At 67.1% G+C, this 230,686-nt stretch carries 173 protein-coding genes and 51 pseudogenes; 140 read left to right on the plus strand and 84 right to left on the minus strand.

What is annotated here, in order from left to right; genetic code table 11:
* Window positions 1–367 precede the first annotated feature (367 nt).
* The gene (locus OG462_RS01785) at window positions 368–655 is read left to right on the plus strand and encodes a WhiB family transcriptional regulator (RefSeq protein WP_406066306.1); all 288 of its coding nucleotides are present in this window, start codon (window positions 368–370) and stop codon (window positions 653–655) included.
* Window positions 656–982: 327 nt separating this feature from the next.
* Here OG462_RS01785 and OG462_RS01790 read toward each other — a convergent pair whose 3' ends face one another.
* Both OG462_RS01790 and OG462_RS01795 read right to left on the minus strand, forming a co-directional pair.
* Window positions 983–1,303 (minus strand): GNAT family N-acetyltransferase, encoded by a 321-nt coding sequence (locus tag OG462_RS01790; RefSeq protein ID WP_406053853.1) that lies wholly within the window; start codon window positions 1,301–1,303, stop codon window positions 983–985.
* Window positions 1,304–1,883: 580 nt separating this feature from the next.
* Window positions 1,884–2,555, minus strand: coding sequence for a GNAT family N-acetyltransferase (locus OG462_RS01795; RefSeq protein ID WP_406053855.1), 672 nt, complete (start codon window positions 2,553–2,555; stop codon window positions 1,884–1,886).
* Between the two features lie 1,666 nt (window positions 2,556–4,221).
* On the opposite strand from OG462_RS01795, the pseudogene OG462_RS01800 reads away from it, so the two are divergent.
* The 4 genes and pseudogenes from OG462_RS01800 to OG462_RS01815 all read left to right on the plus strand — a co-directional run.
* A pseudogene (locus OG462_RS01800) lies at window positions 4,222–4,920 on the plus strand (IS630 family transposase); the annotation flags it as partial.
* Between the two features lie 526 nt (window positions 4,921–5,446).
* A complete protein-coding gene (locus tag OG462_RS01805; RefSeq protein ID WP_406053857.1) occupies window positions 5,447–5,893 on the plus strand; it encodes a hypothetical protein in 447 nt (148 codons plus the stop codon).
* Window positions 5,894–5,942: 49 nt separating this feature from the next.
* Entirely contained in the window at window positions 5,943–6,290 is a 348-nt protein-coding gene (locus OG462_RS01810; RefSeq protein WP_406053859.1) for a transposase, read from the plus strand.
* Window positions 6,283–6,525, plus strand: coding sequence for a hypothetical protein (locus OG462_RS01815; RefSeq protein WP_406053861.1), 243 nt, complete (start codon window positions 6,283–6,285; stop codon window positions 6,523–6,525). The genes OG462_RS01810 and OG462_RS01815 overlap by 8 nt, the downstream gene beginning before the upstream one ends.
* Before the next feature lie 10 nt (window positions 6,526–6,535).
* On the opposite strand, the gene OG462_RS01820 is transcribed toward OG462_RS01815, so the two are convergent.
* A complete protein-coding gene (locus OG462_RS01820) occupies window positions 6,536–7,738 on the minus strand; it encodes an IS110 family transposase (protein ID WP_406053863.1) in 1,203 nt (400 codons plus the stop codon).
* 619 nt (window positions 7,739–8,357) lie between these two features.
* On the opposite strand from OG462_RS01820, the gene OG462_RS01825 reads away from it, so the two are divergent.
* From OG462_RS01825 to OG462_RS01840, 4 genes and pseudogenes are all read left to right on the plus strand, one after another.
* Window positions 8,358–8,582, plus strand: coding sequence for a hypothetical protein (locus OG462_RS01825; RefSeq protein ID WP_406053865.1), 225 nt, complete (start codon window positions 8,358–8,360; stop codon window positions 8,580–8,582).
* A 912-nt stretch (window positions 8,583–9,494) separates the two neighbouring features.
* Window positions 9,495–9,800, plus strand: coding sequence for a hypothetical protein (locus OG462_RS01830; RefSeq protein WP_406053866.1), 306 nt, complete (start codon window positions 9,495–9,497; stop codon window positions 9,798–9,800).
* A 753-nt stretch (window positions 9,801–10,553) separates the two neighbouring features.
* Window positions 10,554–11,297: pseudogene (locus tag OG462_RS01835) on the plus strand (IS5 family transposase).
* An 82-nt stretch (window positions 11,298–11,379) separates the two neighbouring features.
* Window positions 11,380–12,774, plus strand: coding sequence for an IS30 family transposase (locus tag OG462_RS01840; protein WP_406053868.1), 1,395 nt, complete (start codon window positions 11,380–11,382; stop codon window positions 12,772–12,774).
* A gap of 429 nt (window positions 12,775–13,203) precedes the next feature.
* Here the strand turns inward: OG462_RS01840 and OG462_RS01845 are convergent.
* Window positions 13,204–13,365 (minus strand): annotated as a pseudogene (locus OG462_RS01845) (IS5/IS1182 family transposase); the annotation flags it as partial.
* A 160-nt stretch (window positions 13,366–13,525) separates the two neighbouring features.
* Between OG462_RS01845 and OG462_RS01850 the strand changes: the two are divergent.
* Window positions 13,526–14,863: a M14 family metallopeptidase gene (locus OG462_RS01850; RefSeq protein WP_406053870.1), complete on the plus strand. Its 1,338-nt coding sequence runs from the start codon at window positions 13,526–13,528 to the stop codon at window positions 14,861–14,863.
* A gap of 1,024 nt (window positions 14,864–15,887) precedes the next feature.
* On the plus strand, window positions 15,888–16,637 hold the full coding sequence (locus OG462_RS01855; RefSeq protein WP_406053872.1) for a transposase family protein: 750 nt from the start codon (window positions 15,888–15,890) through the stop codon (window positions 16,635–16,637).
* Window positions 16,638–17,417: 780 nt separating this feature from the next.
* On the opposite strand, the gene OG462_RS01860 is transcribed toward OG462_RS01855, so the two are convergent.
* The 3 genes and pseudogenes from OG462_RS01860 to OG462_RS01870 all read right to left on the minus strand — a co-directional run bounded on the left by OG462_RS01860 (window position 17,418) and on the right by OG462_RS01870 (window position 20,599).
* On the minus strand, window positions 17,418–18,266 hold the full coding sequence (locus OG462_RS01860) for a class I SAM-dependent methyltransferase (RefSeq protein ID WP_406053874.1): 849 nt from the start codon (window positions 18,264–18,266) through the stop codon (window positions 17,418–17,420).
* A 515-nt stretch (window positions 18,267–18,781) separates the two neighbouring features.
* Window positions 18,782–18,991 carry a hypothetical protein gene (locus OG462_RS01865; protein ID WP_406053876.1) on the minus strand — a complete coding sequence of 70 codons (210 nt, stop codon included), beginning with the start codon at window positions 18,989–18,991 and terminating at the stop codon, window positions 18,782–18,784.
* Window positions 18,992–19,372: 381 nt separating this feature from the next.
* Window positions 19,373–20,599: pseudogene (locus OG462_RS01870) on the minus strand (IS110 family transposase).
* Between the two features lie 323 nt (window positions 20,600–20,922).
* Here OG462_RS01870 and OG462_RS01875 point away from each other — a divergent pair.
* Both OG462_RS01875 and OG462_RS01880 read left to right on the plus strand, forming a co-directional pair.
* Window positions 20,923–22,161 (plus strand): annotated as a pseudogene (locus OG462_RS01875) (IS3 family transposase).
* A 1,908-nt stretch (window positions 22,162–24,069) separates the two neighbouring features.
* Window positions 24,070–25,227 carry an IS701 family transposase gene (locus tag OG462_RS01880; RefSeq protein ID WP_406053877.1) on the plus strand — a complete coding sequence of 386 codons (1,158 nt, stop codon included), beginning with the start codon at window positions 24,070–24,072 and terminating at the stop codon, window positions 25,225–25,227.
* Between the two features lie 120 nt (window positions 25,228–25,347).
* On the opposite strand, the pseudogene OG462_RS01885 reads toward OG462_RS01880, so the two are convergent.
* Together OG462_RS01885 and OG462_RS01890 are read right to left on the minus strand one after the other, a co-directional pair.
* A pseudogene (locus tag OG462_RS01885) lies at window positions 25,348–25,710 on the minus strand (flavodoxin-dependent (E)-4-hydroxy-3-methylbut-2-enyl-diphosphate synthase); the annotation flags it as partial.
* A gap of 154 nt (window positions 25,711–25,864) precedes the next feature.
* Window positions 25,865–27,700: a 1-deoxy-D-xylulose-5-phosphate synthase gene (locus tag OG462_RS01890; RefSeq protein ID WP_406053879.1), complete on the minus strand. Its 1,836-nt coding sequence runs from the start codon at window positions 27,698–27,700 to the stop codon at window positions 25,865–25,867.
* 261 nt (window positions 27,701–27,961) lie between these two features.
* Between OG462_RS01890 and uppS the strand changes: the two genes are divergently transcribed.
* The 7 genes and pseudogenes from uppS (at window position 27,962) to ddaH (ending at window position 33,556) form a co-directional block, all read left to right on the plus strand.
* The gene (gene uppS, locus OG462_RS01895; protein WP_406053882.1) at window positions 27,962–28,678 is read left to right on the plus strand and encodes a polyprenyl diphosphate synthase; all 717 of its coding nucleotides are present in this window, start codon (window positions 27,962–27,964) and stop codon (window positions 28,676–28,678) included.
* A gap of 12 nt (window positions 28,679–28,690) precedes the next feature.
* The gene (locus tag OG462_RS01900; protein ID WP_406053884.1) at window positions 28,691–29,650 is read left to right on the plus strand and encodes a terpene synthase family protein; all 960 of its coding nucleotides are present in this window, start codon (window positions 28,691–28,693) and stop codon (window positions 29,648–29,650) included.
* Entirely contained in the window at window positions 29,647–31,059 is a 1,413-nt protein-coding gene (locus OG462_RS01905; RefSeq protein ID WP_406053886.1) for a cytochrome P450, read from the plus strand. The genes OG462_RS01900 and OG462_RS01905 overlap by 4 nt, the downstream gene beginning before the upstream one ends.
* A 239-nt stretch (window positions 31,060–31,298) precedes the next feature.
* Window positions 31,299–31,532: pseudogene (locus OG462_RS01910) on the plus strand (IS5/IS1182 family transposase); the annotation flags it as partial.
* Between the two features lie 44 nt (window positions 31,533–31,576).
* Window positions 31,577–31,891 (plus strand): annotated as a pseudogene (locus OG462_RS01915) (IS4 family transposase); the annotation flags it as partial.
* A gap of 228 nt (window positions 31,892–32,119) precedes the next feature.
* A pseudogene (locus OG462_RS01920) lies at window positions 32,120–32,457 on the plus strand (transposase); the annotation flags it as partial.
* A gap of 265 nt (window positions 32,458–32,722) precedes the next feature.
* The gene (ddaH, locus tag OG462_RS01925; RefSeq protein ID WP_406053887.1) at window positions 32,723–33,556 is read left to right on the plus strand and encodes a dimethylargininase; all 834 of its coding nucleotides are present in this window, start codon (window positions 32,723–32,725) and stop codon (window positions 33,554–33,556) included.
* Window positions 33,557–34,576: 1,020 nt separating this feature from the next.
* Here ddaH and OG462_RS01930 read toward each other — a convergent pair.
* On the minus strand, window positions 34,577–34,813 hold the full coding sequence (locus OG462_RS01930; RefSeq protein ID WP_406053889.1) for a hypothetical protein: 237 nt from the start codon (window positions 34,811–34,813) through the stop codon (window positions 34,577–34,579).
* Between the two features lie 762 nt (window positions 34,814–35,575).
* Here OG462_RS01930 and OG462_RS01935 point away from each other — a divergent pair.
* From OG462_RS01935 to OG462_RS01960, 6 genes are all read left to right on the plus strand, one after another.
* Window positions 35,576–36,007, plus strand: coding sequence for a GNAT family N-acetyltransferase (locus tag OG462_RS01935; protein WP_406053891.1), 432 nt, complete (start codon window positions 35,576–35,578; stop codon window positions 36,005–36,007).
* A 644-nt stretch (window positions 36,008–36,651) separates the two neighbouring features.
* Window positions 36,652–37,941, plus strand: coding sequence for a hypothetical protein (locus tag OG462_RS01940; protein WP_406053892.1), 1,290 nt, complete (start codon window positions 36,652–36,654; stop codon window positions 37,939–37,941).
* 1 nt (window position 37,942) lies between these two features.
* On the plus strand, window positions 37,943–38,215 hold the full coding sequence (locus tag OG462_RS01945; RefSeq protein WP_406053894.1) for a 2Fe-2S iron-sulfur cluster-binding protein: 273 nt from the start codon (window positions 37,943–37,945) through the stop codon (window positions 38,213–38,215).
* A 155-nt stretch (window positions 38,216–38,370) separates the two neighbouring features.
* Window positions 38,371–40,182 carry an aminotransferase class III-fold pyridoxal phosphate-dependent enzyme gene (locus OG462_RS01950; protein ID WP_406053896.1) on the plus strand — a complete coding sequence of 604 codons (1,812 nt, stop codon included), beginning with the start codon at window positions 38,371–38,373 and terminating at the stop codon, window positions 40,180–40,182.
* A gap of 243 nt (window positions 40,183–40,425) precedes the next feature.
* The gene (locus OG462_RS01955) at window positions 40,426–41,472 is read left to right on the plus strand and encodes an LLM class flavin-dependent oxidoreductase (protein WP_406053898.1); all 1,047 of its coding nucleotides are present in this window, start codon (window positions 40,426–40,428) and stop codon (window positions 41,470–41,472) included.
* Between the two features lie 1,484 nt (window positions 41,473–42,956).
* Complete coding sequence (locus OG462_RS01960; protein WP_406053900.1) at window positions 42,957–43,346, plus strand: hypothetical protein; 390 nt, start codon at window positions 42,957–42,959, stop codon at window positions 43,344–43,346.
* 761 nt (window positions 43,347–44,107) lie between these two features.
* Here the strand turns inward: OG462_RS01960 and OG462_RS01965 are convergent.
* The gene (locus OG462_RS01965; RefSeq protein WP_406053902.1) at window positions 44,108–45,322 is read right to left on the minus strand and encodes an RNA-guided endonuclease InsQ/TnpB family protein; all 1,215 of its coding nucleotides are present in this window, start codon (window positions 45,320–45,322) and stop codon (window positions 44,108–44,110) included.
* 52 nt (window positions 45,323–45,374) lie between these two features.
* Here OG462_RS01965 and tnpA point away from each other — a divergent pair, with 52 nt between their 5' ends.
* Window positions 45,375–45,803 (plus strand): IS200/IS605 family transposase, encoded by a 429-nt coding sequence (tnpA, locus tag OG462_RS01970; protein ID WP_406053904.1) that lies wholly within the window; start codon window positions 45,375–45,377, stop codon window positions 45,801–45,803.
* Window positions 45,804–46,187: 384 nt separating this feature from the next.
* On the opposite strand, the gene OG462_RS01975 is transcribed toward tnpA, so the two are convergent.
* From OG462_RS01975 to OG462_RS02000, 6 genes are all read right to left on the minus strand, one after another.
* Entirely contained in the window at window positions 46,188–46,400 is a 213-nt protein-coding gene (locus OG462_RS01975; RefSeq protein ID WP_406053906.1) for a hypothetical protein, read from the minus strand.
* 270 nt (window positions 46,401–46,670) lie between these two features.
* Window positions 46,671–47,057, minus strand: coding sequence for a hypothetical protein (locus OG462_RS01980; RefSeq protein WP_406053908.1), 387 nt, complete (start codon window positions 47,055–47,057; stop codon window positions 46,671–46,673).
* A gap of 241 nt (window positions 47,058–47,298) precedes the next feature.
* Entirely contained in the window at window positions 47,299–48,141 is an 843-nt protein-coding gene (locus OG462_RS01985) for a class I SAM-dependent methyltransferase (protein WP_406053910.1), read from the minus strand.
* Window positions 48,142–48,182: 41 nt separating this feature from the next.
* On the minus strand, window positions 48,183–49,283 hold the full coding sequence (locus OG462_RS01990) for an ABC transporter substrate-binding protein (protein WP_406053912.1): 1,101 nt from the start codon (window positions 49,281–49,283) through the stop codon (window positions 48,183–48,185).
* Window positions 49,283–49,993, minus strand: a complete 711-nt coding sequence (locus OG462_RS01995) for an ABC transporter permease (protein WP_406066308.1) — start codon at window positions 49,991–49,993, stop codon at window positions 49,283–49,285. Before OG462_RS01995 ends, OG462_RS01990 begins: the two co-directional genes overlap by 1 nt.
* A gap of 161 nt (window positions 49,994–50,154) precedes the next feature.
* The gene (locus OG462_RS02000) at window positions 50,155–50,991 is read right to left on the minus strand and encodes an ABC transporter ATP-binding protein (RefSeq protein ID WP_406053914.1); all 837 of its coding nucleotides are present in this window, start codon (window positions 50,989–50,991) and stop codon (window positions 50,155–50,157) included.
* A 1,037-nt stretch (window positions 50,992–52,028) separates the two neighbouring features.
* Here OG462_RS02000 and OG462_RS02005 point away from each other — a divergent pair.
* Window positions 52,029–52,577 (plus strand): hypothetical protein, encoded by a 549-nt coding sequence (locus tag OG462_RS02005; RefSeq protein WP_406053916.1) that lies wholly within the window; start codon window positions 52,029–52,031, stop codon window positions 52,575–52,577.
* 169 nt (window positions 52,578–52,746) lie between these two features.
* Window positions 52,747–54,564: a S8 family serine peptidase gene (locus OG462_RS02010; protein ID WP_406053918.1), complete on the plus strand. Its 1,818-nt coding sequence runs from the start codon at window positions 52,747–52,749 to the stop codon at window positions 54,562–54,564.
* Window positions 54,565–55,093: 529 nt separating this feature from the next.
* Here OG462_RS02010 and OG462_RS02015 read toward each other — a convergent pair.
* Together OG462_RS02015 and OG462_RS02020 are read right to left on the minus strand one after the other, a co-directional pair.
* On the minus strand, window positions 55,094–55,339 hold the full coding sequence (locus tag OG462_RS02015; RefSeq protein ID WP_406066310.1) for a DUF5954 family protein: 246 nt from the start codon (window positions 55,337–55,339) through the stop codon (window positions 55,094–55,096).
* A gap of 10 nt (window positions 55,340–55,349) precedes the next feature.
* Window positions 55,350–56,192: pseudogene (locus OG462_RS02020) on the minus strand (DUF5954 family protein); the annotation flags it as partial.
* A gap of 1,629 nt (window positions 56,193–57,821) precedes the next feature.
* Between OG462_RS02020 and OG462_RS02025 the strand changes: the two are divergent.
* Window positions 57,822–58,966 (plus strand): annotated as a pseudogene (locus OG462_RS02025) (transposase).
* On the opposite strand, the gene OG462_RS02030 reads toward OG462_RS02025, so the two are convergent.
* On the minus strand, window positions 58,963–59,256 hold the full coding sequence (locus tag OG462_RS02030; RefSeq protein WP_406053920.1) for a hypothetical protein: 294 nt from the start codon (window positions 59,254–59,256) through the stop codon (window positions 58,963–58,965). The pseudogene OG462_RS02025 and the gene OG462_RS02030 overlap by 4 nt on opposite strands.
* A 249-nt stretch (window positions 59,257–59,505) precedes the next feature.
* On the opposite strand from OG462_RS02030, the gene OG462_RS02035 reads away from it, so the two are divergent.
* The 3 genes from OG462_RS02035 (at window position 59,506) to OG462_RS02045 (ending at window position 61,227) form a co-directional block, all read left to right on the plus strand.
* On the plus strand, window positions 59,506–59,688 hold the full coding sequence (locus OG462_RS02035; protein WP_406066311.1) for a hypothetical protein: 183 nt from the start codon (window positions 59,506–59,508) through the stop codon (window positions 59,686–59,688).
* A complete protein-coding gene (locus OG462_RS02040; RefSeq protein ID WP_406053522.1) occupies window positions 59,685–60,557 on the plus strand; it encodes an IS3 family transposase in 873 nt (290 codons plus the stop codon). Before OG462_RS02035 ends, OG462_RS02040 begins: the two co-directional genes overlap by 4 nt.
* 535 nt (window positions 60,558–61,092) lie before the next feature.
* Complete coding sequence (locus tag OG462_RS02045; RefSeq protein WP_406053922.1) at window positions 61,093–61,227, plus strand: transposase family protein; 135 nt, start codon at window positions 61,093–61,095, stop codon at window positions 61,225–61,227.
* A 77-nt stretch (window positions 61,228–61,304) separates the two neighbouring features.
* Here the strand turns inward: OG462_RS02045 and OG462_RS02050 are convergent, their stop codons facing one another.
* On the minus strand, window positions 61,305–61,913 hold the full coding sequence (locus OG462_RS02050; RefSeq protein ID WP_406066281.1) for a transposase: 609 nt from the start codon (window positions 61,911–61,913) through the stop codon (window positions 61,305–61,307).
* Window positions 61,799–62,359 carry a winged helix-turn-helix domain-containing protein gene (locus OG462_RS02055; protein WP_266977486.1) on the minus strand — a complete coding sequence of 187 codons (561 nt, stop codon included), beginning with the start codon at window positions 62,357–62,359 and terminating at the stop codon, window positions 61,799–61,801. The genes OG462_RS02050 and OG462_RS02055 overlap by 115 nt, the downstream gene beginning before the upstream one ends.
* Before the next feature lie 122 nt (window positions 62,360–62,481).
* Between OG462_RS02055 and OG462_RS02060 the strand changes: the two are divergent.
* Together OG462_RS02060 and OG462_RS02065 are read left to right on the plus strand one after the other, a co-directional pair.
* Window positions 62,482–62,652: pseudogene (locus OG462_RS02060) on the plus strand (IS5/IS1182 family transposase); the annotation flags it as partial.
* 151 nt (window positions 62,653–62,803) lie between these two features.
* On the plus strand, window positions 62,804–62,929 hold the full coding sequence (locus OG462_RS02065) for a hypothetical protein (protein WP_406053924.1): 126 nt from the start codon (window positions 62,804–62,806) through the stop codon (window positions 62,927–62,929).
* A gap of 1,023 nt (window positions 62,930–63,952) precedes the next feature.
* Here OG462_RS02065 and OG462_RS02070 read toward each other — a convergent pair.
* From OG462_RS02070 to OG462_RS02085, 4 genes and pseudogenes are all read right to left on the minus strand, one after another.
* On the minus strand, window positions 63,953–64,405 hold the full coding sequence (locus tag OG462_RS02070; RefSeq protein WP_406053926.1) for a hypothetical protein: 453 nt from the start codon (window positions 64,403–64,405) through the stop codon (window positions 63,953–63,955).
* A 956-nt stretch (window positions 64,406–65,361) separates the two neighbouring features.
* The gene (locus tag OG462_RS02075; RefSeq protein ID WP_406053500.1) at window positions 65,362–66,990 is read right to left on the minus strand and encodes an ISAzo13 family transposase; all 1,629 of its coding nucleotides are present in this window, start codon (window positions 66,988–66,990) and stop codon (window positions 65,362–65,364) included.
* Between the two features lie 895 nt (window positions 66,991–67,885).
* Window positions 67,886–68,221 carry an integration host factor, actinobacterial type gene (gene mihF / locus OG462_RS02080; protein ID WP_406053928.1) on the minus strand — a complete coding sequence of 112 codons (336 nt, stop codon included), beginning with the start codon at window positions 68,219–68,221 and terminating at the stop codon, window positions 67,886–67,888.
* Window positions 68,222–69,764: 1,543 nt separating this feature from the next.
* Window positions 69,765–70,744 (minus strand): annotated as a pseudogene (locus OG462_RS02085) (IS630 family transposase).
* A gap of 976 nt (window positions 70,745–71,720) precedes the next feature.
* Here OG462_RS02085 and OG462_RS02090 point away from each other — a divergent pair.
* Window positions 71,721–71,866, plus strand: a pseudogene (locus OG462_RS02090) (IS5/IS1182 family transposase); the annotation flags it as partial.
* Between the two features lie 16 nt (window positions 71,867–71,882).
* Window positions 71,883–72,022, plus strand: a pseudogene (locus tag OG462_RS02095) (IS110 family transposase); the annotation flags it as partial.
* A 51-nt stretch (window positions 72,023–72,073) separates the two neighbouring features.
* Here the strand turns inward: OG462_RS02095 and OG462_RS02100 are convergent.
* From OG462_RS02100 to OG462_RS02110, 3 genes and pseudogenes are all read right to left on the minus strand, one after another.
* Window positions 72,074–72,681: pseudogene (locus OG462_RS02100) on the minus strand (transposase family protein); the annotation flags it as partial.
* Window positions 72,682–73,124: 443 nt separating this feature from the next.
* Window positions 73,125–73,973, minus strand: coding sequence for an IS5 family transposase (locus tag OG462_RS02105; RefSeq protein ID WP_406066313.1), 849 nt, complete (start codon window positions 73,971–73,973; stop codon window positions 73,125–73,127).
* Between the two features lie 97 nt (window positions 73,974–74,070).
* Window positions 74,071–75,164, minus strand: a pseudogene (locus tag OG462_RS02110) (IS630 family transposase).
* Between the two features lie 441 nt (window positions 75,165–75,605).
* On the opposite strand from OG462_RS02110, the gene OG462_RS02115 reads away from it, so the two are divergent.
* From OG462_RS02115 to OG462_RS02135, 5 genes and pseudogenes are all read left to right on the plus strand, one after another.
* Window positions 75,606–75,968: a four-helix bundle copper-binding protein gene (locus tag OG462_RS02115; protein WP_406053930.1), complete on the plus strand. Its 363-nt coding sequence runs from the start codon at window positions 75,606–75,608 to the stop codon at window positions 75,966–75,968.
* 613 nt (window positions 75,969–76,581) lie between these two features.
* Window positions 76,582–77,151, plus strand: coding sequence for a hypothetical protein (locus tag OG462_RS02120; RefSeq protein WP_406053932.1), 570 nt, complete (start codon window positions 76,582–76,584; stop codon window positions 77,149–77,151).
* A 99-nt stretch (window positions 77,152–77,250) separates the two neighbouring features.
* On the plus strand, window positions 77,251–77,502 hold the full coding sequence (locus OG462_RS02125; RefSeq protein ID WP_406053934.1) for a hypothetical protein: 252 nt from the start codon (window positions 77,251–77,253) through the stop codon (window positions 77,500–77,502).
* A 53-nt stretch (window positions 77,503–77,555) separates the two neighbouring features.
* A pseudogene (locus tag OG462_RS02130) lies at window positions 77,556–77,906 on the plus strand (transposase); the annotation flags it as partial.
* 189 nt (window positions 77,907–78,095) lie between these two features.
* Window positions 78,096–80,759 (plus strand): LuxR C-terminal-related transcriptional regulator, encoded by a 2,664-nt coding sequence (locus OG462_RS02135; RefSeq protein WP_406053936.1) that lies wholly within the window; start codon window positions 78,096–78,098, stop codon window positions 80,757–80,759.
* 528 nt (window positions 80,760–81,287) lie between these two features.
* Here the strand turns inward: OG462_RS02135 and OG462_RS02140 are convergent.
* The 3 genes from OG462_RS02140 to OG462_RS02150 form a co-directional block, all read right to left on the minus strand.
* Complete coding sequence (locus OG462_RS02140) at window positions 81,288–81,536, minus strand: IS3 family transposase (protein ID WP_406066315.1); 249 nt, start codon at window positions 81,534–81,536, stop codon at window positions 81,288–81,290.
* 1,561 nt (window positions 81,537–83,097) lie between these two features.
* Window positions 83,098–83,970, minus strand: coding sequence for an IS3 family transposase (locus OG462_RS02145; protein WP_406053522.1), 873 nt, complete (start codon window positions 83,968–83,970; stop codon window positions 83,098–83,100).
* Window positions 83,967–84,275, minus strand: coding sequence for a transposase (locus tag OG462_RS02150; protein WP_406053524.1), 309 nt, complete (start codon window positions 84,273–84,275; stop codon window positions 83,967–83,969). The genes OG462_RS02145 and OG462_RS02150 overlap by 4 nt, the downstream gene beginning before the upstream one ends.
* 167 nt (window positions 84,276–84,442) lie before the next feature.
* Here OG462_RS02150 and OG462_RS02155 point away from each other — a divergent pair, with 167 nt between their 5' ends.
* Window positions 84,443–84,610 carry a hypothetical protein gene (locus OG462_RS02155; protein ID WP_406053938.1) on the plus strand — a complete coding sequence of 56 codons (168 nt, stop codon included), beginning with the start codon at window positions 84,443–84,445 and terminating at the stop codon, window positions 84,608–84,610.
* Between the two features lie 107 nt (window positions 84,611–84,717).
* On the opposite strand, the gene OG462_RS02160 is transcribed toward OG462_RS02155, so the two are convergent.
* Together OG462_RS02160 and OG462_RS02165 are read right to left on the minus strand one after the other, a co-directional pair.
* Window positions 84,718–86,745 carry a M4 family metallopeptidase gene (locus OG462_RS02160; RefSeq protein WP_406053940.1) on the minus strand — a complete coding sequence of 676 codons (2,028 nt, stop codon included), beginning with the start codon at window positions 86,743–86,745 and terminating at the stop codon, window positions 84,718–84,720.
* A 2,337-nt stretch (window positions 86,746–89,082) separates the two neighbouring features.
* Window positions 89,083–89,808: a hypothetical protein gene (locus OG462_RS02165; RefSeq protein ID WP_406053942.1), complete on the minus strand. Its 726-nt coding sequence runs from the start codon at window positions 89,806–89,808 to the stop codon at window positions 89,083–89,085.
* Window positions 89,809–89,971: 163 nt separating this feature from the next.
* Between OG462_RS02165 and OG462_RS02170 the strand changes: the two genes are divergently transcribed.
* Window positions 89,972–90,301 (plus strand): hypothetical protein, encoded by a 330-nt coding sequence (locus tag OG462_RS02170; RefSeq protein ID WP_406053944.1) that lies wholly within the window; start codon window positions 89,972–89,974, stop codon window positions 90,299–90,301.
* A gap of 755 nt (window positions 90,302–91,056) precedes the next feature.
* Here OG462_RS02170 and OG462_RS02175 read toward each other — a convergent pair.
* From OG462_RS02175 to OG462_RS02190, 4 genes and pseudogenes are all read right to left on the minus strand, one after another.
* Entirely contained in the window at window positions 91,057–91,248 is a 192-nt protein-coding gene (locus OG462_RS02175; RefSeq protein WP_406053946.1) for a hypothetical protein, read from the minus strand.
* A gap of 251 nt (window positions 91,249–91,499) precedes the next feature.
* Window positions 91,500–91,967, minus strand: coding sequence for a lamin tail domain-containing protein (locus tag OG462_RS02180; protein ID WP_406053947.1), 468 nt, complete (start codon window positions 91,965–91,967; stop codon window positions 91,500–91,502).
* Between the two features lie 461 nt (window positions 91,968–92,428).
* Window positions 92,429–93,033: pseudogene (locus OG462_RS02185) on the minus strand (transposase).
* Entirely contained in the window at window positions 92,919–93,479 is a 561-nt protein-coding gene (locus OG462_RS02190; RefSeq protein ID WP_266977486.1) for a winged helix-turn-helix domain-containing protein, read from the minus strand. Before OG462_RS02190 ends, OG462_RS02185 begins: the two are co-directional and overlap by 115 nt.
* Window positions 93,480–93,586: 107 nt before the next feature.
* Between OG462_RS02190 and OG462_RS02195 the strand changes: the two genes are divergently transcribed.
* Window positions 93,587–94,144 (plus strand): transposase, encoded by a 558-nt coding sequence (locus OG462_RS02195; RefSeq protein WP_406053949.1) that lies wholly within the window; start codon window positions 93,587–93,589, stop codon window positions 94,142–94,144.
* Between the two features lie 201 nt (window positions 94,145–94,345).
* Here the strand turns inward: OG462_RS02195 and OG462_RS02200 are convergent.
* Window positions 94,346–94,636: pseudogene (locus OG462_RS02200) on the minus strand (helicase); the annotation flags it as partial.
* Between the two features lie 1,665 nt (window positions 94,637–96,301).
* Here OG462_RS02200 and OG462_RS02205 point away from each other — a divergent pair.
* The 4 genes from OG462_RS02205 (at window position 96,302) to OG462_RS02220 (ending at window position 99,111) form a co-directional block, all read left to right on the plus strand.
* Window positions 96,302–96,571, plus strand: a complete 270-nt coding sequence (locus OG462_RS02205) for a DUF6296 family protein (protein ID WP_406053951.1) — start codon at window positions 96,302–96,304, stop codon at window positions 96,569–96,571.
* Between the two features lie 339 nt (window positions 96,572–96,910).
* Window positions 96,911–97,447 (plus strand): hypothetical protein, encoded by a 537-nt coding sequence (locus OG462_RS02210; protein ID WP_406053953.1) that lies wholly within the window; start codon window positions 96,911–96,913, stop codon window positions 97,445–97,447.
* Between the two features lie 502 nt (window positions 97,448–97,949).
* A complete protein-coding gene (locus tag OG462_RS02215) occupies window positions 97,950–98,762 on the plus strand; it encodes a hypothetical protein (protein ID WP_406053955.1) in 813 nt (270 codons plus the stop codon).
* A gap of 106 nt (window positions 98,763–98,868) precedes the next feature.
* A complete protein-coding gene (locus OG462_RS02220; RefSeq protein WP_406053861.1) occupies window positions 98,869–99,111 on the plus strand; it encodes a hypothetical protein in 243 nt (80 codons plus the stop codon).
* A gap of 10 nt (window positions 99,112–99,121) precedes the next feature.
* Here the strand turns inward: OG462_RS02220 and OG462_RS02225 are convergent, their stop codons facing one another.
* Complete coding sequence (locus OG462_RS02225; protein ID WP_406053863.1) at window positions 99,122–100,324, minus strand: IS110 family transposase; 1,203 nt, start codon at window positions 100,322–100,324, stop codon at window positions 99,122–99,124.
* Between the two features lie 325 nt (window positions 100,325–100,649).
* Here OG462_RS02225 and OG462_RS02230 point away from each other — a divergent pair, with 325 nt between their 5' ends.
* The 9 genes from OG462_RS02230 to OG462_RS02270 all read left to right on the plus strand — a co-directional run bounded on the left by OG462_RS02230 (window position 100,650) and on the right by OG462_RS02270 (window position 111,145).
* Window positions 100,650–100,874, plus strand: a complete 225-nt coding sequence (locus tag OG462_RS02230; protein WP_406053957.1) for a hypothetical protein — start codon at window positions 100,650–100,652, stop codon at window positions 100,872–100,874.
* 89 nt (window positions 100,875–100,963) lie between these two features.
* The gene (locus OG462_RS02235) at window positions 100,964–101,974 is read left to right on the plus strand and encodes a conjugal transfer protein (protein ID WP_406053959.1); all 1,011 of its coding nucleotides are present in this window, start codon (window positions 100,964–100,966) and stop codon (window positions 101,972–101,974) included.
* Window positions 101,974–102,318 (plus strand): hypothetical protein, encoded by a 345-nt coding sequence (locus OG462_RS02240; RefSeq protein WP_406053960.1) that lies wholly within the window; start codon window positions 101,974–101,976, stop codon window positions 102,316–102,318. Before OG462_RS02235 ends, OG462_RS02240 begins: the two co-directional genes overlap by 1 nt.
* Window positions 102,315–102,926, plus strand: coding sequence for a hypothetical protein (locus tag OG462_RS02245; protein ID WP_406053962.1), 612 nt, complete (start codon window positions 102,315–102,317; stop codon window positions 102,924–102,926). The genes OG462_RS02240 and OG462_RS02245 overlap by 4 nt, the downstream gene beginning before the upstream one ends.
* 2 nt (window positions 102,927–102,928) lie before the next feature.
* Window positions 102,929–105,493: an ATP-binding protein gene (locus OG462_RS02250; RefSeq protein WP_406066317.1), complete on the plus strand. Its 2,565-nt coding sequence runs from the start codon at window positions 102,929–102,931 to the stop codon at window positions 105,491–105,493.
* A gap of 137 nt (window positions 105,494–105,630) precedes the next feature.
* The gene (locus OG462_RS02255; RefSeq protein ID WP_406053964.1) at window positions 105,631–108,267 is read left to right on the plus strand and encodes a hypothetical protein; all 2,637 of its coding nucleotides are present in this window, start codon (window positions 105,631–105,633) and stop codon (window positions 108,265–108,267) included.
* Window positions 108,264–109,442, plus strand: coding sequence for an NlpC/P60 family protein (locus OG462_RS02260; protein ID WP_406053966.1), 1,179 nt, complete (start codon window positions 108,264–108,266; stop codon window positions 109,440–109,442). The genes OG462_RS02255 and OG462_RS02260 overlap by 4 nt, the downstream gene beginning before the upstream one ends.
* Before the next feature lie 601 nt (window positions 109,443–110,043).
* Window positions 110,044–110,328 carry a transposase gene (locus tag OG462_RS02265; RefSeq protein ID WP_406066319.1) on the plus strand — a complete coding sequence of 95 codons (285 nt, stop codon included), beginning with the start codon at window positions 110,044–110,046 and terminating at the stop codon, window positions 110,326–110,328.
* A 649-nt stretch (window positions 110,329–110,977) separates the two neighbouring features.
* Window positions 110,978–111,145, plus strand: a complete 168-nt coding sequence (locus OG462_RS02270) for a hypothetical protein (RefSeq protein WP_406053968.1) — start codon at window positions 110,978–110,980, stop codon at window positions 111,143–111,145.
* 39 nt (window positions 111,146–111,184) lie between these two features.
* Here OG462_RS02270 and OG462_RS02275 read toward each other — a convergent pair whose 3' ends face one another.
* Window positions 111,185–111,415, minus strand: coding sequence for a hypothetical protein (locus tag OG462_RS02275; RefSeq protein WP_406053970.1), 231 nt, complete (start codon window positions 111,413–111,415; stop codon window positions 111,185–111,187).
* Window positions 111,416–112,037: 622 nt separating this feature from the next.
* Here OG462_RS02275 and OG462_RS02280 point away from each other — a divergent pair.
* The 5 genes and pseudogenes from OG462_RS02280 to OG462_RS02300 form a co-directional block, all read left to right on the plus strand.
* Window positions 112,038–112,181: a hypothetical protein gene (locus OG462_RS02280; RefSeq protein ID WP_406053972.1), complete on the plus strand. Its 144-nt coding sequence runs from the start codon at window positions 112,038–112,040 to the stop codon at window positions 112,179–112,181.
* Between the two features lie 1,623 nt (window positions 112,182–113,804).
* On the plus strand, window positions 113,805–114,344 hold the full coding sequence (locus tag OG462_RS02285) for a transposase (RefSeq protein ID WP_406053974.1): 540 nt from the start codon (window positions 113,805–113,807) through the stop codon (window positions 114,342–114,344).
* Window positions 114,341–114,619, plus strand: a pseudogene (locus OG462_RS02290) (IS630 family transposase); the annotation flags it as partial. The gene OG462_RS02285 and the pseudogene OG462_RS02290, both read left to right, overlap by 4 nt.
* A gap of 223 nt (window positions 114,620–114,842) precedes the next feature.
* Window positions 114,843–115,919, plus strand: a complete 1,077-nt coding sequence (locus tag OG462_RS02295; RefSeq protein ID WP_406066321.1) for an IS110 family transposase — start codon at window positions 114,843–114,845, stop codon at window positions 115,917–115,919.
* A 14-nt stretch (window positions 115,920–115,933) separates the two neighbouring features.
* Window positions 115,934–116,206, plus strand: a pseudogene (locus OG462_RS02300) (transposase); the annotation flags it as partial.
* Window positions 116,207–117,167: 961 nt separating this feature from the next.
* Here OG462_RS02300 and OG462_RS02305 read toward each other — a convergent pair.
* Together OG462_RS02305 and OG462_RS02310 are read right to left on the minus strand one after the other, a co-directional pair.
* Window positions 117,168–117,923: a hypothetical protein gene (locus OG462_RS02305; RefSeq protein ID WP_406053976.1), complete on the minus strand. Its 756-nt coding sequence runs from the start codon at window positions 117,921–117,923 to the stop codon at window positions 117,168–117,170.
* 293 nt (window positions 117,924–118,216) lie between these two features.
* On the minus strand, window positions 118,217–118,432 hold the full coding sequence (locus tag OG462_RS02310; protein ID WP_406066922.1) for a hypothetical protein: 216 nt from the start codon (window positions 118,430–118,432) through the stop codon (window positions 118,217–118,219).
* Window positions 118,433–118,537: 105 nt separating this feature from the next.
* Between OG462_RS02310 and OG462_RS02315 the strand changes: the two are divergent.
* Window positions 118,538–118,728, plus strand: a pseudogene (locus tag OG462_RS02315) (transposase family protein); the annotation flags it as partial.
* A gap of 473 nt (window positions 118,729–119,201) precedes the next feature.
* On the opposite strand, the pseudogene OG462_RS02320 reads toward OG462_RS02315, so the two are convergent.
* A pseudogene (locus tag OG462_RS02320) lies at window positions 119,202–119,801 on the minus strand (transposase family protein); the annotation flags it as partial.
* A gap of 817 nt (window positions 119,802–120,618) precedes the next feature.
* Between OG462_RS02320 and OG462_RS02325 the strand changes: the two are divergent.
* Both OG462_RS02325 and OG462_RS02330 read left to right on the plus strand, forming a co-directional pair.
* Window positions 120,619–121,139: pseudogene (locus OG462_RS02325) on the plus strand (winged helix-turn-helix domain-containing protein).
* Window positions 121,127–121,633: pseudogene (locus tag OG462_RS02330) on the plus strand (transposase); the annotation flags it as partial. The pseudogenes OG462_RS02325 and OG462_RS02330, both read left to right, overlap by 13 nt.
* A gap of 68 nt (window positions 121,634–121,701) precedes the next feature.
* Here OG462_RS02330 and OG462_RS02335 read toward each other — a convergent pair.
* The 9 genes and pseudogenes from OG462_RS02335 to OG462_RS02375 form a co-directional block, all read right to left on the minus strand.
* Window positions 121,702–122,397, minus strand: a pseudogene (locus OG462_RS02335) (pyridine nucleotide-disulfide oxidoreductase); the annotation flags it as partial.
* A gap of 85 nt (window positions 122,398–122,482) precedes the next feature.
* A pseudogene (locus tag OG462_RS02340) lies at window positions 122,483–122,650 on the minus strand (isochorismatase family protein); the annotation flags it as partial.
* Window positions 122,651–122,862: 212 nt separating this feature from the next.
* Window positions 122,863–123,648 (minus strand): VOC family protein, encoded by a 786-nt coding sequence (locus OG462_RS02345; RefSeq protein ID WP_406066323.1) that lies wholly within the window; start codon window positions 123,646–123,648, stop codon window positions 122,863–122,865.
* Between the two features lie 212 nt (window positions 123,649–123,860).
* Window positions 123,861–124,610, minus strand: a complete 750-nt coding sequence (locus OG462_RS02350) for a transposase family protein (RefSeq protein ID WP_406053872.1) — start codon at window positions 124,608–124,610, stop codon at window positions 123,861–123,863.
* A gap of 466 nt (window positions 124,611–125,076) precedes the next feature.
* Entirely contained in the window at window positions 125,077–125,268 is a 192-nt protein-coding gene (locus OG462_RS02355) for a hypothetical protein (protein ID WP_406053978.1), read from the minus strand.
* Between the two features lie 725 nt (window positions 125,269–125,993).
* Window positions 125,994–126,742, minus strand: a pseudogene (locus OG462_RS02360) (transposase family protein).
* 169 nt (window positions 126,743–126,911) lie between these two features.
* Window positions 126,912–127,472 carry a hypothetical protein gene (locus OG462_RS02365; protein ID WP_406053979.1) on the minus strand — a complete coding sequence of 187 codons (561 nt, stop codon included), beginning with the start codon at window positions 127,470–127,472 and terminating at the stop codon, window positions 126,912–126,914.
* 548 nt (window positions 127,473–128,020) lie between these two features.
* Window positions 128,021–128,401: a hypothetical protein gene (locus OG462_RS02370; RefSeq protein ID WP_406053981.1), complete on the minus strand. Its 381-nt coding sequence runs from the start codon at window positions 128,399–128,401 to the stop codon at window positions 128,021–128,023.
* A gap of 483 nt (window positions 128,402–128,884) precedes the next feature.
* The gene (locus OG462_RS02375) at window positions 128,885–129,076 is read right to left on the minus strand and encodes a hypothetical protein (RefSeq protein WP_406066325.1); all 192 of its coding nucleotides are present in this window, start codon (window positions 129,074–129,076) and stop codon (window positions 128,885–128,887) included.
* An 885-nt stretch (window positions 129,077–129,961) separates the two neighbouring features.
* Between OG462_RS02375 and OG462_RS02380 the strand changes: the two genes are divergently transcribed.
* From OG462_RS02380 to OG462_RS02390, 3 genes are all read left to right on the plus strand, one after another.
* Window positions 129,962–130,111 (plus strand): hypothetical protein, encoded by a 150-nt coding sequence (locus OG462_RS02380; protein ID WP_406053983.1) that lies wholly within the window; start codon window positions 129,962–129,964, stop codon window positions 130,109–130,111.
* A 564-nt stretch (window positions 130,112–130,675) separates the two neighbouring features.
* Complete coding sequence (locus OG462_RS02385) at window positions 130,676–130,942, plus strand: type II toxin-antitoxin system Phd/YefM family antitoxin (RefSeq protein ID WP_406053985.1); 267 nt, start codon at window positions 130,676–130,678, stop codon at window positions 130,940–130,942.
* A complete protein-coding gene (locus OG462_RS02390) occupies window positions 130,942–131,190 on the plus strand; it encodes a type II toxin-antitoxin system RelE/ParE family toxin (protein WP_406053987.1) in 249 nt (82 codons plus the stop codon). The genes OG462_RS02385 and OG462_RS02390 overlap by 1 nt, the downstream gene beginning before the upstream one ends.
* A gap of 169 nt (window positions 131,191–131,359) precedes the next feature.
* Here OG462_RS02390 and OG462_RS02395 read toward each other — a convergent pair.
* The 3 genes and pseudogenes from OG462_RS02395 to OG462_RS02405 all read right to left on the minus strand — a co-directional run.
* Window positions 131,360–131,611, minus strand: a pseudogene (locus OG462_RS02395) (transposase); the annotation flags it as partial.
* 241 nt (window positions 131,612–131,852) lie between these two features.
* On the minus strand, window positions 131,853–132,599 hold the full coding sequence (locus OG462_RS02400) for a GNAT family N-acetyltransferase (protein WP_406053989.1): 747 nt from the start codon (window positions 132,597–132,599) through the stop codon (window positions 131,853–131,855).
* 42 nt (window positions 132,600–132,641) lie between these two features.
* Entirely contained in the window at window positions 132,642–133,004 is a 363-nt protein-coding gene (locus tag OG462_RS02405) for a VOC family protein (RefSeq protein WP_406053991.1), read from the minus strand.
* 202 nt (window positions 133,005–133,206) lie between these two features.
* Here OG462_RS02405 and OG462_RS02410 point away from each other — a divergent pair, with 202 nt between their 5' ends.
* The 3 genes from OG462_RS02410 to OG462_RS02420 all read left to right on the plus strand — a co-directional run bounded on the left by OG462_RS02410 (window position 133,207) and on the right by OG462_RS02420 (window position 136,269).
* Complete coding sequence (locus OG462_RS02410) at window positions 133,207–134,061, plus strand: helix-turn-helix transcriptional regulator (protein ID WP_406053992.1); 855 nt, start codon at window positions 133,207–133,209, stop codon at window positions 134,059–134,061.
* 352 nt (window positions 134,062–134,413) lie between these two features.
* Window positions 134,414–135,709, plus strand: a complete 1,296-nt coding sequence (locus OG462_RS02415) for a hypothetical protein (RefSeq protein ID WP_406053994.1) — start codon at window positions 134,414–134,416, stop codon at window positions 135,707–135,709.
* Between the two features lie 89 nt (window positions 135,710–135,798).
* A complete protein-coding gene (locus OG462_RS02420; RefSeq protein ID WP_406053996.1) occupies window positions 135,799–136,269 on the plus strand; it encodes an ATP-binding protein in 471 nt (156 codons plus the stop codon).
* A gap of 746 nt (window positions 136,270–137,015) precedes the next feature.
* On the opposite strand, the gene OG462_RS02425 is transcribed toward OG462_RS02420, so the two are convergent.
* Window positions 137,016–139,685, minus strand: coding sequence for a LuxR C-terminal-related transcriptional regulator (locus OG462_RS02425; protein WP_406053998.1), 2,670 nt, complete (start codon window positions 139,683–139,685; stop codon window positions 137,016–137,018).
* Window positions 139,686–139,794: 109 nt separating this feature from the next.
* Window positions 139,795–140,079, minus strand: a pseudogene (locus OG462_RS02430) (transposase); the annotation flags it as partial.
* A 246-nt stretch (window positions 140,080–140,325) separates the two neighbouring features.
* Here OG462_RS02430 and OG462_RS02435 point away from each other — a divergent pair.
* Window positions 140,326–141,527, plus strand: a protein-coding gene (locus tag OG462_RS02435) for an IS3 family transposase (RefSeq protein WP_406053589.1) whose coding sequence is annotated in 2 segments (ribosomal slippage) — window positions 140,326–140,611 and window positions 140,611–141,527 — 1,203 coding nt in all. Because the reading frame shifts where the segments join, the coding sequence is not laid out codon by codon here.
* A 753-nt stretch (window positions 141,528–142,280) separates the two neighbouring features.
* On the opposite strand, the pseudogene OG462_RS02440 reads toward OG462_RS02435, so the two are convergent.
* Both OG462_RS02440 and OG462_RS02445 read right to left on the minus strand, forming a co-directional pair.
* A pseudogene (locus OG462_RS02440) lies at window positions 142,281–142,951 on the minus strand (nucleotidyl transferase AbiEii/AbiGii toxin family protein).
* Window positions 142,948–143,310: a hypothetical protein gene (locus OG462_RS02445; protein ID WP_406054000.1), complete on the minus strand. Its 363-nt coding sequence runs from the start codon at window positions 143,308–143,310 to the stop codon at window positions 142,948–142,950. Before OG462_RS02445 ends, OG462_RS02440 begins: the two are co-directional and overlap by 4 nt.
* Before the next feature lie 117 nt (window positions 143,311–143,427).
* Between OG462_RS02445 and OG462_RS02450 the strand changes: the two genes are divergently transcribed.
* Window positions 143,428–143,649, plus strand: a complete 222-nt coding sequence (locus tag OG462_RS02450; RefSeq protein ID WP_406054002.1) for a hypothetical protein — start codon at window positions 143,428–143,430, stop codon at window positions 143,647–143,649.
* A gap of 162 nt (window positions 143,650–143,811) precedes the next feature.
* Here the strand turns inward: OG462_RS02450 and OG462_RS02455 are convergent, their stop codons facing one another.
* Entirely contained in the window at window positions 143,812–144,339 is a 528-nt protein-coding gene (locus OG462_RS02455; protein ID WP_406054004.1) for a flavoprotein, read from the minus strand.
* Window positions 144,336–145,266 (minus strand): annotated as a pseudogene (locus OG462_RS02460) (transcriptional regulator); the annotation flags it as partial. The gene OG462_RS02455 and the pseudogene OG462_RS02460, both read right to left, overlap by 4 nt.
* Window positions 145,267–145,382: 116 nt before the next feature.
* On the opposite strand from OG462_RS02460, the pseudogene OG462_RS02465 reads away from it, so the two are divergent.
* Both OG462_RS02465 and OG462_RS02470 read left to right on the plus strand, forming a co-directional pair.
* A pseudogene (locus tag OG462_RS02465) lies at window positions 145,383–146,020 on the plus strand (helix-turn-helix domain-containing protein); the annotation flags it as partial.
* Between the two features lie 295 nt (window positions 146,021–146,315).
* The gene (locus tag OG462_RS02470) at window positions 146,316–146,999 is read left to right on the plus strand and encodes a hypothetical protein (RefSeq protein WP_406054006.1); all 684 of its coding nucleotides are present in this window, start codon (window positions 146,316–146,318) and stop codon (window positions 146,997–146,999) included.
* 83 nt (window positions 147,000–147,082) lie between these two features.
* Here the strand turns inward: OG462_RS02470 and OG462_RS02475 are convergent, their stop codons facing one another.
* Window positions 147,083–147,268, minus strand: a complete 186-nt coding sequence (locus OG462_RS02475) for a DUF397 domain-containing protein (protein WP_406054008.1) — start codon at window positions 147,266–147,268, stop codon at window positions 147,083–147,085.
* 16 nt (window positions 147,269–147,284) lie between these two features.
* Complete coding sequence (locus OG462_RS02480) at window positions 147,285–148,163, minus strand: helix-turn-helix domain-containing protein (RefSeq protein ID WP_406054010.1); 879 nt, start codon at window positions 148,161–148,163, stop codon at window positions 147,285–147,287.
* 290 nt (window positions 148,164–148,453) lie between these two features.
* Between OG462_RS02480 and OG462_RS02485 the strand changes: the two genes are divergently transcribed.
* The 27 genes from OG462_RS02485 (at window position 148,454) to OG462_RS02615 (ending at window position 177,213) form a co-directional block, all read left to right on the plus strand.
* The gene (locus OG462_RS02485; RefSeq protein WP_406054012.1) at window positions 148,454–149,428 is read left to right on the plus strand and encodes an ATP-binding protein; all 975 of its coding nucleotides are present in this window, start codon (window positions 148,454–148,456) and stop codon (window positions 149,426–149,428) included.
* Between the two features lie 26 nt (window positions 149,429–149,454).
* The gene (locus OG462_RS02490; protein WP_406054014.1) at window positions 149,455–149,946 is read left to right on the plus strand and encodes a hypothetical protein; all 492 of its coding nucleotides are present in this window, start codon (window positions 149,455–149,457) and stop codon (window positions 149,944–149,946) included.
* A 136-nt stretch (window positions 149,947–150,082) separates the two neighbouring features.
* The gene (locus OG462_RS02495) at window positions 150,083–150,679 is read left to right on the plus strand and encodes a hypothetical protein (RefSeq protein ID WP_406054016.1); all 597 of its coding nucleotides are present in this window, start codon (window positions 150,083–150,085) and stop codon (window positions 150,677–150,679) included.
* Between the two features lie 173 nt (window positions 150,680–150,852).
* Window positions 150,853–151,476, plus strand: coding sequence for a hypothetical protein (locus OG462_RS02500; RefSeq protein ID WP_406054018.1), 624 nt, complete (start codon window positions 150,853–150,855; stop codon window positions 151,474–151,476).
* Window positions 151,477–151,531: 55 nt separating this feature from the next.
* Window positions 151,532–152,545, plus strand: a complete 1,014-nt coding sequence (galE, locus tag OG462_RS02505; RefSeq protein ID WP_406054020.1) for a UDP-glucose 4-epimerase GalE — start codon at window positions 151,532–151,534, stop codon at window positions 152,543–152,545.
* A complete protein-coding gene (locus tag OG462_RS02510; RefSeq protein ID WP_406054021.1) occupies window positions 152,542–153,423 on the plus strand; it encodes an NAD(P)-binding domain-containing protein in 882 nt (293 codons plus the stop codon). The genes galE and OG462_RS02510 overlap by 4 nt, the downstream gene beginning before the upstream one ends.
* Window positions 153,420–154,157: a hypothetical protein gene (locus OG462_RS02515; protein ID WP_406054023.1), complete on the plus strand. Its 738-nt coding sequence runs from the start codon at window positions 153,420–153,422 to the stop codon at window positions 154,155–154,157. Before OG462_RS02510 ends, OG462_RS02515 begins: the two co-directional genes overlap by 4 nt.
* Window positions 154,154–155,347, plus strand: coding sequence for a radical SAM protein (locus tag OG462_RS02520; RefSeq protein ID WP_406054025.1), 1,194 nt, complete (start codon window positions 154,154–154,156; stop codon window positions 155,345–155,347). The genes OG462_RS02515 and OG462_RS02520 overlap by 4 nt, the downstream gene beginning before the upstream one ends.
* 66 nt (window positions 155,348–155,413) lie before the next feature.
* Window positions 155,414–156,277: a radical SAM protein gene (locus tag OG462_RS02525; protein WP_406054027.1), complete on the plus strand. Its 864-nt coding sequence runs from the start codon at window positions 155,414–155,416 to the stop codon at window positions 156,275–156,277.
* Window positions 156,278–156,308: 31 nt separating this feature from the next.
* Window positions 156,309–157,523 (plus strand): protein-L-isoaspartate(D-aspartate) O-methyltransferase, encoded by a 1,215-nt coding sequence (locus OG462_RS02530; protein WP_406054029.1) that lies wholly within the window; start codon window positions 156,309–156,311, stop codon window positions 157,521–157,523.
* Window positions 157,524–158,250: 727 nt separating this feature from the next.
* Window positions 158,251–160,677 carry a helicase-associated domain-containing protein gene (locus OG462_RS02535; protein WP_406066326.1) on the plus strand — a complete coding sequence of 809 codons (2,427 nt, stop codon included), beginning with the start codon at window positions 158,251–158,253 and terminating at the stop codon, window positions 160,675–160,677.
* Between the two features lie 407 nt (window positions 160,678–161,084).
* Window positions 161,085–161,321, plus strand: a complete 237-nt coding sequence (locus OG462_RS02540) for a hypothetical protein (protein ID WP_406054030.1) — start codon at window positions 161,085–161,087, stop codon at window positions 161,319–161,321.
* Window positions 161,322–161,426: 105 nt separating this feature from the next.
* A complete protein-coding gene (locus OG462_RS02545; protein WP_406054032.1) occupies window positions 161,427–161,927 on the plus strand; it encodes a hypothetical protein in 501 nt (166 codons plus the stop codon).
* A complete protein-coding gene (locus tag OG462_RS02550; protein WP_406054034.1) occupies window positions 161,927–164,260 on the plus strand; it encodes a hypothetical protein in 2,334 nt (777 codons plus the stop codon). The genes OG462_RS02545 and OG462_RS02550 overlap by 1 nt, the downstream gene beginning before the upstream one ends.
* Window positions 164,260–165,207: a replication-relaxation family protein gene (locus OG462_RS02555; protein WP_406054036.1), complete on the plus strand. Its 948-nt coding sequence runs from the start codon at window positions 164,260–164,262 to the stop codon at window positions 165,205–165,207. The genes OG462_RS02550 and OG462_RS02555 overlap by 1 nt, the downstream gene beginning before the upstream one ends.
* 253 nt (window positions 165,208–165,460) lie before the next feature.
* Window positions 165,461–166,180, plus strand: a complete 720-nt coding sequence (locus OG462_RS02560) for a hypothetical protein (protein ID WP_406054037.1) — start codon at window positions 165,461–165,463, stop codon at window positions 166,178–166,180.
* A 407-nt stretch (window positions 166,181–166,587) separates the two neighbouring features.
* The gene (locus OG462_RS02565; RefSeq protein WP_406054039.1) at window positions 166,588–167,067 is read left to right on the plus strand and encodes an ATP/GTP-binding protein; all 480 of its coding nucleotides are present in this window, start codon (window positions 166,588–166,590) and stop codon (window positions 167,065–167,067) included.
* 43 nt (window positions 167,068–167,110) lie between these two features.
* Window positions 167,111–167,815 carry an SAF domain-containing protein gene (locus OG462_RS02570; protein ID WP_406054041.1) on the plus strand — a complete coding sequence of 235 codons (705 nt, stop codon included), beginning with the start codon at window positions 167,111–167,113 and terminating at the stop codon, window positions 167,813–167,815.
* On the plus strand, window positions 167,815–168,657 hold the full coding sequence (locus OG462_RS02575) for a hypothetical protein (RefSeq protein ID WP_406054043.1): 843 nt from the start codon (window positions 167,815–167,817) through the stop codon (window positions 168,655–168,657). The genes OG462_RS02570 and OG462_RS02575 overlap by 1 nt, the downstream gene beginning before the upstream one ends.
* 67 nt (window positions 168,658–168,724) lie before the next feature.
* Window positions 168,725–170,167, plus strand: a complete 1,443-nt coding sequence (locus tag OG462_RS02580; RefSeq protein ID WP_406054045.1) for a CpaF family protein — start codon at window positions 168,725–168,727, stop codon at window positions 170,165–170,167.
* Window positions 170,167–171,090 carry a type II secretion system F family protein gene (locus OG462_RS02585; protein WP_406054047.1) on the plus strand — a complete coding sequence of 308 codons (924 nt, stop codon included), beginning with the start codon at window positions 170,167–170,169 and terminating at the stop codon, window positions 171,088–171,090. The genes OG462_RS02580 and OG462_RS02585 overlap by 1 nt, the downstream gene beginning before the upstream one ends.
* Complete coding sequence (locus OG462_RS02590) at window positions 171,087–171,968, plus strand: type II secretion system F family protein (protein WP_406054049.1); 882 nt, start codon at window positions 171,087–171,089, stop codon at window positions 171,966–171,968. The genes OG462_RS02585 and OG462_RS02590 overlap by 4 nt, the downstream gene beginning before the upstream one ends.
* Before the next feature lie 38 nt (window positions 171,969–172,006).
* Window positions 172,007–172,246: a hypothetical protein gene (locus OG462_RS02595; RefSeq protein ID WP_406054050.1), complete on the plus strand. Its 240-nt coding sequence runs from the start codon at window positions 172,007–172,009 to the stop codon at window positions 172,244–172,246.
* 22 nt (window positions 172,247–172,268) lie between these two features.
* On the plus strand, window positions 172,269–172,679 hold the full coding sequence (locus OG462_RS02600) for a TadE/TadG family type IV pilus assembly protein (RefSeq protein WP_406054052.1): 411 nt from the start codon (window positions 172,269–172,271) through the stop codon (window positions 172,677–172,679).
* A complete protein-coding gene (locus OG462_RS02605) occupies window positions 172,679–173,140 on the plus strand; it encodes a TadE/TadG family type IV pilus assembly protein (RefSeq protein WP_406066328.1) in 462 nt (153 codons plus the stop codon). Before OG462_RS02600 ends, OG462_RS02605 begins: the two co-directional genes overlap by 1 nt.
* Window positions 173,137–173,580: a hypothetical protein gene (locus OG462_RS02610; RefSeq protein ID WP_406054054.1), complete on the plus strand. Its 444-nt coding sequence runs from the start codon at window positions 173,137–173,139 to the stop codon at window positions 173,578–173,580. The genes OG462_RS02605 and OG462_RS02610 overlap by 4 nt, the downstream gene beginning before the upstream one ends.
* Window positions 173,581–173,586: 6 nt before the next feature.
* Entirely contained in the window at window positions 173,587–177,213 is a 3,627-nt protein-coding gene (locus OG462_RS02615; RefSeq protein ID WP_406054056.1) for a LysM peptidoglycan-binding domain-containing protein, read from the plus strand.
* Window positions 177,214–177,713: 500 nt separating this feature from the next.
* On the opposite strand, the gene OG462_RS02620 is transcribed toward OG462_RS02615, so the two are convergent.
* On the minus strand, window positions 177,714–177,875 hold the full coding sequence (locus tag OG462_RS02620; protein ID WP_406054058.1) for a hypothetical protein: 162 nt from the start codon (window positions 177,873–177,875) through the stop codon (window positions 177,714–177,716).
* A gap of 89 nt (window positions 177,876–177,964) precedes the next feature.
* Window positions 177,965–178,226: pseudogene (locus OG462_RS02625) on the minus strand (IS5/IS1182 family transposase); the annotation flags it as partial.
* Window positions 178,227–178,410: 184 nt separating this feature from the next.
* Here OG462_RS02625 and OG462_RS02630 point away from each other — a divergent pair.
* Together OG462_RS02630 and secF are read left to right on the plus strand one after the other, a co-directional pair.
* The gene (locus OG462_RS02630) at window positions 178,411–178,803 is read left to right on the plus strand and encodes a hypothetical protein (RefSeq protein WP_406054059.1); all 393 of its coding nucleotides are present in this window, start codon (window positions 178,411–178,413) and stop codon (window positions 178,801–178,803) included.
* A 427-nt stretch (window positions 178,804–179,230) separates the two neighbouring features.
* Window positions 179,231–179,785 (plus strand): annotated as a pseudogene (secF, locus tag OG462_RS02635) (protein translocase subunit SecF); the annotation flags it as partial.
* A 13-nt stretch (window positions 179,786–179,798) separates the two neighbouring features.
* Here the strand turns inward: secF and OG462_RS02640 are convergent.
* Window positions 179,799–181,100: pseudogene (locus OG462_RS02640) on the minus strand (NF041680 family putative transposase); the annotation flags it as partial.
* A gap of 615 nt (window positions 181,101–181,715) precedes the next feature.
* Here OG462_RS02640 and OG462_RS02645 point away from each other — a divergent pair.
* A pseudogene (locus tag OG462_RS02645) lies at window positions 181,716–182,435 on the plus strand (PhoH family protein); the annotation flags it as partial.
* Window positions 182,436–183,482: 1,047 nt separating this feature from the next.
* The gene (locus OG462_RS02650) at window positions 183,483–183,944 is read left to right on the plus strand and encodes a gamma-glutamylcyclotransferase family protein (protein WP_406054061.1); all 462 of its coding nucleotides are present in this window, start codon (window positions 183,483–183,485) and stop codon (window positions 183,942–183,944) included.
* A 172-nt stretch (window positions 183,945–184,116) separates the two neighbouring features.
* On the opposite strand, the gene OG462_RS02655 is transcribed toward OG462_RS02650, so the two are convergent.
* Window positions 184,117–184,500, minus strand: coding sequence for a hypothetical protein (locus tag OG462_RS02655; RefSeq protein ID WP_406054063.1), 384 nt, complete (start codon window positions 184,498–184,500; stop codon window positions 184,117–184,119).
* Window positions 184,501–184,614: 114 nt separating this feature from the next.
* On the opposite strand from OG462_RS02655, the pseudogene OG462_RS02660 reads away from it, so the two are divergent.
* Window positions 184,615–184,987: pseudogene (locus OG462_RS02660) on the plus strand (transposase); the annotation flags it as partial.
* A 25-nt stretch (window positions 184,988–185,012) separates the two neighbouring features.
* Here the strand turns inward: OG462_RS02660 and OG462_RS02665 are convergent.
* Window positions 185,013–185,240, minus strand: a pseudogene (locus tag OG462_RS02665) (IS5/IS1182 family transposase); the annotation flags it as partial.
* Between the two features lie 770 nt (window positions 185,241–186,010).
* Here OG462_RS02665 and OG462_RS02670 point away from each other — a divergent pair.
* From OG462_RS02670 to OG462_RS02685, 4 genes and pseudogenes are all read left to right on the plus strand, one after another.
* On the plus strand, window positions 186,011–187,000 hold the full coding sequence (locus tag OG462_RS02670; protein ID WP_406054065.1) for a LuxR C-terminal-related transcriptional regulator: 990 nt from the start codon (window positions 186,011–186,013) through the stop codon (window positions 186,998–187,000).
* A 406-nt stretch (window positions 187,001–187,406) separates the two neighbouring features.
* A pseudogene (locus tag OG462_RS02675) lies at window positions 187,407–187,680 on the plus strand (ISL3 family transposase); the annotation flags it as partial.
* A gap of 201 nt (window positions 187,681–187,881) precedes the next feature.
* Window positions 187,882–188,670, plus strand: a complete 789-nt coding sequence (locus OG462_RS02680) for an IS5 family transposase (protein WP_406054067.1) — start codon at window positions 187,882–187,884, stop codon at window positions 188,668–188,670.
* Window positions 188,671–189,987: 1,317 nt separating this feature from the next.
* Window positions 189,988–190,464, plus strand: coding sequence for a hypothetical protein (locus OG462_RS02685; protein ID WP_406054068.1), 477 nt, complete (start codon window positions 189,988–189,990; stop codon window positions 190,462–190,464).
* 871 nt (window positions 190,465–191,335) lie between these two features.
* Here OG462_RS02685 and OG462_RS02690 read toward each other — a convergent pair.
* Complete coding sequence (locus tag OG462_RS02690; protein WP_406054070.1) at window positions 191,336–192,097, minus strand: isocitrate lyase/phosphoenolpyruvate mutase family protein; 762 nt, start codon at window positions 192,095–192,097, stop codon at window positions 191,336–191,338.
* A gap of 382 nt (window positions 192,098–192,479) precedes the next feature.
* On the opposite strand from OG462_RS02690, the gene OG462_RS02695 reads away from it, so the two are divergent.
* The 11 genes and pseudogenes from OG462_RS02695 (at window position 192,480) to OG462_RS02745 (ending at window position 204,724) form a co-directional block, all read left to right on the plus strand.
* Window positions 192,480–192,728, plus strand: coding sequence for a transposase family protein (locus OG462_RS02695; RefSeq protein WP_406054072.1), 249 nt, complete (start codon window positions 192,480–192,482; stop codon window positions 192,726–192,728).
* 51 nt (window positions 192,729–192,779) lie between these two features.
* A complete protein-coding gene (locus tag OG462_RS02700; RefSeq protein ID WP_406054074.1) occupies window positions 192,780–193,199 on the plus strand; it encodes an IS30 family transposase in 420 nt (139 codons plus the stop codon).
* Between the two features lie 86 nt (window positions 193,200–193,285).
* Entirely contained in the window at window positions 193,286–193,420 is a 135-nt protein-coding gene (locus OG462_RS02705; protein WP_406054076.1) for a hypothetical protein, read from the plus strand.
* Window positions 193,421–194,009: 589 nt separating this feature from the next.
* Window positions 194,010–194,183: pseudogene (locus tag OG462_RS02710) on the plus strand (putative ATP-grasp-modified RiPP); the annotation flags it as partial.
* A 442-nt stretch (window positions 194,184–194,625) separates the two neighbouring features.
* Window positions 194,626–195,102, plus strand: a complete 477-nt coding sequence (locus OG462_RS02715; RefSeq protein WP_406054078.1) for an ATP-binding protein — start codon at window positions 194,626–194,628, stop codon at window positions 195,100–195,102.
* 608 nt (window positions 195,103–195,710) lie between these two features.
* Window positions 195,711–195,965, plus strand: a pseudogene (locus OG462_RS02720) (DDE-type integrase/transposase/recombinase); the annotation flags it as partial.
* A 1,175-nt stretch (window positions 195,966–197,140) separates the two neighbouring features.
* Complete coding sequence (locus tag OG462_RS02725; RefSeq protein ID WP_406054080.1) at window positions 197,141–198,196, plus strand: ATP-binding cassette domain-containing protein; 1,056 nt, start codon at window positions 197,141–197,143, stop codon at window positions 198,194–198,196.
* Window positions 198,193–199,050 carry an ABC transporter permease gene (locus OG462_RS02730; protein WP_406054082.1) on the plus strand — a complete coding sequence of 286 codons (858 nt, stop codon included), beginning with the start codon at window positions 198,193–198,195 and terminating at the stop codon, window positions 199,048–199,050. The genes OG462_RS02725 and OG462_RS02730 overlap by 4 nt, the downstream gene beginning before the upstream one ends.
* Before the next feature lie 118 nt (window positions 199,051–199,168).
* Complete coding sequence (lanL, locus tag OG462_RS02735; protein WP_406054084.1) at window positions 199,169–201,862, plus strand: class IV lanthionine synthetase LanL; 2,694 nt, start codon at window positions 199,169–199,171, stop codon at window positions 201,860–201,862.
* 523 nt (window positions 201,863–202,385) lie between these two features.
* A complete protein-coding gene (locus OG462_RS02740; protein ID WP_406054086.1) occupies window positions 202,386–202,520 on the plus strand; it encodes a hypothetical protein in 135 nt (44 codons plus the stop codon).
* A gap of 566 nt (window positions 202,521–203,086) precedes the next feature.
* Complete coding sequence (locus OG462_RS02745; RefSeq protein WP_406066329.1) at window positions 203,087–204,724, plus strand: ABC transporter substrate-binding protein; 1,638 nt, start codon at window positions 203,087–203,089, stop codon at window positions 204,722–204,724.
* Between the two features lie 524 nt (window positions 204,725–205,248).
* Here the strand turns inward: OG462_RS02745 and OG462_RS02750 are convergent.
* Window positions 205,249–205,755: pseudogene (locus OG462_RS02750) on the minus strand (transposase); the annotation flags it as partial.
* Window positions 205,743–206,263, minus strand: a pseudogene (locus tag OG462_RS02755) (winged helix-turn-helix domain-containing protein). The pseudogenes OG462_RS02755 and OG462_RS02750, both read right to left, overlap by 13 nt.
* Before the next feature lie 1,068 nt (window positions 206,264–207,331).
* On the opposite strand from OG462_RS02755, the gene OG462_RS02760 reads away from it, so the two are divergent.
* On the plus strand, window positions 207,332–207,703 hold the full coding sequence (locus tag OG462_RS02760) for a hypothetical protein (RefSeq protein WP_406054088.1): 372 nt from the start codon (window positions 207,332–207,334) through the stop codon (window positions 207,701–207,703).
* A gap of 626 nt (window positions 207,704–208,329) precedes the next feature.
* Entirely contained in the window at window positions 208,330–208,503 is a 174-nt protein-coding gene (locus tag OG462_RS02765) for a hypothetical protein (protein WP_406054090.1), read from the plus strand.
* 417 nt (window positions 208,504–208,920) lie between these two features.
* Here OG462_RS02765 and OG462_RS02770 read toward each other — a convergent pair.
* A pseudogene (locus OG462_RS02770) lies at window positions 208,921–209,140 on the minus strand (transcriptional repressor NrdR); the annotation flags it as partial.
* 496 nt (window positions 209,141–209,636) lie between these two features.
* On the opposite strand from OG462_RS02770, the gene OG462_RS02775 reads away from it, so the two are divergent.
* The gene (locus tag OG462_RS02775) at window positions 209,637–209,936 is read left to right on the plus strand and encodes a zinc-ribbon domain-containing protein (RefSeq protein WP_406054091.1); all 300 of its coding nucleotides are present in this window, start codon (window positions 209,637–209,639) and stop codon (window positions 209,934–209,936) included.
* 410 nt (window positions 209,937–210,346) lie between these two features.
* On the plus strand, window positions 210,347–210,841 hold the full coding sequence (locus OG462_RS02780) for a hypothetical protein (RefSeq protein WP_406054092.1): 495 nt from the start codon (window positions 210,347–210,349) through the stop codon (window positions 210,839–210,841).
* A gap of 79 nt (window positions 210,842–210,920) precedes the next feature.
* Here the strand turns inward: OG462_RS02780 and tgmB are convergent, their stop codons facing one another.
* A complete protein-coding gene (gene tgmB / locus OG462_RS02785) occupies window positions 210,921–211,874 on the minus strand; it encodes an ATP-grasp ribosomal peptide maturase (RefSeq protein ID WP_406054094.1) in 954 nt (317 codons plus the stop codon).
* Window positions 211,875–211,966: 92 nt separating this feature from the next.
* A complete protein-coding gene (locus OG462_RS02790; protein WP_406054096.1) occupies window positions 211,967–212,389 on the minus strand; it encodes a hypothetical protein in 423 nt (140 codons plus the stop codon).
* 452 nt (window positions 212,390–212,841) lie between these two features.
* Between OG462_RS02790 and OG462_RS02795 the strand changes: the two genes are divergently transcribed.
* The 3 genes and pseudogenes from OG462_RS02795 to OG462_RS02805 form a co-directional block, all read left to right on the plus strand.
* Window positions 212,842–213,591 carry a transposase family protein gene (locus OG462_RS02795; protein ID WP_406054098.1) on the plus strand — a complete coding sequence of 250 codons (750 nt, stop codon included), beginning with the start codon at window positions 212,842–212,844 and terminating at the stop codon, window positions 213,589–213,591.
* 747 nt (window positions 213,592–214,338) lie between these two features.
* On the plus strand, window positions 214,339–215,286 hold the full coding sequence (locus OG462_RS02800; protein WP_406054100.1) for a zinc metalloprotease: 948 nt from the start codon (window positions 214,339–214,341) through the stop codon (window positions 215,284–215,286).
* A 1,024-nt stretch (window positions 215,287–216,310) separates the two neighbouring features.
* Window positions 216,311–216,373: pseudogene (locus OG462_RS02805) on the plus strand (SEC-C metal-binding domain-containing protein); the annotation flags it as partial.
* 527 nt (window positions 216,374–216,900) lie between these two features.
* Here the strand turns inward: OG462_RS02805 and OG462_RS02810 are convergent.
* A pseudogene (locus tag OG462_RS02810) lies at window positions 216,901–217,711 on the minus strand (IS5 family transposase).
* Between the two features lie 382 nt (window positions 217,712–218,093).
* A complete protein-coding gene (locus OG462_RS02815; RefSeq protein ID WP_406054102.1) occupies window positions 218,094–218,312 on the minus strand; it encodes a pentapeptide repeat-containing protein in 219 nt (72 codons plus the stop codon).
* On the opposite strand from OG462_RS02815, the gene OG462_RS02820 reads away from it, so the two are divergent.
* From OG462_RS02820 to OG462_RS02830, 3 genes are all read left to right on the plus strand, one after another.
* Window positions 218,208–218,624 carry an ATP-dependent nuclease gene (locus OG462_RS02820; RefSeq protein ID WP_406054104.1) on the plus strand — a complete coding sequence of 139 codons (417 nt, stop codon included), beginning with the start codon at window positions 218,208–218,210 and terminating at the stop codon, window positions 218,622–218,624. The two genes, OG462_RS02815 and OG462_RS02820, sit on opposite strands and share 105 nt — an antisense overlap.
* Window positions 218,625–218,653: 29 nt before the next feature.
* The gene (locus OG462_RS02825; RefSeq protein WP_406054106.1) at window positions 218,654–219,016 is read left to right on the plus strand and encodes a hypothetical protein; all 363 of its coding nucleotides are present in this window, start codon (window positions 218,654–218,656) and stop codon (window positions 219,014–219,016) included.
* Window positions 219,017–219,158: 142 nt separating this feature from the next.
* Window positions 219,159–219,347 carry a hypothetical protein gene (locus OG462_RS02830; protein ID WP_406054108.1) on the plus strand — a complete coding sequence of 63 codons (189 nt, stop codon included), beginning with the start codon at window positions 219,159–219,161 and terminating at the stop codon, window positions 219,345–219,347.
* A gap of 6 nt (window positions 219,348–219,353) precedes the next feature.
* Here the strand turns inward: OG462_RS02830 and OG462_RS02835 are convergent, their stop codons facing one another.
* A complete protein-coding gene (locus tag OG462_RS02835) occupies window positions 219,354–220,103 on the minus strand; it encodes a transposase family protein (protein ID WP_406054110.1) in 750 nt (249 codons plus the stop codon).
* A gap of 124 nt (window positions 220,104–220,227) precedes the next feature.
* Between OG462_RS02835 and OG462_RS02840 the strand changes: the two genes are divergently transcribed.
* On the plus strand, window positions 220,228–221,754 hold the full coding sequence (locus tag OG462_RS02840) for a UvrD-helicase domain-containing protein (RefSeq protein WP_406054112.1): 1,527 nt from the start codon (window positions 220,228–220,230) through the stop codon (window positions 221,752–221,754).
* Window positions 221,755–221,896: 142 nt separating this feature from the next.
* Complete coding sequence (locus OG462_RS02845; protein ID WP_406054114.1) at window positions 221,897–222,283, plus strand: hypothetical protein; 387 nt, start codon at window positions 221,897–221,899, stop codon at window positions 222,281–222,283.
* A 27-nt stretch (window positions 222,284–222,310) separates the two neighbouring features.
* Here the strand turns inward: OG462_RS02845 and OG462_RS02850 are convergent, their stop codons facing one another.
* Window positions 222,311–223,384, minus strand: coding sequence for a hypothetical protein (locus tag OG462_RS02850; protein ID WP_406054116.1), 1,074 nt, complete (start codon window positions 223,382–223,384; stop codon window positions 222,311–222,313).
* Between the two features lie 237 nt (window positions 223,385–223,621).
* On the opposite strand from OG462_RS02850, the pseudogene OG462_RS02855 reads away from it, so the two are divergent.
* From OG462_RS02855 to OG462_RS02865, 3 genes and pseudogenes are all read left to right on the plus strand, one after another.
* Window positions 223,622–223,873, plus strand: a pseudogene (locus tag OG462_RS02855) (restriction endonuclease); the annotation flags it as partial.
* Window positions 223,874–223,990: 117 nt separating this feature from the next.
* Window positions 223,991–224,740 (plus strand): transposase family protein, encoded by a 750-nt coding sequence (locus OG462_RS02860; RefSeq protein ID WP_406054098.1) that lies wholly within the window; start codon window positions 223,991–223,993, stop codon window positions 224,738–224,740.
* A gap of 7 nt (window positions 224,741–224,747) precedes the next feature.
* Window positions 224,748–225,021 (plus strand): annotated as a pseudogene (locus tag OG462_RS02865) (restriction endonuclease); the annotation flags it as partial.
* A gap of 1,272 nt (window positions 225,022–226,293) precedes the next feature.
* Here OG462_RS02865 and OG462_RS02870 read toward each other — a convergent pair.
* From OG462_RS02870 to OG462_RS02885, 4 genes and pseudogenes are all read right to left on the minus strand, one after another.
* Window positions 226,294–226,440: a hypothetical protein gene (locus tag OG462_RS02870; RefSeq protein ID WP_406054118.1), complete on the minus strand. Its 147-nt coding sequence runs from the start codon at window positions 226,438–226,440 to the stop codon at window positions 226,294–226,296.
* A 147-nt stretch (window positions 226,441–226,587) separates the two neighbouring features.
* Window positions 226,588–226,677, minus strand: a pseudogene (locus tag OG462_RS02875) (transposase); the annotation flags it as partial.
* A 42-nt stretch (window positions 226,678–226,719) separates the two neighbouring features.
* A complete protein-coding gene (locus tag OG462_RS02880) occupies window positions 226,720–227,340 on the minus strand; it encodes a transposase (protein WP_406054120.1) in 621 nt (206 codons plus the stop codon).
* 11 nt (window positions 227,341–227,351) lie between these two features.
* Window positions 227,352–227,843: a hypothetical protein gene (locus OG462_RS02885; RefSeq protein ID WP_406054122.1), complete on the minus strand. Its 492-nt coding sequence runs from the start codon at window positions 227,841–227,843 to the stop codon at window positions 227,352–227,354.
* Window positions 227,844–228,129: 286 nt separating this feature from the next.
* Between OG462_RS02885 and OG462_RS02890 the strand changes: the two genes are divergently transcribed.
* Entirely contained in the window at window positions 228,130–229,557 is a 1,428-nt protein-coding gene (locus OG462_RS02890) for an NF041680 family putative transposase (protein WP_406054124.1), read from the plus strand.
* Between the two features lie 52 nt (window positions 229,558–229,609).
* The gene (locus OG462_RS02895; protein WP_406054126.1) at window positions 229,610–229,873 is read left to right on the plus strand and encodes a hypothetical protein; all 264 of its coding nucleotides are present in this window, start codon (window positions 229,610–229,612) and stop codon (window positions 229,871–229,873) included.
* On the opposite strand, the gene OG462_RS02900 is transcribed toward OG462_RS02895, so the two are convergent.
* Window positions 229,827–230,372 (minus strand): transposase, encoded by a 546-nt coding sequence (locus tag OG462_RS02900; RefSeq protein WP_406054128.1) that lies wholly within the window; start codon window positions 230,370–230,372, stop codon window positions 229,827–229,829. The two genes, OG462_RS02895 and OG462_RS02900, sit on opposite strands and share 47 nt — an antisense overlap.
* Window positions 230,373–230,686: the final 314 nt, after the last annotated feature.

Consider the following 230,686-nt stretch of genomic DNA (forward strand, 5'->3'; position numbering starts at 1 on the left):
ATCACCGGGGTCCGCGCCCCGTGGGCTGCATACCTCCAGAGCCGAGCGTCATCACAGCCACACGGTCCGACGCCACGTCATCACGGCCGCAGCCCTCCTCGACCACCGGTCCGGAGCACCCCACGATCACTCAGGCTCGCGCCTGGCCCCACACTCAAGCCAGACCAGGCAACACCCTCCGCCCGCCTCAAACGACGTACGGCACCGCCGCACCTCACGTCCCACGAAGTCACCCGAATGGGCGAAGAGTGGTGTGAGATGTAGACCGGCGGCACTTGCCTACGTAGCGTGCCAACCCTGTCGAGTGAAGAAGCAGGCCGAGCACGGATGGCGGTCGGGAAAGCGGGGACGTGTGGAGACCAGCTGGATGTCGTCGGGGCTGTGCAAGACCACGCCAGCAGACGACCTGTTCGTCCAGGGAGCCGCTCAGAACCGGGCGAAGGCGCTGTGCACCGGCTGCTCAGTGAAGGCCGAGTGCCTTGCCTACGCGCTCGACGAACGGATAGAGCACGGTGTATGGGGCGGCATGACGGAACGCGAACGCCGGGCTCTGCTGAAGCGCCGCCCGACCGTGCAGTCCTGGGCCCGGCTCCTGGAAACCGCCCGACGCAAGCACGACGCCGACACACCCGATTCCCAGCGCCGCACCGCCTGAGACGAACCACCACTGCCGGGTCTGAGGCGCAAGCAACGACACCGGCCCAAACCACAAGCGGGCTACCCCAAGTCCAGCCTCCGAGGGGCGGTGGAGCCTGCCCGCCACGTGCCGCGCCGATGCCCTGTACGCCCTTTCGTGGGTGGCGTGCCGGGCTCCCAGCGCCGATATGCGGCTGGCGGCCCAGCCGCCCTGTGCCGCACGACCACTCATCAGACGCGGCATGTATCCAGAGCCGGGCGGGTGCTGGTGTCCAGTGGGCCGGAGGTTTTTCTGTGCGCGTGGTCACTTGGGAGACCCAGGCAGGTCCGTCCGGTCCCGTGAGGTTCAGGGGCGGTGGTGGTGGACGGTGAGGGTGTCGACTGGGAGGAAGGCCGTGCTGGCCAGGAGGCGGGCGGCGGTGTGCCCTTCGGGAATGTCGGCGGTGAGGTGGCGGGCACCGTGGGCATGAGCTTGGTCGAGGGTCTGGGCGAGCAGGTGACTGCCGATGGCGCGGCGGCGCTGCCCGGAGCGGGCAGACAGCTGTGACAGGACGGCCATGTGAGCAGTGGCCGGGGTGGAGGTGAGCAAGGTGGCAGTGGCCAGGTGCTGGCCTTCGATGGTGGATAGCCACTCGCCAACCCGCCGGACCGCCCAGAGAGGTGACATCTGCCAGTGGGCATGCCGGCAGCACCAGTGGGGTGGTGGTGTGGTCGCGCAGGAAGTACCGCCGCGCGGAGGCCGGGGAGAAGCCAGCAGCAGCGGCCAGGGCGCGTGCGGTGATGGCACGGTGCTCAATGGGCAGGCCCGGGGATGCCGGTGGCGGTGGCCGGGGCCGGTACACGCATACAGCGGCCGGTGGCCGAGGTGAGATCGGCCAGTGCGACGAGCGCGGCAGTCACCTCAAAGTCCTCGCGGGCGTGCAGCCACACATTCAGACCTGTCCCGTCGGCGGGCCGCACCCGGCAGCGCAACGCGCCTACTACCTCATCGTGTTTGGCACACACGACGACAGTCTCTGTCTCACTCGGGCTTTCACCGGCTGGCGTCAGGGTTTCGCAGGCTGGGTGCTGGCCGGGCAGCCAGTCGGCATCGATGCGATCGTCGGCTCGATCGGCACGTTCATGCGGCCTGTACTCCGCTCCAGAGGCCATCAGCCTGTTGCGCTGCGCTCCCTTTAGGCGTCGTGCATGCGAGCGGAGCGCTCCGGTGACTGTGGAACGGGTCCCGGTCTGGTCGGCCCGCTCGGTCAGGGACGGCGGGTGTAGGTGTGGAGCTGGTCGATCTCGGTGAAGCCGACGGCGGAGTGGAGGCCGAGAGCGGCGTCCAGGTACGGCTGGTCTTCGGTGGGCGCGGCCAGGTGGGCAGTCACCTCACGGACGCCGCAGTCGGCGAGGTGGGCCAGGCACTGTTCGAGGAGGATGTGCCCCAGACGGTGCTGGCCGGGTGCCAGACGTACCCACTCCAGGGTGGTGGTGCCATCCACGGGCAGGGCGGTGAATGCTTCGCCGATGCGGGTGCCGTCCGGCTCCCGCAGGTGCAGGTGCCAGCCCTGAGAATCCGGGCACTCGGCAAGGTCGGCGACTGCATACAGCCACCTGCTGCGGGTCTCGAGGCGGTGGTGCAGGTAGCGCCACCGGTCCGTACCGGAGAATCCGCATTCTTCCAAGGCGCGGCGGGTCCCGGGACGATTGCCCGCGGCAAGCCCTGCGGGTGCCAGCGCAGTGGGCTCGGCAAATGCATGCACCGTCCGCCGCCCCAACTGCGCTGTCGCATGGCGGATCAGTACCCGGGTGAGCGGCTGCTCGTCCTCCAGGCAGTGCAGCCACAAGAGCATCCCTGCGCCGTCCGACGCACGAACCGCCCAGCAGACCGCGCCCAGGATCTGACCGCCTGCGGAGGCGAGTACTTCGGTACGCACGTCCTCCAGGCTAGCCGGGCCACCAGGCACGGTCCCTTGCACAGCGTGGTCGAGCATGGCCAGGGTGGGATACGGTCGGCCGGGCAGCAGATCCGCACCGACCAGCTGCAGCACCGCCGTCCCGTCCCCGCCCCTGAACGGCCGCACCGTCTCCTGCGTACCAGCCCCAACCGCCGTCGTGACCACCCGTACCTGCCCTTCCTCTGCCATACCGAGAGCCCAGCTTCCCCCTCACCGCGCAAAGCGATAGCACGACACGCACAAACCCACCCAACGCCACCCGACGACCATGCAGCCGGGATACGTTGGCGATCAGCGCCCAGAGACCCGAAGCCGTACGCGTTTCCAGCCGAGATCGGGCTGTACCGGTTACCGTTGCCGGTGCCGAAGAGGGACTTCGAACAACTGCGTAGAGGCGGCCTGAAAGGGGCAGCGGCTGCCCGCCGGGTGCGTGTATCCACCAGCGCGGGCCCGCTGTGGTCCATCAAGGCTGGACGATACTCCTGCCCGACACGCCCATCGACGCCCGCTACCTCAGCCAGGACGACCGGATCACCGCTCGCGGTCTCGATCGGCAGGTCCCGCTCCACCGTCTACCGGGAGATCCGACTCGGCCAGGGGCCCGGCGGCCGTTACAACCCCTGGCGGTCCGGCAACGAGGCTAGTCTCCGCCGGCGCCAGCCCAAGCCGGAGAGGCTCCGGACCAGCTCCGCGCTGCGTGACCTCGTCAACGCCAAGCTGGGGCAACATAGGGTCACCGCAGCAGATCACCCGCCACCTCACCTGCATCCATCCCGGTGAGCCGACGATGAACCTGCGCCCCGAGACCGTCTGCCGAGCCCTCCAGCAAGGGCTCTTCGCAAAGCGCCCTGCCCGGCCGCGTTCCCGCAGGATCCGGCGGAAGAAGCAGCGCCAGGGCACACCCACGAAGAACACCATCCCGAACAGGAGGTCCCGCCACACCCGCTCCCGCGAAGAAGAGGCACGCCAGGCAGGCCTCTTCTTGAACTTGCAGTACGGCGGTATCACCACACGGCCGCCCGTCTGAGCACCGAGCCCCTGATAGCCCGCGTCGGCCAGGATCTCCACGGTGGGCCCGTCGGCAAGGAGCTTGACCAGGCCCAACCGTCGGGCATGAGTGATGTTGACACAGCACGTCGGCTCGGCCGGGCTGCAGAACAGCAGCCGGCCGGAGGTGTCCCGTGACGACCATCGACTTCACGGCGCTCTGCTTGTCGCTTCTCCCGGTCCTCGCGCCGGCTGCGGGTGTGCCTCCCCGGATCTCGGTGCCGTCGATGATCCCCGGTCTGCTGGCTCACGCCGGGATGGTCAATGGCCTCGGCAGGCAACGGAGCCGGACACCGGGGTGACGGTGCAACCTCTTCTAGGCGAGCAGCGGCCGACCCCACCGATTGCGCGGGTGAGTGGTGGAACAGTCGACACCGAACCGCGAGGCCAGTACTCATGGGTGGCACCGTGGCGAAGCTGGACGAGAATGACCAGCAGCCGATCGACGAAGGCCAGCTTGCGCTTCGCCCCGGCTCCCACTGCCCGGCACCGCGGCCGCGAGGCAAGCACGACCTGATGCCGTTCGCGCCACAACGAACCGACCTTGCCGGCGAGTTCAGCAATCCCCGCAGGCGAAAGCCCCGTGATCAGCCGACTCCGGATCTGGCGGGCATTCGCGCTGGCACCCCACCGGTCCCAGACCTTCAAGCTGTCGACCGACCCGTTCTTCATCGACAAGGTCCGCGACGTCGTCGGCCTCTACCCCGACCCGCCGGAGAAGGCCCTGGTCCTCTGCGTGGACGAGAAGTCGCAGATCCAGGCCCTGGACCGGTCCCAGCCCGTCCTGCCGATGATGCCCGGCGTCCCCGAACGACGCAGTCACGACTACATCCGCGCCGGCACCACCACCCTCTTCGCAGCCCTCGAAGCCGCGACCGGCAAAGTCATCGGCTCACTTCACCGCCGCCACCGGGCCATCGAGTTCAAGAAGTTCCTGGCCAAGCTCGACAAGGAAGTCCCGGACGACCTGCAGATTCATCTCATCCTGGACAACTACGCGACCCACAAGACACCCGACATCAAGAAGTGGCTGCTCGCCCACCCGCGGTTCCACCTGCACTTCACACCCACGAGCGCGTCATGGCTGAACCTCGTCGAGCGATGGTTCGCCGAACTCACACAGAAGAAGCTCAAGCGCGGCGTCCACCGCTCCGTCCCGGCCCTCGAACGCGACATCCGGTCATGGCTGGCCGACTGGAACAACCAACCCAGACCCTTCATCTGGACCAAGACCGCCGACGAGATCCTCGACAAAGTCGCCGCCTACTGCCACCGAATCTCTGACTCAGATCACTAGGCACTGCTTCTCGGATCTCCTGACAGAGGTGGAGCGTTGAGGCCAGGCTCGTCGTATGGCCGTGGGGATCTGACGAACTCAGAGCGGGAACGGCTGGCGTCGTCCCTGCCTCACGCTGGTGCAGGTTGAGGCAGATGGAGTGACCACCGCACGGTCACAAACGTTCAGCGGCGTGACCTTCCGGAGCAGTTCGAGCCGTGGGAGACCGCCTGCAAGCGTCATCGCCTCTGGTCAGCGGATGAAGCCTGGCCGATGCTGATGCCTCGCATCCAGGCCGCGCGGGACCCTGCAGGCCGGACCGCGGGATCTCAGAAGGGGAACACTCAAGGGATGAACCAGGATAGTTCCGGTAAAGCCGGGCCACCTACCTCGCTCGCTTTACGGGTATGGCCCCAGCTACGAGCCTGAAGATCACCACACCGGTAACCATGCCTGAAAGGCGAAGTCAAGTACCGTCTACCTAATCAGAAACTGGTACTGAAGGTGTTCCATGGGCGCAGGGATAACCTGGCGTAAGGAGCAAGGCATGAAGAGGATAGTCCCAGCCCTGCTGGCCTCAGCAGCCGCAACTGCGGCGCTGATCACTGGTACCGCTGGAAGCGCCCAGGCTGCATCGGGGGTCACGTGCTCCCTGTGGAAGTCGGTCGCGCACGGCAACAAGGCAGGATATTCACTCACCGTCCGCTCTTGTATCCAATGGGACGGAACGAGCTCGGATCGCGCCTATACCGAAGTGCGCAATATAGACAATGTCACCCATTACGTGGATTTCGGCGCCGGCCTCTTCGATGACGGCAACGACAAGATTGCCAGCAAATACGCCTGGCAAGTCGCGATCGCACCCACGCAAAGCGCAAAGGTTTACACGAATTGGGTGGACGACTACACCTGGGGCCCAGAGAGGTCCCTCGGCACAGTGACCGTCACTGGCGGAGTAACGAACACTGGCTGGGTTGACGAGCCCTGGTTCTAGAGGGCCCGGTGATGTCGTTGCCGGAGCTGTCGCTTCAGGTGGTGCACCGGTGGGGACACGGCGCGGTGTACGACGCACTGGCCGACGGCCGGTCGATGTGGGCCGGCTGCGAGTCGCTCTGGCCGGCCTCACGCTGCCGCGTGGGTCTGACCGGCAGTTGTTGATCGCGCTGGATGTGACGCCGTGGCCGCGTCCGGACGCGGAGTGCTCACCGGGCCGGCTGACCTGTCACCGTCCGTGTCGGTGTGACGGGGTGCGGCAGACGATTCCGGGGTGGCCGTACCAGGTCGCGGCCGCGCTGGGCGGGGGGGTGCCCCTATGTGTTTGGTCAAGGTCGAGGACCAGTAGGTTCGTGTGGTCGAGGGTGGGGCCGAGCCGTAGGGGTGTGCATGGGTGATAGCCAGGTCACGATCAAGCTCACGAGTGACGAGGCGCTGGTGTTGTCGGACTGGCTGGAGAAGCTGCAGATGACGGACCTGAGCCGGGTTGTCGACGACCCGGCGGTCTGGGCGCCGATCCATCGCATCGCGGGGACGCTGGCCAAGTCACTTCCTGGGCTGTTCGCGCCTGACTATGACCATGACTTGAGGCCGCTCGGCAGCGGCTTCGGCCGGAGGAGGACTGACCGGTGAGTCTGAACCGTCACCTGGCCCCTGCGGGTTGGGGTTCGTAGAAGGTTCCGTCGCGGAGCATCGCGAAGAGGACGTCGGCTCGTCGTCTGGCGAGGCAGAGCAGGGCCTGAGTGTGGTGCTTGCCCTGGCTGATTTTCTTGTCGTAGTAGGCCCGCGAGGTCGGGTCGCCAAGGGCAGCGAACGCGGAAAGGAAGAAGGCCCGTTTGAGCTGCTTGTTTCCTCTTCTGGATGGCTGTTCGCCGCGGATCGAGGAGCCCGAGCTCCGGGTGGCCGGGGCGAGGCCGGCGTAGGCGGCGAGGTGGCCGGCGGTCGGGAAGGTGCTGCCGTCGCCGACCTCGATCAGGATGCGGGCTCCGGTCCTGACGCCGATGCCTGGCATCGAGGTCAGGACTTTGGAAAGAGGGTGGTCCTCCAGGAGTTCCTCGATCCGCCCGGCCAAGAGTTTCCGCTGGTCAAGCACGGCCGTCAGCGAGCCGGCGAGGCTCGGGACGATCAGTGCGGCCGCCTCGGTCCCAGGGACCGTCACGGTCTGCTCGTCCAACGCGGCGAAGATCTCCTCGACCAGACGCTCGGCCGTCCTCGGCGCCTTCGGCCGCAGCAGGGTGACCAGCCGCCGACGGCCGGCCTTGCGTATCTGTGCCGGTGATCCGAACCGTTCCAGCAGCGTGAGGACGGCCGGGTGCTGCAATCGCGGCCCCAGCACCCGTTCCAGCGACGGATGGATCTGGGTGAGCAAGCCGTGCAGCCGGTTCGCGACCCGGGTCGCCTCGCCGGCCAGGTCGTCGTCGAAGCCCACGATCATCTCCAGCTCGGCGATCGTCTCGTCCTCGCCGTCGATAGCCCGCAGCGTGTGCGGCATCGCGCGGGCCGCGTCCGCGATGATGAACGCGTCCCGCGCGTCGGTCTTCGCCTCGCCCGGGTAGAGGTCGGCGATCCGCCGCATCGTCAATCCAGGCAGGTAGGCGACCGGACAGCCCATGTCGCGGGCAACGGCCAGCGGCAGAGCGCCGATCGAGGCCGGCTGGTCGACCACGACCAACACCGTTCCGTGCTTGGCCTTCAGCTTCGCGAACAGCTCGCGAAGCTTGGGTTCGGTGTTGGGTAGCCGCTTGTCGAACGCCTTCTTCCCGGCCGGCGTGACGGCGGTGGCGTGGTGTTCGCCCTTGCCGACGTCCAGGCCGAGGAAGACGTCGATGTCGCCGGTATCGATCACGTGCAGGCCCCTCCATCACGCTTTCGTCCGGCCTTGCCAGGGCACCGAGCTGCCACATCCACGTTACGGAGAGCTCTTCCGGCTTGGGTGAAGCCGGTGCTCAAGCCCCTCATTAGCGGTCTGTCGATGCCTCCGGGCCCGGTGACACCACCCCCCGGATCATGAACAACAAGGGGGGGAAGTCATGCCGGACCCGAAGGCCGGAGGCCCCATTGCGGAGCCACGAAAAAGGTAACGGGGGGGGCGCACGTCGTGGATCGGGGTGCTGGACGCGGTCCGGCTCGGCCCGCATGATGATCCGACCGAGGTCACCGTCGCCCAGATCAGGGACCTGCTCGTCCGGCTGCGGGAGGCCGGGCAGTGGCACGAGGGCGACCCGGAGGTGCTGTTCGTGCTCGACTCCGGTTACGACGCCGTGCCCTGTCCTGGCTACTGCGCGAGGACCCAGTGCGGCTGCTCGGGCGGATCCGCGCCGACGGGGTCATGCGTCACATCCGGCAGGACGGCGCAAGGGCCCCGTCAAGGGCCGACAGCCGCGTCACGGCGAGGTATTCCGCCTCGCCGACCTTGGCCACCCACACCGTTCCGGCCCAGGAGTCCACCACTGTCCACGGCTTTGGTGCCGTTGTCGCTCGCTGCTGGAGACGTCTGCATCCGAAAACTGGAACGCCGCGGCTCATGGACCCGGCATGACGATGAACTCCCCATCGCGGAAGGGAAACTCGTTCACCTGGCGGTCGAGTACCTGCCTGACAACCGTGACCCCAAACCGATGTGGCTGTGGCACAGCGGCCCCGACGCCACCGCGCACGACGTCGACCGCCTGTGGCGCATCTCTGGCTGATCCTGGCCGCCTACACCCAGCTCCGCCTCGCCCGCCCCCTCGCCGCAGATCTCCGCAGACCCTGGGAGAAGCCGCTGACACCGGACACCCTCACCCCGCCGGGTCCTCCGCGGCTATCGCCGGATCCGGCGGAGCCTGGGCACTCCCGCGAAAGCGCCGAAAGCATCCCGGCCCCGGACCGGCCACCCACCAGGCCGCACCAGCAGCCCCGCGCGCCGCCGGAAAACACCACCACAAAAAGGACAACTCTCAGCCCGACGGGCGAGGGGAGCTGGTCGAGAGCAAGAAGGCCCGTCACCTACTCACCATGGAGCTTAACCAGCCCACCCTCTATGTCCGGTACCGCCGTCCGCCCTGAAAGAAGGCCACCGTGAAGTACTACGACCGGCACCGAAGGCCACGGCCGTGAGGAAACCCGCATCATTCAGGTCCTGACCGTCTCCAACCTCAGCTTTCCTCATGCCCGACTGATCGCCCGGGTCATCCGGTGCCGGACGGACAAGCCCACAGGCAAGCGGACCCGCGCGCCCGCATGACATCACCACCCTGCCGTCCCGCCAGGCCAAAACCCCAGAAGATCACCCTGGCCCTGCGAGGCCAATGGCGCTTCGAAATCAAGATCGACTACGTCGTGACACCGCTCGCAGATCCGCACCGGCCACGACCCCGAGAACATGGACACCCTGCGCAACACCCCCTCAACCAACTCCGCGCCACCGACATGACCGAAGCCCGTCCGCGATCTGTCCTGCGAACCCTTCACCACCCACTCGGCCTTCTCAGCTCCCCCGCTGAACAGCAGAAACCCGCGCGAAATTCGACTATGCAAGCGCCCTGGCATGACAGCAGTCGGTGGCCATCACACCACACGAATGCGAAGATGAGATGGCTTGTCATGCTTTTATGTGAATCATGGGTAGCGGTGGTCTCTCCGACCTCCGTCGTCTGGTGTGGCTTTGGTGGGAAGTGGCGATGCTGACGCTCGGTGCGGTGTTGATCTCCGTGGTTTGGCTGGCGGCTCTGGTCCTGATTACGGTCACAGACCGGGACGCGCTGGACCGCACCTGGGCAGTCGCGGCCTCGCTCGGTACCGCCGTACCGGTCGCCGTGGTGACCGTCGCCGCCACGGGCCGGATGTGGGTAGCGCTACTCATCGCGGCGACTGCTGGCGCAGCGGTGGCCATCCTGCTCCTGCATGGAGGACCCCGCGCCCGATAGTCCATCTCACATAGAGAGGGCGAGCAGCTCGTTCCGCGCATTCTCCCGCCGCGCTCGTCCTCGCAAGCACTCGTCATGGTGGGGGAGCCGGATGGTGCGTTCCTGGTCGACGGATGCACCGCGGTCGACCGCCATCAGGGCTGTCATCTGGTCTTCTGGGATGGTGCCGGAGAGTGTGCGCCGAGAATCGGCTGTTCACGCGACACCGTCAGCCCGGCCCGCTGCAGGGCCTCGACCGTTTCCGTGAATCGGTCGGGGTCGACAGCGAGGACGGCTCCGACCGCTCGGACGTGGCCGGCTTATTCACGGGGCCCTGGAGCAGGCCCGCACTAATCTCCTGGTGCGCGGTGTCAGCGGGACACGCCGGATCTGAGTGCCTGATTGAGAACCGATGACGGTAAGTGGAGTGTCACGTTCGCATGGTGGGGCTCTGAAGAGTCCGCAGAAGCAGCAGGACTCCCGTAACAACAGCGGTTGCGAAGCCAAACCGTTGTCACAGGAGTCCTGTCATACCGTTTTACCGTTCCGGGCTGTCCGATGCCAACTCGCTCCCTTCAGCGGGCTGTCCGTGTCCGGCAGGCCGCCATGGGCGGGGCGCCTGTGAGCCGGCGCATCTGGTGCGCTACCCGTCGGACACGAGTGATGCGGAGTGGCAGGTCACCGAGCCTTTGCTGCCCCTGCCGGCCTGGCGGTGGGGCCGGGGCGGCAGCGGAGGAGCACTGCCGCCGGAAGATCGTCGACGCCATCAGGTATGTGGTCGACAACGGATGCAAGTGGCGGGCGCTACCGGCCGACTTCCCGCCCCACCCGACTGTGTATGCCTTCTTCACCCGCTGGGAACGTGCGCAGTATGTCGACGACCTCCATGACACCTTGCGCGACCGCCTCCGCCGGAAGGCGGGCCGCGGCATCGAGCCCAGTGCGGCGGTGATCGACTCGCAGTCGCTACGGGCTGCCGAGACCGTCGCCGTCGGCAGCCGGGGGTGGGATGCGGGCAAGAAGGTGAACGAGCGCAAGCGGCATCTCGCCGTCGATACGCTCGGCCTGATGCTGGTCGTCCTGGTGACCGCAGCCTGTGTCCAGGACCGTGACGGCGCCCGGCCGCTTATCTCCCGGCTGCAGTAGATCCACCACCACATCACACGGGTGTGGGCCGACGGCGGATACGCCGGCAAGCTCGTGACCTGGGCGAGAGAGCGCTGGGACCTCACCGTCGAGATCGTGAAACGCAGCGACGGCGCCCAGGGCTTCGTCGTCCTGCCCCGCCGATGGGTCGTCGAACGGACCCTCTCGTGGATCTGCCGACGCCGACGCTGCGTCCGCGACTACGAACGCCTGCCCGCCCACCACGAAGCCATGGTCAAGTGGTCAATGATCATCCTCATGACCCGCCGCCTCGCCAGACAACAACCCACCCGCACACCTCACCGTGACCGGTTCTCAATCAGGCACTTAGAGATAAGCGAAAACTGTTCTGGATCATACAAGCCTTTGTAGTCCCAATCGAGGCAAGGTTAACCGAGTAGTCAGGGCGGATTCAACCGGTCGTCGCAACACCTCGTGATCATGGAGGTGTCGGATGGTTCGTCGTCAGCAGGCAGCGGATCGGGCGGTGCGGCCGAAGCTGAGGTCTCCGGGGCATCCGAAGTACCAGCGGCATGTCGAGGCGGCGTTCTGGACGGAGATCGCGAAGGGCCTTCTTGCCGAGGAGGCCGCGGGCATTGTCGGCGTGGCGCCGGCCGTCGCGACGCGCTGGTACCGCCAGTGTGGCGGTATGCGACCGTTCGATGCGAAGCCCTGTTCGGGCAGGTACCTGTCGTTTCATGAGCGGGAGGAAATCGCGCTCCTCAAAGCCCAGGGCAAGGGAGTTCGCCAGATCGCTCGAGACGTCGGTCGTGATCCGGGAACGATTTCCCGTGAACTTCGGCGCAACGCGGCCACCAGAGCCGGCAGGCGTGACTATCGCGCATCAGTCGCCCAGTGGAAGGCCGATATGGCCGCACGCCGGCCGAAAGCGGCGAAGCTGGTTGCCAACCCGCGGTTGCACGCTTACGTTCAGGAGCGGCTGTCCGGTCAGATCAGCACGTCACACGGCAGGGCGATCACGGGTCCCTCGACAGGCGCGTGGACGGGACGGAACAAGCCGCATCGCAAGGACCGTGCGTGGGTCCAGGCGTGGAGTCCGGAGCAGATCGCGAACCGGATCAAGCTTGACTTCCCGGATGATGAGTCCATGCGCATCAGCCACGAGGCGATCTACCAGGCCCTCTACATTCAGGGCCGCGGAGCGCTGAAACGCGAGCTGATCCTGTGTCTTCGGTCCGGTCGTGCTCTGCGTGTGCCGCGGGCGCGTTCCCGGCGCAAGACCTGGGCGCACGTCACGCCTGAAGCGTTGATCAGCGAGAGGCCCGCCGAGGCCGAGGACCGGGCTGTTCCCGGCCGCTGGGAAGGAGATTTGATCATCGGGCTGGAGCGTTCCGCGATCGGCACCGTTGTCGAGCGGTCGACCCGGTTCACGATGCTGGTCCATCTGCCCCGTGAAGAGGGATATGGCACGACCCCCCGCACGACGAACGGCCCCGCACTGGCCGGCTACGGAGCGGTCTCCATGAAGAGGGCACTCGCCAACACCATGGCGCCGCTGCCCGAGCAGCTGACACGGTCCGTGACATGGGACCGCGGCAAGGAAATGTCGGCACACGCCCAGTTCCGGGTCGAGACCGGCATCCCCGTGTTCTTCGCCGATCCGCACAGCCCATGGCAGCGAGGCACGAACGAGAACACGAACGGACTCCTGCGCCAGTATTTCCCGAAGGGCACCGACCTCTCGCGCTGGTCCGCCGAAGAAATCGAGGCCGTCGCCCACACACTGAACAGCAGGCCGCGCAGGACACTTGGCTGGAGGACCCCGGCCGAGGCACTCAACGAGCAGCTACTGCTGCTCCAACAGACCAGTGTTGCAACGACCGGTTGAGTCCAAGCAGTACACGATCACAGCGAACCGCTCCAGAAGTCGCAGCCGAGGGCAATCTCGCTTCCGACCAGCAGCCAGTAGATCCCATGAGTCGCTCGCCGATGGATAGTTGGTACTCCAGCAGCGAATCGCATCCTGGGCTGCTTCTCCTCCGGCAGTGACAGTGGCGGGCGGTGGCTTACCGATGTCGTCGCCGGTGGGACCAGGTCAGTACGTGAGATGGGCGAAGGTCCGTCGACGACCCACCAGTGGGTACCGAGCCTGGAACCATGCGGACGCCGCATCGGGCGATGATGGGTTTCGCGCCCAGGGCCCAGGCCAGACGCCGGTACTTGTCGTGGTCGTAGACGCGATCACCCAGCAAGGTGTCGGGCCGTCGCCGGGGTCGGCCGCGCTTGCCACGGACCGGCAGGATGGCCTGAAGCAGGGCCCCGAGACGAACGCCCGGCGTCCGCCGCGCCCCGCCATGGGTCTGCAGACCTGGATCTCGGTGGCATCCAGACGCAGCTCGGCACCCTCAGCCTGAGCATAGGCGAACACATCGGCCAGGGTCCGAAGCCGTATGCCAGGACGGTCGGGCACCACACATCCCGCTCGGCCAGGAGCCTACGCATCCCTCACCCGTCAACCGCAATCACGCGCCGGTTCGTTAGCGACCGAACATACCTTGACTAGTTCATGCCAGCACTGGACCATGTGCCCGGCACCCGCACATGTATGTCGCACACCCACACTCCACTCAGGAGCAAGCATGCGACTTCGAACAAACAGAAGAAAGTCAGCCGCTCTCGCGGCCCTTCTGACGCTCGCCCTCGCGGCGCCCCTCTCCGCAGGCGCGAACCTCGCCGAAGCCGACTCGGAGCCGACTCCGGCAGCCGAGGAAGTGATCCGCCAGTACGAGATCCACAGCCCGTCCACCGTCGCCGAACGTACCGTCCTCGCCGCGACCGGAGTCTCGATCGACGAGGCAGGCGACCACAGCACCGTCGTCAGCGCCAACTCAGCCCAGCTGCGCAAGCTCCGCGCGCTCGGCCACCGCCCCGAGGCTCTCCCAGCCCCGCCCGACCGTTCGGTGAAGGGCCTGGCCGTCCAGCCCTTCGACTTCCCCTCCGCCGACTCGAAGTACCACAACTACGCGGAGATGAACACGGAGATCGACCAGCGACTCGCCCAGTACCCACGCATCATGAGCAAGCGGGTCATCGGGAAGACGTACCAAGGCCGGGACATCGTCGCCATCAAGATCAGCGACAACGTCGGCGCCGACGAGAACGAGCCCGAGGTCCTCTTCACCCACCACCAGCACGCCCGCGAACACTTGACCGTCGAGATGGCGCTCTACCTGCTGCGCGAACTCGGCGCCGGCTACGGCATGGACTCCCGGATCACCGGCATGGTGAATAGCCGCGAGATCTGGATCGTGCCGGATCTCAACCCGGACGGAGGCGAGTACGACATCGCGAGCGGCTCCTACCGCAGCTGGCGCAAGAACCGTCAGCCCAACTCCGGTTCCTCCTACATTGGCACGGACCTGAACCGGAACTGGAACTACAAGTGGGGCTGCTGCGGCGGCTCCTCCGGCTTCAAGAGCTCCGCGACCTATCGGGGTGCTGCCGCCGAGTCCGCACCCGAGGTGAAGGTCGTCGCCGACTTCGTCCGCTCGCGCGTCGTGGGCGGCAAGCAGCAGATCAAGGCGGCCATCGACTTCCACACGTACAGCGAGCTTGTTCTATGGCCCTTCGGCTGGACCACAGCCAACACCGCGCCCGGCATGACTCAGGATGACCGCGACGCCTTCGCGACCGTCGGCGGCAAGATGGCCTCCAGCAACGGCTACACCGCCGAGCAGTCCAGCGACCTCTATATCACGGACGGGTCGATCGACGACTACCTCTGGGGCACCCAGAGGATCTTCGGGTACACCTTCGAGATGTACCCGACATCGTCCTGGTATGGCGGCTTCTACCCGCCCGACGAGGTCATCGAGCGCGAGACGAGCCGCAACCGCGACGCCGTCCTCCAGCTCCTGGAGAACGCCGACTGCATGTACCGCTCCATTGGCAAGCAGGCGCAGTACTGCACCGTCTGACACGCGGATAGGGGCGCCCTGGGGATTCCACGGCGCCCCTATGGTTGACGGGCCTAACCTCGGGCTTTCACTTGGAGTCCGTCCGGATCACGGACGGGAACGCGAAAGTGCCTTCTGAACTCGGACGATGAGCCTTGTTGAAGGCACTGTCGGTCTGGACAGAAGGCACTTTCCACGTCCAGAGCATCGGTCTGCGCCCCGAGCTCCATGTCTGTGCTGACGATGCGGGGGCGGTCGGTCACGCCGGAGCACGGCTACGCACTGCTCAGCCCAGTGGCATCAGCGACCGCGTGATCGAGGACTCAGCGCAGTGGAGTGTACTGGTCATGGCCCGGGCCGGATCGCCACGGACCTCGGTGATGTCGGTTGAGGGCGGCGAGGCGGTCACGAATCTGGCCATGCTACAGGACCAGGGTCAAGTGTTCCGTCCCGTCGCCCCGAAACCGAGGGCCTGGCGGCTGCTGTCGGCCGTCGAATATGTTCTGGACTGCCGGGTCCGGAGTCATGCCCGAGGAGTGGCCTGACGACAGGCAACCGACCCGCTGCGGCACACCGGCGGCGAAAGCCTGTGGACGGGAAGTACCCGGCCTCGTCCTGGACATCGATGCCACTCTGATCACCTGCCACTCCGAGAAAGGGGCGGCCGCGCCCACCGATAAGTGGGCACCTGATCTAGTAATTCAACGGTCTGCGGTCTGATGGCTGGGCAGTTTCTGGGGTGTGTGGCCGCGTTGTTTGTAGTGGCTGAGGCGGGCTTGGAACGGTCGATGCCGTCACCAGTGTGATGACCCGTGCAGGATGTGTTCGAAGGGCGCGGGTTGGCGGTGGGCGAGGCGGTGGATCAGGCGCCTGAGTTCGGCCAGGCCGAGGGGGGACGAGGCCGGAGGGTCCGTTTCTGCTTTGTCATTGAGCATTTTCAGCGTGGCCACCGATCGGGTGATGACCTTGGCGCCCGCAACGGACAGGGCTCCCGGGCCGTTGGGTGAGGTGTTCGAAGTCTCAACCTGCCGGCCCAGGAGCCCTGTTGGTTCCCTATCCTGCCGCACTCGACCTGCCTCATGCGCTGGTCGAGTGGGTCACGATGCTTATCGTCACCCGTGAGGGTGACCGCCGCTGCAAGCTCCCGCCGCACAAGCGCGCCCTCGTCGCTCTCACCTACCTGCGCAAGCACGACACTCTCGCGCAGATCGCCGCCGGGTTCGGCATATCCGTAGGCACCGCCCACGCCTACACCACCGCCGTCGTGCGGCTCCTCGCCGACCGGGCGCCGGGCCTGCTCAAGACCCTGCGCGAGCACGACCCGGACTACGTGCTCCTGGACGGCACCCTCAGCGAGTGCGACCGCCTGGGCGACGCACGCGCCGATTACTCCCACAAGCACCGGCGCCACGGCGTGAACGTGCAGATAGTCACCGATCCCCAAGGCCAGCTTCTGTGGATCTCGCCGGCCTTGCCGGGCCGCGCTCACGATCTGACCGCCGCACGCACCCACCGCATCATCCGGATCTGCGAACGCCAGGGCGTCCCGATCGTCGCCGACCGCGCCTACATCGGCGCAGGCTCCTGGGTCACCACCGCCATCCGCCGCCCGCCCAACGGCGAACTGTCACCGACCGAACGGACGCTGAACCGGGCACTCGCCCAGGCCCGCGCTCCTGTCGAACGAGGCGTCGCCCGCCTGAAGTCCTGGCGGATCTTCCGCCGGAGCCGCTGCAGCCCGAACCGCATGACGGACATCGCCGCCGCGGTCCTCACCCTGGAGAGGCAACGCTGAAAATGCTCATTGTCTCGCGGGCCCGCAGGACATTGAGGCAGGCGCCTGTGCGGGAGCAGGCCCGCCGAGCGCATGCTCGGAGCCGGGGAGCCGTCCGCGGCCGCAGGGGACGCGCAGAGCGTGAAGACCTCTGGCAATGTCGCCGAAGCCGGTCAGGGCATCGGAGCCGGCAAGAAGATCAAGGGCGAAAGCGCCACCAGGTCACCGACACCCTTGGACTGGTCCTGACCGACCTTGTCACCGCCCGCCTCGGTCCACGACTCCACCGATGGCAAGCAGGCTCTGACCGAGTTGGCAGCGGACCATCCGACCAAGGTGTGGGCCGGCAGCAGCTACCAGACCAGGGTCGCCAGCACGGCGTCGGCCTCGGGATCGATGTGGACGTGGTGCAGCGACCGCAAGTGAAGGGCTTCCAGCCAATACCCAAGCGGTGGGTGATCGAGCGGACCTTCGGTTGGCTGATACAGCACCGCCGCCTGGCGCGTGACTACGAAGCCCTGCCGCTGAGAGACTGGACGATGACTAACAAGATGACCGAGAACTCACGGGAGAGTCGGCACCACCCTGGCGGATCGAACGGGCATCCCGCTCGCAACAGCGTGAACATTAATCAGATGCCCCTCTAAAGCGTGGGCGCGGGCGGCGGGAGGTCACGGACGACTTCGCAACGTCGCATCGTTTCTCGGTGGATACAATCCTTCTTTCACCTTCTGATCGAGCTACCCATTCCCCCGACTGAACACATTTCAGTTTCACCGAGCGCTTCTTTATTTCCGCACATCAAAGACGTTCGGCGGTAATCAGCCAAGTCGCCGACGAATACATGATCCCATCCTGCTTCGCGTGACTCTCAATATTCGCGCGCAGATCGGCTAGGGCCCGGTCGCGGTTCTCAGCGTCTCCGAGCATCCACCCGAACAGAGTGCTGATGAACCAGAAGGCGTCATCCGCGTCATGACCAAAGTTCATGGGCGCGCTCAGTTTTTCGAATTTCGGCTCAGCAAAACCAGCCCCAGTGAGCAGATCGCGAACCCGATCCGGATCGAGCAGAGAAAACGGACCGGGCTCATCACCTGGAGGAATCGAAAATTCGCACCCCGCAAGGGTTCTGGAGAACGTTGTGAACCATTCATTACATGAGGGAGCCTGCCATACCAATTGGACCAGTCTTCCTCCAGGCCGCAGCGCCGTCGCAACGTTACTGAAGGCGGAGGCCGGATCGGAGAAAAACATGGTACCAGTCCGGCTGATCGCAACGTCAAATTCCTCACGGGGAAATGGGTGGACCTGCGCGTCGGATTGCTGGAATTCTATGTTGCTTAAGCCTTCCCGGATAGAGGTTCTTTCAGCTACTTCCAGCATTGCCGCCGAAAGATCCACGCCAAGAACCGAACCGCAGGTAGCGAAACGTGCCGCGTCGCGCGCTGTTTCCCCCGATCCGCAGCCGATATCAAGGATCCGGTCTGTGGAACGAATCGCCGCGACGTTGAAGAACCTCTTCCTGTATCCACGCATAGTCAGATTGAATCGTTCCGCATTTTTGGCCCAAAAAATCCCGACGTCACCATCCCACGCTCGCGCCTGCCTGGAGTTTCCTGGATTGATCTGCACAGATTCGAAAACAGTCACAATTTCTCAACTTCCTGAAATTATTCGGGTATCTCGGTGGACGTCCTGTGGATGCCCTGGCGGCTGACGGCTTCTTCTTGAATGCGTCAATGGGAGACACGCCCTGCAGTGGCCTCAGGAATGAAATGATTTCAATTCTCCAAGGCGGCGCAGTCGCTGGTTTATGTCGGCAAAGTCATGGGCAGCGGCGAGCTTGAGCCGCCGGTGCATTCCTCTAGAGTACCGCCCCACTCAGATCGAACTGCTAAAGAAGCTCAGTCACCCTTGCCTTCGCAGCCTTCAAGGAGAGCCGATGCAGCCGTCCGACCACGTTTCTCCTGCAGTGGATCTCTGCTGCCGCAAGCGTCAGCATCAGAGAGGCGCGGCGATAGCCACCCGTCAGCATTAAAATTCCGCATGCGCTCACAGGCGACCGTGCGGATCACCCTTCTCGGAGGCAACAGATACACACAGAGGTACCTCTGGAGAAGGCGAATCCACAGGTCGCGTTTGTCCGGGCATGGGACATGACCGCCTCACTTAGGATCTGCAGAGTTCTGTTCAGCTGTCAAAATGGCGAGATGGGCCATTATTTCCAAGCGGCCTGCATATTCACTGAGGGTGCTTAATTTCACGCCGCGAAATCGCCATCTACCCGAATTGATCTTTTTCGTCAATTGTTTATCCGTGCCGATCCAGTCGGGTGAGCAGCGTCTACTCATTTGTTGGGTCGCTTCTGGAACCATGTGGTCGTAGTAGCGTGTGGCTCGGGCTGGTACAGCGAGGCGAATGCTGCGAGGTCGAAAGGTCTCTTGACAGGTTCTAGGCGGATGGCCGGGCGCGGTGCCGAGCCGCCAGGGCCGGGGAACGAGCGGTTTCGAAGACCGTGCCCGCCACCCGATCGAGCCCCGTGTCCGTGGGGATGGTCACGTACTTCTCGCGGTTCTGGGGTGGCGCTGTCCGTATGGTCGAGGCGCGGAGAGCTCTCCCTGGATCTCAGTCACGGTGCGGGCCTTGCCGAGCTCGGTCTCCAGCCGGGCGTAGTCAGCCTCGAGCCGGGTTCGGGCTGAAGGGCAACGACCGGACGGGCCACACTGTTCGGGTCAGACACCCCATGTCATTTGGTGTCAAGTGGCGTGGAGGTTGGCGTGGTGTGACCAGGCGGTAGCTTCGCTGTAGAGGGTGCGGGTTTTGAGGCATCCGTGGAGGATGCCGACGAGGCGGTTGCCGACCTGTCGGAGGGCGGGGTTGTAGCCGACTTCGCGTGCGCGTTGTCTGTCGTAGTAGCGGCGGGCTCCGGGTGAGGCCCGCACGGCGGAGAACGCCTGGGTCTGGAGGGCGTCGGCGAGGCGGTTGTTGCGGACGTAGCGGGCCTGGACGTGGTGGCTCTTGCCGGAGGCCCGGGTGATCGGGCTGGTGCCGGCGTAGTTCTTGCGGGCCTTCGCGCTGTCGTAGCGGGCGGGGGCGTCCCCGAACTCGGCGAGCACCCGGGCACTGGTGATCTCCGCGATGCCGGGCATCGAGAGGTAGATCTCAGCGTCCGGGTGCGCCAGAAAATGCGCCTTCACCTGTACTCCATCGCGGCGATCTGCTCGTTCAGCGCGATCAGCAGCCGCGCGTGGTCCGCGGTGGTGGCCGCGTAGGCGGCTGTGACCGGCTCGGGCAGTCCAAGCTGCGGCTCGCGCAGAGCGGTGAGGACAGCGGCCGCCTTCGCGTCGCGGTTGCGCCGGCGGTGGCGGTGGCGGTGGCGGGCCAGGACGGCGGTGATCTGGGTGCGGGTCAGTTTCGCCGCCACTGCTGGTGTGGGTGCTTTGACCAGCAGTTCCAGCGCATCCATGCTCGTCAGGGTCAGATCTGCGTAGGCGTTCAGGGCGGCGGGAAAGTACTCCCGCAGCGTGGTGCGCAACCGGTGGAAGGTGCGGGTGCGTTCCCAGATGAGAGTCTGGTGGGCGCGGGCGACGACCTTGACGGCCTGGGCCTGCTCGCTGTCCCCGGCCACCGGCCGCAGCTGGGCACGGTCGAGACGGACCATGTCGGCCAGCGCGTGGGCATCACCCTTGTCGCTCTTGGCACCGGAGGACGCGTGCCGCTCCTTGAAGCGGACGACCTGACGGGGGTTGATCGCGTAGACCTGATAACCGGAGGCGATCAGGGCCTGCACCCACGAACCACGGTCGGTCTCGATCCCGACCACCACGTCCGCCGGCTTCAGGCCCTCGCCGCCGTGACGGGCGATGAGCTCGTGCAGTCTGGCGATGCCTGCCACCCCCTCGGGCAGGTTCACGGCGGCCAGCCTCGTCCTGGAGCTCGACATCGTGGTGATCTTCGGCCCAGTCGTCACCGATCAGCAGCAACAGACCCTCCCCAGTCAGTACTTCACCCAACAGCGGTGCAGCCAGCGGAAGGCACGGCACGCGGCCTAATGGATCTAGTGCTCACGCCCTGACGGGCGGGCACGCCACCCCATCAGCGGTCTGGCCTCCCGGCCGACCATCAGGGGCACGGTCTGACCCCAGAACTCGAATGGTTCTGGCAGCGATAGTGCTCACCTGCTGGCGGCTACGGAACCGAGCATTCCCCGGTTCCGTAGCTCCCATTAGGCAGCCGTGAGCTGCTCTTGCTCTCGGGAGTCCCTGAAGCCTGGACTACGGTCCGGGCATGAGGAGAACCACGAGCTGTGCCAGCACCACGTAAGTACCCCGATGAACTTCGTGAGCGCGCCGTGCGCGAAGTCCGCTCGACCGGCCGGCCGGTGACCCACGTCGCCCGTGACCTGGGCATCCACAAGGAGGCCCTGCGGTCCTGGGTCCGTCAGGCCGAGGCTGACGCGGGCGAGCGCGACGACCGGCTCGCCACCCTTGAACGCGACGAGCTGAAGGAACTCCGCAAGGAGAACGCCGAGTTGAGGCGGGCGAATGAGATCCTGAAAGCGGCCAGCGTGTTTTTCGCCCAGGAGATCGACCGTCCCCGGACGAGGCCGAGCAGGTGATCGACCACCTGCGCGACGGCTTCGGGGTCGATCCCGTATGCCGGGTGCTGGACCTGTCCCCATCGACGTACTTCGCACGCAGGACACGGCCGAAATCGGCCCGCCGACTCCGCGACGAGGAACTGATGTTGCTGGTCACAGCGGTGTGGGAGGACTCCGGCCGGACCTACAGAGCCCGCCGGATCACCCGGGCCCTGGTCCGCGCCGGGCACCGGGTCGCGCGGGCACCGTCGAGCGGCTGATGCGCGAGCTCGGCATCGAGGGCATCATCCGCGGCCGGCGCCGCCGCACCACGATCCCGGAACCGACCGCCCCGCGCGCCCGCCCGACCTGGTCAGCCGGCAGTTCGAGGCCGAGCGCCCGAGCCAGCTCTGGCTGGCTGATCTGCCCTACGTCCGCACCTGGTCGGGCTGGGTCTACGTGGCGTTCGTCCTGGACGCGTACTCCCGCCGGATCGTGGGCTGGCAGGTCGCGGACCACATGCGGACCGACCTGCCGCTGGACGCGCTGGAGATGGCTCTGTGGCGGCAGAAGATCAAGACGGATGCCGATCTGATCCATCACAGCGACCACGGGTCGCAATACGTGTCCATTCGCTACACGGAGCGATTGACCGAGGTCGGCGCCTCGGCATCGGTCGGGTCCGTTGCCGACTCATACGACAACGCCATGGCCGAGGCCCTGAACGGCACTTTCAAAGCCGAGTTGATCGAGCATCAGGGGCCGTGGCGGGACTTCGGCCAGGTCGAACGGGCCGTCCTCCGGTGGGTCGCCTGGTACAACGGCGAACGACTCCACTCCGCCCTCGACTACGTCCCGCCAGATGAGTACGAACACGCGTACTGGGAACACCGGGCGCAAGACCCGCAACCGCTTGATCACACGATCGCGGACTCCACAAAAGTCGGGGCCGCTCATGTTGGTTGACGGCATCCGGGGCTGTCCCCTGGGCGGGTGGGACGACGAGGCTCCGGACGGCACCGTGGAGGGCCGTGCCACCGAACTGAGCGCGCCGAAGCCGGCGAACAGTTCGCGTACGTCTTCGACGTGGGCGACGGCTGGGACCGCTTGTGCACGGTGGCCGAGAAGCGCAGCGCATCAACCCCCTCGATGAACTCGGCGCGGTATCGGACCGGCCCGTTTCCTATCGGGCTCTCGGCTGCTTCCCCGACCAGTACGCACTCCGCCGGGACGGGGACGGTGGGGAGTCGCCCATGCCGAAGCGGCCAGGTCGCGGGTTCAGTGATCTGCCGTGGTGGGGCCGAAGATGACCTCACTCTGCATACAGGAGGTGGCCGCGAGCGGGAAGTACAGCCGGCCGCTGGTCCCCCGCCCGCTCGGCAGCCCCTGACCCAGGCGGGGGCACCACACGCTTCCTCGGGGACATTGTCCTGTACTGGCGAGTGCGGTGGCAGCGCCCTGTCAGCGCGCCTGCCCTCCGCGCGGACGGCGCGGTCCAGAGCCGGGTCGCCGGAGGTGCGGGTCGCGGTCGGCTGGTGGGGACGGAGAGGAGAAGCCGCCCGGAACAGCGGAACGTGGGGGTGAAGGCAACGTCACCGTGGACGGCCTTGTGGTGTCGGGCCGTTGGGTCACGGCACGGGTGATGATCCTGGCATGAGGGATCAGAGGAGCGCAGGCGACGCAGACCTCCTCAACGCTCCACACCCGGCCGAAGGCCGGGTCGTGGCGCAGGATCAGCGCCGCGGTGCCGGTGCAGTACACCTTGGTGTCCTCGTGGGCGGCGCAATGCTCAGTGCGACAGTGGCACGCGGCGTTGGGTCGTAGCGTGGCAGCTTTGGCGTGGGCAGCGGCATGCTGGGCGGCGAACGTGCGCAGCGACGCCAGGTCCTTCGAGCGAGGCGGCATCCGGCACGCGGCAGTGGAACAAGTGACCGTGGCAGTGCGGTTACCGTAGCCGGTCAGGCGCACGGTCCAGAACCTTCCCAGAACACGTGCCGTGCCAGGGGCAGGGCTGGTTTCGCTGCAGGTGCTTGTCAACAGGACGGTCCATTCGGGTTGGTCGGTGAGACATCCGTTCCACTATGAGCCAAGGCCGTCGGGTGGACCAGCGGCAGATGTTGAAGAAGTACCGCATGCTCAGCTGCAGATACGGGGTGCGGTGGAACTGGCAGACGCGCCGGATTCAAGTCCGATTGCCTTCGCGGCGTGAGGGTTCGGCTCTCTCCGCTCCTACCAGTACCCCGCCGATCGGCCACGCAGCCGGACCCCGTCCGCGCGGCTGAACTCTTTCAGCCAGAGCGGCGGCTGCGACTGAGGCCGTGAACAGGCCGCACTTCCGGTCGGCTCGAATCTCCGGTAGCAGACCGGGCGGAAGCGCCGACGACAGCGGGCGGAGGCTGTACGTGGGTTGGGTGGGAGTTGAACCCGTGACCGACGAATTACGAGGCCCCGCGAGATCATCCCGGGTGATGCCGGACCGTGCCACCGAATCCTGTTCCCCCAGTCAGCAGGTGTGGCCGCAGCCGGATACCGGCAGAGCCAACGATCGAGTACTGAAGCCCGGCACCCGTACGTTGGGCGCTCGAAGAATGAACATGCGTCAAGCCGACACGATTCAGTTGAGTACTAATTGCTCACATGCTGCGATCAGGGGGAGGGGACCTTGAGGGGTATCGGCTTCTCACGCGGCCGGTGCTTTCCGTTGGGTGAAGTCTAGGGCGGTGTCCGTGAGTGCCCTTCGCCGTCTGAAGGGGTATTTCTGCAGTGCCGCAAGGACTCAGGGAGCAGGATGGCCGTGAAGCAGGAAGTGCCTCGGCGCGGGCCGAGAGCAGGCGGCCGATGCTCGGCTGCCGGACAGAATCCGGTAGGCCTTCGATGATCGACCGATGTCCGGCGGAGTTCAACGACTGCGTTTTTCGAGAGCTGAGTTCCGTACTGTTCGAATCTCTCAGCCGGAAGGATCAGCGGGCACGCGGAACCGACTATCTGCGAGGCCTTCTGGGTGCGCACGGGCGCAGGACGATCCGGAATATTGCCGCGATCTTCGGCGATCCTGCAGCCCAGCAGGGCCTTCACCACTTCATCTCGAATTCCACGTGGGAATGGTCGCCCGTACGCCACGCGCTCGCTCGTTTTCTGGTGGAAAGGCTCCGACCGGCTGCTTGGGTGGTAGAGCCCATGATCATTCCGAAGTGGGGTGTGACTGCGATCGGTGTAGATCGTCTGTATTCCCCGGAGTCAGGTCAGGTCGTCAACGCGCAGCAGGCAATCGGCGTGTGGGCCGTGACGGAGTGGTTGAGCAGTCCTGTGAACTGGCGGTTGCAGTTGTCTTCAGCATGGCTGGAGGAAGCGGTGCGTCGTCGCGCTGGTATTCCCGAAGGCGTCGCGGGGCGCAGTCTCGGGGAGTGTGCGGTCGAGGCTGCGGTCGAGACCGGAAGCGAGTGGGGGCTCCTGGATCTGCCAGTGATCGTGGACGCTCGACAGGTCGATGTGTCCTTCATGATCGGAAGTCTCCGCCGTGCGGGCGTTCCCTTCCTGGCACGGGTACGGGACGACCTTCCGCTTGTGCCGGGCGTTCCCGGTTCGGCAACCGGCTATGCCGGTCAGCTGATGCGCGGCGCTTGGGATCGCGTGCGTCCGGTGGTTCGGCGATCGCAGCAGGGTGCGATCGCCGGTGTCGAATTGGCTGCGGTGGTCACCGGGGTCGGCATGGTGCCGGCCGGAGGGTGTGACGGTTCGGTGGTCGAAGTGTCTTTGCTGGGTGTCGGCGAGAGCCGGGAGCAGTGGCCCGGCGAACTGTGGTTGACGGACATGGTCAGCGCCCCGGTGGTGGCGCTGGCCCGGCTCAGCGCGCTGCCCCGGCGTATCGATCAGGACTGCCGTGAGGGTGCGGGCCGTCTCGGTATCCGTGATTTCGGGGGGCGGACGTACGGTGCGTGGCATCGTCATGTCACATTGGTCTCGGCCGCGCATGCGGTCTTGACGCTCCAAGAGCGTCCGGGGCGGTGGCACGCGGACTGCTGCAATCGGTAGTGCTGTGCTCACTCCGTCCGTTCGGCGATCTTAAGGGCCTCTTCGATGAGGGTCTCGACGATCTTCGACTCGGGGACGGTCTTGATGACCTCGCCCTTCACGAAGATCTGGCCCTTGCCGCTTGACCTTGTCGTCGAACTGCTTGATGTTGCCGGGGTTGACGCGGACGGCCGCGCAGTCGGCGTCGATCGCCGCGAAGACGTACTTCGGCTGGAAGTCGATGTCGGTGATCACCGGGATCTGCGACTTCCGCGCGATGACTGCGAGGGCGTCGGCGTCGTCCTGGGTGGGGCAGGCCACGCGCACGATCTGGCAGCCGGAGGCCGTCAGCTCGGCAAGCTGCTGCAGCGTGGCGCCGATGTCGGACATGCGGGTCGTGGTCATCGACTGCACGGAGAGGGGTGCGTCACCGCCGACGGCCACGCTGCCGACCTGGATCTGGCGGCTCTTGCGCCGCTCGGCGAGCCGGGTCGGGACGGTCAAGAACCGATGAAGTTAGTGGCCATCGCAATGGCCCTTCGTAATCGTGCGGGGTGCGTGGCCGGACCGGGGCAGCCGATGCCGCTCCCTTTCACGGTTCTGGGCACATGGTCTGCACAGCCTTGCGGCGAGGCCGGCGGGATGAGGAGCGTGGCACTCACCCGAGCCCCCGCACGCCGTAGGAGCTCGCCCTGCCGGCACCCTGGAGTATGCACCGTGCGATGCCGGGGCCGTCCAGGCCGGCTTCGGAGAGGAGTGCAGCGCGGTTGCCGTGGGGGATGAAGGTACGTGGCAGGCCGAGTGTGATCACAGGGGTAGCGACACCTGCGTCCTGAAACGCTTGGGTGATGGTGCTGCCGATGCCGCCTGCGCGGATCCCGTCTTCGAGGGTGACAACCAGATGGTGTCGGGAGGCCATGGACATGAGGGTCTCGTTGACCGGTTGAACCCAGCCGGGATCCACGACTGTGACTCCGAGACCTTCGCTTCTCACCGTTGCGGCTGCTTCCAGAGCAGGATGTGCGAGTGGTCCCGTGGTTATGAGCAGGACATCCTGGCAGCCCGGGGAGGTGCGGTGCAGGATGTCGATTCCGTCCACCCGTGCCACGGCGGGGACGGGGCGGCCGACGGTTCCCTTCGGAAAACGTATCACCGTCGGTCCGTCGGCGTCGTCGACGGCCTCGCGCAGCAGCTGTCGGAGCTGGTCGGCGTCTCGGGGCAATGCGATCCGCAGGTGCGGCACGGATGTCAGCAGGCTCAGGTCCCACATTCCGTGGTGAGAAGGGCCGTCGGGTCCGGTTATTCCGGCTCGGTCGAGTACGAACGTCACCGGCAGCCGGTGCAGGGCCACGTCCATGATGACTTGGTCGAGTGCCCGGTTGAGGAAGGTCGCATACATGGCCACGACGGGGTGGTAGCCGGCCATGGCCAGGCCGGCGGCGGACGTTACGGCATGTTGCTCGGCGATTCCCACGTCGAAGACCCTGTCCGGGAATCTTGTCGCCATCGGGTGCAAGCCGGTTGGCCTCAGCATCGATGCGGTCACGGCCACCACGTTGCTGCGCTGTTCTGCCAAGTCGGCGAGCTCCTGGGCGAAGATGCTCGTCCAGGACGCCGAGGTGGCTTGAGTGCGAGGAGGGGGTCTTCCGGTGTCGGGGTCGACGACGCTGACGGCGTGGAGGCAGTCTGCGTCATCCGACTCTGCCGGCGGGTAGCCTTTGCCTTTGACCGTCACGATGTGCACCAGCACCGGGCGGTCCAGGTCACGCGCTTGTGTGAGACCTTGTTCGACAGCGGCGATGTCGTGGCCGTCGAGTGGACCGAGGTAGGCGAAACCCAGTGACCGGAAGAGGTTCTGGGGTTCTTCGCCGCCATGCCTGAGAAGGGCAAGATGTCCGGCGAGTGCGCCGCAGGTGGGGGCATAGGACCGGCCGTTGTCGTTGAGGACCACGATCACCGGCCGGTCGGTCGAAGCGCCGAGGTTGTTCAGGGCCTCCCACGCCATTCCGCCTGTCAGCGCTCCGTCCCCGATGATCGCGACGACGTTCCGGTGCTGTTCGCGCGAGAGCTGGCGGGCCTTGGCCAGTCCGTCGGCATACGCCAACGCCGTCGACGCGTGCGAGTTCTCCACCCAGTCGTGCGCCGACTCGGCGCGCGACGGATACCCCGAGAGTCCTCCGCTCTGACGGAGGGAGCCGAAAAGGTCCTGCCGACCCGTCAGTATCTTGTGGACATAAGCCTGGTGCCCCGTGTCGAACAGGAGGGCATCGTAGGGCGAGGCGAAGACGCGGTGCAGCGCGATCGTCAGCTCCACGACACCAAGATTGGGCCCCAGGTGGCCTCCCGCCCGACATACCTGCGTGACCACGAAACGGCGGATCTCATCTGCCAGCCGTGGCAGGTCTGCTGCCGGCAGGGCCTGTAACGTCTCCAGTCCTGCAATTTCGGTCAGCAGGGGGAGGAGGGGCGCCTGAGGCTGTGGAGTGGATGTCATGAAATGAGCCTTCCCGTCGGCAGACCACTCGGGTCGAGGTCAGGGAACCCGTTCAGCATAGGCCGCCGCTCCAGCGGACAGCGGCGACCTGACATACATCATGGTGATTTGTGCTGGATCAGCGGATTCTTGTGGAGCATGTAACTGTCAGAGGACTCTCCGACAGTTGCACGCATCAACGCCCCGGGCAGCCGCTGCAGTGATGGCCGCGCGGGCGACAGGAGGTGTCCCCCGTGAGATCGAGCCGCGAGAGCAGCAGACATGCCTGCACCCCCTGCCAAGACGATCCCTCAACCGCTGCGCCACCTGGCCGTCATCGTGGACGGGAATCGGCGTTGGGCTCTTCAGCACGATCTTCCGGCCATCACGGGATACCGGACGGGAGGCCAGCGCGTTCTGGAGCTCCTTACCTGGTGCGACTCCATCGACGAGATCACGACAGTCACGCTGTGGTCCCTGTCCACGGAGAACCTCCGACGTGGGCAGAGCGAGCTGGCGGATCTCCTCTCCGTGATCACAGAGACGACGGAGAAGATAGCCGCGACCCAGCGCTGGCAGGTGCGTCTCATCGGCTCCCTGGACCGACTGCCGGAGGAAACCGCTCGAAGCCTCCGCGACAGCGTGCACCGAACCAGACACATCACCGGCAAGGTAGTCAACGTCGCCGTCGCATACGGTGGGCGTGACGAGATTGCGCGTGCCGTACAGAGTCTGGTTCTCGCCCGGCAGGCGGCTGGCGATCTCCTGCGCACAGTCCACCCGGAAGAGATCGGCGCCCATCTGGACACCGCAGGCCAGCCCGACCCGGACTTGGTCATCAGAACCGCGGGCGAGCAGCGGCTGTCCGGCTTCATGCCATGGCAGACCGCGTACTCAGAGTTCTCCTTCACATCCATTCCCTGGCCTGCCTTCACGCACAGCGACTTCCTCGAGGCATTGGCATGGTACCGGCGGCGCACCCGCCGCTATGGAACATGAAAGAGGGATTTCATGCCGCAGGACACTCCCTTCGACATGCCGTTCGAATTGCGAGTCAACCCGAATGCCCAGGAGGCGCATTCGCGATCGCTGCAATGGCTGGAGGACTTCGGAGTGACTTCCGACCCGAGAGCGATGAAGTCCGTGGAAGCTGCCGAGCTGGCAGCGTATATGGCAAGGAACTGGCCGGAAGCTCCGATCGATGACTTGATGGTGGGTACGGATTTCGCCAACTGGATCGTGATCTACGACGACCTGTTCGACTTCTTTCCCGGTCCGGATCCGGCGCGTGCCGCTTTCGAGGCGTGCCGGCCGTTCGTCGACGTCGTGCACTTCCGTCCCGCAACGGCCCGCGGCGGCGAGGAGGCCTTGGTCGCGGCCTTTCAGGATTTCTGGGAGCGCGAGTCGGCCCCGATGTCAGAAGCCTGGCGACAGCGCGCTGCGGACACCTGGGAGGCCTACCTGACCAGCTGCGCGCGTGAGGTGGCGCTGAGGACGGGACCGGCCGGAGACCTGCCCGGAGTGGACGCGTACGTTGCGCTGCGCAGAAAAACCATCGCCATGGAAGTGTGCTGGGATCTGTGCGAGCGGGTGAGCCGCAGCGAGCTCTCCCCTGCCTTGGCGGCCGACCCGAGGATACGGCAGCTCCGTGACGCCGCCAACGACGTGGTGTGGCTCATGCAAGACGTCACTTCCGTGGAGAAGGAAGAGGCAGCGGGCTGCCCGCTCAATTTTGTGTTCGTGCTCGAGCGGGTATGCGGGCACAGCCGCTCCGCAGCCGTACAGAGCATCCAGGCCATGCAGCATGAACGAGTCGAGGACTTCCGGCGCGCAAAAGCGGAGCTGACTGCCGTGGCTGGTCCCGCCGACGAGAACACCGCCCTGATGCAGCACATCGCCGACCTGGAGCACTGGCTCAGCGGAACGCTCGCATGGCTCCAGGAGCTCGTCGAAGGACGATACGTGAAATGAACAGGAGAACCTACATGGATGGCGGCAAGGCCCATCACCGGTCCGGGACCGCAGCAGCGCTGCCGCAGGCGGTGTGCACGCTCGGCACAGCTCCGCATCGGCTTCCGGTTCTCGGACATGCACTGGCTCTGCGCAACAGCCCCCTGGAGTTCCTGGCGTCTCTCCCGAAACACGGCGACCTTGTCGCCATCGGCCTCGGCCCATCGACCGCATACGTGACCTGCGACCCGGAACTGTCCCACCTCGTCCTACGAGACAGTACGGCGTTTGACAAGGGCGGACCGCTCATCGAACAAGCGGCGAAAATACTGGGGGACGGCCTGGCCACCTGCCCTCGCCAGGCTCACCGCCGCCAGCGGCGCCTGATCCAGCCCGCCTTCGTCGCGGAACGCATCGCCGAATACGCACAGGCCATGCCGTCCAGCATCGCGGCTGTCATGGGATCGTGGCGTGACGGTCAGGTGATCGATGCGCTTCAGGCGATGACGGACATAGCGTCACGTGTGACAGCGCACACCATTTTCTCCGCCGTTCCAGAAAGAACTATGGACGAGTTCGGAGAATGCATCACCATTACTTTCGACGGATTCTACAAGCAGATGACGTCACCCCTTCCCTTCCTGAAGCGGCTGCCCACTCCGGCAAATAAGAGATACATGCAGGCCCGGTCCCGCATGGACCAGATCGTCAGCGACACGATCACGCAGTACAGGAACTCGAAGAACGCACCGCACGGAGACCTCCTCTCCATGCTTCTGGCAGCTCACGACGGGCAGGGCGACACGCTAAGTGAACAGGAGGTGCACGACCAGGTCATCACCTTCTTCATCGGCGGAATCGAAACCGCCGCGTCCCTGCTGGCATGGGCGCTCCATCTCCTCGGCAGGCACCCGCACATCCGCCAGCGCCTGCACAGTGAAGTCGACGAAGTCCTCGACGGCAATCCGGCTTCCTGGGACGATATTCCCCGGCTGGGTCTCACCACCCGGATCCTGACGGAAACCATGCGGCTGTACCCGCCGGGCCCCTTGTTCACCCGGGTCACCACCGCCGAGACCGAACTGGGCGGACACACCTTTCCCGCAGGAACCGACATCGTCTACAGCGCCTACATCGTCCACCACCTTCCCGAGATCTACCCTTCCCCTCACCTTTTCGACCCGGACCGCTGGCTGCCCGGGACGCCACCCCCGCCCCGCGGCGCCTATATCCCGTTCGGAGGCGGAGCACGCAAGTGCATCGGCGACTCGTTCGCCATGGCGGAAGCCACTCTCGCTCTCAGCACCATCGCCGCGCGTTTCGATCTGGAACCGGACCCCCGCGTCCTGGTCAAACCAATGGTCAGAACCACCCTGAGGCCGGATCTACTGCCCATGCGGCTGCACGCACGCACTCCCCGTCGGCCATGAAGCTCCGGTATGGGAGCAGACCAGAGATCGCAAAGGGCGAGCACATGACGATGAAGGCAGTACCCCGGAACCCGGGTGGCCGGCGTTCGCACTAGGCGTCGCCCCAAGTGGGCACCCTGCCCTCGGACACACGATGGCGCTGCGCTGATACCCACTGACGTTTCTGCCATCACTTGCCGTGCGCGGCGACCTGGTCGAGATCGGACTCAGGACCCGGACCGCTTAAGAGGTTCGAGCGGTCCAGGGCGGTGATCGACTCCAGCCACATCCGGGCTGCCCGGCGCGGCCCAAAAGCGGTCCAAGGCCGGTCGCCCGAGCGCGACCGGGCAGCAAGCACCACGTCCTCGTCGACGGACAGGGCTCGCCGTGTCGCTGACCGGCGGAAACTTGCCCAAGGCATCAAACCGGTCATCGCCCGCCGCGGCATCCCACACGGCTCAGGCCTCGGAATGCACCGCTGGGTCGTCGAGCGGAGGTCAGCTTGAGGAGCCGTTTGTAGCAGCAGAGTGCGGCTGAGCTTGCCGCGCTCTATCACCAGCGGTGGGAAATCGAGAACACCCTGGACGAGATCAAGACCCACCAGGGCGGCCGACAGCTGGTCCTGCGCTCACAGTATCCCGACGGCGTCGAGCAGGAAATCTACGGATTTACTTCCTCCTCGTCCACCACGCACTGCGGGGCGTCATGCACCAGGCGGCTTGCGAAGCACGCCTCGATCCCGACCGGATCTTCCTTCACCCGCACCCTCAACGCCGCCCGCCGCCACGTCACCGCCCAGGCGGCTCTTTCCCCCCTCACGACTCAGCCGAGCCCTGACACACACCACCCATGAGCTGCTGCAACGGCTACTGCCACCCCGCAGACAACGCTCCAACCCCCGTGTCATCAAACGCAAGATGACCAACTGGCACCTCAAGCACCCCCACCACCGCAACCCGCCCCCACCACCCACTCACACCGTCACCCTGATGCCACCCACCAAACCAACCAGCAGACCGCGCCTGAAAACAATTGGGTATATGACCGTGTCCTATGTGGTGAGGCGATCGTTGGGTCCTGCATGGGGCGGGGTACATGGAGTGGGACTGTTCCGGACGGGCTGTGGGAGATCGCGAAGCCGTTGATCCCGCCGTCGAAAGTGCGGCTGCAGGGCGGCGGAACGCAAGGACACGCCCGATGAGACGCTGTTCGCCGCGAACATCTACGTGCTGGTTTCCGGTTGCGCCTGACGGGCTCTGCCGCCGTGCTTCGGGGTATTGAAGTCGACTGCTCATCGCCTGGCCGGTTCCTGATCTGGTCCAGGGCAGGCGTGTGGGGCCGACTGCACGAGATTCCGCACGACACCGCTGCCCCGGGACCGGGCTGAGCGACAGCCCCCGAAGGGCATTGCCCACTTCTCCGGAAAGCGGCGTTCTCCCTGGCGAAGGTGAGCACAATCTACTCAGTCATGAGTAGATTGCCTGCCGGAAGATATGTACTATGTCCGCCCGCGTGAATCTTGCTGGAGATGGAGGTTTGCGGAAACCTTTGCCGTGAGCGTGCATGAACGGCATGCCGGACGGGACGGGCTTGGTGCACTCAGCCTTTCATTCTTTCCGGTCTACCGCACCCTCCTGTAGTGGGAGCACTCCCCTGACCACCGCAGAGGTGGAGGAACGTCTCTATGTCCGTAAGCTGTGATCCTGACATCCCAGGCCGTCGCTATCTTATGTGCGAGCCCCGCTTCTTCGAGGTCCGCTATGCCATCAACCCGTGGATGAATGCCGGCGCCCCAGTCGACATCGCTCTGGCACACGCGCAGTGGCAGACCCTGGCCCAGGCCTACCGCGACCATGGACATACGGTCGAGACCGTGGCTCCGGTGGAAGATCTACCGGACATGGTGTTTGCGGCCAACGCGGCCTTCGTCGTGGACGGGAAAGTCTTCGGATCCTTCTTCCACGCACCCGAGCGGCGACCAGAGTCCAACGCTTACGAAACGTGGTTCAAGGCAGCGGGATTTGACGTCCACCGTCCGCACGCGGTGTGCGAAGGCGAAGGTGACTTCGTCGCAGCCGGCCAGATCATACTGGCAGGAACGGGGTTCCGCACACAGCGGTCCGCTCACCGCGAGGCACAGGATTTGTTCGGCAAGCCGGTGATCAGTCTCCAGCTGGTGGATCCCCGCTTCTACCACCTTGACACCGCACTTTTTTTTCTCGGCGAGGAGACCGGTGACAGCGATGGGAACATCGTCTACTACCCGTCGGCCTTCTCGCGGGACAGCTGTAAAGTTCTCCGCCACATCTACCCAGACGCGCTGATCGCCACAGAAGGCGACGCCGTGGCCTTCGGCCTCAACTCTGTCTCCGACGGCCGCCATGTCTTCATCGCTCCCCAAGCCCGCGACCTGACCGGTCAGCTTGCCGACCGCGGCTTCGTACCCGTCCCCATCGACCTGTCGGAATTCCGCAAGGCCGGCGGAGGTATCAAGTGCTGTACCCAGGAGATCCGCTGATGAGTAACTCCGTCGCCCGGCCCGGAATCGGGCTAGAGACACCTCCGTCCGTCCGGCTGACCCAAGCCTAGACCGGAGGGCCTGTTCGCGGGGTTTCAAGCCTGTTTTGTGGAAGGCGAGGGCGGGAACGGTCTTGACAATGCCGGGGAACTGGGTGCAGGGCCCGCGGTGGCGGATGGAGAAGATCTTCCACCCCTTCAGGCGTGCAAGGGCCCGTTCGACGGCGGCTCGGAGTGTGCCGGCCGGGCCGCCGACTGCTTCGTTTCCTGCGGATCGTTCCCCGCCAGGTGGTCTGTGCCTTGGTGCGATGAGGCCGGAGCCGAGGTGACCCAGATGTCCGATGCCCTCGCGTTCGGCGAAGACTTCGAGGGGGAGGGAGGAGGACCGGTGCCAGGCGTGCATGTTGTGACGGGGGCTAGGCACCCTATAGAGACCGCGAGGAGGTCCCCGAGAGCGACGGCCTGGAGGTCGGAGCCGGTGGCACAGTGCTTGCCGAAGACACAGCCGAGTGCCCACTCCTTGGCAGTCTCATGTCGTGACCAGAGTGCTGTCCACCAGGACGTTCCGACCGGCAGGCGCTTCGGCGGAGTCGGGAACACGGCAGGTCAGGACCTTCCCCCACCGGCAGCAAGGTTGTCCACCGCCTGCAGACGGCGGCCCGACCGATGCCGAACAGCTCCTCGGCGGCCTCCTGAGTCGGGTTCTGCCGCAGCAGGAACAACACCACCACGACCGGCCTGCACAGCCCCGGCGCCCACATCTGTCCCGCCGCCACCGGCGAGCCCTGATCGTCCACAAGCTCTCGACGAACCGGTGCCACCTGCCCGACAAGCCGATCGGAGCCCAGCCCTGCCGTGACGTTCCAGCCCAATGGCCCTGCCTCGGTGAAGACCTGATGCCGTCGCAGGCCTCAGGCCACCGAGCAGGGCCATCTTCATGATCGAAAAGAACCCCGTACAGAGGGATCGGGTACTCGGCAGTTTCTTCTGGACTGACGGGAAACTTACCGTTCGGATCGAACTACATACCGGTCTTGATGGTGATGTCGTCGTATGAAAGCTTTCCGACGGACCCACTGGCGGCGTCCCGGCCGTTGTCGGCTCCCCCGTTCACCAGAACGCTGAAATCGGGGACGATAGGAGCCGTGGAGCCGGATGTTGCAACAGCGCTGAGAGATACCGCGTCCAACATGGCCTGAGCCGAGAAAACAGAGAAGAAGGACATTCCAGCCAGGGCGACTCCCGAGAGGAAGATCACAGATTTGACGGGACTGGTTCGGGATAGGTTCATTTGGCCCTCAAAAGGTCGAATATTTTCAAGTCATCCACCGTCGGAGCCGAGACCTCGGAGGGCAGGCCCCAGACCCGACCGCCGGCCTCGCACCCTTGAATGCTGGACAGGCGACCTGAATGACAGTCCCCCAAATCGGGCGCCTGCGAAAGAGCAATTCATGCTTAAGAGACCTGGGCCAAGGGCTGATTCATAGCCGGGTTGATCATGTGGCGTTGCAGGTCAGGGGTTGTTGGCCCGAGGAGGTCCAGTGGGCGGGTGACGGGCATACAGGGAGACTTCCCGGAGTCCGGCGGCGATGCCGGGGGCCTTCGTCGCGGAGGTTGATCGCGAAGTTGCGAAGGGTAACCATGTTCTATGGTCCACGCCTGTCCGGATCTTCGAGGCTTCGGTGAACGTGGCGCCCCGACGCGATGCCCCGCTGCACTGGAGATACGCGCGATCAACTGCGGTTACGCCTCGGACGACGTCGTGCCGGTGACGGCGCGGACGGTCTGGCGGGTGACCTCGTCGGTCTTCAGGTCGGTGCGGTGCCGTCGAGCAAGTCCCTGAGCATGCCCCCGCATTGCGGACCGAGGTCGTGAAAGCATTCCTGGATACCGGTGCCACCCCGGCGAAAACGGCACGTGATCTAGACGAGCAATTCCGAAGTGATCACGATCCGGCGTGTCGATACGTCAATGGGCTATCGGATAGCCTCGGGGCCTCCGGGTCTGCTTATATGCTGCCATGACCACTGATCTCCCGGCCAACTTCACCATATCCAGCGACCCGGCTCGTCTCGACCGTGCAGTCATCCACCAGTGGCTTTCCGCAGATTCGTACTGGGCCCTGGGGCGGTCCCGGGAGAAGCAGGATGCAGCCATGGCCAACTCGTTGAACTTCGGGGTCTATGACAGTGTCACCGGCGTTCAGCTCGGCTACGCCCGGGTGGTCACGGACCGGGCCACGTTCGCATGGCTGTGCGACGTCTATATCGCTCGCGGCAGCCGGGGGAAGGGCCTGGGGCATGCACTGGTTGCCGCCGTCTGCGAACATCTCGCGCCCTACGGGCTGCGCCGTGTTCTGCTGGCCACCGCAGACGCGCACGCGATCTACGCCAGGGCGGGCTTCGTATCCCTCGAGAAGCCGGAGAAGTGGATGACGCTCGGCGCACAGTAAAGGCCGGAGCCGTGCTGGCTGCCGGGTGCCCTCACCGCACGGGCGGCCCTGCGATCCGGACAGAAAACCAAAGATCGTTCTGTGACGAATGCCCCAGACACCCTGCTACCTCACTGCACGTGAAGATCGACGACGATCCCACGGACACCCAGTGGCTGAAACCCCTCCCCGACTGGCCGGCTCCGGGCTCACCTGCCTCGCCGTCGCCCAGGCGATGCTGGAGACCTGGCCGACTGAGCCGGATACAGAAACCGCGCCGGCCATTCCCGATTCTTCTCGGGCCTACGGATACCCCGTGCGCACCCCAGCCGGTATGCCGGTCCTGTGGTCCCTTGCCAACCTCCATGCGAGACACACAAGGCATGGCGAGTCTGAGTAGTACTTACTCACGCCAGACTCACACAGCGCCGGAGAATCGGGGGAAAGGTGTATATGGGTTCACAAGCTCCTGTATGACAGTCGGGTGGTGACCGCTCGTGACCAGCCAGTCCTACCTTGCCAGGCCTCTGCTTACTTCTTCCGAGTGGGCGAGGCGGCGGGCCAAGCTGCTGGCGTTTCCGCGGCCACTGTCCTCAGACCTGCCGCCTGCCAGCCTTTCGTCACCGTCGATTCGCACCCCTGTGCTCGGTCCGAGGACTTACGGGGTGGCACTGTGGGACGTTCCGCTGCTCGCCCTGCCGGGCAGCCGGCTGGAATTCGACTACGGCGAGCCCCTGGACTGTGCTGCCCTCAGTCCCCTGGATGCCGTAGGTGCGCTTGCATCCACGCAGACGGGGTTCATGCCGCCAAGGTGTCCTGACTACCAATTTCCCGAACCTCTGTCGGCGCTGGCCTCGCTGTGCCAGTCGGCGAGCACCTTGTACTCCCAAGAGGACGCGCAGGAGTTCCGCAAGTGGGTGGAGGCAGAGAACGACGCGCTGGCCCACCGTGCCGGAACTCTGGTCAGCCTCATCCAGTCTGCGATCTCCCTGCCCCTGCCGGAGCAGGAGCTGTTGATGGTTCCGCTGATCTACCTGAATCACATGTGGCGCCAGGGCAGTCCGGTTCTTGAGGCGGCGAGCGGTCCGAGCGTGATGCCGCCGTGCTTCGATGTCCTGCTCACCGCCTTGTCTGAGTCGTCGGGGATCCTGCCCCGGTTCAATCAGCTGATCATGACGATGCGTGCATGGCAGGTCGACGGTCTTTCGGACGGCGATCGGGTGTCCTACCGTGAACTCGCCGACTTGAACCGGATCAGGCCCTATTTCTGGCTCAACGGGGTCAACCAGTCTGAACTCAACTTCTACCGCGCCTTCTTCGCCGTCGAGTCCTTCGGCATACCCATCTACGGCTGGGGAGCCCTGGCGCTGGAGTGCGCTGCTGCGGACGATGCCGAGCTGGGGGCATTCGCCTTGCGATGTGTTCACGACACACTGCGCAACGTCTACTTCTGCGTGAGGCATCTCGTACCGAAGGTGGACCCGGTGGAGTTCCGCAAGATCCAGCTCACCGGCGGCTGGGTGAACGACGACCTCAACGGGGCGGCATCGGGCTACCAGTTGCCGTTCATGCTGATGCTGGACTCGCTCTTCCAGGTCGACTATTCCCATCCAGGGGCCGCGAGCGCCCGCGCGAACGGACTGCGTTTCGTCCCGGGCCGGTGGAAGGAATTCTTCCGTTCAATCCATGACCACACTCCGGGACTGCGCTCGTGGGTGCAGCAGCGGCAACACACCGAGCTGACTGAGGCGTACCAGTCCTGTGTGGACATGTACACCGTTCATCGCACACTTCACCGGTACACGGCTGGGCAGACACTCCGGGGCGCGACGACCACCGGCCGTGCCTTTGTTTCGTCGGAACGCAACTACCGCGACTTCATGAGCGAGACGGGTGCCCTGGTGAGGGACACCGAAGCCGTCGGACTGTCAGAACAGGAAGAGCGGAGGCACTGACATGGTGACAATCCGGGTCGGAACCCAGCAGGTGCATGTCCCCGCGGGTTCGCCGCTTCTCAACGTCAGCACCGAGCACAACCTCCCCATCGTCTTCGGCTGCCGGGCCGGCCGCTGTGGTACATGCCTGGTCCAGGTGGTATCCGGATCCGCCAATCTGCGCGCGCCCACCGTCCGCGAGGAAGGGATCCTCAAGGTCGTCGACGCCGAACCCGACTGGCGGCTCGCCTGCCAGTGCATCGCCTTCGGCGACGTCCACCTGCGCTACGTCTGAACAGTGCCCGCCCGCGCCCGTGCCGGGTGCGCGTCCCTGCTGTCGTGCAGCGCCTCTCGCGCGCACGGGAGGCGAGTAAAGTGATCAAAGAATCGTCAGCTGTCGCCGACAACATTCGCAGCACATATCGCGAGAGGACCGAGAAGTCTCGCCTCATGCACGAGGATGCCAAGTGCTGGCTCCCCGGCGGGGACACCCGGACCATCAATCACTTCACGCCGTATCCGACGTTCATGTCCCATGGCGCCGGCTGCACACTCACCGACGTAGACGGCAACACGTACCTGGACTTCATCAACAACATGGGCTCGATGGTCCACGGGCATGCCCACCCGGCTCTCACGGCCGCCGCCACGGAGCAGTTCGCCCAGGGGACCGCGCTTGGCGCTCCCGTGGAGGCGCAGCAGCGCCACGCCCGGATCATGTGCGAGCGCATCACCTCAGTCGATCTCGTCCGCTATACCAACTCCGGCACCGAGGCGACCATGCTCGCGCTGCGTGCCGCGCGCGCCTTTACCGGTAAGCATGCGATCATCAAGATCGACGGCGGGTACCACGGTGTCTACAACGATGCCGCGCTCAACATGTTCGCAGGCATGCCTGGCCCCCTGATCCCTCAGCCGGGCCTGCCCGGGGAGTTTCCTCCTGTTCAGGTGCCTCGCGGGGTTCCGCCGAGCACGGGGGCGGAAGTGTTCCTGGTCCGCTACAACGATCTGGATCAGGCGGCGCAGGTCCTGGCCACGCACGCCGACCGGATCGCAGCGATCATCGTCGAACCCATGATGGGAGCCGCCGGCTGTATTCCGGCCGATGTCCATTACCTGCACGGCTTGCGCGCTCTCACCCGTCATTTCGGTGTGCTGATGATCCTCGACGAGTGCTCCACCTTCCGGCTTGGTCCGCTGCAGGAGCGCTACGACCTCAGGCCTGATCTCACCACCGTCTGCAAGATCGTCGGTGGCGGTGTCCCCCTGGGCGTGCTCGGCGGGCGAGCGGAGATCATGGAACAGTTTGACCCGACCCGGCCGGCGCCTCTGTATCACGCGGGAGCCTTCGTCGGAAACGGTCTGGCCTTGAATGTCGGCGCGACCGCTCTGGAAATGTTCGGTCCCCAGACAGTGGCCCGGCTGAACGGCCTGGGTGAACGCCTGATCAGTGAGCTTCCTCAAGTCGCACGTGACGCCGGCATCACGATGCAGGTGACGGGCATCGGCTCGCAGGCACACCTGCACTGGGGCGAAGGCCCGCTGCGTAACGCCCGCGACGTCCAGGCCCTGCAGACGGACCTGGCTGAACTCCCCGAGCTGGTCCACCTCGAACTGCTCAACAGGGGGATCCACCTCTCGCGGCGTGGCCTGTTCACCCTGTCCACGCCTATGACTGACCGGCACATCGATGTGTTCCTGGACGCGATGCACAGGACGCTGCAGAGCCTGCGTCCGTATATCGCCGAACGGATCCCCCGGCTTGTGACGGACACCGCCACCGCGGTCCCCGCCCGTGCGCCTGTCAGTACCCAGCCGGAACCAAACACTGGAGAGGAAGACACCATGAGCCATCTGAAGGAACTCGCTTCAGACCACTACACCGCCATCAACTCCGGGGACATCGATGCAGTGATGGCTCACTACGCCCCGGACGTCGAGTCGACTACCCCCAACGGCGAGCTCAAAGGCGCTGGAGCGGTCCGCATGTTCCAGGAGGTCTTCCACACAGCCGCCCCGGACGCCCGCATCGAGGCCCTGCACACCTTCGAAGACGGTGACACCGTCATCATCGAGGGCATGTACTCCGGCACCCACACCGGCCCGCTCGTCAGCCCGGACGGTACCGTCCCTCCGACCGACAGGGCGTTCAAGTTCACGTTCGTGGAAATCCTGCAGTACTCCGGCGGCCTGATCCACAGCCAGCGCCTGTACTGGGACAACGTCACCTTCCTCACCCAGCTCGGCCTGCTTCCCGGATAGAGGGGTGAGCGGCCAGCACAGTCTCCACCGCGCCACCTGCATTCATGCCGGCCTGCCGGCCGACGCACCTGGCGCGAAACACTTGCCGCAGGACATCGGCCGGAGGCAGAAACCGCGCGGAACACCGTCCCGATGCCCAGCCAGCCAGGGACGAGTGCATACCCCGTCCCACCCGCCGACAACGTCTCCTTCCCCCGCTCACACCGGCATGCGCTGGGCCGCAAGCGAGTAAAGGACACAAGGATGAATCACATTGATTTCGGCCTGTTTGACTGGCTGGACCGTGCCGACTTGCCTCCGCACCGGCTCTATGCCGAGCGCCTGCGGCTGCTGGAGGCCGCTGACTCGGCGGGGTTCTACGCCTATCACCTCGCCGAGCATCATGCGACACCTCTTGGCATGGCGCCGTCGCCAGCCCTGTTCCTCGCGGCGGCGGCCCAGCGGACACGCCAGATTCGCCTCGGCCCGCTCGCCTACGTGCTGCCCCTCTACAACCCCCTCCGGCTCATCGAGGAAGTCTGCATGCTGGACCACCTCTCGGGCGGCCGGCTGGAACTCGGTGTCGGCCGCGGTGCCTCGCCCTACGAGCTCGGGTACTACGGTGTGGACACCGGCGAGACACGTGCGCTCTTCAACGAGGTACTTGCCCTGCTGACGTCCGGCCTGACGCACTCGCGTCTCTCCTTCGAGGGCGAGCACTACCGGTTCCATGACGTCCCCATGGAACTGGAGCCCCTGCAGCAGCCGTACCCTCCGCTGTGGTACCCGACGCACAACCCTGAGAGCATCGAGTACGCGGCCGTGAACGGCTTCAATTTCGTAGGCCTCGGACCGGCAGGGTTCGTCCGCCAGCTGACAGACGCCTACTGGCAGAACTGGAAATCCAGCCTCCAGGACCGCAACCGTCTCAATGGTCACGTGACCCAGCCCAAAGCAGGGATCCTTCGCCACGTGTTCGTCGCCGACACCGAAGCCGAAGCGCGGGCCGTCACGCATGTCGCCTACGACAACTGGTTCGGCTCCCTCAACAAGCTGTGGCACTCCCACAACGATCCCAGCATGGAGCAGGTCTTCGGGTGGGATGGCGCGGTGCAGAACGAGACCATCCTGTTCGGCACACCGGCACGCGTGCGAGAGCAGGTTGCAGAGCTGCTGGAAGTGAGCGGCTGCAACTACGTCATCTGCGCGTTCGCCTGGGGCAGCCTCTCACAGCAGCAGGCCCTGCACTCGCTGCACTTGTTCGCTCAAGAGGTCGTGCCCGCCTTCGCGGACGAAGCGTTCTCCAGCTGACCCGGCTCCACCTCAGCCGCCGTGGAGCGGGCGTGAGGCCTGAAGGTGCTGAGCGCGCGGTGGTCGCTGCCGAGTTGCGCTTACGAGCTGGTGGATGATTGATCTGGAGCCTGAGCGCTGCAGGTTCGCCGGCTGGTGTTGTTGTGGCCGGAGACGAGGCTGGCGATGGCTCGAGAGGCGGCTGGTGAGGTGGCCCGTCGGTTGGCCCAATGGGTCGGCGTTCGTAGCCGGCGCGGGAGTGTTCGACGGTGATGCGCTTGGATCAGTGGTGGTCTCGGGCTCGTATGCGGCTTGGAGGACCTCTGGCGGGCTGCTTGCTGATTCTGTTTCCCTTCCCGAGCGGGTCACAGCCGGGGAGGGTGATCGCGTCGGAGCTCGGGGGATCCGTCGCCCAGGAGGACTTCCGCGTCGGGAAGCGCCGGAGGCAGACACCGATGCCTTCGTTGCGGGCGGCGGCGTCATTCATCCGCCCAGGCCGCAAGGCGTCGGCCCACAAGGGTGCGGCCCCGGTCGTCGGCGACGGTGGACTTCCTGCCCGAGACGCACGCGCGGCGTCCGCTGCGACCGGCCAAGGGTCGACGGAGCTGGACCGCGGTGGCGTCCGGCCGCAGCTCGATCCCTTCGGCCCGGGCATGGGCGAGCACATCCGCCTGCGTGCGCAACCGCGGGCCGGGCCGGGACCGCACTGCCACGCACCAGCTGGCCACCTTCCAGGCGAAGGAAGCGCCACCGTGTTGACGTGATGCGTTTCCCCGGGGCCGCGGGCGCGTTGAGCTGTGTGACGCATGTACCGGTTCGGGCACCCCGCGCCCGGACCTGCGGCCCCGGTACCACACCTCCGCCGGGGCCGCTCCGCAGATCCGCGGCTCCCTTCCCGGACCGCGCGACAGGCCGCTCCTGCTTCGCGGGCAGGACCTGCCCCGGGAAACCGTCCGTGGCGGCAGGGGCTTCGTACCGCACTGCAGGACAGGCTGCCCGGCCCGTGCTGGAGTCCTGGGGGCTGGACGAGGACCGCGTCTACGACACGCTACTGGTCATCCCGACGGACTGATCGACCACTGGGCCGACCTTGACGCAGCCTGACACCCGCCCTGCAACCTGGGAAGACACCACACCCAAACGCGCCGCGAAGACTGTGTCGTCCCGTATGAAGCCGACGGAGCCATGCGAGCGGACCAGCTCCTGCAAACCAGCACCGGCTTCGCTCACGTTCAGCAGCAGCGTTTGCCGTCGCTGGCTGGTGGCGCGGAGTCCCGGTCCGGAGGAAAAACCAGGATGGCCGGTCGCATGATCCGGGAAAGGGAACCGCGGATCTGTGGGGCGGCCCCGGCGCTGAGGCGTAGAACCGGGGCCGCCGACCGCGCGGGTCCGGGCGTGGGGCGCCCCGACCAGTGCACGCGTCACACACCTCAACGCGCCCACACCCCCAAAGACACGCACCACGTCAACACAGTGGTTTCCCCTCCGCCTGGAAGAATGATCCGATGCAGCCGCTGCCGATCCCCTGCCCCGCCGGCCTGATCCCGGACGCAACAGACCCCGACACCTTCAACGCCGCCTACCGGGCCGCGCAGGAGCAGCAGGCAGTGTTCATCGCGGTCGAGCATCACGGCCCGCGGTGGACGGTCAAGGCCGACACACTCACCGCTCCGCAACACACCCTTGACCCGGCGATGCACGACACCGTCCACGAGGCCGTCACGCGCTTGATCCGTGCCCGGGAGATCCGCTCCGACTCCTTCGCCGGCCCTGTCTACTACGTGCTCCACGACATCGACAGCGAGCCCCGGGCCCGTGAACTGGCCGCCGCCCTGCACGCCGCCTTCTACGGCAGCCCCGGCCCCCTGGCCCACACCACACCCCACGCACCCTGACAACCCACCCACCCCGGCCGGTACCACTTGCCCCGGGAGACCAGAACCGACCCCCGAGCCCACCTGCCGCCCGCAAGCACGACGTCACCAGCCCGGCCGCCGAACACCGCCACACCGCCTCCGCGCACCCCAACACGCCCACGGCCGACGAGCCGGGCCGCGTCACACAACGGCCCTCCGCACCGGACAAACTGCCCGCGCAACCTGTCCCCGGTAAACTCGACGAGACTCCCTCGCAGAACCTGACGCCCTCCAGCGCCCGAGAGCCGCGCCTGCGGCCCCGCTGCCAGCCTCCCCGGCCGGTGCACCCCACCGCAGCCGCAGCGCCGGGAACGGACCCGCACTTCAGACCCTGGCACGCGGGTGCCTTCATGGTCCCGGCGCCGTGTCGAGAGCGCCGGGGGCAGAACCTGTGCCTGTCCGCCCAACGGGTCCCGCACCCGGGTCGTACGGATGCGCCGTCACCACGCGCAGCGTGCGGCAGCCGCCCGCCCAGAGCAGTGACCGTCGTCGGGCGCTGCGGCTGCGAGTCGGCACGCACCGCGCCCAGAAGTCCGCCACGCATCCGACTCGGTCGGCCCGCACGCCACCGCATCTGTGCTCGGGCCGGAAACGGCATGACCGCCGAGTGCCGGTCCGACTGACACCGCCCGATGAACAATCACTGTCCACCACCAATGAATCCACCCAGCGGCTGCCGTCAAGGTGGAGGGACAGGCCATGAGGTGACTCCTCCCCCTCATGAATGAGGGGGCTTCTCGCTATGCCGGTGGGGCTTCGCGACGGACCAGCCCGGCCCGTAGAACATTGATCGCTCCCACCGTGTCCGCGTGCGCGGTGTGGCCGCAGGCGACGCAGTGGAACTTCTCCTGGGTGGGCCGGTTCTCCTTGGCGACGTGCCCGCATGCGGGGCAGGTCCGGGAGGTGTTGCGGGGGTCCACGGCGATCACTTCCCGGCCGGCGCTTTCAGCCTTGGCGGTGAGGATCGTCAGGAACACCCCCCATCCGGCATCCGAGATCGAACGGTTCAGCCCGGCCTTCGCGGCGGCCCCGTTGGGCAGAAAGCCGCCCGGCTGTTCGGGGTCGGACCTCGGCGCGGGGGCCTTGACCATGTTGCGGATCCTGAGATCTTCGTGCGCGATGACGTCGTGTGCGCGGACCAGGTCCAAGGCGGTCTTGTGCGCGTGGTCGAGCCGCTGACGGCGGACCCTGCGATGCAGATCGGCAACCTTCCGAACGGCCCGCTGGTGATTTCCGGTGCGCCTGTCCCGGCGCACGCGGGGGAACCGGGCGAGGGCCCGCTGCGCGGCCTCCAGTTTCGCGGCGGCCTTCCGCCCGTGACGCGGGTCGGGAACGAACCCGCCGCCCGAGTCGGCGAGGAAATGGGCGATGCCCATGTCGATGCCGGCCACGGACCCGGTCTGGGGCAGCGGCTCGGGGGCGGCCTGCTCGGCGGTCAGGATCACGTACCAGCGCTTGCCCTCACGCTTGACGGACACGGTCTTGACCTTGCCGGCCACCGGCCGGTGCTGGTGGACCTTGACGTGCCCGACGCCCTGGAAGCGGACGCGGGTGGCGGGGGCGTGCGGGGCGGCATCCCAGCGGCAGCCGTCACCGTCCTTGGGAAAGTCCACCGTGTCGAACCAGTTCACCCCCCGGAAGCGCGGGTAGCCCGGGGTGTCGCCGGCCTTGACCCGGCGGAAGAACGCCGCGAACGCCTTGTCTAACCGGCGCAAGGTGGCCTGCTGGCTGGAGAACGACCAGCGGCCCTGACGCTCCGGATCGAACGCCCGGATCTCCCTGAGCTGCGCGGACTGCCGCCCGTATGTGACGCTCGTCTTCGAAACGTGCCGCCAGGCGCCGCGGCGTTCCTGGAGCGCCCCGTTGTAGAGGGAGCAGTGATCCCGCAGCATCTCGCCGAGCGCGACCTGCTGGCCCACGGTGGGCCGCAGGAGGAACTTGTACGCACGGATCACCCGACCCATCCCCCTCCCACGCCGGTTCGCTCGATCACCATACATTTGGCGGATGTCACCACGCTGGGAACCTGACCCCGATATTCGCAGGGGAAACCACGTCGTCTACAACCTCCATGCCCATTTGGTGTTCGTCACCAAGTACCGGCGTGAGGTCTTCGACGACGACATGCTGACCCGCTGCGAAGCGATCATGCGGGACGTCTGCGAGAAGTTCGAGGCCGAGCTGAGGGAGTTCAACGGCGAGGGCGACCACGTGCACCCGCTGGTGCACTACCCGCCGAAAGTTGCCCTGTCCAAGCTGGTCAACAGCCTCAAGGGCGTCAGCTCCCGCTACCTACGCGCCGAGTACACCGGCCGGATCAACCGCATCGGCATGGGCTCGGTCTTCTGGGCTCCCTCGTACTTCGTGGGCTCATGCGGCGGGCCGCCCCTGAGCATCGTCCGGGAGTACATCGAGAACCAGAAGCGGCCGACCTGACCGTCACCCCGGAGGCGCAGAGAACTCCGGCGCTTCGCGCCTCCGGGCCGAGGATCGGATTCCCGCCCGGCCTGAAGGCCGGGATTCCCTGCGAAGATCAAGGGATGGGGCGCCAGACGATGACCCCCGTGGGCAAGGTCCCGTTCAACCTGGCAATGTCTGCCCGGGCGTTGGCGCGTTGCCCCGGAGTGTGACCCTGCGAGGGCATGCTCCGCAGCGCGTGCCCTCGTGGCTGGCTCCTGTACGTCCGGGAACAGGAGCCAGCCAGGCCCAGACCCGTTTGCGCTTTCCGGGCCAGGTTCATCAGCACTCTAGAACCTATTAATCTGGTTTCACCGAAAATACGTGAGTGTGTCGGCAAGACCAGGACTTTCTTCGCCCAGGTCACAAGGCGCAGGGTTTCCACCGGTACAAGCCCCGGATCTGCCAAGCGGCTTCGGGTCCCGCCGGCACGGTCCGGGGCGCACCACCACACGCGATCTTCAGCACGTTCACGCTGGAGAGCGCTTTGGTGACGCATCCGTCCTCGACGAGGTGATCCGGGTCGAGGCCGGTCATGGGACCGTAGGCGGACAGGACCAGCAGCAGGTTCTTCACGACGCGGGGCCCGGGATCCACTTGTCCCCGGCGGCACCGTAGCCTCGTGGCCAAGCAGTGCTCGTCGGCAGCGCGTTCGTATCCGCAGCCGGACACCAGCGCCTGCACCAGGCGGCCGAAGGCCACCGCGTCAGGAGGCGCTGGGGAAGACCGGTTCCGAGCTGCTGACGGGCACCGTTCCGGCGCTCGCTCCGCACGGCCTCCGCACGGCTGCCCTGTATTTCTCAGGGGAGGCCTGCTGATGATCCGCTGCCAGTTCGTTGACGTTCATCAGCGCCGATTCGGCGTCACGCGTTGTGCTCGTTGCTGGGGGCTCGGGCTTCTACCACCGGCGCGCCGCACCGCGGCCCGGATACCCGCGGTCCGCCAGGACTCCGACGGCATCTGCGGTGCCCTGGAATCAGCGCCGAACTTCGCGACGAGGGGATGCGGATAGACCACGAACGCGTCGCAGGAATCATGCGGATCCTCGGAATCGAGAGAGTCCGTCAGCGCGAGCGCGGCTGGCGCCGGGCCACCGTCGCGGCCCAGGCCGTGGCAGAGGCACAGGGTCTGGCTGGCCGTGACTTCACCGATCGCGTGAACACGAAGTACGCCGACGGCGTCACGCACTTGCCGGTTCAGTGGCGCGAGGCCGCTCCATCGTGCAGCCGTCATGGATCTGTGCTCACTCCGTCAGGCCGGATGGGCGATCGCCCGATCAGATGTGAACCGGGCTTGTCTTCTACGCCCTGGCGGCCGCCGGGCGGAGCCGCAGCTCCTCGCCATCACCAGGAGTCTCCCCGGCAGCCAGGCATGACCCGCTGCCGGGGAGACTCCCCCGGTGCCGGAGCACACCGTGCCACGCCGGCACTGAGGCTCCCGGGCATGAGAAACATGCAGGGCCATGCTTCCGGCTTCAGCTGTTCTCGAGCCCGGCAGGCTTCCGGCCTCTGACACAGACGAACTCCCAGGAGAGTGAGGCGGCCCGGAGATCGGCTGTGAACTGGCGGAACCGGCGCATTTCGTCTTCGGTGACGCCGGCGGCGATCATTCTGTCCCGAACCAGATTGACAGCCACCCAGTTCAGTTCCGCACCCGGGCTCCCTCCGGTCCAGTTCTCTGCGTGGTCTGTCATCCGGAGTCGTTCCAGCCCGCTGGCATACATCGCCGCGTAGACCTTGTGCGCCCAGTCGTCTTCGATGTCTGCATGGTCCATCACGATCTCTGTGAACCTGTGCATGAGCCGCCCGAAGAGGGCCGAATCGTCTTCGGACGGGCTGTTCAGCACACGTAGCGGCCGTTGGCTGAATTCTCCGACCACTAGCCATCCCCCGGGCGCCAGGGCATCGACAAGCTCGCCAAGCAACTGCCTGCGGTTGGGCAGGTGGGACAGGGTGAGACGTGCGTGGATCAGGCTGTACGGGCCACGGCAGCTCTCTGGGAGGCCCAGCTGCAGGTCGTGCCGGACGATGCGCACGTTCGGTGCAGGAGTAACGAACCGGGGATCCCGGTCGACGGCGACGACCTGTCCCGTGGGACCCACCCGCGCGGCCAGCCGCCTGACCATGGAGCCCCCGCCTGCCCCCAGTTCCAGGCAGGCAGCCCCGCCGGGCAGAGGCAGCTCGTCGATGAAGTTGCCGGTGATGGGGTCGCAGTACGCTTCCAGACCGCTGAACATCCTGAGGAAAAGTGCGTCATCGCTCCCTTCGTATGCATAGCCCTTCAGTTCCCGCTCTCTCGCCGGTTCTTGGCGGCTCACGGCTCCTCCTCGGCACATCGGATGCGGCAGGCCAGATTCACCTACTGCTCACCTGCAACCTTTCGGGCCAGATTGAGGTCCACAATCCGCTCGGGCGGAAGGGGTTCTTTGTAGGAGAGCACTCCTCCGGCGTTCAGCCATACGCCCTGCAGGTCCAGGGTTGCCTTCTCGGCAAAGGCGGACTGGAAGTCGCTGGTGAACTTGAAGGGCGTCTCGGTCTTGGTAAAGACGTCCGAGGGAACCTTCATCGCCTTCGAGAGGGCCTTCACCACTTCAGGATCCTTGTGGTAGTCGCCGTCCAGGTACGTTCGGTGTGTACGGAGGACGGCTCGCATGATCGCCTCAGCCACCTCAGGCTTCTCCTCCATGAAGCGCGTGGGCATCATGTATGACGCGACGTTTCCTCTTGTGCCGGTCACATAGCGCGATTTTCCCGATGCTTCGACCTGCTGCCAGAAAGGTCCGAGGAGGTAGGCTCCGTCGACGGCCCCTTGCTTCATGGCAACGACGGTGTCGGGCGGGCTCATGTTAACGATCTGAACGTCTTCGAGACTCAGGCCGATGCTCTGCAGCCATTTACTGGCGGACCCGGCAGTTGACTGTCCAATACCGATAGGGCCGAGTACGAGCTTCATGCCCCGGACTTTCTCAGGGTCGACCTTTCCATTTGCGTCGAAGTACTTGTTGCCGATCCAGATCCCTTCCTTGATTTCGCCGATCGTGTCATACATGAAGCCCACGACACGATACGTGTCACCGCTCGAGATTCCGTTGAGAGTGGCAGCGGTCAGACCGCTGGGCTGGAATTGGATACGGCCTTGGGCCATCGATGTCAGGGTTTCAGTCGTGGGCAGCACCTGAACGGACACATCCAGGTTCTCCTTCTTGAACTCGCCCATCTGGTCTGCGAGCAGAACACCGGCAAAATTCTCGGCAAGAGCTGCCATCGCGATGGTGACCTTTGTGTTCTTCGCCAGAGGCTCGGGAGCAGGCGCACCGCCGTCTTCGGTGACGGCCGGCGCCGGCTGTGACTTTGGCTGCGCAGCCGCGTCCTTGCTTTCGGGTGACCCGGTACAGGACACCAGCGGGAAAGCCAGTGCCACAAGCAGAGTCCCCGAGCAGATCTGGGTGTTCCGGTTCATCAGCGCTCCTCGTTCCAGGGGGTGAGGCGTCTGCCCAGCATGACGACCAATTGCGTAAAAACGACACCTAGGATGGATACAGTAACGATTCCCACATACATGCGTTCCGTCAGGAGCAGAGACCAAGAATTCCAGATCAGGAAGCCCACTCCTTGATCACCTTGCGTGAACTCTGCGGCAACCATGACGAGAACGGCGGCACCACTGGCCAGCCTCAGTGCAATGAATATCTGGGGAAGGGCTGCCGGAAGCAGCACATGTCTCACCATTTGACGCCGGTTGGCACCCAGGCACAGTGCGGCCTGACGGTAGGAACTGGGGATGGAAGCCACTGCGGCAATGGTCGGGATCAGCACGAGGAAGTAGGTACTCGTTGCGATGAGACAGATCTGTGGGGCGGCACCAAACCCGAAGATGATGAGGAAGAGGGGAAGCAGCGCGATCTTCGGAACTGTCCACAGCGCGTAGATGAGCGGGCCGGTGGCAACCCGGACCAGCCGGGTCAACGCCACAGCCAGACCAGTCAGCGCTCCCCCTGCCGCCCCGATAGTGAAACCTATTCCTGTATTTGTCATGCTGTAGAGCACTGCGTCGTAGAGCATTCCGTCGCCCATCATTCCGAGCCCCGTACGCGCAATATCAATCGGCGCCGGAAGGAAGTCCCCATCTATATGTCCTGCAGAGGACATCGCCTGCCACACCAGAAGCATCACGCACGGCAATCCCACGGCACAGGAGAACTCGGTGATCCGGCGGAATCTGAGATATCTGCGAGGATTCCGCTCCATGTCCCCTGGCCGGATGGTGATCAGTTCCGTCTCCCGGCCTCGTGCCGGGTCTCCTCTTCCCTGCAACACAAGGCAGCTCCTGTTCATCCGTCCGCGGGAAGCGGCGGGACCAGAGTTCCCCCTGCTTCCTGAAGAGTCCGCCAGATCTGCGCTTCGATCGCACCAAATTCCTGATGCGATCGAATAGAGAAGTGCCGAGGCCTCGGGAAAGGAATTTCTATGGCATCACAGACAACGCCGGGCCTGGGGCCGAGAACTATCACCCGATCGCCGAGAAAAATAGCTTCATCAAGGCTGTGGGTGACGAATATGACAGTCCGCCTGTCATTCTCCCAAAGCCTCACCAGCTCAAGTTGCATATTGAGCCGAAGCTGTGCATCGAGCGAGGCGAATGGCTCATCCATGAGGAGCACTTCAGGATCGACGGCAAGAGCTTGACCGATGGCAACTCTCTGCCTCATCCCGCCCGACAGTGTCGCCGGATAGGCATCCGCAAAATCTGCTATGCCAAGTCTGCGCAGCAGCTCGTCCACGCGCTGATTTCTATCGCTCTTGGACGGCCGAGGAGACATAATGTCAAGGCCGAATCGAATGTTCTGCCGAACCGTTTTCCATGGAAAGGCATTGTGATCCTGGAACACCATGGACAGAAGAGTCCCGGCCCCCTCTTTCCTGATCTCCACGGAACCAGATGTCGGTCGAATAAGCCCTGCCAGTATCCGTAGCAGGGTGGACTTCCCGCATCCCGACGGGCCGACAACACAGATGAATGCACCGTCATCGATATCAAGGCTCACCGGGCCCAGGGCCTTGACTTCGCGGCCGCTGCTCAAAAACGTTCTGCTGACATCCCTGATGGCGACCCTTGGACCCGTGACTCTGAGTCCGTCTGCCTGACTTCCGGCGGGTTGATCGAACATCTCGGCGCACCATCTCGTTCACTGAGGGGTGCCGGCCTCGGCGCATTCAGGATGCGGAAGCAGCGCAGCACCTTCCTCGAAGAGTCCTGGGAAGGCCTGGACAGTTCAGACGGTAACCGAGAGCCCGCTCGTCAGCAATCCCGGGGCGCTGACCAGATTGCGAGGTTCTGTCACGCCATCAATATCCGTCATTTCAGGTCCCGTCGGCAGCAGAATTGTTCGGTTCCGCCCAACCTTGGCCAAGGAAACGAACCTTGGCTGCCGGTATTGAGTAGTGACTACTCAAATCCCGGTCTCCGGCTGCTCGGCTGAGGTGTTCCGCACCCAGGCCTGCTGTTTCTGAACGTGTCGATCCGCACCCGGGGTCGTGGAGCGCCGGCCTCAGCCGTCCGTTCCGCCCGTCACGCTGCGCAGGCTGCATCGGACGTGACATACGGACGGCGGTGCGGTGCTGCCCGCCGTTTCCGAGCGGGTCACCAACACAGTTGCGCATGCCGAGCCGCCGCTCGCGCCGCATCCGCACCTTCAGTGGGGCGGCCGGGGGCGGGTGTGGGGCGCCGATAGCGGCCCCGCCGCGCAGGAGGGCGCGTGGGACGGGCTCTTGCGCGGATGCCGAGCACGGGCCGCGGTATCGGCATCGTGGGCACTCTCAGCGGCGCCCACGGCGCCCGCACACACTCGGGTGCCACTCCACTGGGCACCATCGCCGCTTCACACACGCCTCACGGCCCCGCCCGCCCTGATGCGGAGCCCGGCAGGCCCTTCCGGCCTACCGGGGTATGTCATGTGTGTCGGGCCGCCCCCTTCGCCGTTCTCCGACCGGGGGTGCGTGCGTCCTGTGCCGGTGATCTCATGCGAGGCCCTGCTACAGGGATGGTGGCCGTTCCCTTCCGGTCCGGGGCGGACATTGGCGAGCTACTCCTGATGGGCGTATGTCCCGGAATGTGTTCTTGGTCGGTTGGTGGTTTGCTGCGGGTGCGGTGGGCCGGGTTCAGGATCCGCCGTTTCTTCCGCCGGAACTCAAGGAGGAGTCCCGCATGTCCGTCTACACCTCTCAGCAGATCGGCCAGCCGCAGACGCAGCAGCCGTACGGCTACGGCCAGCAGTTCAGCCAGGCCCCCTTCGCTCAGCAGCAGCCCTGGATGGGGCAGGGCCAGGATCTGGGCCAGCAGAGGCCGGGGCAGTTCGGTCAGCAGGGGCAGCAGGGGCAGCAGGGGCAGCAGCAGATGTATCTGCTGATGACAGAGCTGTCGCTGAAGTGTGCGGCGAGTGCGGTGTCGGCGGTGGTGGAGCAGCTGCGGATGGACCCGCAGATCCTGATGGGGATCCAGTCGCAGGGGCAGATCCCGCCGCACGTGTTCGGTCAGGTGCTGAGCGAGTGCGCCCGGCGGATCGCACCCATCATGCACATGGCCCTGGGTCAGATCGGCGGTCAGGGGCAGTCGAGCCCGTACGACCAGTCCGGTCAGGGGCAGTTCGGGCAGCAGCCGTGGGAGCAGCAGACGCGGGGCCAGTTCGGGCAGTTCCAGGGCATGGGGCAGGGTTCGTTCGGCCAGGGGCAGTTCGGGCAGCAGCCGGGCATGTGAGACCGGGCCGGGCAGCGTGGCACCCTCGTAGAGGGTGCCACGCTGCCCGGCCGGATGCGCGCCGTGCCGGGCCTGTGAGGTCTGGGCGGTGGGCGGGAGCGGAGGCGTGGGTCCTTTGCTCCCGCCAGCGACCTCTTCGGGACACAACAGGTGAGACGGCGGTTGGCTGATGAGTGAGCAGGACGGCAGTGGCGTGAAGCCGGGCAACGGCACGAGCGGTGCGAGGCCGGGTAATGGCGGCAAGGGTGTGAAGCCCGGCGGTGTGCAGAGCGGGATGGGGACACCTTCCCGGGCCGCAGGCCCGCCGGCCGGCGGGCGGAGCGAGGAGCGGCGTGAGCCGGCCGCGCCGCAGAGCCGGGCGCAGGATGTGCGGCTGGGGTGGGGGCGGTATCTGGTGGCGCCGCGGCCGGTGGGGCTGCTGGCTGTCGGGGTGCCGCCGATCGAGGCCTCTGCGCTGTTCGCGCTGCTGGAGGAGGACCCCGATGTGGAGCCGGTAGCGCAGGTGCGTCCCTCGCGTTCGCATGGTCTGGGCGCGATCGCCGAGCCTCACCCGGCGTGCCCGCCGGTGGCGGTGGTGGCGATGCCGGATGAGCGGGCCCGCGCTCTGGCGGCGAACCCGCAGGTCGTCGTCGAGATCGACCAGCCCCTCTCCTACGCCCCTATCCCGGTGCTGGGCAGTGTGAGCGCCGTACCGCTGCTGGATCCCATGCTGGCGGTGCCGCTTGAGGAGCCCGAGCACATCCGGGTGCTGGTCACGGGCAGCGATGGCGATGTGCTGACCGGCGCGCATGTGTGGGCGGTCGGTGCGGCGTCGGCGCACGGGGTGACCGGCCGCGACGGGCGGGTGAGCCTGCGTCTTTCCGCGGATACTCCTGCCACCCTCCAGTCGCTGTATGTCCGCCCGGTCAGTGGCTATTGGCCGCTGCGCATCGACCGTCCTTGCCCCACCGGCGGCAGTGGGGAGATCACCGTCGAGGTGCAGGCACTGGCGGAGACGTTCGAAGGGTTTCCCGGGCGTGCGGTGACCGGCTGGGGAATCCAGGCGATGCGGCTGCACCAGCTCCCGCCCACCTACCGCGGCCACGGCATCAAGATCGCCCTGCTGGACTCCGGCGTGAACACCTCCCACCCCGATCTCAAAGACACGGTCCAGGCGGGGCGTGATTTCACCGGCCCGGACGGGGCGTGGCAGAGCGACGCCACCGGACACGGCACCTGGTGCGCCGGCGTGATCGCGGCAGCCGACAACCACAGCGGTATCACCGGGATCGCCGCAGAGGCTGAGCTGCACGCTCTGAAGCTGTTCCCCGGCGGACGTGTAAGCGACCTGCTGCAGGCTGTGGACTACTGCATCGCCCACGACATCGACATCGCCCAGATCAGCCTTGCCTACACCGTCCCGTCCCAGCTGGTGGCGTGGAAACTCATGGACGCGCACGCCGCCGGCATCACGGTCATCGCCCCGGCCGGCGACACCGCGGGACCGGTCACCCACCCCGCCGACCTGCCGGGCGTTCTGAGCGTCGGGGCGATCGCCCACACCGGCGCCTACCCCGCCCGAAGCCCTCTCGAGGCCACCCGGCCGCCGTGGCCCGGCTTCTACCCCGCCCCCTTCACCCCCGCCGGGCCCGATGTGGACCTGGTCGCACCCGGCACCGCCATCATCACCACCGCACTCGGCGACGGTTACACCCCCGCCGACGGCACCGCGATCGCCGCCGCCCACGTCACCGGACTGGCCGCCCTCCTGCTCGCCCACCACGACCACCTGCGCACCCAGGCCATCCCCCGCACCCCCGCCCGCGCCGGCCACCTCCTCGCCCTCCTGCGCATCGCATGCCGCCCCCTGCCCGGCACCGACCCCACCCGCCTGGGCGCGGGAATCGCCGACGCCCCCACCGCGCTGGGCACACCGGCGCTCTGGCAGCCGGAACACGGCACCCACCCGATGTACGCCGCGGCCGGCGGCCCCTACCTCCGCACCTAACACTCGCTAACCCCATGCTCCGTTCCCGGCGCACCCATCACAGCCGCAGCGCCGGGAACGGACCCGGACCGGTCCTGCCAGGGGCTCACCGCCTCGGCGCCGAGCCTCCTGGCAGGTGTCTCTCCTGCCTCCTGGCGGGACATGTGGGTTTCGGGACTCTGCGCCGCCTGGGGGCCCTCGGGCGGCCGAGATCGTGCTGGCCGAGTCGGCGAGCAGCCCTTCGGGAAAGCGACCCGGAGGCCCTGCTCATCAACCCCACGGAGCTCGCCGACCTCGAGGTAGCACGAGGCACCTGCTGTCGGTTCTCATGAGCACAGCCACTGGGGGGTCGCGCAACCCGGCACATGGAGCTCAAGGCGTCGGAGCCCGGTACAGGGATGCGACACAGGCGTGCAGCCGGTCAGCCCAAGCCGGCTGCGCTCTGGGCATCAGAAATCCCGTGGGTCGCGTACCGTCCCGCACGACAGCCGGACTTCGATCTCGGCCTCCTCGACGGAGTAAGGGGGGTGCGGTGACGGTCCCGTATGTTTCACGAGGCGTCTTCTTCCTCCGTGGGCTCTTCGAAATGGATGGTCCCATCCTCGTCGATACGCGGGTGGAGGGCCCGGGGGGCGTGCGTGTTGATGTCGGACGGGCGGGGGCCTTCCGGCCCGTCGGAGCCCCAGCGCAGCAGGCGGCGGGCCCGGGCGATCCTGAAGACGGTGCCGTGGACCTCGACCTCGTCGAGCCTGCCTGCCTGCGCGCAGCCGGTCCGCCGCCTCGGCGAACACCGCAAGCTCGGCGGCCAGGGGACCGGTGTTCTCGGCGACCATGGTGCGCGCGTCGACGTCTCTCTCTGCGTCGCGCGGGATCAGACCTCGCTTGCGCGGTTCCCACCAGGCCAGGGCGAAGGCCAGGGTCCGGCGTGCGTCGTGGACGGTGGCATGCAGACCGCTGCCCGGCGTCCAGGACTTCTCACCCGACCGCTCGATGATCAGGAACGCCACCGGCATCAGCACGACATCGGGGTGACTCTCCAGAGCCCGCGCGGAGTCCTGCAGTACGGGGCCGGGAAACCTGGTGTCGGAGTAGACCAGGGAACGCAACGCCAGCCGCTCCGCCGCCTGAACGGGAGAAAGGGGTGCGTCCGGGTCCAGGACGAGATCGCCGTCCACCCTCGGGCCGCGGGCGCCCGCCCCGGAGCCCCAGCCAGGAATGAGAGGTCCGAAGTCGGTGGGCCATGGCATTTCGATGTCGCCGTGCGCATCGAGAGCCACGTACTCCTCCGCCCGCACGACGCGATAGCGCATGCCGAGCACGGTGAGCTCGTCGACGTACTCGCTCTCCAGCCGGGCGACCACCGCCAGCAGCGCACGCCGTTCCCGCCTGCTGTCCGCCTCGTCCTTGGCCCGGAACCAGAACCGCGAGTTCAGCCCGTCACGGGCCTGCTGCGGACAGCCGTGGGTGACCTCGACGACCACACGCCACCGTTGACCGTCGTCCTTGCCCTGCGAGGCCACCCCGAACAGCGGTCCCCGTACGGCCAGAGCGCTGCTGCGTACCGCCGCGCCAAGAGTACCGGCCTCCATCACGACCTCAACCGGCCCCACCACAACCCTCACCACCGGCCACGCACCCATCTCACTCATACCACCATCGTCGCGGCAACTCTGCGCTCACATCATGGTTTCACCGGAATATCCCCTACACCAGCACCCCCGGTCGGCCGGAGAAAACGACGACGCTCTCGTCCTCACACAAATCTCCGACCCCACACCGTCCCCCACACCGACACAACCCTCCTCAACAGTCGCCTTCCAGGCCGTGCCCCTTCACGAGCACTCAAGAGAGTGCCGGGTATCAACACACCGGTTCGATCTCGTTCTCTGCCGGTTCGAGGACACGGCCCGCCGCGGGCCACGGCTCCGACCCGCTCGCGGCGCTCTTCCAACCCGGGGAGCAAGGTGTCAGTGGGGTCGCCGAGTTGCTTACGGGACATGCCGTTCGGCCTGAGGTCCTGGAGTTCGAGGGCGCATGAGCCGACGGCAGGATGAAAGGGGTAGCTACGTTCGGCATGCGTCTCACCAGGTTCACGAAGGCTACGATGCCCCGTTTCGAGGTCGGACATGGGCGTGGCGGCATCGCCTCGGCACAGCCCGTCGGAGTCCTCTCCGCGGATTCATATATATGCCGACCACGCCGCGAGGAAGCCCCCGATGGCCCGAGGCTCGGCCTTTGACCGCTGCTCAGGAACAGAGTGCAGTCACGTCGACGTCCTCGGACGTCGTGGAGCACAAGGAAATCCACTGACGCTCCTTGCGTGACCGCCCCTTTATGCCTCCCCTCTCGGTGACGAACACTCAGCCTCACCCTGGAGTACCACCTACTCATCCTGACACCGTCCCCGCATGATCGAATTTGCCCTGCCAGGGAAGTGGCCTTCTCGAGGCAAAAGGTGGAGTGACGGCGCTTTCTGGGGGAAGTGTGCCGTCAAGCCGGCACATACCGACCCCCCTGTGCCGGTTTACCCGCCCGTCGGCCCTCCCGACGGGCGGGTCCCACTGCATCGACGGCCGATGCGCATTGCGGCCGAGCCAGACGCTCTCGGCCCCACCGTCGCGCGACTGCGCTCCAGGTGACCGACTTCCGCTTCGACTTGAACCACACGAAGTGCAGCCACGGCGAGGGCGGCACTCCTCTGCTGCGTTTCCTGAGGGCGGGATCGTTCGGCTTTGACGGACATCCAGGATCAGGGGTTTCTGTCCTGAAGGATGACTTCCACGGTGGAACGCGTGGGTTGCCGTATGTCCAGTCCACCCGCCCCTAGTCCAAGCTATGCCGTACGCCAGGGGCAGCACATGAGTAGCGACCGCGGGGTGTGACAGGAGAGAAGCCGGAGGGGTGCACTCCAGGGGGCGACCGGCACGGGTTCACGAAAAGGACCGACCTCGCCCTCGCCTCATCCGAGGGACCGTACCGTTCTGATCCCGTGCCCAGACTGGCGGCCGTCCGAACCCTTCAGGAGCCGCCAGGGTGACCCCCCGTTACCTTTTCATGGCTCCGCAATGGGGCCTCCGACCTTCGAGTCCGGCATGACTTCCCCCTCCTGTTGTTGATGATCCCGGGGGGGGTGTCACTGGGCCCGAAGGCATCGACAGACCGCTGATGAGGGGCTTGAGCACCGGCTTCACCCGAGCCGGAAGAGCTCTCCGTTACGTGAATGTGGCAGCTCTGTGCCGAGGCAAGGCCGGACGAAAGCGCGATGGAGGGGCCTGCACGTGATCGACACCGGCGACATCGACGTCTTCCCCGGCCTGGACGTCGGCAAGGGCGAACACCACGCCCCGCCGTCACCCCGGCCGGCAAGAAGGCGTTCAACAGGCGGCTGCCCAACGCCGAGCCGAAGCCCCGCGAGCTGTTCGCGAAACTCCAGGCCACGCGCGGAAAGGTGCTCGTCGTCGATCAGCCGGCCTCGATCGGTACTCTGCCGCTGCCGGTCGCAAGGGGCATGGGCTGTCCGGTCGCCTGTCTGCCGGGGCTGACGATGCGGCGGATCGCCGATCTCTATCCGGCGAAGCGAAGACGGACGCGAGGGACGCATTCATCATCGCCGAACTGGAGATGATCGTCGGCTTCGACGACGCCCTGGCCGGCGAAGCCACCCGGGTCGCAAACCGCCTGCACGGCCTGCTCACCTAGATCCACCCGTCGCTGGAACGGTGCTCGGGCCCCGGTTGCAGCACCCGGCCGTCCTCACCCTGCTGGAACGGTTCGGCTCACCGGCCCAGATACGCAAGGCCGGCCGTCGACGCCTGGTCACCCTGCTGCGGCCGAAGGCACCGCGGATGGCCGAGCGGCTGGTCGAGGAGATCTTCGCCGCCTTGGACGAGCAGACCGTGACGGGTCCGGGAACCGAGGCGGCCGCGCTGATCGTCCCGAGCCTGACAGGCTCCCTGGCGGCCGTCCTTGAGCAGCGCAAGCTGCTGGCCGGGCGGATCGAGGAACTGCTGGAGGACCATCCTCTTTCGAAGGTCCTGACCTCGATGCCAGGCATCGGCGTCAGGACCGGAGCCCGCATCCTGATCGAGGTCGGCGCCAGCGGCACCTTCCCGACCGCTGGCCACCTCGCCGCATACGCCGGCCTCGCCCCCGCGACCCCCACCTCGGGGTCCTCGATCCGAGGTGAACAGCCGTCCTGGAGGGGAAATAAGCTGCTCAACGGGCTTTCTTCCTCTCCGCCTTCGCTGCCCTGCGCGACCCAGCCTCCCGGGCCTACTACGACAAGAAGATCACCCAGGGCAAGCACCACACCCAGGCCATGCTCTGCCTCGCCCGGCGCCAGGCCGACATCCTGTTCGCCATGCTCCGAGACGGAACTTTCTACGAACCACAGCCCGTTCGGGCCATCGCTCCGCAGACCTAGACCATGGTCTGGAGGTGATCCGTCGGTGCGTAGTCGATCTTCCAGTCGGCATAGACGCCGGAGAATCCGTCCTTGATGCTCCGCAGGCCAACGGTCACCCAGCGGACGGATCCGTCGCCGCCGAGCGAGAACGCGACCGCGGCCTCGAACTCCTCGCTGCCGCACGGGCAGCCGGCCGCACCGGCCTCGTCGTCCTCCCAGGACTCCTCGTTCCAGTACTCCTCGCTGTCCGCGATGAACGCACGGCTCCCGCAGCCAGAGCACTCCCGTTCCGCCCCAGACGCGTTCACCAGCACGAAGAAGACCCGACCGCCGCATCCATGGCATACGGAAGGAGCGATCTTCTGGGCTTGATCCGCTTTGACGGACATCGGAGATCAGGGGCTTGGGCCCCGGAAGGATGATGTTCATCATGGAGAGCATGGGGAAGAAGAAGGCGCGTCCTCGGCGCTCGTTCACGTGGGAGTTCAAGGCCGAGATCGTCGAGCTGTCGCCGGCGGGGTGACCGCTCGGTCGGTCAGGTCGCCAAGGACTTCGACCTGACCGAGACCGCGGTCCGCGACTGGGTCCGCCAGGCCCAGGTCGACGCCGGTGAACGTGACGGCCTGACCAGCAGCGAACGCGAGGAACTGGCGGCTCTGCGGCGGGAGAACCGCCGCTTGCGCGAGGACGTCGACATCCTCAAGCGTGCGACGGCTTTCTTCGCGACGGAGACCCGGTGAACGTGGACCCGTTCACCGAGGCGGAGAAAACCGCAGGTCACACCGTCAAACGGACGTGTGAACTCCTCAAGGTCTCCCGGACCGCCTACTACGCCCGCCGCAACGGCACCCCCGGCCCCCGTTCGGTGAGAGACGCCGAGCTGACCGAACAGATCACAGCCGTCCACCAGCAGTCCCGCGGCACCTATGGCGCCCCGCGCGTCCACGCTGTCCTTCAGCGTGAAGGAGCCGGCTGCGGGCGGCGCCGGGTCGCCCGTCTGATGCGACAGGCCGGCCTGACCGGCCGGCACCGCAGGCGCCGCCACCGCACCACCGTTCCCGACCCGCACACGGTGACCCGGCCTGACCTGGTGCTTCGCGACTTCCAGCCCGACCCCGCCGCGATCGACACCCGCTGGTGCGGGGACATCACCTACATCGCCACCGACGAGGGCTGGCTCTACCTCGCCACCGTCATCGACATCGCCTCCCGCCGCGTCGTCGGCTGGGCCACCGCCGACCACCTGCGGACCGAACTCGTCGCCGACGCCCTCACGGCCGCCTGCCGAACCCGCCGCCCGGCCAGCCCGGTGATCTTCCAGTCCGACCGCGGCTGCCAATACACCAGCAGTGAACTCGCCACCCTGGCAACAGATTTCGGCATCAGGCTTTCAGTCGGACGCACTGGCCAATGCTGGGACAACGCCCTCGCCGAATCGTTCTTCTCCACCCTCAAGAACGAGCTCGGCGACAGCCGGCCATGGCCCAGCCGGGCCGCAGCCCACACCGCGATATTCGAGTGGACCGAGAGCTGGTACAACTTGCACCGGCTCCACAGCAGCCTCGGCTACCGCAGCCCCGCCGAATACGAGACCGCCCTCGCAGCCTGACCACCACACCAAACGTGTCCGTCAAAGCGGAACAAGCCCACTTCACCGGGCGGCCGTCGACCGCCTCCCGGAGGAACACCGCGAGCTCCGCAGGGACACACTCACCAACCTGATCATCAGGATGCACGGAGACACATCGTTCCAGACGCCTCGAACGACCACCCGACCAGCTTGACCAAAGACATAGCCCCCCAGTCACGGCACCGCCGACACCGATACACCTCGTTGGTGTCTGGCCGATACCGATGAGAAGGATACACCTCGGAGGCACAATTCGCCCTGAACTGAGGCGTTTGCATCCCGTCTCTGTGGGGTGAACTGGCAGGTCGCCGGAGTCGGGTGACGAGACAAGGCTCCTGGTCGTTGCAGGGGTGTCCGCTACCCACCACGCATCGTCCGAGGAGTCTCGCTCGGTCCCATATGTGCCACGGTCGAGATCCCACATGCGCTGGTCGACACAATTCCCGGCTCATCCACGCATGAAGGTGCCAACATCGTATGCGGGGGAGGAAGCTGATCCTGCCTCCAGAGGGCGTTGCTCGCGCTGGTGCGTCTGCGCCAGAACAAGACACCGCCCGCCCTGAAGGCTGGCTTCGGCGTCTCGGCCGCGACGGTCTGGCGGTACGTCGCCGAGCAGGAGCATGTGAACCGGGCCCGCACGAGGCTCTGATCGAGGCTGGGCGAGGGCGACTGCGTCATCGCCGACGGCACGTGATCGATACCGGCCACAGTACTGACGTCAGCTCGTCAGGGTGATAGTTGCTCGACGAGGGTCAAGCCGGTCCCCGCTATGAAGCCGTCGAGGGTGTGGGACCGGTATTGAAGGCGTTTGAGCCTGTTACGGACAAGGGCTTCGAGCTGGTCGAGGGCCATGACGGCGAGGTTGGCGAGGCTGCGTTTGACGTGGGCCCATACCCACTCGACGGGGTTGAGGTCGGGCGAGTAGGCGGGCAGCAGGAACACCGTCAGCCATGCCCGCTCGGCCACGAGGGCCTGCATCCTGCGGGACACGTGGGTGTTCAACCGGTCCCAGACCAGCACGATTGGTGCCCCGACCAGCTGGTGGACACCGTCGATCAGCGCGATGAAGTCCCGCTCGCCCATACTGCGACGGGCACTTTTCCCCGCGGGATGACTCCGCAGGCGGTGACACAGCCGGGTCCGGGAACCCGGCCGCATTGCAATCAGCCCGGCCACTGACAGCCGGCCCGAACGGCGGCCGCTGATGGTGACAACCGGGGTCACTCCGCGCCGGCCCCAGGTCCGTCCCCGCGGCGGCCTGCGGGTGAACCCGGCTTCGTCCTCGAAGCAGACGTAGCCCCCGCAGGCCGCCCTCGCCCTTTTACCTCCGCCCAGGTCGCCTCCTTCCATACGGCGACAGCCTGCTCATCGCGCTCCGCGACCCGCCGGGCGGGCACCTGCGGGCTGAAGCCCAGCCGGTGCATCAGCCGGGTCGCACCCGAGACGCTGTAGGAGACATGGAACTTCCTGCCGATCAGCGTGGCCACCCGCGAGGCGGTCCACACCTGGTCCTCCACCCAGCCATGCGCGGCCGGCCCCTGCTCCAGATACGCGGCCAGCTTCTCCAAAGACCGCGGGGACAGCCGGCACCGCGACCCGCTCGGACCACGGGAGGCCAGCGCCTGAACACCGCCATCCCGCCACAACTGGTGCCACTGATAAGCCGACTTCACACTCACCCGCAGCCGCCGTGCGACTTCCGACGGCTTGATCTGCTGCTCGAACAGTTCAGCCGCCTGCATCCGAACCGTCTCCCGACGCCGGCGCCCCGTCGGCGTCAGCCCGCCCCCATCTGCATATCTCACACCTCACGGATACAGCCACCCGCCTTCACCCGTCAGGGACTTCACACAGATTCACCCCGACGAGCTGAAGTCAGTAACGAACCATAATGCCCACGCGTGCCCACGGCATCGCCCATGCCCGCATCACCAGGCAGATCCTCATCCTTGCGGACCGCGCCTACCAGGGCGCCGGAGCCACCGTCCTTGCCCGAGCCAGATGTACCACCCGCCGCATCAGCTCCCTCGCCCAGGCCGTCCACACACGGCTGACCTGCAGCTATTCGGGATGAAAACGCCCCAGTCACACCGGATTCTTTAGAGATCCCGGTACTTAGTACTCAGGAGCTGTCGTGAACCTGGAGACTAGATTTACCGCCACGTGTCCCGCCCGGCCAAGGCGGCTGCACTTTGCGGACTAAACGTCAAAAACATGGAGATACGATGCTACAGGCATTGCAGCTGCTGATCCCGGAGCAGAGCCCGAAGCCGATTTGTGACGGCTACTACACCTGCCACCGGACTGACATCAGCGTCATCGACGATCCCAGCGATGACGACGCGGGCTGATCGCAATTTGAGCATTCCTACTCCTCTCTGCCGACTTGGCAGGGTTTGATTTAATTCCGATGACAGCGGCTCGGCATGTCTGCCGTGCGCGGCTCGTATCGAATGCGTTGATCGGCCTCGGCGCTCTGCCGCTACCCGTTGTCGACAGAGCGCCGAGGCCGTTCAGCAGAGATTCCCCTTGCCCTGCTTGCGCAAGCACCCGTCGGGCGATCGCGACCAGGCAGGCCTGGCGGGCCCCACGGTATGCGACGTGCTCCTTCGGGCCAGAGGACCTCAACTTCGACACCACGTCCGAGTGCGTAGGCGACGAGGTGAGCAGTGGCATCCCGGTCGGTGGAGGGGGAGCCGTCCCATACGGCCAGGATCTTGGCACATTTGCGGATCAGGGTCTCGTCCGCGGCGATGCACGAGTCACGGCTCGACGGGTCGTACTCGAGCAGCCGTGTCTGCTGCGACAGCTTGAGCAGCTCTTCGACCGGCCTGTGGCCCTGGCGTAGCGGGACGGGCAGTCCCGCCTTTGCGGGCAGGACGGTCACCGGTGCCAGGCCCGCGGCTCCCGCGGCTCGTCCGGCGACGACCGGAAGCCCCTGACCGGCTCGGATCACTAGCGTCCCGTCCGCAGCCGCGCAGGCGGTCAAACGGGAAGTCAGCTCGGATTCGAGCATTGCCAACGTGGGCGCGGTGAGGTCGCCATGCCCTACGACGGTGATCATCGTTGTGTAGTCCTTCTCCCAAAATGCGGGTGTTGCTCGGCGGGGCCGCCCGGTCTCGCTGCCTGGAGCATCGGATGAGGCCGCTGCGGATGCTCACCGTCCAGCCACAGGCAAGGTGGAGGCCCTGCGGGGGATGAAGCGCCGCTGTCAGTTCCTTGGGCTTCTTCGTGCAGGCACCGCGTCCGCAGAGGAGCCTCCCTGCGGTCTGGCGGCCGACGGCGTCTTCGGTGCCTCGTCCCGGGCTCGCCTGTCCCGGTGGCCACCCCGTGGAGCCTGGGGTCGGATGACGTCTGGCCGGCGGTCGGCACCCTCACCCTGTGCGCTTGCGTCTGGCTGGTTTCGGGTCGGGGGGCGGATCGTTCAGACGGCGGCAGGCATGTTGGAGGGTGTGACGGGCTTGGAGCAGATGGGCCGCGGTGACGGGTTCTTCATCGGCGCGGATAGCGCGTGCAGCGACTACGGCGGTCTCGGCGATGATCTCACGGACCGTGAAGACCAGATGGGGGACCCAGACCTGGTAGAGCTGTCGGTCGACTGCGGGACCGGGACGGGCATGGGTGCGGTGACGGGCGTGGACGAGCCAGCGTCTGGCTGGGAGGCCGCCTAATACGGGCTGCAGGTACTTCTCGATTGCCAAGATCAATCGCATCTGCCAGAAGCCTGCTTGCTGCCCGCTCAGGCGAATGACGTCGTCCCGGTATGCGATGAGACCGTCGATCAGTACGCCAGACCATTGGCGGAGGTCTTCGGTGCTGGGTGGCACACGCCCATGGCCTCCGGACATTTGGTGGATCGTCCACCACAGTTGGTGGCGTGCAGTCCTCTCTGCTTCGCACCTACCGCCATCGACACATGGAACGTAGGGTTCGGGACCGCTCTGCCGTATAGATTCGGAATCGGACATGCGGGTGGCCATTCGTATCATCCTGTCTAGTGGGCAGAGGAATCTCGATTGGTGACGCCGCGCCATGTGCAGGGAACAGAGTTCCAGCTCTCCCCCATGTCGCCGAAGGAAAGCATGTGATGGCTCGTCGAGCACTTATTTCGGCTACTTCGCTACACGCGAGGCGGATTGCGCTGCAGGCCTGTATCGATTCACGGACTCAAAGCGAAATTTCCGTCACAGACTGTACCGCCGCATCCGGAATGTCTGGGCTCTAGATCATGGACTCCTCGTTTCTCGATGCCGCCGGGCAACCCAACCGGCTTACCCATTTTCCCGTGTGAATCCATAGAAAGGCGTGAGTACCCGGTGCTCATTGCACTCGGGCGGCCGGCTCCGATGTCCTTGGTAGAGGATGGCCACCAGGATCTGGCTGGCGGGAGTGAGGGTGGGTTTGCGGACCATGACGCAGGCGTGGCACGGTCCGCGGCTGGCCACAGCTCGGACCCCCTTGCGGCGCTCTTCCAGCCCGGGGAGCAACGTGTCCGACCTCGCGCGTTGCCGGGGAAGACGCAGGGGCGGTCCGCGGGGTGAACGGTGCAGTTCCAGTCTCAGTGGAAGTGGTGGCGGGTGATCGGCAGGCCGGCGATGATCTCATCGCTGATGCGTATGCCGGTGGGACACTCGCCCGTGTCGAGCTCGGCGTTTACCGTCGGACCGCTGCAACTAAGGGCTCGCAGAGAATAAACTTGCGTGTTTTAGGCCTTGACACAGCAGGTCAGCGCGTTGCTCGTCCGCGTGTTGTTCTTCTGCGAGCCCTTAGGGTCTGCCGATCATTAACCTGCCGCTTTGATCTTGCTGTTGGGGCTGCTGCTTTGGGCGGCCACTCGGGCTCGAAGGGCTGGCAGGGCGGTCGGTGGGATGACGGCCGGCGAGATGATGATGCCCTGTGCTTCAAGCAGTTTCCTGATCTTCAGCAGGGTGCGGTGCATTGCGGTGCGGCTGCTGTTGAACAGAACGGCAAGAGGTTCCGCGGCCAGGTTGACGCGCAGGTGGAGCACGGTGGCCAGGACCTGGTCGGCGAAGGTGAGGCGGGGTGGGCGTCCGCGGCGGGGAAGGCCCTTCGCGGCCAGGGTGTGGATGAGGTTCTGCAGCTGGTGTGGAGTCAGGCCCGTCAGTTCGGGGTCGGACAGCAGCGCCGAGTGCCACGGCGGTGTCGGTGGCCGGCCGTTGCGGGCTGCCGGGACGGCCGGGCTCGGCTGGGGGTGCAGGGCATAGTTCCACTCGCCGTGGAAGGTGTGCCGGGTCAGCGGCAGGGCCGCCATCTCCGCGTCGCCGACACCGACGCCGGTGGGGTAGGTGTTGGTGTCCAGCTCGGCCTTCACCCGCAGTCCGGTGCGGGTGGTGGTCGCGGCGATCGACTCGAGGATGACTTCGTGGCTGGTCAGCGGGCGACCGCGCCAGTTCATCGTGATGTGGGAGAAGAGCCGGTGCTCGATCTTGTTCCACTTCGACGTGCCCGGCGGCAGGTGGCAGACCGTGATGACCAGCCCGGTTTCCGCGGCCAGGCGGGCGAGGTGGAGTTTCCAGGCCCGGGCGCGATAGCCGTTGGACCCGCCCGCATCGGCGGTGATCAGCAGCCGGGAAGCTTGCGGGTAGTCGGCCCGGCCCTGACCGTGCCACCAGCGTCGGATCGACTCCACCGCGAACGCGGCGGTGTCGTGGTCGGTGCCGACATTGACCCAGCCGGTGTTGGCCGCCAGGTCGTAGACGCCATAAGGGATGGCCTTGCCCAGCAGCGGATCGGCGAAGTCGTGGACGCGGACCGGCACCGGTTCGCCTGTGGGCCGCCAGGAACGGCCATGGTTGTGGAAGTCGCCGACCAGCTCTTTCTTCTTGGTGTCCACGCTGATCACCGGCTGGCCGGCATCCTGGTGATCACGTGCCTGCTCGTTGAGATACCGGAACTGGGCATCCCGGTCGGCATGCTGGCTGCCCTCGAGTGTCTTGGCATTGGCCTGCAGCCGGAACCCCTCCTGCCGCAGCAGACCGGCGACGGTGTCCGCACCGACCCGGTGACCCTGACGGGTCAGCTCGGCCGCCAGCGTGCGGGTCGACTTCGTCGTCCACCGCAACGGCGACATCGGATCACCACGTTCGTCCGGCTCGACCAGGCTCAGCAGGGCACCCCGCAGTCCAGGGTCGAGGTCCGCGACGCGTTTGCGTCCGCCGCCCGGCCGCCGCACCCGCCCGGTCAGGAACTGGCCTGTCTCCAGGTCGGACATGCCCTTGCGAACCGTCGTCCCGCTCACCCCGGCCGCCCGGGCCACGGCCCGAATGCCGCCATGGCCCAGTCCTCGGGCCTCCGCGGCCATCAGCAGCCGCCGCTGTCGTTCGTCCAGGTGTGGGAACAACACCGCGAACTTCACGGCAAGTTGATCACGAGTCTCGTCCGGGATGCGCATACGACACCAACGCGCCCGAGCTCTGAAAGCAACACCTTGATGATCGGCAGACCCTTAGGAGGCTCACCCACGCACCCGCAAGTCACGATGAGACCGGCGACGGCCGGGCCGCCCCTCCGCTGAGCAGCTTCGTGGCTCGATGGAATCAGGGAGGTGCGGCAGTCTGCCGACCGTGCACAACAACCAACAGTCCGGTGTCGTCCGAATCTTCCAGTGGGCGCTCAAAGCAGCCCGCTGACATGAGTAGACGTGCTCCATGCGTGAGGCGAGTAGCTCACCCCACTTGAGGCATGGCGTCAGCCGCAGTGCGCTGAGAGTCTCCCGGCGGCTGTGAGTCGAGGCGTGGACAGAGGGGAGAGGCCGCTGCGGCCGCGCTACGGACCATGAGGCCTGTCGGCCTGCACGGCGTCCCCAGGCCGGTCCCTCGCACCTCTGCTCGCGTCGTGTCGAACCGAACTCACTGATGAGTCGTGGGCGTTGACAACGTCGTAGGCAGCGCCGTGTCGGATGAGCCGGCCGGTGCGGAACCTGCCTCACGTCGTGCACGGGCTCCGGCGGAAGCTGCCCACGCGTACCGTGGCGGGACCTGCCCGAACGCCATGGGCCGGGGTAGGCGATCTCCGATCGCTTCCGGCGCAGGGGTGTACGGCAACATCCGCGACCGGCTCATGCTCAGGATCGCTCCTCCGTCGTCGGACACACATCGACCGGCCGGCATCAGGCCAAGGTCGCTCACGCCTGCCCCGACTCCGGCTCCCGTGATCCTTCGAACGAGAGCCGGTACGCAGTCAGGGCACGTCCCATGACACCGTGTACGGCTCGAAGAGGCCACGCACGTTCGCGCCGTCGCCCTCACCGCGAACCCCGGGGGTCGCCGATATGGAACGGTCCCCACTCAGGACGGCAGGAAGGGGCCGTATGGGGGCACGGCAAGCAGAGCGAGAAGCCGTTCCCTCTGCCTGGGCCCGACCCCCTTGATCCGCCGGCGCTCGGAGATGCCCGCTTCCCGCATCAGTCTCGCAGACCTGACCGGCCCGATACCCGGCAGAGCCTCGAGCAGCCGACGGACGCGTATCGGGCCGGCCACGTCGTCCCTGCGCTCCAGCATCGCTTCCAAGCTGGTACGCCCCTGCTCCAGATCGCGAAGGACACCGGCACGTTCACGTCGCAGAGCAACTGCTCTTCGGGACGCCTCAGCCCGTTCGGACTGGGTCATCGGCGGTATCGCCATGCGCGGCCTCTCGATGAGTCGGATGTCTTGGTCAGCCTGCCCTCATACCGCGGCTCATGACAGGGAAAGCAATACTCTTGCGGTCCACCACTCTTCCCTCCGGCAGGTCGCGGCACCATCAGTGCGGACCGCCTTTGCTCGCCCCGCACCATCCCGCACCGCACACTTGCTCGCCACAGCCACCGCGGAGGCGGACCGCATTCCAGCCCTTGCGGGAACGGAGTCCGGCCTTGCGATCCCGCCGTCAAGGGCCGGTACGTAGTAGCGCATGCGGCGGTGTTCTTCCACCCGGCCGAATCGATGGCCGATGGTCACGAAGAGGTCACCCCGGTCCAGGTTCCACTGATCGCCGACACGCGCGCTGGTCACCCCGGGAAGATGCCCCGCCGCTGCCGCGGCGTGGTCGCACGGTCGAGGAGCGGGCCAGTCAGACTGTCCCTGGCTCATCGACAGCCCGGGGCACTCGCTCCGCCCAGCGAAACCTGCACGTCAGTCATCAAGTCCGGCTGGTGTACTGACGCAAGACCGCTCAAGGCGTGAGTCTCGGCCCGTGCATGCAACCCGGCCGCGAATCCGCAGGCTGCCATCAGACGCCCGCTGCTCTGGAACCCCTGCACCTCCCGTGTCGTCCTGAAACAGACGGTCCTGGAGGTAGGCACGATGGCGGTGGGTTCGGCCCTGGTCGAAGGAGCGGATGCAGGGGCGTTTCAAGGTCGCGGTGATCACGTGGACCGGCTGGTCAGGCATTGTCCAGGAGGTCGAGTGGGCGGGTGAAAGACTCGTAGGAGGCGTGGAGCAGAACGACGGCGATGTTCCGGTGCCCGGCGGCGCGGAGGGTGTTGATCGCCAGGTTGCGCTGGGTGGCTATGTTCTCGGGGCCGCGGCCGGTACGGATGTTCGAGGCGTCCTCCCGGAAGGTGGTGTCACGGACGAAGTGCCGGTTCTCGATGGTCCACTGCGACCTGGCGAGCCGGCCGAACCGTTGGGGCGAGGCCTGGTGAGAGGTCAGGTCCGTGATCGCTTACATGATCTGGCGGCTGCCGGTGCCGGTCACAATGTGCGTACGGTGACGCCGGATGCGCACGGCCCTGAGCGGTGTGGGGGGAAGTCCAGGGCGAGGTCGGTGACATTGAGGGCTCTGGTCGCCCGGGTCTCCCCGCGCCGACCATCGCCGATCCCACGGTCGCAGCGGCGTGCGGTGACGTCCTTCCAGTGGCGAGCGCAGCCTGCGGTGACGGTTCGGGCTGGTTGGTCTTGACCACCAGCAGGTAGTGCGCCTTCCTCTCCTCCACCAGGAAACGCGCGTGACTGCGCTGGGCGTGCAGGGCATCCGCCGTGACCGTGACCCCGGTCAGGCCGTAAGGCGACAGCGCGGCGAAGCAGGTGATCTCGTTGGTCTTGTCGGCAACCCATAGCCAGGTGACGGTCCGGCAGTGACCGGTCATCGCGCCCAGCAGGTGAGCACCGGGCGTCTGGCCGTGCCGGAGCCGCGGGCCGTGCCCATCCACGGCCACTGACTCCGATCCTGTGGGATCGGCGCCGGTCACGACAAGCCGAGCACGGAATGCAGGAGCCAGCAGATCTGAGTACTCAGCGTCCTATCAGAAAACATGGGGTTCTCGTCCAGGACGTAGCGGACATGTGGGCCGCCGAAGTAACCGCGGACGATGTGCGGCTGACGCTGGCGTCTGCGGAAGAAGCGGCGGGTCTCCGCGGCGAGTTCGGCCTGGTCCCGGGCTCGGTGCTGCTTGGGCAGGCTGTGCTTGAGATCGGCGTTGACCAGCTCGTCAGGGTTCAGCTCGGGCGAGTACGGGGGCAGAAAGTGCAGTTCGACGTCGTCGGGGTGGGCGGCGAGCCGGTCCAGGAAGCGGCACATCACCTCAGCGGTGAAGCTCTCGGTGAAGACCATGAAGTGCATCCGGCCCTTGGTGCTGATCGCCGACATCGCGTTCACCGAGAACCGGTTGCCGGTCCGCCGCACGACGGGGGTCTTCCCCTTCTCGCCCCAGGTACGGCCGGTGACCTGGTCGGAGCGGATGCCGACCTGGTCGGCGAACAGGACCTCGCCGCCGTCCTTCCCCGCCTTCGCCCGGATCGCCGGCCAGGTCTCCTGATGCCGCAGCGGCGCACGGCCTGCGGGTCCTGCTCGACGGCCCGCTTGTCCGGGCGCTGGAAGGACAGTCCCCACCGCTTCAGGTACTTGCCCAGCCCCACCTCCGTCAGCCGCACCCGGTACAGCTTCGCGATCAGCTCGCCCACCAACCGCCGCGTCCACAGCTGACCGGAAAGCCCCACGTCGCAGGGCCGGTGATCGAGGACCGCCTGCCGCACCGCGGCCTGCTCGGCCTCCCCGAGCACCTGATGCACCCCGACCGGCTTGCCTCGCGGGCGCATGACCAGCGCCTCCCGGCCACCGGCCTGCCACTTCGCCCACCAGGTGTCGACCGCCTTCAGCGACACCCCGAACACCGCCGCCACGTCCTCACGGTCCCGCCCCGCCACCAACGCGGCCACCGCCCGCAGCCGCAGGGCCTCCTGCGCCGACGGCGACAGATGCCGCGCGTCCCCCACCAGATCGCTCACACCCCACCAACGACCCAGAACCCAAACCGTTTCGGATCAATAGAGGGGAGGGTATTGATTACCCTAGTAATCCTCCCGGCGATTCATCTATCCTCCCAAGCAGCCGGGATGGATGGATTAAACCCAAACTCCACCATCCTGACTTACCAGGAATAGACCTCGAACCGCGTATCAGGGAACCGTAGAGCTATTGCGGTCTCTTTCTTCGCCACAGGCGTCGCGACCCACGAGCGAATTCGGATTCGACGACGATAGGAAGCTCGATGATCAAGCGCACAGCAGCCGCCGCGGGCGCCGCTCTCGCTCTCTTGCTCGCTGGCGCCGGCGCCAGCAGTGCCGCCGGCGCTGACGACACCCTCAGCTCGGCTGGCACGAGCAGCGTCGCAGGACACTCGTTTGATGGGAAATGTGATCTCAGAGAGTTTTGCATCTACGACGCATACGTAGTCGACACGTCCAACTACCCGCCTGTAGCGGACTTCCGAACCAACGAAAACGACTATATAAGTGCAGGGGTTTATTACTGGAACACTGCGGTCAGCGTTCAGAACACGGCGTCATCCACCCGCAATCGGAATGTGCAACCGGTTCGAGCCTATGAAAACCCTAATGAAAGCGGCGCCTCTCTATACCACTCCCCGATCGGGAATTTCTGCGGCAGCGGGAAGACAGAGGCTGACAGTTGCGACTCATACAGGGTTCTCGTTAATTTCAACAACAAAATCTCCTCGCATGCATTCGTAGGGCCTCACCGGGCGCAGTGAGTCTTTCCGGCTGGCGGTGTCGACCGCGAGCTGGACAGTCCTGCGCAGCGACGAAGCTCCCGGCAGACGGGTCCTCGACCGAGACCACCCGTGTCCGCCGGGGGCTTCACGAGTTTGTCCACCCATCCTCAGCCGATCTATCCAGCCGCGCCTTGCGGTTCCTGACCGGACAGCCGGGCGACAGGCGATCGGGACGCAATGGCGGCGCCTTCCCACCGCACGTCAGGCCTTGCTCTCCGGGCCACCTTGCGGTGCGGTGACACCTATGCGCCGGCTCGCTGCCGGATTCGGCATCGGGCCGCGACCGTGACCGTGACCGTCAAAGAGTCCGCGATGGAACCACCCCCGAGTACTCCTCCGTCTCGCCCGCCAGCGCATCAGCGTCCTGTTTGCCATGCTCCGCGACGGCACCTTCTACGAATCCCGAACCCCCGGCATCTCCCTCGCCGCATGAACACCACCAACCACCATCGGTGACCACTCCGAAGATCCTTGGTGAACCTTTTCATTCTGAATACCCGCAGTTCAGGAGGGTGGGGATGGCTCTTGTGATCTGGTGGCGCGGTTAGTGGGACGTCGCGCTCACCGGAGGACCTGCCAGGTTTCGAGCTGGGCGAGGCGCGTTCACCGGGTGCCCGCAAGCGGGCGTGATCACGGTTGAACTACTGGCAGTGCTCTGGTTGTTCGCGGTGGCGGGAGGGAGGGGGACGGCTACGCCGGCGCCCTGGTAGGCCCGGTCTGCGAGACTCAGGATCTGGCGGGTGAGGCGGGCCAGGATGATGCCGCGGGGTCTGGCTGCGGTCACGTCGTGGGTCCAGCCGGCAGGGCCTTTGGGAACCACAGCGGTGTCCCACCCCCACGCGCGATGACCTGCACGTTCATCCCATGGCGATGGTTTTACATCGAGTAGTATGGCTCGTCCGCGTAGCTGCGGTCGTTGGGGACGAGGGTGGGGTCGACGATGACGAAGCCGCCCTCACCCGGGCCGACGAGGGCCTTGTGGAAGCCCGGCGCCCATGCGGCCAGGCCCTCGACGGTCTCGTCAACGTACCGCCAGGCCATTGCGGTGGAGACATCGAAACCGGCCGCGAACCGTGGAAACATCTCATTCTCAAAGTACTGCCGCAGCTGTCTCCGGGCACTCACGCACCCGGCGCTGCCACGGTCCAACACCCGTCGCTCCACCTCCGACCTGAGGTGTTGCGACGCCCAGTTGAATCCACCCAGTACACCAGCCATGAACTCACCACCCTGGCAACACCGTTCGGCATCCGGCCGTCCGTCGGCTGCACCGGCCAGCTCTGGGACAACACGTCGGCAGAATCATTCTTCTCCTCCTGAAGAATGAGGTGGACGGCAACCACCCCTGGCGCAGCAGGGCTGCCTACACACGCAATACTCGAGTAGTTCGAGAACCGGGTAAAGCCTGCACCGGCTCCACAACGGTCCCGGCCACCTCAGTTACGCCGAATACGAGACCGCCTCGGCGGCCTGATCGGCACACCGATGGTGCACGTCAAAGCAGAGCAGGCTCTGAGAGGGTGTTCGGTACTGCTTTAGGCTGTCGCGGGGGGTTTCGGGCGGAGGTATTGCCCGGTTTTGTTCGGGCTGGCGGTCAACCGGTTGGCCATGGAGTTCACCATGGACCAGTGGATCATTGACCGGGACCGGGTCGGCAAGGCTTCGTAGTCGCGGTGCAGGCGGCGGTACCGGCTCATGATCCCGAAAGTCTGCTCCACACGCCATCGGACTTTCTGGACCACGAAGCCCTTCTGCTCCGCATCACGTGAGACGACTTCCACATCGATGCCAAGGTCCGAGGCGTGCGCGATCATTTTTGCCTTGTATCCGGCGTCCACCCAGGCTTTCGTCACGGTGGGCAACTTTGTGGCGAGTTCGTCGGCGGCGAGTTTGCCGCCGTTGGTGTCCTGCACGCCGGCGGCGGTGACGATCAGGACCAGGAGGAGCCCGAGGGTGTCAGTGGCGATGTGCCGCTTACGGCCCTTGACCCTCTTGCCTCCGTCGTATCCCTGCGTGGCCTCCGGTGCGTTCGGTGATGCCTTCACCGTCTGGGCGTCGATCACTGCGGCTGTGGGCAGGATCCGGCGGCCCTTCTTCTTCCGTAACTGTTCACGGAGCGTGTCGTGGATCTCCTCTGTAGTGCCGTCCGCCTCCCACGCCTGGAAGTAGCCGTAGACCGTCGTGTGAGGCGGCAGATCATGAGGCAGATACCGCCACGCGATCCCTGTTCGGGCGACATAGAGGATCGCATTGACGACCTCACGCAGGTCGGTAGTGGGTTCCCGGCCCTCGACCCGAGCAGCCCGCCACTGCAGAAGCAGCGGCTCGACCAGTTCCCACTGGTCGTCCTTCAAGTCCGAGGGATACGCACGTCGTTCGGTCACCACATAGTCAATACAGCCCCGAAGCGCTACCCGCTACGAGATCATGAAGACACGTCCATCTCGCCTCAGCGTAGATCGGGCGGATAGGGGGATACCGCTACCGAACACCCTCTGAGGTCGCCTCGTGCGGGTAGTGACCTGAGTCAGAGATTCGGTGGCAGTAGGCGGCGACTTTGTCGAGGATCTCGTCGGCGCTCTTGGTCCAGACGAAGGGTCTGGGTTGGTTGTTCCAGTCGGCCAGCCATGACCGGATGTCGCGTTCGAGGGCCGGGACGGAGCGGTGGACGCCACGCTTGAGCTTCTTCTGTGTGAGCTCGGCGAACCATCGCTCGACCAGGTTCAGCCATGACGCGCTCGTGGGTGTGAAGTGCAGGTGGAACCGCGGGTGTGCCAGAAGCCACTTCTTGATGTCGGGTGTCTTGTGGGTCGCGTAGTTGTCCAGGATGAGATGAATCTGCAGGTCGTCCGGGACTTCCTTGTCGGGCTTGGCCAGGAACTTCTTGAACTCGATGGCCCGGTGGCGGCGGTGAAGTGATCCGATGACCTTGCCGGTCGCGGCTTCGAGGGCGGCGAAGAGGGTGGTGGTGCCGGCGCGGATGTAGTCGTGACTGCGTCGTTCGGGGACGCCGGGCATCATCGGCAGGACGGGCTGGGACCGGTCCAGGGCCTGGATCTGCGACTTCTCGTCCACGCAGAGGACCAGGGCCTTCTCCGGCGGGTCGGGGTAGAGGCCGACGACGTCGCGGACCTTGTCGATGAAGAACGGGTCGGTCGACAGCTTGAAGGTCTGGGACCGGTGGGGTGCCAGCGCGAACGCCCGCCAGATCCTTGAGACTGTCGACTGCGACATGCCCGTCGCCGCCGCCATCGACCTCGTCGACCAGTGTGTTGCGTTCTTCGGTGTCTCCTCGAGCGTCCTGATGATCACCCGTTCCACGTCCGCGTCGGTGATCTTCCGCGGGACACCCGGCCTGGGCTCGTCACACAGGCCGTCCAGACCGTTCTCCAAGAAGCGCCGCCGCCAGGTGCGGACCGTGTCCGGAGCGATCCGCAGCCGGCGGGACACGTCCATGATCGAGTGGCCGTCCGCACACTCCAACACGACCCGCGCCGACGCACCCAGCCCTCCAACACAACCCGCTGGGCATCAGTCACTGACAACGGCGGAATCTTCGAACCCGGACGACTCATACCCAAACTAACGACAAACCTCTGACTCAGGTCAGTAGAGTACCGGGCACTCACCCGGAAATAGACGATTTTGTGGTCCTCTGGGGCTGACACGGCAGGCATCCCCAATGTGTCCCACGCAGGGGCCTAGGACAGGCCCCTGCAGCCAGCAGCGGCAACCAAGCCAGCTGCGAACAGCATGCGGCCGCACCGTTGAGCACGACGTAACCCGTCCCACGCAGCCGCCCGCCCCCGCACCGGAGACACCGGTGCGGGTTCGCCGCTCGACGCACTCTCGACAACGTCGTCCGCAGCTGCGGCCGACGCACGTCCGGAGACGCCGCTGCAGCAGATACCTGGACCCACGAGTACGCCCACTCTCAAATGGTGGACATGAGCGGCGGGGCGTAGAACGGGAGCATGGCGGCCGGCATCCGGCTTCCAACGGTCCGAGGAGGAATCATGGCTCAGCAGCAGTCTGCCGTATCCCCGCTCAGCGTCGAGATGCAGAACGCCATCGAAGCGTGCATGTCCTGCCACACCGTGTGTGAAGAGTCCCTGAGCGCCTGCATGTCCACGGACGGCCATGCCCAGACGCAGATCATGCGTGCGCTCATGGACTGCTCCGAGCTGACCCGCATGTGCGCTGACATGATGATGCGGCGCTCACCCATGACAGCCGAGATGTGCACTCTGTGTTCCAAAGCCTGCGAGATGTGCGCGGAGGCCTGTATGTCCATGCCCGACGATGCCCTACTGATGCGCTGCGCCGAGGCGTGTCGCAGCTGCGCCGAGATGTGCCGCTCGATGGCCGATGCGATGTAGCAGACAGCATGCGAAGGCTGGGGCTCCGGCAGGGTGCCCCAGCCTTCGGGGCGTGCCTCCCGCCGCGCTGCAGATTTCCGTCAGCAAGCGAGCGATCTCCGAATGGAACCGTCCGGCATTCCGGAAGAGCTCTGCGGTGTCCGCTGCTGCCCGGTGCTCCGGGCTCCGTACCCGCCCGATTTCCGCAGACGGCCGTGGACGGCCTGCCTTCTCTGAGATCACGAATGGTGGTCGTCGAGGGCGAAGTGGAGTAGTCGAAGCCCATCCGGCTGCGGGGTGGCCCGCCCGGCCGAGATCATCCTGCCTTGGGCAGATGCCTTCACCACCGCCTGGCGGCGCCTCACTGGTCTTCCGGCCATCACCTGATCGTCGGCCCGGCCCGGCGAAGACAAGAGACGAGAACAGTCAGCACCCTCGGCCCGTAAAACCCGGTGACACCGCAGCATCACACGACAACCCGCCGCGGGCCGGCAGGGGGTATCGAGCGTGTTGCCGGAGAGCGGAGTCGTCCTGTGGGCGACGGGACCGTGAGGGATCAATGGTCCTGCTGCGATTTAGCGCAGTGGCTGGACCCGCACACCGGCATGGTGGTGGAAGGAGGGTCTGAATCTTCATGAGCGAGAAGTTCGTCACGGATCCGCGCATCGACCTCAAGAGGCGGCTGGCCGTCGTCAACGCCTCTTTGAGCAGAGGTCTCGAGTGGGACAGTCTGGAGATTCCAGCGCGAATTGAGTCACTCGACTGGGCCGAAGGCGTACTGAACGTCATTCGTGAGGCCGGCCTGGACCTTGTGGACCTGAATCCGGAGAACCCCCACTCCTCAGAGCGCACCAGGCGCCTCACCGACGTATGGGCTATGTCTCTGCACACCTTGTCCACCGCCGTCGAGAAGAGAAACGGCCTCCGCTATGCCTCCGATGTCCAGCGGATCATCGACGACGTGTCCAGCAGCTCCAGAGCGCTCGCAGGCATTGTGGACTGTTGCACCTCCTGGTTGAAAGCCGAGCACGAGGCCGGCCGCCTGAAGCTCGACCGAAAGGGCCTCAACCAGAACGCCGAGGCAAGGCTGCAAGCCGTAGTCGACGCCCTGGACAACACCGTCCGCCAAACGACCGAACTCTATGAAGCAGCGGAAGCGGCGCGAACCGAGCTGTCCCCGTTCGCCTCCAAAGAAATCTTCTGACCCGGCCGCTCCGTCCTACCACCGGTGCCCGCGCGCCGGTGCACCGCTCGCCGATTCGCTGACGGGCTCGGCCGACGGCCGCCCTGGAGCGGAACGGCAGTGCCTACTGGAGCCATCGGCGCGAGAACCCGCTCCCGCTCGGGACGGCTGAAGCGGAACCTCGACCACGACGGTCTCGGCCACGTGGAGATCTACCACGTCGACCAGGAGCCAGGTCCCGAGCAGCAGTTCCACTCAAACGTCTCCCAGCGGTCCATCACGGTCCGCCATGTCTGGGGCGACCTCGTCGATGCCTACGCCCACTACGTTCCCGCAGCCGGCATCGGAGCCTCAACACGCCGGCGGCCGTAGGTGCTGCCGGAATCCTCGAATGCCTTCAATCTCTGCAAGCATTCCCACGGTGCATCGGGCACACCTTCCGGCTGTTGAACCGGACCTGCCCGAAGTTGCGCGCGAAGCCGACGGCCGCTGGACCTGGCTGATCTTCACGGTTTTCACCCAGCTCCGGCTCGCCTGCCCGCTGGCGGCCGATCTTCGGCCGTGGGAGAAGCCGACCCCGCCCGGCAGGCTCGCCCCGCCCGAGTCCGTCGCGGTCTCCGGTCCTCCGCCCGAAGGCGACCTGTCCCGCCAAAGCACCGAAGCCCTCCCGCCCCGGCCCTGGAGGACCGCCCGGACACATGAGCGTCCGGCCCACCCCACGCCACTGCGTCCGCACAGTCCGCACATCAGACGCCGCGAAACTGAAAGCGAGGAAGCCCCTCCTCGCCTACGCCGCACAGGTTGAAGATCAAGCTGGAGGCGCCAAGGCGGACATGCACCGCCGCTTCGCCACGGGATCGCAGCGCACCTCGGCGCCAGCGTGTCAGGTATTTGCCCGGTCACTATCCTGGAGGCACAAGGCCAGGGTGTTCCGGAGGCTCGGGAGCGCCGCACAGGAGGCTTTCATGGCTGTTCACGAACGTGCAACGACGCGATGGCCACTGACAGGCCGGGACGAAGAGCTGCGACAGTTTGCGCAGGTGTGGGCGGACCGGCGCTGTCGCGGTGTGGCGATCTTCGGGCCGCCCGGGGTGGGTAAGTCGCGACTGGCTGAGGAGTGCATAGCCAGGGCGGGCAAGGCTGACTTCAAAACGGGGCGGGCGACGGCTACCGCAGCGGCAGGTACCGTGCCGTTGGGCGCGATCGCTCACTTGCTGCCGGCCGATGTCGACATGGCTGAGCCAGTGGAAGCCTTCAAGGCAGTCGTCAACGCCCTGGCCGGGCCACAGCGCTCCCGGTGGGCATTCCTGATAGACGATCTGCAACTCCTGGACGCGGCATCGGCCATGTTGCTTCAGCAGCTGACCGATGCCGGAGTGGTCCGGGTCGTTGGCACCGTCCGCACCGGAGAACCAGTGAGCGAAGCGGTGCAGACACTCACCAGCGGGGAGGCAGTACACCGCATCGATCTCTCGGAATTCGACCCACAGCAGACGGAAGCGGTGCTCGGCGCAGCTTTGGGCGGCAGGATCCGACGGCACACCCTGCACCGGCTCCGCGCTGTCTGCGGGGGCAACGCACTGTTTCTATGGGAGCTGGTGAGCGGTGCGCTGAAGGCCGGAACCCTGCGCATGGACAAGGGCGCCTGGGAACTGGCTGGGGACCGAGTGCAGGGCACGCCCAAGCTTGCCGAGCTCATCAGCACCCGGCTCCAGGAAGCCGATCCGAATGCCCGTCCGGTGCTTGAGCTGCTGGCACTGACTGAGCCGTTGCCGCTGGCCGATGCACAGGCGAAGGCCTCCACGGCGATTCTGATGCAGTTGGAGAAGACAGGGCTGATCCGGGTCACCACCGACCGGCGCCGATTTGCAGTGCAGTTTTCGCACCCGCTGTACGGCGAGGTCCTGCGTGATCAAATACCCCGTGTGCGCCGCCGGTCTCTGCAGGTGGAAGAGGCTCAGCGGGTGAAGAGTCACGGTATCCGGCGCCGCGGCGATCCCCTGAATCTGGCAGTCTTGCAGTTGGCCAGTGAGGGCACTGCCGCGCCGGACCTCCTCATCCGAGCCGCCAGCCTGGCCCGCCATGCCCATGACTACAGGCAGGTCATCAATCTACTGCAGGCCCTGCCACCCGAACAGCACACACACGCAACACACCTGCTTCTCGGCGAAGCGCATTCCAGTCTGAAGCAATTCGACGAGGCGGAAATCCATTTCCTTCGCTCCTATGAATCTGCTGCTACCGACGATGAAATTGTGCGCAGCGCTCAAGAATGGAACATGAATTTTCAGATGCAGGGCCGCATGAAAGAGGCCCTGGATGTTCTCATGCGCGCCCAGGAGAGAGTCGGAGAGGGGCACGGAAGGGGAACGCTCCAGGTCAATGAGGGGATCCATCGCTGTGCGGCAGGAGAGCCGGTCCCGGGTTTGCGACTACTCGAAGCGGTGGACGAATTGGAGAAGGATATTGCGAACCCGCAAGTCCTTGATGCGTGGCTTTATGGTTCTCTCATGCGGGCGACGTACAGTGCCCTTGCCGGAAAGAGTCTCTTCGCGCTTGGTGTCGCCGATCACGCCCATGCGGTGCATACCGAGCTGGAGCGGGAATCACAGTTTCAGCAGCCCATCTTCCAGCGTGTTCCCTTGATAATTGCACTGAGTGAGCTGGGGAGGTTCACGGAAGCACGATCGGTAGGTCGGGAAGTAATCACTCACGGATTGTCCGAGCACCTTCCGGTGACGTATCTGTGGGGTCTGTTCTTCACCGCACGCAGCGAATTCTTCGCCGGGCGTATAAGGGAGGCTCGCGACCTCTATGACGAGGCTTCCAGGGAGGCCCATAAGCAGAACGACATGTTCGGCACCCGGCTGATCGACTCCGGTTTTGCCGCGGCTGCTGCGATGCTCGGTGACCTGCCGGCCGCCGAAGCCGTTCTTGCTGAGAGTCAGCAGCATCCGGCCTCTGGAATACTCGTGGGAGAGGATTCCCTGGGGGACGTCTGGGTCCAGGCTGCCCAAGGCCATCTGGGACAGGCCCGGAAACTGCTGTTCAAGGCGGCTGCGGCGGCCCAAGATGCGGGGTACGCCACCTCCGAGGCCCTTCTCCTGACCGAAGCCGCCCGCCTCGGCGGTGCTCCCGACGTCGTGACGCGGTTGTCGCAACTGGCCGATGCCTGCGACGGGAACCTCGCCGCAGCGCGCGCCCACCTGGCGGTGGCATTCGCTGATGGTGCCCCCGAGCTGCTCGAGGAGGTTGCCGGCGAACTACAGGAGACCGGAGCAGACCTCCTCGCCGCCGAGGCATTCAATACAGCCGCCGTGGCCTGGCGGCGGCGCGGAGGAACCCGGCACGCCACAGCCGCCGAGCAGCGTGGCAAAGCCTGCGCGGACCGCTGCCAAGGAGTCCGCACCGAGCTGCTTGCCCGGGCTGAGAGCACGGCAGTACTCACGCGCCGCGAGCAGGAGGTCGCCCACCTGGCTGCGAGAGACATGTCCAGCAGGGATATCGCTACCAGCCTCCACCTGTCAGTGCGCACAGTGGACAACCACCTGCAGCACGCCTACACCAAACTTGGTGTCACAAACCGACGTGAACTTGCTCAGACACTCAGCCAGGCGGATGCACCCTAAAAGGAGCTGCCCCATGACCTTGCCCGGCTTCGCCCGGCCCAGCGCGAGGCGTGAAGGGCTCGCCGGCTGCCGGCGCTCCTGATCCGGACTGGCGTGAGGCCCGGGACCAGCTGGAGATGACTGACCGCTCTGATCAACGGCCCCGGCTGCGATGCGCTCTTCCACGATGACGTGATCCGCATCCCGCCCCGGCACTCGGTCTGTCCCTGGTGCGCGGTCGTGCCCGACTGGAAACGGCCCAGATGGGAGAAAGGGATCTGTGCACCGTCCACGATCAGCGGTGCCAGGAGACGCGGGCCACTGAAGCAGGAAAGAGCGACTTCGTGCACGCTGCCGAGCCGTTGAAGGCGACCCGGATGACGGAGGAGCGACGCTGCCACGTCCGCCCTGAACGGCCTTCCCGCACCAACGAGTTGGAGCTGCGTCCGGCGCCGCAACCGCTGGAAGGCAGAGACGCAGCGCCACGGCCAGGTGCCGGCGGCGACCTGTGGGCGGTCGACCAGGACACCTGCCCGGCTACGGCTCCTGTCATCTGCGGGCCTGCCGTGCTCTGGCCGCATCTGCGCTGGGGCTGTGCACGGACGGTCCACTCCGGCAGCACCCGGCTGGCGAACCGGGCCGGGCGGCGCTGCCGGAGAACGGCCGGGCCTTCTTGTCCGCCCGGGTCAGCGAGCGCCGCTTGCGGCGGGTGACACCACGGATGTCGCGTTCCCGCATCACCCGGGCGATGCGCTTGTGGTTCGCCCGCCGGCCCAGACGTCTCAGTTCGGCGTGGATCCGGGACGCCGTAGGTTTTACGGGAGGCGATGGATAAGCACGGTGATCCTGTGCGAGCTCGTCCCGCTTCGCTTAGCCCTCCCGCCCTGGCCCTTCGCAATGTGGAACAGAGAAGCGATTGCTCATCGCCATCATGGAGTACGAAGTGCTCTTCGCGTTGGGCTGGCTTCACGAGAAAGTGGCGAAGCAGAAGCACTCCACTCCTTCCCCGGTGTCGAAGAATGCCCGATCACCCCTCGCGTCAGGCTCGACAGCCCGCCCCCTCGGCACTTGCCATGACCAGCGCATCCGGCCAAGCACCGTCAGGCCTGGAGAGATCACCGAGAGGGCTCCAATCCACACGTCGCCTGGAGGGCCGGCGTCCGTCGGCCGAATCTCCAGCCACGACGCCGGCTCGCCTGCAGAAGACCGTCCGGCTCCGCGCCCGGACAGGAATCACGGCTGGAGCGCCTGGGGCGGCAGCACCTGTCGGCCACCGTGAACCCGGACACGACGCGAAGGGCCGACGCCCCGTAGTGAGAACCTGCGCGTCCAGCCTCGCTCTGCCGCGTCTCCTGCTCGCACGAAAAGCCGCTTACACGCTTCGGCATTCCAATCCGACTGCCCCAGGAGAAGGGCCTCGCATCTGCAGAGGGGGCCGTTCCATGACCTCCGGAACCCTCAGGACAATTGCGAGTTTGAGCTCCCGCATGCCTGACGCGAACTATTGGTCCTATCACGTGAAGTCCCCTTCGGTACCACAGGGGTCGCCTTGACCCCAACCCGCCCGCTCGCCCCGGAAAGACCTGCCGGTCACCTCCTTCCGCGATGCGAAACAGTGGAGTGTTTACTCATCATGATCGTGGAGTACGGAATGATCTTCGCCCTGCATTGCTCCTTCGAGTTGAAGCCTGAGGGGCGACAGTCGAAGGCGCGTAGCGGGCAGACTGCCGGGCGATTGAGCGAGACATTCCAGCTCGCTCGTCAGGGAGCCTGTTGGGATCGCGGTGGCCGGTCCGCGCAGCAGGTCGAGCAGGGCGCCCGCACCAGTGCGGCAGTGAACTTGCGCCGCACAGCCGGGTAGCCGCACTCCTCGAACGGGGCTGCGGCCGGCAGCAGGTAAACCACCACCCGGGCGGAGATCCTCCGGCAGCCGTTGCTGAACGGCACCGGTCTCGGCGAGGGCCACACCGGCCATCTCAAGCGGGTGGATCTGGGCGAGCTCCCCAAGGTGCCCGTGGGCGAACAGGCCATTGGCTACCGTGATCACGCGTGATGACACACTGACCGGACAGCAGAGCCTCCGGTGCTGTGAACGGTTGACTTGGCCGGCTGCCAGTTCTATCGGGGCTCCGCTTCCCGTCCGAAGTTCAGCAGACCAGAGTGCACTTGCCAGCGCTCCCGGAGTCATCACCTGACGGCCTTGACCTATCGCCCGCTCTCATCGTCACCGACCGATGGTTCGCGCAGCAGTCGGCCTCGGTCAGGTGAAGGAACACGTACCGGCCGAAAGAGCTGATGTGATCGAACTGTAGCGGTGATTGGGCTTGTTCCGCTTTGACGGACACGTTTGGTGTGGTGGTCAGGCTGCGAGGGCGGTCTCGTATTCGGCGGGGCTGCGGTAGCCGAGGCTGCTGTGGAGCCGGTGCAAGTTGTACCAGCTCTCGGTCCACTCGAATATCGCGGTGTGGGCTGCGGCCCGGCTGGGCCATGGCCGGCTGTCGCCGAGCTCGTTCTTGAGGGTGGAGAAGAACGATTCGGCGAGGGCGTTGTCCCAGCATTGGCCAGTGCGTCCGACTGAAAGCCTGATGCCGAAATCTGTTGCCAGGGTGGCGAGTTCACTGCTGGTGTATTGGCAGCCGCGGTCGGACTGGAAGATCACCGGGCTGGCCGGGCGGCGGGTTCGGCAGGCGGCCGTGAGGGCGTCGGCGACGAGTTCGGTCCGCAGGTGGTCGGCGGTGGCCCAGCCGACGACGCGGCGGGAGGCGATGTCGATGACGGTGGCGAGGTAGAGCCAGCCCTCGTCGGTGGCGATGTAGGTGATGTCCCCGCACCAGCGGGTGTCGATCGCGGCGGGGTCGGGCTGGAAGTCGCGAAGCACCAGGTCAGGCCGGGTCACCGTGTGCGGGTCGGGAACGGTGGTGCGGTGGCGGCGCCTGCGGTGCCGGCCGGTCAGGCCGGCCTGTCGCATCAGACGGGCGACCCGGCGCCGCCCGCAGCCGGCTCCTTCACGCTGAAGGACAGCGTGGACGCGCGGGGCGCCATAGGTGCCGCGGGACTGCTGGTGGACGGCTGTGATCTGTTCGGTCAGCTCGGCGTCTCTCACCGAACGGGGGCCGGGGGTGCCGTTGCGGCGGGCGTAGTAGGCGGTCCGGGAGACCTTGAGGAGTTCACACGTCCGTTTGACGGTGTGACCTGCTGTTTTCTCCGCCTCGGTGAACGGGTCCACGTTCACCGGGTCTCCGTCGCGAAGAAAGCCGTCGCACGCTTGAGGATGTCGACGTCCTCGCGCAAGCGGCGGTTCTCCCGCCGCAGAGCCGCCAGTTCCTCGCGTTCGCTGCTGGTCAGGCCGTCACGTTCACCGGCGTCGACCTGGGCCTGGCGGACCCAGTCGCGGACCGCGGTCTCGGTCAGGTCGAAGTCCTTGGCGACCTGACCGACCGAGCGGTCACCCCGCCGGCACAGCTCGACGATCTCGGCCTTGAACTCCCACGTGAACGAGCGCCGAGGACGCGCCTTCTTCTTCCCCATGCTCTCCATGATGAACATCATCCTTCCGGGGCCCAAGCCCCTGATCTCCGATGTCCGTCAAAGCGGATCAAGCCCAGATGCCGGGCCACGGAACCTCGACCGGCACCAGCCCCGACACCAACGGTTTCACCCAGGACAGCGACACAGGGAGCGACGGCGACCAGTGACTAGCACACGTGGTCGTCACCAGCCTGTACGACCCCATCGCCGACGTGGTGATCAGCGAGCTGCACGACCGGGATGTCCCGGTCGTGCAGCTCGACTGGCCGACAGGCCTCCCCCTCATGAGTTCCCTCGCTGTGGCGGGCAGGCGGCGCTGTTCGACATGTGCGTCGGCGGGCTGAGGTGTGCGGGGCGTCGTGTCCCGGACGGCCTCCGGCAGGTCAGCGCCCGCCCCGTCCCGGCGGGGCCCTGGGCGGCTCGGCCAGGCCGTTCCTTCAATACGGCTGTACTAGAAGGTGAGCTTCCAGCTGTTGATGTAGCCGGTGTCGAGGCGGGCCTTGTCCTGGACGCGGAGTTTCCAGGCGCCGTTGGCGACCTCGGAGGAGGCGTTGACGGTGTAGGTCTGGACGATGTTGTCGGCGCTGCCGCCGGTACGGTTGTGCAGGTTGTAGACCGAGCCGTCGGGGGCGATGAGGTCGACGACGAGGTCACCGCGCCAGGTGTGGACGATGTTCACACCGACGGAGAGGTTGCTCGGGGCGTTGCCGGTGACGCCCGTGACGTTGACCGTCGAGGTCACCGCGGCGCCGTTGTCCGGGATGGACACGTCGGCGGTGTTCTCGAAGACCTTGCCCGGCTGCGGCTCGCCGCCACCCGGGCGGGAACCGACGGCGATGGCGGCCCAGGCGTTCTCGACCGCGAGCACCTCGGGGCTGCCGGCGCCGTACAGCTCGGTGGCCACCGCGACGGTGCCCGTGCGGGCCCCGGCGTAGTTGGTGTTCGAGCTGAACTTGGTGGTGAGCGCCTTGAACCAGATCAGCGAGGCCTTGTCCCGGCCGATGCCGGTGACGGGCAGGCCGTCGGAGGTCGGCGAGTCGTAGTTCACGCCGTTGACGGTCTTGGCGCCGCTGCCCTCGGAGAGCAGGTAGTACCAGTGGTTCGCCGGGCCCGAGGAGTAGTGGACGTCGATGCCGCCGAGGCCCGAGTACCACGCGTCCTTGGACGAGCCGTCCTTGCTCGGCTTGTCCATGTAGCGCAGCGGGGTGCCGTTGCCGCGGATGTCGATCTTCTCGCCGACCAGGTAGTCGCCCGGGTCGTTGGCGTTGTTGGCGTAGAACTCGACGGCCGCCGCGAAGATGTCCGAGGTGGCCTCGTTGAGGCCGCCGGACTCGCCGCTGTAGACCAGGCCGGCGGTGTTGGAGGTGACGCCGTGCGTCATCTCGTGCGCGGCCACGTCGATGGAGGTGAGCGGCTTGGTGTTGCCCGCGCCGTCGCCGTACGTCATGCAGAAGCAGGAGTCCGACCAGAAGGCGTTGACGTACGCGTTGCCGTAGTGGACCCGGGAGTACGCGCCGACGCCGTCACCGCGGATACCGGTGCGGCCGTGCACGTTCTTGTAGTAGTCCCAGGTGAGCGCGGCGCCGTAGTGCGCGTCCGCGCCAGCGGTCTCCCTGTTGGAGGGGAGACCGTTGCCCCAGGTGTCGGTGGTGTTGCCGAACAGTGTGCCGGTGCCGAATGAACCGCCGTTGAGGTTGTACGTCCTGTGGTTGCCGCGGCCGGTGTCGGTCAGCGTGTACGAGGGCGCGGTGCCGAGCGTCACCTGGCCGCTGTACTGCGTGTTGCCGGTGCCGGTCTCGATGGCCTGCCACTCGAAGAGCTTCGCGCCGGTCTTCGCGTCCGTCACGACGTGCAGCTCGTTCGGGGTGCCGTCGTGCTGGAGGCCGCCGACGACGGTCTCGTACGCGAGGACGGGGGTGCCGTTGGCGGCCCAGACGACCTTGCGCGGGGCGCGGTCGGCCTTGGCCTTGTCCGAGCCGTCCGCCTGGGCGAGGCCGACGGCCTGCTTCTCGGCGGCGGCCGGGGCCACGGTGGCGGAGGTGGAGATGTTCTTCAGCTCCGCGCGGGTGGACTTGGTGACACCGGTGGTCGCGCCGGCCTTGGTCTCGGCGACGATCAGGTCGCCGCCCAGGACGGGCAGTCCGGCGTAGGTGCGCTCGTAACGCGTGTGGGTCGTGCCGTCGCGGTCCTGCACGACGTCACGGACGACCAGCTTCTCCTGGGCGCCGAGGCCGAGTTCCTTGGCCGTGGCGGCCTTGCCGGCGTCGGCCGCCTTGATGAGCGCGGTGCGCTCGGCGGGGGTGAGGTCGGCCGGGAGCTTGCCGGGGTTGGCCTGGCCGCCGGCTTGGGCCTTGGGCGCCGCGGTCCAGGAGGTGTTCGCCGCAGTGGCGGAGCCGGTCTGCACGCCGGCGGCGAGCATGGCGGCGGCAGCGATCAGAGCGCCGGTCGCGGTGGCACGACGGCTGGATATGGATCTCACGCGAACTCCTTTTGCGAGGGGGGTACCGGCCGACCGGACGGGGCTCGGCCGGGTGGCGCATGCAAAAGCAGTGGAGCGATCGAACGTTGGTGCGTTCGACATGCGAGATGCGGAGTAGACGAAGGGTGACAGCCGAGTACAGCCCCTGTCAGGACCGCGTCAACGACTTGGCTTGAAATCGCCCATCGCGCGGGGGTGTTGCGTCGCACGTACGACAGGTCCACCGCAGTGTGCCGACCTTGGCGGGATACACCGCCGGCGGCGTGGACTGGCGGTTCGGCTGCAGGGCCGACACTGAAGGGCATCTTTTCAGCGCACATGTGCAGCAGGAGCAACCGATGCAGACCGGCCGGGTGCTCGCCACGTACGTGCCGGCGCAGTCTTCGTACTCTCCGGTGCGCTCGGGCTCCTACCCCTCCAAGACCGCGCCATATGTGATGAGGTGTTCGTAGCAGCAGATGGTCACGGCAAGGCCGCGGAAGGCGGCCAGGCAGTCAGCGGGGCGGCACGCGTAGCGCGTGCTAGACCTCGGTATCCGGTCGCCCATGAGGCATCTCATGTATCGCTGCCGGGTCAAGGTTAGGCGCTCATGCGACCAGTGCGAAGTTGCCGGTGAAACTCGCTCAGGGTCGTAAAAGGGTGTGGTCTTGCAGGCAGTCGCAGAACGGCCGCAGAGTCCTGCTGAAGAGGCTACGCAGGGTGGGGTGTGGCGTTCACCTCCCTCTCGGCAGCGGTGCAGTGGGCCCGTGATGCCTGGGGCGGAAGGGCGGCGAAGGCCCACATGTAGCCAACCGGCGGCCAGTCTGCGGTTCTCGCCCCTGCGGGCGACCACGGCGTGACTCCCGCCGGAGGCGCGGTGCACCGGTGCAATGTCGGCCTTGAAGGTCTTGGTGAAGGCAGACGTGTGCAGTCGTCGCCTGCCTCGGCCGGCCCCTCACCAGCGATCTACGCAGCCCCGGGAGAAACCCCTCACACCGGACCGGCTCACCCCGGACGCGTCTGCCGCGGCTATCAGCGCTTCCTCAGGATCCTGGGCACTCCCGCGAAACCGCAGAATGCCACCCGGACCGGCCGCACCACCAGCCCCCCGCACCCCTCCACTCCGCCGACAAAAACCGCCACAAAAAGTCCCCCGGGCCGGAGGGCCGAGGGGAAACCTTGAACGCAAGCTTATGTGTCACGAGAGGACGCCGTTGCGCGGGCTCCCCGAGCACACCAGTACGCTATCGGGGATCCACATCGAACCGGTCAGCCCCCCTTGCCCACCCAGTCCCCGCCCACAGCCGCCTGCGCGGGCAGCGCTCCGAGCAGGCCAAGGGCAACGGATGCGACTCCTGCCAGCAGGCCGAGCCGGTAACGGCGTCCCTTGAACTTCGTTGACATGTAATTCCTCCGTGCTCGGGCTGACCTTCAAACGTGTTCAGTCTCCGGATGCGGTCCTGCGAGCAACCAGAGCAGTCACCACTCATGCGTGGCGCCATGACACGACTGGTGCCGACCGGCAAGACTCCGCACCCAGCCGGGGAGAGCTCTCCTGCGCCCCATCGGGGAAAGGCGCGGGCGAGTAACGGGCCGCCGGCCACGGTGAACGCGGCCGGCTGCGGTCAGGGTGTTCCTCGAGGCAGCGGCGGACCGTCGCGGCGGCCGGGTTCCTCCTCGCCCGGAGCGATGGGGCCGACGACAGCAAGGTGGTTCACAACCCGCCGGGCCAGAGCAGACCCGCTCGGCGGACCCTCTACACGCCAGGGCTGGCAGACCGCGGACGCCGCGGCCCCAGAGCCTCCGCGCAGGTCTTGTGCGACGGCACACCCTCCTCGTCTCGAAGGTTCGTGGCGACCGAGCAATACCGGCACGGTCGCTTCTCAGACGCCCAGTGCTCGCTCCCCCGCCAGTCCAGATGGAGCGGTGCAACAGCCCCATCCGGCCCTGACTGCCGAGGAATCGCAGGCGCTGCGGTCTCAGGGGGTGCAGGCGGCTGCGCAGGGGCGGGCGTCGCAGACGGCCACGCCCCGACCGGCCGGGACGGTGCAGAGGGCTGGATCGGAATCGAGCCCGTCGTCACGACGGGCTCGGTGGAGGGGACAGCTGCAGTCTGGTCGGACGGCCGACACGTCGGCGCGCGGTGGCTGGCGCCGGTGGGAAGCTCCCGCTCGTCCTCCGGATCGGCCGACGGCAACACCGGGCGACCGCTGTTGAGGTCCTCAAGCCGTTCCTGATCCGTGTCCGTCACCCAGAACCGCTGCACCTTCGACCCCAGGCTGTGCTCGACAGGAACGATCAGTCCAGCCGCCGTCTTGCGCACCAGGTCGTCGAAGAACACGTCCCTCGGCTTCGGCGTCACGTGCATCTCACACACCGCCGCTGCGTCTCCGGGCACCGGTACAGGGCGCGATGGTCACAACGCCAGAAGTCGAGCGCCCTGAACCCCGACACCACACGCAGGTCGCCCGACTTCGCGATCACCTCCGCCGGCAGGCTGTCGCTTCGCGTCCAGTGGGTGTCCCTCCGGCTCGCGTAGTCCGAGCGGTCGGTGTGCCACGCCGGCGTGATCCCATGCTTCGCCGCCTTCGCTGCTCGCGCCTTCACGCTACGCGGGCCTTCGACGCCGGCGGACGACAGCTGCACCTCCCACCCGAGCAGGCGCCCGCCCTCACCCTGAACCAGCGTGTCGGTCTGGATCCATGACCGAGGACCCACACTAGTGCGCACCTCACTGTCCGCACGGAAACCCGCGCTCTGCGCTGTACGGACGATCCGCTCCTGGTATGCCTTGTGCTCGTCCGACAGCGGTGCCCGATGGCGCGCCTCGTCCTCAGACCGCTCGTGCACAGCCTCCCTGCGCCCGTTCCGCTCCCGCAAGTACATCCACGCGACGGCGCCCGCCTTGCGGCACACGCCGCCGCACTGCAGACCGCGTTTGGGCAGCGGCACGTTTCTGAGCGCGTCGACCTGTGCCTCCTGGTAGAGCAGATCCCACAGCCCCGGGATGCTCTCGTGCCCGAGGTCATCCCGGGTCAGGTCCAGCTCGATGCCCCACTTCTCGTGCCAGACGATGTTCGCCAACGTACCCGCCTTCCGCCCGCGAAGAACTCCTGGCTCGAAGGTAAGGCCCGGCACTGACAATCCGGCAGACATTGGATCAGCCATATGAATCCGGACAACGCGTTCGCAGCGGAAGCCCTCGAAGCGACCCCGCAGTGTCAGTCCCGGATGACAGGATCCCGGCATGAGTGAGTGGGGGATCGCCCTGATCGCCGCTGGGTCGGCCATCTTGGGCAGCATCACGACGGGGTTCTTCGCGTGGAAGGCCGGCCACCGACAAGCCGCCGCCGCAGAGGCGCCCGGGCAGGCGCAGGCGGGCGCGCTGATATCGACCGTGCAAGCCACCCTCGACGGACAACGCCGCGTCCGCTCTGTCGACCGGCGGTATCAGGTCTGTGTGCAATACCTCAGCGCGGTGGACGAAGTGCGGAGTCGGCTATTCGACGGTGAGCCCGGGGACATCGCTACCTCCCTCACCACTCCGTTGTCCGAAGTGAGCTGCGCTGAGCCTTGACGGCCCACACCAGGTAGTCGACAGGGCATCGGAATACGTAGATTCGCTCCTGGCGTGGGCCGAGTCAGGAGACCGCAGGCACGACTCCGAGCTTGACCGCGGGGTCGCCCAGCGCCGTCACGCCTTCGTCCAGGAGGCACGAGCGGTGCTTGCTGACGCCCAGGGCGCACGGGATCAACCGACGTCGGCCGTCCCGCGCTCGTCTGACGAACCATGGGGCCCGCCATCAGCCGGTGACAGGCCCCACGTCGTCGCGGCGCTCACCGCGGGTGGTTGCCCGCGGCACAGCCGACTTCTCGACGCTCCACCAGACCCGATCCGATGGGCCAACCGTCGCCGGCCGCCGGGCTCATGCGTCAAGTGGATCCCCGACATGGACTCCCCCGACCGCATACACGCCGCCGCGTGTGCCACCGAGCTCGCCGACCCGGCCTGCGGTGTCCACAGGGACCTGGGCGAACGACGACCAGCGCCTCGCGGGCCACCGCTGACCTCGGATGCACATGCCGTTGACCGGTTCGTGCACGACTCTGGCGTACCCGACCGTCCCGGTGGCAGGGCGAAGGCACGCGGCCCCTCCGCACCGCTCACCCGCCGACCTGGCCGTCGGCCCTGCTCCGCGTCGCCCGCGGCAGTCATGGCCGCGCCTCCCTCCCGGCTCCCCACGGGAGGCCAGCGGCGCGGGGGGACACGATCAACACGAAGACATAGCAGTGCCCCACGCCGCCCTGAACGGGCCCGGTGGCACCCGCCTTTCAGTCGAGACCGATCGTGAAACGCCTCGCTCCCGGAGCGATCATGTATGCGTGAACCGAGCCACGAGCCCGGTCGTACTCCCCGGTGCCGCCGGCGATCCCTTTACCGAACGAAGAGGGAGGGCCTGGGATGAGATGGCCGAAGACCATCCCCTGCACCGAGAGCTGGCCGCCCGGGAAGGTGCAGGTCACGACGCACACCTCCGCTCCGCCGTTGTCGACCCGGGTGGTGGTGCAGGTACGAGAGGCGACGGTCCGCCCGGCCTTGGTCTTCCCGGCACCGGCGCCCCCTCACCACGCAGAGCATTTCCCCGACCCGGGCCTGCGCTGCCCATACGCGGTGGCCGGCCCGCGCACCGCTTTCGACGTACCCGGCCGACCACACGCCGGTGCCCCGTCTTCCGCCCGGGACGTGGCGGAGGAGGGGGCATCAACGGGAGGGGTCAGCGGCGGTGGTGGTGGCCCCAGGACTCGATGTCGACGGTGCGGCCGCGGTCGTCGCGCAGCGTCGCGGTGTCGGAGCGGTTGTCCCACACGTAGTTGCGGCGGTCCTGGAACAGGTCCGTGCGGGTGTCGCGGCCCTCACCGGTGTGGATGCGGACAGTGGCACGTCCGGCGAGACGGTAGTCGTTGAACTTGTAGCGGTGACCGTCCTCGTCCTTCAGGGTCCAGCCGTCAAGGTTGATCGCGTGGCGGGTGTTGTTGGTGATCTCGACCCACTCGGCGTTCAGCGACCGCACCGTGCGGTTGTCACGTCCGGGACTGTCGGCCTGGACGGCGCTGATCTCCACCTTCGGCGTCCGGTGACGGTCGCCGTCGTGGGCGGAGGCCGGCAGGGCGACGATCGAGACCATAGCGCCGGCTGCGAGAACGGTCGCGGCGATACGGCGGGCGGTCGAAGAAGCAGACATGGGCGATCCTCAAAAACAGTGCCCCACCAGCCGAAAGAAGCTGGTGAAAGCGGCGCAGGTCCCGGTCCGGTGCTGGGCCGAGGACCCGAACTCTGCCGCCCCGCCCACCCCGCCAGAGCGCCACACGGGGCCCGTTACCGGGTACGGACATTTCCGTAACCGACGGCTGTACCGGACACAGATACGCGGCAGACGTGGCCCTGACATTCACTGACAGCTACACCCACCCGCCCAATGATCAACCGCAAGCCCTTACACACTCCCCCGCACCACCGGTCGCAGCACCCGGCGCACTCCGCCAACCGCGTGACCAGCCCGGGTAACAGCCATTCTGCACATTTCTTCGCACATCCAGGCCGCCTCTCGCACGCCAGGGCGAGCATGGGCACCTGCGCGAGCGGCGCACGGCTGGCGGGCTGTGTTCTCAGTGGCGGCTCGTAGCGTCTACTGACGTCAGCTCGTCAGGGTGATAGTTGCTCGACGAGGGTCAAGCCGGTCCCCGCTATGAAGCCGTCGAGGGTGTGGGACCGGTATTGAAGGCGTTTGAGCCTGTTACGGACAAGGGCTTCGAGCTGGTCGAGGGCCATGACGGCGAGGTTGGCGAGGCTGCGTTTGACGTGGGCCCCCACTCGACGGGGTTGAGGTCGGGCGAGTAGGCGGGCAGCAGGAACACCGTCAGCCATGCCCGCTCGGCCACGAGGGCCTGCATCCTGCGGGACACGTGGGTGTTCAACCGGTCCCAGACCAGCACGATTGGTGCCCCGACCAGCTGGTGGACACCGTCGATCAGCGCGATGAAGTCCCGCTCGCCCATACTGCGACGGGCACTTTTCCCCGCGGGATGACTCCGCAGGCGGTGACACAGCCGGGTCCGGGAACCCGGCCGCATTGCAATCAGCCCGGCCACTGACAGCCGGCCCGAACGGCGGCCGCTGATGGTGACAACCGGGGTCACTCCGCGCCGGCCCCAGGTCCGTCCCCGCGGCGGCCTGCGGGTGAACCCGGCTTCGTCCTCGAAGCAGACGTAGCCCCCGCAGGCCGCCCTCGCCCTTTTACCTCCGCCCAGGTCGCCTCCTTCCATACGGCGACAGCCTGCTCATCGCGCTCCGCGACCCGCCGGGCGGGCACCTGCGGGCTGAAGCCCAGCCGGTGCATCAGCCGGGTCGCACCCGAGACGCTGTAGGAGACATGGAACTTCCTGCCGATCAGCGTGGCCACCCGCGAGGCGGTCCACACCTGGTCCTCCACCCAGCCATGCGCGGCCGGCCCCTGCTCCAGATACGCGGCCAGCTTCTCCAAAGACCGCGGGGACAGCCGGCACCGCGACCCGCTCGGACCACGGGAGGCCAGCGCCTGAACACCGCCATCCCGCCACAACTGGTGCCACTGATAAGCCGACTTCACACTCACCCGCAGCCGCCGTGCGACTTCCGACGGCTTGATCTGCTGCTCGAACAGTTCAGCCGCCTGCATCCGAACCGTCTCCCGACGCCGGCGCCCCGTCGGCGTCAGCCCGCCCCCATCTGCATATCTCACACCTCACGGATACAGCCACCCGCCTTCACCCGTCAGGGACTTCACACAGATTCACCCCGACGAGCTGAAGTCAGTAAGCAGAGGTGCGGGAGCACCCGCGCCCCACGCAACGCCGGGAGCGGCGGCGATCTGGACTGGACCCGCTGCGCGGTCGACTCGGTGAACATGCGGGCCTTGAAAAGGGGGACCGACAGGTCCGAATCCTGCCGACCGGGGCAAGTACGGCTCTGAAAATCCACTTGCTCACCGAGCGGACCGGTAAGCCCATCTCCGTCGGAGTCTCGGCGGCCAACCTGCACGACAGCCAGGCACTGATCCCTCTGGCCAAGAGGCATACCGCCGATCCGCTCCCGTCGCGGAGGCAGACGGCGCCAGCCGGCCAAGCTCCACGCCGACAAGGGTTACGACTGCCCCTACCTGCGGCGAGGGTTACGCGAGCGTGGCATCACCCACCGCATCGCCGCAGAGGAGTCGAGCCCTCACAACGACTGGGCCGCCGCAGACGGACCATCGAGCGCACCATGTCCTGGCTCGCCGGCTGCCGCCGACTCCACCGACGCTACGAACGCAAAGCAGAGCACTTCCTCGCCTTCACAGCCATCGCCTGTACCCTCATCTGCTACCGCAGACTCACCAAATGAGATGACGTCTACGGGGTTCCTCACCTCGAATGAGGCGTGGGCGTACTGAGCCAGCGCGGCCACGCCCCGCTCGAAGGCGCTCATAGGGGCAGTGGACGGCTCCGCGGGCACACCCCGGCGCCACCACGGGGCTGGCGGGACGACGCCGAGGCCCACCAGGCGTTCGCGCTGCCCCTCGTTCAGCGCCGCCCACACCCCCGGCGTCTGCTGCCGGACCAGCCACTTCCCCACGTCCATCCCGTGCACGGTGAACCCCGGCATCACCTGGTCCGGCCCCTCCTCGTCGCGTACAAGCCCGCGCAGCGCGGCGAAGTGCCGCTGCCACTGCGCCGGCCACGACAACCACTGCCCGATCGGCTTGTCCAGCATGGTCGCCGGTCCGAGGCACGCACAACGTCCAGTGAGGCGCGCACAACGCCAGTGCTGTTGGTAGTACGCCTTCGCGGCCTGATGGTTCTCCTGGAACCGCTCTTCGGCCAGCGACCAGACCATGCCGAGCTTCTCTAGCCGCTGGGCGCACCAGGCCGGTCATCTGTCCGGCCCCGCAGGCCTCTCAATAGGATCTTCATCGGCCTTCTAGGCATCAGCTACTCACGACGACTGCTCGCGGGCGCCCATAACCTCCCTTTTGTTGCACCTCGCGATCTTATGAGATCGACAGCAACTGGGCGAAATTTGCCAGCGGCAGTTTCTCCGGCTGCGTAAGTTTCAAATACTATCCATTAGGAGCTAATATGTCTGAGATTGATGCCCTGCAGACCCTTCCTGTTGATGCTGGCACGGAGACAGGATTCGTTTGCCGTGATCAGTACACTTGCGGTTGGATGTTTACGTGCAGCGCCACTGACGACGGCAAGTGTCAGAATTCGTGTTCCACTACGCAGTTCTGACGAGTTCCTCTAAAACGAACCAGGCTTGACTGGGTGTGAGGCAGCATTGTCGGCTTCGCGCGGCACGTGCCTCGCCAGGTGGCCTCCCGCACGGCCAGGCCGACCCCCGGGGCTCCTGCAAGGTCAGTGTGATCTTGCAAATGTGCTGGTCGGGTCAGGCGCCACCGGAAAGATCGAAGCTCCGTCGCTTGTCGCCGACGGAGCTTCGATGCGCTGTGAGGGCCTTGTCACGTTGTCGAGGGCGTGGTCTATGAGGGCAGGAAGAGGTCGTTGGCCGGCCTGTTGCTCAGGCCGTGGCGGGGCACTGTCACGTCATCAGACAACGTAACAGTGCTGCTGTAGGAGTGCTCCGGCGACATGGATGCGGCGCAGGCAGAGCTGATCAAGCGCGCCATTCCCGACGTGATGGCACTTCTTAAGGCCCAGATGCGGACGACAGCGCCGAGAAGGTCGAGAGGCAGGTCGTGGATCCGACGTTGGTGACGGTGATCGTGACGGGGGTGCTCTCACTCCCTGGGCTCTGTGCACGGCTGGGGTACAAGGCGGTCCGGGATCGGGCTGAGATGCGGCGCGCCGAACTCGCTCAGCAGGATCTCTCGGAGCGGGTCAGGCTGCTGCCGCCCGGGTAGTCGGCTCTCGGAGCGGTCCTCCGAGCATGCCGTGGAGATTCTGGTCGGCGGCGCTGACCCCGGCCGGAGAGAGGTGATTGTGACCGAGGTTCCAGCCCCCATCACGGCCACATGGCGGGGAGAGATCCCGAATCCGGACTGCCACGGCCAGACGCAGCCTCGGAATCAGGACGAGTTCGATGCCTTGTTGTACATCGGCGAGATGCGAAAAGTGACTGTCTTCCTGATGAACCTGGGAGCCAGTGTGCACGGCGCGGCTGACGCCGCGCACGAAGCGTTCCTGACATTGCTCCCGGACAAGTGGCGCGAGCTGGAGCACCCCCGGGCATGGCTCCGCACGGTCGCCTACCGCAAATACCTGGGGCAGGCAATGCGTCTCGAGAGGAGGGCGTACGGCATCCTCGCGGGGCGCATCCTGGTGGACGCGACAGGGCCGGGGGGGCTTTCCGGGGCAGGCGGCCGTGGGCCGGACGAGACGGAGCGGGGGGCGGTCGGTCGCCCGGGACGCTGTGGTCGACAGTCGGCCCGGTCTCGCGCCCGACCCTGGTGCGGCGGCGCGGCCTGGCACCACTCTAACCAGCGGGTTCTCGGTCGGTCGGCCGGGGGCGTAGCCGAGCCTGCGGCGTAAAATGAGCGGAATGAGCCCACTCCGATACGAGCTGGTGTTCTCCGACGACACGGGTTCGGCCCAGGACGTCGTGACCGTCGAGCGCACCTCTTCCAAAGGCCCCGGCGGCCATCCGGTCTACACCGACCCCACCGGCATCATCCGGGCGGAGATCAGCGACCACGACGAGGTCCGCGTCCTCGCCACAGGCGGGCACCAGGCTCCCGCCCAGCACGTCCTGGCCCGCCGAATCACCGACGCCGATCCCAAAGATCCCGGCCCCTCCAGCTCCGCGGCCTGACCGGTACGCGACCCGGCTCATCTGCCGGCGAGCGCACTCCGCGTTCGGGTACCGGCGCCTCACGATCCCCCACGGCGACGCGGCCAGAGGCTGCCAGGGCCGGGCGAACGAGCGACTCTCTCGTCTGCGCCCGCCACCAGGAGAACTACGCCCCTGGAACCACCCGAGCCTGCGCCGCCGCCTGCTGCGTCCCAGCCAGGCCCGGCTCCGGAACGTCAGCGAGGACGCCGAGTCCGGAATCGGGCCGTCAGACTCCGCACGTCGGATCCCGCCCTCGACCAGCGCCCGGCGGGCCTCTTCACGGCTGAGCGTCTCCAGTGGGGTGCGACAAGCCGACACATGCCCGAGTCCACCAGCGCCTTCGACCGCGACGTGTACGGCCCCGTCCTCCTCGTGCGGGCAACGTTGCTGGACCTGACCACCACCCTCGGGCAGCGGATCCGCGGCCGCGGATCGACCGCCCGCAAGCTCACCCTAGCCGTACTGTTCGCCGACGGCTCCACCACCGAACGCACCCTCGCCCTCCCGCAGCCCTCCGCTCACACCGACGACCTCAGAGTCAGCGTCTTCCGGAGCCTGGACTCGATGGCGTTCCAGCGCGCGGATCCGCCGCCTCGTCGTGACCGCCGAAGATCTCCGCCCCGCCGGCGAAGGCCCCGGCACACAGATCTCCCTGACCCCCGCCGCTCCCTCCGTCGACAGCGGGCACCCGCGCTCGGCTCGCAGCCGCGCTTCCTTCACTCATGCCGTCGCCCCCTGGTCGAGCGCGACCCGCTCGGCGGGCTCAAGTTGGCCGATGGGGCAACCAGGTTCGGGCACCGCCGGTGCCCGGGGCACTCCAAGCAGCGTCCCGCTCGTGAGGAAGGGCCCGGATGAACGGCGGACTCATGGGACGCCTCACGGAACACGAGCAGGGCGAGTGCGCAGACGCCGCTGCGGACCCTCGCTGGCGCCGTCCCCGCCGTCAGTGGCGTCCAGCCGAGCGAGACGCCCAGAGTGAGGGGCAGCCTCGCATCGCCGCATCCGAGACTCCCCGAGCGATCAGCTCGAAGCCGCCCCCTGGGGCGCTCCCCCAACGAAACCGGCGGTAGCCAGCCGCCGGGGTAGTTGTAGCGCGGAGCAGCAGCCGGGTCACGAGGCGGGTTCCCTGGCGGGTCGAGCAGTTCGGGTGAACGGCCGCTGATACGCGGAACCGGGGGACTCCTTTGCGCATCGGATGGTGACCCAGAGGACCGGGAGGGGTGACCCGGCTGGGGTTTGGGTCGGGTTGCCGGTCGGGCAACCTTTTGACCTGCAGTTTTATGGCTCTGGGTCACTTTCTGGGTCAGGGGCGCTGAGGACAGTCGACGACACGTCATCGAGGAAGTGGGGCCGTGTCGTGGACATCCGTGTCTTCAAGGGACTGAACGCCGAGTGGGCACTGGTGTGTGCTGAGCCGGGCTCGGGTGAGCGAGTGCGGGGCTGGCTGGAGCAGGCCGGCGTGCTGCGCCGGGGCGAGGGGCCTGCGGAGTTGGAGGAGCTGCTCGGCTGGATCGGCGTGCGGGACCGGCGGCTGGGCCGTGAGCACAGCGACCGGTGGATGGGGGTTCTTCTGGAGGAAGCCTCGGGCGAGGGCGCGGAGGCGCGGCTGGCGGCTCGGGTGGTCGTCCAGGCGATGTTGGACGGGGCGGTGCGGATGACGCTGTCGCTGCTGCGGCCCGGGCGGGACTTCGACGAGGTCGGGCAGGTCGTGGTGGTGAACCTGTACGGGGTGGTGCGCTCCTATCCGCTGCGCCGGAGTCAGAAGGTCGCCGCGAACGTGTTGTTGGAGACGCTGCACCGCGCGAGCCGGGAGCTGCGGGAGGACGACCCTCAGGGGCTGGAGTGGGATCCGGCGCTGGCGGAGCGTCCAGGTGCCGAGAACGTCGCGGAGGTCGCGTGCCGCAACGCCCTGGCGGAGCAGGCCGTGGCCGGTGGACTCGCGGACTCCCCCGAGGAGTTGGATCCGGCGCAGGCCGAGCTGGCCGAGCTGCTGCTGTGGGGGATGCGGAAGGGCTTGCTGACGCGGGCGCGGGCGCGCCAGATCGCGGGTGAGGTGTGTGAGGAGTCCCGGTTGGCCGCGGGGGTTTCGGCGGTGACGTGGCGCAAGCGGCGCAGCCGGAACGTTGCGCGGCTGCGGTCGGTCGCGGAGCAGTGGGTGAACGCGGCGTGAGGGTGGGCGGAGTGCTTTGTGCGGGGGGTGCCCCTATGTGTTTGGTCAAGGTCGAGGACCAGTAGGTTCGTGTGGTCGAGGGTGGGGCCGAGCCGTAGGGGTGTGCATGGGTGATAGCCAGGTCACGATCAAGCTCACGAGTGACGAGGCGCTGGTGTTGTCGGACTGGCTGGAGAAGCTGCAGATGACGGACCTGAGCCGGGTTGTCGACGACCCGGCGGTCTGGGCGCCGATCCATCGCATCGCGGGGACGCTGGCCAAGTCACTTCCTGGGCTGTTCGCGCCTGACTATGACCATGACTTGAGGCCGCTCGGCAGCGGCTTCGGCCGGAGGAGGACTGACCGGTGAGTCTGAACCGTCACCTGGCCCCTGCGGGTTGGGGTTCGTAGAAGGTTCCGTCGCGGAGCATCGCGAAGAGGACGTCGGCTCGTCGTCTGGCGAGGCAGAGCAGGGCCTGAGTGTGGTGCTTGCCCTGGCTGATTTTCTTGTCGTAGTAGGCCCGCGAGGTCGGGTCGCCAAGGGCAGCGAACGCGGAAAGGAAGAAGGCCCGTTTGAGCTGCTTGTTTCCTCTTCTGGATGGCTGTTCGCCGCGGATCGAGGAGCCCGAGCTCCGGGTGGCCGGGGCGAGGCCGGCGTAGGCGGCGAGGTGGCCGGCGGTCGGGAAGGTGCTGCCGTCGCCGACCTCGATCAGGATGCGGGCTCCGGTCCTGACGCCGATGCCTGGCATCGAGGTCAGGACTTTGGAAAGAGGGTGGTCCTCCAGGAGTTCCTCGATCCGCCCGGCCAAGAGTTTCCGCTGGTCAAGCACGGCCGTCAGCGAGCCGGCGAGGCTCGGGACGATCAGTGCGGCCGCCTCGGTCCCAGGGACCGTCACGGTCTGCTCGTCCAACGCGGCGAAGATCTCCTCGACCAGACGCTCGGCCGTCCTCGGCGCCTTCGGCCGCAGCAGGGTGACCAGCCGCCGACGGCCGGCCTTGCGTATCTGTGCCGGTGATCCGAACCGTTCCAGCAGCGTGAGGACGGCCGGGTGCTGCAATCGCGGCCCCAGCACCCGTTCCAGCGACGGATGGATCTGGGTGAGCAAGCCGTGCAGCCGGTTCGCGACCCGGGTCGCCTCGCCGGCCAGGTCGTCGTCGAAGCCCACGATCATCTCCAGCTCGGCGATCGTCTCGTCCTCGCCGTCGATAGCCCGCAGCGTGTGCGGCATCGCGCGGGCCGCGTCCGCGATGATGAACGCGTCCCGCGCGTCGGTCTTCGCCTCGCCCGGGTAGAGGTCGGCGATCCGCCGCATCGTCAATCCAGGCAGGTAGGCGACCGGACAGCCCATGTCGCGGGCAACGGCCAGCGGCAGAGCGCCGATCGAGGCCGGCTGGTCGACCACGACCAACACCGTTCCGTGCTTGGCCTTCAGCTTCGCGAACAGCTCGCGAAGCTTGGGTTCGGTGTTGGGTAGCCGCTTGTCGAACGCCTTCTTCCCGGCCGGCGTGACGGCGGTGGCGTGGTGTTCGCCCTTGCCGACGTCCAGGCCGAGGAAGACGTCGATGTCGCCGGTATCGATCACGTGCAGGCCCCTCCATCACGCTTTCGTCCGGCCTTGCCAGGGCACCGAGCTGCCACATCCACGTTACGGAGAGCTCTTCCGGCTTGGGTGAAGCCGGTGCTCAAGCCCCTCATTAGCGGTCTGTCGATGCCTCCGGGCCCGGTGACACCACCCCCCGGATCATGAACAACAAGGGGGGGAAGTCATGCCGGACCCGAAGGCCGGAGGCCCCATTGCGGAGCCACGAAAAAGGTAACGGGGGGGGTCACGTTCGGGCCGGGGCGGCTCCTTGCGGGGGTGGTACGGCGGATCGGCCGCCGGTGAGCCGGTATGGGAGGAGTCGGCTGTGGTGGAAAGGGATGAGGCGGTGCTGGTACGGGCCCGCCGTCGGCTGGTGGAGCTGGCCTCGCTGCTGGAGGTCGCGCCGTTCTCGGCGGACACGGAGGAGGCGATGCGCTGCTATCTGCGGGATGAGGCTCCGAGTGCGCGTGAGGCGTTTGCCCGGTGGGCGGAGTTGCCGGCGCAGTCCCGGCGAACGCGGGCCGCGCTGCTGAGGGAGGGCCCGTCGTGAGGCGCCGGAGGGACGACTCGGTCCGTGGTCGTGGAGGTGTGGATGGACGGTCCGGTCCTCGGGGCGGGCGTCGGTCGGAGGAGGGTTCGGTGGTGCTGCCCGGGGAGGTCGGCGGGTGGGCGCTGGGTTCCCTGGGTGCTGCGGCGAACGCGGTGACGGTCGTGCGGCGCGCGGCGTGGGTGCTGCTGCTGGCAGGGCCGGCGCTGGGGGCGTGGGCGCTGCTGTCGCAGCCGGAGGTGGTGGTGAGTAGGGCCGTGCCGGAGCGGGGTGCAGTCGCTGCCGCGGATACGTCGGCTTCCGGTCCAGGTGGGTTTGCGGAGTTGTTCGTGCACGCGTATCTGGAGGCCGGGGAGGGGACGGAGGGTTCGCTCGAGGGTTTCTTGCCGGGCGCGGAGTCGGTGGTGGTCCTGGCCGGCCCCGGGAGCCAGGTGGTGGAGCAGGTCGCGGCGGTGCGGGTGCGTGCGGTCTCGGACGGCTACTGGGCGGTGACGGTCGCCGCTCGTGTCCGCCTGGTCAAGTCCGCCGCCGTGAAGCCTGCCGTGCAGGAGGGGGCCGATGCGGGGGCGGGGGTGGCGGTGTTGCGGTACTTCCGGGTGCCGGTGCGGTCCGGGCCCGCGGGGGCGCTCGCGGCGGTTTCTCTGCCTGCGGAGGTGGGTGCGCCGCCTGCCGGGAAGGCACCCGCGCTCGGGTACGGGCAGGGGGTGGAGCCTAGCCAGGCGGATGCCGGGGTGCGGACGCTCGGAGGGTTCTTCTCTTCGTATCTGGCCGGCGAGGGCGAGCTGGACCGGTACATGTCGCCGGGCAGCGCGCTGGCGTCGGTCGTGCCTGTGCCGTACGCGTCGGTGGCGTTGGTGCGGATCGCGGAGTACGGGACGAACGCGCCGGGGGCTGCGTTCTCCGAGGGTGCGGAGATCGCGGATGGCACCCGGCGGCGGCTGCTGGTGGACGTCGCGGCGGTTGATCCCGTGGGCGTCGAGCGGCCGCTGACGTATGCGGTGGCGATGAAGGCGCGGGATGGGCGGTGGGAGGTGGAGGCCGTCGAGGCGGCTCCGCTCCTCGCGCCGGCTGGTTCTGGTGTGGCGAAGGAAGGACGGAACTGATGGGGAACTGGGTGGTGCTGGCGGATGCGCTCACCGACGTCGACCGGCTGGGGGTGCGGATTAGGGATGTGCTGACCGGCACGGTGATGTCCGTGATGCTGGTGGTCTCGGTGGTCGTCACGTGGAGGCAGTCGAAGTCGGTGCTGGCTGCGGCCGGGGCCTTTCTGGGGGCGGCGGCGCTGTGGTTCGCAGTGATGAACGCGATCGTGTTCCGCGACAGCATCGGGCAGACCATCAAGCCGGGCGGGGGTGCTGTGCCGCCGGTGACCGAGGGGCGGGGGCCGGGCGTCGTCCGGGTCGTCGACCCGGCGGCTGGTTCAGGGCCTGACGGTGAGGCGCAGTGAGCGGGGAAGCAGCGTCGGCTGAGGACGAGGTGCTGGTCGGCCGGTGCTACACCAAGGCGCGTCGGCATCCGCTGATGATCGGAAAGTGGCCGGGGGGCCGGCAGTCGATCTGGGGCGGCCCGTACACGGTGCCGCAGGTGATCGTGATCGCCGTGGTGTTCGGGGTCTTGATGCTGACGCGCTCGGTGTGGGCGCACTTCGGGCTGGTGAACCTGGTGATCGCGGTCGGTGTGCCGTACGTGTTGTCGCTGGTGGTGCGTCATGTCCACGTCGACGGGCGGAATCCGCTTCTGGTCGCGGTGAGTGCGGGCGGGACTGTGATGGCGCCGGTCGGGGGGCGGCTCGGGGGGCGGCCCGTGAAGTCGCTGGGCCCCGGCCGGAGCCTGGTGGGGGTGTGCAGTGTGACCTGGCCTGCAACGCCTCGGCCGCAGGCTCGTCGTGTGGTCGACGGGCGGGTGGACCGGCAGGTGGCGCGTTCGGTCGGGGAGGTCTTTTCTTCGGGGTCGCGGGCCGGTCGGCCGGTGTCGGCGGCTGCGGGTCTTCTTGCGTTGCGTCAAAAGCGCGCCGCCCAAGAGGTGCCTGCGGATGGGTGGGGGTGTGGGCGGTGAGGATGCCGGTCCGGCATGTGGCCGGGAACGTCATGTGGACGACGCAGGGGACGGTCTGGGCGGTCTTCCGGGTGGAGGGCGCTGATACGGCTCATGCCTCGCGGCGGGCCAGGCAGCAGCGTCTGGGGTATCTGGAAGCGCTGGTGAAGCAGTTGCGTGGGGAGTCGATGCTGCTGAGCCTGTGCCCGGCGGTGGACCCGGCGTCGGTGGTGGCCAGGATGTGCGCGGACATCGACCTGGGGGCGTCGCCGCGCTACCGCAAGAGTGTTGAAGTGCTGCGGGGCCAGTTGGGGCAGTTGGAGCTGACGGGACGGTCGGACTGGCTGGCTCTTCCCCTGCCGATGCAGCGGGCGGAGTCGGCGCGCGAGGTGTTCACGGCCGCGCGCGCGGGGTTCGCCTTGTCGCTGGGGCTGCTTCCCCGGCCCGTTTCCGCAGGTGAGGAGGAGCTGCGTCTGGGGCAGGCGGAGCGTCTGGCGTCGATGTGGCCGTCCGGGATCGGTGTGCGTGCCGCGTCGACGGCGGAGGTGCTGTGGATCTATGGGCACAGCGCGCGCCGCGGTCTGGTCGAGCCGGCCTTGCCCGGTGGTGGGGAGGGTGAGCGTCGGATGCGGGGGCGTGGGCGGGGGGCGGCCGCGCTCGGGCAGGTGGTCCTCGCCGAGGGCGGCCACCTTCTTGCCGGGCAGGACCAGGACAGTGATAGGGCCGGCCGTCGCGGGACGAAGAAGCCAGGGAATCCGTTCGCGCGGCGGTGGCTGGAGGTGACGACCGAGTGGGGGCCGTCGTACCAGGCGATGCTGGCGCTCGCCGAGATGCCCGAGGCGTTCGCGTTTCCTGGCTCGGAGTATCTGGGCCGGCTCGATGAGTTCTCCTTCCCGGTGGACTGGGTGGTGCGTCTGAACGTGGCGGGCGGCGCGGAGGCGGAGGCCAAGAGCCGGCGCCAGGCGAGGGAGCTGGCCAACCAGTATCAGGAGTACGGCGGGGAGACGGCGGGGGTGCCGGCCAGCGTCGGCAAGGCGGCGTCGGGCCTGGATGAGTTCCGTGAGCGTCTGACGTCCTCCAAGGCGGAGGTGGAGGTGCGGGCGATGACCGCGCTGTGCGTGTGGGGCGGCACACCGCAGGAGGCGGAGCGTCGGGCGGGTGAGCTGGCTGGGCATTTCGCCGGCGGCGAGTACACCTTCGTCCGGCCGCGCGGTGAGCAGGAGAGCCTCTGGTACGGGATGCTGCCCGGCGCCCGTACGCCGTCGGTGATGGCCCAGTACGCGCAGTACCTCCTTGCGCGTGACTTCGCGATGGCCGGCCCGTTCACCGGCAGCGCGCTGGGGGATGAGACCGGCCCTTTGTACGGGCTGCAGCTGGCCGGCGGCGGTGTGCGGCCGGTGCTGTGTGACTGGTCGCGCGGCCCGAGGGAGAACACTTCGGCGGCGGCCGCGTGGGTGGGTGAGCTGGGCAGCGGCAAGTCGGTGGGGATGAAGGGCGCCATGTACTCGGTGCTCGCCGCCGGGCGGCGCCTTCGCGGTGTGAGGCGGGGGCGGGCCGTGGTGGTGGACCGGACCGAGCAGCAGGAATGGGTGCGCTTCGCCGAGGCCTGCCCCGGCGAGAGCGAGATCATCACGATCGACGACCAGGCGCGGATCTCCCTGGACCCGCTGCGGATCTTCACCAAGGCCTCGGAGGCACAGCGGTTCACCGAGTCGTTCCTCACGCTGCTCCTGGGACTGGCGCCGATGAGCGAAGAAGGCATCGCCCTGTCGGAGGCGATCGAGGCGGCTCTTCAGGAGCCAAGTCCTTCGATGCGGGTCCTGGTCGAGGAGCTCGCCAACCGGGGCGCGGGCGGCGATACGTTCGCGGCGATGGCGGCGCGCCGGCTCGCGGCAGTACGCCGCAAGGACCTCGCCCGCGCAGTGTTCGACGAGTCTCTGCCGGTCGTGCGCAACTCGGCTGCAGACAGTGTGGTCTTCGCCGTGGCGTCTCTGGCTCTGCCGTCGAAGAGCGAGCTTGAGGCGGGACGTCTGGACAAGCTGCAGTTCGAGAAGACCTTCGGGCGTGCGGTGATGTATCTGATCGCCGCGCTGTGCCGGAAGATCGTCTACGCGCAGCCGGATGAGTTCGCGGTCGTGGTGTGGGACGAGTGCTGGTGGCTCACTTCCTCCCCTGAGGGGCTGGACCTGGCGATCGAGCTGGTCAAGGACGGCCGCAAGCACAACGCGGGCGCCTGGTTCGGCGGGCACGACGAGGACGACATCGGTCCCGCCTCCAGCGACAAGGGCCAGATCCTGCGCGGGCTGATCCCGCGCAAGTTCCTCTTCCGGCACACCAACCGGAACCTCGCCCGGCGAGGCCTGGCGTTCCTGGGCTGCAACCCCGAGGACGAAGACCTCCTGAACGTGGTCACCACCGGTCTGTCCCCCAACCGGCCGGACATGAACGACGCGGAGCGCGCCGCGCGGGCCGGCGAGTGCCTGCACCGCGATCTGACCGGCCGGATCGGCGCCATGCAGGTCGTCATCCCCGCCGACCAGGCCGCCGCCGACAACATTCATTCCCAGCCCGTCCGGCAGGCGGCCTGATGCCCCGGCAGCAGGCCCTCGTGCAGAGCGCAGCGCGGCTGAGCACGGGTATCAGGGGCCATGCCACCGCGGCGGCACGGTGGGCGCGGCCGGGCCGGGCGGTGCTGGCCGCGGTGATCCTTCTCATGCTCGCCAGCGTGTCGTCACTGACCCTGGCCGCTGTAGCCACGGCCGCCCCGAAACCGACACCGTCCCCAACGGCACCCCAACAACTGGCGCCTCCGGTCAACCCGGACAACCCGCTCGCGCCTGCCCCCGTCCTCACTCCGCCCAAGAACGGCACCACTCTGGAGGAGATCGGCCAGGAAGCGGAGAAGAACGCAGCCGCCGAGCGGAAGGCGAAAGAGAAGAAGGCCAGGGAGGACTGGGACAAGGAGGTGGACAACTACCTCAAGACCCAGGCCTCCCAGGGCGGTGTGCTGTCTGCGTTCGAGGTCACCGACCGCAACAACATCCCTGTCTCCGCCTACCGGGTCTATGCCGACACCGGCGACTGGAACGACTGGGACCTCAAGGTCGAACACTTCCTCGTCGAGATGATGTTCCTCTGCAACAAGTGGGGCGTCTCCTTCGCCTGCTTCCTGCTCACCTGGGCGCTGTCGTTCTCCCTGGCCGGCCTGCTGCTCAAGCCCGCGCTGACGGTCTCGACGTCGCTGTACGGCGGGGTGGTCATGCAGCTGGGTCTGCCCGCGCTGTTCCTCACGTTCTCGGCCGTGGTGGCGTCCTGGCACCTGCTGTTCGGCAACCGGGCGCGGGGCTGGGGCGAGATGGCGGCTGCGATGGTCATCTCCGCGCTCGCCGTCGGCGCGCTCGCCTCGCCTCCCCAGTTGCTGCTGTCCAAGGATCACGGCGCGGTCGCCACGGTCCGCGACCTGGCGGTGGAGACCGCCGCGCTCGTCCTGGACAAGGAGGCCATCGACGCCGGCAGCACCGCCACTACAACAGCCGGCAGCACGTGGGAGAGGGCCGGGCAGGGAGCGACGGTCGGGCAGCGGGTGCGCAGTTCGGCCGGCTCGATCGCCCGGCCCATTACCGATGCCCTGGTCGACGCGTTCGTCGCACGCCCGGCGATGATGCTCTCCTACGGGCGGACCTTCGAGGACCCGAAGAACGGCCGCGGCCCGAAGTGCGGCACCCTGTTCCGCCAGTCCCGTATCTCCCAGGCCGTCTTCGACCAGAAGATCGACGAGATCCTGGCCGCCGACAACAGGTACGTCCAGGACGTTCCCTTCATCGGCGGCCCTCTCAGCGACCTCGTGGACGCCTCCACTCAGCCGGCTGAGACCGTCGTCCGCGAGAAGCTCGCCGCCAAGGGGCCGTTGAAGGAGTTCGAGGCCGCGTGCGTCAAGGACGGTGCCGCGTCGGCGAAGAAGGCCAGCATGGAGAAGGTCGGCGGCGCCTTCTTCATGGTCATCGCCGCGTTCCTGACCTGCTTCTTCATGATCGCGCTGACGTTCGGCTTCCTCTTTGCGCAACTGCAGATCGCCCTCGAGGCGATGATCGCGAAGGTCGCGCTGGCTTTCGGTGTCCTGCCCGGGCCCGGGCGCGGCTGGCTCTGGGACCGTGCGACCGCCATCGCCCGAGCCCTGGCCCTCCTTATCGTCTCCGTCACCGCCATCGCGGTGTTCGTCGTCGTCGTCAACGCCGTCCTCAACGCCTCCGACACCGACATCCCCGGCGGCATCACCATCCGCTTCGTCGTCCTGGACTGCGTCGGCGGCGGCGCCTTCGTCTACCGCAAGCGCCTGATCCGCGCCACCCGCGGTCTGACCATGCGGGCCCGGGCCCGGGTCGGCAGCAGCGTGGCCGGCGGGGCGGCCACTGCGTCCTCGCTCGGTCAGCCCAACCGCGGCGGCAAGGGCAGGAAGCTGCTGATGGGCGGGCTCATGATCGGCGCGCTCGCTGCGACCGGCGGCACCAGCGCGGCCGTCGGCATCGGCCGAGTGGGTACGGGGCGTGTGGCCGCGCGTCTGGGTGGCGGGGCCCTGCACGGTGCCGGGCGTGCTGTGGCCGGGACGGCGAACTTCGCCGGCCGCACCGCCCTCGCCGGCGCCAAGGGCGCGGTGAAGACCACCGCGTTCGCGTTGAAGGCGACCGCGGGGCTCCCGGTGTACGGGCCGCGTGCAGCCCGCCGGGTCGGCGCCGCGGCCACGGCCCTGCCCGACCGGGTTGCCTCCATGACCGGCAACACGGTTCAGGGCATGCAGGAGACCGTCCAGGCAGTACATCAAAGCGTCGTGGCACCAGTTGCGGACTTCAGCGGGGAGTACACCCACAATCTGCGCTCGCTCGGCCGGATCGTGACCGGCCGGGGCGGACTGGGCCGCTACAACGCCCCGCGCAGGCCCGGCCCCTACCCGGCCGCATCGCCTGCACGGCGCCCACGTCCGACACCCCGCCCGCGCACTCCTGCTCCTGTGCCTCCCGTGCCTGCCGTACCTGCTGTGCCGACCGTGCCTGCGGTACGTCGGCGTCCGGCGCCGCCACGGGCCGTACAGCCTCCGGCCGGACCGGCCCAGGCCATGCTCCGGCAACGGCTGCACCGCCTTCAGGCCCAACCGCCCCGGCCCATATCTCGCTCGCAGCCTCCGCAGACGCCGCCCCCGGCTGCCCCGCCCACCGCACAGACGCCGGCCCCGCCCCTTCCGCAGACGCCGCCTCCAGCTCCCCCGCAGACGCCACCCCCGGCGCAGACTCCTCCACGGGCCGCGCCTCGCCCCGCCCGGAAGGCTCCGCCGGTAAGGCCGACGCCGCGCCGGCCGGGCCGGCCATGAGCGCGTCAACGAAGACGGCGCTGACCGTCGGTGCGGTCGTGCTCGCCCCGCTGCCGTTCGTCGTCGGACTGCTCGTCCTGTTCATCGCCGCCGTGGCCAGCGGGGCGACCGGCCACGAGAAGGAGAGTGGAAGCTCCGCTCAGGGGCCAGCAGGCGCGACTCCGTCCAGCGTCCCCGGGATCGGCCCGGTCGTCCTCAGCGCCTACGTCAAGGCCGCGCACACCGTCACCACGCTCCGGCCGAAGTGCGCGGGGATGCGCTGGTCCGTCATCGCAGGCATCGGCAAAGTCGAATCCCGCCACGCCGCCGCACGCCAAATCGCGGCGAACGGCGACGTGACGCCCAGGATCTACGGCGTGCGGCTCAACGGGTCAGGGACCGGCGGCAACACCAGCGTCCACAGCGACACCGACGGCGGCGCCCTGGACGGCGACCCCCTGTACGACCGGGCGGTGGGACCCATGCAGTTCATCCCCTCCACCTGGCAGGGCCCCTCCGGACAGGACGGCAACGGCGACACCGTCAAAGACCCCCACAACGCCTTCGACGCGGCCCAGGCCACCGCCGTCTACCTCTGCGGTACAGGGAGCAGCAACCTCACCGACGACGCGCAGCTCCGCAAGGCGGTGCTCCGCTACAACCAGTCCGGGGCGTACGCGGACGAAGTCATCGCGCACGTTCACACCTACGACCAGCTCACCACTTCCGGCTCCAACCCGGCCAGTACGTCACCGGGCGGCACGGCATTCCACGACGGCCTCGCCAACTGGCCCTCTTCTGTTAAGAACCCTCGCTCGACAGCGGGGGCGATCGGCTGGGCACTCCAGGAGGCCGCCGGCGGAGGCCGGGACTGGTACCGGGCCTGTCTCGCGTTCGTCGCCCGCACCTACGGCTGGTCCTACTCCGGCGTCCAGTACGCCGTCGACCACTACCGGCAGATGCCCGCCGCCATGCGCCACGACCGCAACCGCACTCCCCCACCCGGAGCACTGATGTACTGGGACACCGGCCAGCGAGCCGGTCACGTCGCGCTCTACCTCGGAGACGGGAAGATCGCCTCCAACGACATCCGCCGCAAGGGCTATATCGACGTCGTCAACGCCACCGACATCGAAACCGTGTGGGGCGCCACGTACCTCGGCTGGGCCCCGCCGTACTTCCCCAAGGGAGGATGAGACGTCCGATCCCGCCATACCCACGGTCCTGAACGAGGCCGGGCCGTGCTCATGCCGTCAGTTCAGGCATTTCAAGTCCCGTCACAAACGCCGAGAGCCGGCCTCAAGTGAACCGACAGCACCATCTGCTGGAAACACCGCCGAGCCGCGCGGCCGGGCAATCGAATCCGCCCACGTCTCGCCAGCAGCACACCCATCATGATCAAGGAGTGTTGCGCCGGGCGTCAGAACCAGAGATGACCGGTCGTGGCTGACACTCGACGTGTTCGGCACCATCGCGATCCGTGGTAATCGGGTGACTGTCCTCGGGACTGGTCAAGGAGGACGACACCAGAGGGCTACGCCCTCCTCGACGATCCCGTCTGCGCGGCATTGACTGACCGGTCGCTCCATTCAGTGACTGAACACGGTGGCCACCGCGCCGAGCGCTGGGTCCTGCAGGCAGGCCAGTCAGGGACTGTCATGAATTAGGTGGGTTCCTTCCTCGAAGGAGTCATCTGATGGGTACGCCGACGGGTCACACGATCGGGTTGCTGGAGGAACTGGCCGCGCTCGCGGCGGAGGAGACCGCGGCAGGCAGTCTCCGCCTGATGGGCAAGGCATTCTCCCGGAACTCGCGCAGCACCTCATGCAGGCCGCGCTCGAATCAGAGGCGGGCCTTCATCTGGCCGATGAACCGGTGATCGCTGGCGGTCGAGGTTCGCGTTCGGGCAACAATATGCGCAATGGATACCAGGCGAAGAAGGTGATGACCGAGGCCAGTCCGGCCGTCATGAACGTTCCGCGTGACCGGCGCGGCACCTTCCGTCCCGGACTGCTGCCGCAATACGCCCGGCGGACCGGCACCATCGACGAAATAGTTCCTTCTCTGACAGGGAACAACTGACGCCCGGGGAGATCGTCGCCCACCTCTCCGGTCCGGGGCACGGAGAACCGCTCGAGAACACGCTCAAGCTGGGGGCCGTCGCCGTAGTGCCCAGGCGTCAGGACGGGAGCGAGAGGCCAGCATCGTCCGTCGGCTGTGATGTGGACTTTGGTGGTGAATCCTCCTCGGGAGCATCCCAGGCACTCGCCGATCTGGCCACCTCCTCCAACTCCGGGCTGTCAGCTTTCGCAGCACCGGACCGGCCCGGTTCGTCCCCACACGTTCCCCCTTTTACCCGGGGGCTGCCGCACTGCGGCGGCCCCCGGGCAGCGGAGTGGGAACGGCGGATCGAAACCGCGGCGGAAGCAGACGGGGCCTGTCGGCTACAAGAAGCGCGCAACGCGGCAGCCGCAATCGCTGAAGAGACCCGCCCAGGCAGCATTGATCACCCGCGGCACCGTCGACTGCAGCGTCACAGTGGCCAGGGAAGCGAACTGACAAGGCCACGCTTCTCATCATCCACGCTCAGGATCTGACCTCGAGGCAGGACCCAAGCCTGGGTACCGGTTGCTCAGGCCCTCTGGGGTGCGATCTCCCTAGCCTCTGTGTCTGACCCGGCGCCCTCGCGTCACGCTCGGACGGTAAAACGTCCCACAGAAGAGGAGTCACCATGAAGAAGGCTGTTCTGGCCGGCTGCGGACTGGCGCTCGCCAGCCTGGCATCTGCCCTTCTGCTCAGCACCGGCGCAAGCGCGGATCCCTACATGGACAACCCGCGGGGCAACAACGACTTCACCGTGCCGTCCAACACCCCCACACCCGCGCCCTCTCAATCCTAGGAATCGCAGGGCCGATCAGCGCTGAGAAACCCAGAGGGCTCACAGATCCAGGCGCTGCACCGGTCCCAGCCGGTCCTGCCGATAGTGCCCGATGCTTCCGAACGCCGCATCCACGACTACGTTCAGGCCTGCACCGCGACCCTGTTCGCCGCCCTTGAGGCCGCCAGTGGCAAGGGCATCGGCTCGCTCCACCGCCGCCACCGGCCAGCGGAGTTCAAGGAGTTCCTTGCCAAGCTGGACAAGGAAGTCCCGGCCGATCTCCAGGTTCATCTGATCCTGGACAACTACGCGACCCACAAAACACCCGACATCAAGAAGTGGCTTCTGGCTTCACCCGCGGTTCCAGCTGCACTTCACACCCACGAGTGCGTCGTGGGTGAACCTGGTCGAGTGGTGGTTCGCCGAGCTCACGCCGAAGACGCTCAAGCGCGGTGTCCGCCGCTCGTTCCAAGTCCTCGAACGCGACATCCGGTCCTGGCCTCGCCGACTGGAACGAGTACTTCACAGGCCGTTCGTCTGGACCAGACAGCCGACGAGATCCTCGACGAATTCACCGCCTATTGCCGACGAATCTCTGACTCAGGTCACCAGAACCGCATTCTCGAGGGCGAAACAGCAACTTCGCGATCTCCGCATGCCGGCGCCCCGCTCCGACCCCACGTTCAGCCTCACCAGGAAACGGCCTCAAGGCGTGCAACCTGAGTGAGTACCACCTGCCCATAAAAGCAACGGCGCGGTCACTTTACCCTAGCTGGGCAGGCTTCGCCTCGACTACTGCCCGCAGAATTCTGCAGCACCATACTTCCCGTGAAACCCACGTCTAATGCTGCAGAAACAAGCCTGTCAGGCGGAATCTACGTTCCCTTACGTTTAAATCGAATGGAATAACCCAATGAGTCTCCTCGAATTCCTGATTTCCGATGCCTCCGACCCTGCCGCCCAGCAAGCAGGCGACACCGACATTTCCGTGGCCACCGACGCCGAGCTCGCCGAATTCAAGAAGAAGCAACTCGAAAACCTTAAGCTGCAGCAGTGAGCTTCTTCAGCGGTCACTCCAGAGGATGAGTGGCTGGCTGAGGTTGACTGCCCTCTGAGCTGCGGCAGCGCAAAGCTCTCGTGGGCCCAATCGTCACCCGATCGGTGGCCACTCTGAAGAAGCTCAACGATTCCCCAGGGCGGGTGAATAAGATCCACTTGAGCCCTAAATGAAAGAAATGGAACGAGAATGAGGAAAACGCGTCACTGGGCCTTGACTGTACTCGCCAGCGTGGCCGGTGCCGTCTCCGTGCTGTCTCTGGGCGCCGGGCCGTCGGGAGCCGCCACGCTGTCGGATCAATGCACCGCACTTCCGGCGGGGTCCAAGGTCAATGGGCTCGAATACGCAGTATCTGTATACAGCGACTCGTCTTGCACGGACTTTGTCGACCTCATTGCTCCGGGAGGTGTCTCGGAAGCTGAGCCGGTCGTTGTCTTCCTGAAGAAGTCTGGAACTCACGTGCCCGAGTAGGCGGCTCATTGGCAACGCAGAGAAGCCCGTCCAGCGGCACCCACATACCCCTCCCGTCGCACGTAGTAATTTCAGACGTATCCGTCCGTCGGGACGGATGGGCGGGTTGGGTGCCGCTGAACCTTCAGTGTGTTGTCACCACAGTGGATAGAGCGTCGCCAGAGCGGGCCCGACCGATGCCTTGGTTGACCTGGCTAGCCGTCGGCGAATGCCCGGCCAGGGGCCGCTGGTCGCTCCAGCAGCCTTCTCAGAGCTGCGGGACCCTGTCGTGTCTGCCGAGAGACGGGGGCGTCTGTCTAATGATTGCCCAGCGTCGGACCGTGTCCGTGAGCTGCTTCTTCTCCGGCAGTGGCAGCAGCGAGCGGTGGCGTGTCGGTACCTTCGCCAATGAATCTCTTTCACCCTTCAGAGACAGGACGAAAGCGATTCAGTGAGCTTCTTCAGAGTGGCCACCGATCGGGTGACGATTGGGCCCACGAGAGCTTTGCGCTGCCGCAGCTCAGAGGGCAGTCAACCTCAGCCAGCCACTCATCCTCTGGAGTGACCGCTGAAGAAGCTCAGTGACCGCTCCCGGTCACCATCGCGGATGTATAGTGACTTCGCTCGATCGGGAAGCTTCACTTAGAGCGTCCACCAGCAGGCGAGTATAATGACGCAGGCATGGCCCCTGATCAGGGACCATGCCTGCTGCCCCATCTTGCATTGTTGACCCGCTCCGCGACCAGCTCCTCGCCTTGTTTCTCAAGCAGGGGGATCGACATTCGCTGGCCGGCGCAACCCGCGGGTCAGCGATGCGGTAGGCCCACTGCTGCGACTGCATGATCGGCCTCGAGCTGTGCCACCTGGTGGCTGACGATTGCATCGCCCTGTGAGCGCGCCGGGCATAGTGCCGTCAGCGGCACGGAACAGGGCCTGAAATGCTCGCGGTTGACCGAAAGCACAGTCATACCACTGAGCTTCTTCAGAGTGGCCACCGATCGGGTGACGATTGGGCCCACGAGAGCTTTGCGCTGCCGCAGCTCAGAGGGCAGTCAACCTCAGCCAGCCACTCATCCTCTGGAGTGACCGCTGAAGAAGCTCACTGACTACTGAGGTTGAACTCGTGGTGTCGTAGGGGCTGACGGCTCGTCGCCCGTGCGGTATCACCGGGGCATGCGGTATCCACAAGGTGGCGGGCTGACCCCCGAACGGCAGCAGTTCCGCGAGGAGTTACGGCTCAAGGCGGCCGAGAGGTTCGCCCTGGGCGAGGCGATCGCGGTGATCGCCAAGGACCTGCGGGTCAGCGTCCGGTCGGTGCAGCGGTGGCGGCAGATGTGGGACGAGGGCGGTCCGAGGGCTCTGCGGTCACAGGGGCCGGTGTCGCTGCCGAGACTGAGCGAGAAGCAGTTCGCCCAGCTGGAAGCGGAGCTGGCCAAGGGTCCGGCCGCGCACGGCTGGGAAGACCAACGCTGGACCCTGAGCCGTGTGAAGACGGTGATCGGCCGGCGCTTCCACCTGACCTACACGGTCCAGGGCGTGCGCAAGCTGCTGGTGCGTAACGGCTGGTCCTGCCAGGTCCCGGCCCGACGGGCGGTCGAGCGGGACGACGAGGCGGTGGCCGGGTGGGCCCGGGAGGTGTGGCCCTGCGCGGAAGGCTCGCGGCGGCCCGTGGAGCCTGGCTCGTCTTCGAGGACGAGGCCGGATTCTCCATGACGCCGCCGCAGGCAAAGACATGGTCACAGCGCGGCCGGACCCCGGTGGTGCGGGTCCGTGGCCGTTCCCGCAGACGGATATCCATCGCCGTGCTGACCTGCTACAAACCTGGCCACCGGTCCCGGCTGATCTACCGGCCGCGCCGGGACGACGGCCAACGCGACGGACGCAAGAGCTTCTCCTGGCGCGACTACCGGGGCCTGCTGATCGCCGCCCACCAGCAGCTCGGCGGCCCGATCGTGCTCGTCTGGGACAACTGTGAGACTCATGGGGCACCGTCCGGGGCCAGGGTCTGACCCGTGGGACAACTGGCCCAGGCTGCCTTGTTCAGGATCTGTCGGCCCGTGGTCCCGGGCGGTGCTTGCTGCCGCCGGACCGGCGGGCGTGTCCCGATAGGGGCCTTGCCACACAAGGCACCATCACAGTTCTGACCGCCCACCCGGCCCGGCGTCGGCCATCAGCCCCAGCCGATGAAGGAGCCGCGTGACCATCACCAGCATGCCCCAGCCGATCCTGCCCGCACAGCCAGAAGAACCGCTGGCAGAGGACGTGATCCTGGGAGTGGACACCCACAAGGACGTGCACGTCGCCGCCGTGATCACCGCTCTCGGAGCACTCCTGGCCCACCAGCAGTTCCCGACCACCGCCGCCGGATACCGCCAACTCCTGTCCTGGGCACGCTCCTTCGGCGCCCTGCGCCGAGCCGGTGTGGAGTGCACCGGATCCTACGGAGCGGCCCTGGCACGCTTCCTGAGCCGGGAGAACGTCCAGGTCATCGAGGTCAATCAGCCCGACCGCGCCCTGCGCCGCAAGCGCGGCAAGACCGACGCCGTCGATGCGGAGGCCGCCGCCCGCGCGGTGCTGTCCGGACGCGCCGACGTCACGCCCAAGACCGGAGAAGGCCCGGCGGCCGACATGCGCGTGCTGCGACTGGCGAAGGAGTCAGCCGTCAAGGCCCGCACGCAGGCAAAGAACCAGCTCAAGGCCGTGCTGCTCGGTGTCGATCCCGCGCTGCGCGAGGCACTGTCCATGCTCAGCAACACGGCCTTGATCGCCAGGTGTGCCGACCTTCCCGACGCCGGCCACGCTGCCGTCTTCACGCTCCGGCTGCTGGCCCGGCGCATCCAGCAGCTCACCGTCGAGGTCAAGGAACTCACCCGCCGGGTCAGCAAAGCCGTCCACCGCTGTCATCCGCAGCTCCTGGACATCATCGGTGTCGGGCCCGACAGTGCCGCTGCCCTGCTGATCGCCGCCGGCGACAATCCGGAACGGCTGGCCAGCGAAGCATCATTCGCAGCTCTGTGCGGCGTCAGCCCCGTCGAGCAGTCTTCCGGAAAGACCCAGCGCCGGAGGCTCAACCGCGGGGGCAACCGGCAGGCCAACGCTGCCCTCTACCGCATCGTCGTGACACGCATCCGCCGTGATGCCCGCACCCGTCTCTACGTCGACCGCCGCACAAAACAGGGCATGTCGAAACGCGAGATCATCCGCTGCCTCAAACGCTACGTCGCTCGCGAGATCTACCGTCAGATCCAGCCGCCGTCGGCCCTTGCTGCCTCGTCTTCTGCCGCTTGACGCAACATAGGGGCATCCTGAACGTCCACAAGGCCGCCGGTCTGCGGGAGTTCGCCGCCTCGCGGGACTGGCTCACCATCTACTACCTGCCGCCCTACGCACCCGACCTCAACCCCGTGGAAGGGATCTGGTCCCTGCTGCGGCGTGGCTGGCTCTCCAACGTCGCATTCAGCACCCCCGAACACCTCGTCCAGCGCGTCCGACGCGGCCTACCCCACATCCAGTACCGCAGCGACCTCATAGACGGCTGCCTCGCCGAAATCGGCCTGACCATCAGACCCACCTGAGCGACCCAGCGACATCACGAGTTCAACCTCAGTAACAAGCTCGTGCAGGTTAGCTACGGGCCTCCGGCTCTACTAGATCACTCCGCGACAGCTCCCCTGGGCGCACGGCGCTACGGCACTCGCCCCTTCGGTGGGGATCCCTACCGAGGTCTGTTTGGCGACTGACCTCGGGAGTGCACTGCCGCCATGACCATCCTCTCCGAGCGCCCTGCGCCCACCCCTGATGGCATCAACCCCTCCCGGGCCCGCGACGTCGTCCGAGCCCCTACAGCCGGCCTCCCCTCACGGCCGCAGACCTCAGCGCGCCCCTGCTCTGAATGCCCGACGACGGGGTCGGCCCGGACGCGCGGCCCGGCACCGTCCAGCTCTCCGACATGCCAGCGACCGCCGGGCGTTGGGCCGAGCTCGGCATCCACGGAACCAAGCTGTTCTCCTTCGGGCAGCCCGCGACGCGCACGCCTCCGGCGCCATCGCGGCGGGCAACCGCATGATTCGCACCATCGGAAGCCGTTGCGCGAGGGATCAGGACCTGTAACCGCCGAGAGCACGCGACCGACTGCACGAACCGACTGTTCCGCCAGCACCTTCCCAAGGGCTGACCGGGCGCTGCTGGACGGGGCTCCGGCGTCCCCTTACGCTCCGTTCCGGTGCTGTCCTCAGCGCTCAGCCGGTTCCCGGAGGAGCACGCGCGCGATAAGGCCCTGTACTTCTCCTGGCTCGCCGAGGCGTACCTCTCGAGACGCACCGCTGAACAAGTTCAGTGAGTGGTCCGCATTCTGGCTCGGCAGACCTGGCGGCTCTGATGTCGCCAGGGGTCCTCCCGGGACTCGACCATGGGCAGCGCGGTGGGTCGTTTGGCGTGGTCACACTGACTGTGATGGGCAGCCCATGCCCGACCGGAGGTCCATCGCGGAGCTGACGGAGACGGAAACGTGCGCAGCGGGAGGCAGGCCGCCGCAGATCAGCCCTTGACAGGATCCGTGTTGAGCTGACTGGACCTGGGCACGTTGTTGAGTAGGTGCTCCGCCGCCTGCTGTACTGCGGCCTTGTCAGAACCCGCGAGGTCGATCGCCACGAGCTCGTCCTCGATCTCGACCTTGGCTGCGCGGCCGTGGTTTCCGAGGCCCGTCACGTGAGGCTGGGCTGGTAGAAGCATCTGCATTCGGAGCCTCTGCAGGTGCGCGATGATGCGGTCGCGGAGCGTGAACGCCTCTCTGGTTGAGTCGGCGTGGGCGTAGACCTGTGCGTGGTGCGGCTTACGCCTGAGCTCGAAGTCGATGAGAGCCGTGCGGCTGAGCATCTCGGCCAGTGTGAGGTGGAGGTCGTGCACGTGGTTGCGGGAGAACGTGCCGGCGAAGCCGAGGTGGACTAGCGGAGTGTCGTCTCCGGCGGCGCGGGTGAGGTCGAGGTAGTACTCCTCGGGTTCAATGTCGTAGGACGTGCAGCGGCTGATCTTGAAGTAATCGTGGCCGGGGTAGAACCGCGGAGGAAGTAGCTCCACAAGGCGGGAGAAGGCGTGGTCTTGGGTGGGCCCGAACGGATGGTAGCCCGGGGCCTTCTCTCCGAGCAGGGTCAGGAGCTCAACGTATGTCGCGGGCAGCTCGACCCTGTGCTCCCGCTGCACCGCGACGATGACGTCATGAGGTACGGGAGTTACGGCCTTGGCGAAGGCATCGTCGCGCGCGCACATGAAGGCAAAGATGTTTCCAAAGGTCATGCCAGCCCTTCCCTTTCGGCCAGCTGGCGAGAAAGACGTCTATTGGCGGGATGGTACATGTCCGTTCTCATCGAAGGCATGGCCTGCCTGTCGATGGCCGCCTGTCACGGCAGCCGAGCCTCCGGAGGCCTTGCGCATCGACCGCCTCGGCGTTGGTGGGAGCGCCATCGGTGAGTGACGGGATCGGGCCTGCCGGAGGCAAGAGACCAAAATCGGCCCAATGTCCTTAAAGTCCAGCGGAACGCCATCAAGGTGTTGGTGATAGTTGTGCGGTGGCCCGGGTTGGGCTGCTGTCAGGACCGGCGCCGGTGTTCCGGCATGGCCTGCAAGGTAACTGGCGGCTCGTCAGATTCTGCCGTGCCCCCGAGATGTCTGCCGCGAGCGTCGGCGTCGGCCAGGCCCACCCCGTTGTCTTCCTCTTCGCCGGGCAGGAGGGCCCGTCCTTGGCGTTTGCGGTGCAGGACGGCGAGGCCGGTGTTGATGTAGGCGACGTCGGCCAGTACGGTCACGCCTTCGCATGCCGCGGCCAGGCCGGAGTCGCGCTAGACTCTCGCGTCCGCGGTGCTGCCGGCCCTGGCGTAGGCCTTGTCGGCGGCACGTTCCAAGTGCCGTTCAAACGACGCCGCGGACACCCCCTCACACCCAGACCAGCAGCCGTCAATCGAGCGCACGCCCGACTCCGCTTGCCGGTCGAGCGGGCCTTCGCCCGTTCAAGGCTTGGCGGATCTTCCGCAAAGCCCGGATCAGCCCCAACCGGCTCACGTCAATCACCAAAGCCATCCTCACCCTCGAGCGGCGACGCTGAAGATCCTTAATGAATGAGCTTCTTCAGCGGTCACTCCAGAGGATGAGTGGCTGGCTGAGGTTGACTGCCCTCTGAGCTGCGGCAGCGCAAAGCTCTCGTGGGCCCAATCGTCACCCGATCGGTGGCCACTCTGAAGAAGCTCAATGACCACAGGTACCAAAGAGAATTCGGTCCAGCGAGACGGACTCCCCTCGATGATGGCCTACCTGACCCGCCTTGTACGTCGACCGCCTCGGCTTTGGAGGGGGCGCCATCGATGACGGGATCAGGCCCGCCGGAGGCAAGAGACCGAATTCGGCCCAATGTCCTTAAAGTCCAACAGAATGCCATCAAGGTAATTGTGATGGTTGGACTGTGGCCCGGGGCTGGGCTGGGCTGGGCTGGGCTGCTGTCAGGATCGGCACCGACGTTCCGGCATGACCAGCAAGGTAACTGGCGGCTCGTCAGATTCTGCCGTGCCCCCGAGATGTCTGCCGCGAACGTCGGCGTCGGCCTGGCCCACCCCCGTCATCTTCCTCTTCGCCGGGCAGGAGGGCCCGTCCTTGGCGTTTGCGGTGCGGGACGGCGAGGCCGGTGTTGATGCAGGCACAGTCGGCCAGCACGGTCACGCCTTCGCATGCCACGGCCAGGCCGGAGTCCCGCTAGACTCTCGCGTCCGCGGTGCTGCCGGGCGCCGGACGGGCCGCGGCGATCACGAGTTTCGTGTCGGCGTCGATGATGACCTGCACGTTCGCCGAGAATCGGGAGTTGCGTGAGGATGCGCCGGCCTCCCGGTCGCGGAACGGGATGAGGGTGCCGTCCGCGATCCACAGCCGTTCCACCGCGTCGGCCGGGCGGGGGGCCGGCTCGACGGCCAGGATCGGCCGCAGCCGCTGGATGACCCGGCACACCGTCGCGGGCGAGATGTCGAACAGCGGCGCGAGCTGCCTCATTGTGAGGTTCGTGCGGTAGTAGACGGCCACCAGCAGTACCCGGTCCGCCAGCGGCAGATACCACGGTCGGCCACCACCAGGACCGTTCCCGCTACCGCCCCGTTCCCGGACCGCCTTCAGCAGCCGCTCGAACTGCCGCATACGCAGACCCGTGAATGTTTCCACCCACTGCGGTTCAGCTCTCAAAGCCCCACGCGCACAGGGGAGATGCTCGCACTGCAGTCTGATGCAACACGCTTCGAAGCGTCCCTGACTCATCACGCGTCCAGCCATACCTGTCGAGAGAGGTGCTCAGAGCCCGGCCTTCGTCCCCATGCCTACCGAGCATGCTGAGCACACGGGGCGCTCTGGCTGTGCAGCGTGGGAGGGTGCAATGAGCTTCTTCAGCGGTCACTCCAGAGGATGAGTGGCTGGCTGAGGTTGACTGCCCTCTGAGCTGCGGCAGCGCAAAGCTCTCGTGGGCCCAATCGTCACCCGATCGGTGGCCACTCTGAAGAAGCTCAATGAGAGTGAGGGACACTACTGCGCCAGCAATGAGCACTCCGGGTGCACGCATCAGAGTGCTGGACTTGAGGCCGTGACGTGTCGCGACAGGAGCCATGACAGAAAGCTGGAGGTCATTTTTACTCATGCCTCCAAAGTAGCGTTGTCGATTGACGGCCAACTGAGTACTCCATGCCGGGAATCTCAGCACCCCCAGATCTGGGCGAACCGGGGCATTTGAGTTGATGCCGGGCATCCTGCTCATAGAGGTATGATATGATCGCACCTGCCGATGCTCGAGATGCGATAGTCAGCCCTTTCTGCCCTGGCGTTCCTTACTGACTTCAGCTCGTCGGGGTGAATCTGTGTGAAGTCCCTGACGGGTGAAGGCGGGTGGCTGTATCCGTGAGGTGTGAGATATGCAGATGGGGGCGGGCTGACGCCGACGGGGCGCCGGCGTCGGGAGACGGTTCGGATGCAGGCGGCTGAACTGTTCGAGCAGCAGATCAAGCCGTCGGAAGTCGCACGGCGGCTGCGGGTGAGTGTGAAGTCGGCTTATCAGTGGCACCAGTTGTGGCGGGATGGCGGTGTTCAGGCGCTGGCCTCCCGTGGTCCGAGCGGGTCGCGGTGCCGGCTGTCCCCGCGGTCTTTGGAGAAGCTGGCCGCGTATCTGGAGCAGGGGCCGGCCGCGCATGGCTGGGTGGAGGACCAGGTGTGGACCGCCTCGCGGGTGGCCACGCTGATCGGCAGGAAGTTCCATGTCTCCTACAGCGTCTCGGGTGCGACCCGGCTGATGCACCGGCTGGGCTTCAGCCCGCAGGTGCCCGCCCGGCGGGTCGCGGAGCGCGATGAGCAGGCTGTCGCCGTATGGAAGGAGGCGACCTGGGCGGAGGTAAAGGGCGAGGGCGGCCTGCGGGGGCTACGTCTGCTTCGAGGACGAAGCCGGGTTCACCCGCAGGCCGCCGCGGGGACGGACCTGGGGCCGGCGCGGAGTGACCCCGGTTGTCACCATCAGCGGCCGCCGTTCGGGCCGGCTGTCAGTGGCCGGGCTGATTGCAATGCGGCCGGGTTCCCGGACCCGGCTGTGTCACCGCCTGCGGAGTCATCCCGCGGGGAAAAGTGCCCGTCGCAGTATGGGCGAGCGGGACTTCATCGCGCTGATCGACGGTGTCCACCAGCTGGTCGGGGCACCAATCGTGCTGGTCTGGGACCGGTTGAACACCCACGTGTCCCGCAGGATGCAGGCCCTCGTGGCCGAGCGGGCATGGCTGACGGTGTTCCTGCTGCCCGCCTACTCGCCCGACCTCAACCCCGTCGAGTGGGTATGGGCCCACGTCAAACGCAGCCTCGCCAACCTCGCCGTCATGGCCCTCGACCAGCTCGAAGCCCTTGTCCGTAACAGGCTCAAACGCCTTCAATACCGGTCCCACACCCTCGACGGCTTCATAGCGGGGACCGGCTTGACCCTCGTCGAGCAACTATCACCCTGACGAGCTGACGTCAGTAAGAGGGCATCTGGTCAAAGTTCATGCGTTTGCGACTGGGGCGGATGAGGCCGCCCGGGCGGGGCGGTCGGCACGTTCCCGATGCTGAGGCAGGCGGCATCCGTCGTGATCGCCTGCCGTGCGCCGCCCTGGCCTATCGCTTCCGCTGACGCCGAGGTGCCTTCTGAGGGACCGAGCATCAGGTGCTCGACGGGGAGGAGTGTGACTCCGGGTCCTCGCGGACCTCTTCGATCTTGTACTCGTCGGCCGCCGGGTACGCCACGAGCAGGCACGTGCCGGTGGCCGGGTGAGCGCGCAGGAACGTGCCGATCGGCGGTCGCCGCCGAAGACGAGGAGAGTGCGGCCTTCGGCGTCGTCCACCTCGGCCTGCCAAAGCGGGGGCAGGGTCAGGCCGCTGGGGGCCGCAATCCAGGCGACACTGCGGGGCTGGAGAAGGCCTGCGCCGGTGGCAAACGACGACGTACGAAGGGGTGAGATGGGCACCGGTGCAGACCGTGACAGTCGGACCTCGTCGGTGCGGAGTCCGGTGATGTGCCGTGCGGGCCGCTGGTGCAGCGGCCGGGGACGTTGTTCAGGGCCGGGATCCGGCAGAGGTTGCGGCACAGCCGGTCCGGCTCGACCAGGATCGAGGGCATGCCGACGCTGGCAGCCATGCGGGCGGCGGCGCAGCCGGCCGGACCACCGCCGATGATGATCAGGTCTGTGTTGTGGGTGGCGGGCGACCCGGTGCGGGGCGGCGTGCCGGCCATGGGGCTATTCCAGCACCGGGGCCCCAGCGTGTGCAGTGAGTCGGCCCATCACGGGGGGCAGCGGTGACGAGCTGGCCGCTTCCGGTCAGGCGGCGGGCGACGAGGAGGGCCGACGTCGCTGGCGCAGGCGTCCGCGCTCATCCGCGGTGCGTAACTCGATGGCGTCGGCGGCGGACTTCAGAACGCAGCTCTCCGTGGCGATCCCGCAGAAGACAAGATCGGTCCAGCCTGCCCGGCGGACAAGTTCAGCAGTCTCTGGAGTGAAGACCGTCTACCCGGTCTTGCCGACGACCGCGTGTGCGTGAGTGGTTACTTCTGCGAGCCCGGGAACAATGCCGGTCTCGGGCGGTTCCTGGAGTCGGCGCCAGCCAGGTCCGCGTCGAGGGTCCACGCGCCGGATGATGCCGGCGGTGAGCAGGACGCGTTTTGCCGAAGCATACGCCCGTACCGACGACGGGGCAGCCGCTACCGGCCTCGTCCGTGTGCTCCTCCGGTTCCGAGGCGATGGAGGCTTGAGGTGAGCGTGTCCTGGGGTGCTACGACGGTGAATTGCGCTCCGTCGGGGTCGGTGAGGTCGACCCATCGGCTTGTTGCGGTCGTAACTACAGGGGCGACGGTTCCACCTCCCAGCCCGTTCGTGGCCTCGATCGCCTCGTCCAGGTCCGGTACGGGGAAGTGGAGGTGCCAGCGCGGGCGGGTCGAGGGGTCCGGAGCCGCGTCGACCGCTGCGCCGCTGATGCGCGCGACGGTGTCGTGGCCGTGGCGCAGGACGACGTGGTCGTGTTCGTAGGATGTCACGCAGCAGCCGGATCCTTCCCCGGCCCAGTCGAGAACCTCCCCGTAGAAGATCGAGGCTTCGAAAGCGTCGCGTGTGTGCAGTTCCAGCCAGGCGGGGGCACTGCCACGGCCCAGGGACCAGTCCGGGAGGACGGTGCCCTGCCAGAACCCGAAGACTGCTCCGGCGGGGTCGGCGGCCAGTCCGGCCCGGCCGGTGCCGAAGGCGAGGGGGCCTACGGCCATGGTGGCCCCGCGTTCGCGGATCCGTGCGGCGGTGACGTCGGCGTCCGCGACGGCGAAGTACGGCGTCCATGCCACGGGCATGGCGGGGTGCTCGGCGAGTGTGCCGATTCCCGCGATGGGCCGGCCCTCGTGGAGAGCGACCGAGAATGTGTCCCCGAGGCCGCTGGCACGGAATTCCCAGCCCAGGACGCCGGCGTAGAAGTGCTGCGCGGCTGCCAGGTCCCGGGCCATCAGACTGACCCAGCACGGGGCGCCCGCGATCTCATCACTCGACGTCGACACGGCCGTCACCCTCGGATCACTTCTACGGACGGGAACTATTCAACCGTAAACCCGGCAAAGGCACTGAGCCGTGGGACGGTACCGCGCCGGGCGCGTCGGGCCGATTCCACCACTCGGGTCTTCACTGAGCTGTGCAGAGTGCGCGGACTCAGTGAGCATTTTCAGCGTTGCCTCTCCAGGGTGAGGACCGCGGCGGCGATGTCCGTCATGCGGTTCGGGCTGCAGCGGCTCCGGCGGAAGATCCGCCAGGACTTCAGGCGGGCGACGCCTCGTTCGACAGGAGCGCGGGCCTGGGCGAGTGCCCGGTTCAGCGTCCGTTCGGTCGGTGACAGTTCGCCGTTGGGCGGGCGGCGGATGGCGGTGGTGACCCAGGAGCCTGCGCCGATGTAGGCGCGGTCGGCGACGATCGGGACGCCCTGGCGTTCGCAGATTCGGATGATGCGGTGGGTGCGTGCGGCGGTCAGATCGTGAGCGCGGCCCGGCAAGGCCGGCGAGATCCACAGAAGCTGGCCTTGGGGATCGGTGACTATCTGCACGTTCACGCCGTGGCGCCGGTGCTTGTGGGAGTAATCGGCGCGTGCGTCGCCCAGGCGGTCGCACTCGCTGAGGGTGCCGTCCAGGAGCACGTAGTCCGGGTCGTGCTCGCGCAGGGTCTTGAGCAGGCCCGGCGCCCGGTCGGCGAGGAGCCGCACGACGGCGGTGGTGTAGGCGTGGGCGGTGCCTACGGATATGCCGAACCCGGCGGCGATCTGCGCGAGAGTGTCGTGCTTGCGCAGGTAGGTGAGAGCGACGAGGGCGCGCTTGTGCGGCGGGAGCTTGCAGCGGCGGTCACCCTCACGGGTGACGATAAGCATCGTGACCCACTCGACCAGCGCATGAGGCAGGTCGAGTGCGGCAGGATAGGGAACCAACAGGGCTCCTGGGCCGGCAGGTTGAGACTTCGAACACCTCACCCAACGGCCCGGGAGCCCTGTCCGTTGCGGGCGCCAAGGTCATCACCCGATCGGTGGCCACGCTGAAAATGCTCAGTGAGGTACACCCGGCATAGGAACGGCACCGCGCTTCCCGGCGCCGCGAATCCGAATGCAGACCGGTCCTCACAGTTCCCGTGCCGTCTTCCCGACGCCTCGTGAGGAGTCCTCTGGGATGAGGGACTGCCGTGACGTCTCCCGGAGAAGAGGGCGATCACCCCGGCCCCGTGATTGAGGTGATCCCGGGAGACAGGTCAGTCAGGTAGGCGCCAAGCCCTGGCCACGTGGTAGCGGTCGAGCGCTCGGGTACGACTGGATTCCCGATGATGGTCTTGCCCGGCACCACAGGCGGCCGTTCCTGACGTTCGTCGTGCAGATCGTCTCCGCCGCATTCAGCCGGCCGCCGCTATGCCGGGGCGACTCGCCGGGCGAGGTCTGCGGCAAGCCGGCTGGCCGCGTAGCCGTGGTGCGTGGTGTCGAGAGATTCCAGCCTCTTCAGGTAGCCGATGGTCTGCAAGACCTCCGCAGCAGTGAGCAGCGGCAGGCGGGGGCCGTCAGTGTCTGTGTATTCGCCGGTCACCGGCTCAGCAGTCTCCATGGGGTGATCCTGGCCTGTCCTGACCCGGGCTGGAAGAACCCGCGCCGCCGGCTAGAAACCCGCCACCGCTCCTCCCCGCAACGAACGGCTATGGGGAGGAGTCTGACGGCCTGGACGTCAGGTGTCCTCTGAGAGGTCAGGGGCAAGCGAGAGGAGGCAGTGGCCAGAGGCACGGGCGACGGCAGAGTGGTGGCTGACCGTGTGGTGCCGCGCCCAGGCGTTGAATCGGTCCTGCAGCGTATCTGCGGTCTCCCGGGCGGGTCGGGCACGGAATAAGCGGGTGCATGGTGGCGCGCGATCTCTCAGGCTCACGCTCTTCTGCGGCTGCGGTAGTCCACGCCCGGTACGCAAGCCGGCTGCCCTCCCCCTGGCGGAGCTCACCGGTCCCGACCATGGCACGGTCACCCGCCCCCACACGTTGCCTGGTCCGGCCTGCGCGCCTACAACGTGGACCGTCCGCGTCTGTGGATGGGCATGTGCCGCACTGTCCTGGCCGACGGCCGGCACGAGGATCTGATCAGCCTCCTCAACCGCGACCGCCTCCTGGCCCAGTGGCCTGTCCTGCTCACCTTGGTCAGCGGGCACCGGCGGGAGGTCTGGGAAGGGGCCTTCCCCGAACTCGCTATAGCGGAGACCTCCGCCGCGTTAGGGGTTCGGCATAGCAGAGCGACGTTCGTTTTACGAAGGGATGCCTGAATCATTGCAGTTTCGTTCACTGAGCGTTTTCAACGTTGCCTCTCCAGGGTGAGGACAGCTTTGGCGATGACGGTCATGCGGTTGGGGCTGATGCGGGATCTGCGGAAGATCTGCCATGACTTCAGTCGTGCCATGCCGCGTTCGACCGGTGCCCTTGCCGCGGCCAGGGCCCGGTTGACGGTGCGCTGGGTGAGGGTGAGTTCGCCGCCCGGTGGGCGTTTGAGTCCGGTGGTGACCCAGGGGCGGCGCCCTGGTAGGCGCGGTCGGCGAGGACCGGGACGCCCTGGCGTTCGCAGATCCGGATGATGCGGTGGGTGCGGGCCGCGGTCAGGTCGTGGGTGCGGCCCGGCAGTGCGGGCGAGATCCACAGCACCTCGCCGGCGGGGTCGGTGACGACCTGGACGTTCACGCCGTGCCGGCGGTGCTTGGCCGAGTAATCGGCCCGGCTGTCGCCGACGCGGTCGCACTCGGCGAGGGTCCCGTCCAGGAGGACGAACTCCGGATCATGCTCGCGCAGCGTCTCGAGCAGGCCCGGGGCCCGTTCGGCAAGCAGGCCGGTCACGGCGGTGACATACGCGTGGGCGGTGCCGACGGATATCCCGAACCCGGACGCGATCCGGGCGAGGGTGTCGTGGCGGCGCAGGTACACCAGAGCGACGAGCGCACGCTGGTGCGGCGGGAGCTTGCACCGCCGGTCACCCTCACGGGTGACGACGAGCATCGTGACCCACTCGACCAGGGCATGCGGGAGGTCGAGTGCGGCAGGATAGGGAACCAACGAGGCTCCTGTGCCGGTGGGTTGAGACTTCGAACACCTCCCCCAACGGCACGGGGGCCTTGTCCGTTGCGGCCCCCCACCTCAACCTCACCGGCGTCACCCGATCAGTGGCCACGCTGAAAACGCTCACTCTGCCCCTGATGCTGCCCCCGAGCTTCGCCGGACGTTGTCACCGAGGACCGATGCCGTCATGGGCCGCCAGGAGGTACGCGTCCAGGTCTTCGTCCGGTGTCTGGCTGCGCAGCCACCGCAGCTCCCCCTTGGCGATGCGGTAATGGTCGACGAGGTAGGTCCCCTCACCGGCACCGTCTTCATGCGCGAGGCACAGCAAGAAGTCGACGTCGGCGAGATACGGAGCCAATGCGACGATGCATCGGACATAGTCCTGGTAAGGGTGATATACCGCGTCGGTGTAGACCCGGATGAAGGACTTGGGTTCCAGGTTGAGCCTGAACAGCAGTTTGACTCGTTCGTCGTCCATGCCGGAGAGGATCTCCGTGAGTGCTGCGGTGTGACGGTGCTCGAAGCGCAGTACGGCCTCGAGGCCGTACCCCGCTGTCGACATCTGGCGAACATGGAACGGACCGTGATAGACGAGGCGGCCGGGAGGGGTCTCCCCCACTGCACGGAGGAGTTCCCCCTGGGTGACACCAGGATCGAGGAGATGGACGCTCACGGTCGTATCATCGCGCATCCTCGGGAAGCACGGTACTGCGGCGGCCAGCTCCACACAGTCAGCGGACCCCCAAGACTTCGGCGTAGTCGGCGGGCGTCTGTTTCGTGATCGTTTGAGCCCGAGCAGGGACGAGCGGGCGGTCCGCATTGCGGGCGTTATGCCGGAGAACAGCGGCGATGCTGGTCGCGTCGGCCTGCCGCAGGGCACCGATGGCAAGGTTGCGTCAGGTGGCCATCGCGCGGGGCGCGTTGCCGGTTCGCAGCTGTGAGGCGTCTTCGGCGAACGTGGTGTCCCTGACGTGATGCAGGCTTCGATGCCAGTGATCACGGATCAGGGTCGCCAGCTGGGCGGGGCTGGCCTTGCCCGGCGGTGAGGCTGGTGACGGCGTAGACGGTCTTGCTGGTGGTGTTGCCGGTCTTGCGGCCGGAGCGGTGGCCTTGATCTGGACGGCTTGCCGGGCACCGGGGAAGAGCAGGCCGTTGACTGTGCCCACCTTGATCCGTCATATCTCCGGGCGCCCGTGGCCGATGTCCCTCACGCGGCCCTGCAGCGGGATCTCTGTCCGCAGAAGGGATCTGAGCTGCTTGCGGAGCTTCCTCTGGTTACCCTTGACGATCACGATGCAGTGGGCTTCGCGGCCGAGAAGAGCAGTCGGCGTGCTCGCGCTGGGTGTGCACGGCGTCGCTGGTGACGACCACCCCGGCCAGGTCTGCAACGGTATCCAGCAGCGGCTGGAAGCAGGTGATTTCGTTCGTCATTTCCTGCACGTCCAGCTGGGCCAGGACCAGGCCGGTGGTGTGGTCCAGGGGCCGCGAGCAGGCGGATCCTGCGGCCGCTGGCCCTGGCCGCTCCGCGAAGGCTCTTGCCGTCGACCGCCAGGTCCAATACATCGCCGTCGATCCGGGCCAGCGGACCGTCGTTTCCGCAGGCAGGGACCGTTTGGGGAACAGTGGGTCGAGCCGCACACCGACGTGTTCCAGCACGCAGGCCGGAGCGTCGGCGATCCATTCGCCGACCGCCAGCAGTGACGTTGCCCCACCAGCACCACGCAGGCGGCCAGGGCAAGAACACCGACGAGAGCGTGGCGCACTCCGCGGGGATCACGCGGATCAGGCACCTGGGCGAGGCGGGCCCAGCAGCCCGGGCACTTCTTCCGGCGCGGCCTCCGGATGCTCTCGGAGTTGGTCAAGGGCAGGCGGGATCAGCGATGATGCTTCGGCAGGCACGGCCTTCCAGGCAGGGCACAGGGCGTCGAGAACTCCATGTTCTTGGTAGCCGTGCCTGTTCCGCTCTCCCTGGCAGACCGTCATGAACCGGATGCCCAGCGACTACGCCGAAGCCCTGTCCGCCGCGTGAACCTGAGCGACCAGCACTGCAGGCTCCTCGCGGCGCTGTGACTCAACCTGACAATGCCGCAGTTCAAGCCTCGCGGATCACAGCATCAGTGCAAAGCCGTGTGCTGGTTTTCAGGGCTGGGCGGCGGTGGTGAGGAGGTGGGTCTCGTCGTGGAATTCGGAAATCCGGGGCTCTAGCGCCGCCCGGTAGCGCCGGCCGTGATGGGCGCAGAAGAGGAGTTCGCGGTTGTGGCTGAAGTGGGCGCGGATGTAGGCCTGGGCTCCGCAGCGGTCGCAGCGGTCCTGAGCGGTCAGAGAGCTCATGGTGTGTCTCCGTCGGGGAGTGGGAGCTTGCTGGAGCAGGGTGATGAAGGCGTAGCCGGTGTCGTCGGGAAGGCGCTGCACGTGGAGGGTGTCAGCAAGGATGGCTGCAATGTGCAGGTCGCGGTCGCTGATACAGGAGGCGGCAGGGCTTGCCCAGCCGGTCTCCGTACGCTGGCGCACCGCTATGGCAATGCAGGGGGAGGCGTAGGCGAGCTCCAGGAAGAGCGGTCCGCTGCGATACCGGGCAGCACTGGCGAGGAGCTCTGCGATCACCTGTTCCGCTGTGCGGATGACCGGCTCGGGGATCGTCCACAGTTCCAGTCGGCGGCGAAGGGTCATCTGGGCAGCCGGGGCGGATCCGGCAGCTGCCGGATCAGGGAGATGCCAGACAAGAGCAGGACCGAGAACTCCGCAGATAGGAGGCAGGGGCCAAGCCAGATCTTCCGCACGCCATGACGGGGACATATCTGCCGACCTCCTCCCGTAGTGGGAATAACGCTTCCTACCACCAAACGCCCGCCCCGCTTCCAGCGCGCGGGTAGTAGTTACCTACTTTGCTGAAAGCACCCACCGACGGGACATGTACGCACTCAGGCAGTAATGGCCCGGCCTCGGGGGGTGACGGAACCAGGAAGCCGATCACGTCCAGGCTCTGGCCGATGCCGAGGACGCTGCCCGCCGGCCATGGATCACCCGGTTCGCGGAGTGCGCGTCGAGCACAATCATGGGTGTGACGGTCACCCCCGGGCATCCATCGCGGGAAGTCGACCCTGGCCGCGCTGCCCGGCTATGTACGTCAACCCCCGCCCAGGCCGACGCTGGGGGCGGCGGCCAGAACGAGGTGCTCCTGGACCTCGAGGACTTCGCCACCCGCCTGTCGGACTGGTGGCACTCGTCCGCACCGGCATCGACTGGCGCACCGCTCACGCCGTCCATCTCGCCCAGCCCACCGCGGACTGGCCCACCGGCCGGCCGGTCCTCACCACCGAACCACAGCTCTACGCCAAGACCGGCATCCGCACCATCAAGCTGTGACCCGCCCGCACCCTTGCGGACGCATCCGCACTACCGGAACGGCCGCCCACCGACGACCTTGTCCGGCACGCCGGGACGGCCACCCGTCCCGTCTTACTGGCGAACCCTTGCCGGGCTGGCTGAGCGACCTCGCAAACAGCGGACTGGCGCCACTCGCCAGCCTTGCAGGAGCCCTGGACGAAGACCGACATGCCGTTGCCCAGGGAATCACGACTCTTACAACTCAGGGATCCACGAAGGGCGTATCACCGACGTCAAGCTGCTAGAAACGCCTCATGGCCGGACGAGCCGGCGTCTCTCTTCTCCGCCACCACCACGTCGTCCTGATCGCCCGCCTCCGCCGACTCCGTGCGGACTGGTCAACCGGGGCACCGGGGCCGGGCCGCTGGCCGCGTGGCTGCTCCGCCACCCTGGCATGGAAATCATCTGCCGGGACCCCGCGGGAGCCTACGCCGAGGCGCCCGGCGTGCTCGGCATTGTGGGTAGGACGCCGGTGTCCATGGCGGCTCCCCCGACTCGGGCGTACAGAGCACCAGCAGTGCACACTAGCTGTACAGTAGATGCATGACAGTCTCATATCCGATCACGGAGGCTCGCGGCCAGCTTGGTGAACTTGCCCGGCGCGCAGCCCAGCATGAACGCATCATCCTTACCGACCGCGGCCAGCCGACAGCTGTCCTAGTCTCCCCGGCCGAGCTGGAGGACATGGAGGACGCCCTCGCTCTGGCCCGCCTGGAGCGCGACCGGGCCCTCGGCGCCACGGCTGAACCCGTTGCTGATGCGGACGCCCGCACCCTGTTCAAGCGGGCCGCTGCCCGCGGCGCCGTCTGATGACCTGGACGGTCACGTGGGAGCCGGCCGCGGTCAATGCCACCGTCCGCTTCCTGGAGGAACACCCGGACATGCTCCCAGAGGTCTTCGAGGCGAGCGACCTGCTCGCCGAGGATCCCAAGCCGGCAGGGAGCATTCCCTGGGGGACGAGTCACCGGCGACTGCGCGTGAGACGCTGGCGGATCCTGTATCGCATCGACGATGTGCACCGCACGTTGCACATCGAGCATGTCGGGTTCAGTGCCTGACACCCAGCTCCGCCCGGCGCAGGGGGAGGCAGCAAGTGGCCCTCCCCTCGTAGCGTGGAGTCCGTGACTGCAAGGGAGTTGAGATTCATGGGATCCAAGGGGTCTGACACGAAATGACCCCTCGATCGGGGTGGTTCCTACACCCCGTGTCGTTACTGACTTGAGCTCGTCAGGGTGAGAGTTGCTCGAGGAGGATCAGGCCGGTCCCCGCTATGAAGCCGTCGAGTGCATGGGGCCGGTATTGCAGACGTTTGGGGCGGTTGCGGACGAGTGTTTCGAGCTGCTCAAGGGCCATGACGGCGAGGTTGGCGAGGCTGCGTTTGACGTGGGCCCATACCCACTCGACGGGGTTGAGATCGGGTGAGTAGGCGGGCAGCAGGAATACCGTCAGCCATTCCCGCTCGGCGACGAGGTCGCGCATCCTGAGCCTGGACACCACCGTCCCGCCACAACTGGTACCACTGATAGGCCGACTTCACGCTCACCCGCAGCCGTCGTGCGACCTCCGACGGCGCCAGGGCCAAGACCCGTCCAGGGCCAGGCTCGGGAGGACTTTGTGTTGGAGGCCGGGCCGGGGATGACGCTGCAGAGCACACCCGGGGGAGGAAGCGGTGTCCATGCGAACACCCTCCCCGAGCTCCATTGGTACCGTTTCAAGTGAGCTATCGCCTATATGTATCGGAAATAAATGCCGATGCAAATCCGGATTTCAGATACAAGCGCTCGGCGTCGGATCCGGGCTCGACTTGCAGCCCCAGCTTGATGTCGCCGCACTTTTCGGCGTCGCGGTGGATCTGCCCAAGCAAGAGACTGGCGAGACCCCTGCCGCGATGGGACGGAATGGTGGTCACCGCATAGATTCCGCATGTTCCATGGCTTCGCAGAGTGAGGGTCACTGCTGCGGGTTCGTCCCGGTACCGCAGCAGGTAAAGATTCTGCTCGGGGTCGCGATGACTGTGCAGGGCAACCTCGCGAAAGGTTGTGCGCCACCACGCTGCCGACGGGAGGCCGGTAGGGAGGAAACCGTTCGCCTGGGCGCCGGCGAAGGCCAGGGCATCGTCATCTGAGCGGACCACCGAGATGGTGACGCCGTCTGGCAGCCGTGGCGGAGTTGGGGCGACCTGCGCTTCCATGTAGTGGAGCTTTTCCGAGGGAGCAAACCCAGAATCCAAGAGGCGCTCATGCCAGGACTCTCCACTCCACGGGTACAGGCGCACGTTGCTGGCCGTTTCCGGAATACCGGCACTCGCGTCGAGAGGAATCCAGCACGACAGAAAGTCTGCCTTCCCGACCAGCTCGATCGCATCGTAGCTCCGGTGAATCGATCCACGATGTGCGGCCATGAAGGAGAAGTGATTCTCGGCAAGCTCGGAGAATGCGGGATGCTCCCGCCGATCGTTGATGTCCATGCCCGTCCTGAGGTCTGATTCGTAATCGATCTTCGCGCTGGTTCAGCCTGCGCTGGCCAGGCAGAACGGGTGTCCCTCGGGATCCAGGAGTACGACCCACTTGCCCTCGCCGGGCTGGAACTCGGGCCTGGAAGCACCAAGGCCGACCAGCTCAGTGGTGGAGTGCTCCAGATCGGCGACGGAGCGGTCGAGGTGGGAGTGCTTGCCTGCGTCGGGCCAGGCCGGTGCCTGATATCCGTCGATGCGCTGGAAGCCGAGCTGGATAGGACCGCCGTTGCCCAGGTACGCGAAGTCGTCGTCGCTGTAGGTGAGCTCCCAGCCGGTCGCCTTCTGGTAGAAGGCGGCGAGCGCGGCAGGGTCGGTGCAGTCGATGACAACCGCAGTGAACGTGGCGGAAGTGGACATGGTGACTCCGTTGTGCTGATGGCCAGAAGGAGCGAGCACGCAGGCCTGATAGGGCTGCTGGCTGTGCACACTGGTGATCAGCTTGACGGGAGCGATAGTTCCCGTCTTGAACATCCTTGCGCGCGCGGCTGTCGAGTCTGCGCCTCTTGTTGTGCGCATCACAGGATGCCGCGCTGCCGAAGCACGCACGTAGCCTTCATGGGTGCTCTCGGTTTCCAGTCTGGCCAGTCGGCCCGAATACAGCATCAGCGCGGTGACGTGTCGCGACGACCATGTCCGCTGGTCGGGACCTGAGGTGTGCGACACCCATCGGGTGGTGCTGGTGAGGCGGGGACGGTTCCGCCGCCGGGTGGCCGGCACTCCCACCGATGTGGATGCCACGGTGGGCTACGTCGGGCTGCCGGACGAAGAGGAGCATTTCGCTCACCCGGCAGGAGGTGACGAGTGCACGTCGATCAGCCTGACGCCCGATTGGTGGCGGGATCTGGCCGGCGAAAGCCCCAGCCTGCGAGCCGACGCGCTCTACATTGATGCCCGGCTTGATCTCGCTCACCGGCGTGTCCTCGCGGCTGTTCAGGGCCGCGACGCGGACTACGCACTTTCGGAGTCATTACTGGGACTGCTCGCCGCGACGGTCGGGCAGGTTGTTTCCGGCCCGACACCGGCCGGTGCCACACGGCGCCCGCTCAAGGACGAGCGTGCCCTTGTCACGTCCGCCCGCCAGGTGATCAGCGATGGACATCCGGCCTCGGTGGCACTGCTTCCGCTCGCCGAACTGCTCGGTGTCTCCCCCTACCGCTTGAGCCGCGCGTTCTCCCGCGAGCTCGGAGTGTCCGTCACCCGGTATCGCAACCGGGTCCGCGTCGGCCAGGCCCTCGACCGGCTGGAGCAGGGCGAGAACAGCCTCGCCGCCCTCGCTGCCGATCTTGGTTTTGCCGACCAGGCGCACCTGTGCCGGACTGTGCGCCAGCTCGTGGGCCATACACCAACGGCTCTCCGGCAGCTACTTGTGCCCGCATCCGGAGTTACCGACTCCCACAACCGTCCACCGCGGTAGCGAGTGAAGAGCCCCGCATGGACGCGTGGGCCAGACGGGCCGCCCCGCTGAGCCGCCTCATCACTCTTCGTCGATGGCATCCAGGTTACGCAGAAGCCGCCGGGCGAAGGGGTCCCTGTGATCCGAGTCCGCTTCACCGGCCCGCTCCAGCATGAACGCGCGTACCCGCCGGAACCAGCAGGCCGTACGCCGAACGAACTGACGGGCCACAGCGTTCGGGAGAAGGCCCGGGGGCGGTAGTCCCACCCGGGCACGGGACCGACCCGGTCTCATACAATCCCTTCTGCCAGCCATGAATCCTCAAGACTCAGGTCACGATCGCATGCGCACCGACCGGGTTGACGCCCGCCCAGTGACGGATCACGTCCAGGGTCTGATCGACCAGCGTCCGGACCTGCCGGTAACGGCCATCGCCAGGCGAGCCGATGTTGCCCCTTCCACCCTCAAATCGCTCCTGTCCGACGCCCAGCGCCGCCCGGACACAGCACGCACGGTCAGCCGCGCGACAGCGGCCCGCCTGCTGGCCATCGTGCCTGACGACCTGCCCCACCGCGACCGTGGCTACGGCGGACGTTCCACCGACGCCACCCCCGCTCTCAGCCACGTACGCGAACTCCTGGCCGCCCACCCCCACCTGTCACAAGCCGCCCTGGCCCGCGCGGCCTGCATGTCCCTGACGACACTCGCGGCCGCGCTCCACGACGTGGACGCCGGCCGGCCCCGCAGAATCCAGGCCGCCGCCGCGGACCGGCTGCTCGCCCTCGGCAACCGCACCCCCCTTCCCAGACACGCCACGCGCCGCAGCGACACCGTCGACGCCCAGCACGTCGTCAACCACGTCCGGTCTCTGCAGCTGCGCTACGACCGAGCCAGCACGGCCTTCATCGCCAAGGCTGCCCAAGTCAACGCCAGCACCCTCGCCTCCGCCTTGATCGACCACGAACGTGGCGCACGGCGCGGGATCCACACGGACGTCGCTCGACGGATCCTCGCCCTGCGCGAACTGCCCCCGCCCGCCTTCCTGCGCCGTACCCATGTCACGGAGACCGGGCTCCTGCGGCGCCTGCGCGGCTTGTGCGCCGCAGGCTGGACCCTCCCCGCCATCGCCGGGGCCGCCGACACCACCGCAAAGTCACTCACCGACTTCACGAAGACCCGCACCAGCACGCCCGCGGTCCGAGGTGCCATCCTCACCGCCTGGGCCCACCTCTCCCACCAGCCAGGACCCTCCTCCCAAGCCCGGCGACGCGCCGCGGTAAAAGCCTGGGACCCCCTCTGGCCTGGGACGAACACAGCATCGACGACCCCGACGCCACCCCCAACGGCACCCGTATACCCGGACTCCCCCAGCTCTGGGACCCTTTCCTCCTGCAGCACGAACTCGCCTTCCTCACCCGCTACGGCCTCAGCCGCCCCGAATGCCTCCGCCGCCTCGGCCTCAGCACAGGGCGCGCCCGCCAACTCCTCACCACACCGCCAACCGACCCCAGCACGCACCACACCATCGCCGTGTGAGAGCACCTCGCCATCCGGCGCTTCCGGGCCGGCTCGACCAGCCGAAACCTCCGACGAACTACCCGGCCACGAAGATCGCGATCTCGACCAGAACACTACCCAATTGCCCGATTTCTCCAACTTTGGGTATTGACTGCTCAGGGTTTCCGTGCTCCAGGGGAGTGTGCTGGAAGTACCAGAAAAAGCATCCCGGCTCCCCGTTCCGGACAGGCTGTGATCCCGATGACGACCACCACGATCTCCCGCAGCCGGCAGCAGCGCACCGCGCCGCAGGCCGTCCCGGCCGGTGAGCGTGTGTTCGGCATGCCGCTGGAACACGGGCCGCTCGCACCCTCCACCGCCCGACACGCCGCCCGCCCGGTCCTGGCCTCCTGGGGACTCACCCAGGACCAGATCTACGACACCCTGCTGGTCATCTCCGAACTGGTCACCAACGCCGTCACCCACGCCCTGCCCCCCGTCGTCCTCCACCTGCACGCAACGGCGGACGGTTCCGGCCATGTGCAGGTCCACGTCAGCGACGGCGGCCCCCAAGCCGCCGCAGCCGCCACCAGCTGGGCCGCCACCCGCCCCGACGACGAACACGGCCGCGGCGACACCATCATCACCGCCCTCGCCCACCACACCGGAACCGGCTCCGACCCCGGCATCGACGGGCTCATCAACCACTGGGCCGACCTCTCAGCGGCCTGACCCACTCCCTGCCCCGATACCGGAAAAGACACAACAGCCGGCCCGGCCCACCCGCAACCGGAGGCGGACATACGAGCGGACGAACTGCTCCAGACCCACACCATGTGGTACGGGGACACCGTCCTACTCTGCCTGACCGGAGAGCTCGGCCTCGCCACCGCCCCGCTGGTCAACCGGGGCCGCCGCCACGGCACTGGCCGGGCGCCCCCGGGCCCCCTGCCTGGACCTCACCGGCCTCACCTTCTGCGACAGGACGGGGCTGCGCGCGCCGAGCCAGCTCACCCACCAAATCCACACCGCCCGCACGAACCTCCACCTGCCCAGCCGGAACCCCGACCGGCAAAGAACCCTCCACCTCTCCAGTCCGCATACCCCTGGCTCCCGCCCACCCTCCTGCACTGACACCACAAGCAGCAGCGGGCCGCCACGACCGCGGCCCGCCGGCGAAACGGCGGGCCCTGCACGCGTGACGTCACAGCCCATGCCGTCGTTGAAGCTGACGGACGCGTGAAGTGCGTCCCTGTCACATGGAGACGCGGCCCTCGTGAAGGGGGCTCCGGACAACGCCTCGCCCAGGGCCCCCACTCCACTTCTCAGCCACCGTCGGCTGCAGCCTGTCACTCCTTCTGTGTTGCGATGACTCCTGGAATCCGCCGGGCGGGGCGGGCGGCCAGGGGCGTGCGCCGGGGCAGGCTTCGGTGGCCGACCAGCGCAGCGCGGTTGCAGGGCACAGCGCAGGGCCTACCTCAGGGGTCGACCGGCCGGGGGCGCGGTGCAAGGGTGTTGGCGAGCTCTCTACGGCTGGTGACGCCGAGTTTGGTGTAGGCGTGCTGGAGATGGTTGTCGACGGTGCGGACCGACAGGTGCAGGGCCGTGGCGATGTCCTTACTCGCCACGCCGGTCGCTGCCAAATGGGCGACCTCCTTTTCACGCCCGGTGAGCACTTCCGTACTCTCAGCCGGTGCCAGCAGCCGGGTGCGGGCGTGGCAGCGGTCAGCGCACGTCTGGGACTGGAGGGCGGCTGCTGTGGCGCGCCGACGGTTGCCGACGCGGCCCCAGGCCACGGCCGCGCTGTTGGCAGCCTCGGCGGCGAGCAGGTCGGCGCCCATCCCCTCCAGCTCGCCGGCGGCCGCCTGCAGCAGGTCGGGATCGTCTGTCGCCAAAGCGGCTGCGAAACGCGCCCGGGCGGGAACCAGTGTGCCGTCGCAGACTTCCGCGAGCTCGGCCAGACGTCCGGCCACATCACGCGGAGCGCCCAGGCGGGCCACATCCGTCAGCAACAGTGCCTCCGAGGAGACATGCCCCGTCTCACGGGCGGACGCGGCCGCATCGAGCAGCGTCGTCCGGGCTCGGCCAAGATCGTTTCGGGCGGCGTGCAGCCAGGCTTCCCCAAGGGACTCCTCGCCCACCAGAATGCCCGAGACCGGATGCTTGTGGCTCTCAGTGACGATGGCCTGCGCAGTGGGCAGGTCTCCCAGGAGCGCGGTGGACGCTGCGAGGCTCGAGTCGAAGAGCCGCATTCCGAAGAAGTCGTTCTGCTTGTGGGCTTCCGCCGCCGCCTCGTCGTACAGGTCACGTGCCGCTCCCATATGTCCTGCGATGAACTCACAGCGCCCCGTGTAGAACGCTCCCCACAGATATGCGATGGGAAGATTCTGCGATATGGACTGCACAATGATCTCGTGGCCGACAGAAAGGGCATCGGAGAATCTGCCTTCCTCCACGAGAGCTATCAGAGTGGGGATCCGCTGGAACAGAGGCTGTTGAAAAAGGGACCTGTACTCATGGCGGAGGTGGGTCTCGTACGCCTTGGCGGCCATGTCGATCGTCTTGGAGGGGTGCCCGGCAGAAGCCAGGGTCGCACCTCTTATCACTGCCGCGTACAGCCATGCGTCGAGGGCCTGCTGATCATCAATGTCTTCTTCCAGGTCGTCCATCACCTCAAGGAGGCGCAACCCCTCAGACGTCTGCCCTGTCACGCAGCGCAGAATTCCCTCGTTGACCCGGAGGATCTTCCTCCCTGTTCCTCCCTCGACTCGATCTTGAGCCTGCATGAGCACCTTAAGCGCGTCGTCCATCCGGCTTTGAGTCTGGAAGTTCATCTGCCGCGCCTGGGCGATACCGATGATCTCCGCCTCGGTTGTGGCGGTTTCGTATGCGCGGGCGAAACTGATCTCTGCTTCGTCGAGCTCTTTCAAGCTCGTGTAGGCCTCGCCGAGAAGGAGACCGGTGGCAGAGGACTGCTGCTGGGGCTCGAGGGCGCTCAGCAGGGCGATTACCTGCCGGTAGTCGTGGGCGTGGCGGGCCAGTCTGGCGGCCTGGATGAGCAGGCCGGGTGCGGCGGTACCGCCGACGGCCAGCTGGGCGGCGGCCAGGCGCAGGGGATCGTCACGGCGACGGGCTCCGTGGCTTTCCACCCGCTGCACCTGCCCCGCCAGCAAGGAACGGCGGCGCACAGCGGGGATCTGCTCTCGCAGAACCTCCCCGTACAGGGGGTGGGCGAGCTGCACGGTGGAACGACGCCGGTCCAGGGTGACAGTGATCAACCCTGCCTCTTCCAGCCGTGTCAGTGCCGTGGGGGTGGTCTCGCTCTGAACGTCGGCCAGCGACAGCGGTTCGGCCAGTGCCAGCAACTCCAGCACCGGGCGGGCGGCGGGCGGCGCGGCATTGAGGCGGGCGGCGATCAGCCCGGCCAGTTGGGGAGTACCGACCCCAAGATCCCCGGCCAGCTCCCAGGCACCCGGGTCACCGACTAGAGTTCCGGCATGCAACGCGCCCTGGACCAGCTCCCACAGGTACAGAGAGTTCCCGCCAGAGGCGGCGTATAGCTCCTGCAATGTGCGTCGCCTCACTGGGCCACCCAGCGCAGCGCGCAGTACCTCTTCCGTCTGCTGCTGGTCGAACACCTCGAGGTCGATACGGTGCACCGCATCCCCGCCGATCAGCGACCCCACCGCATCGCTCAATGGTTCGCCGGTGCGGATCGTGCCGATCACCCTCACCACCCCGGCATCAGACAGCTGCTGCAGCAACACCGCCGACGTCGCATCCAAGAGCTGCAGGTCATCCACCAGGAACGCCCATCGCTGACGCTGCGGCCCCGCCAGCACGCGGGCCATCGCCGCAAAGCCCTTCACCGGGTCCGACATGTCCACCCCGTCCGGCACCAGATGCGCAATCGCCCACAACGGCACCGTGCCCGCAGTCTGCGACGCTGTCGCCCGACCACCCTTAAAGCCCTCCCCCACCGCCTTTGCCAGGCACTCCTCAGCGAGCCGAGACTTCCCCACACCGGCCGGACCGCAGATCACCACCCCACGACAGCGCCGATCCGCCCACCCCTCGGCAAACGACTGCAGCTCCTTTTCCCGCCCCGTCAACGGCCACCGCACCACCCCACGCTCCCGCACGGCCATGCCAGCCTCCTCCGCGAGGCCAGGAACACCTCATCGCATTCCACGATACGCATCTGAGACGCGGCCGGGAGTCTGCAAGGTTTTAGGTGTACTGGGTAGGTTTGTAGGCTCAGATTCGGTTGTTGGTGAGGCGGTCGTCAAAAGCGATGCAGAAGGCCTGGAGGGCCGGCTTCCAGCGAGTGGTCCAGCGTTTTCGTCCTGTGCCGGCCGGGTCCAGGGACATCACCGCGAGGTAGACGCACTTCAGAGCCGCGTTCTCGCAGGGGAAGTGGCTTCGGGGCCCGGATGGCCCGGCGGATGCGGGCGTTCACCGGCTCGATCGCGTGGTGGTGCAGACGGTCTGGCGGATCTCGGCGTCGAACTGCAGGAACGGGACGAACTCGGCCCACGCGTTCTCAGCGGCACGAGCACCGCTGTCGAGCTCATCTGCGAGGCCGTGGCGCACCGGGGTGGAGCGGTCCGGGTAGCCGCCACCGACCTGTACGTCCAGGCTCAGACCGACCTGTGCCGCCTGGCCGCCGCCGAAGCAGCCCGCGACGGCCCGGCCGCGCACGTCAGCGCCTCGCCCTCCATCGGGCCTTGACCCCTGATCTTGGACACACGAGAGACTGGATCCTGTGGATCTGAGGACGGACATCTCGTGGTCATGAAGAACTATCCGCCGGAGTTCAAGGCGGACGCTGTCGCGCTGTACCAGTCGCGGCCCGGAGCGACGATCAGGCAGATCGCCGCTGATCTGGGGATCAACCCCGAGACGCTGCGCAACTGGATCCGGGCGGGCGGCGCGAGCCGTCCCCGCGGTCACCGGGCGGAGGAACCGGCCCGGCCACCGGTGCCCCTGGAGGCGGAGAACGCCGCTTTGCGCAAGAAGGTCCGTGAGCTGGAGGAGGAACGCGAGATCCTGCGGAAGGCGGCGAAGTATTTCGCCGGGGAGACGCGCTGGTGAACCGCTTCCAGTTCGTCGCCGACCATCAGCGCCGCTTCGGCGTGAAGCGGCTGTGCACCATCCTCTGTATCGCCCGCTCCAGCTTCTACCACTGGCGCGCGACAGCCCCCGACCGGGCCGCCCGCCAGGCGGCCGACGCCCGCCTCGCAGCCCGGATACGGGCCGTGCACCTCGAATCGGATGGCACCTACGGCGTTCCCAGGATCACCGCCGAGCTCCGCGCGGACGGCGAACATGTCAACCACAAGCGGATCGCCCGCGTGATGCGAAGCATCAATCTGCAAGGAGTGCGGCTGCGTCGCAGACACCGCACCACGATCCCGGACGAGGCGGCCGCGAAGACCCCCGACATGATCAAACGGGACTTCACGGCCGACACGGTGAACAGTAAGTACGTCGGTGACATCACGTATCTCCCTTTGGAAGGCGGGAAGTTCTTGTATCTGGCCACCGTCATCGACCTCGCCTCACGGCGTCTGGCCGGCTGGGCACTCGCGGAGCACATGCGAACCGAGCTCGTCACCGACGCCCTGGCCGCCGCCCAGCGAACCCGCGGCAGCCTCGCCGGTGCGATCATGCACACCGACCACGGCGCGCAATACGTGAGTCGGGCATTCGCCGAAGCCTGCAGGTCAGCAGGGGTGATCCAGAGCATGGGCACGATCGGGTCCAGCGCGGACAACGCACTCGCCGAGTCCTTCAACGCAGCCTTCAAACGGGAAACACTCCAAGGCAGAAAGTCCTGGCCCAGCGAGCGCGAAGCCCGCCTCGACGCATTCCGGTGGCTCCACCGCTACAACACCCGGCGCCGTCACTCCCGCCTTGGACACCGCAGCCCCATCGCCTACGAAACAGCAGCCACAACACCATCAACTACGCTGGCCCAAGCCGCATAACCCGTGTCCAGTATTCGGGGTCAAGGCCCATCGACGTCACCGAACTCGACTACCCCGCCGTCGGCGCACTCGTCCGCACCGGCATCGAATGGCCCACCGCTCACGCCGTCCATCTCGCTCAGCCCACAGCGGACTTGCCCACCAGCCGCCCGGTCCTACCACCGCACCGCAGCACTACGCCAAGACCGGCATCCGCCCATCAAGCTGTGACCCGGCCGCACCCTTGCGGACGCATCCGCACTACCGCAACGGCCGCCCGCCGACGACCTTGTCCGGCACGCCGAGACGGCCGCCCGTCCCCTCTTACCGGCGCATTTCCTCGGCATGCCGCAGCCCTCGACCTTTCGCTGTTCTCGCGGGGCCGGTGTGATCAAGCTATGTGCTGGATGCCTGCCTGGGCCCAGGCTTGGTGGACGGCCTGGGTTCCGGCGTCTGCGGGCTGGCCTGAGGTGATGGGGAGAAAACGGGTAGCAATGATCACGCGGCGGCCGAGAAGTCAGAACGGTTCACCCTGTGATCTGGCCACAGATCCGGGCCACCTCCAAGCCCGTCTGGCTCCCGCCCGTTCCAACCCGCCCTGCCCCTGCCGTATCGGTGCTGGCACACGATGGGTCCCACCCGGGGGCGTTCACACATGCTGATCGGGAGAAGGATGCGAAACCCCGCCTACGCCGTGTGTGTGACCCGGCGCCGGTGCCGCGTCACACGAAGAGACCAGGGCGGTGCAGGCTGTCGGGCCAGGGTGAACTCGTTCTACTCGTCGTCTGGGGTGTACTCAGCCATGAGTCGCGCGTCGAGGTCGGCAGCCCAGGCCAGGGCCCAGGCCCGTAGGTCGGTTGTCTGGTCTGGGGTGAGGTGGTAGTCGGCGTAGTCCTGGTCATCCCACCAATCGGCGCCTGCGAGGCGGTCACGCAGGTCATGGAGGCTGAAGTCGAACCTGGCGTGGCGGCGGCCGAGGCCTTCGAGGTCGGCGTTGGTGCGGTGGCGGGAGGCGGCATGGACGTCGATCAGGTCGCGGACCGCGCCGCGGTCGGCCAGAGCGCGAACCTTGGTGCCGATCACGTCATCGAGGGCGAGGACGGGCCCCGTACTCGGTGGCGGTGGGCGAAGCCCAGAAAACCTCTTTGAGGATGTCGACTTCGCACTCCTCACCGCTGGGGGTCGGTGATGAGGAGCCGGCTGGAGAGCTGGTCGGTCTCGATCTGCCGCACCAGCCAGCCGAGCTCCGTCAGGCCGACTCTGACGGTGTGGACGATCTCTGCCATCGGGGCGGGGTTTTCGGTGGCGTCGTCCAGGTCCTGGCTGAGCCGGTTGACCAGGCCGTGGGCCTGGACGACGTAGCCGCCGGTGATCACAAGAGGGTAGGGCTCGCCGATGGCAAGGACGTCAGCCAGAAGCCGACGGTGCAGGCCGTCCAAGTTCACGCGGCGGACCTCCGAGCTGCGGCGAGTTCGGGAAAGGCGTCTTCCCATGCCTCGCGCAGGGGACGGCTGATGAGGGTGCGCAGGATCGGCCACTGGCTGATCAGCAAGTCCTGGTCGAGGAAGGCTTCCAGGTCCTCGCGCAGCCCCTCGGCGAGCACGGTACGGTACAGGCCCATTCGCGAGCGTACGCCCTCAAGCTGATAGCTGCGCCGCCCCGACCAAACGACATGCAACGGCAGGTCGACCGTGCCCTGAGTGGGGCCGTTCAGGTCTTCCAGCCGGGCAGGCAGCCGCCTGCTGTAGCGCGTGCGCAGCACGTCGAACGCCGACGGCACGGGAACAGCACTGGAGGAAGCCATAGCCCCGATTATGGCGCGCCGTCGCTCGCCAACGCTACGCAGCGGGTGGCTTTCACCGGCTTGGCGCACCGTTGACCGTGCCCGGCCGACGCGGGGTGCGGCTGTCGTTGCTCCCGTATGGGATGCCCCAGGTGCGGTCTCTCACCCGGAGCGCTGCTGTACTGGGACACCGGACAGCGAGCCGGTCACGTCGCGCTCTGCCTGCGAGACGGAAAGATCGCCTCCAACGAGTTCCGCCGCTACGGCTACATCGACGCCGTCAACGCCACCGACATCGAAACCGTATGGGGCGCCACGTACCTCGGCTGGGCACCGCCATACTTCCCAAGCGGTGGATGAGAGGCGATGAGCATGCCCGGTCATCGTCCGGTAGTTGGCCGTCGGTTGCGTGGGCCCGGCCTGTTCCTCCAGGGAACGCAGAACGCGCTTCCTGGAGGAACAGCGAACCTGTTCCGTCTCGGAAGACCCACGCCACAGTGGTGAGAGCAGGTCGGATCAGGTTCAGTCGATCTTGCCGCCTAGCAGGTCCAACGCCTCCTCCCACTGGAAGCGCTCCGCTCCCCCGCCTGCCTTCGGCCGGTGCGGCTCGTACGACCCCACCATCACACCCATCTCCCGTAGTTGGTCCAGACTTCGGCCGTACGCCGGGTGCGCGACCATAGCCGCGTTCACGTACGGCAGGACCACGGTCGGGATCCCCATCCCGTACGCCTCACACAGGATGCCCAGGGCAAGGTTGTCGGCGATGCCGGCGGCCCACTTGTTAACCGTGTTGAACGTGGCGGGCGCAACGGCGATGGCATCGGCGGGCGGGAGTGGACGCGAGTCGCCAGGGCTGCGCCAAGCCGAGCGGATGGGGTAGCCGGTCTGGGCCTCGATCGCGTCGGGGCCGAGGAAGCCGTGCCCTTGAGGTGTGGCGATGACGCCGACACCACAACCCTGCTCCTGCGCGGCGGTGATCAGCTTGTGAGCGTCGCCCGCGATGCCGGCGGCGCAGACGACGACGTACAGGAACGGTTGTGCGGTCACGCGCGGACTCCCAGTCGGCGGCTGAAGTGGTGGAGCTCGGGCAGCGTACGTCCCCGGTCGCGGGCGACCAGGTCGCGGACGGCGGGGCGGCGTACGTCCTGGGCGGCACAGGTCTCGGCGATACGGAGGGCCTGGTAGCCCTCAGCGAGGCGGCCCTGCTGGTCGTAGGCGCGGGCGGCTTCGACCCACAGCGCCGCTCGGCGTTCGGGGACGGGGATGTGGCGGCGATGAGGGGTGCTGCGGTGCTCAGGGCAATGCCGGCGTGCCGAAGGCAACGGAGCGCTCACCGCGTGGAGGGCGCAATCGGTGGGGCTGAAGCTGGCCCAGGCCTCGGGGCGGTCGAATGCGACGTAACGAGCGATGTCCCCGGTCTCGGTCGAGGAACTCGCTGGTGGCTTCGCAATCGTCGGCCGTGCTCGCGGCAGTCATACCGCGTAGGAGGAGGAGACCTATGGCCGCGCGGTAGCGCGGGGAGCGCTGGTCGTATGAGCCTGCGAGCTCACCCGCGCTGTGCCGAACAAGGGTGACGGCCTGGGCAGTGTGTTTCTCGCGGGTCAGGACATGGGCGCGGACGCTTGAGGCGAGAATGGCGGGGTCGCCGGAGTGTTCTGCTTCGGCCATGGCGCGGCCTACGGCGAGCCAGGCGCGCCATGGTCTCCCTGCTTGAGCAGCAGGCTCGTGGGGGTCTGGTAAGCGGTGACGCCAGGAGCCCCGCCATAGCCGCGTCACCATGGGGGCCGCCGGCTGCCTCGCGCAGGTCGGCGATGACTCCGGGAAGAGCGGCTTCCAGCGCTGCGCAATCGCAGGTGAGCAGAGGCGGCGGGCCACGGCGACCCGTGATTCCAGGGACTTCTTCTCCGTGCCGTCCGCTTGGGCGGAAGCCGTGCGTGAGCCTGGGAGTAGAGCGCGGACAAGGTCGTCGTGGGCTGTAAGCCGGATCTGGGGCCCCTCGGTATGGCCGAGACCCGCTACTGCCCCCTGCCGGCAGACACGATCGCCCAAGGGGCTCACGTGGCCGTCCGGCCGCAGGTACCGTTCGCCGTATGGCGTACGAGCTGGAGGAACAGGAGGCCATCGGCCGCCGGATCAAACGGCGACGACTCGGTCTCGGAATGGCCCAGGCCGACTTGGGCGAGGCGATCCACAAGTCCCAGGGGTGAGTGTCCAAGGTCGAGCGGGGCCGGATCGAGCTGGACCGGGCCGGGCTGATCAACATGATCGCGTCCGCGCTGCACTGCCACCCCAACGACCTCATCTCCCGCCCCTACCTGGGCAGTCCGAACGACGAGCAATGGCAGCCGGCGGCCGCGCCGATACTGCGCGAACTCCGCCGCTACGACCGCACGCCCGTGTTCCCGGGCGAACCTCGCTCGTCGACCTCGCTGTGGTCGGACATGACGCCCCTTCACCGTCTCCGCGACGCGGCCGCGAACGTGGCGATACTCCGCAGCCTGCCGGACCTCCTGCGCGAGGCTCATGCCCTGGCCGACCGGTCGCGTGGTCACGAGCAGGAAGAGGCGTTCGGGATCTACGCGGTGTGCTGCAAGTTCGCCCACACCTCCGCCCACGCGCTCGGCCACCCCGAGCTGGTCGCCACCGCATGCGAGCGGGCCGCCTGAGCATCATGTGGGCCACCGCAGACTGGGCCGACGCGAGCACCGCATCGGCCTCGCCCGCCAGGCCGCCCTCACCACCGTTCGTGCCTTCGAGGAATGGTGTGCCGAGCGAAAGCGGGTCGCCCATCCATGCACCACGGCCACGTACCCCTCGTACGGCCTGCACCTCATCCGGCGCGGCAAGGCCGACGAGTTCGTCCCGGACACCGTCCGCCAGTACATGAGCCGCATCTACAACTGGCAGACCGAGGGCATGCGGCCCGGCCCCACCGAGGTACGAGCCAGGATCCGCGTGTGGCGCGAGGCCTGGAAGGAGAGCGGTGGCGAGGTCAATCGATCAGCAGTGCTTACGATCCCTACTTGCTCAGGTGTCTGGAGCAGTGCGACGAGACCACGCACATCAGGATCCGGGACGCCTTCGCCCTGGCCCTCGCGTACCACAACCTGCACCGCCGAGTGGAACTGACGGACCTGCTGGTCAAGCAGGTGCGCGTCATGTCGTCGGGACTGCTCGTCGTCACCGCCTCCTCCAAGACCGACCAGGACGGCAAGGGCACACCCCCCGAGTTCCTGAAAGACCGTGCCGACACCCAGCTCGTCGCCCGCGCGAAGGCCTGGTTCGAGGTGCTTGCAAAGCTCGGGGCAGACGGGCCAGACCAGCCCGTCTTCCGCGCACTCACCCCGCGGGGCAACCTCGCCTCACGGACCCTGGCCACGAAGCGCGGCGACCGCATGAAAGGCGACGCGATCAACGCCCGGGTGCAGCTACTCGCCGACCGCGCAGGCATCCCGTACATCGCCGGGCAGAAGGTCACCGCCCACAGCCTTCGCCCCGGCCCGAACACCGACATGATCGCGGCCAAGGTTCCGCTCGCTGAGCGGAACCGGCGCGGCCGGTGGGCGCCTGAGTCCCGTACGGCCGATACGGTCTATCACCGGCCCGAGATCGTTGAGGCGACGGACCCGATGGACTCCGTGCCCATCGGGGGCCACCAGGTCAAGACAACCGGTGCGGCAGCATGTGCCGAGGCTGCCCCCGGGTGACCTGGGCCTCTAGACTGGCGGCGAACGAAGGCGGCCCCCCTCAACGCATCTGAGGGGGGCCGCCATTCTTCGGACGGCTGGGACTAGGCGTTCGGCTCCATCGAAGCCACGAAGGTTGCCCATGCACCGTGGTGTACGACGAAGGCCGGCCCGTCGGTGACCTTAGAGTCAGTCACGCCCACCGCGCTGACGAGGGCCGCGACCTCAACGCAGGCACCGCCGTTGCTGTCGCTGTACGAAGACTTGAACCAAGCGGTCGGGGGGGCCACCTCGGAGGCCCGCAGGTTAGTAGCGATGGCTCTTCCATCCTTGCGTGAGTTGGTACAGGAAATCGGCCGTTGCGGCCGGTGCCAACGCGCTCTCGCGCATGGCGTCGAAACCGCGGATGGTGTTGGCAACCGTCCGCCGGTCGTCCGTGACGGAGATAGTGTTCGGTAGGTCTGTCTGAACCACCGGATCCACCTCGTCAGGGAAGTCGAGAAGGATGAAGTTGGACCTGGCCCGGTACGTGACTGTGTGGTTCGGAAGGATCAGAACGGTCACGTTGTCCAGCTTGCTCAGCTCGATGACCTCGTCGTACTGGGCCCGCATTATGCCGGGTCCGCCGACCATCCGTGCCAGCGCTGCCTCGTCCATGATGACCTTGAGCTCCAGGGGGCTGTCCGTGCGAGTGATCAGCTCCTTGCGTTCGAGCCGCAGCTTGATGTTCGTATCGATGAACTCGCTGGTGGTCTCGTCGACGGGCTTGGCAAGCTGGAACAGCGCCCGGGTGTACTCCTCGGTCTGGAGCATGCCGAAGACGACGTCGGGCTGGAAGGCCCGCATGACGTGCGCGGCCTCCTCCAGGCCCCGGTACGTGGGCATCTTGGAGGGCATGAAGCCCTTGTACGGCGTCCAGGGGTCCTTACTCAGGGACTCACGGTGCAGTTGGAGGAGCGTTTCACGATCCCCCTTGTCGATCAGGCCGTACAGGGTCATCAGGTTCTCTAGGTCGGTGGTTCGGGGCAGATCAATGTCGCCCGACTCGACTCGCCCCAGCTTCGTGTGGGAGAAGCCGAGCTGCTGACCCACTTCCTCCTGTGTCAGGCGCTGCGCTTCTCGTAGTCGCCGAAGTTCCCTGCCGAGCTCACGTCGTCGGAATGTAGCTCCTCGCCGCGCTGCCACCCTGTGCCGTCCTCTCCTGCTACGAGTTGGTGCTCACCGAGACCTCTGTCTGTTGCCGCCGCGCTGTCTGTCCCCGAGTGTGCCACCCCCTGTCCCCTCTGAACATGCTCCTGTTGGCGCTCTGGCACATGCCAATTTTCGCTACCTCGCGCATGCGCTTGCACATTAACTCTCACATGCACGACGGTAGTTGAGCCAGAGGATACGCGGGTTGAACCCTTCCGACCGGCCCGTCCTGATCAGCTTTTAGCGGCTTCGGCCTGCCCTCACGGTCAGTGGAGAGGCTCACCATGCAACCCAAACGAGGCGTCGACGATGTGGCACGAACGAGCGATGCTCCCGGCAGCTCCAGGGACCAGGAACGCACCCGACGAGCTGCGACCACCATCGAACAATTAAGCAGGCAGGTACACAGCCGGACGACGCTCGACGAGGTCATCAAGCGCTCCGCCCCGCAAGGTGAGGTTCTCGCCGAGACGGACGCCGCCTGGCCGAAGCGGCTGCGCCGAACTCTCCGGGAGAACTCGGAGCACTGGGGTCGTCCCGACCTCGTGTGTACGGCGGAGCTCCTCCTCACCGAGCTGGTGACCAACGCCCTGCTGCACACGGACGGTCCGACCATCCGGGTCCGTGTCTATGTCCAAGGCCCCCACCTTGTGATCGAGGTCAACGACGGCTGTCGCCATGGCGCCATGCCGCGGCGTGCCGGCCTTGAGGACGAGCACGGCCGCGGGCTTCTTCTCGTGGACGCCCTGGCTGACCGATGGGGCGTCAGTGACGACCGCACGACGGCATGGTGCCTCCTCCTGCTGGCCGAGCACGCCCTAGAGACGGACCCGGCGACGGCGACCGCGCCGATCCGCCACGACACGTCGATGTCCTTGCCGGCCAACCCCCGAGCACTGAGCATGGCCAGCATCCAGGGCCGCATGCTGCTCACCCTCATGCACTGGGAGGGCAACCAGCACACCGCCGTCCAGGCGCTGCACGTTCTGGTGGACAACGCCCTTCGACACGGCATCACACCGGGCGAGCCGGACCAGAAGCTCGAAGCCTGGCTACGTATCACCGAAGCCCGCGAGCTTGTCATCGACGTCATGGACCCGTACCCGTCGTTTCCCGACTTCGAACAGGCTGTCCGCGGGAACCTGGGACGTGGCCTGGAGGCCCTGCGTCGATTCGGAGCTGCCGTCTCCTGGTTCCCCGCCCCAACTGGTGGCAAGACCGTACGAGTCGCCCTGCGGCCCGCTCAGGCAGACCTGTGAGCACCCCCGCCATGACACCTCTGGTCGTGAACACGATTGCCGAGCTGACGGATCACCTGATCCGGGCGGCTGGCCCGAGCTGGGAGATCGCCCCCGCCATGGAGGACCTCACCGCCGTCCTCCGCACCTTCCAGGACGTCACGGCTCAGCGTGAGACCCGTGTGCAGCTTGGTGACGAGCTCTTCGACGTCGTCATCACCGGCTCCGATGCGCAAGCGCGTGCGGCCGTGGCAGAGATGGACGTGGTCCAGGGACGGTGCGGGCCCGTGATCGAGGACCCGGACGCCGGCTGGCTCTACTGGCTGGTGCCGCCCGGGTCCAGCCAACGGTGGGAGCCGCACCCGTACGCCGCATGCCTGGGCGCGCCTCACACCATCATCCTGCCGCCGCTGAGCCGCGCCCTCCCGCCGGGCCCGTACTGGCTCCGGCCCTCGGCGAGCGACCGCCTGGTCCCGGCCGGCCCGCTCTGGGACGCCCCCCCACTGGCCGCCGCAGCGCAGCTCGGCGTGACCCCGTAGACCCCGTGCCTGCCCGAGAGGGTGTCCCCCCACACGTGGCAGGCACGGCCCAAGCGCCCTGTGGACCAGAGCGGACCCGGCTCCGGTCCACAGGGCACCTCATCGCCTTTCAGTAACCGACCTACAGGGGAACGCAGTGCCCAGACCGTCAGTGCCGTACGTGGTCCCGTGGACGGGAGAGACCACTCCGCTCGGCGACATCGTGATCAGCGCGCTCGGTGTCGCCTACGCCAACCCGGTTCGGGACGCGTACCAGGCTGACTTGGACGGCGTGCTGTGGGCGTTGTGCGGGGGGACTCAGACCGGCGGACCCGCGTACGCCAAGGAGCTGCATCCGATGCGGCAGAAGGCCGTGATGATGCGTCCTCTGTGCGCAGGGTGCAAGGAGCTGCCCGAGCGCGACGAGCGCGGGACGCTGTTGCTCCTTCGCCTCCTCGACGACGCCCTGGACACAGTCTGGGAAGGCGTCCGTACCGTGATCCCGCCCATGTGCGAGGACTGCGCGGACGAGGCCAAGGAGAACTGTCCCCGGCTGCTCGACGGCCATGTCGAGCTCCGCGTCAGGGAGGCCGAGAAGGTCGGCGTCAGGGGAACCCTCCATCCTCGCTTCGGTGAATCCGTAGAACCTGATCCTGACGCCGTGGTCCTCTACGACACTCCGGACCGATGGCTGAATGGTCTCCCCACTTCGTACGGAATGGCAGCCGCTCCGCACCTGGAATCCACCCCTTGAACCGCCCTCCGGCACGCCGACCGTACTCACCAGTCCCCCTGGGATCGGACACGTGACGGAGGGCTTGACCCCCTCGCCGGAGAACCGGCTGAGAGGTGCTGGCCGCCGCGAGCCAGCCCCTACGGGCCCCAGCTCCCGTAGACGCCGACCCCTGACCACCGGAGGTGGTACCTGTGGAACACACTCACGAGCACGCTGTTCGGCACCGGGTCGCGACGCTCGGCCCGGCCGGCACCGACGCCGAGGCCGAGGCCCGGCGCTTCTTCGACGACGTCGTCCTTGCGGACTCCTTCGAGGGCGCAATGCGGGCGGCGCTCGACAGCGGGACGCACGCGTTGGTGGCGGCTGGGTTCGTGCAGCGGACCGGCGCCCAGGTGACGGACCTTTGGGTCGACCTGCACTTCCGGCACCTGGACCGCATGCGGATCGTCGGGGTGTGGGAGAGCCCGACCAAGCCGATGTGCGCCGCGACGGGCCCTCGCGTCGCCTGCCTCGCGGACGTCCGGTCGATCGCGCTGCACCCGGCGACGGACGTGTTCGCCGGCCAGTTCACGCCGGGTGCCGAGCGCCTGTACGTCAACGCCAAGCCTCTCGCCGCCCAGCGGGCCGCCGAGGGTGCCGTGGACGGCTGCATCGGCTCCGTGGACGTCGTCGAGCGTCATCCGGAGCTGACGGTGCGGGAGGTCTTCCATCCGACGATGGTCTGGGTCCTCTATCAGCCCCTCGTTCAGGGCGAGTTACCTTCTCCGCGAACCACCATGAACCATGTCAAATCACTGCTACTGTCGGGCGCCTGACAGCCCCGGTCTCCACATTGGCGGACCGGTCCGCGTCCAACTCGGGAGACACCTCATGAAGGTCCTGATCACCGGCGGTGCCGGGTTCATCGGCTCGACCATCGCCTCGGCCTGCCTCGACAACGGCATCGACGTCGTGATCCTGGACGACCTGTCGACAGGCCGCACCGAGTTCGTGGAAGGCCGGACCTGGTACCGCGGCGACATCGCCGACGGCGACCTCATCGACCGGATCTTCGCCGAGCACCCCGACATCCACGCCAGCATCGGCTGCGCCGCGAAGATCGTCGTCCCCGAGTCCGTCGCGGACCCGCTGTTCTACTACACCGAGAACGTGGCCAAGGGCCTGGCGCTCCTGGGCCACCTAAACCGCAACGGCTGCGAGCGGTTCCTGTTCTCCTCCTCGGCCGCGATCTACGAGGCCGGGCAGGGCATCACCGAGACGGCGCCGCTCAACCCCATGAGCCCCTACGCCCGGACGAAGGCACACTTCGAAAACGCGCTGGAGGACATCGCCGCCGGGACGCCGCTGCGCGCCATCTCCCTGCGGTACTTCAACCCGATCGGCTGCGACCCCAAGCTCCGTTCCGGGCTCCAGGTCATGCAGCCCACCCACGCACTCGGCGTCCTGATCGACGCCTTCCACGCCGGACGCCCCTTCCCGGTCACCGGCACCGACTGGGAGACCCGCGACGGCACCGGCATCCGCGACTACGTCCACGTCCACGACCTCGCCCGCGCACACATCGCCGCCGTCCGCCGCTTCGACACCATCACCTCGAACGATGCCGACGCCGCCGCGCCCTACCGCGTGATCAATCTCGGCTCAGGCACCGGCACGACCGTGTTCGAGCTGATCAAGGCGTTCGAGAACGTCACCGGCCGGGCGCTCGCCACCGAGACCGTCGGCCGGCGGCCTGGCGACAACGCGGGCGCCTACCCCGACATCACCCTTGCCGGAGAACTCCTCGGGTGGGAACCGGCCCTCTCCGTCGAGCAGGGCATCTCCGACTCCCTCGCCTGGTTCGCCCGGCGCCCCCTTGTCCTGACCGAAGGAAGTGAAGAATGACCCCTTCGCCCTTACAGGGCGTCCGTCCGACGACGAGGATCCTCGTCGCCGGGTATGGCGCCCTGACCTCCGGGATCCTGCCGCACCTGACCAGCCTCCCGGACGCGGCCGTCACCCTCGCGAGCCGTCACCTCACCGCCTCCCCCGACCCATTGGCCGTCCTGATCCAGCCCGATCACGTCGACCAGGTCCGGCCCGACGTGATCGTCGGCTGCTTCGCCGACGACGAGCGCAGCCAGGCATTCTGGGAACACCCCAGCACCACGACCGCCCTCACCGACTGCCGGCCCGCGTGCATCGAGCTGTCGACCGTCAGCCCTACCTGGGCGGAGGAGTGGCACCAGCGTCTCCAGCACCACGGGACGGTGCCGGTCGAGAGTCCCGTCACCGGCAGTCGGCCCGGCGCCCGCGCGGGGGCTCTCACCGCGTTCGTGTACTCGCCGTCCGTGGACGAGCGCGCTGAGAGGGTGCTGGCGGCGTTCACCCGGAACCGCCACCGCTTCACCGCAGCGGGGCGCCCCGCCCGGTTCAAGCTCCTCTACAACGCGTGGGGCGCGGCCATCCTGCACTCCCTCGGCGTCTACGCCCGGCTCCTTCCGCAGCACCTGGGCGAGGACGCCGCGACCGCTCGCGAGATCGTCACCACCGACGGATGGATGTCCGTCATCGCCTCCATGAAGCTGGAACGGATCCTCGGCGGCGACTACAGCGACCCCGACTTCGCCGCCACCCACATGGCCAAAGACCTGCACTACGCCCGTAACCTCCTGGGCAGCTCGCCGCTCATCGACCTCACCCTGGACGCCTTCGAGGAGACCGTGGAGGTCCACGGTCCGTACGCGGACTTCACCGCCGTCGCCGCCCCGGGCGCGTCATGAGGGCCGCCGACCGGCCCGCGCTCCTGGACTTCCTGCGGAGCGAGCTGGCCCAGTTGGATGCCATGTCTGTGGCCCTGTCCGGTTCCCTGGCCCGCGGTGACTTCCGCACCACCAGCGACGGGACGATCACCTCCGACCTCGACCTCATCCCCCTGGTCGTCCGCGCCACCGATGTGCCGGCCGCCCGCCGCCAGATCACCCCCGTGCTCCAGGCCGTCACCGACCGGTTTGCCATCGACGCCACCGCGGCGATCACCCTCCTCGACGCCTACCGGCGTGTCCCCTGCGCCGCGTACGTCACCAGCATGACCGGCCAGGCCTTCCTGACCGACCCGCTGCACGTCGGGCCCGCCGTCCCGCCCGCGGCGCAGGACCCCGACGAGCGCCTGCCCTGGCTCATCCAGCCCATCACCTACTACCTGGCCAAGGCCTGTCACGAGGACCCGGTCACCAACCTGACCAAGGCGAGATCCGCAGCCCTCCACCTCACCAGTCACCTCGGGCTCGACGACCCCGACACCCTGCGCGACCTACCGCACACCGTCCGGGAGGTGTACGAGCGCTACGACGTCACCCTCCTGCCCTCCTCCGCTGCTTACCTCAACGCCCCCACCTCCCCGGGCCGGTTCCAGGCCGTCCGCGACCTGGTGTTCATGGAGAACCAGGGCATCCCCTTCCCCGACTCCGCGCTGACTGCGCCGCGTCGCCACCAGCCGATCCAGGAGGCCTCGTGACCCGCCTCGACATCTCGATCCTCCCGCCCCACCCGCCCAGCGCCGGATACAACCGGGCCCACGCCCGGGGCAGCATCGCCGACGACTTCCAGCGCCGTCTGGAGCCCGCGAACTTCAACCCAGTGTTCTTCACCGCGCTCACCGGCCGCATCGAGCAGGCGCTCGCGGCCGCGCCTCAGGACCCCGATCTGCGCTACCAACTCGCGTTTCTCCTGCTCCAGAACAACACCACCCTCGCACTCGTGGAGCAGGCCGCCGAGCACCTCGCCTGCAACCCGCACCCCGGCAGTGAACGGCTCCTGACGTTCATCGACGGCATCCGCCACCGCGCCTCGGCCACGGCGGGACCGGGGCAGGTGCGTCGGGTGAACTGGTCGATCAACAACCGGTGCCCCATGGCCTGCCGGGGCTGCTACAACGCATTCGTCGACGGACAGATCACCTTCCGACAGGCCACCACCATCGTGGACAAACTCGCCGACCACGGCGTCACCGACGTTGTCCTCGCTGGCGGCGACCCACTCCTTTGGAGGCCCATCTTCGACGTCATCGACTACGCGGTCGACGCCGGGCTCAAGGTCGCACTCGACACCACTGGCTACACCCTCACAGCAGACCGGCTCGCCCGCCTCGGACGGCTCGCATCCCTGCGCCTCCCCCTGGACGGCACCACCCCCGCCATCCAACGGGCCTTCCGCCGCAGCAAGGACCCGAACCTCACCCAAGCGCTCAACGAATCCCTCGACCTGTGCGACCGCTCGGAGTTCCACAAGGTGAGGGTCCACACCGTCGCCTCCAAGACGAACATCCACGACCTCGCCGCCATCGCCGACAACGTCCTGCCGCGCCCCTCTGTACGACAGTGGGTGATCTTCCAGTGGTGGGACCGCCGCGCCACCGACGCGCTGCGGGAGGAACTCCGAATCGACGCTGAGCCCATCCGCGCAAAGATCACGAAGATCAAGGAGAAGTACCCCGACGCCGACGTCATCCTCGCCGACACCGCCGTCCGCGAGTTCCTCAACTGGATGGTCCTCAGCAGCGGCCAGGTCGTGACCTTCGGCTCCGGCTCCGAGGAAGAGTTCATCATCGGCGACCTCCTGCTCGACGACGTCGAGACCATCGCCAGCCACCCGATCCTCGACCACCGGGCCATGAGCCGTGGCGTCCCCGTTACACCCCGCAGATAACACCGTCCCGCCCACAAGCCCCGTCCTGGCCCGGCATGCTGGGCCCGTACGAACGAGGAGCGCCTGATGACCGCGCTGACCACTGGCCACGCCCCTGCCATTTCGCCCGACTTCCTCTCGCTGGAACTCACCTCCCGCTGCCAGTTCGTCTGCCCCAGCCAGTGCTACACCGAGGCCGGCCCGACCCGCGACCACGGCAGCATGACCGCCCAGGACTGGCACCGACTCATCGACGAGGCCGCCGCCCTCGGCACGAGCACCGTGCAGTTCATCGGCGGCGAGCCCACCCTGCACCCGGCCTTCACCGAGCTCGTCGAGCACGCGCTGCGCGTCGGCCTGAACGTCCGGGTCCACACCAACTTCTACAAGGTCCGTGACGAGCACTGGCCGCTCTTCGAGGACCTGCGGGTGAGCGTGGCGACCACCTACCACAGCGACATCGCCGCCAAGCACGACGCGATCACCGACCGGGTCGGGTCCCATGCGGCGACGCGCGCCGCCATCGTCAAGGCCGTAGGCCGGGGTGTGAAGCTACGGGTCGCCATCGTTGACCACGGGGACGGCCAGCGGGCGCAGCAGGCCCGTGCCGAGATGGAAGCCCTCGGGGTCACCGCCACCGTCGACAAGGTCCGCGCGGTCGGGCGCGCCGCCGGCGGCCTTCTGCCGTCCACGTCGTCGCTGTGCGGGCGGTGTGGCAACGGCAAGGCCGCCATCCTGCCGGACGGCCGGGTGGCACCCTGCGAGATCGGCCGCTTCTTGGCCGCGGGCAACGTGCGCGAGACGCCGCTCGCGGCGGTCCTGGCCAGCCCCGAGTGGGCGCAGGCGCGCGCGAGCGTCCCGGCCCGGACGTCGGCGGACCCGTGCAGGCCGGACTGCGGCCCCTCGGACGACAGCTCGTCCGGGGGCGGCTCCTGCCAGCCGATGGGCTGAGGACGACCGACGAAGAGGAAGAGGAGCGGACGTGGACTGGCAGATACACGCGAGGCGGCTGGCCGACGAGGTCGACCGGCCAGGTTCCCGCTGGGGGGCCGCCGTCGCGGACATCCCCCGGCACCTGCTCGTGCCCCGGTGGTACCAGAGGGACCAGGCGGCAGGCGGCCGGGTGGTCCGCGACGGCGCGGCCGACCCGGAGGCGTGGCTCGCCACCGCGTACAGCGACACCACGCTGGTGACGCGGGTCGGGGCCCTGCACGCCGACGACGCCGAACCCGGCACCGTCGTCACCTCCGGGGTGTCGACGTCATCCTCGACGGAGCCGGGGTTGGTCGTCGGGATGTACCGGCACGCGGAGCTCACCGACGGCTGCCGCACGCTGGTGACCACCGGCACCGGCTACGGCACGGCCCTAGCCTGCCACCGCCTCGGCTCAGACCTGGTGACGAGCGTCGACATCGACCCCTACCTCGTCGCCTCCGCCACCGACCGGCTCGCCTCTTTTGGGCTCCGCCCCAAGACCGCCGTCTGCGACCTCACCCAGGGGCCGCTCCCAGGCCAGTACGACCGGATCGTGTCCACCGTGTCCGTGCCGGCCATCCCGGCCGCCTGGCTCAAGGCCTTGCGTCCCGGCGGCCGGCTGGTCACCACGATCACTGGTACCGGCCTGATCCTCTACGCCGACAAGACCCCGGACGGCGGCGCCCTGGGGCGGACCGCCTACGAGCCGGCCTCCTTCATGGGCGCCCGCCAGGGCGACGACTACGAGGAGACGGTTCCGGCGTCCGTCTGGGACGAGGCGAAGTACGGCGACGGCGAGCCGAGCGTCAGCCGCCACCTGCTCGTATTCGTCCCGGAGACCTGGAGCGTCCGCTCCATGCTCCAGCTCCACGCCCCGGGAATCGAGCACCGCCGCCGGTGGTATCCGGACCGCGGCCACACAGTCTGGATGACCCACCCCGACGGCTCATGGGCCCGCGCCCACGCCGCCGCCCCCCCGGGAAGCCCCCACCGTGTACCAGGGCGGCCCGCGCCGCCTGTGGGACTCCCTGGAGGACATCCTCGACCGCCTCAACTGGATGGGCGAGTTGCCCGTGTACGGCGCCCGCGCCACCATCACCCCCGATGGCGAGACCACCCTCACTCGCGGGAACTGGCAGGCCGTTCTGTAGCCCACCTGACCCGCTTCCTGCTGCGCCCCCGAGGCCCTAAGCCCTGCTCGGGGGCGCAGCTCTTGGTGTAACGGCAAACAGCGGTCACTCCGTCCAAGTAGACGGCCAGCCGTTGACGCTCGGCCACCGCCTGCTGTAGCGCCCCCGAGAGGAACCTGACCGTGCCGACCGTTCTCGACGCCACCGACCAGCTCACCTTCGAGCCGACACCGCGGAGCTGCTGCCGAACGGGAAGATCATCCCCCTGTACCGCCCCACCGGAGCCCGCAGCATAAGCACCACACACGACGAGCTGTCCGACAAAGAGCGCGAGTTCGGATGGCGACGACTCGCCGTGGTCGTCCAGCTCCGCCAGCATCTGACCCGCTACGAGTGCGGCGAGACCCTTACCCACGGCCGCGGTCCTCGCGATGCGCTGGGTGTCGAGGCCCGGGACATCAGCACCGCCTTGATGACTCACCTCGACATCGAGGAAGCGCTCATCTACCGCAGCAGCAACCGGCGCAGCGGCCGCTCCTACCAGCTGCGCCCCGGCGAGCGGCACCCCGACGGTGTCCAGCCAGCTCCCTCGGGCCTGCCGTCGGTTGGTCAGTCCCACTCCTGCGCAGCGGTGATCAGCTTGTGGGCGTCGCCCGATGCCAGCGGCGGAGACGGCGAGTGCCGCGCGCTGGCTCCGCGCGCCGAGAGGGAATCCGCCTTCATACGGTGCCCGCGGATCATGGGGATACGCGATCCTTGGTCTCGGCGCCGGGCTCCGGTCCATGGCTGACGTTCCTTGACTCGCGGGGTGCACCGTTCATGAACTCTCGATCAACGCTGGCGACCTGGCTGGGCAGCCTCGACGGCTCTCGTCTGGCACGCGTGCTCGGGGCGCGGAAGGATGCCGCGTTGCCTCCGGAGCCGCGATCGGTGGGAGAACTGGCCGACCGTCTTCAGCGCCCTGGATCGGTGGCGCTTGCGCTGCCGCAGCTCGCGCTGCCTCATCTCCAGGTCGCCGAAGCGCTGGCGGCTCTGCGCGTGCCGGCGTCGCGCGATGCCCTGGCCGAACTGCTGGGAGCAGCCGACGGTGACACTACCCGCGGGCTGGAGGCTGTGCTGGAGGTTCTGGCTGATCATGCTCTGGTCTGGGCGGACGGCGGAGGGAAGCTCTGCATGGCCGGACCGCTGCGGCAGGCGTGGGACACGCCTCTGGGTCTGGATGGCCCGCTGGAGGAACTGCTCTCCGGCACGGCCTCTGACGAGCTGCGCGGAATGCTGGCGGCACTGGGCGTGAAGCCTCCGGGCAGCAAGTCGCAGCGCCTGGCCGCACTGGTGGAACACCACAGCGACCCGGCCCGGATCTCCTCAGTGGTCGCCAAGGCCCCAGCGGCGGCCCGGGAGCTGCTCGAAGGCCGAGCGGGGGCTGGGCCGAGGCCCCCTCGATTCAGCGTGTCCGGGAGTCTGGGCCCCGGTCCCGAACCGGGCGTCCGATGGGCACTGGACCGGGGGTTCCTGATTCAGGACCGTCACCGCTACGGCCGGGCCCGTATGCCCGCCGAGGTGGCGCTCGCGCTGCGGGGGCCCGGCTGGCACGCCCCATTCCAGCCCGTGTCGCCTTCTGTGGGATTGGCGCCCGTTCCCCTGAGAGAAGTCGACGGCGAGGCGTCGGCCGCCGCCTCGGCGTTCACCGCCGGTGCTGCCTCGGTTCTGTCGGCCTGCTCTGCAACCGCGCTGGCCCGGCTGAAGTCCGGCGGGATCGGTGTGCGTGAACTGGCGCGGATCGGCAAGGCCGCCCAGGTCGGCGACGCCGTCGTACGCCTTGCCCTGGAGACGGCGTCCGCCGTCGGCCTGCTGGCCCGGGACGGCGATCGCATGGCACCCACCGAGGCATACGACGCCTGGGCGGAACAGGAACCCCCGGAGCAGTTCGCCGTACTGCTCCAGGCATGGCGGAACCTGCCGCTCACCCCCACCCGGGCGCGCGACGAAGACAACAAGGCTCTCCCCGCCCTCGTCGGCGCACCACCTTGCAGCGGTTGTGTGGAGGCCCGCCACGGGCTGCTGGCTGCAGCCTCTCGGCTCCCAGCAGGGCAGGGCACGCGGGTCGCGTCGGACCTGGGGCCGCTGATCGCCTGGTACCGGCCCCTCGCCGACTCGTCGGCTGACGGTCCACCGTTCGCCACCGTGATCCGGGAGGCCGAACTCCTCGGCGTGCTCGCACGCGGTGCTCTGTCTGCCATCGGCATCCACCTGCGGACCGGCGACACGGAGGGGCTGGGCATCGAGTGCCGCCGGCTGCTGCCCTCGGCCACCACGACGGCACGGATCGGAGCCGACCTCACCGCCATTGTCACCGGCACCCCGTCCGCGCGGCTGGCCTCACTGCTGGACTCCGTCGCCGACCGGGAGACCAGCGCCACGGCATCGGTGTGGCGGTTCAGTGCCGGCAGCGTCCGCCGCGCGCTGGACGCCGGACGCATCCCCGAAGACATCGCGGCCGACCTGACCGTCGTCGCCGGGCCACTGCCACAGCCTCTGTCGTACCTGATCGCCGACACCGCACGCGGCCACGGGCGCGTGCGCGTCGCACCCGCCGCCTGTGTCCTCTACGGCGATGAGCCCGCGCTCCTGGCGGAGCTGGCTGCCCACCGCAAGCTCGCCAAGCTTGGGCTACGGCAATTGGCGCCGACGGTGCTGATCAGCCGTAGCCCGCTCGGCGCGACTCTCGCCGCACTACGGGCCGAGGGATACGCCCCCGTCGCCGAGACTGCCGAGGGCACGGTACGCATCGAAAACGCCCGGCCCCGGCGGGCCTCCGCTCCCCTTCCGGCTCCGCGTGGCTCCAACGCGAGAGGAGGCCGGATCGCAGTGGCTCACCCGGCGAAGAAATCCGCCGCTGTCGATCCGAGCACCTTGGCGACCCGGTTGCTGGCCGCCCCACCCGCCGCTCACGAACCAGAGCCACTCGACGGCGGAGTGCCCTTCGCCACGGACACCGAGGAGATCGTCACAGCGTGGGCGAAGCGCTTGCCCTACAGCGACATCCGCCAGCTCGCCCATGCCATCGACGCTGGTCAGGGCATCACCATCGAGTACGTCGCTACCTCGGGCAGCCGAACCGTGCGCGCCCTCAGCCACCTCGCACTCGACCCGCCCTACCTCGAAGCGTGGTGCCACCTCCGGGACAGCGAGCGCGTTTTCACCCTCTCGCGCATCCACAGCGTCATGAGCATCGCACCTGAATGAGGGAAGACGAGATCGGCGGGGACGGTATCTCCCGCGATGCCATCCCTCGCGGAGGCTAGCGCATCGGGTGACCAGCACAACGGCGGCCGCTGGGTGGTCGAGCGGACGAACTCCCGGCTGAACAACTCCGGCAAACCCCGCCGCTGCACCGAGCGACGGAAGACCACGGCCCCTACATCGTTCTGGCATGTAATTTCGTCACCGTCCGCCACCTCATCCGCCGGGCCTGGACCCACAACCGATGGGACATACAACCCCACACACCACGCGTCCGATGACCTACTGGCGGACGCTCAAAGCCACGCTGGAAATTTTCTTTGCGTGGCCGGTCACGCTGTGCAGGCTGCGCGACCTTGCGGGTGGTGTACGGGCGGCGTGAGGCCTCCCCGGCCTGCGTGGAGTGCCCGATGGCAACGGATGAACACCACCCGCTCGGGCAGTGGGACGTGGTGGTCGACGTGTTGGTGAACTGGATCGGCTGGCTCGTGGCGATCGCTTTCGTGGTCGGCTGCGTTCCGGGCTGGTGGTGGGGCGGTGACCTGAGCGGCCTGCCGTTCACAGGGGAGTCGGTGGCCGAGGCTGCGGCCGCGCACCGAGGTTGGCCCGAGTGCCGCTGCTTTTCACTACGTGCGGGGCGGTCCTGATGCGGTGTGGCTGTACGCGGTCGCTGGCCGGATCCGCGGTATGCATCCGGGGCGTTGGTATCCGCGCGGCCCGCTTCGATTCCCCTTGCCGAAGGCCAACTGGTAATGGATGAGCCCCTGTTCGCCCCGGTCACGTCTGTGTCGGGCGTGGCCGCTTCGGTGGTGGAGAGCGTCCAGGCGCATCAGTGGTGGCTGGGGCTGTCCGTACTGGCCGGGGCTGCATTGTGGGGGGGATGCTGGGTGTGGTGGCGTCGCCGCACCCTTGCCGCGCTTGGGTGCCGGACGGTGGTCGATCTGGTGCCGTCGCGTGGCTTTGATCCGTCGGTGGAGGAGATCGGGCGGCACGCGGCACGTCTGGCGCGGGTGCCGGCGGCTGTCGGATGGCTGCCGCGCAGGGCGTCGGGGGTGCGGATGCGGCACGTGACTGTCGAGGGGAAGCTGGCGACCCGGCTGGAAGGCCCCGCACGGGCTGCGGGGCTGCTGCGCCTGTCGTCGTTTCCGGGCGTGGATGTTCTGGAGGCGGGCCGCGGCCGCAGCGAGGTACGGCCGGTCCGGTTTACCAACATCGCGCCGCTCGGCGTGATGGACAACGAGCAGGAGGGCTGATGAGCCAGGTGCTGATGGACAGGGTCACCGCTCCCCTGGCCCCACGTCGTCGGCGCGAGGAGAAAGGGGAGGCGAATCGGGAAGGGCGCGGGGGCTATGTGGCGCGGGCGGAGCTCGTGCTCGCCCGCCCAGATCACCGGCGGCTGGCGGCGGCGAGTCTTGATCCCGATCCGCTGCAGATGATGGCGGCCGCGTGCGCGCACGTCGACAGTGAGCGGGGCGAGCGGGCTGAGCTGGTCGTGGATCTGGTGCCGGTGTCCGGACGGAAGGTGGCGCGTTGGCGGCGGCGGCTCATGCGGCGAGCAGCGAAGCGGGGACCGTCGGCGTACGGGGAGCAGCTCGGCTCCGGCCCGGGCGGTGGCCGGGCCGGGTCGGTGTTCGGTCAGGTGCTGGAGGGGCTGAACGGGGGGAAGCCGTTCGGTTCCGGTCGCTCACGGCGCGGGTCCGCACCGCGGCCTCGGCAGACGGACCTGGCCGACGGAGTGGGGAAGTTCCTGCCCGGAGTGGACGGACAGGTCTTTGCGGTGCAAGTCCTCGTCCGGGTCGAGGCGCGGCATCCGGCGCGGGCGCAGGCGCTGTTGCATCAGGTGATGGCGGTGATGGATGCCTGGAGTGGCGAGAACTGGTGGCGTCCGGTGGGGCCGCGTCGTACGGGATGGCGGCCGTACAGCAACGTGTGGTGGCGGCGGTCCTCTTTCGACCGCAGGTTTCGCACGGGCGAGTTCGCTCCGTCGAGGCGGCAGTGGGTGACGGTGAGGGAGATCGCCGCATTGTTGAAGCCGGCCTCGGTGCACTGTGAGGCGGCGAACGTGGTGCGTACCGGCGGGTTGGTGCCGTCGGCGCCGCCGCGGCTGCCGGAGTGGGCGGGGCAACCGGGCATGGTGCCGTTGGGGCGCGTTGTGGGTGCGGACGGCCGGGTTCGTCTGGCTGCGGTGCCGCAGAGGGACGTGTTGTTCGGTGCGTCGTTCGGGAAGTCCGGGTTCGGCAAGAGCGAGCTGGCCTTGCTGCAGGCGATCTCTCTGGCGTACGGGGGGCTGGGGGTGTGGTTCCTCGACCCGCATGGTGCGGCGGTGAAGCGGGCGATGCCGTATCTGTCCCATCCGGCGCTGCGCGAGAGGGTGTGGGTGATCGACCTGAGCGTGAAGAACCCCACGGCGCGGGTCGGGGCGTGGAATCCGCTGTCGATGGAGCATCGCGGCGCCGCGCAGGTCCAGGACGTGATCGGCGCGGTGGTGGGCGGGCTGGCCTCGGCACAGGGCTGGGGCGACGGTGCGCCGCGCGCCAGGGCGATCCTGTCCCACGCGGTGCAGGTCCTGGCGCACCTCGCGCTGGCGATGTGCCGCCGGGGGCGTCCGGATCTGCAGCCCACCATTTTCTCGATCACCCGGCTGCTCACCGATGAGGAGTGGCGCGAGGGTGTCCTGGAGCATCTCCCGGTCAAGCTGCGCCGGTTCTGGACCACAACCTTCCCCAAGTACGAGGGGAACGCGGTCCCGGTGGTCACCCAGACGCTGGAGCAGCTGGAGACGTCGGACTCGCTGCGGGCGTTCCTGGGCCAGCCGCGGTCGACCTACGACATGCGGCACGCCATGGACACTTCGAAGATCGTGCTGCTGCGCTGCTCCGGTACGGGTTCATCCGACCAGGTCATCACCTCGTTGCTGCTGTTCGACCTGTTCCTGGCCGGATGCTCGCGGGAGGGCGTCGACCAGGACGTGCTGGAGACGATGTTCGCGTTCTGCGATGAGCTGACCGCCATCGACGGGGCATCGCGCGGCTATGTCGCCGCGATCCTGGAGCAGTTGCGCAAGTACGAGCTGAGGCTGATGGGGATGACCCAGATGGCAATGCGGCTCAGCGCTGAGACGCGGATGGCGCTGATGCAGAACCAGTCGCTGCTGTCCGCGTCGGCCGCCGACAGCGACGAGGCGGCGTTCGTCACCAAGCGCATGGAGCCGGTCTCCCCTCAGACCCTGTTGTCACTGCCGAAGTGGAATTACGTGATGTCCACGATGCTCCACGGCGAGCGCACCACCCCGTTCCGTGTCGCCGGCGTGGCCCTGCACCAGGCCCTCGCCGACTACCACCATCCCGAGCTCCTGCCGGATCTGGAGCGGGCCGTGGATGGCAACCTGCGGCGCCGCACGGTCGCCGAGATTCTGCGTGACCTCGAAGGCGACGACGCCGGCAGCCGGCCCGGCCTGGACGACCGGATCCTCGCCGAGCTCATCATCCCCCGGCCCGCGCCGAAGGCGCGGCCGGAGCGAACCACCGAACCGGCCATGCCCGCAGCCGGATTCCGGCCTGCGGCCAGCGGAAGCGAGATCGGCTGATGACCAGCACCCTGTCCCCCGCCGCAACCAGCCTGCCCCGCCTCGGGCAGGAGCTGCTGCCCATCCTGTACCAGCACCGCCTTGTCGCTACCGGCCAGCTTCACCGGATGCTGACTCCCCACGTTCAACGGCCCGTCTACCTTCGGCGCGTCCTGAATCAGATGCGCGATCAGGGGCTTGCGGACTGCACCACGCGCCGGGCCGGGAGGATGGGCGGCGCTGAACTGTTGTGGTTCGTCACCCCGCGCGGCGCAGACATCGTCGAGGCCAGCCGGGAAGTCACCTCCCGGGCCTACCGCATCAATCCCGAGACCGCAGCCTCCCAGCTCCAGGAACACACGCTGGCCGTCGTCGAGACCGGGCTCGCGTTCAGCACCTGGGCCCAGGCTCTCGGCGACGAGTGCGGGCCACTGGACTGGGACCCTGAACTCGTCCACCGCGTCCGCGACGGCGAGAACCGCCTCGGAGACGACGCCCTGCTCATCCCTGACGCCGTCCTGCGCTACACCCGCACCACACCCACCGGGCGCCGCCTCCTCACCTACTTCCTCGAGATCGACCGGTCCACCATGCAGGTCGCACGCCTCGGCCGGAAACTCACCTCCTACGCCCGCTACGCCACCTACGTGCCCGCTCCCCCGCCCGGCCGCCGCTTCGCCGCCGCCACGGGAGCAGGCCGCGAGGCCTGGCGCGACCGCTACCCGGCCGTACCCCGCCTCCTCGTCGTCCTCACAGGAGCCAGCGAGACAGTCCTGCGTAGCCGTACCGAGGACCTGCGTGCCTTGGCCGCCGCTGACGCCCGCGTCCGGCGCACCCCCCAGCTCGCCGTCGGTATCACCACCCTCGACCAGCTGACATCTCAGGGCCCGTTCGCGCCGATCGTCACCCCACTCCTTGGCGAGCCAACCCCCGGTGATGTCCTCCTCTCCACCCCGTCGGCCTCATGAGGCAGCACAACTGCTGTCCAACGTACGTGCCGGGATCTGGCCAGCGCGTTCTCCTCACGCGGCAATTGACCTGACACAGTCATATTCATTCTCGGCCCGATTTGGCTGATTGCATCGCAGTCCGCGGCCCTTAACATCCGTTACGCCCGGTGTGGTTGGTGTGATCTTGCTTAGTCTGGTCCTCCGCATTTTCAACGTGGTCCCGCGGTACTCAGTGAACTCCTCAGGATCGACAGGCGCAGGTGGCGCGCCGGTGACCGCACATGCATCGGGAGACATCGTGATGACCCATACGCACATGCGACGCGTTCGCTCGCGAATGACGTCGTTCCAACCGGCAGTCGCACTTCTCCTTGCTGGCTCAATCCTCCTTACCGCATGCAGCAGTGATCCAGAGACGCCGGAGGCGAAGCCGGAGGCGAAGCCGGAGGCGAAGCCGGAGGCGAAGCCGGAGGCGAAGCCGGAGGCGAAGCCGGAGGCGAAGCCGTCCACGCACTCCACACCCAAAGTGACGCCGTCCAAGACGAAGACCCCGGTGGGCCCAGTTGACCCCGTGGAAGCAGCGAAGAAGGAAGCGATCGCCACCTACCTTTCACACTGGAAGGAAGTGGAGAAGCGCTACGCCGACAAGACAAACAAGGCTGGCGACCTGAAGAAGTACGCCGCCGCCGTCGCGCAGATCCAGGTCGAAAAGGACGCTGAGAACCTCCACCAGCGGGGGATGGTCACTACCGGCACCATCGCCGTGGGCAACCCAACCGCAGTCAGCGCGGATGTCGGCCGCAAAGTGCCCAAGATTGTCCTCTCCAGCTGCCTCGACATCACCCATTGGCAGACCATCCACACCAAAACCGGGAAGCCAGCGGCCATGCCGTCCAACCGGCTCCTGCGGTACGTCATCAAGGCGACCGTCGAGAAGTGGGACAAGGGATGGGTCGTCATCGAAGACAAGCCGCAGGGCAAGAAATGCTGACCCGACAGGCAGTAGCCACGGCATTCCTCGCGCTGAGCGCCGCAGCTCTCCCCGCAGCCACTGCCCACGCAGCGGACGATCCCGAAGGATCCGCCGGGACTGGCTGCACCTTGTTCTCCTGCGATGTAGAGGTCAACGTGCCCGGCTCCGACGGTGGGAGCACCGCGGGCGGCAACAACGGCGGCGGGGGAGGCGGCAAGGGGCCTCGATCCAAGCCGCCCGAGTGCACACCGGCCGAGAGGGTCGACCCGCAGCCGCCCGCCGAGAGTGATGTTTGGGAAGGCCGGGACCCCGCCAAGGGCGCTTTCCTCTACACGCGGACCTGCCGCTACTTCATGGCAGACGGATCCTCAACGATGATCACAGAGCCGCTCATTGGGGGCCCTGGAGGACCTACTGCTCCGGTAGTGGACCCAGCTGTCCTCGCGCGGCAGGCCGTCGACAGCATGGTCCTGCGCGGCCCGGAGATCGGGATCACTCCGAAGCCAAGTGGGATGGGCTTGGTCGGGATGCCGGTCTATCTGTGGACGGAGCGGGGCCCGGAGACGTACGGGCCAAACGTCGCCTCGGCGTCCGCGGGCGGGATCACGGTGACCGCTACGGCGAAGGTGGCGCGGATCGTGTGGCAGATGGGAGACGGGAAGACCGTCACCTGCACTACCGCCGGTACTCCCTACAAGGCTTCGTTCGGCACGAAGTCGTCGCCGGACTGCGGTCACCGTTACGCCAGGCCGTCGACGGCCGGCTCTGGGACGTATCACGTGGTCGCGACGTCGACCTGGACGATCGACTGGCAGGCCACGACGGGGCAGTCCGGGCAGCTGGCCGAGACCCGGCAGAGTGCCGTGGACATCCGGGTCGGCGAGCTCCAGGCCGTCGGCAGCTGAAGCTTCCCGTCGGTTCCAACGAAGAAGGCGAAGGCGAGAGATCGTGAGCAAGACGGCGGTTCCGGTCGGCGCGGGCCAGGTCCCCGTGCAGCCGACGCACTCCCTGATCCCGGGTGCGGCAGTCGGGTTCAAGGGGCGCAGGCGGCGTCCCGGTATGTATGCGCTGGCGATCGCGCTGATCGCGGCTGGTGGGGGCGGCGGGTTCCTCGCCTTCCAGGCGACGGGGGAACGCACGCCGGTCCTGGCGGTTGCCCAGGGCGTTGAGGCCGGGGATGTCATCAAGGACTCCGACCTGATCGAGGCCCAAGTCCAGCTCGACCCGGTGCTGAAGCCGGTGCTGGCTTCCGAGCGGGAGAAGGTGGTCGGCAAGCGGGCCTCGGTCGCCCTGACGCCGGGCGCACTGCTGACGCAGGGCCAGGTCACCACTCGCACTCTGGTCAAGCCGGGTGAGCGGCTGGTCGGTATCGGGCTGAAGACGTCGCAGATGCCCGCGAGCCGTCTCTCGCCCGGCGACAAGATCCTCGTCGTCTCCACTCCCGCCGACGGCCAGATCGCCGGAGAGAAAGCCGGCGAGGGCGCTGGCCCGCAGCAGATTGCCGCGCGGGTCGTGCGGGTGGGAGAGCGGCAGCAGACGACGGGTGAGCAGGTCGTCGATGTCGCGGTGCCCTCGCAGTTCGGGCCTGCGCTCGCGGCGCAGGCCGCGACCGGGAATGTCGCGCTCGTCGTCGATGGACCGGGAGAGTCCTGATGGCGGTGATCACCCTGGTGGGACTTCCGGGCGCTCCGGGAGCGACGAGTTCGGCGCTTGCGTTGCTGCGGACCTGGCCGCTGGAAGCCGGCCGGCGTCTGGTCCTTGCGGAGTGCGACCCGGATGGCGGCGCCGTGCTGCCGGGCGCTCTCCAGAGCGCGGTGGTCGCCGACCGTGGGCTGCGGAATCTGACGGAGTCCTCCCGTACGCAGGATCTCGTCACTGCGTTCTGGCCGCAGCTGATCGCTCTGGAGAACGACGAAAAGTGCTCGGAGCGCAACCGGCTGCTGTTGCCCGGCCTGACGGCGATGCACCAGGCCTCCAGCCTGGCCCCCGTATGGGGACAGCTCGCCGACCTGTTCACCGGGATCGAGATCCACGCCCACGACGTCCTGGTCGACCTCGGCCGCTCCGGCGCGTTCGGCCCCGCCGGCGTCCTCGCCCTGCGCGCGGACACCGTCTTGGTGGTGATGCGGGGAACGCTGCGCAGCATGCACGCCGCCCGGTCCCGCATCCAGGCTCTGCGGACCTTGATGGATGGTGACTCCGGCCAGGGAGCCGGCGCGCTTGGCATCCTCCTCATCCGCCAGGGTCCCTACGGCTCCCGCGAGGTTCAGGACGAGCTCGGCGTGCGGGTTGTCGCAACGCTGCCGTACCGGCCGGAGGAAGCGGCCGTGCTGTCCGACGGTGCGTCCGAGGGCCGTGGGTTCATGACGTCGAAGCTGATGAGTGCCGCGCGTGACGCATCGACCCCGATTCGGCAGACGGTCGCCTCCCGACGGGCGCGGGTCGCCTCTCCGTTGCAACAGCGGCTGATGAAGGCGGTGACGGATGCGCGCTGACCCGATGTACCCCGCGGCCGTCCCTCCGCCTGCTGTTCCGTCTCCGGCTCCGGCTCGCGTTCCCGGGATGGGTGCCGTCGCGCAGCCGGGGCTGCCGGGTGCCAGCTACGATCCGCGCCGTGGTGGGCGGGCCGCCGCGCCGGCGATGGTCAACGCGCCGTCCGTGCCGCAGGTGAGCGTTGACGCCCGTGCGGCTGGTGAGATCAAGCGGCAGGTCAACGACCTGCTCCTGGCCGAGGCGAAGCTGAACCGCGGCCTGGTCGGTGCCGTGCGTGAGCAGCGGGCCCGGGCTCTGATCAACGAGCGGGTCGCGGTGTGGGGCGACGCTGCCCGCACCTCTCGTACGGTCACGGCCGGTGAGGAGCAGCAGCTTGCCGCGCTCGTGTTCGACATGCTCTTCCGCTCCGGCCGTCTCCAGCGCCATCTCGACGACCAGCGGGTGGAGGACATCTGGATCAACGGCTGTGACCGGGTGTTCCTCAAGTACAGCGGCGACAGTGAAGCCGTCGCGGCCGAACCCGTCGCCGAGTCTGAGGAAGAACTTCAGGAGCTGGTCCGTGATCTGATCCGCGCCAGCGGGCAGTCCGGCCGTACGTTCTCCACCGCGTCCCCTGATGCCGCGATCCGCCTGCCCGACGGCTCCCGGCTCCAGGCCCTGCACCCGGAGATCACCGGCGAGCGGACGTTCGTCACGATCCGCCGCCACCGTCTGCAGAACGCCACCCTGGACGACCTCGTCACCGTCGGCGCCATGGACACCACCGTCGCCGGTCTGCTGCGCGCCTGCGTACGGGCGCGGCGCAACGTGATCGTGGTGGGCGAGCAATCGTCGGGGAAGACGACTCTGATGCGGGCGTTGTTGCGGGAGATCCCGCAGCACGAGCGGTTCGGCACGGTGGAAACCGAGTTCGAGCTGTGGGCACACCAGAACGGCTACCACACCCAGGTCGTGCCGATGGAGGCCCGTGAGTCCAACGGCGAGCGGGTCGATGGCCGCGCGGTCGGCGAGATCACCCTCCTCGATCTGATGTACCGGGCCAAGCGCATGTCCCTCAGGCGCGTCGTCGTCGGCGAGGTCCGGGGTCCTGAGATCACCGCGATGATGCAGGCCCTCACCAGTGACCGGCCCGGGTCCATGTGCACGATGCACGCCTCCGAGCCGCACGTCGTCTTCGACCGCATCGCCGAGCTGTACCTCCTGGCCCGGGGCAACTTTTCCGAGCAGCTCGCCTACCGGCAGATCGCCAACGGGCTGCACTTCGTCGTCTTCATGTCCGTCGACGAGTCCGGCCCCGCACCAAGGCGGCTCGTCAGCCACGTCTGGGAGATCACCGGCATCGGCGAGAGTGGCCGCCCCGCCTACAACGAGATCTTCCGCCCCGCTTCCGAGGACGATCTGCGCGCCGTCCCGGCAGCCCCGCTCTCACCGCGTTCGCGGCGGCGTCTGGAGCTGGCCGGGTTCTCCACCCATGTCCTGGATCAGGCTGCGGCCTGGAACAGGGGGCTGTGATGGGCGCGTTGTGGTGGACGCTTTGCGGGTCGATGCTCGCCGGCGGCCTGGTGGCCGCGGTCGTCGCCACGATCGGCACGAGTGCCCCCAAGGGCCAGGGCCGTACGGCCCGGTGGCGGGCCGAGTGGTCGGGCGGCCCCGACGGACAGCAGCGTGCCGCCCGCCGCCGTCTCCTGATCGTCGCCGCTGTGGCCACGACGGCTGTGGTGTGGCTGGTTTCCGGAGTGTTCGTTGCCGCTCTGATCCTGGGCGGCTCCGTGATCGGGGTGCCGTGGCTGCTTGCCTCCGCGACATCGGCGAAGGGCCGGATCGCCAAACTGGAGGCACTCGCCGACTGGACCCAGCGCCTCTCCGAGATCCTCCGCCTCGGTTTCGCCCTGGAACAGGCCCTGATCACCAGCCGGAAGAACCCGCCCCCGGCGATCGAGGACGAGGTCGGCGAGCTCGCCGACAAACTGAAAGCCGGCTGGCTCCCGGTCGACGCGCTACGTGACTTCGCCGGCCGGCTCGACGACGTCACCGGCGACAAGGCCTGCGCCGCCCTGATGCTGTGCGCCGTCGATCCCGGCCCCGGACTCGCCCAGGTCCTCGAGGACGTCGCCGCACAGGTCCGCGAGGAAGTCGCCGCACGCCGCCGCATCGAGGCCGACCGCGCCAAGTCCCGTACCGCGATGCGCACCATGACCCTCATCTGCATGGCCCTGGTCCTCATCGGCTTCCTCATCCCCTACACCGCCCCGTACGCGACTCTGCTGGGCCAGCTCGTCCTCGCCCTGCTCGGTGCCGCGTTCGCCGCGGTCCTGTGGTGGACCCGCAAGCTCGCCACCCACCAGCCGGTCCCCCGCTTCCTCATCAACGACCCCCGAAGCCAGGTCAAGCAGCCCGGCCCCGCCGAACCCACTGCGGAGGTGTCGGCCGCATGAGCCAGACCGCCCTGATCGTCTGCGGCGCCGCCACCGGCGCGGGCATCGCCCTCCTCGTACGCGAACTCGTTCCCGCCGCACCCCGCCTCGGGCCCGCGCTACGCCGCCTCGACCCGCCCCCGGTCCGCCCCGGCGACCAGCCGAGCCGTGCGAACGTCGTCGGCGCCGTGTGGGCCGGACGCCTCGCCGAGCGTATGCCCGGCAGGATCCCGCGCGCCGACCTCGACCTGCTCCACCAGAGTCCGGAGCAGTTCGTCACGAACAAGCTCGCCCTCGGGCTCCTCGGCCTGCTCGTCCCGCTCGTCCCGGCGGTCGGCTGGGCCCTGATGGGCCTGCCCGTCCCCCTCTTCGTCCCTGCCGTCGCTGGCCTGCTGCTCGCCGCTGTCCTGTGGTTCGTGCCCGACTGGGCCGTCGCGACCGAAGCCACCAAGGCCCGCACCGAGTTCGCGCACGCCGCAGCCGCCTGGATGGACCTGGTCGCCACCCGCATGGCCTCCAACGTCGCCGCCGACCAGGCACTGGAAGACGCCGCCCGCATCGGCCGGGGCTGGGCCTTCACCCGCATCCAGGAGGCCCTCCTGCGCGCCCGTACCGAGAAGTCCTCCCCGTGGCAGGCCCTCGCCGATCTCGGCACCCAGCTGCGCCTGCCCGTCCTGGGCGACGTCGCCGACATCATGCGCCTGTCCTCCGACGACGGCGCGTCCGTCTACGACACCCTGCGCAACCGCGCCAAGAGCCTGACCAACGAACTGCTCACCGCTGAGGCCGCCCGCGCCAACGCCGACAGCGAGAAACTCCACACCCCCGCCGCCCTCCTCGCCGTCATCGTCATGATCGCGATGGCGTTCCCGGCGGTCCTCAACATCTTTTCCATCTGACCCGCACAGCCCGCACCACCCGAAGGGAAGCCCACCTCATGAAGACCAGCCCGCTGCTCCGTGCCCAGGCCGCCGTGACCGCCTGCGCCTGGGCGATCCGTTCGCGCCTCGAACAAGTCCAGCAGGAGGCGAAGGACCGTGGGGACCGCGGAGACAGCCCGATATCCACCGTGGTCATCATCGTCGCGGCCGTCGCCGGCGCCCTCATCATCGCCGGCGGTCTCGCGGCCGCTTACGGGCGGGCCAACGGCAAGCTCAGCGGCATCCTCGGCGGCTGACCCCGGGGAACTCAGACGCCTCATGTTCACCGCCCTCGAACCCGCCGACCGGGACAGGGGGTCGTCACCGATCCAGGTGGCGATCCTCTTCCCGGTCGTGATCCTGCTGATCTTCGCGATCGTGCAGGCCTTCCTCGCCGCCTACGCCCACAACGTCGCCGCGACCGCCGCACGCGAAGGCGTCTCCGCCGGCCGCATGTACGGAGCAGGACCAGGGGACGGGGCGGCCAAGGCACGCGCCGCGGTGAACACGCTCGGCGGAGATCTCCTCGTCGACGCCCGCGTCTCCACCGCGGGCAGCACCACCGACCGCATCCGGATAACCGTCCAGGGCCGCGCGATCTCCCTCCTTCCCGGCATGGGCGGCTGGCCGGTCACCGCCGCCGCGTCGGGGCCCGTCGAGCGATGGACGACCGCGGCAGGAGGCCGATGATGCGCAGCCCGCTCCACCTCGTTCGTCGATCCGTGCGACACGACGCGGAGCGGGGCGACGCTGCGATTGAGGCGGTCATCGTTGTGCCCCTCCTGATCGCGATCGCCCTGGTCGTCATGGCCGGGGCCCGTCTCTCCCTCGCCGGGCAGAAGACCGACGCTGCCGCCCAGGCCGCCGCCCGCGCCGCGTCTCTCGAACGCACTCCCGCCGCCGGACAATCGGCGGCCCGCCGCGCGGCCGCTGACGCCCTCGGCGAGCGGAACCAGTCCTGCACCTCCACCCGTGTCACGGCCAACACCCGTGGCCTGGGCGCCCAGCTGGGACAGGTCTCTACCGTCACCGTGACCGTCTCGTGCACCGTCCCCCTGGGCGACCTGCTTCTGTTCGGCGGCGGGCCGGGGGTACGGACCACGACCTCTTCATTCACCTCGATCGTTGACGCTTTTAGGGAACGTGGATGAGCCCCAGGCACCCCGCCAGACGCTGGAACTTCGGCGAGGACCGAGGCGCGGTATCTCCCTTCGCCGCCATCATCACCGTCCCGCTTCTCTTCCTCGGCGGCTTCCTCGCTGTCGACGCCTTCGGCGTCACCCGCGCCCATGAACGCACCGACGGCATCGCCACCGAAGCCGCCCGAGCCGCCGCCCAGGCCATCGATCCCGCCCGCGCCGTCACCGGCGAGGGCGTCGTCGCCGACCCCGAGGCGGCCGCCTCCGCCGCCCGCGCCTACCTCAACCAGGCCGGCGCCGTCGGCACGGTCACCGTCTCCGGTGACGGCCGCCGCATCACCGTCCGCGCGACCGGCACCTACCGCGGCGTGTTCGTCCCCAACACCTGGACCGTCCACGCCAGCAGCTCCGCGACCCTGCTGCACGGCACGACCCGACCTGTGAAGGACTGACCGCTGATGCCCGCTCCCCGCTCCCTCGGGCGGCGCCTACTGCGCGCCCTGGTGTCCACGGTCGTCCTGACCGCTCTCCTGGCCGGCATGCCCTGGCTGCTCTACGCCACCACCACCGCCGTCTGGGCCCAGGGCACCGAAGCCATCGCCCACCTGTTCACCCGCCAGGACACCGGCGCCGCCTTCATGCTCGCCCTGTGCGCGATCGGCTGGATCGCCTGGGCCGGCTTCACCCTCTCCGTCCTGCTGGAGATCCCCGCCCAACTCCGCGGCCGCAGAGCCCCGGCCCTTCCCGGACTGCACCTGTCCCAGCGCGCCGCCGGAACCCTCGTTTCCGGGATCCTCGTCGCCTTTGCCTCCAGCACCCTCGCCTCCGCAACACCCGCCCTCGCAGCGCCCATCACCGCCACCTCGGCGGCTGAGATCGTCCACCCGGGCTCTGCAGCGACGGCGGCCGAGCGTGCCGCCGAGACGGCCGGTACGGAGCGGGCGGCGTCGCGTACATACACCGTCCGCGACGCGCGTCCTGCCGAGAGCCTGTGGAGCATCGCCGAGAAGCTCTACGGCCACGGCGAGCTCTACACGAAGATCGCCGACGCGAACGAGGGCCAGCGGATGGCCGACGGCACCATCTTCAGTGTCGACGCACCTCTCCAGCCCGGATGGATCCTCGCTCTCCCCCACGCCCCCACAGACACCACGCCCCCGGCTGCCGAGGCAGGCCCCGCCGTGCATACGGTGAAGGAGGAGAGCAGCACTCATCAGCGCGCGGTAGAAGCCGCCCATGCCGACGCTGCGGCGGGCCAGACAGTGGTGTCCGGGCCGGACCCTGGGCTGCAGCACACCGCAGATCCGGCGGCCCGCAACGACAGCGGCAGCCGCCCCGCTCCGGGCGCATCTGGTGGCGAGCAGTCTGCGGAAGTGACGGTTCGCGAGGGTGACAGCCTCTGGTCGATCGCCGACGCACATGGCGACCCTGAGGGCTGGCCCGCCATCTACGAGGCGAACAAGGGTGAACCGATGCCGGGCGGCGGCACCTTCGACAACCCCGACGTGATCCTCCCCGGACAGGTGCTGGAGCTGCCCGGGACCAAGGCCCCCAGCGCACCGGCCCCGGACCGCAGCACGGCCAAGCCAAAGACACCCGCGCCGCCCGAGGACACCCAGCACTCAGAGAAGCCGCCGTCCCCGAGCACCCCCGATGCCGACCAGGACACCCCGCCCACCGCCACCCCGTCCCCCTTCCCCACCGCCCAGTCTCCGAGCAGCCCCGTCCCCATCCCCGGCACCAGCACTCCGCCCGCCGTCGATCACAGCGCCAACAACTCCGCCATGAGCACCCTCCTGTCCGCAGCGGGGGGCACGCTGGTCGCCGGTGGCGTCGTACTGATGCTCCGGCGACGGCGCACCCTGCAGCGGCGCCGCCGTGAAAACGGCCGGACCATCACGATGCCCACCGGTCGTGCAGCGGTCACCGAGCAGGCACTGCGCAGCATGGACTCCACCTCGGAGCTGCTGCTCCTGGACACCGCGCTGCGTACACTCGCCTCCCGCCTTGCTGCCGAAGATCGGGCGCTGCCGCCTGTGGCGGCGGTTCAACTGGGTGCCGAGGGCGTCCTGCTGCACCTGTCCAAGACCACGGACAGGTACGACGGGAAGAGCCCGCTTGAGGCGGTGGCTCCGTTCACCGCCGTCAAGGACCGGCCAGAGCTGTGGTGGTGCCCGGCCGGCTCCACCGAGCTTCTGGACAACGATGAGCTTTCCGAGGTCGCCGCTCCGTATCCAGGGCTCGTACCGCTGGGGGAAGACACCGCCGGCGGCGTCCTCCTCATCGACCTGGAGGAGTTCGGTGCGCTGCACCTGACGGGAAGCCGCCGCCTGCAGATGCTGCGCACCTTGGGCATCTCTCTGGCCTTGTCTCCGCTGGGGCAGGTCGATGTCCTGGTCGCGGGTGAGGACACCGCCCCGGGTCTGTCGCTGCTCGACGCCCAGCGGGTCCAGCCGCATCAGGGCCTCGAATCGGCTGCCGCTGCAGCCGGTGCACACCATGCCGGCCAGCAGCAGCTCATGGCCGATGTGGATCTGCCGGATCTGTTCCACGCCCGTGTGTCGGACAATGCCGAGGAGTTCCAGCCCCTGGCGGTGCTCTGCGATCTCGATACCTGCCCGGCTCCCGAAGCCGTCAGCCGGCTCGACGACATCTTGGACGCCGAGCCTCTGTCATCCACCGCCGTGATCACCAGCGGTGCGCAGCCCGCCCGTGCGGCCGCCAGCGAGGTGTGGGAGATCGACACCGATGCCCCCGTCCTTGCGGTGCCGAACACCTCGCTGCACTGCGTGCTGTCGATGTGCAGCGACGACGAGTACGCCGACATCCTCACGCTCGCGGTGACAGCGGACTCCCCCACCGGCGTACCTGCCGCGGAACCTGTCCCACTGGCCAAGCTCCTCCCCGGCCTCGAGACCGCCACGGCCACCGTTCCTTCACCGGAGCCGGGCTCGGGTAGATGTGGGGCGGCGCCGAGTCTGCTGTCAGTCCTCGCCGATCTCGATGAGGATCCTGCAGACGCGGGTGAGGAAGAAGGAGATCAAGAGGAGGAGGGGTCTGAGGCCGGCGGCGAAGCCGTTGCCGGGGTTTCGGTGACCGCCCGTCCTTCCTCATCCGCTGCCGTCGCCACGGGCGCCAGCGCCGACGTCGTTCCGGTAGTGCCGGTGCTGCCTGCCTCAGCGGCGCCGGGACACGTTGTCCTGCCCACCTCGCGGGCCCTGCCACAGATCAGTGTCCGGCTTCCCAGCCCGGTCCCGTCCTCTCCCCCGGCCCAGCCCCCCGCCACCACCCCTGCGCCCGATGGCTCACCCGGGGCAGAGCAACCGGACGTCGGCTTCCCCCAGGACCGGCCCGTAGTCAGCATCCTGGGCGCGGTGGAGGTCACCGGGGCCCGCGGCACGGTCGACTCCAACCGGCGCACCCGGGCCATGGAACTGGCCGCGTTCCTCGTCCTTCACCCCGGCGCCACGGCCCCGCAGATCGACGAGGTCCTCTCGCCTCGCGGCGGGCTGACCAACCCCAAAACCCGCAACACCCGCCTGCGTGATGTGCGGCGGTGGCTCGGCCTCGACGACGAGGGCCAGCCCTTCTTCCGCCGCATGACCAAACACGCCGAAGGGCATCGGCTCGTCGGGGTGGAGTGCGACTGGATCCAGTTCCAGCTCCTCCACGACGTCGCCCTCCAGGTCCCCCGCGACCAGGGCCAGGGCCTGCTCCGCCGCGCCCTCGAGCTGGTCCGCGGCCGCCCCTTCTCCGGCGTCAGCTCCACCTACTACAGCTGGGCCGAACCGATCGTGGAGGACATCAATGACAAAGTCGTCAACAGCGCCAGCCTGCTGGCGGACTGGTACCTCGAAGCCGGTGACGGCCCGGGCGCGCTGTGGGCAGCCAGCCGCGGCCTGGAAGTCGCCCGGGAACGCGAAGAGCTCTGGCGCCACCGCTTCCGTGCCCTGGCTCTCCTGGGTGACCACCCCGGACTCGAGGAAGCCATTCAGCGGCTGGAGACTCTCCTCGTGGACCACGGGTGGGCCATGGAGGAAGAGACCTCCCAGACCATTCGCATGGTGCAGGCCACCCGCCGCTGACCCATCACCGAGAAAGGGGGGCCGCTGAGCCGGTGGTCCCACCCTTTCTCGGTTCCCGACCAGCTTCGGAATACTTCGCGGGCTCTTGGCAACGGCCGACACGTCCCCACCCGCAGACGGGCCCATGTCCTTACCCTGACCTTCCGGTGCCGCGTCCCGAGGGACGCAAGCCATGTGGCGGGTCACTGTCTGGGTCACCGTCGCAACAGCGGCCCAGACAGTGACCCAACACTAGAAGTGCAGGTCAGATGCGGCGGGTCACTCCTGAATGGGGGTAGTGCCCGATCGCCGGCAGAGCCGGATCCGGTCACCGGTTGAGCAGGCGGGGGCAGGCTTGGACAGTCCGCTCACGGGCCCGCTCCCCGCCTCGACTGGCAGGCCGTCCGGGCCGGCGATGCGCCGTTTGACCTGATGTCAGGTGGCCGTCCTCGAACGCCGCAGGGCACCCCTCGCAGGAGATGGTGCCGCCCTGTCGGCTCAGACGGAGCGGGGCAGCCGGTTCAACCGTTTTGATGATGCCGGCGACGGCCTTTCCGACGCTCGCCGACAGCCATGCGGGCTGGGTTGAAAAGGCTGCCGCTCTCCTCCAGGTTCACGGCGTGCATGTCCGGCTCGACGGGCCGCTCGTGCTCGGGGAGAGCATGGTGAGCGGCCAGGATCATGCTGGCCACCCGTCGCTCGCCCCGCTCGCGGGGGCTCAGGCGGGCAACACCGTCGGCTTCCCGCTCGGCCGGAGCGGCTGCCTCACGGGCAAAGGCGAGCGTTTGAGCCCGCGGCTGGCCGGGCTTCTTCCGGCACACTCGCCGCCCGCAGCCTTGGTGACGCAGCCGTCCGCGATGAGACCGTCCAAGCCGGGGCCGGCTATGCGGCCGCAGGCAGACAGGACCAGCAGCCACAGGCCCTCCATGACTCCGGGCCTGATCCACTCATCCCGGCGGCGCCGCAGCAGCACTGCCCGTCGGCGGCGCGCCAGATCCGCAGCCGGACACCAGAACGTGCACCAGACAGCCGAAGAACAACCCTCATGATCATGAAGTGCGAGAACCCCATGCCCAAGGACCGTACCTGCACCGCTTCAGCCGCCGGTCGGCAGACAGTCTCCCTGATCATCATCCCGGCCGGCATGGCGCAAGGCGGGGAGAGGACACGGCTGGCGTCAACCTGCTGTCTCTACGTTCACCTGGGACGATGCCTGGCATGGAGCCGTCGCCGATTCCCTGCCCCGCACCTCTGGTACCGGATGTCACCGCGCTTGCCGCCCTGGACACCGCGTACAAGGCCGCCAGGATGCGGCAGGCGGTGTTCATCGCCGTCGAGTACCAGGGCTCGCACTGGGCGGTGAAGGCCGATACGCGCGCCGCAGGCCCTGAACACACCACAGACGACGCTGCCTCCGCCGCCATCGGCGCCGCTTTCCTGTACCTGGCCCGCCGCCGGGAGATCCGCTTCGACGCCTTCACCGGCCCGGTCTACTTCGTGCTCCACGACATCGCGGCCGAAGACAGAGCCCGGGAACTGGCAGCCGCCCTCCACGCCGCCCTGTACGGCGATCTTGGACCTCTGAGGGCGGCCTTGCCGGTTGACATCTGACCGGTTGCATCCGAGACCAGGAATTCCCCTGTCCGGCCCCTCGTCAAGGCCCTCAAAGGAGGGTTCGCACCAGACCTCCGCCGGCGGCCCGCGCGCGTCCCGGCAGCAGCCACCGCCAGGCCGGCGGCCCGGCACGCCTCTGGCCCCCGCTCTGCCCAGCAGGTGCCGTCACGATGCCACCGCTGCCGCCTGCCGGGCGCGGTACCACGCATCCGCAGGGTCCGCGGGCGGCGGCACCGGCCGGGCCGGTTGTACCGCTGGCGAGACGCGCGGTGACTCCGTCAGCAGCGGCCGTGCCCTCTGGCCGGCACCCTGGACTGCTCCCGTCCCGCCCGAGGATTCACTGATTCGCCTGCGCAGTGCAGGATCACGCTGCAGCCTCGCGCCCCTTACAGGCACTGGACGAGAGCGTCAGGCCGCCGGTCATCTCGTGGTGATCTATCTGGCCATCGCCTTCGAGTGGAGAATGGCGGTCGCGGCGCTCATCGCGCTGATCCACGACCTCACGATCACGGTCGGCATCTACTCGCTGGTCGGCTTCGAGGTCACCGTCGGTACGGTCATCGGTCTGCTGACGATCCTCGGTTATTCGCTGTACGACACGGTCGTCGTCTTCGACTCCCTCAAGGAACAGACGAAGGACATCACGAAGCAGACCCGCTTCACGTACAGCGAGCTGGCCAACCGCTCGATCAACGGCACCCTGGTCCGTTCGATCAACACCACCGTCGTCGCGCTGCTGCCGGTCGCCGGCCTGCTCTTCATCGGTGGCGGCGTCCTCGGCGCCGGCATGCTCAACGACATCTCGCTGTCGCTGTTCGTCGGTCTCGCCGCCGGTGCGTACTCCTCGATCTTCATCGCCACCCCGCTCGTCGCCGACCTCAAGGAGCGCGAGCCGGCGATCAGGGCACTCAAGAACAACCGCAATCACGCACCAGCTCGTAAGGGCTCGCAGAAGAACAACACGCGGACGAGCAACGCGCTGACCTGCTGCGTCAAGGCCTAAAACACGCAACTTGATTCTCTGCGAGCCCTAAGCTTGGCGCAGCGCGACTGTTCGTGACGCCCTCTGTGATGGCTGGTTGGCCTTGTTTTCCAACAGGGTGTTCGCGTGCACGGTGCCGATTCTTCGAGCCTGTTGGCCGGCCGGGGCCTGCGGTGCCGAGTTTCGGTGCGCTGGCCGGCTGGGGGGGTCTTCCCGTGGAGGCGGCGAAATCCTCGGCGGACGCGGGCGGGCGTGAGGCGTCCTCGGCGCGCGGGCCGCTCCCAGGGTTTACGGAGGTCTTCTGCAAGTGGCCGGGCGAGTCGGAGTTGGGTGTAGGCGACGACGACCAGCCAGGTCCAGCGATCGGCGGCTGCGGGCTCGCGGAGTTCGGGAACGGTCCAGCCCAGCGTCTGCTTGATCACCCTGAAGGCATGTTCAAGATCGAACCTGCGCAGGAACCCTTGCCAGAGTCGGTCGACATCCCCGGCCGTTGCACTGGTGCCGGACCACCACAGCCAGACCGGCCTGGGGTTGCGGTCCCCGCGCAGGTGCTCCACGCGAAGACGGATGACGGTGCCTTCGATGACCGCAGCCGGCCTTCGGGGTAGTCGGACCAGGCCGAGCGCCGGACCAGCAACGGGTGCAGCCGGTCCCCGGCAGCGGCTTCGGCCTGTCCATAGTGCGTGGTGTCGGTCGCCGTGGAGACGGCCGGGGCGGGCCAGGTGGCGGGATCCTCGAACTTGAACTCTGCCCCGCGCTGCGGTTTGCGCCCTCGCTTCCCTGCCGGTTGCGGCGGGGGCGGGAAGTAGAGGACGCGGTCCGAACGCATCCGGCCCAGCAGTTCAACCGGCAGGTCGGCGAGCAGGAAGGCCAGGCGGGTCACGTCGTAGCCTGCATCGAGGACGATCAGGATGGGCGGGTCACCGGTCTGCCACTGCCCAGCCGCCAGCAGTCGCTGGATGACATCTCGGACCTGTCCGGCAGTGACAGCGATTCCGTCATCCCACGGACGCATGCGGACCATGTCCAGCATGGCCGTCCAGGAAGTCCGCCCAGGCTCCAGAGCAGCGACGAAGGAATAAGGCCAGCCGGGGACCATCTGGGCCGAGCCCCTGCCACGACCGTAGGTATGGCAGAACAGCCTCTCCGGGCTGGTATTCGCGTCCGGGCGCAGCCAGTTGCTGACATCGACCGCCGGGACGAGCCGCCCGTCCGCAGCCCTCGGCAGCGGCAGACTGGCCAGAGTCCTGCGCAGCCGTGCCGCATCCAGCCGCCCGCGGTTCACCCCGCCGTACAAGGCGCCGTGACCGCGCGGTGCAAACGCATCCCCTGGGTCGCCCCGCTGCAGCAGACTCATCCACGCGGCCTTCGTAGTGATCAGGTGCCTCTGTGACGGAGCACAGCATCAGACGAAGGCCGTTCCTCATGTCTGGAAAACAGTCGAAAACCCCGGCAAGTTCGAGGTCACGTTCGAGCGCAGACGATAAACGCCAAGCTAAGGCCTTCGTCATGGCCAGTGCACCTCGGGTGGAGCAGGTGATCAGACGAAGGCCACCTCAGAGTCCGGCGAATACCCGGGGCAGCGACCTGGGCGAGGAATATTTCGGCACCGGAGGTTAAAACCAAAGGTAAGACTGTGACGCTCCGGTCACTTGCAGCACGGAGGGCCCTCGATCTTAATGGGGACGGATTCACCCGTCGGGTTCACTCCACCATCGGCGGATGCTACACCCCCCAGAGGGAGGGAAACCGCAAACACTGCAGCAAATGCTGCTCCGATCAGTTTCGCAATCTTGCCATGACGCCCATGCGTCTTACTGGTGTGTCGCATAGCTAGGCTTCCCCTGTCGTGTCGCCATAGTTGGTAACTTCTTCCATGAAAGTTAACTTTCTCGTGAACGCGAATTGAGAGTATTGGTTACTCAGCGACGCCACTATCGCCTCCAAAGACCTGCCGTTGCGGATCAAGGCGAGCTCGGTCGGCCTGCCGCCGAGGATTCCGGGCAGAACTAGCGAACTCCTCTGGGTGGACAGGCATTTGCGAACTCGTCGCCGCCAGTGACCAGGTGGGCGCACTTTTCGCAGCGGGCCACAGTGCCGCTGCCGACCTGGACGGCACCCAGAACCTGCCCTCCCACACCGGACTGGTGATCACCTCAGAGCGCAGGCGTACCCTGGGCCGGGTCACCCCGGACGGGCGGGTGCAACTGGTATGCGGGGACCGGAATGCCTTTGGCGTCAAGGGCCGCAGCGCCGCCAGCACCGGAAGGTCATGGTTCTTCCGCCCTCTTGTCCGCCTCGGCCCCGGGCAGGCAGCTGAGCTGCCTGCCCGGGGCCGAGGCGGGCAAGAGGGGACCCTGGGCGCAGGCAGTCTTCGACATTCCACCACCCCAGAGGTGATCGAGGAGCTGCTCGCCGGGGACATGCTGGAAGTTCTCCCGCTCACCCACATCCGTGGCCGGTCCCTCCACGATGCCTTCGTGATCGTCGACGAGGCCCAGTCGCTGGAAACATCTTGCTCATGCTCTCCCGGATCGGCGAAGGGTCACGCGTGGTACTCACGCACGACGTGGCGCAGCGGGACAATCTCAGAGTGGGCCGCCAGGACGGCGTGGTGGCCGTGGTGGAAAGGCTCAAGGGACATCCGCCCGCCGATACGACCGCGAGGCCGGGCACGGCCGGCGCGAGACCCTCTCGGCGCGCACACTCACCGTCACGGACCTGGCCTGGGCTTCCCCCCGCGTAGGTGTGCAGGGCGAGGTGGGCAATCAGGTGGTAGCCGATGCGGTTCTTGGCGCTGCCGATGCGGTGAGGGGCAGCCGTCGGGCGGGGCGTCCGAGAACGACGTTGAAGAGCTTGAGGCTGATCCCTGCTTCGGTGGCGTCCGCGGCTCCTCCGAGGTTGAGTCGCTTGGCCCAGGCAGTCATACCGATGGCGATATCGGCAAGGCGGCGCTCGGTTTCGGCTGTGACGTCGTCTTCGTCGACGAGTTGTTCAAGCGTGGCGGCGTTTTCATGGGCGAGGACAGGGTTGTGGCGCAGCCGGGTGATGACGCTGTCTGTGCCTGTGCGGGTGAGTGCCTCGGAGATCCGGCCCTGGATGTGAGCGACTCGTTGGTTCTGTTCCTGCAGGTTGCGCAGGCGCTCGTCGCTCGCCAGGAGTTCTCCGAGCCGGGCGCCGTTGAGCCCGAGGGGCGCCCACTCGGCGAAGCGGCTGCATGGCGGTCACCAAGCGATCGAGGGCCGTGCGGAGCCGGACATGCACTCCTGCATGATCGTCCATGGGCGCGCTGTCATGCGTACGAGGACGTCGAGCGTAGAAGGGTACGGGATGCCTCACCCCGGGCGCCGGCGGGGATTTTATCGAGCGTTCCCACCATGCCGTATCCGCAGGGGCACTTTGAGCATCCATTGCTCAATTGATGACCGAGTAATCGATTGCAGAGTATGTATTCACCACTCCATCCTTCAGGGGCATGAGACGGCGACACGCCCGAATCCCTCCGGAGGGGACGGGAAGGGGATAGCAGAAGCTAGGGCATGACCTCTTCGGTGCCAATGGTCTGCGAAGGCTGAAGAATTTCAGTCGAGGACGTCACCATACCCCAACATCAAATTCTCAGAAATCCGGAAAGGATAACCGAGTGAGTCAGGTTTCCGACCCGAGATTCAGAAAGTCATAAGGACACTGACCCATGCATGCTTTTCCTGACAACTCCTCAGACAGAACGATCAGCGTCTTCTTCTACGGCCTGTACATGGACCCTGATGTCCTAAGAGGGAAAGACATCGAGCCGCGGGATGGGCAGCAAGCCACGGCAGAGGGCTACTCGCTACGAATCGGGCACAAGGCAACGCTGCTTCGCGCACCCGGAACAGCAGCGTGCGGCATGGTCTACTCGCTAACGCACGCTGAACTCGACCGGCTCTACTGGGGCGCGGGGCTGGACGAGTACCGGGCAGAGCCTCTACTGGTGCGGACGTCGGACGGCAAGGTCATTTCCGTCCTGTGCTGCAACCTTCTGCAGCCACCAGCAGAGCACGAGGAGAATCCTGGCTACGCCCAGTCTCTGCGCGAGGCGATGATGCGCGCGGGGCTCCAGGGACCGTTCCCAGAGCCGTCGAAGCTGGAGAGCAGGCAGCTCCCTCACGCTTAGTCAAGGCGGAATCTCAGTGGGCTCCGATCCCCCAGTACAGCCCGGTCCTGCTTTGCGTTCGTAGCGTCGTTGGTGCCGACGGCAGGTGACGAGCTGGGGCATGGTGCGTTCAAGGTCTGCCGATGGCGACCCAGTCATTGCGAGGTCGTAGAAGTCCACGGATTTCCTGCTTTTATCCGTGCAGCGCCGGAGCCTGCCGCAGTCGTTCATCCATGAATTGACTTAGCTTAGCCAGAACGAAGTACACGACAGCCCGCACACAGGCAGGTTGCACCCGCCAGGTCTGCGCCAGCACAGCGTCCATCAGAGACGTCGTGATGATCTGCGTCAACTCCCCCCGAGTACCCGGCCACGAAAGCCTTTCCACCGGCATCGGCCGGTGTTGCAACGACCGGTTGATTCCGGGCAATAGACGAGCGTGCAGTTCACCGAACATCTCCGACTTGAGGGCATCAGCCCCTCGATCGGGCGCATCGGTGACGCATACGACAACACGCTGATGGACACCATAACCGGCTTCTGCAAGTCCGAGTACATCCGCACAAAGGTCTTCCACGACGGCCCCTGGAATACGAGGAGAGCGGGACGACAACCACCGGCTGCACTCAAGTCTGGGCATGATCAGCCCCACCGGTTTCGAACCAGAACTTCACGCTGACACAGAACCCGTGGCCGACTGCCCGCTGGCCGGCAGACCACCGGCAGCAGGCACCACCTGATCACCGACGCCACGGCATTCCGTTTGCCGCCACCCTGACCGGCGGGAACCGCAACGGCGTCACCCAGTTCATCCCCCTGCTCCAGGCCATCCCGCCGGTCCGCGGCAAACGCGGCCATCCCCGCCGAAGGCCCGGCACCGTGTGCCCGGAGACCGCGGCTACGACCACGACAAGTGCCGTCGCATGGCCCGTGCCCTGGGCGTGAAACACGTGATCGCCCGGGGCGGCGTCCCCCACGGATCCGGCCTCGGCACCGACCACTGGGGCGCCGAACGGACCTTCGCCCACCTTGACCGGTTCCGCCGGCTGCGGATCCGCTGGGAAGTGCTGGCAGTGACCAGCACTGCGGGAGAAGGCCAAGCGTGTCGGTGACAATGCTGCGTTTGCGGCCCACAGTCTTCTTGCCTGCGTCGATGCCCTGACTGGAGGCGGGAACACTGGTGGAGGTCTTGACGCTCTGGGCGTCGATCACCCACGCCGAGGGCTGTGCGTCCCGCCCCTCCTTCTCGCGCAGAAGTTGCCTGAGGAGTCCGTTGAGCTGGGCGAACACGCCCTCATCCGCCCATTTGGCGAAGTAGCCGCAGACCGCGTTCCTGTCAGTTACGTGGAATCACGCGCCGCGGGAGCCATCTCGTATCCTGCGGCGTCCCCATGGGCTGAGGAGGCGTGTTGGGCAGCGCGGTGGTGCTGGAGGAGAAGCGGTCGGTCCTTGGCCTGCATGAGCGGGCGGCCGAGTGGCTGCGGGTGCGGGCGGATCCTGGGAGGGCTCCGAGGACGATCGACGCCTGCGCCCGGGGCCTGGCCGAGTACCTGCTGATCTGCGAGCGCGACGATGTCGCCCCGGTGATGGCGGGGCGGCTGCGCGTGGCCGTGTTCGTGAAGACCTCCCAGCGGGCATCGGCCAGATCACCCAGAATGCGGGCGTCGCTTTGTCGTGCTTCCTGCGTGCCGCCGCAGACCGAATGCGCCCAGGCGCACAGCCGTGGCTCCGGAAGCACGCAGGCAACAAAGGGCGGACGTTCTGGAATGAGACAGGAACAAGGCCCATCCCGCTGTCTGCCAGGGCCCCTCATCACGCACCCCTTGCCACAGTAAGCCCCTTTCGTCCGCACCTGGGATATGGGGGTACCCAGGCCCGGAAGGCTGGCCGTGCTCACTGCGCTTATCAATCTGAGTAACTCATCCTCATCCCGCAGGGGCGCTGGCCGTACTCACCAGGGCCTGTCGAGTTGAGTAGCCCGTTCTCAACTCGGCGGTAATTTTCCGGGGGATGATGCTGTTGCCAATTCGAACAAGGAGGACGGCGGAAGGCCGCTTACCCCTGGCTCGACAACGGGAGGAGAAGCCTTGTCAGATCTAGCAGCACTTGGAATTTCCGCCGGTGCCGAAAGGATATATCGCTATCTCCTGGCTCATCCGGGTTCCAGCGGAGATGATCTTCTCGCAGATCTCGATATGGCCCGTGATTCTGCAGATGCAGCACTGAAGCAGCTAGAAAAGGGCCTCCTCGTCCGCTCCGGGAGCCACGGTTTCGGTTTCGAAGTAGCCGATCCCGCCGTTGCTGTTGAGAGGCTGATCGAGGATCGACTGGAATCCATTAGCCTTGAACTGCAGAAGGTCAGTGCCACCCGGCGCGTGATCCCATGGCTGGTCCAGGAGCGAGGCCGCGGAAAAATTGGTTCTCATTTCCGCGAGCTGGAGCGAGTGGAGGATGTGGAGCAGATCCGGACCCGTCTTGAAGATTTATCCTTCTTCGCTTTCCGTGAAATCCTCTCCCTGATCCCGGGCAGCAGACTGCTCCCTGAAGCGATCGCTGCTGCACGTCCCCTCGACCTGCGCTGCCTGCGGCGCGGAATCTCGCTGCGCACCATCGTGAGCAGTGACATGCTGTCCGACCCAGTGTCCGCTGCCTACATCACCGAAGTGGTTTCCTTGGGGGCTCAGGTGCGGATCATGAAGGATCCCGGGGACGGGTTCCTGGTCTACGATCATGAAACTGCGGTAGTCCCTGAACATCCGGATCGTTTTGATTCCAGAGCTGTACTCGTGCAGCAGCCGGGACTGGTCTCCGGGATCGTCTCATTTTTTGAGAAGCTCTGGGGCGATGCGGAAGAGACAGTCGAGCCTCACGGAGACACCAGCACGGGAATACTTTCCGAGACGGAACGCCAGGTTCTTCTCCTTCTTTCACGATCGGAGAAAGATGAGGCCGCCGCGCGGGAAATGGGTATATCCGTGCGCACCTTCCGTCGCCACGTGGCTGATCTGATGCTGCAACTTGGTGCAGGGAGCAGATTTCAGGCTGCGCTGCTTGCGAAGAATAAGGGCTGGCTCTGATCGGAACTGCCGGCGCGAGCGCTTCATAATTGAAGCTCTAATCGCTCGCCTCATTTTCTGATCTTCGGCAGGCCTCCGGCTTGCAATGCCGACAGCTTCAACCCAGAGCATTCTGACGGTTTTGCGGCATCGGTGCACGGTGAAAAATCGGCAGTCGGCAAGTCTACGTGAAGGGGAATGCCGTGAACATTTGGCAGTAGAGAGGCAGGCCCGGGCGGCGAGTGTGAAGCGCGTGAGAAGGCCGCGATAGCGAGAGGGGCTTGCGGTGCTTCAGGTGAGTGATGGCCCGCGCGGCTGCGGCTCGAGGGGGCCGGCGGTCTTGGCCACTGTGTCTCCTGTGGATCGTTCCTGGCCCGGCGGCTCGCGTCGCGAGGGCCGCGTTCCGGAGCGGGAGCGACCCGGTCAGCAGTACGTCAACCAGGGGCGCGCGGACGCCGGGCCGCAGTCACATATCCCCGCGCCGGCTCGCCCGGACACTTCTCACCAGGCCCCGACAACCTCAAGGCCAAACATAGCGATCTCCTGGACCGACTCACCTCAGCCTGCTCCGAGATGACCGACCTGGCCGCCAGAGTCCGGGACTTCGCCGCACTCCTGAGCCCCGCGAAGGAAACGACGACGGTCTCTCCCGCTGGATCGTCCAGGTCCGCGCAACCGGTCTGCCCCGTCTGCAAGCGTTCGCCGAATTCGACATCCTCCTCGGCGACCGCCCTTGCCGCCAATCAGGTACAGGACAGACAACCCAAGAAACAACCCGTAACGAGCTGGTGCATGGAGCCTTGCCCCCTGATCTTGGACACACGAGACACTGGATCCTGAGGATCTGAGACCGCGTTTGAGATCTGCCGTAGCCGTGGGCTGACGTGCTCGTTGAACTCTCCGTGAGTGGTTCTGGGGGCGGGTATCCGTCGGACCTGACGGACGAGCAGTGGGCGTTGGTGGAGCCGTTGCTGCCGCCGGCGCGGGTGGGGCCGAAGGGCGGGCGGCGGGAGAAGCATCCGCGGCGTCGGATCGTGGACGCGATCTTCTACGTGGTGCGGGCAGGGTGCGCCTGGCGGCAGCTGCCGAAAGACTTCCCGCCCTGGCCCGCGGTCTACTGGTACTTCACCTGGTGGCACGACGACGGCACCGTCGAGCGCGTCCACGACGCACTGAGTGACCGGGTCCGCGAGGCCGACGGACGCAACCCTGAACCGAGTGCCGGACTGATCGACTCGCAGTCCGTGCGCACTGCCGATACCGTCCCCGCCGCTACCAGAGGCTTCGATGCGGGCAAGCAGGTCAAGGGCCGCAAGCGGTTCATCGTCACCGACACCCTCGGCCTCATCCTGGCCGTCCACGTCGTCGCCGCGAACATCCAGGACCGCGACGGCGCCAGGCGTCCGCTGCTGTGGACCCGCCTCGACCACCCGGGTGTGAAGAAGATCTGGGCGGACCAGGGCTTCGCCGGACGCCTGGTCGATTGGACCGCTCAGATCCTCGGCCGCGAGCTGGACATCGGAGTATGGCGGTCACGGCCAGTCGGGCGGCTCTCGCGCATCAGTTGTTCACGGGGATCTCCCGGCAGCATCCCGCCTGTCTGGTCGAGGAGTCAGCCGGCCCGTGGCAGGCCGTTGCTCACCTGGGAGATAGAGCCGGGTTCCCCGACGCATGTCAGCGAGATCGGCTGAGAGACACCCCGCCGCCCCTCTCTCCGGCGCACCGCTTGAGCCTCCGCAGTCCAGATCACCCATGCCCATGTTCACGACGCGGCACACAAGAGCCCGGCGTCAAGGCCGAGGAATGACCAAAGCAGCCGGCTGGAGACGGACGGCCTCGGAGGCAAGGTCCTGGCCAAGCCCAACCAGCAGGGCCAGCTCTGTGATGATCTCAGCGGCACAGGGTGCAGGACATCGAATTCACTCTGAAACGATCATTAAAGATTGGTGTTCTGTGCAATCAGTCGCGGGGAGGCCGGGGGAGGAGGGGGCGGCAGCTCGCTCGTGCACGCCGCACAGGAACTCGGATCCTGGTAGGAGCCGTCCGCTGCCTGCGCCGGAATGATGCTGAGCAGAACACCTGCCGCAGCGGCAGTTGCGACACCCGCGGCCAGAATGCCGCGTCGGATTACCGTCATCGAAATTCCATCCTTCAAGAACATATTCCAGCACTATTGATCTGCAGCCGTAGCAATCGCCTGTCCTGGCCGCCCCGGAGCCTGATCTCTTGTGAAGGAAATATTTCACCCTGCCGAAAGAAGAAATAGTCATGCAGGTGTCAGCATCATGCAGCCCCCATGCAGGAAGATGTCGTGACGAGCTGGTGCGTGATCATGGGTGAGACGTTCTTGCTGGTGGGCGGCATGACCTGATGTGCCGATCGTGGTCAGTCGGACGGTTACAGCGCATCAAGTGTTCATCGGGGTCTCCCGGGATCATCTGGCTTGTCTGGTCGAGGAGTTAGCCGGTCCATGACAGGCCGTGATCGAGAGGCATCGTCGCGAACCTACAGCAACGGGCAGGGCCGCACCCTGTTCTCCCGGCATCGTCCGTCCCGGCCGGATGCTGAAGCGGCTGCCAGAGAACGAACGGGCCCTCTACGGCGAGAACCGGCTTGGCCTGGCCCAGGGATTCCCATGGCTCGCGTCACCGCGAGCGAGTGGCTGGTCCATCCGTCGAGTCGGTGCCGGCTGGCCGGTGCGGCAGTTGCTTGAGTGTGAGATCGCTGCCGCGCCGACCGCCGGCGAGAGGCCGGCCGGGGCCATGGTCATGCGCCGGACTGCAGTGGCTGTTGTTTTCCCGGCTTGTCAGGTTTCGCATCGGCGCGTCCTTCCTGCGGTGAGCCGGAAGGACGATTTCGCCGGAACGCCAGCCGTGAGTCATGGAGAAGAAATACTCAGACGGCTTCAACTGATGCAGTCGACGATCCGCGCGTCTGCTCGCCGGAAAAAGACCGGCGAAACAGCGTGATGCCTCGCGTCCGTGGCGTTGCCTGACGGAGGAGAGCCCATGCGTTACGATCATGACTGGGACAGGTATCAGATACTCTGTCGAGATCCTCGTGACATCTGGTCTATTTCAGGCAGTGTTATCCACCGCTCCCGGCATTGCCGGAACCCTGAAAGGCCCCAGACAATGTCTCCTTTCTCTCGCGTGCGTGGTGTTCTCACTGTCACTGGCGTCGCCATGGCACTCTCCCTTCCTGCTGTCGCCGCGCACGCAGATGCCGCAGAATCAGTGACCCCGAGTACTGTCCCGGTCCAGCGTCGCGACTCCGTCCCGGCGGCGGACAGTGTCAGGAACGACAGAAGCGAGGACATCGTCATCTGCGCCGGCGCGGCACGCTCCGAAGGGGCACGCCGCCCGCAGCGCAGCGATGTCACCACCGGCCTGAACGGTGAACCCATTGCCGACGCGGCATTTTTCTTTACTACACGGGATTTCGCCGGGAAAACGCAAGGATGGCTAAAGGCTTCGCTGGAATGACCCTTGCCGGTACCGGCGTTTCCGCGGGCGCCATTGCCCGGTTTCCTGGCTTCGCGCCCGGATGAGGATGGCGGCGAGGTGGAGTGCGGCTTGGTAAGCGATAGCGAGTCTGCAGGTTCGTGCCGGCCAGACCGCGCCACTCCTGAGGCGGTTGATCCAGCGTTCGACCGCGTTGCGCTGCTTGTCGGCCCCGGTATCTGAAGCGGGCGGGCGGCCACCGGCACGGCCTCGCCGAAGGCGGTGACGGACCTGGCCTGACGGCTGGGAGATGACTGCACGGATCCCCGGGGCCCCGTACCGAAGGCCCCCAAGGGCCCCGGCGGGAGTCGGCCCCGCCGGCCGGCGTGATACCACTGAGGCCGTCTCGCCCGCGTGGCCTCCGCCGACCGCCTGCCCGCGGATTCGTCATCACAGGCTCACCGCTCGGAGAATCCCCGGCAGGCCGCCTCGAGACCGGGGCCACCGCACCGTGACCTTCGATGATCCGACGGAGCCGGCCGAAGTGATTCAGCCCGCAGACCATCCGCTCCGGCTTACAGACAAGGCCTGGGCGCGCCGCGAGGCGGGTGCGGCCGGCGAATGAAAGAAAGGCCCCGGCTGCCCGAGGCTCTTCTGTCCGCCCGGTTCGGTGTGTTGCCGGCATCTGCTGCCGGAGTCCTGCGCGCCAGCGAGAACGTCGATCGCATCGACGATCAGAGTCCGAACGGCAGAGCCCTGCTCTGCCATGCTGCCGAGGGTCTCGAACGCCGCCTCGTAGAGCGATCTCACTCGGCTGAGTGAACACCCGGGCGGAGAGCGGCTCTACGGAGGCAAGAGTGTCGTCGCAGAGGTGAGAAACCTCCTGCGGCCGCCTACGTCGCTCGTCGGCTCTTCACTGTGCCCACGGCCCGAGCACGTCCTTCATGGCATTCGTCATCGCGATCTGCAGCCGCGGGCCGTAGGTGATCCGGCCGACGCCGAGGCGGCGAAAGCGCTCAAGATCGTGCTTGACGGGATGGGCTGTGGAGTTCACGGGAATGGCGACGGCGCCGGTCACCGCCGCGAGCAGTTCGTCGTTGTCCTGAATACCCACCGGGTAGACACTGTCGGCGCCGGCCTGTTCCAGGGCCCGCAGCCGCTCGATCGCCTCGCCGAGGACGCTGGAGGCATCCTCGGCGTGCAGGAAGAGGTCAGTGCGCCCGTTGACCCAGACCGGGATCCCGGCTTTGTCAGCCGCCGCGCGCAGGCCGGCGATGTAGTTCGCGTGTTCCTGCGTGCTGCGCATGCGTCCGCCGTCCGAGTGGACGGTGTCCTCGATGTTGAGACCGACGCCGCCGGCCTCGGTGAGTCCGGCGACGAGATCCGCGGGCTCCTGTCCGTACCCGGACTCCAGGTCCACGGACACGGGGACGTCGACCGCCGCGATGATCGGCCTGACGGCGGCGAGTACCTCCTCGAAGGTCTGCCCCTCCTGGTCGGCGGCCCCCCGGGAGTCGGCGAGCGGATGACTGCCGACCGTCAGTGCGGGGAACCCGGCGTCGGCTGCCGTTCGCGCGGACCAGGCGTCCCAGACGGTCGGCAGCACGAGCGGCTTGTACTCGGCGTGCAGCTGCTTGAGGCGTTGAGCGCGCTCAACGGTGGTGCGAAAGTCCATGCCGGGGACGCTACCCCGCGATCGAACCTCCGCGTGGCCGGACACCCGCCGCCCGACCCGCTGCCGGCAGCCGGGCGTTCTTCTGCGGGCATACAGCGCGGGCCGGGGTCGGCTGCCGGCGTGCCCGGCCGCACACCGGCGAACCCTCACGGGCCCCCGGGTCAGCCACCGGACCGGGGGCCGGAGCGGCACACCGCCGAAGCGGGCGCTGGTTTCGCAGCGGCACCGAGGACGAGCCGGGTGTTGCTGATCCGGCCCTCGCAGGAGCCAGTTGGCGGCTTCCCGGACGCGGGACCTGTGAACGGGTCGGCGACCAGGCCGTGAGCATTTTCAACTTGGCCACTGATCGGGTGACGGTGGGCGGTGGCGAGACGGGACGCTCGTGTGGATCTCACCCGTACTGCCCGGCCGGGCTCACGACCTGACCGCGGCCCGTCGGCATAAAATCGGCAAAGACCTCACGACCGCACAGAAGTCCGTCAACCGGGCACATTCCCGCCTGCGATGGCCCGCCGAGAGAGCCATCGCCCGGATCAAGACCTGGCGCATCCCCCGCAAAGCACGCTGCAGCCCCAACAAGATCACGTCAATCTCCAGGGCCTGGAGACTTACCGCTAAAAACGTTCCGTGACGACACTGGACGTCGCCCCCCTACCTGACGCAGGCTGCGGCCGAACGTCGGGTGGAGCGGTCCGCCCGGTTCACGATGCTCGTGTACCTTCCCGATGGGCATCCGGCCGAGCTCTTTCAGCGGGCCCTGGCCAACGTCATGCGTCCGCTACCGAGCCAACTGCGAGGGTCGCTTACCTGGGATCAGAGTTACGAGATGGCGGGCCATGCCGCGTTCATGCGTGATGCCGGCATGCTGGTCTACTTCTGCGACCCGGGCAGTCCGTGGCAACGCGGTGCGAACGAAAATGCGAATGGCCTGCTGCGTCAGTGCTTCCCGAAACACGCCGGCCTCTCCCGATACAGCCGCGAAGACCTGCATGAGGTCGCGGCCGAGCTAAACAGCCGACCATGTAAGACGCTCGGCTGGGACGCCCCGGCCGCCCGGTTCGCTGCCCTGCTCATGGCAGACCAGGAGTGCCGTAAGACCTGAAATGAGTAGCTCATACTCAGGGCCGCGTAGAGCGTTCTCAGTCAGAGTCGGATGAAAGGTCCACTCCCAAGGATGTGAGCAGAATTATGGATGCACTCAATCTTGAACTGCTTCCCGCCGAGGTCCCCGAAGGCGAGCCCGTACAGGGCTGCATGGCGGCTGGGACTGGCGACTGGATCGGCAACCACAACGAGATTATCGTCGCTGAAGGTGCCGAGTAGGTACGAATATGACATCCCTGGAGGAGTCGCTACTGAGCGACTCCTCCAGGGCGTGTTGCTTAATCCCCAGCACCATGGTCCCGAACCATCCGAGCCGGTGAGCATTCCGAGTCGCGCAGCCGCGTAGGCTGATCGTCGTCATGCTCCACCACCTGTTGCGACGACTGCTGGAATTCGCCTCATGGATGGTGAGGGGCCCTTTCGTTGCTATCGGCACAGTTCGGCGCGGACGGCCATGATCGCCGCCACCACGACACCGCAGATGCCAATCAGGAGCATCCAGGCCCGATGTTGCCGGGGGCTATTGCCCAGGTGCTCGGTGCGACGCGGCACCCGTCCGGGGCGCGCATCCCACAACGCCGACTGCTGCCCAGAACCCGAACGTTATCCCCTTGAGACGCACCGATTCCCCCCTCCCTGCGGACTCCTGCCGGAAGCCTAGGCCGCCATTGCTCAGGAGGGCATACGCCCGGTCCCCGCCCACTCCGGCGTTTCCTCTCCAGCTCCCCGGTTCCGCAGGGAACCATCGCCCCGCCTCCGTGGGGTGTGCGCCGGATGACGCTGTACCCCACCGTGGCCCACTGGGTACACGTCTGCCCGGATCACCCCCGGCACTCAGAGCGCCGTGTTCTACGACGCGGCCGGCGAGGTGATGAAGATGCCGGGCCACGCAACGTCGACCGGTACCCCTTCTACCGGCACCAGCCCCGACGGCAACGGCTCCACCCAGGACGGCGACACCGGCAGCGACGGCGACCAGTGACTGACACACGTCCGGTGTTGGTCGTCACCAGCCTGTACGACCCCACCATCGTGGTGATCAGCAAGCCTTCGCAGGAGAGCTGCTGCCAGACGGCTTCGAGTGCCTGGTGTCCCCGTCCTCATGAGAGTGGTTCTGGCAACAAGGTTTGCAGCAGCCGCAGATCATCTCGGGCACGTGGTCGGCCGGTTGGCAGGGGGCAGCCTGCGGGTGTGCTGGACTTCAGGGTCGGTGGTGGGATTGGAGCCGTTGAGCTTGGGGGCGGTGGTGTGAGCGAGCGGGCCACGGTAGGGGGGCGCAGCCCTTCGGTGGGGGCGAGAGCGTGCAAGAACACGCTGTTCTTGGCTTTTGGGTATTGCTTGCTCAGGGATTCTGTGCTCTGCGGGAGTGTGCTGGAGGTACCAGAGAAGGCTTCCGATCCCGCACTGGACAGGCAGTGATCCCGATGACGACGACCACGATCTCCCCAGGCGGGCCGCAGCCTCCCGTGCTGCAGGCCGTGCCGGCCGGCAGCCGTGTGTTCAGTCTGTCTCTGGAGCACGGGCACCTCGCGCCGGCCGCCGCGCGTCATGCCGCCCGCCCGGTCCTGGAGGCCTGGGGCCTGGCAGAGGACCGGGTCTACGACACACTGCTGGTGATCTCCGAGCTGGTCACCAACGCCGTCACACATGCGCTGCCCCCGGTTGTCCTGCACCTGCACGGCACCATGGACGGCTCAGGACGGGTCCAGGTCCACGTCACCGACGGCGGCCCCAACAACGCGGCCCGCCACGGCAGCTGGGCGGCCGGCAGGCCCGACGGCGAACACGGCCGCGGCGACCTCATCATCACCGCACTCGCCGGCAGCACCGGAACCGGCAGCGAGACCGACCCCGGCCTCAACGGGCTCATCGATCACTGGGCCGACCTCGACGCAGCCTGAACAACCATCCGGCATCCTGGAAGAAACCCGGCCACGGCCGGCGCTCGAAACCCGCTGCAGGCCCACGCACTGTGGCGGGGTGACAACCGGACCGGGCCGGAGCGGCACACCGCCGAAGCGGGCGCTGGATTCGCAACGGCACCGAGGAGGAGTCGGGTGTTGCTGATCCGGCTCTCGCAGGGGCCAGTTGGCGGCCTCCCGGACGCGGGGCCTGTGAACGGGCCGGCGACCAGGCCGTGACGACGCTGGACGTCGATCCCTGCCTGACGCAGGCTGCGGCCGAACGTCTCGGCCGGATCGGCTGGCAGCCGGCTGTCGGCACCGCCGGCGCTGAGCAGCTCTGCCCGGCACCTTCGACCGGATCTTGCCCATGGTGTCCATGCCGCATATCCCCGCCTCGTGGCTGCAGGCACTCGCCCCTGGCGGCCGGCTCGTGACGACTATCGCGAACACCGGGCTCATCATCACCGCAGACAAGACCGACGACGCAGGAGCCCGGGGCCGTGTGGGAGTGGGACCGGGCTTCGTCGAGAACATCCCCTCTGCATCGACTGCCCGCCACCGAAGTTTCCCCTCGCCGCTGATCTTGATGAACACCTCATCCAGATGCCAGGCGCTTCTTCCGGGAGCTGATGAAGAAGACCCGGTCGGTGCCCCGTGTGATCGTCACCGACAAGCTCCGCTCCTGCAGTGCCGCCCATCGGGAGGTGATGCCGCCGGTGGAGCACTGCTCGCACAAGAGCCTGAACAACCGGGCGGAGAACTCCCACCAGCAGACGAGGCAGGGTGAATGCGCAATGAAGGGCTTCCGCTGCGCCAGCGCAGCACAACGGTTCCCGGCTGCGTTCACCGGAATCTCGCCCCGCACAACGTGACAACGCCCCCTCGCGGCATGAGCCACATCAACTGATCCACGAGTCTTGACTATTGCTCCTGCTGCCGTGGAGCGTCGGCGTTGGCCCGCTCGGCGAGGGACTCTGCATCGGTGAGGGAGGCAGCGTCACACAGCCAGCACCTGCAGCACCGGCCGGACAGACCGGTTCAGCGTCCCCAGCCTGATCAACGCGGCTGCCATCCCGCCACCCGGCATGTCTCAGATCTCTCCGTCACATTCCTTCGAATTTTTCAACGTGGTGATTCCGCAGACCTCGGCAAGACGGGCAGTTCACAATCTTCCCCGGACGTCAGCCCTTCCCCGTGAGCGAGAGGACCATTTCCAGCATCTGGATCTCTGCCGAGTCATTGGCCGTACGGGTGATCAGCGAGGGCGCGCCGCCCCAACTCCCGCACTGAGGATGACTGCACCGGGTCGATGATCGCGTCGCGCACGCCCCGGCCCAGAACGTAGGCGGGTCCTGGCACCGTAGAACACGGCTCCGATGTTGCAGACGACCTGGCCGGAGGAGACGCCGACCGTCAGGGCGCCGGAATGCGGGATATGTGCGGTGCCCCTGTCCGCGGCGCCCATCTGAGTATGGATTACTCATACGAGACAGCATCGGTGAGGTCACGCTGTTTGTGATTGCAGCACATCGAGACAAGGAGAGAGTGATGGCAGCCATTAAGTCCCTTCAGCAGCTCACTGAAGAGGAAACTGCGCTGGACCAGCACGTGTGCCATAGCATTTGTGACATCACGCTTGTCTGCTCCACCCGCAATACCCACTGCGGTATTACGCCGACGGGATTCGCACCCCCTCACGTCAAGTAACGGGCAGCAACCAGTCCGGACTCTGGCCGGCCGCGGTGGAATCAATCACCAATGAGGCTTTCTCGGCGAAATAGTCTGGCAGCCGCGGGCCGGCCGGACCGCTTGCCCCGTCATGGACGGACGTGGAGCCCCTGGCAGGACAGGTCTGCCAAGATCATGTCCACGAACACCAGGGCTTCACGTTGGTTGCCGGTATTGCCATGCTCGATGTTCCGCGCCAGCGGGCCCGGCGGTGCCTGGAAAGGGCCGTGCACATCCTTGCCCCCCAGGCAGGCCCCGCGGCCCACCCCGCCCTCGCCACGGCCCGCCGCACCCTGGACTCCCTGACATGAAGATCAATCAGCCCTACATCGCTTCGGCCGGTATCCGCGCCGAGGGCCTGGTGAAGTCCTACGGCAGCGTACGGGCCTTGGACGGTATCGATCTGGACGTGCCCCAGGGCACTGTCCTGGGACTGCTCGGCCCCAACGGTGCGGGCAAGACCACCACGGTCCGGGTGCTGACGACGCTGCTCCGGCCGGACCGCGGCCACGCGGCTGTCGCGGGCGTCGATGTCGTGAAGCATCCGGACGAGGTGCGGCGCAGGATCGGCCTGGCGGGCCAGTCCACGGCCGTCGACCAGCACTTGACCGGCCGGGAGAACCTTCACATGACCGGCCGGCTGTACCGGCTCTCTGTGAAGGCCGCGAAGGCCAGGGCGTGCGAGTTGCTCGAGCGGTTCGGCCTGGCGGAGGCGGCGGACCGCACGGCCCGGTCGTATTCCGGTGGCATGCGCCGCCGGCTGGACCTGGCGGCCGCGCTGGTCGTCTCCCCGCCGGTGATGTTCCTGGACGAGCCCACCGCGGGTCTGGATCCGCCTAACCGGATGATGCTGTGGGACACCGTCAGGGAACTCGTGAGCGAGGGCACCACCGTGCTGCTCACCACCCAGTATCTGGAAGAGGCCGATTTCCTGGCCGACGCCGTGTGTGTCGTCGACCGTGGCAGGGTCATCGCCCGCGGCAGCCCCGACGAACTCAAAGCCCGGACAGGCGGCGACCGTATAGAAGCCGTGATCCATCACCACACGCAGATCACGGCCGCCGCAGACATTCTGCGGCCCCTCGGCGCGGACCTACTCACCTGCGACCCCCACACACGCAAAGTCACCGTCCCGGTCACCGGAGGGGCCAGAGCCCTTGCCGAAACCATCCGCCGGCTGGACGCCGCGGGAATCGAGATCGACGACATCGCCCTGACCCGCCCCACCCTCGACAACGTCTTCCTCACCCTCACCGGCCACGCCACCACAACACCGGTGGAAGACAGCGGGAAAGAGGGCCTTCCAACAGCATCGGGCTCCCCGGGCCCAGGGTTCCGTACCGCCCAAGGCGAGGCCGCATGATGAGTGACACAGAAGCCGTACCGCGCACCGCGCTCTCTCAGTGGATCACGCAGTTTCAGTGGTCCGTGACCGACTCACTCATCATCGCCAAACGCCACCTCATCCGAATATCCCGAATACCCCAGACAATCATCTTCGCGGTCATCCAGCCCATCATGTTCACCGTGATGTTCAGCTACGTCTTCGGCGGATCCATGAACATCGGCGACACCACGGACCCGTCCGCCTACCGCGAATTCCTGATCCCCGGCATCCTCGCCCAGACTGTCACAGTCGCCGCCACCACCGCCTGCGTCGGCATCGCCGACGACATGCACACCGGTCTCTGGGACCGATTCCGCGCACTTCCCATGAGCCGCGGCGCTGTCCTGACCGGCTGCCACATAGCCAACCTCGCCCGGACCGCGCTCACCCTCACCGTCCTCACCGTCGTCGCGCTGCTGATCGGCTGGCGCGTCCATACCTCGGCCGCACACGCGATGGCGGCTTTCGCGCTCCTCCTGCTCCTCGGCTACGCCTTCTCCTGGGTCGGATCCCTGACCGCCCTCTGCGCCCGCACCCCCGAAACCGCGGGCTCCGCCGGCCTCCTCTGGGTCTTCCCCCTCACCTTCATCTCCAACGCCTTCGCCGACTCCAGCAACATGACCCCCTGGCTGCGCCACATCGCCGAATGGAACCCCTTCAGCGCCACCGTCCAAGCCACCCGCACCCTCTTCGGCAACACCAGCCTCAGCGAATCCACCGCCTGGCCCATGCAACACCCCATCCAGGCATCCGTATTCTGGAGCCTTCTCATCATCCTCGTCTTCCGTGCCCTCTCCGTACGTAAATACCGGTCCGAACCGAAGATGTGACAACGAGGCAGGAATTCCAAAGGCGATCGCGTCTGGCCAGAAAAGGACAATGACTGCCGGATTCTCACGGCATGACGATATCCGAATGCCGGTATTCGAAGAATGTTGAGGAGGAGATATGACGGGCAGTGGATCGCCGGATGCCGGTCCGGTTTCGGTGAGGGCGGACTCGGTGTTGCTGATCGATGTGGCACGTGCGGTGCTGGACCGATGCGGTGGGCAGCGGTGGTCGATCAATCCGGAGGATGCCTGGTGCTATCTGTCCCCGCCGGACGATCATTCGCGTGAGCACGGGTGGAAGCTGCACGTGTCGGCGACGCCCCTGTCGGCGCCGCTGGTGTTGGCGCGTGCCGGTGAGGTGCTCGTGAGCGCGGGATGCGCGTTCAAGTTCGGTACCGATTTGCGCCGCGTGGCGGAGCTGGTGGACCAGTGGTACTCGCGTGGGGGCGGGGGCAAGTTCATCACGGTGTATCCGAAAGATGACGAGCAGTTCCGTGAGCTGGCCGAGCGGCTGCACAAGGTGACGGAGGGGCTGCCCGGGCCGGACATTCTGTCGGACAAGCAATTGCGCCCGGGGAGTCTGGTCTACTACCGCTACGGTGAGATCAGCGGCGGCGGCCACCGTGTCTTCACCGACGACGGTGTGTTCAAGCGGCAGATGCTGGGTCCGGACGGCACGGCTGTCGAGGACGAGCGCAACGCGTGGTTCTCGCCGCCGCCGTGGGCTTCTTCGCCGTTCCCCGACGAAGAAGCTGAGACACCGCAGGTACCCGATTCGGTGCTTCTGGGCGGCCGGTACCGGGTGCGGAAGGCGATCCGGCACGCGAACAAGGGCGGCGTCTACCGGGCCACAGACGAGCGCGACGGCTCGGACGTGGTGATCAAGCAGGCCCGCGCCCACGTCAGCTCCGGCCTCGACGGCACCGACATACGCGACCGCCTGCGCCAGGAATCCGAGGTCCTGCAGGAACTGCAGCAGCTGGGCGTCTCCCCGCGCTGGGTCGAGCTCATGCGGGTGGAGGACGATCTCTTCCTGGTCCAGGAGCAGGTCCCCGGACAGACTCTGGAGAGGTGGGCCCAGGAACACGGCGACGGAGCCCTGTCTGTTTCTGAGGCGTTGAAGACGGCATCCGGCCTTGTGGACCTCGTCGAGAAGATCCACGGCAACGGATATGTGATCCGTGACCTCAAGTCCAGCAATGTCATGGTCCTCCCCGACGGGGATCTGCGGCTCATCGACGTCGAGTACGTGACCCGGAGCGGCACCGTGTGCCGTCCCGTCGGCACGCCGTATTTCATGGCCCCTGAACTGCCCAAAACCGACGGCGCCAACAGCGAGGCCACGGTGGCCGCAGACTGCTACAGCCTGGGCGCCACCCTCTTCCACACGGTCACCGGACTCATGCCCTCGTGGCTGGCCCGCCAGAACGACGCGACGCAGCAGGACACCGAAGAGATCCTCGCCCAGATCGCCGGCGACCATCCCGCCCTGACCGGCTTCGCCAGGCTGATCCTCAGTCTGACCGAAACAGATCCGGAACAACGCTGGACTCTCGCCCAGGTCGGCGACCGGCTCACCGCTCTCGCCGACGGCAACGGCGCGCTGCCGGCAACGGCTCCTCACCAGCGCGCACTCACCGACGAACGTCTCGACGCCCTCATCGACGAACAGACACACCTACTGCGGACCTCGATGACCCCGCGAGCCCAGCAGCTGTGGAAGCAGTCCCAGGACGACCAGGACGTCTGCTCGCTGTGGAACGGCGCCGCCGGGGGCCTGAGCGCACTCACCCATGCCGCCGCACACGACACCACCCTGTCCGAGACCGTCACCACCGCCGCCGCATGGATCGACCAGCGGCTGTCCGCCATCCCCAGGCTCCTGCCTGGCCTCGCCTTCGGCCGCGCCGGCACCGCCTGGGCACTCCACGATGCCGGCCAGCTGCTCGAAGACCCCAGCCTGCAGTCCCGCGCCATCGAACTGGCCGCGAAACTTCCCACCCGGTGGCCCATCGCGGACATCACCCACGGCCTGTCCGGCGCCGGCATGACCCACCTGCGCCTCTGGCATGCCGCAGGCAAGCCCGAAAGCCTCGAGCAGGCCCTGGCCTGCGCCGGCGCCGTACTCACCGCTGCCCGCCGCGACGGCGACGAATGGACCTGGCCCACCCCCGAGAAAACGGACTCCACGCTCGCCGGGCAGAGCACCTATGGGTTCGCCCACGGTGTCGCCGGCACCGGAGCCTTCCTGCTCGCCGCCTCACAGGCCGCCGAACGGAACACACCCGGCTCCGGACAGCGGTTCCATGAAGCGGCACTCGGCGCGGGCGACACCCTCATCCGCGCCGCGGTGACCGCCAAGACCAGCACAACCTGGCCCGGCAACACCAAGAAGGGCGGCTCGGGGGACGCCATGAACGGGATGTTCTGGTGCAACGGAGTCGGAGGAATCGGTGCTTTCCTCATCCGCCTGTGGACCGCCACCCGCGAGCAGCGCTTCGCGGACCACGCCGAACAGGCCGCCGCCGCCATCACCCGCAACCCCTGGCCCCACGCCACCGGCGCATGCTGCGGGCTCGCTGGAGCGGGACACTTCCTCCTCGACATGGCCCACCACACCGGCCAGGACACCTACCACCAACAGGCCCGCGGCCTCGCAGCCGTCATCCACACCCGCACCACCACAACCTCCCGCGGCCCCGGGCAACCCCAACCCGACCACAGCTACCAGAGCGGCGTCGCGGGAATCCTCCGCTTCCACCTCCGCCTCCGCCACGGCGGCCCCCACCCCTGGATGCCCGAGCACGCGTAAATGCCCCTGCCGGCCCACGCGGACATCCCGCGCACCGCTACACCCCTCGCCATCCGCGAGCATGCTCGGGACCTGTGGATCGGTCCGGGGCAGGGTGCCTCGCGGAACGCCGGGGCGTACTCCTTCAGGATGAGGCGCACCGCAGCACGATCCGCCTGCCCCGGGGCGGCGGAGTCCGGGTGCGGGGCCGGGAAAGCCTGGGCGGAGTGCTCAGCGTCCTGTCCGAGGCACCCGGCGGGGGTTTGGGGTGTGAGCTCTGCCCGTCGAACGCCGTCGGTGCCACTCCGTCACCGGGCCTACGGGGATGGCATCTGCGCGGCCGGGCGTGCGTACCCGCACGCTGTGCCCGGGGCATTGAAATGCCGGGGCGTGTCCGGCAAGGCTGCCCGCTGGTCCCGGGGGGCAGGCCGGGTGGTCTTTGCCGCGGGTTTGAGCGCTCGGAGCAGGGGGTGGCGTGGGCGGCGCCCATGTCGGGCGGCGGGACCAGCGCCAGGGACAAGGCCCGTTCGAACGCCACGGTTCGATGCCGGCAGCTGCCCGGGACTGCTGCGGGCCGCAGCCGGCCGGTGACGCCGTCGTCGTCCTGGGCATCACGATCCACCGAGTGGTCGTCGCCGGACGGCGGCCCGTCACCGGGCCGCACCCGAAAGATGCCTGATGCCCCCGGACTCTCTCAACAGGTTCACAGGCCGACTGTGCTGGGCGGCCTTCGGCGGACACGTCGCCCAGGCCACATCTGCCCCACAAGACCGCCCGGTTGCAGCGTCTGCTGGGCAGGCCCACTCGTGCGCGCAGTCGGCCACACCGGAATGCGGCCGACTGCGAAGTCACCAAGGCGCGAACTCGGGTCAGAGAGGGTCGCTGGACGAGTGACTCACAAGGACCTTGTCACGTACTCACTCGAATGGAACTGAGCAGGCAATACTCCATATCGGATTCCGCGGCCGCCCGGCGAGCTGTCCGGCAGTGCGGCGGCGGGACACCTGCTGCGCTGCCCCGCTTCCACGAGGCTGCGGCCGGGATCCGCGAGGCGAGTCGAGTAGCGGCTACTCATCAGTAGGTCGTGATCACAGGATTAACTCCCCTCGCATGCGACCACGCCCATCCGGCACCGCATTCGACCGCCGAATGCCTGGTTCCGATCGTAGGCGATGCCGTCCTCGAAGACCTTCGGGACGGGTGACCGGCTGCACAGAATCCATGCAGACTCATGAGGAGGAAGCCGTGCGCGGTGCCAAGAGCGCCAAGTGGGTAACGGGCGCGATCATCGTTGCCCTTGCTGCGACTGCCTGTGGCGGGGGTAAGAGCGACAGCGGCGACGCCAAGGGCGCTGTCGACCCGAACGGAATCTTCTCCGTCGAGCTGGGCGAGCCCGAGAAGCCCCTGCTCACCGGTGACACGATGGAGTCCAACGGCTCCGCCGTGATGGCCGGCCTGTTCTCGACCCTGGTCGACTACAAGGCCGACGGCTCCCTGGAGATGATCAACGCCGAATCGGTCACCACGACCGACTCGAAGACGTGGACCGTCAAGCTCAAGCCGGGCTGGACCTTCCACGACGGCACCCCGGTGACCTCCAAGTCCTACGTGGACGCGTGGAACTGGAACGCCAACGTCAAGAACGCCCAGGGTCTGTCCTCGTGGTTCGCGGACATCAGGGGCTACGACAAGGTCCACCCCGAGGCCGAGGGCGCCAAGCCCGCCGCCGACAAGATGGACGGTCTCACGGTCGTCGACGAGACCACCTTCACCATCGAGCTCACCAAGGCCGTTCCGTACTTCGGCCACAAGCTCGCCTACATCGTCTTCGCCCCGCTGGCCGAGTCCTTCTACAAGGACCCGGCCGCCGGTGGCCAGAAGCCGGTCGGCAACGGTCCCTACAAGTTCAAGAGCTGGGACCACAAGAGAAAGATCGAGATCACTCGATACGACGCCTACAAGGGCCCGAACAAGGCGAAGAACGGCGGTGTGGTCTTCAAGAACTACACCAGCCTCGAGGCCGGGTACGAGGACCTGAAGTCGGGCAACGTCGATGTTGTGCGCGCAATCGCGCCGAAGGACCTCCCGGTCTACCGCCAGGACCTCGGCGACCGCGCAGTGGACCAGCCGTTCTCCGCGATCCAGAGCATCGCCGTCGCCTTCTACGCCGACCAGTGGAAGAAGCCGAAGAAGGTCGACCCGCGCGTCATCCAGGGTCTGTCGATGGCGATCGACCGCGCCACCATCACCAAGACGGTGCTGAACGGCACGCGTGAGCCCGCGACCGGCTGGGTCGCCAAGGGTGTCCTGGGCTTCCAGGAAGACGGTGGCGCCGGCGTCACCAAGTTCGACCCGGCCAAGGCCAAGGAGCTCATCAAGGCCGGCGGCGGCGTCCCCGGCAACAAGATCTCCATCCAGTTCAACGCCGACGGTGGCCACAAGGAGTGGGTGGACGCTGTCTGCAACTCCATCCAGCAGGCCACCGGCGTCCAGTGCGTCGGCGACGGCAAGCCGGACTTCCAGGCCGACCTGACCGCTCGTAAGTCGAAGCAGGTCAAGTCGCTGTACCGCTCCGGCTGGGTGCTCGACTACCCGGTGAACGCCAACTTCATCTCGGACCTGTTCCGTACGGATGCCGGCGGCAACCAGGGCGGCTTCTCCAACAAGGAGCTGGACGCCCGGATCGCCAAGGCGGACTCGGCGGCCACCCTGGAGGAGTCGGTGAAGGCGTACCAGGCCATCGAGAAGGACCTGGTCAACTACATGCCGTCCATCCCGCTCTGGTACTACAAGGTCAACGCGGGCTACTCCGAGAAGGTTTCGGGCGTGGCGTACGGCCAGGACGGCGACCCGATCCTGACCGGCGTCGAGGTCAAGAAGTAATCACTCAAGCGTAGTCCACCTGCAGAGGGTGGGGCTGACGGACAGTCAGCCCCACCCTCTGCAGCTCTGCGTTGCAAGACTGCCGGATCACGCACCGCACCGGTGAACCGTCGACGATCAGCCGGCACAAGTCCGACTCGACTGCCCGCGGCAGCGCATCGAACCGAGGACCCGATACACGGTCGCGGCCATGACACTGGGACAGCCATACGAGCCGCCTTGTGAGGTTCGCGCAATCGTGCACGGTCCATGAGCTGTGCCCAGTGGGCCCTCGCGGGCGCGGGGACGGCATGTTCTGGACGTGGGCACGCTCCTCGCCGACAAGCGCCGGAACACGACGAAGCTCGGGTTCGCCGTGCAATGGACACCGTCCGGATGCTCGACACGATTCTGGTCGACGACCCAGCCCCGCGGCACCGGCGTCCACGTCGGGTTCGTGGCCGCGCTGCTACGGCTGGACCCGGCCTGCCTGCCCGGCGGACTACACCGTACGGCCCAAGACGGCCTATACTGACGTCAGCTCGTCAGGGTGATAGTTGCTCGACGAGGGTCAAGCCGGTCCCCGCTATGAAGCCGTCGAGGGTGTGGGACCGGTATTGAAGGCGTTTGAGCCTGTTACGGACAAGGGCTTCGAGCTGGTCGAGGGCCATGACGGCGAGGTTGGCGAGGCTGCGTTTGACGTGGGCCCATACCCACTCGACGGGGTTGAGGTCGGGCGAGTAGGCGGGCAGCAGGAACACCGTCAGCCATGCCCGCTCGGCCACGAGGGCCTGCATCCTGCGGGACACGTGGGTGTTCAACCGGTCCCAGACCAGCACGATTGGTGCCCCGACCAGCTGGTGGACACCGTCGATCAGCGCGATGAAGTCCCGCTCGCCCATACTGCGACGGGCACTTTTCCCCGCGGGATGACTCCGCAGGCGGTGACACAGCCGGGTCCGGGAACCCGGCCGCATTGCAATCAGCCCGGCCACTGACAGCCGGCCCGAACGGCGGCCGCTGATGGTGACAACCGGGGTCACTCCGCGCCGGCCCCAGGTCCGTCCCCGCGGCGGCCTGCGGGTGAACCCGGCTTCGTCCTCGAAGCAGACGTAGCCCCCGCAGGCCGCCCTCGCCCTTTACCTCCGCCCAGGTCGCCTCCTTCCATACGGCGACAGCCTGCTCATCGCGCTCCGCGACCCGCCGGGCGGGCACCTGCGGGCTGAAGCCCAGCCGGTGCATCAGCCGGGTCGCACCCGAGACGCTGTAGGAGACATGGAACTTCCTGCCGATCAGCGTGGCCACCCGCGAGGCGGTCCACACCTGGTCCTCCACCCAGCCATGCGCGGCCGGCCCCTGCTCCAGATACGCGGCCAGCTTCTCCAAAGACCGCGGGGACAGCCGGCACCGCGACCCGCTCGGACCACGGGAGGCCAGCGCCTGAACACCGCCATCCCGCCACAACTGGTGCCACTGATAAGCCGACTTCACACTCACCCGCAGCCGCCGTGCGACTTCCGACGGCTTGATCTGCTGCTCGAACAGTTCAGCCGCCTGCATCCGAACCGTCTCCCGACGCCGGCGCCCCGTCGGCGTCAGCCCGCCCCCATCTGCATATCTCACACCTCACGGATACAGCCACCCGCCTTCACCCGTCAGGGACTTCACACAGATTCACCCCGACGAGCTGAAGTCAGTAAGCACACGAGGGAGCTCCAAGAGGTCCTGACAAAGGGCGTTGGACGTGTCGGTGGGTGATGAGGCAGGCGGCGAGGCCGAGGAACGCGTCGGGGATGCCGTCGCGTCTTTCCCATCGGACGCGCAGGCGCCGGAAGCGCAGGCATAGCCCTCGCGATCGCCTGTCGCCCCCATGTCCGGCGTCGCTCACGCTCAGGATCTCGACTGCCGCCACTTCCGCTTCCGGGAAGACGCCCAGGCGGAACTCGACCGGGACCCAAGCGACCCGAACCGGCTCGACGAAGATCAGGGACCTGACGACGGCATCGCCTGCGAAGCGCTCCCCAGGCGCAACAGCGCAGGCGCTGTGCCGCCGGTGACCCCGCGCTCTACCACCGTGCCACCGGTGCATCCGAGTGCCGGCTCCGGTCCGCCCGGTCTCACCATGGGCATGAGCCTCACCCTGACCGCCGGATCCACCATGGCGGCCGGCTACCTCACGACACGACGCCTACCCGCGGATCGAAACGCCCCTGAGCGACACCACGGTACTCGCACACGGCGAGGAAGATCGTTCTCCCACAATCACGCAAATGCCTCCTGGTGCTCGCGCACAGCACCAGGCCGTTGAGGCTTCACCACCGACAACCAGCTGACGAATCTCCGCTGCGTCCGGCCTGGCGGGCGGCTGATCCAGTTCTCACCGTTGGACACCCAGCGGGAAGGGGGTGGAGGGGATTCGCGGGCGCTTGACAAAGGTGACGGGCACGGACTGTCTGGCCGGGGTTGACGGGGCACCATGCGACACGGACGGTCAGGCCCGCAAGCCTGGACCACGATGGACACGGCGAAGGCCGCATCCAAGATCCCGACCGAAACCGCGCGGGGACGGCCGGGACTTTGAATGCGGCCTGCGGCACTATTACGAGCAGGAGCCGCTGATGCCTCAAGGTGATCTCGACCATCACCGATTCGTTCATTCAGGTTCTTGATCAGGTCAAGGTCACACGCGGCAGGACAGGCGAACGCCGGGGCGTCTCTGCTGTCCTAGGCTTGTTGTGGTGCCCGTCCAGCCATGGAGATGCCCCGCGCGTCCCTCCCGCTTCAACAGGAGGCTATGTCACACTCGCCAGAACCGTGGCCGGAAAGCATCCTGATCTCATTCCGCAAACAATGTTAGACGTAGTCTCTCTGCTTTATCGTTATCGCTTCAGTCTTGTTGATCGCGGCGATTTCGGTCTGCTTTCAGATGAGAATGTGATCGGACCCTGCATGACCATGGAGAGCGAAGCTCCGATCATTCCGGCAGCGACGGCTAGGTAGGTTACCCGTCGCACGGATTCATTGATGCTGAAATTCTTGGCTTGCACGGTGTCCATTTCCTGGAAGACGAGAGAACCGGCAGTCGCCAGCTCGCACTTAATGCATGCATTAAGCAAGATACGACCCGGTGTGAAATTTAATCCTGCTGACGGACGACTTGATTCAGATTTATATCCGACGGCGCCGGCCGCCCGCGCATCTATGAATCGCACGAATGGGTTTGTGCCCGCACGAGTATGAGGCACTCATGATTGAAGCTTCAGACTCAACTACTGCGGTAAGGAACCCTCGTCGGCCACCTTTCCAGCCACACTGGACCTTGAACCGTTCCGGGTTCGGCAGAGATCTCAGATGTTGGTTGTGACCTGGGGTTTCGTGGTGGTCAGGTAGCGGGTGGCTTCGTACTCGGAGGGCGGGGTGTGCCCTACCTCGCCGTGCAGCCGGGTGTGGCTGCCCAGTCGGCCCATTCGGCGGTAGCGAGTGGCGCCTGGGCGAGGGATCATCACGGCCGCTGCGGCTTGATCACCTCGGTTTCGACGAGGCCGGTCGTGGACTTCATCAGCACGTTGACGCTCCTATAGTCGTCAACTGGCCGCGTAGTGTGCTTGCGCCGCGGGTCGGAGCAGGTGCTGGACCTCGCGGGCGGCGTGGCGCTCGAGGCGGCGGATGATCTTCCGTTTCGTCTTGCCCTCGACAGTGCGGCTCGCGACGTAGTCGATCGCGGGCTGATGGAATCACATCCGGACGATGACGGTTCGGGAGATCGCGGCATTCAGCTGCCTGTGGCCCGCCGTGGTTGATGCGATGCCTGCCGCTGGGTCATGCCGGAGCCAGTGGGTACTGGAGCGATGCCCGCAAGCTCGGTGAGTGCAGCTTCGGACTTGATTCTTTCGGGGTTGTCGCCTGGCAGATGAAGGACCTCACCAAGCCTGCCCCCGACAGCCGCCGATAGGACACGGATACGCATCGTGAGGGGGCGGAGCCGCACCGAGCCGATGGCTCTGCCGATGACGAGGAGCAGCGTTTCTCGGGCGGTTCGGGAGGCGCTGCCCGCGTCGGATATCGATGGCTTCGGACAGCAGCTCGGTGCCGACCGGCAAGACGCCGTGTGCCGCTCGCCCCAGGCCCGGGACAAAAGCGCTGGCTGCGGGCGTAGGTGGCGGCCCTCGTCCCGCCGTTGCCGAGTACCGGCAGGTGCCTTCCGTTCTCGTCGGCATCGAGGTCTTTAAGGCTGTCGAAAGCCTTGTACGCGGACGCGAAGCGCAAGTACGCGACGAGGTCGAGCTTCTGCAACGGGCCGAGAATAGCCAGACCCACGTCATGGGTGGTCAGCTCGGCGCTGGCGGTGGCGCGCACCGCTTCCTCGGCCCACTCCCAGTGGCCGAGCTCGGCAAGGGCGTCCCCGGTGACCGGTCGCCCCTGGCGCGCCGTGCGGAGCAAGTGAGCAATCGCTGGTCACGTCCATGTCCTCGGCTCGGTTTCATAGAGCCGCGGTAACCCGTACCGGACGGTCCTGAATCGCTGCTGAAGGCCGCCGAGGCAGGAGCGTTGGGCCGGGACGCGGTCCGGCCGACCGGGTAGATCTAGCTCCGGCGGCCGCGGCCGCCGGTGCCAGTAGACGCTGTCCATGCACTCCAGGTTGGCTTTCACGGGTGTCCGGCGCAGCTGAGGCTCTCCCTCCAAGAGGGCCGGCCCGTGCAGCCGAGGGCTTACGCGCTTGCTGAATTCAGCCTGGCATCCGCATAGAAGCCTTCGAAACCAAGACGCCAGAGCGCTGTGGCACTTTCGTTTCGATGGGTTCTGGCGGGAGAGGCCATCGCAGGGTGCGCGGGGAACAAGGCGTGATCCTGGCGGAAGCCAGCGTCACCCTCGGCGTGAAGCATTCCCGGCCCCCGCGAGGCTGGGAGTCGCCCGAGTCCCACTGCACCATGTCATGGCGAGTGCCCCCGGGGAGCTGAGCCGAACCGACAGCTGCCGACTCGGCTGTCAGTGGGGCGCACCACGTGCCAATTTGGCTGTGGTGTACCCGGCGGTCACTGCGATCTGGCACCCGGCGTTGAACGACGGTCTGCGTCCTGAGGATGTGCGGCCGAGATCGAACAAGGTCATGTGGTGGCTGTGCCCTGACTGTGAGAAGCCCTTCCTGGGAGCAGTCGTGGACCGGGTGGTAGCCCGGCATTGCTGCTGTGGTGCTTGCGCGCGCTTTCGGTCCTGGAGCGCTCGCAGGGCGTAGGGCCCTACCGCGCGGCCTCGCCGATGAACTGGCTGCGGGGCTGGGCGTCCCTCAGCAGACAAGGGGCTGGCGATCTGTGTCGGGGGCCGGCGCACGGGGTCGGTTATGGCGGCTGCCCCGGTGCTGCAGTAGGCGTGAGAACCGGCCAAGTTGGAGCGGGTGACTGTGAGATTCCACGAGGCGGGGTGGGACACCTGCGGACGGCCACGTACACGCACGGGCAGTGGGGAGGTATGGCCGAAGTCTGCGGGGCTGGACGCCGGCGCTGTTTCGCACCGGTCGGAGTGCGCCACACTCCCCGGTATGCCGGGCTTTCAGAACAGGAAGGCGATCGGTGACGCCCATGAGCAGCGCGTCGCCCAGGAACTCAACCACCGCGGATGGCACGTCAGTCCCTGAGGCACGGAGTCATGGGCGAACCTGTACGGCTCGCTCTGCAGCACACCACCAGCTCGCTGCGCCGGACATCCGGCCTCATCGCCGCCGAGGGGCGGCAGGTCGACCTGATCGGCTGCAAGAGCCGCATGACCAGCCGGGCCAGCCGGGCCGGCCGGCGTCATGCCGTGGAGCGCTCCGCGATCACCGCCCCTCTGCAGCCCGTCGCCTGGACCGGGATCCCTCTCTACTGCGTCTTCGACAACCTCGGCCTCCTGGCCCCGCACGACGCACTCGGCCCCGGGCAGGCGGGTCCCCTCGGCAGCGGACTTCCCTCGCAATTTCCGCACCGTCGCGACCTGCGCGTTCGGCATTTCAGCCGCGCGTGCCGGCACGGTCCGCGCCTGCTCCGCCGATCGCGGGGCCGCTGCCCTGCCTGCCCGAAGAGACAGCTCCGCCCGTTCCTCATCGGACAGAGGGACTTCAACAGCACGAGGACCCGGCGGCATGGCAACTGGATACAGACTTAACCATGAAATTTCAGGTGCAGGACACTAGCGTCCTCGTGCACTGTTCGTCGGGTTCAAGTCGCTGATAAAGCAGCGAACGTCACCGGATACGTATCAATGCATCCGCTATGGCTGCCGCTATGGGAAGTCCGGTCTCATCTTCGATCCAGGCCCACTGGCCGTTCGGGTTAAGATCGAGAAAGACCCAGTCTCCATCCGCCGTAACGATGAAATCGATGGCCGCAAAACGGAGATTGAGCCTCGAGAGAAGTCCGCTGACGGCATTTCGGACGGCATCTGGAACAACAGCCGTAGAATACTTCAGGTTCGAATAGTCCGACCTCCAGTCGATCCCGGCGTCACACGATTCAGCATCTATTCGAGCCGCAAAGAATTCATCGTCAACAACAGTCAGTCGCACTTCGAAGTCTTTTTCCACCCACGCCTGGAACAGGTGGGAAGTGAGCTTGACGGAATCATCGATCGTGGCGGGATCCACGATCGAAGAGTAAATCATCTTGACGTCGCTCGATTCGGAGAATGCAGGCGTGCTCAGAGTCTTGTAGACGACCTTCCCGAAGTTCCCGACAAATTCTTTAACCTTATCCGGAATATTAGTTATAAGCGTGGGCGGAACGTTCAGGCCGCATGCATTGGCGACCGCGAGATGTACAGGCTTTATTGTTGCATAAGCGTTTGCGGAAGGATGATTTATCCACCTTTCAAGGGAGCTGATTACGCCGCCGAATCCCATGCGCGCTTCGGCTGCTGCGAACTTTCGCTCCGGAGAAGTCATCTGCTCAGGGAGGATGAACTGCGAAGGCCGCCGGTAGTAGACGCAGCCCACGTCCGCCAGGTCAAGCGTCCGGGCATCGTCATGCAGTTGCCCGGACCATCCGTTGTCAAGCGTGACTGCCAGGTGAAGTTCCTGCGGAAAATCTCCCGTATCACATCGGAAAACGCGAGCCCCTCGTCTGTCCAGTTCGCGAACTACTAGATCAGAAGTAACGTCGAAGGGGTCAGTAAGAATTACTACTGCTTGCGTATCGGACATGCCGGATCCCGCTCTTTAGGTTCTGCCTAGAAGTTCTTTCGCTCCACAGAATGCTGCCGATCCAGACCGCCTGCCGGACGGGGCATCCTCATCTAGTCGCTCTCGTAGTCCTGGCTGTAGTCCGTGTCTTCACCCACGAAGGTGGAGGGGTTATGCGTGCCCCCATAGCCTGTCCCGTTCGCCGTTCCGCCTTTACCGGGATTTGCGTACGTGTCAGGAATGAACGGGTGGTCCGGCCCCAGGGGCTTCCCGGCCGTAACCTGGCGCTCTTTGTCGTAGACGAATTCAGTGATGTCGATCACGTTGACCCGCTTGGGCAGGCGGCTGTACCGGAGGCCGAAGGGACGTGTAGCCGCAGCACCCGGCTCGGATTCGTCCACAGGACTGGCACCGAAGCGCCTCCCGAGAGGGAACTTGCTCGGAACTGGACAGATGGGGTCGTAGTCGCTCTCAGAGGCTTCAGGATTCTCATTCCCAAGCAGTCCGAAGGGGCGGACTGATTCCATCACATTCATGATCACTCCAAATGAACTGATGTAACCTGGCGCCTGGGCAGGGGTACTACCGGCTGGGTCCAGGATGGATGCACGATCCATTCGAAGGATGTCCCTCTCTGTACTTCGGCAGCCCGAGCAATAGGTACTCAATAGGTCACGCCGTGTTGCGGGCGTACGAGAGCTGAGCTGACTCTGCCAGGATTTTCGTAGCTGGAGATCATCTCGATGGCACGGCCGGCCGGTCCGCAGGGCGGGCAGCCTGTGACTGTGCCCGTCTGAACCGGCCAGCCTGTGCCCGCAGTTGTCTGATGCGGTGGCGGTGGTCCGGGCCCGCACAAGATCCGGCGAACCAGTGAGCATTTTCAGCGTGGCCACCGATCGGGTGATGACCTTGGCGCCCGCAACGGACAGGGCTCCCGGGCCGTTGGGTGAGGTGTTCGAAGTCTCAACCTGCCGGCCCAGGAGCCCTGTTGGTTCCCTATCCTGCCGCACTCGACCTGCCTCATGCGCTGGTCGAGTGGGTCACGATGCTTATCGTCACCCGTGAGGGTGACCGCCGCTGCAAGCTCCCGCCGCACAAGCGCGCCCTCGTCGCTCTCGCCTACCTGCGCAAGCACGACACTCTCGCGCAGATCGCCGCCGGGTTCGGCATATCCGTAGGCACCGCCCACGCCTACACCACCGCCGTCGTGCGGCTCCTCGCCGACCGGGCGCCGGGCCTGCTCAAGACCCTGCGCGAGCACGACCCGGACTACGTGCTCCTGGACGGCACCCTCAGCGAGTGCGACCGCCTGGGCGACGCACGCGCCGATTACTCCCACAAGCACCGGCGCCACGGCGTGAACGTGCAGATAGTCACCGATCCCCAGGGCCAGCTTCTGTGGATCTCGCCGGCCTTGCCGGGCCGCGCTCACGATCTGACCGCCGCACGCACCCACCGCATCATCCGAATCTGCGAACGCCAGGGCGTCCCGATCGTCGCCGACCGCGCCTACATCGGCGCAGGCTCCTGGGTCACCACCGCCATCCGCCGCCCGCCCAACGGCGAACTGTCACCGACCGAACGGACGCTGAACCGGGCACTCGCCCAGGCCCGCGCTCCTGTCGAACGAGGCGTCGCCCGCCTGAAGTCCTGGCGGATCTTCCGCCGGAGCCGCTGCAGCCCGAACCGCATGACGGACATCGCCGCCGCGGTCCTCACCCTGGAGAGGCAACGCTGAAAATGCTCAGTGGGAGGCAGGGATGCGGTCGGCTCAGCGCCTGTCGCCACAGCCGCTAGGTACGGCGCCTTGCTGACGTCATGCCCGGAGGCCGGCCGCTGCATAGCGGCTTGTCCGTGTCCGGCCTGGGCCGGACTCTCTGGGCCGTCGAGCTGGCCTTCGTATGACTCCACCCGTTCAGACGGCTCCGCATCCACTACGGGATACGCGCCGGCCTCCACCTCAGCCTGCTCCAGCCAGCCGGCAGCACCTTCTGCTTGACTCCGAACCTCGTTCTCACACGGTCTGTAACCAGCCCGCCGGCCGGAAGCCAGCCAGACCGCCGGCAGCGCCGGGCTGTCCACGCCACACGCTCTGCGGCAAGGCGGACCGCGGCGGCGTCGGCCTCCTGTTCGCGTCCGGACCACACAGCCAGACCTAACACAGCATGTCGAGCCGGCGTACTCACTTGTGGGCTGACATGTCCCGCCAGACACCGCGACGGCGAATACCAGCCATCATCCCCTCTGCTGACGGAAGAACATACGACCATGACTGGTGGCGAGTTCGGACGTTCGAAACCAGACAGGCGACCCGCCTGCAGCGCAAGATTTCTTCCCGATGACCCCATTTGCCCGCCAGATCAATAGGCCTGATCGATCCTCAGCGGAATGTGACATGGCCGCATAACCTCCGGTCAGTGGCGAGGAAGTACCTCCCCACCACAAGGAGTTACCCGTGCGTGCTTTTATTCATATATCACCGCGTATGTCACGTCGCGTGCTCGGCACCGCTGTTATGGCCGGAACCCTGGCCCTGGCCCCGCTGTCCGCCCCGGCGGCCGCCCCTTCCACCACTACCCTGGCCTCGGCCGAGAAGTGCGCAGACGGCCCCTCCGCCCTCTCCGGCGCACGCAAGGCCAAGGGCCACGCCACCCAGGCCGAGCCGAACGAGGTCACGGCCGCCCAGGCCAAGGCCATGGACGCGGACCTGGAGAAGAGAATGCCGCAGGCCCGGGCCGCCGGCCGCGTGTCCGCCGCCACGGTCACCATCCCCGTGTACTTCCACGTCATCCACAGCGGCACGACGGGCAAGCTCAGTGCCGCGGCCGTCAATAGCCAGATCGCCGTTCTCAACGCCGCGTACGCGGGCCAGGGCGCCGGCAACGTGAACTCGGGATTCCATTTCTCGCTGGTCTCCACCGACTACACGGACAATGCGCACTGGTACAACCTGAAGGACGGATCCCTCGCCGAGACCCGGATGAAGCGGACGCTCCGCAAGGGCGGCGCGAACGCGCTCAACATATACACCGCCAGCCTCCGCGGCGGCCTGCTCGGCTGGGCGACCTTCCCGTACGCCTACAGCACCCGGCCGAAGATGGACGGCGTCGTCATCCTCGACACCTCACTGCCGGGCGGCTCCGCCACGAACTACAACCAGGGCGACACCGCCACCCACGAGGTCGGCCACTGGATGGGCCTCTACCACACCTTCCAGGGCGGCTGCATCGGCAACGGCGACGGCGTAGCCGACACCCCGGCCGAGAAGAGCCCCGCGTTCGAGTGCCCCACCGGCCGTGACTCCTGCGCCAACAAGACCGGGGTGGACCCGATCCACAACTTCATGGACTACACATACGACGCCTGCATGTACCAGTTCACCTCGGGCCAGGTGACCCGAATGAAGCACTTCTGGACCGCCTACCGCGCCTGACGGACCGTCCGGACACAGCGCCGTGGCTCCCGGGGACTCCCCGGGAGCCACGGCCCGTTCCGCCTACGGCCCGCTGCGCGAACGGTGCGGGGGGCCGTCGCGCGAGTCTTTGGGCCTGGACACAGGGTGAACCGCTTCGCACTCATGCAGCATCCGCCGCCCGGCCCGACGGGATGGATATGCCAGGAGGCGCGCAAGGTCATCAGCGCGCCACGGGCGCACGGCGAGGGCCACCTCGAAAAAACGCGATGTTCAGGCCCCGGCTGCTCCAGAGGGAACCGCCAGTTGCGAGGCGGGTAACCGCTGAGAACTTCAGCCGCGCCAGAGCCGCGACAACGGCTGCCTGCGGCCGGTACCCACCGGCGCCGAGCCAGCGGCTGGCGAGTGGCTCCGCCCTCGGCGGAGCGGAGCGTGCGACGGACGGGCGATGCACGTGCCGCCCGTACACGACCGAAGGCCAGCCAGCACGCCGGCCGGGGTATCTCATCATCATTATTAACCCTGGTTGCCCCTGCGGACACTGGAGGTGGCCTTGAGGCCGCAGGAGGTCATACCACCCCAGCGTCCCGGCCATCCGGAACGTGATCTCCGGGGGTACCCAGTGATCGCGGCAGCAGAGCGTGGGGCGAATGGGGCAGGCTTCGGAGCCGTCAATGAGCGGCGGAAGCTCGTACTGGCCGCCGTCGGCTGGTGCGCTGTGTGCGGGCTGCCCTTTGGGGATGAACCACGATGGGCGCCACTTTCGCGCCCAACGTCTTCCGGGTGCAGGCGATGCAATACTTCAGCCACCGCCGCTCGTACGGCTTCATCGCCCGGCAGGTCCTGGACCGCGCCGAGCTTTCTCAGGCCGCAGCTGCCTTCCCCGACGCATCTGGCAAGGCAGCCGCGCAGTGGCTACTGGACCAGGGTGATGATGTCCCCAGCGCTGTCCCTCTGGCGAGAGCCCGGCAGACAGCAGGTCTCTGTGCCCCCCTTCCTGAGGTGAGGCCAGCCCGCCCAGGCCGTAACGTCGGCAAGAACGCGCACTTGCCCCTGCGGTTCAGGCCGCAAGGCCCGCCGGTGCCACCCTGCAGGGGTACCCGAGTAGCCCTGCAGGGTGGAAACGTGCTTGCGCACGGCGGCTCGCGGATGCGGCGCGCCGACGGGCCACCGTCCCAGCTCCAGACGCTGGAAGAAATCTGGGGGATGATCTCCTCCCAGAGACAGCCGAGACCTCGCCGCACCAGCACAGTCCAGCCTCTGACCTGCCTGTTTAACAGAACACTCAGGTACCGGTCTTGCCCGAACCTCATCCGGGGGGGAGGTGCCGGCGAAGGGCGAAGGGTGTCTTGTTCGGTCACGGCACGGCCTCGCCGGCGCTCTCGTTGGTGATCAGATGTTCCCCGCACCCCACCCGAAAAAGGCCCGCGGCGGTGAGGGCCAGGATTGTGCGGGTGTCTCACCGCCTCAGGTGGGCAAGTCCGAGCTCGAGGACCGGCGGTAGGTGCGGGGTGGAACCAGTGGGCTGCGAGCCACAGGTGACCACGCTCTCCCTGCCAGGTCAGGCCGCCGCTCTTTGGCGCTGCGCCGGGCGGCAGGCAGGGCGAGCGAGATCCGTGGTACTGACTGATCGTTTCAGAATGAGGTTCGGAGTCGTCTCAAGCAGATGATGCTGCAAGCGAGTTTGAGCAGGCCGAGGTGGAGGCCGGCGCGTATCTCGTAGCGGATCCGTAGTCGTTTGAACTGGTGAAGCCAGGCAAGGGTTCGCTCGACGGCCCAACGGGTCTTGCCCGGGCCGGAACCGTGAGCTGTGCCTCTGCGGGCGATCTTCGGAGTGATACCGCGGGCCCGCAGGAGGCGTCGGTACATGCCGTAGTCGTAGCCGCGGTCGGCGAACAGCCGGCCCGGTCGTTGTCCCGGCCGGCCCGCGAACCCCACGGATGCGGGGTATCGCGTCCAGCAGGGGCATCAGCTGAGTGGACGTCGTGACGGTCTCCGCCGGTCAGCGAGACGGCCAAGGGGGTGCCATGCCGATCGGTGATCAGATGGTGCTTGCTGCCCGGACGCGCACGGCCGGCCGGCGAAGGTCCGGTGTGAGCCCCACTTTGAGGGCCCTGACATGCGAGCCGTCGACCGCGGCGTCGTCCATGTCCAGCAGACCCGCCTTCCGTAACTCAGCCAGAAGCACCTCGTGCAGTCGGGGCCAGACCCCCGCCTCCGTCCAGTCCCGCAGCCGCCGCCAGCACGTCACACCACTGCAGCCAATCTGCTCCGCAGGCACGTGTCGCCAGCTCACGCCCTTGCACAGCACATAGACGATGCCACGCAACGCAGCCCGGTCATCCACCGGCAACCGCCCCGGATACCTCCGGCGCCGTGGCGGCCGGGGCGGAAGCAACGGGGCAACACGCTCCCACAGATCATCAGACACAAGATCATCCAACACTGCACAAACTCTGCCAGCACCACCCCGCACCCCCAAGAGCAATGCCCACTCATTCTGCATCGGCCAGTAACGGCCCTGGGAGCGATACCGGCTCCGGATCTGTCTGGCGGTCTGGGCCCGCGCGGTCAGGACGCCGCTGAGTGGTGCCGTCAGGCGGACCGCGGTCGCCGCTGTCCTGACCGGCGCGTCTTGGCCAGGGAGCGGACCGCAGCGGCAGCGCCTGCCACACCATCCCCGGGGACTGGAGGAGGGGCCAGGGCTCGGGGCCGGAGTCATCGGTGTCGACGAACTCCGGCGGCCGTGTGGCCGAAGCCGGCGGGCCAGCCGGTGTGCTCGCTGGCCACGGCGCCGGCCAGGCGTGCTTCGACACAGTTGGCGGTGCTCAAGTCGTGCCGCGCAAGTCGGCCATGCGGAGATCGGCGCGTTGGAAGACCGCGCCGTGGGCGACGGCCTTGCGCAGGTTCGCCTCGCACAGGCCACTCTCAGCACGGGCTCGTTGAACCTGCTGGTGTTCGCGCTGCTCACGTACATCGCGGAGCTGAAGGGCGAGAAGTCTGTCATCTTCGCGATGGAGGAACCGGAGATCGCGCTTCCTCCGCACGCGCAGCGGCGCCTGGTCGATCACGTGGTCCGCAACATGGGCCAGGCGATCGTGACGTCGCACTCGCCGTACGTGATCGAGCGGTTCACCCCGGAGCAGATCGTCGTCCTGGACCGCGACTCGACAGGGTCGATGACCAGCGAAGACATCACTTTCCCCGCGGGCTTCAAACTCAAGCGGTACCTGGCCAACCAGCGGCAGTTCGCCGAGGCCGTGCTTGCCCGGGCCGTGCTCGTGGTCGAGGGCGCGACAGAGGCCGCCCTCTTCCCGATCGTCTCCGACGTCCTCGACCGTGACCGGGACCGTCGCTGAAGGAGTACGTCCACATCGACCTCGCCGGCGTGACCGTCTTCGACGCCCAGGGCGACACGTCGGTGCCCCTGTTCGCACCCGTCTTCAAAGCCATGGGCAAGCCCGTCTACGGCATGCATGACACCCCGACCAGCCCTCTCACCCCCGATGCCGAAGCGAAGGCCGCCCACTTCACCCGGTACGAGGTCATCGGATACAGCGGGGTCGAGGAATTGCTGACGGTGGAGATTCCTGTCACCGTGCAGCGCCGGTTCCTCAAGCACGTGGCCACACGCTCCGACTATCCGCACAACGCCGGCTTCCTGGACGAGCACGCCGATGACGAATCTGCCCGGAAGCTGACCACGCAGGTACTCAAGAAGAGGAAGGGGGAGGATACGCGGCTCTGCTGATCTCACAGTGCGCAGACCGGTCCGAACTTCCGTGGACCCTTGCCGACTTCCTCGTTCAGATCGACCTCGACCTGCGCACCACGCCGGCACCGGCCATCAAGGAGCCGGACGACAGTGGCAGCGAGCCGGATGACGATCTCGGATGAAGATCGACGAGAAGCGCCAGGCGATCCTCGACTCGTCAGGGCATCTGCTGATCGAAGGTGGCCCCGGCTGCGGCAAGACGACCATCGCCCTGCTCAAGGCGCAGCAGTACGCCCCGCACGCTCGAGCCGGGACAGCGCGTCCTCTTCCTGAGTTTCTCGCGGGCGGCGGTCCGGCAGATCACTGAGCTTCTTCAGCGTTGCCGCTCCAGCGTGAGGATGGCCTTGACGATTGACGTCATGCGGTTGGGGCTGCATCGGGACCTGCGGAAGATCCGCCAGGACTTCAGGCTCGCGACACCGCGTTCGACGGGCGCTCGTGCTGCGGCCAGCGCCCGGTTGAGGGTCTTCTCGGTGGAAGTGAGTTCCTGCAGGGGTCTGCGTTTGATGCCGGTCGTCAGCCACGGTCCTGCGCCTTGGTAGGCGAGATCGGCCAGGATGGGAACGCCCTGGCGCTCGCAGATTCGGATGATCCGGTGGGTGCGGGCGGCGGTCAGGTCGTGTGTGCGGCCCGGCAGGGCGGGCGAGAGCCACAGCAGCCGGCTGCCGGGGTCGGTGACGACCTGCACGTTCACGCCGTGGCGCTGGTGTTTGTGGGAGTAGTCGGCCCGGCCGTCGCCGACCCGGTCGCACTCGGCGAGGGTGCCGTCGAGCAGGATGAAATCGGGATCGTGCTCGCGCAGCGTCTTGAGCAGACCCGGTGCTCGTTCGGCGAGCAGGTCGACGACCGCGCGGGTGTAGGCGTGGGCGGTGGACTCGCTGATCCCGAACCCGGCGGCGATCTTTGCCAGAGTGGTGTGCTCTCGTAGGTACACCAGTGCCACCATCGCCCGCTGAGACGGACGGAGCTTGCAGCGCCGGTCGCCCTCACGGGTGACAACCAGCATGGTGACCCACTCCACGAGTGCATGCGGCAGGTCAAGTGCGGCAGGATGGATGACCAACGAGGCCCCCGAGCAACGTGATTGAGACATCAGACATCTCGATCAACAGCTCGGGGGCCTCGTTCGTTGCGCTTCACGGCCCATCACCCGATCGGTGGCCAACTCGAAGAAGCTCACTCAACGGATGAGTGGCGTTCTGGACCGCCAGACACAGAGCCTCATCGAGATCCGCACCTTCCATGCCTTCTTCATGGACCTCGTACGCAGCCACGGCCGGCTGGTGACCGGAACGCCGTCGTCGTTCATCACTCCCGAGAGGGAGAAACACCTCAAGACAGACTTCGACGGCCACTGGCCGACCGAGCGTCGCCGACTGGCCGAACAGGGCCGGTACAGCTTCGACGAACTGGCTCCGGCCGCCGCTACTCTCCTGGAGAGCAGCACAGCCGTCCAGACGCTCTACACGCAGATCTACCCCGTGGTCATGGTCGACGAGTTCCAGGACACCAACACCAACCAGTGGCGGGCGGTGAAGACGTTCGCCGCGAAGTCGACGGTGATCTGCCTGGCCGACCCGGACCAGCGGATCTTCGACCACATTCCCGGCGTCGACGCCGAACGGATCAACCACGCAATCGATCACCTGCAGCCCACGCGGTTCGACCTGTCCGCCGACAACCACCGCAGCCCCTCAGGCGGCCTCCTCGATTACGCCAACGCCGTCCTGCGCGCCAACCCTCACCCGGCACCGGAGGCCGTGCAGACCATCCACTACGCCACCTACAACGCTCCCCCGGTCGAGGCATTCACCCACTACGCCGTCATCGCGCTTCGCCAGCACCTCGAATCCGAACTCGGCCGGCCACCGACCATCGCCGTCCTCGCCCGCGAGAACGCCTTCTTGGGAAGAATCTCGGAGAAGATCACCAGCGAGGGCTCCATCGGACATCACAAGCTCCCCGCCATCGAGCACGACTTCGTCTTCGATCCGGAACTATCGGCAGCAGCCGGCTACGTCGTCGCTTCCATCCTCGAGTGGCCGGGACTGGCCCCCACGGACGCCATCACCCGCACCCTGCGCGCCGCAGCCGACTACTACCGGGTCAAGTTCAGCAACGGCACCACCGGCGCCAAGACGACCGTGCAGACCCTTGAGAACGCCATCGCAGCAATCCAGAGCGACTCCGCAGTCAAGTCGAAGGCAGCAAAGCTCCTGATCGCCAGTCACGCACGCGGAATCCGGCTCACCGGCCAGCCGGTCGCCGACTGGCAGACAGCACGTGCCCTCCTGACCGGAGCCAGGGAACTTGACGAAATGTTCAAACAGGTTCGGATGCTTCGACTGCTCAAGGCCACCGATCTCCTCGCCTGGGTGCTCATGGAAGCCGGGGACGCAATGTCCTACCGCAACGCGGCCGGAGCCATCAGACGCGCACTCGGCAACGAGTCCCTCGCCATGTCCCGCCAGGAGCACACCGACATCAGCCTCATGAGCATGCACCGCTCGAAAGGCAAAGAGTTCGACGGAGTGGTCATCGCCGAAGACATCCACCGATCCAAGCTTCTCGATCCCCAATGGGACACCAAACGCACCGCCGAGACCCGTCGCCTCCTTCGCGTGGCCATCACCCGCGCCCGGCACATGGTCGTCTTCGTCCGGCCGGTCGGGGCACCGCCCCTCACCCCGCCCTCGCCTCCCGCATCCCAGTGAACTGCAGGAGTACAGCACCGGAAGACAGGCACCGTCGCGGACGTCTGACGGACAGGAAGGCGATCGGTGGCGCCCATGCGCCGCGCGTCGCCCAGGAACTCAACCACCGCGGATGGCACGTCAGCCCCTGAGGCACGGAGTCATGGGCGAACCTGTACGGCTCGCTCTGCAGCACACCACCAGCTCGCTGCGCCGGACATCCGGCCTCATCGCCGCCGAGGGGCGGCAGGCCGACCTGATCGGCTGCAAGAGCCGCATGACCAGCCGGGCCGGCCGGGCCGGCCGGCGTCATGCCGTGGAGCGCTCCGCGGTCACCGCCCCTCTGCAGCCCGTCGCCTGGACCGGGATCCCTCTCTACTGCGTCTTCGACAACCTCGGCCTCCTGGGCCCGCACGACGCACTCGGCCTCGGGCAGGCGGGTCCCCTCACCACGGCCGGTTCCGGGACTCCCTGCCTCGTTGTCACCGCCACACGCGGAGTCGCCTTCGACCAGGTCTTCGGCATCCCTGACGGACTCCTGGCGGTCTGAAAGCAGCAGCCGAGCAGGCTTCGGCGCTCAGGTTCCGTGTCGGGGCCAGGTGGTACGGGCGATGAATCGCGCACGGCCCTCCCCGACGGGATGCTGCCATGCCGCGCCCACGCTGCGCTCGGCGGCAAGACAGCACAGCTCAAGATGACCGAGACTCAGAAAGTAGCGGTCGGCCATAGATACTTTCCCTGGCTGGACTTGTCGTGCGCTCATCCATTCCATCAACATGCCGGCCGAGTTCCGGGCCATCGAGGGGCGGGAGAGGTCTGCTTCAGACTCCAGGCCCCAGGTCGCGCGGTGCCACATCTGGTCGACGGCTGTCCGTACCTCTTCCCTGAGGTTGCAGAGCTCTTCCCGGCTCGTCTCAAGAAGCAGATCGAACCGCTCTTCGGGAGAGGTTTCCTCATAGCGGGCCATCTGCGACGAGTGAGAGATGGCCGCGTACTCCCATACGGCAAAGACGTCATCGTCGTCCTGGGAACAGTCGAAGGCCAGCGCTGCTGATAGGTCGGCCATGAACTCGTGGTCGTCCTCGGGCAGGCGCAACCTGTTCAGGCCCACGAGGACGCCGAGAAGCCGCTCGTCGACCTGTCGCTGCGGAGCACCTGCGAGGTCCGGAAGGCGGCGCAGGTTGATCCTCATCTGGCGCACTGCCCGTCCACCCTTGGCCAGTTCGGTCCGGGCCTCGGCTTCTGCGGCCTCGTACTCCTTGCCGAGTGCTGAGTCCCATCCTTCGGGCACACGTGCCGCGGCCTGGGCGATCACGTTCTCGTGGCGTAGGCAGCGGTTGAAGTAGGTGCGTGCGATCGCGAGTTTGAGCGCCGTTTCGGGGACATCGGCGCCGTCGAAGAACGCCAGAAGTGCCAGGTCGTCGCTCCGCCTTCCCGGGACACTGAGTCGGGCGAGTGCACAGACGAGGTCACTCGTCCCGTCCGGGTAGACCGACGCGGTACCGTGCCGGCCGCGGTAGACACGCGTCGGCTGCGGCAGCAGGCCACGCCGACGCCATCGCTCAAGCTGACTCGCGCTGACCGCATATCCCTGCGCGCGGGCCTGCCGGATCAGCTCCTGATCAGCCTTGCTGGGTTCACTCCGAGGCATGCGCAAGACGCTACTGAGCACACCACGGCAGCTTCCGCGCCCACCGCGCGGGGGTCCAACCTCGCTGAAGGGCCTGTTCGGTCGCCTTCGATGCATGACCGGTGCCCCTGTTCATCTGTCGATGAACAGCAAAAGCCACGCTGCTTTGTCACGCGCGTAGAGTTAGGTATGGCGTCCTCACCTGCGATGGAATGGCTGCGGCTCTTGCGAGGCGGGCGCACGCGGGGCGGCGCTTGCCTTGTGGGCGGGGCCGTGGCGGGCTGGAGGGTCCAGCGGCGGCGTGCGGCTCAGTGGGAGCGGGTGAGGTCTCAGGGGCTGCGTTATGCGCTGGCGCAGCTGGACGCTTTGCATCACCGGCAGTTCGAGGAAGCGGTGCGGGATTTGATGCGGCGCGATGGGTGCGCGGACGCGGTGCAGGTCGGTGGGGCCGGGGACAACAGCGCGGATATGAAGGCGACCGATCCGTACGGGCAGCGCTGGGTGAATCAGTGAGCATTTTCAGCGTGGCCACCGATCGGGTGATGACCTTGGCGCCCGCAACGGACAGGGCTCCCGGGCCGTTGGGTGAGGTGTTCGAAGTCTCAACCTGCCGGCCCAGGAGCCCTGTTGGTTCCCTATCCTGCCGCACTCGACCTGCCTCATGCGCTGGTCGAGTGGGTCACGATGCTTATCGTCACCCGTGAGGGTGACCGCCGCTGCAAGCTCCCGCCGCACAAGCGCGCCCTCGTCGCTCTCGCCTACCTGCGCAAGCACGACACTCTCGCGCAGATCGCCGCCGGGTTCGGCATATCCGTAGGCACCGCCCACGCCTACACCACCGCCGTCGTGCGGCTCCTCGCCGACCGGGCGCCGGGCCTGCTCAAGACCCTGCGCGAGCACGACCCGGACTACGTGCTCCTGGACGGCACCCTCAGCGAGTGCGACCGCCTGGGCGACGCACGCGCCGATTACTCCCACAAGCACCGGCGCCACGGCGTGAACGTGCAGATAGTCACCGATCCCCAGGGCCAGCTTCTGTGGATCTCGCCGGCCTTGCCGGGCCGCGCTCACGATCTGACCGCCGCACGCACCCACCGCATCATCCGGATCTGCGAACGCCAGGGCGTCCCGATCGTCGCCGACCGCGCCTACATCGGCGCAGGCTCCTGGGTCACCACCGCCATCCGCCGCCCGCCCAACGGCGAACTGTCACCGACCGAACGGACGCTGAACCGGGCACTCGCCCAGGCCCGCGCTCCTGTCGAACGAGGCGTCGCCCGCCTGAAGTCCTGGCGGATCTTCCGCCGGAGCCGCTGCAGCCCGAACCGCATGACGGACATCGCCGCCGCGGTCCTCACCCTGGAGAGGCAACGCTGAAAATGCTCAGTGCAAGCACCGCAGGGCCGGTCTGCCGGCTCCGCGGTGGGTACGCCGGATCTGCAGGTGCTCAACGGCACCGGCCGACCGGTGCACAAGGGCGATGTCGTCGTCCTCGTCACCAACGGCAGGTTCTCCAAACCGGCACTCGGCTTCGCCCGGTCCCAGCGCCTGTACCTGGCCGACCGCCCCCTCCTCGCCCAATGGGCCAGCGGCTCGAGACCTCTGCGGGAACTTCTGGGGCCATTCCCCCGCCCCGCCGGCCCGCACCCCTGTCCTGACGCCGAACTCTGGCCGCCTCGCTCGGGTCGGCAACTCGGTCTCGGCGGGAGGCGAGTGCCGGGTCCGCGGCGGGAGCGGGTGGGAGCTCGTGGTCGCGGGCGAGGGCTCCACGGGGCAGGCGCAGCCGTGGGCGGTGAATGACGGGCTGGCCGGATTCGTCTGCCGGTCGGGCGGTGGGAGTTCCGCCAGGAGGCACTGGAGCGGTTGTTGCGCTGGGCGCTGGAGGAGTAGTTCGTACCCGCCGAAGGTACTTCCCAGGTGCCGACGGGTGGAGCGAGTGCTCGATGGTAAGCAACGGCGGTTCAAGCCCTCGCCGCCTGACTACCCCAGACAGCCTCATGCCCGGCACCGCATCCTTGACGAAGGGCATAGGTACACCCCCCGAACAATCAGCCTTCGTACCCGAGGAACTGATTGTCTCCCTGCTGTCCCCGCGGGGGGAGTATAGCCGCCGGGGTAGTGCAATTGGCATCCGAGTACAGAACGATTTCCCGTTCAGTTCCGTTCACAATTTTCTGCGTCATCTTCGGAATAGACGCGCACTGACTAGCTGTCGTAATCTCGAAAACGCCGCTCTCGGCATGGGCGGCAACGGGTAGGGAAAACGTTGCAGCAATCCCGGCCACAGCAACGAAGCCACGCAGACGAGAAGAAGCCTTCATGAGTGAAAGCATTTCGGTTCCTGACCTTTCTTTGAAATAGAAATAAATAGCCTGAATCCCGGCCAGGCCGGAACGCAGGGTCCCGGCTTTTATGAACTGAATATTTCATAAATCAGGAAACAGGGGAAGCAGGGCGGGCGGCAGCATCGTGCAGAATGATCTGCAGGAAATTGCCATCTTGAGTACTGACCCAGCTCAATGCGGCAGGTGAACGGCATCCTGGACGAAGAACAGGGGTACGGCGGCGGGGCACACGATCGGGATGGCTGGCAGCCTGTCGCCTGCTGGGACTGATGCGACTGCTGAGGGTTGACGTGAAGTCGATTCCGGTGTCTCTGACAATGGTCTGCCGGTCCAGTTACTGGAGGAACTGGCCGCGCTCGCGGCGGGGGAGACAGTGGCCAGTGGTGATCTCTGCCCGAGCACGCACGGGCCCGGCGCCCACGACGAAATGACTCTCCCTCCGACAGGGAAAGGACTGGCGTCCGGGGAGACCGTCACGCACCTCGCCGAGGTCTAGGACGCGTATATAACAGCAGTCAGAGTGGGTGTGGGCATGGCTGGGTGCCAGGTGGCCGTGGATGGCTGCCGGGTGTAGAGGTCTTCCCGTCAGGCCTCGGTTTCCCTGGGGTTGAGGGTGACTGTGCAGCCGAGCTGATTGAGTCGGCCGATGGCCCGGCGGGTGGCGCGTTCGGGATGTCGCTGGGTGAAGTAGGTGCCGCCGAGTTCCTGGCAGGCGGCGTTGTCGGTGAGCATGTGCCCTGATCGAGTGCTCGACGGCGACGAGGGCCCGCCGGGGGGCCGCGGCGGGCGGTGAGCCGCTTGTAGCGGGCGGCGAGGTAGGTGTCCTTGGTTCTGACTGCGCCGAACGCGGCGAGTCCGGGGGGCCCCTTTGAGGTAGGGGTTGCCGGGCCGGACTCTGGTGTTCTTGGTGCGGTCGGCGGATTCGTGGTGGCCGGGGCAGACGCCCGCCCAGGACGCCAGGTTCCTGGCGGAGGGGGAACGACGTCATATCCCCGCCGGTCTCCGCGATGATCACTTCGGCAACGTACTGGTTGATCCCGGGGATGGTGTCGAGCAGGTCGGGGGCGGAACGAAAGGGTGCCATCGCCTCCTCGACCGCGCCGTGATCTCGTCGATCATGGTGGTGAGCTGGTCGTACTGGTCCAGATGGAGGCGGGTCAGGAACGCGTGGTGTTCACGGAAGCGTCCGGTCAGGGCCTCGGTGAGTTCGGGGATTTTGTTGCGGAGCTTGCGTTTGGCCAGGTCCGCGAGGACGTGCGGGTCGGCTTCGCCACGGATGAGGGCTTCGAGCATGGCCCGTCCGGAGATGCCCATGATGTCGGAGGCGACTACGGAGAGTCTGATGCCGGTGTCCTCCAGCCGCTGGACCACGCGGGAGCGTTCCCGGGTGGCGGTGGTCCGGGCCCGGGTGAGGTCACGTAGTTCCCGGACTGGTCGGGGCGGCACGAACGAGGGGCGGACCAGTCCGTGGGAACCGAGCTGGGCCAGCCAGGCCGCGCCCGAGGCATCCGTCTTGCGGCCCGGCAGGTTCTTGACCTGGCGCGCGTTGACCAGGATCACGTTCAGGCCCTCGGCCAGCACGTAGCAGAATGGCTTCCAGTCCGAGGTCGCCTCGATCACCACCAGCGTCACCCGTGCGGCAATCAGGTGCTCCAGCGGTGCAGGCCGATGCGGACTGGGCGGGGCAGCAGGTCGGCGATCGTCTCGTAGGCAGGCAGGACGTGGTCGCGTGGAGCGCGTCCGGCTGCCCGGTCGACGGCGATCGCGGCGAGCCTCTGCCGAGCGAGGGCAATCGGCTCGCCCCGCTTCCAGAGCAGCAGGAGGTCGATGCCCTCGTCCTGGAGGGCTTGACGTTCCTGCAACTGGAAGCTGATGCCTCGGCGGTTGCCGCGCAGACCCCTACGCATGGGCGTGTGGCCGTCACAGCCGCTGAACAGGGCGTCGACTACCTGCTGTGTCCAGCTTTCGTCGGTGGTGTGCTGGACCACGACGTCGATGTCACCGACTTCCGGGGCGCCGCGGATACAGGAGCCGAAGAGGTGGACTTCGGTGATGAGGTCGAGTGGCCAAGTGCTCTGTTCGAGACGGTCGAGCATCTCGTGCAGGATGGGGTCGCCCGCTCCCGCTTCATGCAACAGCTCCTGATCTTCTCAAAGTTGGCCGGCGCTGGAGGAGGGGACTCCTAACCCCCGACACTGACGACGGCGTTTGCCGTGAGCCGAGATGGGCTGAGCGCATGGTTCCTGCGATGGTGTGTTTCAGGGTCGCGATGGTTTCCCGTCCCTTCTCCGCTTAGCTTGCCGTTTAACCTCGCCTGTCACCCGACCTGCTGATCTGCGGTGTTTTCCCTGACAGCGGAGGCGGCCGTTCTCCACGCTTCGAGATGTCGAGTCAGGAAGCACCAGAGAACTGCCGCCGTGTATGAGCCTGCCTGCCGAGGTGTCCGGACGCGAGGCGTTGGATGTGTTGTCCCGCTTTCGTGTCGAGTTCTACGACTGCCTGTATGCCCGGGCTGACGTGCTCTTCGAGCTGACCGACGCGGTGCTGTGTGCGGAAGGGCCGGTGAACACCCTGGTCGAGCTGTCGCTGACGGCCGAACACCGGCGTGGACACGGGACCTTGTATGCGGGGTTGAACCGCGGCTGGATTGAACCGACGCGCCTGCGACGCGCTCTGGCCGGCCTGCCGCTGCCGAGAACACCGGACGGGCGGATCGTACTGGCCGTGGACGTAAGCAACTGGCTCCGCCCCGACGCTCCCACCAGCGATAACCGGCTGTTCTGCCACGTCTACGCACGCGGCGACCGCGGCAAGGACCAGTTCATCCCTGGCTGGCCGTACTCCTTCGTCGCCGCCCTGGAAACAGGCCGCACCTCCTGGTGCCGGCTACTGGACGCCCAGCGGCTCGGACCCGCAGACGAGGCGACACTCGTCACCGCCGCCCAACTCCGCGAGGTCGTTCGACGCCTGGCCCACGCGGGACACTGGAAGCCAGGCGACCCCGAGATCCTGATCGTGATGGACGCCGGCTACGACGTCACCTACCTCTCCCACGCCCTGCGGGACCTGCCCGTCGTGCTGCTCGGACGACTGCGCTCGGACCGCGTCATGCTCCGCGACCCGGGCCCCACCCGCTCCGGACCCAAGGGCGGAAGGCCCGGCCGGCACGGCAGCGTCCTCACCTTCGCCAAGCCCGACACCTGGCACCAGCCCGACATCACCACCGCCACGAACACCACCCACTACGGCAAGGCAGAGACGATGGCCTGGAACCGGATGCATCCCCGGCTCACCCACCGCGGCCCCTGGCTGGACCGCAGAAATGAACTACCCGTCCTGCACGGCACATTGATGCGACTGACGGTCGAGCGCCTGCCAGGCATCCGCGAACCGAAACCAGTCTGGCTGGGGTGCTCCGCAACCTCAGCCACATCGGCGGACGTAGACCGGTGGTGGCAGGCCTTCCTCCGCCGCTTCGACCTGGAACACACCTTCCGGCTGATGAAACAGACCCTCGGATGGACCGCACCGAAGATCCGCCGCGCCGACACCGCTGATCTGTGGACCTGGCTGATCATCGCCGCACATGCCCAGCTCTATCTCATCCGGCCCCTCGCCGAAGACCTCCGGCGCCCCTGGGAACGACGAACTGAACCGCGTCGCCTCACCCCCGCCCGGGTCAGGTGGGGGTTTCGCAACGTCCGCGCGACCGCGGCCCGCCCGGCAGCCGCACCGAAACCATCCCGACCCCCAGGATCGAAGAACAAGCACCGGGCCAGCCACCACAGCGTTGGCAAGACCGTCAAACGCGCCGAGTCGATCAAGGAACATCAAGCCCGCAAAGGTTAAACGGCAAGCTTAGAGCTGTCCGGCCGATCATGCTGGTTGTTAGCGTTCTGGCGTGTCAAAGACCAGCGTGAGCAACGAGACCGAGAGCGTGCTCTGCTTGTGGGTGGAGCCCTGGGGAACCGACTACTGGATGCGTCCCGGTGAACAGTTCAGCGTCGTGACGGAATTGGAGCCCGAGGAGTCGCCGTTCAACGTCGTTGTCCATGCCCAGGGCATCACAGTGTGGGTGAACTCGGCCAACTCCTCCGAGGTCCTCGACCAGGACGGCGTTATCGTTCCGTGCGGGCAACAGCGGCCGGCTGATCTGGGGTGGTGACCGGTCTCGGCGTCAGGACTTCAGCCAGATGGCGAGGGCGGTGACGGTTCCGATGAATGCGTAGCCTCGCTTGTCGTAGCGGGTGGCCAGCGCTCGGTGGTGCTTGAGCTTGCAGATGGCCCGCTCGACGGCGTTGCGTCTCTTGTACCGGTCCTCGACGAAGCCCGGTGGTCGTCCGCCGCGTGACCCCTTGCGCAGGCGGGCGGCCCGGCTGTCGGTCTTCCAGGATCGTGTGCGGGATACCACGGCGCCGCAGGTACTGAAGGCAGGGCCGGTTGCTGTAGGCCCTGTCCGCGGCGACGCTGTCCGGCTTGCTGTGGGGGCGGCCCGGTCCGAGGCGGGGAACACCGTTCTTCTCCAGTACCAGCTTGAACTGGGGACTGTCGCCCCGTTGGCCTGGAGTGATCACCGGGGACAGCGGGCGGCAGCGTCCGTCGGTACTCAAGTGGACTTGCGGGTGAAGCCGCCCGCGTGCGGCCCGGTCCCTCACCGCCTGCACCCCCTGCGCCAGCCGGGCGAACAGGCTCTGCCACGGAGGTTCGGCCTGCTGTTCCGCCGCGAAGTCCCCCTTTGACGTGGCTGGGCCGGGCGGCGGGTCATTGCGAGCACCGGCCGCGTGCTGGTGCGCGCGCTCGTCGAATCGGCCGAGACGTTCCCGCCGATGTCACCGGCGGCATCGGCCGCGGCATGGACCTGCGGCAGCAGACGTACCCAGGTGCCGACTGCAGACCACAGCCGGCCCAAGGGGAGTGATCTTGGCTGGCTCCGGCTCGCCCCGCTCGACCGCACGAACCTACTGGTTGTCGGACTTGA

It is taken from the genome of Streptomyces sp. NBC_01077, assembly GCF_045162855.1.
Taxonomy (GTDB): Bacteria; Actinomycetota; Actinomycetes; order Streptomycetales; family Streptomycetaceae; genus Streptomyces.

What these genes read in the sequence shown, in the direction of transcription:
- OG462_RS02425 (WP_406053998.1), bottom strand. Translation starts at nt 139,685, where the DNA reads ATGGCCGTGCGGGAGCGTGGGGTGGTGCGGTGGCCGTTGACGGGGCGG.
- OG462_RS02270 (WP_406053968.1), top strand. Translation starts at nt 110,978, where the DNA reads ATGAAGAAGGCTGTTCTGGCCGGCTGCGGACTGGCGCTCGCCAGCCTG.
- OG462_RS01890 (WP_406053879.1), bottom strand. Translation starts at nt 27,700, where the DNA reads ATGACATCCACTCCACAGCCTCAGGCGCCCCTCCTCCCCCTGCTGACC.
- OG462_RS02550 (WP_406054034.1), top strand. Translation starts at nt 161,927, where the DNA reads ATGAGCCAGGTGCTGATGGACAGGGTCACCGCTCCCCTGGCCCCACGT.
- OG462_RS02220 (WP_406053861.1), top strand. Translation starts at nt 98,869, where the DNA reads ATGGGTGATAGCCAGGTCACGATCAAGCTCACGAGTGACGAGGCGCTG.
- OG462_RS02170 (WP_406053944.1), top strand. Translation starts at nt 89,972, where the DNA reads ATGAGTGAGTGGGGGATCGCCCTGATCGCCGCTGGGTCGGCCATCTTG.
- OG462_RS01830 (WP_406053866.1), top strand. Translation starts at nt 9,495, where the DNA reads ATGGGTAGCGGTGGTCTCTCCGACCTCCGTCGTCTGGTGTGGCTTTGG.
- OG462_RS02205 (WP_406053951.1), top strand. Translation starts at nt 96,302, where the DNA reads ATGAGCCCACTCCGATACGAGCTGGTGTTCTCCGACGACACGGGTTCG.
- OG462_RS01865 (WP_406053876.1), bottom strand. Translation starts at nt 18,991, where the DNA reads ATGGTTCCAGAAGCGACCCAACAAATGAGTAGACGCTGCTCACCCGAC.
- OG462_RS02590 (WP_406054049.1), top strand. Translation starts at nt 171,087, where the DNA reads ATGAGCCAGACCGCCCTGATCGTCTGCGGCGCCGCCACCGGCGCGGGC.
- OG462_RS02610 (WP_406054054.1), top strand. Translation starts at nt 173,137, where the DNA reads ATGAGCCCCAGGCACCCCGCCAGACGCTGGAACTTCGGCGAGGACCGA.
- OG462_RS02120 (WP_406053932.1), top strand. Translation starts at nt 76,582, where the DNA reads ATGAGCGAGAAGTTCGTCACGGATCCGCGCATCGACCTCAAGAGGCGG.
- OG462_RS02850 (WP_406054116.1), bottom strand. Translation starts at nt 223,384, where the DNA reads ATGCCTCGGAGTGAACCCAGCAAGGCTGATCAGGAGCTGATCCGGCAG.
- OG462_RS02295 (WP_406066321.1), top strand. Translation starts at nt 114,843, where the DNA reads ATGCCCCAGCCGATCCTGCCCGCACAGCCAGAAGAACCGCTGGCAGAG.
- OG462_RS01850 (WP_406053870.1), top strand. Translation starts at nt 13,526, where the DNA reads ATGCGACTTCGAACAAACAGAAGAAAGTCAGCCGCTCTCGCGGCCCTT.
- OG462_RS01945 (WP_406053894.1), top strand. Translation starts at nt 37,943, where the DNA reads ATGGTGACAATCCGGGTCGGAACCCAGCAGGTGCATGTCCCCGCGGGT.
- OG462_RS02730 (WP_406054082.1), top strand. Translation starts at nt 198,193, where the DNA reads ATGATGAGTGACACAGAAGCCGTACCGCGCACCGCGCTCTCTCAGTGG.
- OG462_RS02620 (WP_406054058.1), bottom strand. Translation starts at nt 177,875, where the DNA reads ATGATCCTGGCCGCTCACCATGCTCTCCCCGAGCACGAGCGGCCCGTC.
- OG462_RS02210 (WP_406053953.1), top strand. Translation starts at nt 96,911, where the DNA reads ATGCCCGAGTCCACCAGCGCCTTCGACCGCGACGTGTACGGCCCCGTC.
- galE (WP_406054020.1), top strand. Translation starts at nt 151,532, where the DNA reads ATGAAGGTCCTGATCACCGGCGGTGCCGGGTTCATCGGCTCGACCATC.
- OG462_RS02830 (WP_406054108.1), top strand. Translation starts at nt 219,159, where the DNA reads ATGAAGATCGACGAGAAGCGCCAGGCGATCCTCGACTCGTCAGGGCAT.
- OG462_RS02515 (WP_406054023.1), top strand. Translation starts at nt 153,420, where the DNA reads ATGAGGGCCGCCGACCGGCCCGCGCTCCTGGACTTCCTGCGGAGCGAG.
- OG462_RS02780 (WP_406054092.1), top strand. Translation starts at nt 210,347, where the DNA reads ATGGGCGAACCTGTACGGCTCGCTCTGCAGCACACCACCAGCTCGCTG.
- OG462_RS02275 (WP_406053970.1), bottom strand. Translation starts at nt 111,415, where the DNA reads ATGAACCTGGAGATCGGCCGGGACTTCCTTGTCCAGCTTGGCAAGGAA.
- OG462_RS02390 (WP_406053987.1), top strand. Translation starts at nt 130,942, where the DNA reads ATGACCTGGACGGTCACGTGGGAGCCGGCCGCGGTCAATGCCACCGTC.
- OG462_RS01935 (WP_406053891.1), top strand. Translation starts at nt 35,576, where the DNA reads ATGACCACTGATCTCCCGGCCAACTTCACCATATCCAGCGACCCGGCT.
- OG462_RS02585 (WP_406054047.1), top strand. Translation starts at nt 170,167, where the DNA reads ATGGGCGCGTTGTGGTGGACGCTTTGCGGGTCGATGCTCGCCGGCGGC.
- OG462_RS02485 (WP_406054012.1), top strand. Translation starts at nt 148,454, where the DNA reads ATGCAACCCAAACGAGGCGTCGACGATGTGGCACGAACGAGCGATGCT.
- OG462_RS02445 (WP_406054000.1), bottom strand. Translation starts at nt 143,310, where the DNA reads ATGGCTTCCTCCAGTGCTGTTCCCGTGCCGTCGGCGTTCGACGTGCTG.
- OG462_RS02840 (WP_406054112.1), top strand. Translation starts at nt 220,228, where the DNA reads ATGAGTGGCGTTCTGGACCGCCAGACACAGAGCCTCATCGAGATCCGC.
- OG462_RS02775 (WP_406054091.1), top strand. Translation starts at nt 209,637, where the DNA reads ATGGCGAGTGCCCCCGGGGAGCTGAGCCGAACCGACAGCTGCCGACTC.
- OG462_RS02525 (WP_406054027.1), top strand. Translation starts at nt 155,414, where the DNA reads ATGACCGCGCTGACCACTGGCCACGCCCCTGCCATTTCGCCCGACTTC.
- OG462_RS02135 (WP_406053936.1), top strand. Translation starts at nt 78,096, where the DNA reads ATGGCTGTTCACGAACGTGCAACGACGCGATGGCCACTGACAGGCCGG.
- uppS (WP_406053882.1), top strand. Translation starts at nt 27,962, where the DNA reads ATGCCTGCACCCCCTGCCAAGACGATCCCTCAACCGCTGCGCCACCTG.
- OG462_RS02790 (WP_406054096.1), bottom strand. Translation starts at nt 212,389, where the DNA reads ATGAATGTGATGGAATCAGTCCGCCCCTTCGGACTGCTTGGGAATGAG.
- OG462_RS01960 (WP_406053900.1), top strand. Translation starts at nt 42,957, where the DNA reads ATGCAGCCGCTGCCGATCCCCTGCCCCGCCGGCCTGATCCCGGACGCA.
- lanL (WP_406054084.1), top strand. Translation starts at nt 199,169, where the DNA reads ATGACGGGCAGTGGATCGCCGGATGCCGGTCCGGTTTCGGTGAGGGCG.
- OG462_RS02250 (WP_406066317.1), top strand. Translation starts at nt 102,929, where the DNA reads ATGCCGGTCCGGCATGTGGCCGGGAACGTCATGTGGACGACGCAGGGG.
- OG462_RS02845 (WP_406054114.1), top strand. Translation starts at nt 221,897, where the DNA reads ATGGGCGAACCTGTACGGCTCGCTCTGCAGCACACCACCAGCTCGCTG.
- OG462_RS01880 (WP_406053877.1), top strand. Translation starts at nt 24,070, where the DNA reads ATGATCGACCGATGTCCGGCGGAGTTCAACGACTGCGTTTTTCGAGAG.
- OG462_RS01790 (WP_406053853.1), bottom strand. Translation starts at nt 1,303, where the DNA reads ATGTCACCTCTCTGGGCGGTCCGGCGGGTTGGCGAGTGGCTATCCACC.
- OG462_RS01840 (WP_406053868.1), top strand. Translation starts at nt 11,380, where the DNA reads ATGGTTCGTCGTCAGCAGGCAGCGGATCGGGCGGTGCGGCCGAAGCTG.
- OG462_RS02725 (WP_406054080.1), top strand. Translation starts at nt 197,141, where the DNA reads ATGAAGATCAATCAGCCCTACATCGCTTCGGCCGGTATCCGCGCCGAG.
- OG462_RS02420 (WP_406053996.1), top strand. Translation starts at nt 135,799, where the DNA reads ATGACGACCACCACGATCTCCCGCAGCCGGCAGCAGCGCACCGCGCCG.
- OG462_RS02400 (WP_406053989.1), bottom strand. Translation starts at nt 132,599, where the DNA reads ATGGACATCAACGATCGGCGGGAGCATCCCGCATTCTCCGAGCTTGCC.
- OG462_RS02280 (WP_406053972.1), top strand. Translation starts at nt 112,038, where the DNA reads ATGAGTCTCCTCGAATTCCTGATTTCCGATGCCTCCGACCCTGCCGCC.
- OG462_RS02000 (WP_406053914.1), bottom strand. Translation starts at nt 50,991, where the DNA reads ATGTTCGATCAACCCGCCGGAAGTCAGGCAGACGGACTCAGAGTCACG.
- OG462_RS01815 (WP_406053861.1), top strand. Translation starts at nt 6,283, where the DNA reads ATGGGTGATAGCCAGGTCACGATCAAGCTCACGAGTGACGAGGCGCTG.
- OG462_RS01995 (WP_406066308.1), bottom strand. Translation starts at nt 49,993, where the DNA reads ATGCTTCTGGTGTGGCAGGCGATGTCCTCTGCAGGACATATAGATGGG.
- OG462_RS02715 (WP_406054078.1), top strand. Translation starts at nt 194,626, where the DNA reads ATGACGACGACCACGATCTCCCCAGGCGGGCCGCAGCCTCCCGTGCTG.
- OG462_RS02355 (WP_406053978.1), bottom strand. Translation starts at nt 125,268, where the DNA reads ATGGAGACTGCTGAGCCGGTGACCGGCGAATACACAGACACTGACGGC.
- OG462_RS02800 (WP_406054100.1), top strand. Translation starts at nt 214,339, where the DNA reads ATGTCACGTCGCGTGCTCGGCACCGCTGTTATGGCCGGAACCCTGGCC.
- OG462_RS01905 (WP_406053886.1), top strand. Translation starts at nt 29,647, where the DNA reads ATGAACAGGAGAACCTACATGGATGGCGGCAAGGCCCATCACCGGTCC.
- OG462_RS02605 (WP_406066328.1), top strand. Translation starts at nt 172,679, where the DNA reads ATGCGCAGCCCGCTCCACCTCGTTCGTCGATCCGTGCGACACGACGCG.
- OG462_RS01980 (WP_406053908.1), bottom strand. Translation starts at nt 47,057, where the DNA reads ATGACGGCTGCACGATGGAGCGGCCTCGCGCCACTGAACCGGCAAGTG.
- OG462_RS02615 (WP_406054056.1), top strand. Translation starts at nt 173,587, where the DNA reads ATGCCCGCTCCCCGCTCCCTCGGGCGGCGCCTACTGCGCGCCCTGGTG.
- OG462_RS02690 (WP_406054070.1), bottom strand. Translation starts at nt 192,097, where the DNA reads ATGGACTTTCGCACCACCGTTGAGCGCGCTCAACGCCTCAAGCAGCTG.
- OG462_RS02650 (WP_406054061.1), top strand. Translation starts at nt 183,483, where the DNA reads ATGCATGCTTTTCCTGACAACTCCTCAGACAGAACGATCAGCGTCTTC.
- OG462_RS02540 (WP_406054030.1), top strand. Translation starts at nt 161,085, where the DNA reads ATGGCAACGGATGAACACCACCCGCTCGGGCAGTGGGACGTGGTGGTC.
- OG462_RS02705 (WP_406054076.1), top strand. Translation starts at nt 193,286, where the DNA reads ATGGATGCACTCAATCTTGAACTGCTTCCCGCCGAGGTCCCCGAAGGC.
- ddaH (WP_406053887.1), top strand. Translation starts at nt 32,723, where the DNA reads ATGTCCGTAAGCTGTGATCCTGACATCCCAGGCCGTCGCTATCTTATG.
- OG462_RS02385 (WP_406053985.1), top strand. Translation starts at nt 130,676, where the DNA reads ATGACAGTCTCATATCCGATCACGGAGGCTCGCGGCCAGCTTGGTGAA.
- tnpA (WP_406053904.1), top strand. Translation starts at nt 45,375, where the DNA reads ATGTCACCACGCTGGGAACCTGACCCCGATATTCGCAGGGGAAACCAC.
- OG462_RS02685 (WP_406054068.1), top strand. Translation starts at nt 189,988, where the DNA reads ATGCGTTACGATCATGACTGGGACAGGTATCAGATACTCTGTCGAGAT.
- OG462_RS01805 (WP_406053857.1), top strand. Translation starts at nt 5,447, where the DNA reads ATGAAGAGGATAGTCCCAGCCCTGCTGGCCTCAGCAGCCGCAACTGCG.
- OG462_RS02600 (WP_406054052.1), top strand. Translation starts at nt 172,269, where the DNA reads ATGTTCACCGCCCTCGAACCCGCCGACCGGGACAGGGGGTCGTCACCG.
- OG462_RS02535 (WP_406066326.1), top strand. Translation starts at nt 158,251, where the DNA reads ATGAACTCTCGATCAACGCTGGCGACCTGGCTGGGCAGCCTCGACGGC.
- OG462_RS02740 (WP_406054086.1), top strand. Translation starts at nt 202,386, where the DNA reads ATGCCGGCAGCTGCCCGGGACTGCTGCGGGCCGCAGCCGGCCGGTGAC.
- OG462_RS02075 (WP_406053500.1), bottom strand. Translation starts at nt 66,990, where the DNA reads ATGCGCATCCCGGACGAGACTCGTGATCAACTTGCCGTGAAGTTCGCG.
- OG462_RS02065 (WP_406053924.1), top strand. Translation starts at nt 62,804, where the DNA reads ATGCTACAGGCATTGCAGCTGCTGATCCCGGAGCAGAGCCCGAAGCCG.
- OG462_RS01955 (WP_406053898.1), top strand. Translation starts at nt 40,426, where the DNA reads ATGAATCACATTGATTTCGGCCTGTTTGACTGGCTGGACCGTGCCGAC.
- OG462_RS02260 (WP_406053966.1), top strand. Translation starts at nt 108,264, where the DNA reads ATGAGCGCGTCAACGAAGACGGCGCTGACCGTCGGTGCGGTCGTGCTC.
- OG462_RS02580 (WP_406054045.1), top strand. Translation starts at nt 168,725, where the DNA reads ATGGGTGCCGTCGCGCAGCCGGGGCTGCCGGGTGCCAGCTACGATCCG.
- OG462_RS02285 (WP_406053974.1), top strand. Translation starts at nt 113,805, where the DNA reads ATGCGGTATCCACAAGGTGGCGGGCTGACCCCCGAACGGCAGCAGTTC.
- OG462_RS02405 (WP_406053991.1), bottom strand. Translation starts at nt 133,004, where the DNA reads ATGTCCACTTCCGCCACGTTCACTGCGGTTGTCATCGACTGCACCGAC.
- OG462_RS02010 (WP_406053918.1), top strand. Translation starts at nt 52,747, where the DNA reads ATGAGTGAGCAGGACGGCAGTGGCGTGAAGCCGGGCAACGGCACGAGC.
- OG462_RS02545 (WP_406054032.1), top strand. Translation starts at nt 161,427, where the DNA reads ATGGATGAGCCCCTGTTCGCCCCGGTCACGTCTGTGTCGGGCGTGGCC.
- OG462_RS02375 (WP_406066325.1), bottom strand. Translation starts at nt 129,076, where the DNA reads ATGAGCTCTCTGACCGCTCAGGACCGCTGCGACCGCTGCGGAGCCCAG.
- OG462_RS02630 (WP_406054059.1), top strand. Translation starts at nt 178,411, where the DNA reads ATGGAGCCGTCGCCGATTCCCTGCCCCGCACCTCTGGTACCGGATGTC.
- OG462_RS02510 (WP_406054021.1), top strand. Translation starts at nt 152,542, where the DNA reads ATGACCCCTTCGCCCTTACAGGGCGTCCGTCCGACGACGAGGATCCTC.
- OG462_RS02005 (WP_406053916.1), top strand. Translation starts at nt 52,029, where the DNA reads ATGTCCGTCTACACCTCTCAGCAGATCGGCCAGCCGCAGACGCAGCAG.
- OG462_RS02870 (WP_406054118.1), bottom strand. Translation starts at nt 226,440, where the DNA reads ATGCTCACCGACAACGCCGCCTGCCAGGAACTCGGCGGCACCTACTTC.
- OG462_RS01990 (WP_406053912.1), bottom strand. Translation starts at nt 49,283, where the DNA reads ATGAACCGGAACACCCAGATCTGCTCGGGGACTCTGCTTGTGGCACTG.
- OG462_RS02150 (WP_406053524.1), bottom strand. Translation starts at nt 84,275, where the DNA reads ATGGAGAGCATGGGGAAGAAGAAGGCGCGTCCTCGGCGCTCGTTCACG.
- OG462_RS02595 (WP_406054050.1), top strand. Translation starts at nt 172,007, where the DNA reads ATGAAGACCAGCCCGCTGCTCCGTGCCCAGGCCGCCGTGACCGCCTGC.
- tgmB (WP_406054094.1), bottom strand. Translation starts at nt 211,874, where the DNA reads ATGTCCGATACGCAAGCAGTAGTAATTCTTACTGACCCCTTCGACGTT.
- OG462_RS02305 (WP_406053976.1), bottom strand. Translation starts at nt 117,923, where the DNA reads ATGACCTTTGGAAACATCTTTGCCTTCATGTGCGCGCGCGACGATGCC.
- OG462_RS02240 (WP_406053960.1), top strand. Translation starts at nt 101,974, where the DNA reads ATGGGGAACTGGGTGGTGCTGGCGGATGCGCTCACCGACGTCGACCGG.
- OG462_RS02450 (WP_406054002.1), top strand. Translation starts at nt 143,428, where the DNA reads ATGGGATGCCCCAGGTGCGGTCTCTCACCCGGAGCGCTGCTGTACTGG.
- OG462_RS02345 (WP_406066323.1), bottom strand. Translation starts at nt 123,648, where the DNA reads ATGGCCCGGGACCTGGCAGCCGCGCAGCACTTCTACGCCGGCGTCCTG.
- OG462_RS01950 (WP_406053896.1), top strand. Translation starts at nt 38,371, where the DNA reads ATGCACGAGGATGCCAAGTGCTGGCTCCCCGGCGGGGACACCCGGACC.
- OG462_RS02890 (WP_406054124.1), top strand. Translation starts at nt 228,130, where the DNA reads ATGAGCCTGCCTGCCGAGGTGTCCGGACGCGAGGCGTTGGATGTGTTG.
- OG462_RS02555 (WP_406054036.1), top strand. Translation starts at nt 164,260, where the DNA reads ATGACCAGCACCCTGTCCCCCGCCGCAACCAGCCTGCCCCGCCTCGGG.
- OG462_RS02180 (WP_406053947.1), bottom strand. Translation starts at nt 91,967, where the DNA reads ATGTCTGCTTCTTCGACCGCCCGCCGTATCGCCGCGACCGTTCTCGCA.
- OG462_RS01900 (WP_406053884.1), top strand. Translation starts at nt 28,691, where the DNA reads ATGCCGCAGGACACTCCCTTCGACATGCCGTTCGAATTGCGAGTCAAC.
- mihF (WP_406053928.1), bottom strand. Translation starts at nt 68,221, where the DNA reads ATGGCGATACCGCCGATGACCCAGTCCGAACGGGCTGAGGCGTCCCGA.
- OG462_RS02115 (WP_406053930.1), top strand. Translation starts at nt 75,606, where the DNA reads ATGGCTCAGCAGCAGTCTGCCGTATCCCCGCTCAGCGTCGAGATGCAG.
- OG462_RS01785 (WP_406066306.1), top strand. Translation starts at nt 368, where the DNA reads ATGTCGTCGGGGCTGTGCAAGACCACGCCAGCAGACGACCTGTTCGTC.
- OG462_RS02575 (WP_406054043.1), top strand. Translation starts at nt 167,815, where the DNA reads ATGGCGGTGATCACCCTGGTGGGACTTCCGGGCGCTCCGGGAGCGACG.